We start from the raw sequence: 217,760 nt of genomic DNA, 5'->3' as shown, positions 1-217,760 counted from the left end.
CAGCACGCCGCCGTGCATCTGGGCATCGCCGCCCAGACGCCGAACGGCCTGATGGTCCCCGTCGTCCGTCACGCCGAGGCGCGCGACCCCTATGACACCGCCCTTGAGATCGCCCGCGTCTCCGGCGCCGCCAAGGACGGTTCGGCCAAGCGCGAGGAACTGTCGGGCTCGACCATCACCATCACCTCGCTGGGCACCCTGGGCGGCGTCGTCCACACCCCGATCATCAACCACCCCGAGGTCGCCATCGTCGGTCCGAACAAGATCGCCGAGCGCGTGGTGGTGCGCGACGGCCAGATGGTCGTGCGTAAGATGATGAACCTGTCCTCGTCCTTCGATCACCGCATCGTCGACGGCCACGACGCGGCGGTGTTCGTGCAGCGGATCAAGGGCCTGCTGGAGCATCCCGCGACGCTGTGGATGGGGTGAGGGCGGTGCGGGGGTTATGTACCAGCCTCGCAGCAGCCTGCGTTCTCTTGGCTACCGAAACGGCATCAGCCTGTATTGGGCCGCCTCCTGTTCCCGTGGGGTCGGAAACGATGGAACAGGCAATCATCAGGCGGGACCGGGAAGACCAACGGCAATTCTGGCAACTCGCAGAGGTCGTGTATCTCGGTCGAGTGATCGAACGCGTGGTCGAGAGTGGCGACGATCAATCGTTTGAAATAGCCCCGGTCGTCACCTTGAAAGGCAGCGGGGCTCCTCGACGTGTGTCGTTTAGCAACGGGAACTGTCCGGACCCGAGCGTGGGCGTTGGAGACGTGGTTATCGTCTATGCATTGCGTGAGCCGTTCAACAGGGACTGGAGACCGTGGCGACCTTGGTCGCTAAGGATCGTGCCGCCAAGGGAAGTTAGAGATCAAGTAGTTGCGCGAGAACTGCGCGCGGCTGCTGACCGATTGAGTCGAGAAGAGCGCCCATGACCCAGACCCTCAAGACCAAAGTCCTGATCATCGGTGCCGGTACCGGCGGCTATGTCGCGGGCATTCGCTGCGGCCAGCTGGGGCTCGACACCGTGCTGGTGGATGGCGGCGACGGTCTCGGCGGCACCTGCCTGAACGTGGGCTGCATCCCGTCCAAGGCCATCATCCATGCGGCGTCCAAGTTCGAGACCGTGGCCAAGGCGGCGGGCGGCGGGACGCTGGGCATCACGGCCAGTGCACCGGCGATCGACCTGTCGCAGACCGTGGCCTGGAAGGACGGGATCGTCCGCAAGCTGAACGCCGGGGTCGCCGCCCTGCTGAAGAAGGCCAAGATCCGGGTCATCAAGGGCTGGGCCCAGTTTTCGGATGCCAAGACCTGCCGCGTCGAGACCGAAGACGGCCCGATCACCATCACCGCCGAACACGTCATCCTGGCCACCGGCTCCGAGCCGGTCGAACTGCCCTTTCTGCCGTTCGGCGGCGACGTCATCTCCTCGACCGAAGCCCTGTCGCTGGATGCGGTGCCGGGCAAGCTGGTCGTGGTCGGCGGCGGCTATATCGGGCTGGAACTGGGCATCGCCTATCGCAAGCTGGGGGCCCAGGTCGCCATCGTCGAAATGGCCGACCGCATCCTGCCGCTCTATGACAAGGCCCTGACCGATCCGGTCGCCAAATGGCTGGAAAAGCACGGCGTCGAACTGCACCTGGGCGCGCGGGCGGGGGGCTTCGGGGACGGCAAGCTGAACGTCACGACCAAAGACGGCGAGCCGCTGCAACTGGCGGCGGACAAGGTGCTGGTCACCGTGGGCCGTCGTCCCCGCACCCAGGGCTGGGGCCTGGAAAACATGGGTGTGGCCATGGCCGGGCCCTTCGTGAAGATCGACGACCGCTGCGCCACCACGATGAAGAACGTCTGGGCCGTCGGCGACCTGACCGGCGAACCCATGCTGGCCCACAAGGGCTCGGCCCAGGGCGAGGTCGTCGCCGAGATCATCGCCGGCCATGACCGCCGGTTTGATCCCGTCACCATCGCCGCCGTCTGTTTCACCGAGCCGGAAATCGTTTCGGCGGGTCTGGGTCCCTTGGATGTCGAGGGCCGTGACGACATCATCACCTCGGTCTTTCCGCTGGCCGCCATCGGCCGCGCCCTGGCTATCGAGGCGGGCGAGGACGGCGGGTTCGTGCGAGTGCTGGCATCAAAGACGGATCACCGCATCCTGGGCGTCCAGGCGGTCGGCCAGCATGTCGCCGAACTGTCCAACAGCTTTGCCCAGATGCTGGAAATGGGCGCGGTGCTTGAGGACGTCGCCGGGGTCATCCACGTCCATCCCACCCTGGGCGAAGCCTTCCACGAGGCCTCCCTGCGCGCCCTAGGCCACGCCATACATATCTAGGAGGGCGCTACCGCTCGGCTCGCGGAGCCTCGCTGCTTGAGCGGGCATCTTTTAGGGCGCGCTACCCCTCGCCGCGCGGCGGCTCGGTACTTGAGCGCTGTCTCCTCCCTATCCGCGTAGCGGATGGGGAGGTGGCTCGGCGCGACTTCGCGCCGTGACGGAGGGGATTCTTCGCACGCAGCCCCTCCACCACTTCGTGGTCCCCCCCCCCCATCTGCAATGGGGAGGAGACGGTCAGCCCGCCGCGACCGCCTTCATGGAAACGGCCGGGTCGGTCAGGCGGTCGGGGTCGACGGACGTTCCCTTGGCGATCAGCTGGCGCCCGGCCATGAATTCCGGCCCGGCATTGACCGCCTCCACGCTGACGATGCGGTCGCCGCTCAGGTGGAAGACGGCAAAACTGCCGCTGGCCGGGTCGCCCCGCACCAGCTGACGATCGGCCTCGAACGGCAGGCCCGCGATCTGCAGTTTGATGTCGTACTGATCGGACCAGAACCACGGCACCTCGGGCGCGGGGGCGGGCCGTCCGGTGATGGCGCAGGCGGCCTGTTTGGCCTGTTCCAGGGCATTGGGCACGCTTTCCAGCCGCAGCATCCGCCCGCCATGAACCGGACTGGGTCGCCAGGCCATGTCGCCGATCGCAAAGATGTCGGGGTCCGACGTCCGGGCCGCCTCGTCCACCACCACCCCGGTTTCGCACACCAGCCCGGCGGACCGGGCCAGGGCATCGCAGGCCAGGGCCCCGACCCCGACCAGTATCGCATCGGCCGCGATGGCTTCGCCGGTCGCCAGACGCACCGCCCCCTCCTCGAACCCGGCCACCTCGGCCTCGGTCAGGATGGTGACGCCCTCGGAGCGGTGCCGGGCGGTGAAGAAAGCCGACAGGGGGGCGGAGGCGACGCGGGCCAGAACCCGGTCCATCCGCTCGATCACCACCACCTCAGCCCCCAGGGCGCGGGCGGATGCCGCGGCCTCCAGCCCCACATAGCCGCCGCCGACCACCGCCAGCCGACGACCCGGCCCCAGCGCCGCCTTCAGCCGCTCGGCATCGTGAAGAGTGCGCAGTTCGATCAGCTCCGGTCGATCCGCGCCGGGGATGTCCAGTTTGCGCGCGGTCGATCCCGTGGCCAGGATCAGCTTGTCATAGGTCTCGGCCGATCCATCGGCGAAGGCCACGGTTCGGGACGCCGCGTCGATCGCCACAGCCGTGACGCCTGTGCGCAGCGCGATGTCGTGCTCGGCATAGAAGCTGAGGGGCCGCAGCATCAGGGCGTCCAGGTCCGCCTCGCCCTTCAGCCAGGCCTTGGACAGCGGCGGCCGCTGATAAGGGGGGGCCGTCTCCTCACCCGCCAGAATGATCGGGCCTTCATGCCCATACTGGCGCAACAGGGCGGCAACGGAGCCACCGGCATGGCCGGCACCGATGATGAGGACCTTGGTCATTCAGCACTCAGAAAAAGCGACGGCTTCATTTCGTCGCCGCCGCGCCGCCATGCAAGTCCCCGTATCGGGCCGACGGCATCACGCCGCCTGGGCTTCGAACCGCTCCAGATAGGCCGACAAAGCGGGCGGCGGCACCTTCTTGCCGGGATTGTAGAAGGGCGACAGCACCATCAGCATCTTGGGGATCATCAGCCGGGCATAGGTCTTTTTGAAATGTTTCTCGCGGGCCAGGGAGGCCTCCACCTCCTCGGGCGACATGCGCGACCGGTCGACCGACATCAGATAGGCGGCCACCCGCTTCGAATAGCCGCCCAGGTGTTTGACCGCGTAATAGAAGCCATAGAGCCGATAGAAATAGCCCGCGATCGGATTCCGGCGCGCGAACAGGGTCTGATAGACGTCGAAGGCCACGCTGCGGTGCTCGAACTCTTCGGCCAGGTGCCAGCGCCAGAGTTCGGAACCCGGATTGGGTTCGGCGGCCTCGAACTCGGTCAGTTTTCCCTCGAACACGATCTGAGCCATGCCTGAACCCAGGGCCTCGAACCCCTCGGCATAGGCGCAGTTGAACTTCAGCGACCTGTTGGCCAGAAAGTCCTCATAGGTCGCTTCCAGCTCCTGCTCGAAGGCGGTCAGTCCGTCGTATCCGGCGGCATGAAGCTGGCGGTTGAAGGCGTCGTGCTGTTTGCAGTGCTGGGCCTCCTGCTTGATGAAGACGACCAGATCGCGGTCCAGCGGCGTGTCCTTCTGATCCAGAGCTTTTCGGGCCTGGATCATAACCTTCACCAGATAGGGTTCGACATAGGACGGAATGGTCGAGGCGGCGTTCCGGGCCTGCACATATTCGATATAGGGCGACCAGTGGGGCGGGGTCTGGTCATAGGACCAGGTCGGATACCGGACCTTCATCGGGTGTCTCCTGCGGCGGCGTCACCATGACGCAAAAAGAAATCGCGCACGTCGTTCGAAAAGACGACAGGCTCCTCGAAGGCGGCGAAATGTCCGCCCGAGGCCATGATCGCATGATGGGTCAGGTTCCAGTTTCGGCGGATGGCATCGACCGGGGCAGGCGGCAGGAACTCGCCCGGATACTGTGCAAAGCCGGTGGGCACGGTGACGTTCAGGCCCGACAGCTTTCCCGCCCCAACCTCGACGGCTGTGCCTGCATACATCCAGATCGACGAGGCCACGGCATCATTGACCAGATACAGCATCAGATTGGTGATCAGCTGATCCTTGGTGAAGCGGCTTTCGATGTCGCCGCCGGTGTCTGCCCAGCCGTGGAATTTCTCGATCACCCAGGCGGCGAAGGCGACGGGGCTGGCCGAGAGGGCCGCGCCGATCGTCTGGGCCTTGGTCATATGCACCATCATGTAGGCGGACTCGCGCCGCTGGACCGCCTCGAAGGCGGCGCGCCACTCCACCTCGCCCGGCACGGCCTGATCGGCCGGGACCGGCATCGGGATGGCCAGGTTCAGATGCAGGGCTGCGACATGGTCCGGATGGTCGTGCGCCAGCCAGCTGGAGACCGAACTGCCGAAATCCCCGCCCTGGGCAAAGAAGCGATCATGGCCCAGCCGATCCACCATCAGGGTCCGCCACAGGGCCGAGATCCGGCGCGGACCGATCGGCGCCGGTGGCCGTTGTGAAAAGCCGAAGCCGGGCAGGGACGGGATGACCAGATCGAAGCCGTCCTCGGCACGCCCTCCAAACCTTTCGGGAAAGGCCAGCCGATCGGCCACCTCGTCGAACTCCAGGATCGATCCGGGCCAGCCGTGGGTCAGCAGGATGGGCCCGCGCGCCCCGGTCCCCCGGATGTGCTCAAATCTGATCGCCATGCCGTCGATGACAGTGCTGAACTGCGGGTGGCGGTTCAGGTGCGCCTCGTGCACGCGCCAGTCGTAATGGTTGATCCAGTAGTCGACCAGTTCGCGCAGATAGGCCGTGTCCACGCCCCAGGCCCAGCCGCCACCCTCTGGGGCGTAGGGGATGTGCGCCGCCGTCAGGCCGTCCCGGATGTCGTCCAGCACAGACTGCGGCACGTCGATCGGATGGGGGACCACGTCGCTCATGTCCCATTGATATTCGAACTGGCGGGTGTGCCAGCGTCAGGCGGGCAGTATCGCGGGCGCGATGCCTGCGGCTGCGCTGGGTGACGCGGCGTCACCGGACCCATAGGCTGATCTGAACGAGCCGCGTCAAAAGCGGCCGCCCCAGGAAGGAAGCGTGGAATGTCACATCCCCTCGAGGCCCGGACTCTGATGCGCGACGCACAGGAGCAGTCCGGCCTGTCCGATTGGGGCGGCGACCTGTTCCGGGAGCCTCTGGAGGTTCTCAGCCGGGACCTGATCCAGACCGCAAATTTAAATGCTCTTGGCGTTCAGAGGGCGCGGCGGCGTCTTTTGGATAATCTGAAAGGCCGGCTTGCCCTGGCCGAAGACCGCAAGCGGTTTGCCGCCATCGCCGACGAGGCGATCACGCGTCCGATCTTTGTGGCCGGACTGCCGCGCGCAGGCTCGACCTTCTTTCACAACCTCTTGGCCGCCGATCCGGCCAACCGCTCGCCGCGGATGTGGGAGATCATGTTCCCATCGCCCCCGCCCCAGGAGGCGACCTATGACACCGATCCGCGCATCGCCGCCTGCCACGAGGCCCTGACGTTCGAAGGGTTCATGTCGCCAGAGATTCAGGGCATTCACCCGTTCGGGGCGGAACGGCCCGAGGAGTGCAATTTCCTGTGGGAGATGTCGCTGCTGACGGTCAACTACGCCGCCTGGTGGTCCGTCCCTAACTACGCCAAGCTCCTGTATTCCATCGACATGAAGCCGGTCTATGAAGAGCAGAAGCGGGCGCTTCAGCATCTTCAGCATCGATTCAAGCGCGATCGATGGGTGCTGAAGACCCCGGCCCACGATTGGTGGATGGCCGATCTGCTGGAGGTCTTTCCTGATGCCGGGGTGGTCCTGTGCCACCGTGATCCTGCCAAGGTTCTGGCGTCGCTGTCCAATAACCTGGCCGTCAATCACAGCCTGTTCTCGGACCATGTCCCGGCCGGTTCATTCGGCATGCTGGACCGCCAATCCCAGTCGATGGCGCGCGTGGCGGCCGTGCGGGACCAGCATCCCGAGCAGTTCTTCGATGCCCATTATCTGGAGGTCCAGGCGGACCCGCTGGCGTCGCTGAGAAAATGCTATGAGCGGTTCGGCGTCCCGTTCACGGACGACCGTGCCGCCGCCGTCTCTGCCCATATGGATGCCGACCGTGCCGCCCATGCGAAGGGGCCGCGCCACAGCTATTCGATGGAAGCCTTCGACCTGGACTACGCCGGGATTGATCGCGTCATGGGCGGCTATATCCGCGACTTCAACGTCAGCCTTGAACGCCCGGCCTGACCGCGTCCCATTCGTCGTTCCCCAAGATCTTTCCGCGAGGCCTCGATGACCACCCAGACAACCCGAGATGAGTGGCGCGCGCATTGGAAGGTGGTGTTCGGCACCTTTCTGGCGATGGGCCTGGGCTATGGCGGGTTTTCCTTCACCCAAAGCCAGTTCGTTCAGCCGTTGCAGGATGCGTTCGGATGGAGCCGGGGCCAGATCGCCTTTGCCTTCCACCTCAGCTTCTTCACCAGCTTCATTGCCCCCTTGTTCGGGCGTTTGATCGATCGGGTCGGAGTCCGACCGGTCCTGACCACCTGTCTGGCTCTGGTGGCGCTGAGCTATGTGCTGATTGCCAATACAGGCGGCAATTACACCTTGTTCCTGATTGCCTTCGTCATTCTGGTGGCCGCAGGTCTGGGGACGACGGGTATCGCCTTTACCCGTGCGGTGGCCAGCCGCTTTTCGAAATCACGTGGCACGGCCCTGGCCATATCTCGCATCGGCTATTCGCTGGCCGGGGCCTTCATGCCGATCCTGGTTTTTCGGGTCATCGCCGACCATGGCTGGCAGGCTGGGTTTTATCTGCTGGCGGCTGCGGCGGCCCTCGTGGCCCTGCCCATCAGCTGGCTGTTCGTCTCGGATGAGCGCCAGGCCGTCGAACTGAACGCCAAGGGCCAGCCGACGGCTCTGCTAGACTGGCGGCTGTGGCTGAAGCTGCTGTCGAACCCCAAGATACTGCTGGTCTGCCTGGCCGCCGCCTTCACCTATGGCCCGGTCATCGGCATCCTGTCGCAACTGCAGCCCATGCTGACCGGCAAGGGGCTGGAGCCGGGCCTGGCTGCGGAATTCGCCGCCTTGCTGGCCGTGTCGGTCGTGGCCGGCACCCTGACGACCGGCATTCTGGTGGATCGGATCTGGGCCCCGGCGGTGGGCTGTGCCTTCACCCTCCTTCCGGTGCTGGGCATCGCTCTGCTTTTGCCCAGCGAGCCGACGGTCTGGATGGCCGGGATCGGTCTGGTCCTGATCGGCCTAGCCCAGGGAGCCGAGATCGACGTGATCGCCTTCATCATCGCCCGGTATTTCGGGCTGAAGTCTTTCGCTGCCATCTATGGCTTGAGCGTGCTGTTCATCGCTGTGGCCACGTCGGTGGCGGGCATCGCCTTCGGCTTCGCCTATGACACCTTCGGTGGATACAATGAGGCGCTGATCGGCGCAGGCGTCATGTTTGCCCTGGCGTCCGGTGCCTATCTGTTGCTGGGGCGCTATCCCGAGGATCCGGGGCTGGACCGTACGGTCAAGGACTGATCAGCCCTTCGCGGACCTGGCGACGATATTCGCTCGGCGTCAGGCCCGTCGCCTTGCGGAACAGGGCCTTGAAGAAACCCGGATCTCCATAGCCGACCAGATAGCCGATTCGGTCCACACGCCGGTCCGAACGTGCCAGCATCCGTTTGGCCGCCTCGATCCGCAGCCGCTGCAGATACTCGACCGGTGTCATGCCCAGGCTGGCCACGAAACGGCGGTTCAGGGTTCGCGGGTGCACCGCCATGACGGCGGAGAGGTCCGCCATCTGAGGCTTCTGAGCGAAGCGAAGCTGCAGCCAGTGGGCGGCACGCGCCACCAGCTCGTCCGGCTTCAGCACCAGGGTGGTGAAGACATGCGCCGGATCGGGGCCATCCGGATAGGCATTCACACCACTGATCCGCTCGATCCAGGTGGCCACATCGGGGCTCATCAACTGTTCGACCATACGGATCGCCAGGGCGGGCTCCGCCACATGCCGCCCGGCCAGCAGAACGGCGTCGTGCGCCGTGATCGCCCGCTCGGGGTCCAGGGTCAGGTGCGGGAAAAGCCGCCGCATCGGCCGCTCCAACCACCAGGCCACCGGCACGGTGACGTCGTTCAGAATCCCGGCCCGCGCCAGAACGGCGACGCCCGATCCGCTGGCCGCCAGACGGGTTCCGACGCTGCCGCATTCGGTGATCCAGTCCACGACATCGGCCATGGCAGCCAGCCGCTCGCCCAGATCTTCTGGCCTGCCTACGGCAAACGGCGCGACGTGCACCATGTCGAACGCCGACCCCCGCAAGGCCTCGTCCGCAGCCAGCACACGCCCGTTCTCAGCACGCACAGGTTCGCCGCCGGCCGACGCCAGACGCACTTCCAAGGTTGGAGGCAGGTCCTCGCGCGCCGAATACTGCTGATCCGTATAGCGATTGGCCAGGCTGAGGGCGTCGGCGATCTCGAACACGCCACTCATCAGGACACCGTCCGATATCACGATGGCGATGCGCGGCATGGGGTGCAGGCTGTGTCTGTTTCACCAATGCGAATGTCTGAATCGCCTCTGCACAATCGACGCATCCAGGCTCACCGTCAAAAGAAAACGGGAGTGTCCAGGCATGTCGACAAGGTCCGAACTGGTGGATGGCGCGGTGCATGAGGACGTGTTCGATCGTCCCTGGCCCGATATCGAGGCGCGCCAGCTGGAAGCCGCCCGCGAGCTTTTCGTCGAACGTCGCGATCAGATTCCGGTCCTCAGACGCCGGGCCGACGACAGCGGTGTGACCGAGATTCGCACCCTTGATGATCTGGTTCCCCTGCTGTTCGCCCATACGGCCTACAAATCCTATCCGCCCAGCTTCGTAGCTCAGGGGCGGTGGGACCGGCTGCTGCAATGGATGCAGACCCTGTCGGTGGCCAAGGTGACGGATGTGGACGTCGAAGGGGTCACCGACGTCGACGACTGGATGGAGCGGCTTCGCGCCGCCGGTCACATGGTGCTGGCCACCAGCGGATCGGGCGGCAAGGTCAGCTTTCTGAACCACACTCGCGAAGATGCCGAGAAGAAGCGACGCCACTATCGCCGCATGAGCGGCTGGCCCTTCGTCAAGGCCGACAACAGCCGGGTTGTTTTTCTGACCAGCCCGTCGCGCGGTCCCAACAGCGCCATCGAGGCGGCCCAGAATTCGGCGGCCGTCTGGGCGCGCCCCGGCGAGGCGCATTTCCTGACCGACGAGCCGCTGCGCCTGGCCGACATCAGCGCCTCGGCGGCCCTGAACCAGCGCATGGCCGAGGGCACGGCCACCCCGGCCGAGATCGAGGCAGCCCAGGCCGAGGCCCGCGCGCGGGGCGAGCGGATGAGCGCGGCCATGGATGTCTTCGTCGACAAGATTCTGGCCCACCGGCACGAGCCGATCGTGGTCTCGGCACTGTGGGCCCAGCATATGTCGATCATCGAGCGGGCCCGTGCGCGGGGCATTCCTGACGGCGGCTTTCACCCCGACAGTCTGGTCAGCGCGGGGGGCGGGCTGAAAGGCGTCGCCCTGCCCGCAGACTATCGCGAACAAGTCGACCGCTTCTACGGCAAGGTCATTCGCAACAATGCCTATGGCATGACGGAGATGGCCCAGACCTGTCCCAAATGTCAGTGCGGGCGCTATCACCGGCCGCCCGGTCTGATTTGGCTGCTGCTGGATCGTGACGGGGAACGCCGCCTGACTGCCGACGACGGCGTGGATGGGGTGGTGGAGGGGCGGTTCGCCTTCCTCGACCTGTTGTACGAGGGCCGCTGGGGCGGGCTGATCAGTGGTGACAAGGTCACGATCGACTTCAAGGATTGTCCGTGCGGCCGACCCGGCCCGACGATCCTGGACACCATCAGCCGATATGCCCAGGCAGGCGAGAGCGACCACATCGGCTGTGCGGGCACCATCGATGCCTATATCCGCGGGGCGGTGGCGGCATGAACGCGATGACTCCGACCCTCGCGCCGGTCCAGCGCATTCGTCATGTGGTCAAGGGCGTGGTGATCGAGGGTGACGGCCCTGAATACGGCCGTGACCCCAACCGTTTCGTCACCCCGCCGCTGGATGTCGGGGCCCTGGTCTGGCCGCGCCCGGCACCGTCCCCGGCCGCCGATGTGCCGGTGGACGAAATCATAGACATTCTGGTCGAGACCGGAGAGGTGCTGAAACGCGACCGCTCGGGCCTGCTGGCCCAGGCCATGGAACGCAGCGTCGAGGCCGGCTTCTATCCCCGTGATCTGGTGGAGCGGTCGTTCGCTCATCTGGGTCATATGTTCAGCCGCCCGGCGATGGAGTTCATGATCGCCCAGGAGATCGGCGGCAAGGATCTGCTGGATGGCTGGCGCGAGGTGACGACGCCGTCGGGCCGACCGGCGCGTGTCCGCGCCTTCCCCTGCCGCTTGCTGCATGTGATCGCGGGGAACTCGCCCGGCGTAGCAGCCAATACCGTGATCCGCGGGGCGCTGACCAAGGGCGTGCACCTGCTGAAGCTGCCGTCGAACGAGCTGTTCAGCGCCCCCGCCATCCTGGCCGCCCTGGCTGAGGCGGCACCTGGCCATCCGCTGACGCGCTGCTTCTCGGCCGCCTATTGGCGCGGGGGCGACGAGGCGGTCGAAGGCCTGCTGTTCCGGCCCCAGTATTTCGACAAGATCATCGCCTGGGGCGGCGAGAGCACCATCCGGGGCGCACTGAAATACGTTGGGCCGGGGCTGGAACTGGTCGCCTTTGATCCCAAGACCTCGATCTCACTGATCGGGCGCGAAATTTTCGAGAGCGAAGCCACGCTGGAAGCGGCCGCTGTCGCGGGGGCTCATGACGCCACCATCATGAACCAGGAGGCCTGCACCGCCAGCCGCTTCCAGTTCGTGGAGGGGGCCTTGGATCAGGTCGACCGCTATTGCGAGCGGTTGCAGGCCCATCTGGGCGCGGGGGGCCGGTCCGCCTCGGCCGAGCCCCGACCAATCCCCCGCGCCCTGCGGGACGAGATCGACGGTCTGCGCGACATGGCCGACTTCTATCGCGTCTGGGGCGGCTATGAGGGTCGGGGTCTGGTTGTCCGATCGGACGAGGCTGTCGACTTCTATCCTGAGGGCAAGGTGGTCAATGTCGTCGCCGTCGATCGGTTGGCCGATGCCGCCCGGCACGTCACGGTCGCGACCCAGACGGTGGGTGTCCACCCCCCTGAACGCAAGTCAGGTTTGCGAGACATTCTGGCGTCTGCGGGTGCCCAGCGGATCGTCAGTTTGGGCAGTGCCACGCCCGAGGTCGGCCTGCCGCACGACGGCTTTTATCCGCTTCACCGGTTTGTCCGGTGGGTCAATGACGAGGGTTGAGGACACGCCATGAAGATCACCCCCCACGAGCCTTTCGGCGCAGACGTATCAGACATCGATCTGCGCGGGTTGACGCCGGACGAAGCCAAGGCCCTGGTCGACGCCCTGGCCGAACATCACGTCATCCGTATCCGGAATCAGGACCTGTCGCGCGCTGAGTACGACCGGTTCGGCCGTCACTTCGGTCAGCCGATCGACTTCTTCTTCACCAAGGACCTGGACCCCGACTTCCCGGCGCTGATCACCATCTCCAACTCACCCGACCACGACCCCGGCCGAAGGGACGGGGCCTCCTTCTGGCACACGGACGGATCCTACGAATATGTGCCGGGAGCCGCGACCATGCTCTATGCGATTGAGGCTCCCCTTACTGGCGGTGAGACGATCTTTACCGATCTGACCGCCGCCTATGAGGCGCTGCCGCAGTCGATGCGCGATCGGATCGACGGGCTGAAAGCCCGTCACATGCTGGTCGGTGGAAAGCGCGGGCCGGACGAAACGCCGATCAAGCTGGATCCCGACGCCGAGGATCGCGACGGTGGAGTGCGTGCGCGCAAGCGGGCAGCCGAACGCCCCGTCCACCCTCTGGTCATCACCCACCCTGTCAGCGGCCGACGCAGCCTGTATGCGGTGGCCGGTACGCCTTTCGCGATAGAGGGACTGGACGACGACGAAGGCCAGGCCCTGCTGGACGAACTGAAGGCGCACGCCGTCCACCCCCGCTTCAACCGCGCCATCAAGGCTGAGGCGGGCGACATCCTGATCTGGGACAATCTGGCCACCCTGCACCGCGCCACGCCGATCGAGTATTCTGCCGAGGACGGCAAGCGACGCCGGCTGCTGCGTATCTCGACCCAGGGCCTTCCACCCGCCTATGGCGACCGCCCGCCGCTGTTCGTCGCCCCCGAAGGTCATGCCTCGATCAAGCTGAGCTGAAATCGATCGCCAGGACCGCAACAGCGGCCTTGGCGGACAGGCCCGCTAGCGCCGAGACGCCAGCATGGCAGCCAGGGCAGCCTGCTCTTCATCGGTGTAGACCGATGTATCCAGGGTGATGGCGACATGGTCGATCCGCCCCTGATAGGGGAAAGCCCCTGTGTAGTTCAGGCTGACCGGGGTCGCCCCGTTCCGGCCAACCTCCAGGCCCTGATAGGGCCGCCCGAAGAACAGGCGCCGCTGGACGATCTCGCCGACCTTCGCGCCGTCGACCGACAGGGTAGCGGAGCCCAGGAACGGACGCTGGATCATCTTGCATTCGAAACGAACGATCCGTGCATCCGGGGCCAGGGGCGTCGAGGCTTCGATGACATAACGGTTGGGCCGCGCGTGGGCCTCATAGATCAACCGGCCGTCCTTCACATACAGGGCACAGCCCAGGAACATATTGCCATAGGCCACCAAGACACCGTCCGCGACGCCACCCTCGGCCAGGGCGACCTCGATCGTGTGAGAGCGACCGAAAAGCTGAGGCGCGGCGTGTACCAGTAGCCGCTCCATCGGTGGCACGATCCGCCATTGCGACTGGCCGCCGCCCTCGGTGATAGAGGCGAAATATCGCTCCGCCTGGGTCCGCAGATCCAGCGGCAAGACGTCGCCGCGACGCGCCGCCTGCCACCAGCGGGCTTCAAGATCGGCGACCTTTTCCGGATACTGTGAGGAGAGATCTGTGGTCTGGTTGTAGTCTGAACGGGCGTCGAACAACTCCCACCGGTCGGTTTCCAGGGGCTGACCATAGTTGCGGGTAGAGGCAATCTCCCAGCCATCGGCGTGATAGGCGCGCTTGCCCGTCATCTCGTAATGCTGTTCCCGGCGCACTGCCTGCGCTGACGCATCGGCAAAGCTGGACGCAAAGCTGAGACCTTCGATCGGCTTCTCGGCGGGCAGGGGGGCGACACCCGCCGCTTCGAGCACGGTGGGCAGCACATCGCACACGTGGATGTACTGACGCCGGGGCTGGTGTGTCTTGATCCCGCGCGGCCAGCGCACGATCAGCGGGTCAGACACACCCCCTCCAAATGTGTGATGCTTGTACATCCTGAACGGCGTGCACGAGGCCATGGCCCAGCCAAGGGAATAGCCCGGACAGGTATCGGCATTGCCGATCTCGTCGATCATCGCCAGCGCCTTCTCGGCCGTCACGCCGCCGGCGCTTCCCGCCAGGAGATTGGGCGTCCCGTTCGGTCCGGCATCGGGCGAGCCACCGTTGTCGGACAGGACCATCAGGATCGTGTTGTCGGCCATGCCCAGGTCGTCGAGCGCCTGCATAAGGCGGCCCATGTTCCAGTCGATACGCTGGACCACAGCGGCATAGACTTCCTGATAGCGGGCATGCAGGCGTCGATCGTCGTCTGACAGGCTGTCCCAGTCCAGTACATTGGGATCACGCGCCGGCAGCCGGGCATCTTGTGGAGCGACGCCACTGGCTTTCTGGCGTTCCAGCCGCTGCTGGCGGATCACGTCCCAGCCCTGATCGTAGCGGCCCTTCTGGCGCGCGATGTCGTCGGCCCGCGCCTGCAGAGGCGTGTGGGGCGCGGCGTGGGCCAGATACATGAACAGCGGCTTGTCCGACATCGCCTTGTGCCGCCGAAGGTCAGCGATGGCGCGGTCGGTCAGATCGTCGGTGATGTAATAGTCGTCCGACGGTTCGATCTCGATGGTCGTATTGCCTTCGCGGAACTCGGCGGGACGGAAATAGTCTGACGAATGGCCGTGAAACCAGTAGGCGCGCTCGAAGCCCCGTTGCAGCGGCCAGTTCACCGGGTCGCCCAGGTTGGTGTCGTTCTTGACCGTGTTCACGTGCCATTTGCCGACGTGATAGGTGCTCCAGCCGCGTGCCTTCAGATGTTCTGCAATCGTCGGTGCCTGGCGGGTCAGGTCGCCGCGATAACCGGGCGTCCCGGTATCGGCATCCGCCAGCCAACCCATGCCGGCAGAGTGGGGGTTCAGGCCCGTGAGCAGCGAGGCCCGGGTCGGCGAGCAGACGGCTGTGGTGTGGAAACTGGTATAAAGCGCCCCCTGGGCCACCAGCGCATCAATATTGGGCGTGCCGATCTCGCCGCCATAGCAGTCCAGGTCGACATAGCCGAGGTCGTCCAGCAGCACGATGATGACGTTGGGCGCATCGTCAGGGGCTGACGTGTCCGCCGCGCCTGCGCTCTTGGTCCCGGCCTCGGATGAGGCCCTGGCCGGTAGTGATGCCGACAGACTGCTCAGTCCGACGGCTGACATGATCGCACGCCTCGAAAGTTCGGACATTCTAGACCTCTTGCCATCTGGCGGCCGCTGCCACCGTGGGGCTTCCGGAATAAAAGAAGGGGGTGGTGGACACCCACCACCCCCAAAGGTTTCGGACTGACGCGAGATCAGAATTCGTATTTCAGACGCACGCCATAGGTCCGGGGATCGCCTGGCGTCCGGGAGTTGAAGCCAAGCGAGGTGTAGATGTTCAGCAGGCCGAAGTCGTATTCTTCGTCCAGCGCATTGTTGATGTAGAAGCCGAGCGAGGCGTCGGTGCCATAGACGTTGCGCCAATCCATGTTCAGGTTCAGCAACTCGTACTCGGGGCTGATGGCCGTCACATTGAAGGTGTCGTTGTCGACATAGCTGTCGGTGTGGAACCAGCTGGCACCGAACGAAAGCTCACTGCCCAGGTTTGCCGGAATGGTCGGCGTGTAGCGGGCCGAGAGGCTGTAGACGTTCTTGGGCGCGCGCGCGAACGGCGAGCTGCTCAGGTCGATATTGCCCGGCGCGATGAACTCGTCGAACTCGGCGTCCGTGTAGGACCAGAAGCCCGACAGCTCGAACGACTGAACCGGACGGAACAGGAACTCGAACTCGCCGCCCTTGATGGAAGCCTGCTGGGCGTTGACCGTGACGGTGGTGATCGGAATGGTGGTCGGGTCCGTCAGAAGCCGCTGGATGTCCTGATAGTCGGCGTAGAAGACCGCCAGATTGGTCCGCAGGAAGGCCCCGTTGCCAAAGCGCCAGTCCGCCTTAACGCCGACTTCGACATCGTCCACCGTCTCGGGCTGGAAGGTCCGCTGCAGGCCCGCCTCGGTGGCGGCACGCGCTCCAAATCCCCCGGTGCGGTAACCATGACGATGGGCGATGTAGGCCAGTTTCCCGTCGCCGAACTTGTAGTCCAGGCTGACGTTCCACGTCGGTTCGCTGTAGTCGGCCGACAGCGGCAGGAAACATCCGGCCAGGCCAGGGTTCGTTTCGGGCGTTGCCGGATTGTTGTCACCATCCGTGGTGAAGCGGCAGGCGGCGTTGGTCCTGTTCTGGACGACGACGCTTCTTTCGTCCCAGTTCTGACGAATACCGGCCGTCAGCGACAGACCCTCAACACCGGCGAAGGCATAGGTCCCCTGAGCGAACACGGCGTAGCTGGTGTTTTCAGCCGCCACGCGGGTGTCGGCCCACGACGGATAGGCGAAGACGCTGCTGGGCTGGATCAGGCCAGGGTCGACGGCCCCGGTAATGCTGGTTCCGGAATCCAGGCCTTCTTCGGTGAAGTAATAGGCTCCGGCGATCCAGTTCAGAGCTCCGGTCTGGCCGAAGATCTGGAACTCGTTCGACCACTGCTCCTGCTCGAACTGACGCTCGATCTCCAGCAGCGGGATCGGCAGGCCGTCGGTGTCCTCATAGTTGTGCGAACTGACGTCGCGGTAGCCGAGGATGTTCTTGATCGAGACGGAATCCGACAGCTCGAAGACGGTCGTATTGGCAATGGTCAGCGTATCGACCTTCGAGAAGGTCGGTGTGCCACTGGCCGTCCTGCGATTACCGCGGGCCTGCTGGTCGGCCAGCATGGATTCCAGCGTCGGATAGTTGCGTGATGCGCGTGCGGGGGCAGAGTTGAAGGATCCGGCCGGGTTGACGTCCCGGATATAGCCGCCCGATCCACCCTCGTCGGCGTGGAAGGCATCCACAACCAAGGTGTTCGTGATGGTGTCCGACGGCAGCCAACGCAGCGAGAAGCGCAGGCCCTGATTGTCCGTGAAGTTGACGTTCCGTCCCAGATTTACGTCATACAGATAGCCGTCGTCGGTGTTGTTGACGATCGCCAGACGCGCCCACAGGGTGTCGGTCAGCGGCAGATTCAGGGCCAGTTCGCTGTTGAGGGTCCCGAAATTGCCGACCGTTACGCCGACGGAGCCTCCAAAGGTGCCGGTGGGGGCGTTGGGGATCAGCTGAACAATGCCGCCCGTGGAGTTGCGGCCGAACAGTGTGCCCTGCGGGCCCTTGAGCACCTGAACGGAGGCGAGATCGAACAGGCCGCCGTTGGCCCCCTGGGATCGCGGGGCGACGATGTCGCCGATGTAGAGCGAGACCGACGGGTCGGCCAGGATGGTCAGTTCCTGCTGGCTCTGGCCGCGAATGGCAAAGGTCGGGGTGTTTTTGTTGGCTCCCACGCCCGGCGTGATTACCAGTGAAGGTGCCTGGGTCCGCAGGCCGGATACCGTCGTGATGTTGGCGCGTTCCAGGGACTCGGTCGAGACAGCAGTCACCGCCAGCGGCACGTCCTGAAGCCGCTCTTCACGGCGGCGCGCCGTGACGATGATGTCGTCCACGTTACTGGCTTCGGGTTCGCTTTGTGGAGCGCTCTGAGCGGTCGCTACGGCCGGCATCGCGCACAGGGCGCTGGTGACCAGGGCGAGCGTGCGCCATGTGTTGTTGAAAGCCATTCTGTAACTTCCCCTTCCTGATGTTGTCCCTGTCGGCCCGCAGTCGGACCGGCGATGAGGCGCACTCTGTCGGCACGCTTTCATTCGATTGGGAGCATATCGACGCCCCGTCCTTTGCCTATCGTCGCCGGGCCTTGATCGCCATGGCGATATGCAAGCTTTGCCTTTGCGGCACGGCTGGACCTGTCCCCCTTGGACCTCGACCCTGATCGTGAGGGGCCGCGCAGGTCCGGCAGGGAGGACGGTACGATGGCAGTATCCAGGACATGGTTCGTGACCGGCGTCTCTGGCGGCCTGGGTCGCTCGATCGCCAGGGCGGCGCTGGATGCGGGCGAGACGGTGATCGGCACCCTGCGCGATCCGGCCCAGTTTGCGGCGTTCGAGGCCCTCGCCCCCGGCCGTGCTCATGCGATGGCACTGGATGTCTGTGACGCCGCCGCCGTGCGTCCTGCGGTTGATGCAGCGGTCGCGGTCACCGGTGGGCTGGACGTGGTGGTCAACAACGCGGGCTATGGCCTGGTCGGGGCGCTGGAAGAGCTCAGCGAGGCAGAGGCCAGGGCGCAGATGGACACCAACTTCTTCGGCACGTTCCGCGTGACCCAGGCGGCGATCCCGCACCTGAAAGCACGGGGCGGCGGGGTTGTGATCAACATCGGATCGGTGGCCGGCGCGCGTGGCTTTCCCAACATGGGTCTGTACAGCGCATCCAAGTTCGCGGTGACCGGTCTCAGCCAGGCTCTGGCCAAGGAGTTGGCCCCTTTCGGCATCCGCGTGACGGTGGTGGAGCCCGGCGGCTTCCGGACCAATTTCGGCGGTTCCAGCATGCGATGGGCGGCTCGCCCTCTGGCCGATTATGCCTCAACGACCGAGCGACTGCGTCAGTCCATGGAGCGGCCTGCGGTTCCGGCTCCGAACGATCCTGATCGTGGCGGACTGGCGATCCTGGCTCTGTCGCGGATGGCCGAGCCACCGATTCACCTGGCTCTGGGTGCCGACGGCCGCAAATATGTGAAGGACGCAGTTCAGGCGCGGCTATATGACTACGATCGTCACGTCGAACTGGTGGAGTCGACCGCCTACACGGACTGAGCCTCAATCCGACACGACAGCACGGCGCGTGAGCGGCGGCGGAGCATAGGACTTGTCCAGCAGTTCCGCGTGCGGACCATACAGTCGCCCCACGACCTGGAAACGCCCTCTGGGAACCGGCAGCCAGTCGCCCAGGCGCCCTTCGGGGGGCGGCGTGTTCTGAAGCAACAGGCTGAAACCGCCGTCGGCATCGCGGTTGATGTCTCGGTCGCGGTCGCCCCGCTTGTACCGGCCGGAGGGGTGGGGGACCAGCAGCCGCGTCTGGGCATCATAGACGGTATAGGACCAGAAGCCGGTGACCGGCGGTGCCCGGTCGAACCGGATCTCATAGGCGGCGTCTGTGCCGTCCAGCGGTTCGCCTTCGGCATCGAAGTCGGCCACCATATAGACGACCTCCTCGGCCCCCGGTCCCCAGATGGCGTAGCGAGCCCCCACCGCCCGCGCGAGATAGGCCTCTGGGCTGCCCGTCAGGCGCCCACGATCGCCGCGCAGGTCCAGCGGATAGACCCAGCCGTTGGTAGGCGGGTCGAGATGGGCCAGGCGATCTTCGATCCGCGCCAGGCCTGCGTCGATACCGGCCTGTACGGCCTGCGTCTGGGCCGGCGTCAGGTCCGCAGCGTCGAAGGCGGCACCCGGAACGGCACCGATCCGCGCGAAGGTCCGGAACAGGGCCGCCTCGTTCGGATGAACGGTGGCCAGGGTCATCAGGAAGTTGAAGGTCGCGATGAAGTCCGGGGTGGGCTGTTCGAAGAAACCCCTTCCACGCAGGCCAGAGGCGGGCGGGGCCGGAAACTCGATGACGGGCGCATCGGGCGGCGCGGGTGTCCCGGCCCAGGTGCTGAGCGGCATCAGGACATACTGGTCCTGAAGGGCGTGGATAAAGGCTTCATCGCCCGGGACCTCGATCACCACGCGGGTGAACAGCTTGATGATGCGGCTTTCGGTGCGGACGATCTCGTCGATGCCCGCGGGAAGCGGCCCGTTCCAATCCGGTCCTGCGATCAAGGTGGTGCGCGCCCCGTTGCCGACATCGCGGGTGCCGCGGGTATAGAAATTCATCGTGTACCAGTCCGCCGCCTGGACGTTCTGGAACCGGTGCGCGGGAAACTCAGGCGTCGTCAGGATCACCGGCTCGGTGCCCAGGTCCAGCCAGGCTGCGGAATAGAGGGTGTCGGTGTTGATCCAGGGGATGGTGTTGTTCAGCGTCGGGCTGCTGACCGTCCGGAAATGTGTAAAGCGGCCGATCGCCTGCTTCTCCGGTGTATCCGGACCCATCGTCTGCCGATGAAAGAAGCCATAGGCGATCATCATTGGAAAGGCATAGACATAGGCCGCCTCGGCGATGGCGGTGATCTCGGCCTGGCTCAGGGCCGGGTCTATGGGGCCGGTCATGTGGCGATCCTCAGGCAAAGCGCCTGTCCGTGGGGATGCCGAAGCGGGCCTGGTAGTCCCCCAGGCGGCGGCGAAGATCGCCGGCATCCAGACCAAAGTCCTCCGCCGCATAATCATGCCCTCCGTGCTTGCCCTGGCGATTGTCGGCAATCCAGGCCGTCATGGCCGCCTCGGCCTCGGGGCTCAGGATGTCGCCCGACGCCGCATAGATTTGCCGCACGCAGCCCAGGGGATCAGCAATCAGGTCGGTGAACTGGATATCGACGAAGCGGGGGTCGTCGTCCGGCCGATCGGCCATGCCCCGGGTCAGCAGCCGCTCGACGATGGCGGCGATATCGGCACCCACGGCGTGCGGGTTGGGGTGGTCGTAATAGCGTCGGCCACCGTAGGTCGTGAGGCTGCTCAGCGAGACGATGGCGGGGACGGGATCGCGGTGGGTCTGCACCAGGGTTGCGTCGGGAAAGACGGTCAGCAGCGGGCCTAGCTGCTCCAGATGCTGGGGGGCCTTCAGCACCCAGCGATCGCCGCCCCGCAGCCAGGTCAGGGTCTGCAACACCCGCCGGAAATAGCGATAGCCCTCGGTATGATCCGCCGACCGATACCACCGGCTGAAGGCCGGAACCCGATAGCTCCATTCGAACTGCAGAGAGGCAAAACCGAAGATCAGAAGGCTGATGTCCTCGTCCGGATCCTCGGCCGTCAGCTCATGCATGGTCTTCAGTTCGGGCACCACCGTGTCCAGCATGGCCAGCGACTGCCGCATCCGCTCCAGGCGAGAGTCGGGCTGCGCCGGGGCCGCCGGATCACCGTCGGGCAGGGGCATGACCTGCTCCCAGAAGGGCGAGAACCGCTTGGCCGGGTCGCGCGCCAAGAGCCGGTGCAGGATGGTGGTCCCACTGCGCGGCAGGCCGATCACGATGATGGGCCGCTCGACCGGCAGGTCCAGAATCTCGGGATGCCGCCGCCACAGGTCCTCGAACTTCAGCCGGTGGACCAATAGGCCGACCAGCTGGTTGAACACCTGCACCCGGCCGAGGGCATGCAGTTCGATTTCCTCGTTCAGCGACGCACACAGGATCGACAGGGGCGTGTCCAGCGGCGCCTTGCCGAAGTCGGTCAGACCCCCGGTCCGACGGATCGCCTCGGCTTTCAGCGCGTCCGGCGACAGCACGATCGAACGGGCCGGTTCGGTCGCCCCGGCCAGAGCCGCTTTGCCTGCCTCGGTATGTTCGGGAAAGGCCAGGGCGCGCCCATAGGGGGTCAGTTGCCCGGCGGGCGGCAGCGGAGAAGCCTTCAACATCGGGTCAGTTCCAGGCCACATCGAGGCCCGTGTGGCCCCAGTACATCCAGGTCCGCACCCGCTCGCCCACGCCCAGCAGGCGCAAGGACGGCAGCCGTTCGATCAGCTTCTCCAGAACGATCCTGGCCTCCAGTCGCGCGACCGGCGCGCCCAGGCAGAAGTGGACGCCCGCGCCGAACGACAGATGCTGTTTCGCCTGCGGCAGGGGACGGTCGATGCGGAAGGTGTCCGGATCCGGAAAGACGCTCGGATCGCGGTTCGCCCCGCAGATGGAGAACATCAGCTTGGCTCGCTCCGGCACGTCCAGTCCATGGACCGTCGTAGGCTGCAGACCGGTGCGGAAATGAGCCAGGACCGGCGGATCGAACCGCAGGGATTCCTCGACGGCGTTGTCGATCAGGTCCGGCTCGGCCTTCAGCTTCTCCCACCTTTCTGGATCTTCCAGAAGACGACGCATCAGGTGGCCAATCAGATTGGTGGTCGTTTCCTGGCCGCCGGTCAGGAAGGCCAGGCAGATGTTCAGGATCTCCTCATGCGTCAGCCGCCGCCCCTCGACGGTCGAAATCAGGGCGCGGGACATGAAGTCGTCTGGCAGAACACTGCCCAGATGCGTCAGGTCGGGTTCCTCGATCCCCGCCTGGGCCAGCAGGGCCCGGCGCGCCTCGATCAGGGCCGTGAAATGCGGATAGATCTCCTTCAGCACCGTCTCGTAAGACCCCGGCTGGGGATCGCCGAAGGTCAGGAACTGCAGGGTGTCGCTCCAGCGCTTGTAGTTCTGATAATCCGCCTCGGGCGCGCCCAGCATCAGGCACATCATCCGCGCCGGCAGGGGCAGGGCCAGCAGTGTGTAGAAGTCGCCCCGGCCGCCGGGAATGGCCAACATGACATCGATGCATTCATCGACGATGGCCTCGATGCGGGGGCGCAGGGCCCGGACGGCCGGGGGTGTCAGGCCCCTCTGGACAACTTGCCGGAAGGCCGCGTGAAAGGCCCCGTCCGTCTTGAAGCCGATGTCGCTGATGGAATCCTTCATCGCGTTGCCGAAGCGGAAAGACCAGATCGGATTGTCGGCCAGGACCTCCGAGCGGATTTCGGCATGGTCGCTCAGGACATAAAAGTCCGGATTGGTGCCGTCCGCAGGGCGATGATGAAAGGGACAGGCGGCTCTCAGCGCGCCATAGGCCGTCCCCGGATCGGCCAGGGCCTCGGGCGAGAATGGATCGAATTCGACGGCTTGGGTCATCAAGGCCTCTGCTATTCGAAGCGCCGGGCCAGTTGCGCGGCGCGGACGGCGCGCTGACGGGCCCGTTCGGACGGCGTCGTGCGTCGCATGCCGGACGGCAGGGCGTCGTTGAGCTGCGCCCGCGACACGACACGGGCCGAGCGCACAGACCGCTCACTGTCGAAGCCACCTGCGGGCAGGCCCTGCCAGCGGTGAAGCATGGTGCCCTGCTCCAGATCGCCGGGATCCAGCCAGTTCCAGACCCCGGGATCGAACAGGGACAGGACATAGGTCAGCGTCCCGTCGTCCGAGATGTGGGCCTGATGCTGATTGAGGCTTGAAGTGTGCGCGGCATAGTCGATCGAGGCTCCCCAGGGATCGGCCAGCTGGATGCCCAGATAGGTCGCCTGAGACGGATCGACGGTCACGATCAGGGCCTCGTCCGGCGAAAGCCGGAACCGCGCCTCGCTGGTGGCCTGTTGGGTGTAGGAGAAATTCTTGGTCCGCCCCTTGCCGATCTCATTGAAGGGCGTGCCGAACCACTGCGGCATCAGGCGCAGCCAATAGTCGATCGAGATACCCACCGCCTTCACGGCCGCAGCGACCTGATTCTGTTGGGTGGGCACTACTGCGCCCGGCCCGGCGATACGTTTGATGGACAGCGACACCGGGGTCTCGGCCCCCCAGTCCTGAAGCGAGTCTCGCACGAAGATCAGGCGGGCCTGACCGGGCTGAGTCCGAATGTGGTTCGTCCGACCATCGGCGTCCTCTGGCCCCACGGTGAAGGCAAACCGGCCCTCGTCGTCCGTGTCCAGCTGGGCCAGCAGCAGCAGCCCCTGCGACTGGCTGTCGGCACCTGCGCCCGGATAGTGGTTGAACAGGGTGAAGCTGACGTCCGCCCCAGGCCGATCATGAACCTGACCTTCGACCCGGAACGTATTCACGTCGTCGACGGCCATGACCCGATAGATGTTGTCCGGATTGTCGACCCCGTGGCGGGTGCCTGGCACCGCGACATCCCCGCGACGATGCGGCAGGTTCAGCGTCCAGAACGGCAGGGTCCGGCTGACGTCCATCGCCACGACCGACACGACCGCGCTGAACGCCATCTCTTCCAGGTTCAGGTCGATCGTCGCCCGCCCGGCCGGGGTCTTGGCCAGGGGGTGGGTTTCAAAGGCGGCGCGCTTGGCCGCCATCGCCGCCTGGACGTCTGGATGGCTGAAAACCTCCACCGCAGCCCTCTCCATGGCGATCTGGTCCGGTCCGTTGAGGATGGAGGGCTTGGCCATGACAGGTCCCTCAGCTTTCGATCAGCAGGCTGACGATCGCCTCTGCGGCATCCACGGCGGTCATGGCTGTGGTGTCGATCCGCAGTTCGGGATGCTCGGGCGCCTGATAGGGACTGTCGATGCCGGTGAAGTTCTTCAGCTGACCGGCGCGGGCCTTCTGATACAGCCCCTTCACGTCCCTCTGCTCGGCCACGGACAGGGGCGTGTCCACGAAGACCTCGATGAACTCGCCGGGCTCCATCAGATCGCGTGCCATCTGGCGTTCGGCCTGGAAGGGCGAGATGAAGGCGGTCACGACGATCAGGCCGGCATCGGCCATCAGACGCGCCACCTCGGCGACCCGGCGGATGTTCTCGACGCGGTCTTCTTCGGTAAAGCCCAGGTCGCGGTTCAGGCCGTGGCGGACGTTGTCTCCATCCAGCAGATAGGAGTGACGGCCCAGGGCGTGCAGCTTCTTGTCGACCAGATTGGCGATGGTCGACTTGCCCGCCCCGGAAAGGCCCGTCAGCCAGACGACCCGGCCCTTCTGGCCCTTGATCGCGGCCCGCGCGGTCTTGTCCACGTCAACCGCCTGCCAGTGGATGTTGTCGGCGCGGCGCAGGTGGAAATGGATCAGACCCGCCGCCACCGTCCGGTTGGACAGTTTGTCGATCAGGATGAAGCTGCCCAGGTCGCGATTGTCGGCATAGGCCTCGAACGGGATGGCCCGGTCCAGCGACAGGTTGCAGACGGCGATCTCGTTCAGCTCCAGCCGCTTGGCGGCCAGCTTCTCCATCGTGTTGACGTTCACCTTGTGCTTGATCTCGGTCAGCTGCGCCGTGACGGTGCGGGCTCCGATCTTGAGCAGATAGGGCCGGCCCGGCGGCATCGGCTCGTCGTCCATCCAGACTATGGTGGTCTCGAACTGATCGGCGACCTCACAGGGGCTGTCAGCAGCCACCAGCAGGTCGCCGCGCGAGACGTCGACTTCATCGGCCAGGGTCAGGGTGACCGACTGTCCGACCACCGCCTGGTCCAGGTCTCCCGGCATCACGACGATCCGCGACACCGTGCTCTGACGGCCCGAGGGCAGGACCTTGACCCGGTCGCCGGGCTTGATGGTGCCGGCCGCGATCAGGCCGGAAAAACCGCGGAAGTCCAGGTTCGGACGATTGACCCATTGCACCGGCATACGGAACGGGGCGTCGCGGCCATCCTGGCCTACGTCCACCGCCTCCAGCCATTCCATCAGGGTCGGGCCGTCGTGCCAGGGGGTGGCCTCGCTGCGCGAAGCGATATTGTCGCCCTTCAGGCCCGAGATGGGGATGGCCGTGACCGCATTCAGCCCGACCGATGCGGCAAAAGTCCTGTATTCGGCGACGATGACGTCGAAGGCCGCCTGATCCCAGCCGATCAGGTCCATCTTGTTGACCGCCAGAACGACGTGCCGGATGCCCAGCAGTGACACCAGATAGCTGTGCCGACGCGTCTGGGTCAGCACCCCCTTGCGCGCATCGATCAGGATGACGGCGGCCTCGGCGGTGGAGGCGCCGGTCACCATGTTGCGGGTGTACTGCTCGTGTCCGGGGGTGTCGGCGACGATGAACTTCCGCGTCTCGGTCGAGAAGAACCGATAGGCCACATCAATGGTGATGCCCTGTTCCCGCTCGGCCGCCAGCCCATCGACCAGCAGGGCAAAGTCGATCTCTCCGCCCTGGGTGCCGATGCGGCGCGAGTCGGCCTCCAGCTGGGCCATCTGGTCCTCGAAGACCATCTTGGAATCGTACAGCAGTCGACCGATCAGAGTGGACTTGCCGTCGTCGACCGAGCCGCAGGTGATGAACCTTAGCAGCGACTTGGTCTGGTGCGCCTGCAGATAGGCCTCGATGTCTGCGGCGATCAGTTCGGATTGATGCGCCATCAGAAATAGCCTTCCTGCTTCTTCTTCTCCATCGAGGCGGACTGATCGTGGTCGATCATCCGGCCCTGACGCTCCGAGGTGGTGGTCAGCAGCATTTCCTGAATGATGGCAGGCAGGGTGTCGGCCGTGCTCTCGACCGCCCCGGTCAGGGGATAGCAGCCCAGGGTGCGGAACCGCACCGACCGGACCTGGGGCACCTCGCCGTCGCGCAGGGGCATGCGGTCGTCATCGACCATGATCAGCGTGCCGTCCCGCTCGACCACCGGGCGGGGTGCCGCGAAATACAGCGGCACGATCGGGATGTTCTCCAGGTGGATGTATTGCCAGATGTCCAGCTCGGTCCAGTTGGAGATGGGGAACACCCGGATGGTCTCTGACGGCGCCGTGCGGGTGTTGTAGAGGTTCCAAAGCTCGGGCCGCTGGCTCTTGGGGTCCCAGCGGTGACCGGCCGAGCGGAACGAAAAGATCCGCTCTTTGGCCCGCGACTTCTCCTCGTCACGGCGTGCCCCGCCAAAGGCCGCGGTAAAGCCGTGATGGTCCAGCGCCTGCTTCAGGCCCTCGGTCTTCCACATGTCGGTATGCACCGCCGATCCGTGATCGAACGGGTTGATGCCGCGCGCCACGGCCTCTGGATTGGTCCAGACCAGCAGCTCCATGCCCAGCTGCCGGGCCATCCGCTCGCGCAGGTCGTACATCGCCCGGAATTTCCAGGTCGTGTCCACGTGCATCAGGGGAAAGGGCGGCGGCGAAGGATAGAAGGCCTTGGCCGCCAGATGCAGCATCACCGCAGAGTCCTTGCCGATCGAATACAGCATCACCGGCCGCTCGGTCTCGGACACGACCTCGCGCATGATGTGGATGCTCTCGGCCTCCAGCTGTTGCAGATGCGTCAGGCGCTCGCGGCTGAGCGGCGGTGGCGCAGGCTGGATCAGGGAAGCGGCGGTCATGCGGTTGGCTTCTTCAGGTCGGCGGGATCGAACGCGCCGGACGCGACGAACCAGGGATTGGCGAATGCGGTGTCACCGGGCACGCGCGACAGATGATAGCTGAACGGACGCCCCTGCATGCAACGGACCATGCCACCGGCGGCGCGCAAGACGGCGTCGCCCGCCGCGATATCCCAGGCCATGGTTCGGCCCAGGCGGGGATAGAGGTCTGCCTCGCCCGCTGCGACCTTGCACAGCTTTAAAGACGATCCGGCCGACACCAGGTCCGCGACCTCGAACCCGGCCAGATAGTCGCTGGTCTCGGCCCCCATGTGACTGCGGCTGGCCACGACCTTCAGGCCCGCGGCCGGCGCAGGGCTGGCGGCCAGAGGCGTCCAGTCGCAGAACACCCCGTCGTCAGACCGGCTGATCCGCGCGCCATTCCGGTCGCCCGCATACATCAGGCCCAGCGCGGGGGCATAGACGACCCCCGCAACCGGCTGGCCATCCTCGACCAGGGCGATGTTGACGGTGAACTCGCCGTTGCGGCTGATGAACTCCTTGGTGCCATCCAGCGGATCGACCAGGAAGAAGCGATGGCCGACGTCCGGGCACTGGCCAGCAGCCACGGCCTCCTCAGCCACCACGGGGACGTCCGGAAAGTCCCGCGCCAGGGCAGCTAGGATCACAGCCTCGGCGGCGTCATCGGCCAGGGTCACGGGCGAACCGTCGCCCTTGTCCGTCGCGCCCACGTCGGCACGGCCGTAGATGTCCAGAATCACCGCCCCGGCCTCGCTCGCGATAGCCACCAATCGGTCAAGCATTGTCGCCTCGTCGTCCTGATTACTAAACCAGTGTAGTATTTTCTGGGTTCGAGGGGCGAGGGCCAATGCGGGGCTCCAGTCGGTGATCGCGGCTGCGATCGCTGCACTGCGAAGGCCTTGCTTGGCCTGCGCCGCATCGGCAAGGGAGATGTGATGAGCGCCGACCCCAGAAATTCTGAGCCTGCGCCGGATTCCAAGGCTGTAGCCCAGCAGCGGGACATTCTCCTGGCGGGCCTTCAGGTCTGGCCGCAGCTGGATCCGTTCGCCGCCACCGTGCGCTGGCAACTGCTGCAACTGGGCCGGATCGTGGAGGCTTCGGTCGACCGGGTGGCGCGTGCGAACGGCCTGACCCATGTCGAGGTCGCCGTGCTGGGCGCGCTGAAGCGGCTGGGTCCGCCATTCGAATCCTCACCCACTCAACTGCGGGACAGCCACTGGGTCAGCCTGCCGGGCCTGACAAAGCCGATCGCCCGGCTGGAAGCATTGGGTTATGTCACACGCCGGACCAATCCGAAGGATCGGCGTGCCGGCATCGTCACTCTGACGACGGCGGGCAATCACGCGATCACCGACATCATCGAGAACCAGGCTCCGCCGGAATACTGGGCGATCGCCAATCTCGACGCGGAACGCCGCGCGGCCCTGGAACAGGTCCTGCCCGACCTGCTGGCACTTCTGACCCAGGCCATCCCGGTCGATCAGGCCGAGACCGGCAGCACCACATAGTTCAGGGCCAGCCGTCCGCCGTCGGCATACAGGGTCTGGCCGGTGACATAGCTCGCGTCCGGTCCGGCCAGGAAGGCGGCCACCCCCGCGATCTCTTCGGCCTCGGCAAACCGTCCGATGGGCGTACGCGACAGCATCATGTCCACGGCGGGCTGGTCCAGGGCGGCCTGGGTCATGGGCGACCATGTGGGGCCTGGTCCGATGGCGTTCACCCGCACGCCGTGCCGGGCCATTGCCAGGGCCATCACCTTGGTCAGCATCCCCAGCCCGCCCTTCGAGGTGCAATAGGCGGGCGAGGTCTCGACCCCCAGCACCGCCCCGACCGAGGAAATGTGGATGATCGATCCCCTGGTGCCCGAGGCGATCATGGCCTGGGCCACCGCCTTGCCGACGATGAAGGCCCCGATCAGATTGACGTTCAGCACCTGGGTGAAGTCGGCCAGCGACGTCTCGTAGAAGGGCTTGCCCCCCTTGCTGATCCCGGCCGAACAGACGGCGACGGTGATGGGACCGACCTCAGCCTCCACCGTATCGACCAGGCCCTGCACGGCCGCCTCGTCCGAACTGTCACAGGCAATGAACCGGGCCCGGCCGCCCGCCTCGCGAATGGCCTTCGCCTCCCGCTCGCCAGCCTCGGCCTGAAGGTCGGTCAGGATGACCTCCATGCCGTCGCGGGCATAGCGCTGGGCGATAGCCAGGCCAATACCGCCCGCCGCACCGGTGATCAGGGCGATCTGTCCACGGCTCATGACCGGCCTCCACCCTTGGCGTCCCAGAAGGATCCGCCGTCGACGCGGATGTTCGCGCCCGTCGTATAGCTGGAGGCGTCGGACGCCAGATAAAGTGCCGTGCCGACGATCTCGTCCGGTCGACCCCAGCGGTTCAGGGCGGTCGCCCGCGCCGCCTCCTCGTCCGTGGCCCAGTCACCCGCGATGTCGGTCAGGAAACCGCCGGGCGAGATGACATTGATCCGGACCCTGGGCGCGAACTCCTGGGCCAGGGCGATCGACATGGCGTTCAGCGCCGCCTTGGCCCCGGCATAGGGCGCGATCCAGGGCGAGGGCTTCAGCGCCCCGATCGAGGACACATTGATGATGCTGCCGCCCGCTCCCTCGGCCATGCGCGATCCGATCAGGCCGGTCAGGCGGAACGGCCCCTTGAAATTGACGGCCACCACCTTGTCGAACAGGGCCTCGGTCGTCTCGACGCTGGACGGGGCGACGGGAGACATGCCGGCATTGTTCACCAGCACGTCGATCCGTCCAAAGGCGGACCATGCGGCCTCGGCCAGCTCGTCCACGGCCTCCCAGTTGCCGACGTTGCAGGGCAGGGCGGCGGCCCGGCGTCCCAGGCTGCGGATCTCCGCCGCCATCGCCTCGCACGCCTCAGCCTTGCGGCTGGAGACGATGACGTCGGCCCCGGCCCGCGCGAACCCCAGGGCCATCTCCCGCCCCAGCCCGCGCGTGCCGCCCGTGATCAGGGCGACCTTGCCCGTCAGGTCGAACCCGCTCATGCCGCCGCCTCCGTGTATCTGGCCAGCTTGGCCCGCGCCGCGATGCGCCGGGTCGGAAGATGCTCTCGCGGGAACAGACCGGGCCAGGGCTCCACGCCGCGCGACAGGGCCTTGGCCACCGAGGACAGGTGCACCTCCGTCGGCCCGTCGGCGATGCCGAACATGGCGGCCAGACCCAGCCATTTGCCGAAGGGCAGTTCGTTCGAGGTGCCCAGCGCGCCGTGCATGTGCATGGCCTTCCAGAGGATGTCCCTGGTGATGTCGGCGGTGGCGACCTTGACCATGGAGACAGCCAGCCGTCCCTCCCGCCCATGACCCAGGCCTGCATCGAACATCCAGGCGGCGTGCAGCACCTGAAGCCGGAACTGACGCAGGGCGATGGCGCTGGCGGCGATGTCGTTCTGGACGCTCTGCTTGTCGATCAGCCGCCCGCCCGCGACCTCGCGGCTGACGGCCCGTTCGGTCATCATGTCGATGGCGCGCTGGCACAGGCCGATCGCGCGCATGGCGTGGTGGATGCGCCCGCCGCCCAGCCGGGCCTGCGCCACCGCAAATCCACCGCCTCGGTCGCCCAGCCGCGCACTGTCGGGAAGGCGCAGGGCGTTGAAGCGGATATAGGGATGGCCGCCGACCCCTTCCGGCTCACCGAAGAAGCCGACCTCGCGCACGATCTCCAGTCCCGGCGCCCCCTTTGGCACGATGAACAGGGTGTTTCTCAGGTGCGGCTCGGCGTCCGGATCCGTCACGGCGGCCACGATGATGAAGTCGGCATATTGCGCATGGCTGGCGTACCATTTGTCCCCGGTGATCACCCAGTCTTCGCCGTCCCGGACGGCCTGGGTCTTCAGCCGCGTGGGATCGGCCCCGCCGGTCGGCTCGGTCATGGAAAAGCAGGAGTACATCTCGCCCGCGACCAGGGGCTTCAGCCATCGTGCCTTCTGGTCTTCGGTGCCGAAGGCGGCCAGGATTTCGGAATTGCCGCTGTCAGGTCCCTGACAGCCGAACACGACCGGGCCCCAGTCGGTGCGGCCCAGGATCTCATTGATGTGCAGCAGTTTGACCTGTCCGATCCCGGCCCCGCCGTCGTGGGCGGGCAGATGGGCGGCCCACAGACCCCGGCGCTTCACCTCGTCCTGCAACGGCTTCAGCGCGGCGCGGGCCGCCAGGTTCGAGCGGTCATAGGGCGCGCTCATATCGTCGAAGACCAGGTCCATGGCCTCGACCTCCTCGGCCACAAAGGCACGGACCCAGGCCAGCTGTTCCTCGAACTCGGGCTCGATGGCGAAATCGATCATCGTCTGTCCTTCAGCCGTGCGCGCGCGCCATCGCCCCGGCCTTGGCGGCCAGGCGCAGCACGAAGTTTTCGGAATCGGCGGCATGGGCCTGACGCCCGCTTAGGAACCGCGCGTAGTGGCGTTCCATGATCACCGCCAGCTTGTACTGCGCCAGAACCATGTAATAGGTCAGGTGCTCGACCGACCGGCCCGTCCGTTCGGCGTAGTATTCGGCCAGTTCCTCGCGATACGGAAAGTCGGTCGCGTCGAAATAGCCCGCAGGATCCGGATCGTTGCGTCCGCGAAAGCCGTAACAGACCCAGCCCAGGTCCAGCAGCGGATCGCCGACCGTGGCCAGTTCCCAGTCGATCATGGCCGCAACCCTCGCGGGCGTCGTGCGCTCGAACAGGCAGTTGGCGAAACTGTAGTCGCCGTGGATGATGCCGGCGGGCGAGGCTTTTGGCCTATTGGCCGATAGCCAGTCGGCGGCATAGGCCAGACCCGGAATGTCGCGACCCGGATAGTTTTCGGTCTCGGCATAGGATGCCAGCTGCGAGCGCCAGCGCTCGACCTGCCGCTCCAGAAAGCCTTCTGGCCGTCCAAACCCCTCAAGACCAACCGCGCGATAATCCACATTGGCCAGGCGCGCGATCCCGTCGACCAGGGCAAAGCCGATCGAGCGCCGATCCGGGCCCGGACGATCGAACGGAGCGGGCGGCGTCTCGTAGTGTCCCAGCCAGCCATCGACCAGGGCCATCAGATAGAACCGCACGCCGATCACGTCCGGATCGTCGCAATAGGCGATGAAGGCTGGATGCGGGACGTCCGTGCCGGACAGAGCGGCCAGAACGCGAGCCTCGCGTCCGATGATCTTTTCGCTGTCCGGCCGGGGCCGGGTCGGCGGCCGCCGCAGCACGACCTCGGCCCCATCGCCGCGCCGGATGGCCATCACCAGATTGCTGGCCCCGCCACTCAGGACACACGTCGCCAGTGGACCGGTGCCGAGTTGCGGCGCGTTCTCGTCCAGCCAGGCCGTCAGTCGCGAAATCTCGTCCTGCGTCATGACCATCAACCTGAGCCGACGATGCGGCATTAGCAAGACTGACAGTCCAGTTAGTATATGGTAGTCGATCGATATCGGGCCTGCGATGGCCGACTCACCCCATGACCGCCTTGACCACCGAAGGTTCGACATCTGCGCGCCGCCCTAGCCTTCGCGAGGCGCAGCGTGCCCTGACCCGCGACCGTCTGCGGTCGGGTGCGCGCGACCTGTTCGCCGAAACCTCCTACATCGAGGCGACCATCGACCAGATCGCCCTGCGGGCCGGAGTGGGGCGGGCGACCTTCTATCTGCATTACGAAAGCAAGGACGCCCTGCTGCGTGACCTGCTGATCCAGGACATGATGGCCCACCGGCGGCTGTATCACCGGCTGACGGACCTCGGAGCGCGGCCGTCACCCGAAACCATCAGTCCCTGGATTCGGCGCTATATGCAGGTCTTCAGCGAGCGGCGCGCGGCGGTGTCCCTGTTCAACGTCGCGATCGGGGCCGACCCCGGCTTCCTGGCCGAGATCACGCGCCAACGCGATGCCCTGTTCGACGATCTAGGCGGACGCCTTGAGGCGTTTCGCTTCACCAGAGATGCACCGGGGCGGTCCCGCCGGATGTCCGCCCATCTCTTGGTGTTTCAGATCGAGCAGTTCTGCACCCACGCCGCCTTTGCCGACTGGGATGCGGCGACCTGTGACGACGGTGTCAGCCAACTGGCGTCCGCCGTCGCCGCCTTTCTGGAGGGCTAACCGCCCGCAAATACGCCCTGTGCCGACAAGGTGGCGTCGGCATTCTCGCTGACGACCAGGGTGCGTGGGGTCATGCCGTGCTCGGCCTGCAACTGGGCCAGCCACCCGAACAGAGCCCCGGTGGTGGCCTGGGTGACGGTAAAGCCCAGACCGCCGTCCTCCGGTGCCAAGGCGACGTTCAGGGATGCCGCTGTCGCCGTCTGGCCCGCGACCTGCTCCATGTCGTTCACCGTCATGGTGCTGTTGGAAGAACCCTGCATGCGCGCCAGCCCGGCTTCGATGCGGGCCCGCTGGGCATTGGCCTCGGCCCGGCGCTCGGCGGCTTCGGTGCGCCAGCTCAGCGCCGGTGCGACCACGAGAAACCACAGGGCCAGGGCCGCGATCAGCGCCCCCATCACACTCAGCATCACCCGCTCGCGCGGCGACCGCCCGGTCCACCAGCCGCGGGCCTGTTCGATCATGGCCTTCATGCGCCCGCTCCGATCACTACATCGCTGACCACCCGTCCATTGTCGTCGATGGTCGAGGTATCGGTCAGCATCAGCCCTGCTGCCGCTACCGCTGTCTGCATGGCTTCCAGGTCCTGATAGGCCGGATAGCTGACGGTGGCGCGGACGCCGCCTGCGGGGTCGGCGTTCAGGCTGTCCAGCTCGGCACCCTCTACGCCTTCCAGTGCTGCGAACAACACCGCCGCCGCCACGGCGACACCGCCGGGGGGCGCGGCCGTCGCCAGCCGCCGCTCGGCCTCGGCGACCGGATCGACGCCAGGGGCCATGTCGGGAAAGGCGCGCCGCGCTGCGGCTTCGGACGCCCGCCGGTCCTCGCGCGCTGCCAGATCATCGCGAGCGGCCAGGGCCAGGGTGATGACCAGAGGCGCGATCACGACCGCTGCGGCCAAAGCCATCGCGCGTCGCCAGGGGCGAAGACCTTCGCCGGTCGCCCGACCACCCGACGACAGCAGGTCGATGGGCGGGTTCAGCGCAGCCTGGATCAGCATCCGCTCGACCTGTGCCCCGTCCTCGACCGCCACGATCGTGCGATCCCCGGCGATCAGCTCGGCCAAATCCGGCTCCACGCTGGCGGCGAACCGATGCCCGCGCAGGGCCAGGCTGGGACCAAATCCGACCGCCGCCAGCACGGCCGGGTCGACCGGTTCCGGCACGGTCAGACAGTCGGGCACCAGGGCATCGGCCCGCAGGCCCAGGCTCGTCAGATAGTCGGTCCACGCCTGGACCAGGGGGTCGGACACCACCGCCGCCAGGCGCGGCTCGCCCGCCACGGCGCGGCCCAGCGACAGCCGCACGCGTTCCGGCGTCGCCGCCAGATCATCCTTGAGCGCCCAAAGGGCCGCTGCCCTCTGCTGCGCGACATTGCCCGGCGGCAGGTCCAGCCAGCGGATCAGCACATCGGCCCCCGGCACGACGGCCACGGTCCGTAGGGCGGGACCGACGGCCGGGCTCTCCAGAGACAGCAGGCCGCGCTCCAGCACGGTGCCTGCGGCATCGACGATCAGCCAGGGCGCGGGTTCTCCGGCCAGGGCAGGCATCAGGACAAGTCGTGTTCGGCTCATTCGTCGGGTGTCCAGCGACTGATGACGGGCCTGACGGACCCGTCGGAAGTGATTTGCAAAAGGGTCGTGCGGACGGCGCGCGCACCGCCGTAGTCGACGTCGACCCTCAAGGCGAAGAACTGTGTCCTCAGGGTGATCTGGTCATAGACGTCCGATGCCGGTTCCACGCTCGACATCGCCGGCTGGTTCCAGAAGGCCCCGACGTCGGTCCAGCCGTCTGCGGGCCGCGCCGCGATCGCCGACCGCGCCGCCTGGGCACTCAGGCTGCCTTCGGCCAGCATGACCAGCAGGGGGGCTTGCTCTGGCCGCAGGGTATTGGGATTGATCGGCGACAGAACGCTGTAGGGCAGGGCGCAAAGATAGGGGCGCAAGCGGCGATAGGCGTCGGCGTCCACGCCCTTGACGGCCCTCAGCTCGCTGACCTCGGCCAAGAGGGTTCCGGCGGTGCGGTAAGGCACGGTTCGGCCCGCATAGGCCCCGTCCTCGCCCCCGCGCGGCAATGGCGACTGGTCGCTGTCGATCCAGTCGGTCAGGGCATCGGCAATGCCCCGCATTCGCCCCTCGTCTATGCCCACGGCGCGGCCCAGGGCGACCAGTTGCAGGGCACCGCGTGGCCGCGCGGTCAGGGCCTCGCCCGCGCCCTGAACCACGCTGTTCAGGTTGAAACAGGCCTGCCCGTCGGTGACCACCGCGCGCAGCTCGCCCTCTTCGATCGGAAAGGCCAGGAGGCGTCCGTTCCAGTCCGGGCTCAGGGGCGTGCGGACCGGATCAGCACGGTTCAGCCTCGCAATCTGCCTGCGCGCCAGGGCCTCTGCCCCCAGGGCATACCATTGGGCCTGGCCCAATGTGGCGGCATTGGTCGCGCGTCGAACCGAGAACCGCACATCATCCAGGACCAGCACCGCAATTGCCGCCATGACCGCGACCATCAGCAGAACGGTCAGCAGGGCCATGCCTTCGCGATCGCGGCGCGCCTGGCTCATCGGCCGCTCCCGACCAGGAACAGCTGCTCGATCTGACCATAGCCCCGCACGACCAGGCGAATGCGGATGGCGTCGGGCAGGGGTCGATTTTGCGCCGGGGTGAAGGTCGGCGTCTCCTGTCCCGCGCTGACGAAGGCGATGCTGGCGGCCTCGACCTGGCGAAACAGAACCTGTGGCGGGCCCGGTCGTGCGCCGTCCAGATGCGTGAAGACGCGGCGCTCCAGCCGATCTTCCACCAGCCGGTATTCCACCCGTTGCAGAGAGGCACGATCTCGCTCGCCGGGATTGCTCCACCCCGACCGGTTCAGCACCAGCAAAGGTTCCGCCGGGGCAGACCCGCCGCGCAAGGCCACCGGTTCGACCTGACCTGTGAGATCGCGCGAGCGCCGGGTTACCACCTGGCCGATGTCGGCCTTGAGCAGGGCCCGCGAGCGTTGCAGTTCGGCGGTCTTGTCGGTCGATTCCTTCACCGCAAACCGATTGTCGATCGAGACGGCAATCACGCCGGTCCCCGCCGCCGCGATCAAGGCAAAGATCATCAGCGCAATCAGCACCTCGACGAGGGTGAAGCCTGACTGTCTGGCGCTACCGCTCGCGCCGCGGGCGCTTGCTGCTTGAGCGTGGTTCTGGCCGGGCCCGGTCATGACGCATTGGCCCGGAACAGAGTGACATCCGCCACCTGTTCGCCGCTCTCGGTGACGGCGATCCGTATGCTGAGGATATCGGGATCGTCGGTGCCGTTCACGACCCTGGTCCAGGTCCAGGTGCGTCCGGCCATCGCCGTCTCGCCCCTCGTTTCGCCCATGGCCGGGGGATCGACGTCGATCAGGGTCTGAACGGCCAGATTCTCGGCCACGATGCCCGCGACCGTCCGTGTCTCCACCCGCGCCGCCGACCGAGTATTTTCTCCCGCCAGATTCAGCAGGGCCAGGGCCGCCAGCCCGAAGACGGCGAGCGCCACAAGCATCTCGATCAGGGTGAAGCCGGCGCGACTAGTCATCGATCCGGACCTCGCCGGCCGCGTCCACGGTCACGGCAATGCGGGCGGCGTCCCGGAACAGGGTGACGGTTGCGGGCTCGGCCACGCCGGTGGGATCGAACACGATGCGGACCCCGTCGTCTGCCAGCTCCACGCCGGTCGTCTCCTGCCATTGGCCGGGCTGGAACGGACCTTCGCTCAGGGCCGTCCACTGGCGCCCGTCGAAGGTCGAGACGCCATAGCCTTCGGCCGTCGCCTCCATGGCGACCGGTCGGTTGCTCAGCAGGGATTCCTCGCGCGCCTTGACCAGGCGTGCAGCAAAGGTGTCTGCTTCCTCGCCCAGGCTGGGCCGAGGGTCCGGAGCTGCGATCACGACCGCAGTCGCCGCCAGCCCCAGGATCGCCATCGTCATCAGCAGCTCGACCAGGGTGAAGCCGTCATGCCTTCGGGTGCCGTCGCTCACCGCGCGGCGGCGCGTGGCTTCAGCAAGGCACCGCTGGGTCGCGCTCAGACAGCGGGCGACCGCGTCGCGCGCGATAGCGGCCTCGAACGTCATTCCTGCCAGTTGCCGAGGTCGGCATCGTCGCCTTCGCCGCCTTCCTTGCCGTCCGCGCCATAGGAATAGACGTCGAACTGTTGCCCATGCGCGCTGGGGCGGCGGAACTGATAGGGGTTGCCCCAGGGATCCTCAGGCAGGCGACGGATGTATCCGCCCTGACGATAGCGCTCGGGCCGGGCCAGGTCGGCCGGCGGTGCGACCAGGGCCTGCAAGCCTTGCTGCGACGTCGGGAAAGTCAGGTTATCGAGGCGATAGGTCTCGATCGCTTGTTCCAGCACCGAGATATCCGCCCGCGCCTTGCCCACCATGGCCCGATCCTGGCTGGGCAGGACATTGATCGCCACGACCGTGGCCAGCAGGCCGATGATGACGATGACCACCATCAGTTCGACCAGGGTGAAGCCTTCCCGGTTAAGGGCGCTACCGCTTGCCGCGCGGCGGCGCGCTGCTTGAGCGCGGATGGAGCCCGTCTTCACGGAACGGGCCGCCGCGCGGAAGGTGTTGGGGAAAAACATGATACGCTCCATCAACCCATGGCCAGGGTATTGATCTGAAGAATGGGCAGCAGGATCGACAGCACGATCAGCGCCACCACGCCGCCCATGAACACGATGATCGCCGGCTCCAGCAGGCTCAGCATCACGGCGGTGAAGTTCGAGAATTCGCGCTCCAAGTAGTCGGCGGCGCGCTCCAGCATCGGTTCCAGCCGCCCGCTGCTTTCGCCGGATGCCGTCATATAGACCAGCAGGGGTGGGAAGACGTCGGCGCGGCGCATCGCCGCCGACAGGCCGCCGCCCTCGCGCACGGCCTCTGCCATGGTCTCCGTCGCCAGCCGCAGCCGGCGGTTCGACACCGTCCGGGCCGTGGTGGTCAGACCCTCCAGCACCGGCAGGCCCGAGGCGATCATGGTGGCCAGCGTCCTGGCCATCCGCGCTCCATGCAGGTCGCGGGTCAGTCGCCCAATCACCGGCAGCCGCAGCAGGCCCCCGTCGACCTTCAGCCTCAACGCCGGATTCCGAAGGGCGACGCCCAGCCCCGCCGCCGCGCATAGACCCACCAGCACCAGGATCCAGCCCCAGTTCCGCATCAGGTCCGACACCCCGATGACGATCCGCGTCAGCAGGGGCAGGGCCTGGTTCATGCTTTCGAACTGCTCGACGACCTTGGGCACGACAAAGGTCATCAGGGCGACGATTACCCCGAGCGCCACGACCGCCAGCACAGCCGGATAGACCAGGGCGGTGATCACCTTGCCCCGCACCATCTGGTCGCGCTCCAGCCCGTCGGCCAGGCGCTCCAGAATCGGCTGAAGGGCACCCGAGCTTTCGCCAGCCGCCACCATGGCGCGGTAGAGGGGAGGGAAGGCCTGCCCCTGCAATCCCATTGCCTCCGACAGGCGGCGTCCCTCCATCACTCCGGCGTGGACCCCGCTCAGGACGCGGCGAACATGCGGACGATCGGCCTGCAACATCAGGGTGCGGATGGCCTCCTCGATCGGCGCGACCGAGATCAGGGTGGCCAGTTGCCGGGTCGTCAGGGCCAGGGTCTTGGAATCCAGCTTGCCGCGCGACGGCAGGCTGCGCTCCGCCTTCTGGGTGACGCCGCGCGTCGGCACGATCTGAAGCGGAACCAGCTTGCGCCGTCCGAGAAGGGCCCGCGCCGCGCCTTCATCGGCGGCATCCAGCGCGCCCGAGACCGTGCGGCCGCCTGCGTCCACCGCGACATAGTCGAAGGCCGCCATCAGGCCGCGACCTCGCGCGCGGGCTCGTCCACCGCCACGTCCTGCCGGGTCACGCGGACGGCTTCCTCGACCGAGGTGACGCCCTCCAGGACCAGTCGCCGGGCCGCCTCGGTCAGAGTGCCGCCCTGGGCGAAGGCGGCGGCGTTGATCGCCTCCTCGCCCGCCTCGGCCGCGATCAGACGACGAATACGGTCGTCGATGCGGATGGTCTCATACAGGCCGACCCGGCCGGTGTAGCCGGTGTTGTTGCAGTGGGCGCAGCCCTGCGGCCGCCAGACGCGCTTGCCGGTCTTGACCCCCAGCAGCTTGGTCGTCGCGGGATCGGCGTCCTCCTCGCGGCGGCAATGGCCGCACAGCCGACGGACCAGACGCTGCGCCACGATCAGCCGCAGTGTGGAGGCCAGAAGGAAGGGCTCGATCCCCATGTCGCGCAGGCGCGTCACCGCTCCCGCTGCGTCGTTGGTGTGCACGGTGGACAGCACCAGATGGCCCGTCAGCGAGGCCTGGACAGCGATTCCGGCCGTCTCCACGTCGCGGATCTCGCCGACCATCACGACATCGGGGTCCTGGCGCAGGATGGCCCGCAGGCCGGCAGCGAAGGTCATGCCGACCTTGACGTTCACCTGGGTCTGGCCGACGCCGTCGATGGCATATTCGACCGGATCCTCGACCGTCAGAATGTTGCGGCTGGCATCGTTCAGCAGGGTCAGACCGGCATAGAGGCTGGTGGTCTTGCCCGACCCGGTCGGTCCGGTGACCAGGATGATGCCGTTCGGCTCGGCCAGGGCGCTCCTGAAGGCAGCCAGAGCATTCGGGCCCATGCCCAGGTCCTCCAGCTTCAGATCGGCCTGATCCTTATCCAGAATACGCAGCACAACCCGCTCGCCCGCGCGCGAGGGCAGGGTCGAAACGCGCACGTCCAGCGTCTTGCCGCCCAGGGCCAGGGGAATCCGCCCATCCTGAGGGATGCGTTTCTCGGCGATGTCCAGCCGCGCCATCACCTTGACCCGCGACACCAGCAGCGGCGTGATCCGGGGGTTCAGGCTTAGGGTTTCGCGCAGCACGCCATCGATCCGCATCCGGACGACCAGGGCGTGTTCGAACGGCTCCAGGTGGATGTCCGAGGCCCCGGCGCGCACGGCCTCGGCGATCACGCCATTGATCAGGCGGATGACGGGGGCGTCGTCGGCTGTATCCAGCAGGTCCGCCGTCGCCGGGATGTCGTCGATCAGGCTGTCCAGGCCCGACGGCATGTCCAGGTCTTCGCCGCCGTTGGTCGCGTTCAGGTGGTCCCCGGCATAGACCTGCGAGAGTTCGCGATCGAACGCCGCCTGGGTCAGGGTCTGAACGCGGATGGGGCGGCCCAGGGCCCGGCGCGTTTCGATCAGCCCTGCGGGATCGGCCCCCTCGCGCAGCCCGATCAGCGCCACGTCCCCCGCATCCAGCAGGATCACGCCGTGACGCTTGGCGAAGCCATAGGGCAGGGTCGGATTGACCAGGGTGATCATGGCGGCGCTATTCGGTCGGAGCCAGGGGCGCGCCCTGAACCGGAAAGTCCACGGCCGACGGGGCGACCGGCGGCTGGGTCCGCATATAGTCGCGCAGCAGGACGTCGATGTTCGGCTCGGCAGCGGGGTCGATGGCCAGTTCCTGGGCCCGGACATAGTCATAGCGCTGGGCGCTCAGCCGCTGCTGATCGGCGCGCGACCGCACGATCGTCGGCCGGATGAAGATCACCAGATTGGTCCGCTCCGCCTGGCGCGAGGTGGAGCGGAACAGGGCCCCGACACCCGGAATATCGCCCAGCACCGGTACCCGTGTCGCGGTCAGCCGCTCGTCCTGCGACAGCAACCCGCCGGCCACGGCGATGTCGCCGTCGTCGACCACCAGGGTCGTCTCGATCTCACGCTTGCTCAGGACCAGGTCCGTTGAGCTCAGCGACAGACGGGTGTCGATGGCCGACACCTCCTGGCGGATGTGCAGGGTGATGGAGCCACCTGCATTGATCTGGGGCCGGACTTCCAGCTTGACGCCGATGTCCTGGCGTTCGGTGGTGCGGAAGGGGTTGGAGTTGTTGTCGGCCAGAACCTCGCCGGTGGTCACCGGGATTTCCTGACCGGCCAGGAAGGTGGCGGGCTGGTTGTCCAGGGTCATGACCGAGGGCGTGGACAACAGGTTGGACCCGCTGTCGGACTTCACCGCATTGACGATGGCCCCCAGCAGCACGTCGCCGATCTGCAGCCCGCCCCCGCCGACGAAGCCGTTCAGGGTCAGCAGGCTGTTGACCGCTGCGTCGCGAATGGTGTCGCGCGCCGGATCGTCAGCGTCCAGATCGTCGCTGGCGATGGCTCCCGCGATGGGCAGCAGCGGCACGGCAGAGTCGGAGTAGTTGGTGAAGCCCAGGGGATTGCCGTCCTCGCCGGCCACCGCCCACTGCACGCCCAGCTGACGCACGGCATTGTCCGACAGCTCGACCACCACGGCCTCGATCAGCACCTGCTGGCGACGGGTGTCCAGCTGGCCGATGACGTCGGCCAGCATCCGCTGGGTCTCGGGCGGGGCCGAGATGACCAGGGCATTGGCACCGGGGAAGCGGGCGATCACCGCGCGCTGGCCCGGCACGGGCGCGGCGGCGCTGGCGGCGGGCGCTGTGGCGGTGCCCTCAGTCGTCGGAACGGCATTGGCGGTGGCCGCGGTCACCGGCTGGCCCACCATCTGCTGCAGCACAGGCAGCAGCTGTTCGGCATCGGCGTGCTGCAGGAAGACGACCTTCACATCGGCCGAGGTCTGGGCCCGCCCGTCCAGGTCGGTGACCAGATTGACCACCCGCGCCACCGCTGCCGGATCGCCGCGCAGGACCAGGGAGTTGGAGCTGAGCACCGGCGTCACCGAGACCATGCCCTGGCCGGGCTGTCCGCCGACGGGGGCCAATACCTCGTCCAGAACCGCTGCCATCTCCTGCGCCGAGGAGTTTTCCAGCGTGATCACCTCATAGGCCGCGCGGTCGACGTCGATCCGGCTGATCAGGCCGCGAATACGGACGATATTGTCGGCGAAGTCGGCGACGACCACCGTGTTGCCGGTGGGATTGGCCAGGACCTGCCCCTGGGGGCCCACCAGCGGGCGGATGGTTTCGGCGGCCGAGGCTGCGTCGATGTTCCTGAGGGTGAAGACCTCGGTGGCGAACCGTTCGGTCCCCGCGGTCGAGGGACCTTGGGCTGCGCCCTGGGCCGGAGCGATCCGGTAAGCACCGGACGACGTCGGGATCACCACCAGGCCGTTGGCCCGCAAGGTGGACAGGAAAACCTCATAGATCTCCCCGCGGGTCAGCGGCCGGTCGCTGGTCACCGTCACCGTGCCCGTCACTGCCGGATCAACGATGAAGGTGCGGCCGGTCAGGCGGGCAATGTCCTGAATGAAGGCGCGAATGTCGGCGCCCTGGACGTTCAGCGTCTGGCGTCCGCCCGCCTGGGCCATGGCCGGGGCGGCCACGAAGACAGGCAGGGACGCGGCCAGAACCGCGGCCAGCACGGCCGCCAGGCCGGAACGGTGTCGGGTCGGATGGGTCAAGAGCCGGTCCTTATGGTGGTGGTCCGGACCTGGCCGTTCCGCTCGTAGCGGATCTCGGCCGAGGTCGCCTGGGCGAGCTGGGTCCGCAGGGCATTGGCGGCCCCCAGGCTGTTCAATTCTGTGCCGTTGACGGCGAGGATGACATCGCCGGACTGCAGGCCCGCAGCCCGCAACGCCGATCCGTCACCGCCCGCGCTGACGGTGAATCCGTTGATCGACAACCCCTTCATTCGGGGGCGCAGGGAGGCCTGGGCCATCAGGCGGCGAGGGTCTACAACGGGCCCGGTGGGCGCACTGGCGGCTGGCGCTGCGGTCGGTGCGGGGGCCGGTGCAGGGGTCGGGCCAACGATCTGGGGTGTGGTCGGGGGCGGCGGAGGCGCGGCGGCACCGGTCGGGGCTTCGCTGAAGTCGATGCGGCTGATGGAGGCCCCGCGCGCCACGGTGACATAGTCGGCACCGACTTCGCTGAGGACAAGGCCGGGCTCGATCGTTTCGCCCACCCCCACCGAGACCTGGCGCCCGTCGGCCAGTCCGATAATGGCCGAACCTGCACCGGGCCCTCCGGCACGAACGCCGAACAGGCGCAGCTGCTCGGATCCTGCCGCCGTCACCTCGGCCAGGCTGCTGCGGCCACCGGTGCGGAAGAAGGCGTCGAACCGGCCCAGTACCGACAGGTCGGCGGTCGGCTCGGTCACGGGATTGAGAGCGCGCGATCCGGGCATGGCTAGGGCCCAGACCAACCAGACAGCCTGCGCGACCAGCAGCAGGGCCAGAAAGCCCTCGGTCAACCAGCGCAGGGACTCAGGCCGGCCCGACAGCGTTCCCGCTGTCTCGCGCGCCGCCCTGCTCCAGCTGCGGGCCCTGTTCCAGCCGATAGTGCCGACCACCGATACGCCCCGTTTGCCCTAGACGGGCTGCGGGGGCGTTCCTAGCCGAACGCTCCGCCCCCGGCGCACATGGCTTCGTGACGTTCCGGCGGCGATTGCGTGAAACTTGCTCCGAAGGCGGCCTAAGTGGTGCCCTCGGCCGTCCACGCCGGCACCGGCAGCCCCTTTGATTTCAGGAAGGCCGGATTGAACAGTTTGGTGGCGTAGCGAGAGCCGGGATCGCAAAGCGGCGTGACGATGGTCTTGCCCGGTCCCAGTTCGCGCGCCAGCCTGACGGCCCCGGCGATGTTGACGCCCGCCGACCCGCCGAGCGACAGCCCTTCCTCTCGCACCAGATCGAACAGCAGCGGCAGGAACTCGGCATCCTCGATGCGATAGGCATGGTCCGGCGTAAACCCTTCCAGGTTGCCGGTGATCCGCGCCACGCCGATGCCCTCGGTGATCGACGAGCCTTCGGAGGTCATCTCCCCCTTGGTGAACCAGTTGAACATGGCCGCGCCCGCGGGGTCAGCCAGGGCGATGCGGATGTTTGGATCACGCTCCTTCAGGAAGGCACCGACACCGCTGATGGTGCCGCCAGACCCGACCGCACTGACGAAAGCGTCGATCTTTCCCTCCGTCTGTTCCCAGATTTCGGGGCCGGTCCCGGCATAGTGGGCCAGGCGATTGGCGACATTGTCGAACTGATCGGCCCAGATCGCCCCGTTGGGCAGGGTCTCGTCCAGCTCCCTGGCAAGGCGACCGGAGTGGTGGACGAAGTGGTTCGGGCTGGAAAAGGGGGCGGCGTCGACCTCGATCAACCGGGCGCCGAGGGCTCGGATGGCCAGCTTTTTTTCCTCGGACTGGGTCCGGGGCATGACGATGACGACGGGATGACCCAGGGCCGCGCCGACCAGGGCCAGGCCGATTCCGGTATTGCCGGCCGTGCCTTCCACGATCGTCCCGCCGGGACGCAGGCGACCGGAAGCCTTGGCCTGCTGCACGATGGACAGGGCGGCGCGGTCCTTGATCGACTGGCCTGGGTTCATGAACTCGGCCTTGCCCAGGATTTCACAGCCGGTCTCATCCGACAGACGGTTCAGTCGGATCAGCGGCGTCCCGCCGATGAGGTCAATGACGGATCGGGTGATAGGCACAGGGCGTCTTTCAGCGAAAGAGGGAGGCGTGGATCAGGCTGCGATATCGGTGCGCCGTCGTCCCATGTGGATGCCGCATTCGGTCTTGTCGAGACCTGACCAGCGGCCGTCGCGGGCATCCTGACCCGGCTCGACCGCCTTGGTGCAGGGCCAGCAGCCGATCGACAGGAACCCCTGTTCGACCAGGGGATGGCGCGGCAGGGCGTGCGTCTCCAGCCAGGTTTCGATGCTGTCCGCCGTCCAATCGGCCAGCGGATTGATCCTCAGCACGCCGTCCAGCACCTCGAATGGCTTCAGTGTCGCCCGGCCCGAGGTCTGGAACCGCTTGCGGCCCGTGATGATGCCGGTGAACCCCGCCGAGGCACGCGCCAGCGGCCGAACCTTGCGCAGGTCGCAGCAGGCGTCGGCGTCGGTGCGCCACAGGTCGTCGCGGGGGTCCAGGGCCGCCTTTTCCTCGGGCTGCGGCGTGACCAGCCGCACGTCCGTCAGGCCCAGGTCCCGGGTCAGCTGCGCGCGATAGGACAGGGTTTGCATGAAATGCTGGCCGGTCTCCAGAAAGATCACCGGCAGATCGGACCGCTCCCGGCTGATCAGGTGCAGCAGCACGGCCGATTCCGCGCCGAAGGACGAGATGGCAGCGACGTTCAGGCCCAGGGCCGGGTCCAGCGCGGCCTTCAGAATGGCGGTCGCATCGCCGTCACCGACCTGCGCGTTCAGGCGATCGGCCTGGGCTTCAAGGTCATCCGCCGCCTCCGGTTGCGGGGGCTTGGGGACCAGGGCCAGGCGCCGCTGCCAGATCGTCGGCTCCGGATCGATCGCAGGCTGATAGGCGGCATTGAACGCCTGGTCCATCGCCCGCCAGGGCGCCTGGTCGGCGCCTTCGGTCAGCTCCACCGCATCGAAGCCGGAGCGGCGCAGATGCCGGGCCTGATCCGGCAGGACCTTGCCCGCCGCGATCAGCTGCCCCGTATAGCCACGCTCGCGCAGGATGGAGGCCAGGGAAAAGCCGCGCCCGTCGCGGAAGGCATCGAACTCCAGAACCAGGGACTCGGTATCGGCGGCGGCGGCCTCCACTTCGTCCAGCGGGGTCGAGACCTTCAGCCGGGGGCCGTTCTGAACGGTATCAAGCAACAGCATCGGCGGTCTCATAGATGGCGTCACGGAAGGGATCTGCCCCGACCCGGCGGACGGTGTCGATGAAGCGCTCGTCGCCCTGACGGATTTCCAGATAGCGATCCAGGGCGCGGGCAATGGCGGGCGCGACCTCGGCCGAGGGCAGGCTCTTGCCCACGATCTCGCCGAGGGATGCCTGTTCGTCGGGCGAGCCACCGACGGTGATCTGATAGTATTCCTCGCCCTTTCGATCGACGCCCAGAACGCCGATGTGGCCGACATGGTGGTGACCGCAGGCGTTGATGCAGCCGCTCATATTGATCCGCACCGGCCCGACCTTTTCCTGCCAGTCCAGGTCGGCCAGTTGGCGCGACAGGGCCTGGGCCACCGGAATCGACCGGGCATTGGCCAGGCTGCAGTAATCCAGGCCCGGGCAGGCGATGATGTCGGTGACCAGATCGGCATTGGCGGTGGCCAGGCCGGCGTCCAGCAGAGCGCGCCACACCGTCGGCACATCGTCGAGCCGGACGTGTGGCAGGACCAGGTTCTGCTCATAGGCGGCGCGGACCTCGTCGAACGAGAACCGCTCGGCCAGGTCGGCGACGACCTCCATCTGGGCATCGGTGATGTCACCGGGCACCCCGTCGATGGGCTTCAGCGAAATGACGACGCTGGCATAGCCCGGTGTCCGATGACGCCGCACATTGTTTCGGGCAAACCGGCCAAAGTCCGGATCGCCCAGCAGCGCCCGGTCGAAGGCGGCGGACTTGGGGTCCAGTTGGGCAAAGGGCGGCGGCGCAAAATAGGCCGTGATCCGATCGCGCTCGGCGTCTGGGATCCGCAGATCCTCGCGCCGCAGGGTGGCGAAATGGGCCTCCACCTTCTGGCGGAAAGCCTCGATCCCCAGGCTGGCGACCAGGATCTTGATCCGCGCCTTGTGGATGTTGTCGCGGCGACCCTCCAGGTTCCAGGCCCGGATGATGGCCGTCAGATAGGCCAGCAGATCGGCGGCCGGCACGGTCGCGATCTCCTGGGCGATATGGGGCAGGCGGCCCTGGCCCCCACCGACGAAGACGCGGAAGGCCGTGCCGCCGTCGTCGCCCCGCACGATCTGAAGGCCCACGTCATGGGTGCGGATGGCGGCTCGATCCGTCTCGGATGCGATCACCGCGATCTTGAACTTGCGCGGCAGGAACGAGAATTCCGGGTGGATGGTCGACCACTGGCGCAGGATTTCGCACCACGGGCGCGGGTCCTCGATCTCGTCGTCGGCGGCTCCGGCGAAGACGTCGGTTGTCACGTTGCGGATGCAGTTGCCGCTGGTCTGGATGGCGTGCATCTCGACCTCGGCCAGCTCTGTCAGAATTGCCGGCAGATCGGTCAGGGCCGGCCAGTTGTATTGGATGTTGGTCCGGGTGGTGAAATGGCCATAGCCCTTGTCGTAGGTCCGGGCGATGTGGGCCAGCCGCCGCATCTGGGCGCTGCTCATCGTGCCGTAGGGGACTGCGACCCGCAGCATATAGGCATGCAGTTGCAGATAGACGCCGTTCATCAGCCGCAGCGGCTTGAACTCGTCCTCGGTCAGGGCACCAGAGGCCCGGCGGGCGACCTGGTCGGCAAATTCGGCGACCCGCTCACGCACCAGGGCGGTATCGAACTCGTCATAGCGGTACATCAGAGGGTCTCTCGGCGCAGGCTGTTGCCGACGGTCGGACCGGCCGATCGGATGGTTTCCTTCAGTCGATCACGACCCGAGGGCCGATGCCCGTCGGTCTCGACCAGATAGGGATTGACGAAGATGCCGGGCCGGGCGGCGGCATAGGCCAGGGCGGCCTCGGCGGAACTGTCATCCAGCACGCGGGCCTCGCCGATCGCTTCGACAACCCGATCGTCCTCGCCCAGATAGATGACCCGGCCGTCGTCCAGGCGGTTGGCGGTCAGGATGCTCACGCTGCCACCTCGGCCGCAGGCTCGGCCAATGAAAACGCTGCCGTTTCGCCCACGAACAGCAGGGCAGGACCCGTCAGGTTCGCGCCGCGCACCAGGGCAGCCAATCCGTCCAGTCGCCCGTGCAGGATGCGCTCGTCCGGTCGGCTGCCGTTCTCGACCACGGCGACCGGTGTCGATCCGGTTCGTCCGGCGGCCATCAATGCAGCGGCCGTCTCGGCTGCCCGGTCCGTGCCCATATAGATGGCCAGGGTGTGATTGGGGCCCGCCAGTCGCGCCCAGTCGGCGTCGGTGCCGCCCGGCTTGGCCTGGGCTGTCACAAAGGTCACGGCCTGTGCATGGTCGCGGTGGGTCAGCGGAATGCCGGCCGAGGCCGCGCAGGCCAGAGCCGCCGTCACGCCCGGCACGACGAAGACGGGGATGCCCGCGGCTCTCACCGACGCCAGCTCTTCGCCGCCCCGGCCGAAGACGAACGGGTCGCCGCCCTTCAGTCGGACCACCCGATGACCGGCGCGGGCCTCGTCGATCATCAGCTGTTCAATCTGGTCCTGCGGTACCGAGTGATCACCGCGCGTCTTGCCGACATAGAGGCGGCGTGCATCGCGGCGGGCCCGGTCCAGGACAGCATCGGGCACCAGCCGGTCGTGGATGATGACGTCCGCGTCCTGCAAGGCGCGCAGGGCCTTGAGTGTCAGCAGTTCGGGATCGCCCGGCCCCGCGCCGACAATATGGACCATGCCCTGTTCGGGCGCGGCCTGGTTCAGCAGGCGCAGCATCTCGCGGCGTGCCTCTGCCGTCCGACCGGCGGCGGCCAGGTCGGCGGCAGGACCGCGAAACGCCCGCTCCCAGAACCTGCGTCGCGCCATGAAGTCGGGCACGCTGGACTTGACCGTGTCGCGCAGTTCGCGCGCCATTCGGGCGACATGGGCCAGTCCCTCGGGCAGGACCGCCTCGATTCGCGAGCGGATATCGCGGGCCAGGATGGGCGCCGATCCGCCCGTGGCGATGCCCACCACCACCTCGTCCCGGTCGATCAGGGCGGGGGTCTGAAAGTCGCTGAGGGCCGGTTGGTCCACCACATTGACCTGGGCACCCGCCGCGCGGGCCAGGGCGGCGATACGCCCAACTTGCTCCAGGTCGGGCAGGGCGATGAACACCAGCCGCGCCCCATCGAGGTCGGCGGCCGACGGCTCGCGCCGTTGCGGTTTCGGCGCAGTGCGGGGAATCTCCAGAGCGCTGGCGTCCAGTTCCGGCGCAAACCAGCTCAACTGTGCAGGCGAGCCCAGGAACAGCCGCAGTTTGGCCAGTGCCGGCTCGCCCCCGCCGACCACGACGACGCGGGTATCCTCCAGGGGAATGGACGCCAGAAACAGGCGCATCGGCTCGCTCCACGCCCGCTCCGGGGCCGGAATGGCCGCAGCACGGGACGACGAACGTCATCGACCCGGTCAGGCTTTCGCACAAACCAGATTGTCTTCGCCTGGCTGATAGGTTTTCTAAGGGCCATGGTCCGGCCGCTGCTTCCCCTCAATGCTCTTCGCGCCTTCGAGAGCGCGGCGCGTCATCTGAATTTCTCTCGCGCCGCTGAAGAATTGTCGGTCACGCCGGGCGCGGTCAGTCAGCAGATACGCCTGCTGGAGGACATCATCGGAAGCGCACTGTTCAAGCGCGAGCCGCGGGGACTGCAGCTGACCGATCGGGGCAGGGCTGCCGTGCCCTTGCTGACCGAGGGGATCGAGCGGCTGATGGATGCGTCATCCATGCTGCGTGAACCGGTTCGGCGCCCGCAGGTGTCGATCAGCGTCGCGCCGTCCTTTGCGTCCAAGTGGCTGATGCCGCGGATGGACGACTTTCATGCCGCACACCCGGACGTTGAAGTCTGGATATCGGCTGATATGGAGCCGGTGGCGGTGGGCGAGGGCAAGGTCGATCTCGCCCTGCGCTACGGCCCCGGGGACTATGCCGGTTTCGTGACCGAACGACTGCTGACCGAGACGGTCCTGCCGGTCTGTTCCCCGGCGCTGATGCGCGGAGATCATCCGATCCGGCGGCCCGCCGACCTGGCACATCATACCCTGCTGCACGACATGTCCAACGACGGCGACCACAGCCGTCCGGACTGGGCCATGTGGCTGAAGGCGCGGGGCGTGCGTCACCCCGATCCCCGGCGCGGTTCGCGGTTCAACCAGTCGGGCATGCTGATCGAGGCGGCGGTGGCGGGCCGGGGCGTGGCCCTGGCCAAGCGCACACTGGCGCAGGCCGATCTGGCCTCAGGTCGCCTGGTCGCGCCATTCCCGGACGGGTCCGAGGCGGTCGGTTTCGCCTATCACATCGTCTTGCCGCGCGACCGGCCGCCCTCTCCGGGTGCAGCCGCCTTCATCGCTTGGCTGAAGCGCGAGGCAGTCCACCACGACAACAACATGGATCAGTTGTGAGGCGATTGGAGCGGCCGGCGGGAATCGAACCCGCGACATTCAGCTTGGGAAGCTGACGTTCTACCTCTGAACTACGGCCGCGCCGGTCGTCGCGTGTCTGACGTCCTGCGAACGGGCGCGGACCATAGCGAGGCCTTGGCAAAAGAAAAGCCCGGCCGTGTCTCTGGGCGATCCAGGACCTGGCCGGGCTGGCAGGTGAGGCGTCAATCCGCCTTGGGCCGGCGTTTGCGGCTGAGATCAATACCCAGGTCAACGGCGGACAGGCACAGGGTGGCGATCACCGCCCAGAACAGCCCTTCGCGCCAGTCATCCCCCAAAGCGATCGACACCAGGGTGGCGATCCAGACCAGGCCGATCAGACCGATCACCCCAACCTTGACCCAGCGCGGGTTGGTCGGGGCTGCGGCCTGTGACGGCAGCCCTGTGTCCGCCGAAGGGTCGGTCACGGCTGCACGCGCTGAACGTCGACGCCGGCATCTTCCAGCATCTTCTGCACGCTTTCAGCACCCACCAGGTGGGCGGCCCCGACAGCGATGAAGATCGTTCCGGAGCCTTCCAGCATGGTTTCGATCTGGGTCGCCCAGTTGGCATTGCGTTCGGCCAGAAGGGCCAAATAGACCTCGGGGCTGGCTTCCATCATCGGAATGACACCGATCTGTTCGATCGCTGCGGTATCCCCGGTGGCCCAGGCGGCGACCAGACGGTCCAGTTCGACGGTGGCCTGCTCGAAGTCTTCCAGGGTGGAGCGCAGGAAGGCGATCTGAGTTTCCTCCGACAGACCGGCCAGGATGCCCAGCTGACCTTCCATGGTCTCCAGGCCGCGGACCGGCTTGCCGGCGGCTACGGCGCGTTCGCGCAGCACGATTTCAACGCCCGAGTTTGCGTCATATCCGGCCTTGGCCAGCGGCGCGACCGACAGGGTCAGGGCGACCAGCCAGGGGCGCATCGGGTCCAGCTGGGCCGCCGTGGCTCCAATGCTTCGGGCGGCAACGTCCAGCTTGGCCAGGTCATCGGCGGTAAGGATGCTGGACAGGGGCCGGTTCGGCGAGACGCCGTACTGCTGGATCAGCGGAAGGGCCGCAGCCTGATCGTCGGGGTTGGTGATCTCGAACCAGATTTCCGAGCTCGCATCGAAGGCGGCATCGACGGCGGGCGAACCCCAGGCGGTGTCGGGACGCAGCACATGGACCGTGCCGAACAGATAGATGGTCGAGTCGGCGTCGCGGACGACCCACAGGGCCGGGCCTTGTCCGGCAGCCGGTACGACGGCGCGCGGGGCGGCGGCGGTTGCGGGTGCAGCGGCATCCTGGGCGAAGGCGGCCGAGGGCAGGCCGCCAGCGACCGAGGCGAACAGGCCCAGGCCCAGGGCGGCACCCAGGGTGGTGCGGCCGAGGGTCGAGGCGGTGGTCTTGAGACGAGCGATCAGGGTCATGGGTTCAGTCCTTTGGATTGGGTCGAAGGGTTGGAGAGGAGTGAGAAAAATCAGGCGGCCAGGCCGCGCCGGGCCGAGGCGATGACCGAACAGGCCAGATAGATGCCCATCAGAATGCCCATCATGCCCCAGGCGGACAGGCTCTGGACCAGGCCCACGCGCTCGGCTGCGGCATAGACGAACAGGGCCAGCTGCACGGCCCAGAAGGCCAGGGCGCTGGTCTCGGCCATGACGCGGCGAAACAGCTCGTCGGCGGCCTTCCACAGCATCAGATTGGCGATGCTCTGGCCGATCAGCAGCACGATCACCGCCCCGAAGACCACGTCCGGCGAGGCATAGGCCGGGCCGAAGATCGGCAGCAACAGCATGACTCCGGCCAGAAGCAGCACGGTGATCTGCAGAACACCGCACCCCTTGGGCATCGAGGAGGGGCGGACGAACATCGCCACCACGCTGGCCAGTGCGGAGACCACCAGCAGGGCTGCCATCAGTAGGTTCAGGCTGTCGTCCCAGGGCAGGGTCTCCAGCGCTGTGACACTGGCCATGGCATAGCCGGTGGTGCCGCCCGCAGCCGCCAGGGCGGCAATGCCGAGAAGGCGAAGGGCCAGGGAGGGCTTTTGGTCAAGCGACGCACTCATGACAGGCTCCTCAGTCGTTGAAGATAGATTCGATGGGTTGTTCGAAGACCCGGGCGATCTTGAAAGCGAGCGGCAGGGACGGGTCATAGCGGCCCGTTTCCAGCGCATTGACGGTCTGACGCGAGACCCCGAGCCGGTCGGCCAGCTCGGCCTGGCTCCAGTTGCGTTCGGCGCGCAGCACCTTGAGGCGGTTGTTCATCCTGTGCTCCTCAACGCCGCCGCAGCCACCACACCGCCCAGGCGATGAAATAGCCCCCGCATTGCATCAGCAGAGCACCCATGGCCCCACCCGCCACCAGGTCTATGGCCGTCGTGTCGCGCAGCGCCTCGTTCATTTCGGCCGGGTTCATGGCCATGGTCAGGGTGATCAGAACGACACCGCCAACGGCCAGGCTGAAGGTGGAACCCCACCACCAGGCCCATTTGTGCGCCTCGCGCGCGGCCTCATCCAGGCCCTGCCACCACCAGGCGCAGGCCGCGATCGCCAAGGCCATGGTCGTGGAAAGTCCGACAACCGTCAGCGTCAGCCGCAGGGGGTTGGAGGCCCCGACGGCAGCGGCCAGGCCGCCGGCGATGAGACCGGCCACCAGCATCAGGCCAAACACGAACAGATAGCGGATCAAGGGATTCCGCAACCATCTGTGCCCTGATCTGCTCATCGTCCGACCCCTCATAGCGTTGACAAGGGTGTTTTACATCGTGGCAGGGGCATGTCAAGCGCCCTTGTCAAAATGACAATGTCGCTTGCGGATCAGTCCGCGTCGGGCATTTCCGAGATCAGGGCTGCGGGCTGTGTCGCCGGTTCGGGCAGGGCGACGTTCTCGACGTTGCGCAGGCTGTGCACCGCCGCCCTATGGCGCTTGCCGACGTCCGACACCTTGGACCGTGCCCGTTCCAGCGAGACATCCACCGCCTCCAGAGCGTCGCCGTATTTCTCGAACGCCGTCTTCACCTTGCCCAGTTCGGTCCAGACCTCGCTGGATTTCTTCTGGATCTGCAGGGACCGGAACCCGACGCGAAGGCTGTTCAGCAGGGCCGTCAGGGTGCTGGGGCCGGCCAGTTCGACCCGGTGCTTGGCCCGCAGTTCGGCGGCGAAGCCTTCGCGGCGGACAATCTCGGCAAACAGACCTTCGGTCGGCAGATACAGATAGGCGAAGTCGGTCGTGTGGGGCGGGCTGATGTATTTCTCGGCGACCGAGCGGGCCTGTGCAGCGATGGCCCGCTCCAGCGCCTTGCCCGCCGTGGCGGCCTCCACCGGATCGGCGGCCTCCTGTGCGGCGACCAGGCGGGCATAGTCCTCATGCGGAAACTTGCAGTCGATCGGCAGCCAGACCTGGCCGTTCTCGTCCTGCCCGGGCAGGCGCACCGCGAAATCCACCCGCTCATTGCTGCGCGGCCGGACCTGAACCTGTTCGGCATATTGTTCGGTCGTCAGGGTATCTTCCAGCAAGGCGCCCAGCTGGACTTCGCCCCAGGTGCCGCGTGATTTTACATTGGTCAGAACCCGCTTCAGATCGCCGACGCCCGTGGCCAGGGACTGCATCTCGCCCAGCCCCTTCTGAACCGACTCCAGCCGGTCGCTGACCTGTTTGAAGCTGGCATCCAGCCGCTGATCGAGGGTGGCCTGCAGCTTTTCGTCCACCGTCAGACGCATCTGCTCCAGCTTGGCCTCGTTCTCCTTGCGCAGGCTTTCCAGATTGCCGGACAGGGTCTGGCGGACCTTTTCCAGCTCTTCGTGCATGGCCTTGCGGCCCTCGATCTGCTGGGCAGTCAGGGTTTCGGTCAGTTTGAGCACGGCGGCATTGGTCTCGTTCAGCCGCAGCCGCTGGTTCTCGGCCAGGTTCTCGCCGGTCTTCTGCTGGACCTCGGCCAGGGCCTGCAGCCGCAGGTTCACGTCCTGGGTCAGGGCGGCGATGCGAGCATTCAGGCTGTCGGCCATGCCCTTGAGCACGCTGTTCAGCTCCAGCCGTTGGGTGGAGGCCAGCTGGTCGGTGCCCTGGCGAAACGATGCCATCTCGCCGCGCAGGATGTCCGGCAACCGGTCCATGGCCGATGCCGCCGCACCCCCGCCCTTGGTCGCCGACCAGGCCATCCAGGCAAAGACCATGGCCAGCAGAGAGAAGACAGCGGCGATGATGGGCAGGACGGTCGAAAGGGCGGTCACGACAGGGCGGCTCCGGACAAAAAGTTCACTCTCTGTTCCTAGCGATGTTGAGCGTGACACGAAAGCCCGCGCAGAGTTCGCTCCTACGTCGGTCTGCGGGCGCGAAGAGCCTGGACGATCGTGCCGTCGTCCAGCCAGTCCAGTTCGCCGCCGACCGGCACGCCCCGCGCCAGGGAGGTGATCGACACGCCCGACCCGGCCAGCCGCTCGGCGATATAGTGGGCGGTGGTCTGACCATCGACCGTCGCGGGCAGGGCCAGGATCACCTCGCTGGCCTCTCCGCCCCGTGTCCGTCCGACCAGTTCGGTGACGCGCAGGGCGTCAGGGCCCACACCGTCGAGCGCCGACAACAATCCGCCCAGCACATGATACTTGCCGCGAAACGCGCCCGACCGTTCCATGGCCCACAGGGCCCCGGCCTCCTCGACCACGCAGATCAGGCTGTTGTCCCGCGCAGGGTCCGAGCAGATGGAGCAGGGATCGCGGGTGTCGGGCGTGCCGCAGATCGAACAGGACCGCACCTTGTCCGCCGTTTCCGCCAGGGCCGCCGCCAGCGGGATCAGCAGGGCCTCGCGCCGTTTCAGCAAGGCCAGCGCCGCGCGCCGGGCCGAGCGCGGGCCCATCCCCGGCAGCTTGGCCAAGAGGGCGATCAGGCGTTCGATCTCGGGTCCGGCGAAGGCGGCCATTTCAGGGGGTGAGGATCAGAACAGCTTGGGCATGCCGGGGATGTTCATCCCGGCCATGGGCCCGGCAGCCTCGCGCATCAGGGCCCCGTTGATCTCGTCCAGGCGGCGTTTGGCATCGGCATGGGCGGCCACGATCAGATCGGCCAGAATCTCGGTTTCGCCCGGCACCATCAGACTGTCGTCGATGGTCACGGCGGTGATTTCGCCCGGTCCCTTCAGAGCCACGGTGACCAGACCGCCGCCGGAGGTGCCGGACGCCGTCGTCTCGGCCATCTTGGCCTGGGCGTCCTGCAGTTTCTGCTGCATGGCCTGGGCCTGCTGCATCAGGGCGTTGAGGTCTTTCATGGTCAGTCTTCCTCGATCGGTTCGTCCGGGATTACAGGCAGTTCCGGGGCGCGGGGCGGCAATTTGATCTCGCCGATCTTGGCTCCGGGAAAGGCAGCCAGCACGGACTGCACAAAGGGGTCGGCCTCGATGCGCGCACGCTCAGCCGCGCGGGCGGCCTTTTCCTGATCCATCAGGGTCGCCGCCCCGCCCTGACCGTTGGCGGCGATCAGCCAGGTGCGGCCGGTCCATTCGTTCAGTCGTGCGATCAGCCGCCGCGAAAGGTCGACCGGTGCCCCGGCCACCGGCTCATAGGTCAGGACGCCCGGCTTGAACGACACCGGCCGGATATAGGATTTCACATCGATCTGCAGGCCGATCTCGCGCTTTTCCCCCAGCAGGGCGACCATCTGTTCAAAGGTCTGCGGGTCTGGCCGCGCGGGGGCCGCCATGGGCCGTGCCACAGCCTGGGCCGAGGCCCCGCCGCCTCCGCCTCCGCCGCCGCCGCCCGAACCGCGCGGTCCGGCCCCGCCGCCGGGCATCTCGCCCGACTGGAGTGCCTTCAGCGCCTCCTCCGGGCCCGGCAGGTCGGCGGCATAGGCTAGGCGGACAATCGCCATTTCCACGGCATCGGCCGGATTGGGCGCGCGCCGCACCTCGTCCAGAGCCTTCAGCAGCATCTGCCAGGTGCGAGACAGGGTCCCGGCCGAGATCGCGGCCCCCAGCGCCGCCAGGGCCTGGGCCTGATCGTTCGGCAGGCGGGTCGCATTGGGCCCCAGCATCTTGGCCACCGAGGCGGCGTGGCAGTGTTCCAGGAGGTCGTTGGTCACCTGAACCGGATCGGCACCATAGCCATAAAGGGTGCGGAAGATTTCCAGCGCCTCGGGCGTGCGGCCGGCCATGATGCGTTCGAACAGGGCGATGGTCTGGCTGCGGTCGGCCAGGCCCAGCATGTCGCGGACCACAGTGGTCTGGACGGTCTGGCCCTGCTCGGCCTGCACCAGCGCCTGGTCGAGCAGCGACAGCCCGTCCCGTACCGAGCCCTCGGCTGCGCGCGCGATCAGGGCCAGGGCGTCGGCCTCCACCCGCATCCCCTCGCGATCGGCGATGCGCGACAGGTGCTCGACCAGAATCTCGGGCTCCACCCGGCGCAGGTCGAACCGCTGGCAGCGGCTGAGGATCGTCACCGGGACCTTGCGGATCTCGGTGGTGGCAAAGATGAATTTGGCGTGGGGCGGGGGTTCTTCCAGCGTCTTCAGCAGGGCGTTGAACGCCTGCGTCGAGAGCATGTGGACCTCGTCCAGCACATAGACCTTGTAGCGTGCCTCGACCGGGGCATAGCGGACGCTTTCCAGGATGTCGCGGATGTCGCCGACCCCGGTGTGGGAGGCAGCGTCCATCTCCATGACGTCCATATGCTGGCCCGCCATGATGGCCGCGTCGTGCCGTCCATCCAGCGTCAGGGCCAGGGACGGCCGGTCGATGGTGTCGGTCTCGTTGTTCAGGGCCCGGGCCAGCAGGCGCGCCGTCGTCGTCTTGCCCACCCCCCGCACGCCGGTCAGCATGAAGGCATGGGCGATCCGGCCGCTGGCAAAGGCATTGGTCAGGGTGCGAACCATCGCCTCCTGGCCGATCAGATCCTCGAAGGTCCGGGGCCGGTATTTGCGCGCCAGAACCGTATAGGCGGCCCCGTCGGTCTCGGCGGCAGGAGCAGCCTCGACCACGGCGGAAGCGGCGGCAGGCTCGGGCGCCGCCGGGGCGGGCGCGCCGAACATGTCGTCGGTGTTCTCATCCCGCTCGAAGATCTCGGCAGGTTCGTCTTCCTCCCACGGAGGGCCGTCGAGATTCGGGTCGGCGTCGCTCATGGTCCCGTCATAGCGCGAGGACGCGACCAGTGGCGACTCCCAAGGCAGGGCATGATCCACAGGTCCCGCTCAAGCAGTGAGCCGCCGCGCGGCGAGCGGTAGCGCCCCCTTTCCAATCAAGGCGTCATGTCGCGCGGCAGCTGGCCCCCGTTGTCCACGATCTTTTGCAGCACCTGCTTGTGCAGCCAGATGTTCATCGACGCCGTGTCGGAGGTGTCGCCGGGATAGTTCAGTTCCTGCGCCAGTTCCTTGCGCTCGGCCAGCGAGCTCTCCAGGCCGATCAGCTTCATCAGGTCGACGATGGAGGTGCGCCAGTTCAGCTTCTGGTCCCGCTGGTCGTTCATGAAGTCCAGGATGCCGGCAACATCGACCGGCTCGGGCTGGGGCGAGGTCGCGGCTCCGGCGGTGACGGGCGGGGCGGGCTGGGGTGCCGTTGCCGCCGTGGGGGCGGGGTCAGGCTGGGCCGCAGGGGCCTCGGGCTCGCGCTTGAAGATGCCGCCGAGAATCTTGCCGAGAATGCTCATCTGTCGCTCCTGATCGGGTGTGACGGGCACAGCGGATGCGGGCGGGCAAGGTTCCCTGCGACGTTTGCAGCGGTCGCAGGTTCCGGTCGCCCCCGGCGGCCCCTATGTGGAGGGCATGACCGACACCGCACCCCAGACCCCGACCCGCACCCTGACCATCGACTTCGTCTCAGACATCGTCTGCCCCTGGTGTGTGGTGGGGCTGGGCGGATTGCGGACGGCGCTGGAGACGCTGAAGGCCGAGGGGATCGAAGCGCAGATCACCTTTCAGCCGTTCGAGCTGAACCCTCAGATGCCGCCGGAGGGCGAAAACATCGGCGAGCACATTGCCCGCAAATACGGCTCGACCGCCGAACAGTCGGCGGCCAACCGCGCCATGATCACCGAGCGGGCGGCAGAGGCCTGGCAGGGTTTCGAGATGCGGATGGGGCCGGACAGCCGGATCTGGAATACCTTTGACGCCCACCGGCTGCTGCACTGGGCCGGCACGATCGGACGGGACGAACAGGCGGCGCTGAAGGCGGCCCTGTTCGAGGCCCATTTCACCGAGGGCCGCACCATGACCGACCCTCAGGTCCTGGCCGACGCGGCGAAGGCGGCGGGGCTGGACCGCGCCCAGGCGGCCCGTGTCCTGTCAGACGGCCTCTATGCCGCCGAGGTGCGGGCCGAGGAACAGCTGTGGCTGTCGCGCGGCATCAACAGCGTGCCCGCCGTGGTGGTCGAGGGCAAATATCTGATCAGCGGCGGCCAGCCGGCGGCGGTGTTCGAACAGGCGCTGCGGCAGATGGCGGCGTCCTGACGCCTTTGGCCGCCTGTGGCAGGCGATCGGAAAATTGAGTCCACTCAGTCCACCCGGTTGTCCGGGTCCGGGCCTTTGGACGCGACGTGGAGGTAGTGCCAGAGCCGCTCTTCCTGCTCTATCGCCTGCTCCTCCTCGACCGCCTCGGCGTCGACCATGATGCGGACGCGGCTCCAGCGCAGGGCCTCGGCGGCCTGACCCCGCAGCACGGCGCGCTGCATCCGGCGCGAGGCGACGAAGGACAGCTGGCGCAGCTCGACCTGATCCAGGTCGCCGTGGACTTCATTTTCCAGCAGCAGCCCCTCGTCATCGGGGTCCAGGGTGTTGGGCGGGGTCCAGGGCTGGTCCGTGCGCCGCCAGCCCTCGCGCGCCGCCCGGTTGCGCATGGCCGTCAGCCCCACCCCGTGCCGCCGACAGACCTCGCCCCCCGGCAGCCCCGACAGATAATCCTCCCGCACCCGCGCCCAGACCTCATCGGGCGCACTGCGCCCCTTGCCGTACAGCGTGGGTGATCCGTCTGCCATCCGTCTGCCTCCCCGTTTGCGAGTGGGGGCAGGGCTAGCATGCGGCTACGTAAGGATGGGTCGTAGGGGGGCAGTGTTGAGTACGGACCCTAGGGCCGGACCGAATAGCCGTCCGCAGGCGAGATCCAGATAAGGGACTGATCAAGCTCGGTGCGGCGCTGGCCGTCGACGGCGACCTCGGCCCGCAGCGCGTCTCCCTCGGTGACATAGGTGGTGCAGACCTCCGTGCCGAAGCCGTCGAAGGCGGCCACGACCCGCTGGCGCAGCATATTGGCGGTCGCCGCCTCGGTCGGATGGCCGTTGATCAGGAACACCGTGTCCTCGAACCCGCCGACCCGTCCGCACACAGCCCCGTCGCGGATATAAACGGGCTCGGAATCGCGCATGACGATCAGGGGCGACGGATTCACCATCACCTCCGACTGGTTCAGGATCGTTCCGTCAGAGGCAAAGGTATAGCCGGCCAGGGCCGCACAGGTCTTCCGCGCCGTGTCGGGCGAATGGCATTGTAGGCGGCCCTCTCGGGCGGGGGCGAGCGGGTCGGCGGCCTGAACCGGCGCGGCGGCGGCGAGGGCGAGGGTCAGGGCGAGGGTGAACATGCGGTGACAGTGGCGCGGGCGGGAGCCGGAGTCGAGCGCATCTCGCAACGCGATTCCCATGGCGGTGGCCTCCCTGTCATGGGAAGCTGTGCCGGGGTGGAGGATGCACGATGATCACTGTGTTGACGGCGGTGCTGGCGATCCTGTTCGGCGCGCCGCTCCAGGCCTCGGGCGATCCCTATGCAGTGGGCCAGGTCTGGGAATACCGGACCCGCCCGCAGGAGCCGCAATCGCTGCTGGTGATCCGGGAGATCGAGGACAGCGCCGCGATGGGCCGCATCTACCACGTCTCGGTCACCGGCATCCGGGCCGACGCGAAATGGGGACCGACGGATCTGGCCCACAGCCCGGTCAGTCGCCAGACCCTGGATGCGAGCGTGACCCGCCTGTCGGACAGACGCCCGGAACGAATGCCGGACCATCGCCCCGGCATCGCCGACTGGCGCGCCGCCGGGGGCGGCGTCTTCACCATCAGCATCGCCGAGATCATCGACCTGATCGACCAGCAGCTTTGAGGCTTGGCGCGCTGACGAAGGATGGGGTTGGGGGCGAGGGGGGCTCTCCCGACGACCTGCATGCCGCCGAGGTGCGGGCGGCGGATGCGCTGTGGGTCTCGCGCGGGATCAACGGCGTGCCCGCCGTGGTGGTGGAGGGGAAGTGGCTGATCTCGGGGGCAGCCGGCGGGGGTGTTTGAGGAGGCGTTGCGGGGGCTGGCGGGGGAGGGGTGAGAAGACCCCAATCACTTCCCCTAAACGAGAACCTGATTGGCACCGCCGACCCGCATCCAATTCCACTCGTTTCTATCCGGAGCAACACCGTCGAGTAGAGCTTCCACGTAAGAAGGTGTGTCGTTCCGCTCATCGATCAAAAAGATCAACGATCTGCCCTGATTGGTGAGCGGTATCACACGGTCACGCACTGCTTCTCCGACAAATACGGGATTGAGGCGCGCGTCGTGTTTTCGCAACACGCCAATCTCTCCGGAGAGATCATAATAGAGTGCTCCGCTGCTCTTAAACCAGTCCACCACTGCCCGTCGGGTTGCGCCCCCGTAGTCAAAGCGCGGGGAAACTCGCAGGTCAAAAATCGCCCCTGGACGCAAGTTAGCCACGAGACGCCGAACAAAGTCGAACGGAACGGCCTCAAAGACGACCGTGGCGATGAGGTTCTCTTCGTCCCGAGGGAAGAGCGTCATTTGGAGGGGTTGAGCGACCGGCAAACGCATCGCGCTCATTGCGCGCGGCTGCCTAGGGGCGACGGCCCTCAGAAAATTCACCTCGTTAAGTCTAGCCACCTTTATTCCCGCGATTAGCGATCTGGGCTTCCAACTCAGCATACCCAGCAGCACGAAGGTGCCAACTGGTACCCCATTCAGGGTTACCGATATCCATCTTCCCTGTCGTCTTGTCCTTTAATTCCCTCATTTTCAGGAACGCTCGGCGATACATTCGGGGTGCAACGCCTACGAACGGCCTGAACAAAACTTTGGGATGGGTATCATCGTCGCCGACCTTCGTTTTCAGGCGGACGTCAGAAGGGGATGACCATCGACTCGCCACAGTCTCGATGCTGTCTTTGTGTAACGAGAGGGCCTTGCTCTTCGGGTACGGCTCAATGAACTGCACCTCATCGACTCCCGCAGAGACAATGTGTCTCGCGCAATAATGACAGGGGAACGTCGTAACGTAGAGCCGGGTCCCAACTGTGGAAGTTCCAGCGCGAGCGGCTGAAAGCAGAGCATCCATTTCAGCGTGCACCGCGCGACTGAACTCGATCAAATCTCCGATGTCAGTATCACGCAGTTGCACCGAAATCGCCGCCTTTTCTTCCGGAGGAAGAGACTTAAGCGCCGGAATGTTGTCGACGATGCGGGTGGCGATCTCATTTTGCTGAACAGTATTACTGCAATATTTGTTCGAGAAGGCACACCTGTGGTCGCTACCTTCGTCGGCAAATAGTTCACCGTATACGCCGCCACCGGCCCGGGGCGCCTCGTTCGTTCCGGTAGCAATGACGTTCCCGGCATCGTCGATCAGAGCGGCTCCAACCTGCCGCGACAGGCAGGCGCTTCTCATCGACGCACTGTACGCATGATGCATTGCGGTTTCTGCGATCGAAGGCCGGATTACCTCACTGTGACTCACGATCTTGAGAAGGCGAGTGAGCTTCTCATTGACGTTCCAGTCCGAATTTCCCTCGCCATTCTCAAGCAGCCTGGGCTCGCTGTTGTCGACGAAGAAGTCCGACATATGGAAAGCGTCAGAAACTCGCTGCCCATTTTTTGGCCCGCGTTTGGCGTCGCACTTCATCAGCGCTTCCGCCGCTGCCCGCCCGGCATTCTCATACTTCCGAGTGATGCGCGTTATCCGAACGTCCTCGTCACAGACCACGCCGATAAGCACGAAGGCGTCTTGATAGATGTGCCTTAGAACCTCGACCTCGGCCGGATGCCTGATGGCGTCAACGACGTATGCCCGAGGTGTGCCGTCAGGGACCACGGGTTCTGAGCCTTCAATTACGACTGCCTGTTTTTCAGCCCGCAGCACCCGAATACGCGCCGCTATCGCCTCTCCGACCGAGGCAAAATCTGAAGTCTGCGCGCGCATCGCATCGCCGAGGTCCTGCAGCGCCTGAGTGGTTTCGAGACGATCCCGGTCGGCTGGCACTGGCTTACCATTGGCTCGAGCCCACTCTTCGATCTCTCGCCGAGCTTTAACGATGGTCGTCTCGAACCCGCCGATATCCTCGAGGAGGTTAGCTACCAGCTCGGCAATCTCACTCGTACCTGATCCGACATGGCCGACCACGGCTACGACAAGTTCATTGGCGGCCTGACCCACCAGAAGTTCACGCGCACCTACATTGCGCTCATCGTTGTCTGCAGGCGCGGGTCGGGCCGCTTTTGCCGGTTCTGCCATGTGTCCCCCTCAAGCAGCGAGCATACGGTACGTCCGCTGATTCGCTGAGCAGCCCATCACACCTTCACCTCCACCACCCCGCCCCCGGCGCGGAACTTGGCCGACATCTCCGCCATCCCGGCTTCCGCCTCGGCCTCGGCCAGTGAACCGCCCGCATCATTCTGGGCCGCCGCATCCCGGCGGATGTCCAGGCTGATCTTCATGGAGCAGAATTTCGGGCCGCACATGGAGCAGAAGTGGGCCGTCTTGTGCGCTTCCTTGGGCAGGGTCTGGCTTCGCCGACCTTCGGTTCGTCGTGGTATTTGCGGGCGGTTTCGGGGTCGAGGCCGAGGGAACGCGAACCGGGCATTGGCAAAGCCTAGTCTCGATCCGGCCGCTCGCGGTCGAACCACCATTGGGGACGACCGAGATCCTCGGTCAAAGGGCGGCCGTCGCGCACGGCGGCGGCCTGGGGTGCCTCTGAGTGATCGTGCACGGCGTACAGCCCCTCGAAGGCGACAGGGCGCTGGTCGGCGCGAATGTAGCAGCCGTCCAGGTAGACCACGATGTCGCCCGCATCGAAGTCGGCGAGGGTCTCGGCGAGCCATGCGGCCACCGCACGGACCTCGGTCTCGTCTACCTCGGCAAGATCCCGGTCGAGGAGATCGGTCCGGAGAAGGTCTTCATACGACTGTTCGATCTCGACCACCCGGGCGAAGGTGAAAGCCCTCTGACAGATCGCGCAGGAGATCATATAGCCGCAGCCGCACCATGGACAGTCGGCCTGGCCGGGGAGGGCGGCGAGCGGTGCAGTACACCCGCAGTGGGACAGACCCTCATCATTCGCCTTGCAAAGCCATTTGGGCACGAGGATCAGACCTTGACCTCGATGGCCCCGCCCCCGGCGCGGAACTTGGCCGACATCTCCGCCATCCCGGCCTCGGCCGTGGCGGGGGCCAGCAGCGATCCCCCCGCGTCGTTCTGCGCTGCCGCGTCGCGGCGGATGTCCTGGCTGATCTTCATGGAGCAGAATTTCGGGCCGCACATGGAGCAGAAGTGGGCCGTCTTGTGGGCTTCCTTGGGCAGGGTCTCGTCGTGGTATTTGCGGGCGGTCTCGGGGTCGAGGCCGAGGTTGAACTGGTCTTCCCAGCGGAACTCGAACCGGGCGCGTGACAGGGCGTCGTCGTGCAGGCGGGCGGCGGGGTGGCCCTTGGCCAGGTCGGCCGCGTGGGCGGCGATCTTGTAGGTGATGACGCCGTCCTTGACGTCCTGACGGTCGGGCAGGCCCAGGTGCTCCTTGGGCGTGACGTAGCAGAGCATGGCCGTGCCGAACCAGCCGATCATGGCCGCGCCGATGGCGCTGGTGATGTGGTCATAGCCGGGGGCGATGTCGGTGGTCAGCGGGCCCAAGGTATAGAAGGGCGCCTCGTGGCAGTGTTTCAGCTGCTCATCCATATTGGCCTTGATCTTGTGCATCGGCACATGGCCGGGGCCCTCGATCATGACCTGGCAGCCCTTGGCCCAGGCGATCTTGGTCAGCTCGCCCAAGGTGCGCAGCTCGGCGAACTGGGCCTCATCGTTCGCGTCGGCGATGGAGCCGGGGCGCAGACCGTCGCCCAGGGAGAAGCTGACGTCATAGGCCCGCATGATGTCGCAGATCTCTTCGAAATGCTCATACAGGAAGCTCTCGCGGTGATGGCTGAGGCACCATTTGGCCATGATGGAGCCGCCGCGTGAGACGATGCCGGTGACGCGCTTGGCCGTCATCGGGATGAAGGGCAGGCGGACGCCCGCGTGGATGGTGAAATAGTCCACGCCCTGTTCGGCCTGTTCGATCAGGGTGTCGCGGAACACCTCCCAGGACAGGTCCTCGGCGACGCCGTTCACCTTCTCCAGCGCCTGATAGATGGGCACGGTGCCGATGGGGACGGAGGAGTTGCGGATGATCCAGTCGCGGATGTTGTGGATGTTGCGGCCGGTCGACAGGTCCATGACGTTGTCGGCCCCCCAGCGGGTGGCCCAGACCAGCTTGTCCACCTCGTCGTCCACGCTGGACAGGACGGCCGAGTTGCCGATGTTGGCGTTGATCTTCACCAGGAAGTTGCGGCCGATGATCATCGGCTCGACCTCGGGGTGGTTGATGTTGTGCGGGATGATGGCGCGGCCGCGGGCGATCTCCTGACGCACGAACTCGGGCGTCACATAGTCGGGGATGGAGGCGCCGAAGTCCTCGCCGTCGCGGATGCAGGGGGCGTTCTGCTCGCGGCGCAGGTTCTCGCGGATGGCGACATATTCCATCTCGGGCGTGATGATGCCGGCCTGGGCGTATTCGTATTGCGTCACGGGGCGGCCCTCCACGCCCTTGAAGACGCGGTGGCGGCTGGTGTCGAACCGGGGGGCCAGGTGCTTGCCGCTGGCGTGGCCGTTGTCCTCGGGCTTGACCTCGCGCGGGTTGGCGACGGGGGCGATGTCGCCGCGATCCAGCTGCCAGCTGGTCTTCACGTGCGGCAGACCCTTGGTGATGTCGATGGTGACGGTCGGGTCGGTATAGGGGCCGGAACTGTCATAGATGGTCACCGGCGGCTCATTGGCCGACGGGTGGACGGCGACCTCGCGGAACGGCACGCGGATGTCGGGGTAGAGTTCGCCGGCCACATAGACCTTGCGCGATCCCGCCCGCTCGCCGGTCGGGATGGTGCCGGTCTCCTTCATCACCTGCTCACGGGCGTCTTTCAGTGACAGATCGACCGACGGCTCGGTGGTGGTGACGTGGATGTTCATGGCGGCCTCCGAATGGAGGGTCGCGCCGACGCGGGGCGAGAAGGTCCTGTCGCGTGGACCGAAGCGTACTCATCCCTTCGCCGGCATGACCCGGATCAGGTTCGACGGGTCAGGCGACTACGCCAATCTCAGCCGCTCGCATGCGACCCCCCGGAGAACGGCACGACCCTAGGCCGAGATGGCGGCCGGTTCAATCGGCCACGCAGTGATCAGGCGCTCAACCGCCGTTTCGATCCGGGTCCAGCCGCCCTCGTCCAGATCCAGCCCGGCGAAGCGGCCGCGCGCCTGGGCGGCCAGGGCCAGGTGGTGGATGGCCGCCAGCAGCACGGCGTTCAGGGCCATGACGTCGCCCTCGGGCGGCAGGCGAAGTTTCGGACGCCGGGCACGAACCCAGGCCTGCAGGACATCGGACCGCGCCGCCTCCGTCCGCCGCAGCAGGGGCGTGTCCTGGGCCATCTCCCAGGCCAGCAGGCGCAGGATCAGCGGATTGGCCCGCAGCGCCCGCAGATAGGCGGTCAGGGTCTCACGCACGAAGGCCGGATAGCCGGTGGCGGCGGACGGGCCCTGCCGGGCAAGGGTCTGACCCAGCCACAGGTCCAGGCCTTGGGCCAGGCGCGCGACCACGCCGTCGACGCCGTCGAAATAGCGATAGATCAGCTTGCGATCGACGCCCGCCTCGGCCGCCAGGGTCTGGACGTTCAGGCCAGTCCAGCCCTGGGCCAGCAACAGGCGTTCGGCCACCGCCACGATGGCGGCCTCGGTCGCGGCACGATCACGGGGGCGGGCAGGCGACTCGTTCGACATGTCCCGAGCATGGGACAGGGGCCGGAATCTCACAAGAGGCTGACAGGCGAGCGGCCCGGCCTGGTGTCGGGGGGGCGTGACCAGGCCGGGCCGTAATACCCGACGGAAGAACTCGACATCGGGACGAAGGTGAAACCGGCGGCCATGCCTTCCGGTTCCACCCGCCGGTAACACTGGCATCGAAAGATCGGGCAACTGCCCCGTTGGGCCGCAGATGCGGGGCTTGAGCGCGGAGGGGTCAGTCCGCCTTCAGGTTCTCGACCACGCCGCGCAGCTTGGGCGGCAGGGCTTTGGGGCGGCGGGTTTCGGCATCGACATAGACGTGCACGAAATGGCCGATGGCGGCCGGGACCGCCGTGCCACGGCGGAAAACGGCAAAGCCGTAGGTGACGCTGGAGTTGCCGATGCGATCGACCTTGATCCCGACCTCGATGACATCCGGAAAGGCGAGGGACGAGGTGTAGCGGCAGCCCGAATCCACCACCAGACCGATCGATTCATCCAGTGCGCCGGCGACCAGAAGGTGAGCGTTCACCGCCGAATCCACGAACTCGTAGAATTTGGCATTGTTGATGTGGCCGTACTGATCGTTGTCCGCCCAGCGGGTCGAGACCATGTGAAAGGCCTTGTAGGTCGCGCGTTCGGCCAGGGGGCCTTCGTCTCGGGCGGGCATGGAGGATCCTTCCTTCTGGGTGCTACCGCCTCCGACGCGGTCGTCGGCTACTTGAGCACGGGTTGGTCTTTGGGTGCTACCGCCGCCGACGCTGTCGTCGGCAGCCGGAGCACAGTGTCCGTGGTCGAGGCTCGGGCTTGGCTTGCGTCGCGTCAAGCGCCTAGCGTGCGGCGGATGGAGACTTCGGCATGAAAACGCACGCAGCAATCCTCAGGGCGACCGGCCTGCAAAGGCCCTATGCCGACAGTCGCCCGCTGTCGATCGAGGCCGTCGACCTGGATCCGCCGGGGCCCGGCGAGGTGCTGGTGGCGATCAAGGCAGCGGGGCTGTGCCATTCGGATCTGTCGGTCATCAATGGCGATCGGCCCCGTCCCCTGCCCATGGCCCTGGGACACGAGGCGGCCGGGGTGGTGGAGGCCCTGGGCGAGGGGGTCACGGACCTGAAGCCCGGGGACCGGGTCGTCATGGTCTTCATGCCGTCCTGCGGCCACTGCAGTCCCTGTGCCGAGGGACGCCCGGCCCTATGTGAACCGGGTGCCGCAGCCAATGGCCGGGGCGAGCTGCTGGCCGGAGGACGACGCGTCCATGCGGGGGCCGAGCCGATCCATCACCATCTGGGCTGTTCCGCCTTTGCCGAGCACGCGGTGGTGTCGCGGCGCTCGCTGGTGCGGGTGGACGATGACCTGCCGTTCGACCAGGCGGCGCTGTTCGGCTGTGCCGTCCTGACCGGTGTCGGAGCGGTCGTGAATACGGCCGGCGTGCGGGCGGGGCAGTCGGTGGTGGTGGTCGGTCTGGGCGGTGTGGGCCTGGCCAGTGTGCTGGGGGCGCTGGCCTGCGGGGCCACGCCCGTCGTGGCGGTCGATCTGGACGAAGACAAGCTGGCCCTGGCGCGCACCCTCGGACCCGTCGCCACGGTGAATGCAGGCGACGCCGATGCGGTCGAGCAGGTTCGGGCCCTGACCGGCGGCGGCGCCGATGTGGCGATTGAAATGGCCGGCTCGGTGCGCGCCCTGGACGCCGCCTGGCGCATGACGCGGCGCGGCGGCCTGACGGTGACAGCCGGTCTGCCGCCGCCCGACGCGACCCTGGCGGTCAATGTCGTGTCTCTGGTCGGTGAGGAGCGGACGCTGAAGGGCAGCTATATCGGCACCTGCGTGCCCAGCCGCGACATCCCCCGCTATATCGCCCTGTTTCGCCAGGGGCGGTTGCCGGTCGATCGTCTGATGAGCGGCTCGGTGCCCCTGGACCAGATCAACACCGCCTTCGACCGGCTGGCCGAGGGACGGGTGGTGCGCCAGATCGTCAGCTTTGAAGGCTCATAGATCGCTGCCGCGCCGACGCCTGCGCCGCAGACGACGAAGGGCGGTCCGGATCTGGGGGGCCATGAACAGGGCGATCACCCCGATGACGATGGCGATCACAAGGAAGGTCGGCAGCATGGGCGGCCTTGATGTTGGCGGGGGCGGGGAGGCAAAAGGCCCAAAGCGTGACGTTAAGGCCTGACCGCCCAGTGCCGAATGTCCGGCCATCCCGCATTTGGGATTCGTCGCGTCAGTCCAGCTTCATCATCCAGCCGTTCCAGCGGCGGCGGGCCAGTTCGATACGGCGCCCCTCGGCCCCGGCCAGGGCGGCCATGCGATAGGCCCCGGGCGAGGTGCCATAGGTGGCGCTGAAGGCCCGGCTCATATGGCTTTCGGTCGCGAACCCATGGGCGGTGGCCAGGGTGGAGAGCGGCAGGGCAACGCCGTCGTCCAGCGCGGCGCGCAGGGCATCCAGACGCACCGCCTGGATATAGCGCGACACCCCACCCTGACGTTCGAACAGCCGGTAGAGGGCCGATCGCGACAGGCCGACCGCGGCCGCAAGGCTTTCGGCCGACAGGCTGCGATCCGAAAGGTGCAGCGCCAGATAGCGGTCGACGGCGTCGCGCTGGGCCAGTTCCTGTTGCAGGGCCTGGCTGCGGGGGCTGGGCCGGGCCGAATGCCAGGCGGCACCGAGAATCTGGATGAAGGCGCGGCACAGGCCGGGTACGGCCGCAGGGTCCAGGGTCGGGGCACGATGGGCGAGCGAGGCCATGAAGTCGGCCAGGACGTCGCTGCGCGGAGACGTGACGATATGGCCATGCGCTGTGGCCAACTGGCTGCCCAGGGCGGCCTCCATCAGGTCCCGCGCCACGCTGGCGGTGACCAGGACGGCGTCGCGGATCTCGGTGTGGCTGGGCTTCTGCATGTCGGTCAGAATGACGTCCCCCGCATAGGCGACGACCGGCCCGGTATCGCCCATGTGTATGATCTGGCTGCCCGACACGACCAGGGTCACCACGAAATGGTCGAATCCGTCCGCATGGACGCGGGCCTGGCGGGCATGCACCACCCCGGACAGCTGGCGATGGAACAGGATGATCCGGTCCAGACGCGTGGCGCTGACCTGCGCCCGGAACGGACCCGTGCCGCGCGTGACGTCGGCCCCCGAGGCGTAAAGCTCGCGATAGCGGTCGAAGGCCTCCTCCTCAGGCAGGTCGTCGCTGGAAAAGCGGAACTGCTCGATCATGGGGCCGCGGCCTCTGTGCGCGTGGCCTGCGCCAGGCGCATCCATGCTGAATGCCCGGCCAGGGCAGAGGCTGTGACAACCAGACCCGCTGTCCCCATGACGGTAACCAGGGACAGGCTGAGCCCTGTCGCGTGGGGGAACAGGCGGTCGCTGACGACCCCGGTCAGCAGGGGCCCCAGCGCCGACCCCAGAACAGCGACAATCGCCAGATAGAGGCTGACCATCGAGCCCTTCAGGGCCGGCGGACTGAGCGGATGGATGGCGGCCAGGGCGACCAGAGCGGCTGCGCCTCCGCCAGCGGTGATGAGGGTCAGGCCCGCCACCGCACCGATCGGCTGCTGTGCCACGGCCAGGATGGACGCGCCGGCCACCGCCACGGCGGCGCCGGCCACCATCAGAACGCCCGGCCCCCCGCCGCGCGCCAGATGGCGATCCAGCAGCCAGCCCGCCCCCATATGGCCGATGGGGGCCGCCACCAGGACGACGGCTCCGGCCAGCAGGGCGCTGTCGGCCGGGCTGAGGCCGATGGACCGGTTGAAGATGGAGGGCACCCAGCCAGCCGCAGCCTGAACCATCAGGATGATGCCGGACGCCGCCAGGATATGCAGACCCAGGCCCAGGGGGTGCCGCGCGATGCGGGCCAGGGCCCGGCCCAGCCCGGCCTGGGGCAGAGGCGGGACATCCGTGCCCCGGATCTGGCGCAACAGCAGCGCGACCAGGATCAGGTTGGGCACGACCATCGCGACGATGGCCAGGCGCCACGGCTCATCCCCGGCGGCGGCGGGAAACTGGGTCAGAATCACCAGGATCAGACCGCCGATCAGCAGGGCCCCGCTGCGACCCGTGGCGGAACCGGCGGTAAAGACAGACGTGGCCCGGCCGAGCTGCGGAGCAGGCACGCCCTGGGTCAGCAGCCGAAGCGCGGTCGGTGCGAAGGCCGCCTGTCCAAGCCCCAGCAGCAGCCGCGAGGCCAGCAGGGCCTCATAAGAGGCTGACAGGGCGAAGGCGAGACTGGCCAGGGTCCACAGCAGAAGGCATCCGACGAGCAGCGAACGCACGCCCAGCCTGTTGTGCCGGGTCCCGGTCAGCAGGGTGGCGATCGCGAACACCGCAACGAAGGCCGGGCCCTGCAAGGCCCCGATCTGGGTGTCGCTGAGGCCAAAGGCCTGTTTCAGCGAGGGCGCGAACACGGCGGGCAGGGACCGATCGACGAAGGCGGCGAAATGGCAGGCCGCTAAGAGGATCAGGGTGCCCGGACGCAGGGAGACGAGGGGCTGGGGCGGCAATCCATGTACTCAAATGACTGAATCAGCGCGCCATTGGTCATAGGATGACGTTGGTATGCAAGCGGCGATGCAGGCCATGGCCAGCACCTCGGCCGAATCCACCAGCGGCACGGTCACGTCCTCGGCGGTCAGCAGCAGCGGCACCTCGGTGCATCCCGCGATCACGACCTGGGCCCCCTCCGACACCAGGGCGGCGGCGAGGCGGCGCATCTCGGCGCGTGGACCCGGGCCCACATCCCCCCGCTTGACCGCAAAGACGGTGTCCAGAAAGGCGCGCCGGTCGCCGCTGTCCAGCACCACGGCATCTCGCCCCTGGCGATCCAGTTCGGCGACATAGAGGTCCTGACCGCCGGGCGTGGCCAGGATGCCGACCCGCTGGGCACCGGTCTGGACCGCTGCGGTGGCCGTCCGCTCGATCATGTCGATGAAGGGGATGCCGGCCGCCCGGATGGCGGCGGCATGGGCGTGGGCGGTGTTGCAGGGCATGGCCAGCACCTGGGCTCCCATGTCTCGCAGGGAGGTCGCCATCCGGCCCAGCGCCTCGGCGGCCCCTGGCGGGTTGCGATGGCGGTTCGGGACCTGGGGGTTCATGTCCATCAGGACGCGGATGTGATCCTCGTCATGCTCGGCGGGCGTCAGGGTGACCAGACGGTCCAGAAAGGCGACCGTCGCCGCCGGTCCCATCCCGCCCAGAATGCCCAGGATCCGCGCCATGACTAAAGCGCCCCTTCGAGTTCGCCCTGATAGCCGAACAGCCCCTGGGCCCCGCCCGTGTGCAGGAAGACGACCGTTTCGCCCTGGAACCGGCCGCTCTTGGCCAGGGCGATCAGGCCCTTCATCGCCTTGCCGGTATAGACGGGGTCCAGCAGGATCGCGTCCGTCCGCGCCGCCAGTTTCAGGGCCTCGATGACCGCCTCATCCACCAGGCCATAGCCCTCGCCCACATAGTCGCAGTCGGCCACCACCATCTGCGGCGTGACCGCATCGGGCCGCCCCAGCAGGGCCGCCGTCTGGTGGGCCAGTTTCAGTACATTGGCCTCCTGCCGCGCCTTGGGGGCCCGCACGCCGATGCCCAGGACGGGAATGTCCGCCCCCATGACCGCCAGGCCCGCGACCAGACCCGCATGGGTGCCGGCGCTGCCGGTCGCCGTCACGATGTGATCGACGGGCAGGTCCAGCTCGTCCGCCTGGACCACGATCTCGCGCGCGCAGTCGACATAGCCCAGGGCTCCAATGGCGTTGGATCCGCCGCCGGGGATGACATAGGGACGCCCGCCGCGCGCGCGAACTTCCTCGGCCGTCGTCTTCAGCTCGGCCACCATGTCCGTGTCGCGGGGCACGGTCCGAAGGGTCGCGCCAAACAGCCGGTCCAGCAGGACATTGCCGTTGTTCAGGTAATCGTTCGCCGTCGATCCCGTGCGCGCCTCCAGGATGATGTCGCACTTCAGCCCATGCGCCGCAGCGGCCGCCGCCGTCTGGCGCACATGGTTGGACTGGACGGCGCCCTGGGTGACCAGGGTGTCCGCGCCCTGCTCCAGGGCGTCGCCCAGCAGGAACTCCAGCTTGCGCGTCTTGTTGCCGCCGCCCGCCAGGCCGGTGCAGTCATCCCGCTTGATCCAGAGGTCGATACCCAGGGCTTCGGACAGGCGCGGCAGAGGCTCCAGCGGCGTCGGCAGATGCGCCAGCCGGACGCGAGGGAAGCGGGCGAGATGCATGGGGTGGCTCCGGTGGTGTGACGATCGTCAGCCTTAAGCCCGATCGCACGGCCACGCGAGACACATCAGTCGTCCAGACGGCCCATCAGGGCCAGGGCCCCCACGGTCGCCAGCACGCCCAGAGCGAAGGCCGCCACGATCGACCCTGTGGCCACGGCGGTCGAGACGGTCACGGGGCGGGCCTCGTACCATTCCACGATGTCGGCTTCGTCCAGATCGTCCTCGTCATAGATCAGGTCTTCGGCGGTCATGGGGCATCTCCGTCGTGGGTTCGGCGGAATAATCCGCACAGAGGACCGGGGTTCCTGTCGGGCAGATGCCGTGACAGCTTCAACCGATTGAGCTAGACGCGCAAACCGATTCCAGACGCGCTCATGCCGCGAGGCCCGAACCCAGCAATGGGGCCAGCCGAGCGATAGCGCCCTTCAAGAGCTTCTTCATGGCCGGCCATTCCAAGTTCAAGAACATCATGCACCGCAAGGGGCGCGCCGACGCGCAGCGGTCCAAGCTGTTCTCCAAATTGTCGCGCGACATCACTGTGGCGGCCAAGTCCGGACTGCCGGACCCGGCCATGAACCCGCGCCTGCGCCTGGCCGTCAACAACGCCAAGGCCGAGAGCCTGCCCAAGGACGTGATCCAGCGCGCCATCAACAAGGCCTCGTCGGGCGACGCCGATACGATGGAAGAAATCCGCTATGAGGGCCGTGGCCCGGGCGGGGTCGGCATCATCGTCGAGGCGCTGACCGACAACCGGAATCGGGCGGGCTCCAACATCCGCGCCGCCTTCTCCAAGAATGGCGGCCAGCTGGGCGAGATCAACTCGGTCGCCTTCATGTGGGACCGGGTCGGCAAGATCGTCTATCCGGCCGAGGCCGGCACCGAGGATGCCGTGATGGAAGCCGCCATCGAGGCCGGGGCCCAGGACGTCGAGAGCGATCTGGTCAAGCCCGACATCTATGAGGATGCGCCCGGCCACACCATCTGGACCGCCTTCGAGGACCTGAACGATGTGGCCGAGGCCATGTCCAAGGTCCTGGGCGACCCGAAGTCGACGGCACTGGTGTGGAAGCCGCAGTCGGAAGTGCCGGTGACCGGCGAGACGGTCGGCACCCTGATGAAGCTGCTGGATGCCCTGGACGCCGAAGACGACGTCTCGGCCGTCTATTCCAACGAAGACATCTCGGACGAGGATCTGGCCAAGCTGGGCGGGTGATCGCGATCGCCCGGATGGCCGGATAGCCGGAACCCACCAGAGCATCGCTCCGTTGACGGACGATGACCTTTGTCGACTTTCTTGGTCTGCTGCCGCCGGTGGCGGGATCCGTCCTGGCCGGCGGCCTGATCGGGCTTGAGCGGGAGTGGCGGGGCAGGGCGGCGGGTTTTCGCACCCATATTCTGGTTTGCCTGGCCTCGACCCTGCTGATGCAGGCGGCCATGATGCAGGGCGACTGGGCCTTCGAGGCCCTGCCGGACGAGAACATCGTCACCGATCCCACGCGGATGGCCCATGGCGTGCTGACGGGGATCGGCTTTCTGTGTGCAGGCGTCATCTTTCGTACCGGCTTTTCAATCCACGGGCTGACGACGGCGGCCTCGCTGTGGATCACCTCTGCGATCGGAATCCTGTTCGGGGCCGGGCTCTATGCCCTGGCGGCATTGGGAACGGCGGTGACCGCCTTGATCCTGGTGGGGCTGCGCCTTGTCAGCGCCAGCCTGCCGACGCGCACAATCATCGACGCGGTCGTCTGCTGGCCCCGCGATGCGCCGGAAGTTGCACTGGCTGTGGAGCAGGCTCTGCGCGGGGTCGACGAGGCCGCGCGGTCCGACCGGTTCGAACTGGTCGATGAAGGGCGTCTTCTTCGCCGTTCGTGGCGGCTGAAGGTCACGGGGCAGGCGGACCTGAAGGCGTTGGCCGCGCGTCTGGAGGCCGTGCCCGGCGTCGCGGCCTATGCCCTGGACCCGCGCGACGATTGACGCACGCGGCGTCACAGGCGATGGCTGGCGGTCTCGGGTTCAGGAGTTTGAAGATGCGGCGTCTGGCATGTTTCGCGGGCATTGTGGCGGCGGCCCTGGCCGCACCGGCCCTGGCACAGGAGGCGGCGCCTTCGCCCACGCAGCGCTATTTCTCCGATATGGAGCGGTTCTGCCTGGCGACCGGGGGGGATCGGGATCTGGCCCTGTCGGCCGCGGAGGCTGCGGGCTGGACGGCTGCGCCAGAGGCCATGGTTGCGGCCATGGTCAATCCCGACGCGCCCGAGATTGCAGTACGCCTTTCGCCCACCACTGGCCCGGATCAGCCGCAGGCGCAGCTGATGCTGTCCGTCTCGCCGCCTATGCCTGAAACGGGTGTCGTCGTTCGGGTGTGCGTCGTCGTGGCTGAGCCCGACGCCGAAATCGATGCGGGTAACCTGGTCGAACTAGCCACTGCCCGGCTGGGCGTCGAGCCGGGCAATGCGCCACAACCGGTCTGGATCTATTCGGGAACCGGTCCCTATGTCAGCGAACTCGATCTGGCGATGAGCGGCAGCAACGCCATGTTCGAAACGGCTGCCGAGCGCCCCATCTATATGCTGACCTTGACGCGCGCTGCGCCGGGCCAGGCCAATCTGGCCTTGCTGCGGGCCGGCCGCTGACCGGATTCAGGTCGTCGAAGGGACATAGGCCCCGTTGACGCAGATGGCGAAGGTCAGGGCCATCAGGGGCTGGAGGTTGGTGTGGGGCTGGCCGCCGCCGACGTTCGATACCGCCGCGGGGCTCAAGGTCGTATTGGGCGAAACGGGGCCTGCGTAATAGTTCTCCGCCACATCGGTGCTGCCTGTCGTCAGTGACGTCAGAACCCGGCTGGGGCGGGTCGTTCCGCCGGGTGCCGCGACCAGATCCGTATAGGCCCCGGTCCCGACGGTCAGAGCATGGCTGTGGGTCGGCAACTGAGCGGAGTTCAGGGTCACGTCGTTCTGGCCCGAGGCCTGGCCCAGCATGCGCGGCGACAGACCCGGGCCCTGACCTTGGCCCATCACCGCCCGCCCGCGCAGATCGGGCAGCACGAACTGCCCCTCGGCCGGGGGCGGGCCGTAGGTGTTCGCGATAGCCACGAAGAGCTGCGGATAATCCGAAATAGCGACCGCCCGACCGTCGCAGGGCAGCCAGTTGGGCGGGCAGAAATCAAAGGCGAACACCCGGATTTCCGATGTGAAGGCGTCTTCTTCGGGGTCCATCGGCCCTGCTCCGCAGTCAGTTGGGGTAGCGGCCCTTGACGCAGACGATGAAGGCGATCGTCTGGGCGGGCATGAGGTTGGTGTGGGGCTGGTTGCCGCCGGCACTGGTCACGGCATGGGGCGCGCAGATCTGGCTGGTATCGCTCGGACTGGTCTTGGGCCGATAGGCGCGGCTGTCCTGCTGGACCGTGGCATGCATCAGATCGACGCCTGGGATCAGCGATGTGCCCAGACCCCCCGAATAGTTCAGGTCGTGGCTATGCTGGGGAATCTGGGCCAGGGTCAGGGTGGCATACTGCTGGCCGAACTGCTCGCCGAGGGAGCGCAGCGAAAGGTTCGCTCCCTGACCCACGCAGACCGGCAACCGCCCGCGCATGTCGGGCAGGCCGAAGGTGGTGTTGCCGTCACCGCCATAGATGGTGCCAAACAGCGAATAGAGATGCGGATAGGTGGCGATCGGCACGGCCCGTCCGTCGCAAGGCAGCCAGCCGTCGGGACAGCTGCCGCCCGCCATCATGCGGATTTCGCCGATTATCGGATTCATGGTGAATCTCCCCTTCGTCGGCGATCAGGCGCGATTGGGCACAGTGCCCTGCACACAGATGCAGAACAGCAAGGCCAGGCTGGGTTGCATATTGGTGTGGGCGTAACCCCCGCCGGATTCGCCCAGTGTGCCCGGCACGAAGGCCGCAGGTTGTGTGGGGGCCCCATACAGCAGGGCGTCATTCGCAGAGGCCGTGGCGTGACGGTTTACGGTCGACGGCATGGCATTGGTGGCATTGCCGGTGGTCCCGGTCTGGGTCGTGGCGCGGACGGAATGCAGATGGCGAGGGATCTGGTCCAGGGTCAGGCTGACCGTTTCGGTGCCCCCGGTCTGGCCCATACTCCAGACCGGGCCGGTGCTGCCCGGAACCTGGCCGATGTGGATCGGCGTGCGGCTCTGCAAATCCGGCAAGGCGAAGGTATTGACCCCGTCGCCGCCGTACCGTGCGCCTATGATACTGAATAACTGGACATTTTCTCGAACGGACAAGATGGCGCCGTCGCACATCATCCAGCCCGTGGGAATCTGGCAGGCTCCGAACAGGCGGATCTCGCCAAAATAGGCGTCGGACATGGCGGCTGCTCAGGGGGCGCTGCTTGAGAGAGTGACCCCGGCCGACAGCGTTCCCCAATGTCCGCCGACCCGTGATCGCTGAAACCTATCGCGAGTCGGGAGCGCTGCAATATCCGTGTGGAGAGACAGAACCTCTTGGAGTCCGGGACTAGGCGGGATCGGGCGGGACCAGGTGGGATGAAATCCCCGCTACGTAAGGGTCTCTCCGAAAAAATCGGCGGCGTCGGCGGTGCGTTGCACTGTCTAGAGTCGGCAGCGAAATAGACACCAGCGGGACAGGACCGGCCGGAGTCTGGCCGTTGGACGCCATGGCCGTTGAGGCGTCGCTTAGGCGCTTCTAAACGGCCTCTGAATCAGGCGTGGCGGGGATTGAGGCCACATGGGGAGATGGCGCCTCGGACGAGCATCGGGGTCCTGGCCGAGCGAAGCCGATCGCCGAAACTGGGACTCAGGGGGTCCCAGTTCGCTCGCGAGGTGAAGAACCCTTGTGGCGCGGGCGTTTGGGGCGGTTCGAGGCCGTCGAAGTGGCCGATTGTCCAGGTGCGAAACTGGGACCCCTTTCGGCGAGGCGATCGAGGGTGCGGCCGGCGGCGGCGAGGCGCTGGGCGGTCCGCTGTAGGGCGGCGATTTCGGTGGCGAAGCGATGGGCCATGGGAGCCAAACGCCCCACGGGCGGGCTTGTCCCCAGAATAGAACAAGACGTGAACATTGCGCTTGCGGCAGCGGGGGCAGATCCGTAGGAGTCCGGCCGGGTCGGCAACATTGGAGATGAAGATGGATGCGACCCAAGCCCCAGCTGCGCCTGACGACCAGCAGGTCGTGCTGCAGCTGATCGCCTTGCTGCGCGAGCCGACCGACACGGCTATGCGCGATGCCTTGATGCGGCTGGAAGCGATGCGCCCTGGGTCGATCGCCGGTATTCGGCGGGCAGTGTCACGGCTGACACTGGCAAGGTCGTTCGAGAACCGCTCTCTGAATTAGCCGCCATGTCATTGGGAGGGGGCTTCACGCTGGCCCAAGTGATCGCGCGCGGCGGCAAGGCTCGTTGGCAATGTTCCGTGTGTCAGGGGCAAGGGCCCGTCGACCTGGTCGCCGTCGCGGCCGCGCTGGGCCTGGACGCGACCCTGGGCAATCGTCGGCCGCGCTGCCGGGTGCCGGGCTGTCCCGGTCGGGTGCGGTTCCTGGATGCCAACAGTTTCTGGCCCCTGCCGCTGGATACCATCACCGAGGCCGACGAGGCCTGGTGGACGTTCAACGATCAGGAGCGGGCCCAGCTGCACGCCCTGGGCTGGCGCATGTTCATGGGGAAATGGATCGCGCCCGACGAGCCCGGGCGGAAATGAAGAGCGGCGCTTACTGCCGGGCCACCGCTCACACAGCCGGCACTGCCTCTCGACAGCGCAGCCGAGGCCTATAGGGTTCCCGATTATGTGCGGACGCTTCGACACCAGCCATCTGACCTGGGCCCAGATCCATGAGGCGCTGCTGACCTATTCGACGGTCAGGACTGCCCCACTCAATCTGGAGCCGAACGACGACGTCCGGCCGACCACGGCCCAGGTGACGGCACGGATCGAGGATGGGGCCTGGGTGCTGGAGAAGATGCGCTGGGGCCTGGTCCCGTTCTGGCGGAACGGCAAGCCACTAAAGGACACCCAAAAAGGCGCAGGCGACGGGTTCAAGCTGTCGACGTTCAATGCGCGGGTCGAGACCTGCGCGGGGACATCGACCTTCCGCGAGGCCTTCCGGCGGCGGCGGTGCATCGTGCCGGCGAGCGCCTGGTATGAATGGACGGGCACGGCTGGCGGCAAGACAAAACATACCTTCCGGCGAGCAGACGGCGGCCCGATCTGGTTCGCGGGCCTGTGGGACCGGGTGACCACGGCCGACGCGGGCGAGGTGGCCAGTTTCACCATCCTGACCGGGCCGTCGGCCGGGATGCTTGCCGACTATCACGATCGCGCCCCCGCCATCCTGGAGCCCGAGGACTGGGCGCTGTGGCTTGACCCCGGCCAGGACGCGGCGGCGCTGCTGGCGTCGGTTCGACCCGAGCGATTCGAGAAGGCGGCCTGATGTTCGTGAAGTTCACCTCGGTCGAGGGTCCGCCGATGTATGTGCGGGCGGCACGGGTGCAGGCCTTTACCGGCGGGCCGGACGGGACGACGCATCTGATGCTGTCGGCCTCGCTGAGCCTGATCGTGGCGGAGGAGCCGGAAACGGTCGCGCGCATGCTGACCCCTAGCGACGGTGATGCCTAGTTTGTCGCTCTGCTTTCGGCCAGAGCGCAGAACGGCCGGCTCTGGGTTCGTCCCCGCTCGCTGGCGCAATAGGCGAGGAGCTGTCCGGCACCGTGTCCGCCGAACCTGATGTCACTGGTCAGGTTCAGCACCCGGCCTACGCTCAGATTGTCGAGACGGGCTGCTCGAAGATCGGCCATGGGAAAGGTCAGGGTCATGACGTGGACGGTCCTGGGATTGCCCAGGCGGTCGGTCGCGGCGCTGGAGACTGACAGGTCCAGCTTGTTCGCTTGAGCGGCGTCATCTGTGGCCCCGGACTGGATCACCGCAGCAATGGATTTCACCGCGTCTCCGACGCGGAAAACATAGTCAGCATCACCTGCTGTGCCGTCCAGCTGGAGGCCCACAATCAGCGCGTCCTCGAACGGGAGGACCGAGTTGATCCCCTCGACCGAAGACGCAATCGAAGTGGGTTCGGCAGGAACCACCGACCCTGGTTCCAGGGGAGGTTCCCCCGCGCATCGCCCGATCACAGTGGCGAGAATGCCCACACCGACCAAGATCGCGAGCGTGCGATACGCGATGAGTGCGAACCGGGAGGGCTTGGTGTCGGACCGGGTCATGACAGCATCGACGATATCTGTAGCAGCAGAGCCAGGACCATGCCCATGACCATGATCGCCAGGGCGGAGAAGCTGATCAGCAGCAGCTTGGAGGGCTTTGGTTTCTCGATCATACGACCGTTCCTGTCCAAAGGACCTTGCCGATGATGGCTAGGTCGTCGGCTGCGTCACCGGTGACCAGCTCGGGCGGGTAGTTCTCGTTGTCGGAGATGATCTCGATGCCGTCGAGGCGGCGGCGCAGGCGCTTGATGCGCAGCTCGTCGCCCGTGCGGAAGGCGAAGACCCCCTCCCGCAGTCGAACATCCTTCAGATCGGTCAGGACGCGAGCCCCGTCGGCAATCTTGGGATGCATCGAATCGCCTTCGGCTATGAAGACCGCCAGCCCATCGGCGGTGGTGCGGCCAATGTCGCGCAAAAGGCCACGATCGAAAGGCATTTCCCCGATCACCTCGGCCGCATCGGCGAAGGCCGCGACGCCAGCGGCCAGGCGGACGTCATAGATGGGCACGCTCAGATAGCCGCTGGCGGCCGCATTCGGTGAGCCGCGCCCAGTCGCCAGCCAGATCAGATCGGCCCCAACTTCTCGCGCAAGCCGGATAGACGCGTCCAATCCCGGATCGGCACCTTGCAGGATCCGCGACAGCGTCGAGGTCGAGATATCGGCTCTCTTGGCCAGATGTGCCTGCTGCATTGAACCCATAGCGATTTTGAGCCGTGCGCCAAAACCGGACGTAGGCTCCCATGCCTGATGATCGTTAACCGTTGACTGTCCCATAATTGGCTATTAGCGTCCCGGAAATGGGATTCGCGTCCCAGGGGAGAATGACGTTTGACCAAGCCTGCGCACAAAGAACGGATAAAGGCGGACCTGAGGATCAAATTCGGGACGCTGCGTGCATTTGAAGAGCGCCAAGGCTTGCCCGCCGACTCGACCCGCGACGTCCTGCGTGGCCGCAAATCGCTTCGCGTCGAGACCGCCATCGCGGGTGCCTTGGGCAGGCCGATATCCAAACTGTTCCCGCATAGAAAAGCCGATCATCCGCGCGGTATCGAATCCACAAAACGGGATGATACCCCTCAAAAGCGGGACGCGCACCGTCTAACGACGCGGGGCTTTTAGACATGGCCCGCCGCGTCATCCCCGCCGTGCCGATTGCCGCCCAGCTGATCGCCGTTCGCCGTGCCGCCAGCAGCGCGGCCGTCGTCGCCCATGAGGCCAAGGCGATCAGCCGGAGCCACCGCGCCAAGGCGACGGCACACCGCGATGCCCTGGCCCAGGCCGCCGCCACCCTGATGGCCGTGCGCGATAGCGCCGAAGCCCTGTCGATGCTGCCCCAGGCCCAGAGAGACAAGCTGGCGACCGCTCTGGTGGCCGGTGGCTATCGCGCGGTGCTGATCGAACAGCCCGCCTCGATGGAGGCTGTCCATGACTGAGGTCAGCCATCCGATCGCGCGGTCGATCTATCACCTGCCGCTGGACCTGATCGACTGGGACGGTGGCCTGCGGCCGCTGGACCCGGTCTGGGTCGAGGCCCTGGCGGCCATGATGAAGCGGGACGGCCAGCGCCGCCCGATCGAGGTGCACCCGACGCGGAACGGCCGGTTCAAGGCCATGGCCGGTCGCCATCGCGGTGCGGCGGCGGCGCTGCTGGGCTGGACCACCATCGATGCCGATGTGCTGGACCTGGATGCCCTTGACCGGCGCGCGACCGAGGTCAGCGAGAACCTGCACAAGCTGGGCCTGTCGCCACTGGACCGGGCGGCATTCGTCGCCGAACAGGTGTCGATCGAGAAGGCCCGGGCCGGGGTGTCGGAGGATGTGTCGGCCCAATCCGTGGCCGCCACGGCGCGCTGGGCTGATCGGATCGGAAACGAGGCCGACGATGCGAGTCGCATCGTGAGACTCGCATTCGGTTTTGCCGATGCCACGGCTGAAAAGGTCGGCCTTTCCCGCGCATCGATCTATCGCGACCTGGAGCTGCACCGGGGCCTGATGCCTGATGTGGTCGAGGCCATCCGGGCCCTGCCGGTTGCCTCCAATGCCAGCCAGCTGCGCGCTCTGGCCCGCCTGCCGGAGCGTGAACAGCGCGAGGTCGCGGCCCTTGTGGTCGACGGGACGGCCAAGGGCGTCACCGAGGCCGTGGCCATGATGCGCCAGCGGCCCGTGAAGTCGCCCGAGCAGAAGGCCGTGTCGGCCATCCGGGGCAACTGGGCGCGGCTGTCCGAGCGGGAGCTGAAGGCCTTGATCCGCGACCTGCCGATGCCGCGCGGGGTGGTCCTGGTCATCGACGGCGAGACGATCGGGGGCGAGGCATGAGCCGCCCCCTCCTGGCCCAGGGCGTCAGTCTGGTCGTGTCCCGCCATGCCGAGGTCTATGTCGAGTTTCGCGACGCAGCGGGGAATGTGTTCGCGATCGCCGGGCTGACGCTGGGCGCGGCCGAACAGGTCCGGGACCAGATGATCGACGCCTGCCACCGGGCGGCGACGGCCTCGGCCCCAACCGGGGTGGTGCACTGATGCCCAAGCGCACGCCCGCCTTCGATCCGGCACAGATGGCCTTTGGCTTCGAGCCGCCCAAGACGCTGGCGTCCGACGGCATGCTGGAAGGGATCGAGCGCCAGATCACCAGTGCGGTCGCCCTGATCCTGAAGGACGACGACCGCGACCGGTTCGATGTGGCGGCCGCTATGAGCCGAATCGCCGGAACCGACATCACCAAGGGCATGCTGGACAAGTATTCGTCTGAGGCCAGCGAAGACCACAACATCAGCGCCGGGCGGTTCCTGGTGATGGTGGCGGCCACGGGCCGTTACGACGTGCTGGAAGCCTTCGTCCGCAAGATCGGCTGCGCCCTGGTCGTGGGCGAGGAGGTCCTGACCGTCGAGCTGGGCCATGTCGCGGCCCAGATCGAGCGCCTGCAGGAACGCCAGCGTCACCTGAAGCGCGCCGCCCCCGCCATCACGCGCAAGGGACGGACCGGATGACGGTGCTTCATACCCTTTCGATCATTTCTCCGACCACTGCCTTGCCTGCTGGAGGAAAGCAGTGGTTCACGGCGGCCGAGCTGGCCGATCTGAAGCTGCCGGGCCTTTCGTCGGCCAAGCGCAAGATCAATGAGCTGGCCCAGGCCGAACGCTGGGCCCTGCGCACCGACGCCACGGGGATGCCGCTGTGCCGCCCGCACCGCGGTCGGGGCGGCGGGGTCGAATATCACATCGCCGTCCTGCCGCCGGCAGCCTCGACGGCCCTGGTCCGCAAGGGCCTGGTGGGCGACGCGGCGCAGTCGGCGGCCCAGGGCGAGGCCGCCAATGACGCGCCGGTCAGCCAGCTGTGGTCCTGGTTCGACCAGCAGACCGAGGCCGTGAAGGCCGATGCCCGGGCCAAGCTGGCGATCATCGACCAGGTCGAGGCCCTGGAAGCGGCCGGGCTGAACCGGTCGGCCGCGATCGCCACCGTCGCCGCCCGATCGAAGGTCGGGGCGTCGACGATCTGGACCTATTTTTCGGCTATCGCCGGGGCGGAACCTCACGATCGCCTGCCGCGCCTGGCCCCCCAACGCAAAGGCGGAGGGGAGACCGCCGAGGTCGATGCCGGGGCATGGGCGGTCTTCCTGTCGGACTATCTGCGCAAGGAAGGCCCCCCGACCCTGTCGTCGGTCTACCGGCGGGTCCAGAGCGAATACTGCGCGCCGCGCGGGATCGTCCTGCCCCACATGAAGACCCTGAAGCGCAAGCTGGAGCGGGAAGTGCCGCACCCGGTGATCATCTCGTCGCGCTATGGGGCCGACGCCCTGCGCGCCGTCATCCCCGCCCAGCAACGGACCGTTGCCGATCTCTCGGCCATGGAGCTGGTAAACATCGACGGCCACAAGTGGGACGTCTTCGTGCGCTGGCCCGACGGCTCGATCGGTCGCCCCATGATGGTCGGCATCCAGGACGTCTACAGCCGCAAGATCCTGGCGTGGCGCATCGGCGAGACCGAGTCGGCCGTGCTGACCCGGTTGGCCTTCGCTGACCTGTTCCGCGACTTCGGCATCCCCAAGGCCTGCCTGATGGACAACGGCCGGGCCTTTGCGTCGAAGATGATCACCGGCGGGGCAAAGAGCCGCTTCCGGTTCAAGATCAAGCCCGAGGAGCCGACCGGGCTGCTGACCTCGCTGGGCATCGCCATCCACTGGGCGCTGCCGTTCAGGGGCTCCTCAAAGCCCATTGAGCGCGCCTGGCGGGACCTGTGCAACAGCGTCGCCAACCGGCCAGAATTCGCCGGGGCCTATACCGGCAACACGGTGCTGAACAAGCCGGAGAACTATGGCCAGAAGGCCGTGGACCTGGAGGAGTTCAAGCGGGTCGTCGCCCTGGGTATCGAAGCCCACAACGCGCAGCTGGGCCGCAACACCGAGATGGGCCGGGGCCAGCACAGCTTCGACCAGGTGTTCGAAGCCTCCTATGCCACCGCCTCCGTCGGCAAGGCCAAGCCGGAGCATCTGCGGATGGCCCTGCTGGCTTCCGATGTCGTGCGGTGCGACCGCAAGGACGGCTCCATCAAGGCCTATCAGAACATCTACTGGTCGCCCGCCATGAGCGCCCTGGCCGGCCAGCGGGTGATCGTCCGGTTCGACCCCGACGACCTGCATTCCGAAGTCCATGTCTACAGCCTGAACAACGCCTATCTGGCCTCCGCGCCGCTGCAGGAACGGACCGGTTTCCTGGATGTCGCCGCCGCCGGCCGCCGCGCCCGCCAGGAAGGCGAGCTGCGCCGCAACACCAAGCGCCAGACCGAGCTGCTGGGACTGATGCAGGGCGAGAAGCTGGCGGCCCTGCTGGCCAGCGACCCGAAGGGGCCCATGCCGGTCAGCCCCAAGGTGGTTCGTCCCGTCAGAGCACGCGGACAGATGGCCGCCGCCCTCAAACCCGTCACCCAGGAGGCGTTCACGCCCGATGCGGTGGCATCCCCCGAAACCCTGACCGCCCCGGAACGGTGGGCCGCCGCGATGGACCGGTTGAACCCGGTCGCGCCGCGTCCGCCGGCCCTTCGACTGGTCGACGAATGAGTTCGGGCGCGAGGGCTGGAACCCCTCGCGCCCGTGGTTGGGCCTGCAAGGCCCTGTAGTCAGCAAGGAACGCCTAGCATGAACGTCACACGCGGCAAAGAGACCTTCACAGAGGAGGAGATGCAGGAGCTGCGCGACCGCCTGTCCGCCTACAAGGCCGAGAAAGGCCTGACCTGGCCACAGGTCGGCGACAAGGTCGGGGTCAATCGCGTCACCATCCAGCTGTTCGCCAGCAACAAATACGGTGCGGACAACCGGGACCTGGCCTTCAAGGTCAACCGGTTCTTCCTGGCCGAGGATGCCGCCGCCCAAATGGCGCTGCAGGCGCCGCTGGTTCCGGACTTCACCTGGACACCCACCGCCAAGGCGATGACCCGCCAGCTGCAGTGGGCGCACCGGGGCAAGATCTCGGTCATCACCGGCGACCCCGGCGTCGGCAAGACCGCCACCTTCGAGCAGTACCTGCAGGACACGCCGAACGCATTTATGGTCACGGCCGACAAGTCGACGACCGGCGTGACATCCCTGCTGCTGGCGATGCTGAACGCGGCGGGCAATGTCTCGCGGCTCGGCGGTCGCGCCTACACCTTGAAGACGCTGCTTCTGGAGCGCCTGCAGGGCCTGAACCCGCTGATCATCATCGATGAGGCCCAGCATCTTGAGGATGACGCGGTCGAGATGGCGCGCGCCATCCACGACGCGCTGAAATGCGGCCTGGTTCTGGCCGGCAATACCGAGATCATGCGCCGGGTCAGTCGCGGTGCCCGCACGCCCGCCTTCGCCCAGCTGCACAGCCGGGTCAGCTGGCCTCAGCACTACAAGCGCCCGACCCAGACGGACATCGACATCATCCTGCGCGCCTGGGGCGTCACCCGCGCGGACGAGATCGCCTTCCTGCGCGAGATCGGCGCGCTGCCGGGCGGTCTGCGCTCGATCACCATGACCCTGGAGATGGCCACGCTGGGGGCCACCGCGACCGAAGAGCCGCGCGTCCTCGGTCACCTTCGCGAAACCTACGAACAGCGGGTCGCCCCGCTGCTGGCGGCAACATGAGGAGCGATCCGATGGCCGAACACACTGACGATCTGGATCGCATCGAGGCGGTCCTGGCCGACCTTGGGACCATCGTCCGGCGAGCCGGTGCCGAGACCCTGTCCGAGGAGGACTTCCGTGGCTTTGCGAGCCGGGCCCGGCGCAACCTGATCGCCCTTCGCGCCAGTCTGCGGGCCGATCGCGAGACCGACATCGAGGCTGGCGGCGGTTTCGAGCTGACGGGTCTGGGCCTGACCACCCTGGGTCAGGCGCTGAGCGACAGCGCCGATCAGCGACGCGCCTCGATCAAGGCCCTGGCCTCGCGCATCGACGGGCTGATGACCGGCGCGGATCTGGCCCGGCTGCCCCAGGGCGTCACCCGGGCCCGTGTCTGCGGGGCCCTGGTGGTCATCGACGGGGGGCGGTCATGACGCTGGGCCGCCGCTCAGGAGGCTTAGCCTCCTCGACCCGACGTCGGCCGGGCCCGCTCGCCCGGTGGCTTCGCTTCCTGGCCCTGCTCTGGGGCCCGGGGGCACCGGAGGTCCGCAGCCGCCGCACCCATCCCCGAATCCAATCTCAAACGAAGGACTGAAACCATGATCGAACAGACCACTACCACGCCGATCGAGGCGGCTCCCGTCCCGGGCGGCCGTGTCGAACTGAACGGCCAGATCTACTGGACCGATGCCAAAGGGGCCCTGATCCCCGCCGAGATCGTCAAGCCGACCGATCAACTGGTCGACGAACAGGTCCGCAAGATCATGGGCTTCGCGGTGCCGCTGAACGCCCAGGTCGCCCGGTTCAAACAGCACACCCTGAATGACGTCGCCGACCTGATGGCGGTGCTGGCCCAGGAGTATTCGACCAAGATCGGCGGCGAGAAGGGCAATGTGACCCTGACCTCGTTTGACGGCACCCTGCAGGTTAAGGTCCAGGTCCAGGAGCGGCTGACCTTCGGCCCCGAGCTGCAGGCGGCAAAGGCCCTGGTCGACGAGTATCTGACCGAACTGACCGAGGACAGCGGCCCCGAGCTGCGCGGCATCGTCCACCATGCCTTCCGCACCGACCAGTCTGGCCTGGTCAACCGGGCCGAGCTGTTCCGCCTGCTGCGCTACGAGATCCCGGACGAGCGGTGGCAGTCGGCCATGAGGGCGATCAAGGACTCGATCCGCGTCGACGGCACCAAGGAGCATGTCCGCTTCTATCGCCGCGCCGATGCCCGCGCCCGCTGGGAGGCCGTCACGATCGACGTGGCGGACGCCTGATGATGTGGCTGGACCTGATCCTGCAGGGCTTCCTGTCCGGCCTCGGCTGGTGGTTGTCGCTGGTCTTGGTGGTGGCTTTAGTCGTCGGGGTCGCCCGGTTGCTCAACCGGCGCAAGGACCGCAAGGCCCACCCGATGGATGCGGACGAAGAATATCAAGCCTGGCTGGACGGGGCCTGGTGATGGCGCTGACCTACGAACAGTCACTGGCGATCATCCGTACCGCGACCCTCCTGGGGGGCTGGGCGCATGTCCTGGCCCCCTTTGAGGCCGAGCTGGCAGGCGAGGTCGTCGCCCGATTCCGCGTGTCGCCCGAGCGGATGACCCTGACCGATAACGAATGGCGCGTGATCCAGGAGGCGGTGGCCGCGATGACCGCCGCCAGGACCGAAACCCCGGACCTGCGAGGGGCGGCCTGATGGTCGCCCCCAAGGCCCTTGCGGATGCTCCGGCACAGGCTGGGTTCGCCCAGCCCGTCCCCGATCACCCGCGAAAGGACAGCCGGATGAAGACGATGCTGACCGCCGACACCATTGCCGCCGCGATCGTGGCCTCGACCGCGACCTATGGCGACCACCCGATCAAGGCTCTTCTGGCGAAGTCAGGCAAGCCACGTCGCGGCCTGGCCCCAGCCGTCCAGGCGCTGATCTTCGCCACGGGAGCGCCATCAGAGCGGGTGTTGGCGACGATCGGCATCATGACATCCACCTATAGGGCAGCCATGCGGGGAGCGGGGTCGGACTATTTCCGCGCTTATGCGGCGGCGCTGAAGGCGCTGACGCCCGATGTGCCGCCGGTCACTGACCGCAAGATCGATCATTCCGATGCCATCCGCGAGGCGCTGAGGCGTCGGCATGCGTCCGGAGCGCCGTCCCCCTCCGCCGGCCAGATCGCCGCCCAGGCCCCCGCCCAGGTCGCCCCCTGCGTTTGGCCGATCGGGACGCCGGGCGAGGCGGGTTATCGCAACTGCGGCGAGCCGGTCGTCACCGGCCGAGGCTATTGCGCGGATCACTGCAAGGCCGCCGGCCTGAAGCCGACGCCCAAGGTCGTGCGGACCCTCGGCCGGGTGGCCCGCCCCTATGGCACCCGCGATCTGGAGTCTGACGCCGCATGACCCGCGTGATCGCCCGACGTGTGCTTGACGCCGCCGCCAGCCAGGTCGGTCTGAGCGTTGACGACCTGACCGGCCCGAGCCGCAAACTGCCGCTGGTCTGGGCCCGCGCCCGGGCCATGCTGGTCATCCGGCGCTACCGCTCCGACCTCAGCTACAAGACGATCGGTGCCCTGTTCGGCGGTCGCGATCATTCGACCGTGCGGCACGCCGTCGCCGAGGCGCAGAAGCGTCTGGCGTCCGGTACCGGCGACGCGAGCCTGACACAGGAACTGCTGGACCTGTTCGGCCGGGACGCCGCGCCGGCCCTGAGACGGGCCATCGAAACGACCGCCTTCCGCCTCGCCTGGATGCAGCAGTGCCTGGCTGTGGTCGAAAGGCCCAGGGCATGAGCCGCAAACGGTCTTCGCGGCCCAGGGCCCACTGGCTGGTCTGGTCCCCGGCCCTGGCCGACGCCTTTCGCCTGGGCGCGATCGGCGACTGGACGCCGCCTCGCCATGTCCGCGCCTCCCCGGGAGCGCAGCAGATGACCCTGTCGGCCCGGTTCACGGACGCCGATGGCCAGGTCATGATGGCCCGGCTTCGCCTGCGCCGGGACGCCCATTCTGGCGGCTGGGACAGTGTTTCCGAAGAGCTGTCGCTGCCCGTGCTGACCATCAAAGGAGGGGCGACATGATCCGCCCCGCCAAGGTCGAATTCTATCTGGGCACCGACCAGTACGCCCGCCGGACCAACCTGAAGGGCTTCCTGCAGACGAACGGCCAGTATAGCTGGGCGATCGTCAGCGAGGCCGTAAATCAGCGTGACGAAGGCGAGACCATCCGGTCGTTGACGACCGCCCAGCTGGTCGAGATCGGCCTGGTCGCCGGCCAGATCGAGTCGCTGAAATGACCCGCCGCCCCGCCGTCGTGAAGGTGCAGATTGCCCGCAAAGAGCTGGGCTTGGCCGAGGATGACTATCGCGCGATCCTGCTGCGGCTGACCGGCCAAACGTCCTCGGCCGAGTGCAATGACGCCGAGCTGGGCCGGGTGCTGGACGAGTTCAAGGCGAAGGGCTGGACGCCGAAGGTGGTGGCCGGCGGCCGGAAAGCCAGAAAGCCGCAAAGCCAGAAAGGCCGACCGATCGCCCCCGCCGACCATCCAGCGGCGAAGAAGGCGCGGGCCCTGTGGCTGTCGCTGTGGAACCTGGGCGAAATCCGCGACCCGTCCGAGACGGCGCTGGAGGCCTTTGCCCGCCGCCAGCTGAAGGTCGAGCGTCTGCAGTGGGCCGATCAGGGACAAACCTACAAGCTGATCGAGGCGCTGAAGGCCATGGCCGAGCGGGCCGGCTGGTCGCAGGACGTGACGGGCCTGTTGCCCGGGGCGGACGCGGTCCGGGTTCTCATGGTCAACCTGATCCGCGCCCAGGAGACCCGGCTCTACGGTCGGGCCGGGTTTGTCGGCCACGCCTTCCCGCATGAATACCTCGACACGCTGATCCGCCGGCAGGGCGAAGAGATCCGCTGCCTGCCCGAGAACGCTCGGTGATCCATGGCGCTGGACCTTCTCACATGGCCGGAGATCAGGGAGGCGGAAGCCGCCCTGGCGTCGGCGCATGTCGAGCAGGCCGAGGCTCAGCGCCGCTATCGCCTGTCGCCCCATGGGCAGAAATCGGCACGGCTGATCGCCCTTCAAGCGGCCGTTCAACGGTCCCTGGAGGCCGAGCTGCAGCTGGCCCGCGTCAGACGGTCGGAGGCGTGACGTGAACGCCCGGCACTTCAGCGACTGGGAAAGGGTGGTCCAGCTGGTCGGCGACGATGGAGCCGCCGCCTTGTCCGCCGCCTATGCCGGTTCGCGGATCTATGTCCCGCGCTTTCTGGGGGCCCATCACCCGATCACCCAGTGCGTCGGACCGCAGGCGGCGGCGCAGCTGGTCGCGGCGTTCGGTACCAAGACAATCGACGTTCCCATCAGCCTGGGCCGCCGCGCGATGATCGTTCAGCTGTTGTCAGCGGGCGAGTCGATACCGAACATCTGTCGCAGGGTTGGCGCCAGCCGCCGGACCGTGTTCTACGTCAAGGCGGCCGAACGCGGCGCGGACGACGATTCCGATCAGCTGGGCCTGTTTTCTACCGACTGACGACCGGGCTAAGGGTGCAAGGTTGCACCCCTCAACAGGATGATGGGTGCCCCGTAGCTTCGGCCGGTGAACGCCCAGACCCCCAGACCCGTTTCATCGCCTGCCGGCACGCCTTCGCAGCGCCTGTCGCCGCATTTCTCGCTGGCCGAGATGACGCATTCGGCGACGGCCGCGCGGCGCGGGCTGAAGAACACGCCGCCTCCGGCTGTCATCGAGGTGCTGACCCGGACGGCTGAGCGGATGGAAGAGGTCCGGAAGGCCCTGGGCGACAAGCCGATCAGCGTGCTGTCCGGCTATCGCAGCCCGGCCGTGAACAAGGCGGTCGGGGGATCGCCCACCAGCGCCCACATGACCGGCCACGCCATCGACTTTATCTGCCCGGGCTACGGCACGCCGGCACAGGTCGTCGCCCAACTGCGCGCCTCGCCCCGCATGGGCGGGTTTGACCAGATCATCGAAGAGTTCGGCGAGTGGATCCACATCGGATTCGGTCCGGGCCAGCGCGGCCAGGTCCTGTCGGCCCGCCGGTCCGGCGGCCGCACCGTCTATGTGCCGTTCGGAACGGGCCAATGAACGAAGCGACCCTGACCCAGCCGACCCCGCGCCTCGTCGAGGTGCAATGGGTCTGGCGCCGGAGCTGGTCCTTCCTGGTGACGGTGATCGCCCTGGTCATCGTCGCCGGCATCGTCTGGTGCCTGGGCCAGCCGGGCGTGGTCGACCTGCAGGCGCGGGCCCTTCAGGGCGTTGCCTATGCCCTGATCGGACTGATCGTCTTCGTCGGCCTGATCTATGTCGTCGGGGCCACGGCCTATGAGCTGGTCCAGCTGATCCAGGCCGCCAAGGTCGACCTGGCGGGACGGAGGGCCGCGTCATGATCCGTCTGGCGCTGGCCGGTGTGGCCATGTCCGCCCTGCTGGGCAGTCTGGTCGTGGTCAAGTCGATCGAGGAGCGGGGCCTGCGCAAGGTGATCGCCGCCGCCCGCGCCTGTGACCAGGCCCTGACCGAGGCGGACCGGTTCGACCAGTCGCTGACCTGCTCGCCCGCCGTCCTGACCCTGGTAGCCCAGCGCGACACCGCCCAATCCCAAATGGCAGCCCTGAACGACGAGCTGCTGAAGACCCGTGCCGACCAGGCCGACGCCCTTGCCCGCGCCGAGGCGCGCGGCCGAACCCAGACCCAAAGGACCCAGAGTGTTCAGACCCGCCTTGATGCCGCGCCGCGCACTGATTCCGGCCTTGGCCGCTGCGATGCTGACTGCCTGTCACGGCTCGGCCGCGACTGAGGCTGGACCCATCGTCGAGGTCCGCTCCGAGACGATAGTGACCTGCCCGGCCGAGCTGCTGATCCCCGTCCAGCCCCGCCCCGCCGTCCCGGCCGGGGCGGTCGTCGAATTCAATGCCGAGGGCGCGACCTGGCTGGCGTCCGAGATGGCCTGGGGCGAGGGCGGATGGGCCCGGCTGATCGACGCCCAGGGGCAATGCCCCAGGCCCGCTGCCGAGGCTGCCGACTGATGGACGACGCCGATCGCGCCCAGCACGTCAGCGACCAAATCGTGGAGCGCATCATGGCCCAGGCCCGGGCCCTGAACGCGGCCCCTCCCGTCGATCGACCGGGGCCGCGGATCTGCATCGACTGTCCCGACCACATCGAGGCGGCCCGTCTGGCCGCCAATCCCGGCGCCCTGCGCTGCACCCCTTGCCAGGCGGAGGCCGAGGCGGCCCGCCGTGGAGCCGCCGCGTGAGAGATTTGCTTCCCTATTTCAGCCTGGCGATCGCCGTGATCGCCTGCTGCATCTCTGGCTGGGTGGCCATCCGGGCCGGGCGCTGGCGCGACTCCGAGGCCGCCAAGGCGCTGGTGGACCGGATCAGCGGCGTCGAGCGGACGGCGGGCCTGCATGCCCAGCGGCTGGAGCAGATCGAGGAGGACATCGCAGGGCTTCCTACCAAGGCCGACTTCGCCCGGCTGGAGGGCGAGATCGTCTCGACATGCCGCATTGCGGACCGGACCGAGCAGGCGGTGCTGCGCCTCGAAGATTACATGATGAGGGGCGGCCGGTCGTGAGTTACGCCGAGCATCTTGCGGCCAACCGTCGCCTTTGCATCCTGCAGAACCTTATCGCCGACGAGGGCCACGGCAGCGAGACTGCGATCGAGCAGACTCTGCGCGCCCAGGGGCATCACGCCAGCATGTCCCGGGACCATGTCCGGGAGCTGCTGAAGGACCTGAAGGCGCTCGACGCAGTCACAATTGACTATTTCCGTGACACCCTGATGGTCGCCCATATCACCGAGCGCGGGGTGGCGGTCGCCGAGGGCCGCATCACCGTCGATGGCGTCGAGAAGCCCCCGATCGGGAGGCGCTGATCCATGGCCCGCCGTCCCGAACGTCCCTCCAGCATCGACCGGCTGCCTGAAGAAATCCGGGCCGAAGTCGGCCGCCTGCGCGTCCAGGGCCGGACGATCGACGAGATCCTCGATCATCTGAAGACCATGGACGTCGACGTCTCGCGCTCGGCGCTGGGCCGCCACGTCAAGCGGATGAGTACGGCGCGGGAGCGGATGAAGCATTCGCGAGAGATGTCCATTGCTCTGGTCTCGCAGTTCGGGGACCAGCCCGACAACCAGCTGGCCCGGCTGAACCTGGAGCTGATGCACGGGGTGGTCATGCAGACCATCATGGCCACGGCCGAGGACGAGGACGGGGAGGCCCAGCCGGTCACCTTCACCCCCGAGGACGCCCGCTTCCTGGCCGACGCCCTGGCCAAGCTGGCCTCGGCCGAGAAGATCAATGCCGACCGGACGCTGAAGCTGAAGGCCGAAGCGGCCAAGGAAGCGGCCACCGCTGTCGAGAAGGTCGCCAAAAGAGAGGGGCTGTCTCCCGAAACGATCGCCCTGCTGCGGTCCGAGATCCTGGGTGTGAAGACGTGACGCCTGCCGCCACACAGACGGCCGTCACCACTGAAGCGACCGGCGTCCTGGCGGTCCTGCTGCCCTACCAGCAGGAGCTGCTGGCGTGCAAAGAGCCCGTCGTCGTCTTCGAGAAGAGCCGCCGCATCGGCATCAGCTGGGCCGCCGCCTGCGAGGCCGTGCTGGTATCGTCGGCTGCTGTCGACGGCATGGACACCTTCTACATCGGCTTCGAGAAGGAGATGACGCGCGGTTTCATCGACGACTGCGCCTTTTGGGCCGGGCATTTCAAGGTCGCCGCCGCCGACGTTGACGAGTTCCTGTGGGACGACAGCGACAAGGATGGCGAGCGGTCGATCCAAGCGTTCCGAATCAAGTTCGCCTCGGGCCATACGATCGTCGCCCTGACCAGCCGACCCCGCAACCTGCGGTCCAAACAGGGCTTCGTCATCCTGGACGAGGCGGCCTTCATGGACGACCTGCCCGGCATGCTGAAGGCGGCCTTCGCCCTGCTGATCTGGGGCGGTCGGGTCTGGATCATCTCGACCCACGACGGGGTGGACAACGCCTTCAACCAGCTGGTCGAAGACTGCCGCGCGCTGAAGAAGCCGTTCCGACTGTTTCGCACCACCTTCAAGGAGGCCTTGGCCCAAGGCCTCTACAAGCGGATTTGCGAGAAGACCGGCAAGACCTGGTCGCCCGAGGCCGAGGCCGAGTGGGAAGCCGGCATTCGGAAGATCTACGCGCCCAACGATGCCGAGGAGCTGGACGTCATTCCGGCCCAGGGCTCGGGGGTCTTCATGACCCGCAACCTTATCGAGTCCTGCGCCACCGCCAAGGCTCCGGTCCTTCGCCTGAAGTGCCCGCCCGGATTCGATCTGCTGCCGAAGTCACAGCGCCGGTCCTATATCGATGCTTGGCTGGAACAGGTTGTCGCCCCCGAGGTCGGCAAGCTCAATAAGCGCCTTCGCCACGTCTACGGCCACGACTTCGCTCGCTCGGGAGACATCAGCGCCTTCGTGCCGATGGCCATCGAGGCCAATCTGGACCGCACGGTGCCCTTCGTCGTCGAAATGCGGAACGTGCCGCATGAGCAGCAGAAACAGGTCTGCATCTGGATCGTCGACCGGTTGCCCCGATTCAGCGCCGGCAAGAACGACGCCAACGGAAATGGCAACTACCTCGGCGAGGCCATGCAGCAGGAGTACGGCGAGGCGCGCATCGAGAAGGTGATGCCGACCCAAGGCTGGTACCGGGAAAACATGCCGCCGGTGAAGGCTGCGTTCGAGGACAAGACGATCGCCATCCCGGCTGACGAACCGGACCTGGTCGATGACCTGCGCCAGATCATTATGATCAAGGGGGTGCCGATGGTGCCCTCTGACGCCCACACCGAGGGCGCAGATGGCGAGCCCCGTCACGGTGACTTCGCCGTCGGCTTGTGCCTGGCCCACGCGGCCAGCCGGGCCGAGGTGCCCGAGATCGACTATCGCGCGGTGCCCCGCGCCAACGCCCTCGATAACGGTCGCTACCGGGACGATGACGACGACTTCAGCCGCCGGCATGGCGGAGCCTTCGCGCGCCGCGATGAAGGCCGCGCAGGCTTCAACAAATCCAAAGGAGCCTGGTGATGGTCGGCAAGCCGCCCCCCCTCGTCGATCGCCTGCTGCGCCCGATCGACTTCGGGCGTCTGAAGGAAGAGCATTCGGCACCGTCGGTTTCGGGCGTGCGCTCGATCGTGTCCAGCCATCCGGCCCAGGGGCTGACGCCCGATCGGCTGGCCTCGATCCTGCGCGAATCCGAAAACAGCAGCCCTCTGCGCTACCTGGAGCTGGCCGAGGAGATGGAGGAAAAGGACCTCCATTATCTGGGGGTGCTGGGCACGCGGAAGCGGGCGGTTGCCCAGCTGGAGATCACGGTCAAGGCCGGGTCGGACGATGCTGCCGACCAGAAGGCGGCGGACATGGTCCGCGAATGGCTGGAACGCGACGAGCTGGAGACCGAGCTGTTCGACATCCTGGATGCGATCGGCAAGGGGTTCAGCCGGACCGAGGTCATCTGGGACATGACGGCCACGGCCTGGACGCCGGTCCGGCTGGAGTGGCGGGACCCGCGCTGGTTTACCTTCGATCCGGTCGATGGGCGCACGCCGCTGCTGGTGGATGGCGGGGCGTCGGGCAATGCCTATGGCGAACCCCTGCCGCCGTTCAAATACATCTGCCACGACCACAAGGCCAAATCGGGCCTGCCGATCCGGGGCGGCCTGGCCCGGGCCGCCGCCTGGGGTTACCTGTTCAAGAACTACGCCCTTAAGGACTGGGTGTCCTTCGCCGAGATCTTCGGCCTGCCGCTGCGGGTCGGGAAATACGGTGCCGGCGAGACCGAGGAGAACATCCGCCGGCTGATGCAGGCAGTCACCGACATCGGTTCGGACGCGGCCGCCGTCATCCCCCAGTCGATGATGATCGAGTTCATCACCGCCGGCGGGGCCACAGGCACGGTCGACCTTTACGAGAAGATCTGCGAATACCTGGACAAGCAGGTCTCCAAGGCCACCCTTGGCCAGACCGCCACGACGGATGCCGCACCGGGCGCAGGCCTGTCCGGGTCCGGATCGCAGCACGGCGACGTCCGCGACGACATCAAGCGGTCGGACGCCAAGCAGCTGGCGGCGACGATCAACCGCGACCTGATCACACCCTATGTCCGGTTGAACCTGGGCCAGGAGGTCAGGCCGCCCAAGCTGACGATAGGCCAGGCCGAGGCCTGGGACCCCACGGTCATGATGCCGGCGGTCCAGACCTTCGTGTCCATGGGCGGCCGCGTCGGCATGTCGGCCATCCGCGACAAGCTGGGAATCGAGGACCCCGGCGAAGAAGAGGCGCTGTTGCAGGCCCCGTCATCGGCGACCCCCGAAAATCCGCCGCAGGAGCCCCTTGAGACCCCCGGGGGGCGGCCGACTATCGCGCGAACCCCACAAACGGGCTCCAGACCCCTCTTAGAGCCTCTTAAGCGGCCTTTCGGTCCCGAGGCGAGGGCGGCAGCGGCGGTTCTCGCCGCACGGGACCCGATCGACGACCTGGTCGATGACAGCCTGGGCGACTGGAGTGACCTGGCGATCGGCGTCATCGGCCCGGCCGAGGATCTGGTGGCCGGCTGCAGCAGCTTCGAGGAACTGAAGGCCAGGCTGGCGACTGCCCTGGGCAGGATGGACAGCCGCCAGGTCACCGAGCGGCTGGCCCGGGCCAGCTTCAACGCGCGCCTCGCGGGCATCGCGGGCGTCAGTCTGATCGAAGAGGAAACCCCGTGACGGCACCCCTGATCGCCGAGGGCGGCATCTATCGGCCGGACGGCAGCGCCATCTGCCGCATCGGCCAGACGGCGGTGCTGGAGCTGCAGCTGGCCGAGCCGGGCAATACCGGACCCTTCACGCCCGCCGACCTGTCGGGGCGGTTCTTCGTCCAGCGGCTGTTCGATAAGGCCGGGGCCGTCCTGGTCGAGATCGAGGCCACGCGGCCCGACGATCTGACGGTGCGGTTCGAGCTGACGATCGAGGAGGGCTATCTGCCCGGTGCGCTCGCGGCGGCCGACCTCACCCATGCCATCGTCGAGCTGCTGGACGGCGACCAGGAAGACGACGTCCTGACCCGGCCCTTCTCCATCCGCCGGCTTCGGTCCGGCCTGCCGATCGCCCGCTTCGAGATCGGAGCCCCGGACCGGCTGGTGGTCCGCTATGCCGGGTCCAAGGGCGCGTCGGCCGCCGAGGAGATGAAGGCGGCCGGCCTTATCGATCAGGCGACGCCCGACGCCCTGGCCGACTGGCTGCGCGCCCCTGCACTGGAAGCGGCAGCGGCGGCCCAGGCCAAGATCGAGGAGACGGAAGCTGCGCGGGTAGCGGCCCAGGCCGTGGTCGATGACCTGGACGAAACGATCGCCGGTGCCGGCGCGGCCCAGGTCACGGCGATCGTTGAGGCGGCCGATGAACAGATCGCCAACGTGGCCCAGGTGTTCGGAGCCCGGGATTACGCCGGCAATGCGGATGCCCTGTCGAATGGTGTGGCTTCGCTCGCCGCCGTCGTTGCTGGCACTGGCGGTACCAACGGCACCTTTGCCCTAGGCTTTTCCGGCGGCGGAGGCACCGGGGCGGCGGGCGTGTTCGTGGTCGCAGGAGGGGTGGTGGTCAGCACGATGCTGACGGCCCCCGGGCGCGGCTATACCAGTGCGCCCACGGTGTCGTTTGCCGCCTCGGCCGGGCTGACCGGGGCGTCGGCCACGGCGGTCCTGGCCCAGAACCGGCCCGCCGGAACCTTCTGGCGCATCAAGGCGGCGGGCGGGTTCGAGGTGTTCGAGAATGTGGCGGGCACCGCCACCAGTCGCGGCATCTATCCCGACAAGGCCGCCGTCGATGACGTGATCGAGAGCCTGACCGAACGGACGACGCGCGGACGGACGGTCGATCCGATCACCGGCACGAGCGCGGCGGCGGGCACCTTCGTCGATGCCGTGCCGATGACGGCGGACTATGAGGTCGAGACGATCCGGGTCTGGTGCGCCACGCCGGGGGCGACCCTGACGCCGCAGGCCTGGTCCCGGTCCGGCACGACCATGACGCTGGAAGCCTCGGGCCAGACCTTTGTGCTGTCGTCCGGGCTGAACGTCCTGACCCTGACCACGCCGCTGACGGTGCTGGCGGGCCAGTATGTCGGCTGGGACGGGTCGGCGGGGCACATGACCTATACGTCCGCCGCCGCCGATGGCGTGGGCTGGTGGGGCGGGGCGGCAGGCGCAACGAGCTTCAGCGACGCCAGCTTGGACACGGCCATCCGGTTGCAGATCGGGTTCGGCCTGAAGCGCCGGGCCGTGACGGTGGAACGGTTCGCGGCGCTTGAAACCGGGACAGCCGAGGCGCTGGCCGCCGCCGCCGATGGCGTGGCCGCCAAGGCCGCCCTGACCGCGACGTCTGTGCGCGGACGGGCCGTCGCGCCGATAACCGGATCCAATGCCGCTGCCGGCAACTATATGCTGGGCGATGCCCTGACCGAGCCGCTGGACCTGTGGCGCGTCCGTGCCCGATGCGCGGTGGCGGGCAATCTGACCATCCATCGCCGGACCCGCAGCGGCACGGCGAACAGCGACAGCCTGGGCAGCGTCGTGGTGCCGCTGGCGGTCGGTGACAACACCATCGAACTGTCCAGCGTCCTGGCCTTTGCCGAGGGCGAATATGCCAGCCTGTCGGCGGCGGCGAGCGGCGTCCTGGTCTTCACCAGCAACACGGCCGACGGGGCCGGATACTGGACCGGGGCCAGCGGATCGGCCGGGTTCACCGATGCGACGCTGGACACCAACTATCGCCTGGAGATCGGGCTGGACTTCAGGAAGACGCTGGACGTGCCCGCCGCCCTGAATGAGGTCCGCGCCGGACAGGGGGCGGTTGCCGCCTGGGCCCGTGGTTTCGGCGGGATCGACCCGCGCCGCCTGCCCGGCGTGATGACCGCGCCGCCGACCCGCACGATCGGGGCCGCCGATGCCGTCAGCGCCATCACCGGCGGGGCCAACACCGCCGTCACCCATGCCGCGACCAGTGCCAGCCTGAGCCGCATGGGCGGTGTCTGGGCGGCGCAATCGGACGCCAGCTATCAGGCCACGCAGCGAAGCGGCGGACGGGTGCGGTTCATGACCGATGCCGAGACGTTCGAACTGCGCCTGCGGTCCTCGACCGGCCGGGGCGTGTCGGTGGCGATCGACGGGGCGTTCGTGACCGATCAGCCGTGGGGGGCGGGCATGGTGCCGGGGGGCAATCACCTGGTCCGCTATGACTTCGGCACCAATGTCGAGACGCGGGCGGTCATCGGCCTGGCCAATCTGACCAATGGCGGCACGGGCCATGCCGTGGGGGATGAGATCACCCTGGGCACCGCCGGGGGCGCGGTGGCGGTGACGCCGGCCGTGCTGAGGGTCGCGGCGGTGGCGTCGGGCGTGATCACGGCGGTGACGGTCAAGACGCCCGGCGTCTATACGACCACGGCGGGCCCGGCCCAGCCGCAGGCGTCCACGACCGGCAGCGGCACCGGGGCGTCGTTCGCCCTGATCTGGCAGAAGCTGCAATCGACGCGGCGGATGCGCGCGATCGAGGTGACGCTGGACTTCGGCTGCTGGTTCGGCGGCCTCATCGTGCCCGCCAATACGACCGTGTCCCCATGGCCGGAAGCGACGAAGCCTGCGCGCCTCGTCGTGGCGGGCGACAGCCTGACGGAATATGCGTTCGACAACCATCCGGCCGGCAACTGGTCCGAGACCCTGGCGAACGCGCTGGGCCTGCATGAGCGGTTTGCCCGCTATGGCGTGTCGGGCCTGGGCTGGGCCAAGACGGGGGCGCAGTTCCAGAGCCACCGGGCCAATGTCGCGGCCCTGGGCGCGGACGTTCTGGTGATCGCGCTGGGCGTCAACGACAAGGAGACGTCGACGCTGGCCGCGACGGTGACCGCGCGGGTGACGGCGGACCTGGACTATCTGCTCGCCAGCAATCCGAACCTGTTGATCGTGGCCCTGACCGGATGGGAGGCGGATGCCACCTATCAGGCGGCAGTGCTGGACGGGGTGGCGGCGGCGTCGGATCAGTCGCGCGTGCGGGGCGTGAACCTGCAGACCCACGGCATCTATGTCGACGACGGCACGGGCGAGGGCTGGCGTTCCACGGACGACCTGCACCCCGGCCAGCAGGGCATGGACAATCTGGGCCGCGCCATCACCCCCCTGGTGGCCGAGGCCATCCAGTCGATGGTGGGCTAGTGGCCGATCCGGTCCGCCTTCAACCCCTGCCGCCCGAGGAGGCCATTCGGTTCTTTCGGTCCAAGGGCCTGGCCTCCAGCTTTGCCTGGCAGGACGTCTGGCAGGAGGAGCATGCACGCGCCTTTACCGTGGCCAAGGCCATGGAACGGGCGGTGCTGGAGGATATCCGCGCCGCCCTGGACGACGCCCTGGCCAATGGCACGACGTTCGAGACCTTCAAGGCCGAGCTGCGTCCCCAGCTGGAGGCGCGGGGTTGGTGGGGCCGCCGTGAGATGACCGATCCCCTGACCGGGGTGGCGAGCGAGGTGCAGCTGGGATCGCCGCGCCGGCTGAAGACGATCTTCGACATGAACCTGCGGACCGCCTATGCGGCCGGCCGCTGGGAACGCATTGAGGAATCCAAGGCCCTGTTGCCCTATCTGGTCTTCACCACGGTGGGCGACAGTCGGGTGCGGCTGGAACATCGTGCCTGGGACGGCGTCTGCCTCCCGGTCGACGATCCATGGTGGGCCACCCACTACCCGCCCTGCGGCTGGGGCTGCCGCTGCACCACCATCCAGGTCAGTGCCCGGACGGCGGAGCGTCGCGGGCTGAAGATCGGCGAGACTCCACCCCGGTTCCCGCCCCGTCCCTATACCAATCCGCGTACCGGCGAGGTGACTGTCATCGAGGGCGGCATCACGCCGGGCTTCAGCTACAACGTCGGCCAGGCCTATCTGAGAGGCCAGTCCCCGACCCTGATAGGTCCGGACGCGGAGGTGAGCAACGCCACGGCCGTGACGCGGTCCACCGCGATCGCCGCCTTCCTGGCCGGGTTCGGGTCCGAAGCTGGGGCCAACGACAATGCCAAGGAAAAAGACCGCGTCTGGCTGGACCGCGACGGTTATCCGCAGGTGGTCGGCCCGGGCCTGTTCGCCGGTGCCGGCGGGCGTGAGCTGCCCCTGTCCACCGATCAGCTGCTGCAGCTGGCGGCCGTCGGCCGGGTTCTGCGCGAACCGGTCTCGACCAGCTGGGTCTGGGTCCGGCGGGGCGAGGCCGCTCCAGTGCTGCTGAAGCGGTATCGCCGCGACGGCCTGGTCGTGGACATGGCCTCGGGCGGCGGGTCCCCGGCCTGGCGATTCCAGTCGGCGGCTTGAACGGATGCTGAGACGCGGCATAGGGTCCGTTTAGAGGCCGCTCAGTTCGGCCATCAGGGTGCAAGGTTGCACCAATAGATGCCCTGCGCGGGCTCCCCGATAACTGGCGGGTGAACACCGCCGCCGAAATCCTCAATCACGCGTCCGCCGCAACCCCGATCGTTCTGGGTGCCGATGGCGAGCCGCCGCGCGAGATCCAGCTCTTTCCCATGGGGACCGTCCAGGCCCGCGATGGTCGTGGGCCCTGGACGCTGGCCGACGAGGCCCATGCCCGTGAAGTGATCGCCGCCACCCAGGCCCGGCATTCCCCCACCGATATGATGGTCGATTACGACCACCAGGCCGTCTTCGCTGTCGGTGAAGGCAAGGGCGGCACGGCCGAAGCCGCCGCGTGGATCGACGTCTCCAAGCTGACGGTGAGGGCCGATGGCATCTGGGCGGCCGTCGAGTGGACCGAGGCCGCCGCCGCCAAGCTGAAAGCCAGGACCTACCGCTACCTGTCGCCCTATTTCGGCTCGGACAAGGCGTCCGGCCGCCTCACCCGTTTCTTCAACGTCGGACTGGTCAACCAGCCGGCCATTCGGGAGATCGCCGCTGCGGCGTCGGTCGACCTCCATCCAGGGACATCGCCATCCATGAAGACCATCCTCACGGCCCTCGGGCTGAAGGACGATGCGACCGAGGCCGAGGCCTGCGCCTCGATCGCGTCGCTGATTTCCGATCGCAAGGCCGCGCAGGAGGCTGTCGCGGCCACCGCGACCGCCCTGGGTCTGGGCGTCAATGCCACCGGCGAGGCCATCACCGCCGCCGCCACGGCCGCCGTGACTGGTGGAGCCCCTGATCCCCAGAAGTTCGTGCCGATCGCCGCCCTGACCGAGGTGACCGACAAGCTGAAGGTCATCAACGAGGAGCGCGCCAGCGCCGCCGTGGATGATGCGGTCGCCGCCGGCAAGCTGACGCCCGCCCTGAAGGACTGGGGCAAGGCCCTGTTTAACCAGGACGAGGCCCAGTTCACCGCCTTCGTCCAGGGCCAGCCCGCCGTCCTGTCGGGCGGTGCCGGCAAGGCCGCCGCCAAGGTCGATGCCGACAAGGCGGTCCTGACCGACGAGGACCGGCAGGTCTGCGCGGCCATGGGCATCTCCGAGGCCGACTTCCTGAAGTCCCGTGAATCGGAGGTGGCCCAATGACGGCCCTCAGCGCACCGCGCAAGATCGTCAAGCTGGCGGGTGTCCGCCGCTTCCCGGTTCCGGTCACGGCCGGCGTCACCATCCTGCAGTCGGCCCTGGTCATGCTGGACGACGGCTTCGCCCGGCCGGCCCGCGCTGGCCAAGGCGCAGACGACGCCGCCAAGGCGGCTGACGCCCTGACTCACGTCAGCGTCGGTATCGCCCTGGAGACGGTCACCGGGGGCGCGGCCAACGGCGATGTGGTTGTCGAGGTGGAGCGCGATTGCTTCGGCTTCGCCAACTCCTCTGCTGGCGACCTGATCACCCGGGCCGACATCGGCAAGTCCGCCTTCATCGTCGACGACCAGACCGTCGCCAAGACCTCGGCTAACGCCACGCGTGCCCGGGCCGGGGTGATCGAGGACGTCACCTCCGAGGCCGTCTGGGTCTCCATCGGCAAAGCCAACTTCGCTTAAGGAGCGACCCGCTTGATCATTACCCAAACCGCCCTGCAGGCGCTCCGGACCGGGTTCAACACCCAGTTCCAGAACGGCCTGGCCACGGCTGCCCCGGTGTCGGACCCCATGGTCACCACAGTCACCTCGGCCACCAAGGTCGAGACCTACGGCTTCCTGGGCGACCTGCCGGTCTTCCGCAAATGGCTCGGCGAGAAGCGTATCCGCTCGCTGGCCGAAAAGGCTTACGCCCTGACCAATGAGGATTTCGAGGCCACCCTCGGGATCCACAAGACCAAGATCGAGGACGACAACCTGGGCCTCTACGGCCCGATCGTCTCGGGCTGGGGCAAGGATGCCGGGCAGCTGAAGGACCGCCTGGCCTTCGACGCCCTGCGCGATGGCCACATCCGGCCCTGCTACGACGGCCAGAATTTCTTCGACACGGACCACCCGGTCGATTTCGCCGGTGCCCCCACGACCAATATGTCGGGGGCCGGGGCGGTGCAGCCGTGGTTCCTGGTCGACCTCAGCAAACCGCTGAAGCCGATCCTGTACCAGAACCGCAAGGCGCCGCAGTTCGAGATGGTCACCGATCCGAAGGACAGCCACGTCTTCAAGACCGGCGAGTACCTGATGGGCGGCGAGGCCCGGGGCGCGGCGGGTTACACCCTCTGGCAGCTGGCGCACCGTTCGACGGCGGCCCTGGACGCGGCCAGCTATGTTGCGGCCTACAATGCCATGGCCGGACTGGTGAACGACGAGGGCGAGCCGCTGGAGATCCGGCCGACCCACATCATCGTCGGTCACTCCAACCGCGCAGCGGCCAAAACGCTGTTCCAGGCCCAGAACAAGGCCGGGGGCGAATCCAACATCTACTTCCAGGACGTGGCGATCATCGACGCCCCGCGCCTGGCCTGATGAGCCGCGCTTCCTCGAAAACCAAAGCGGTCGAGCCGGTCAAGATCGACCCGGCCGCCCCGGCCCCGATGCCGCCCCAGGTCGGGGTCCGGGGCCGGGCCTCGCGCCCGACCTTCCGCCGGGGCGGCCTGGTCTTCAACGACCGGGACTGGACGCCCTTCGATCCGGAGATCAGCGACGAGGCCCTGATCACCCTCTTCGCCGAGCCGGTGCTGACCGTTCAGGTCATGACGTCCGAAGGCTGGCGCACCCTGACCGCAGACGAGCGCGCCGCCGCGATCGCTAAATCCCAGACATCGGCTGAGGACTGAGCCGACGTGCCGTCCCCGGCAGGCACCTGCCCGCTGGGGAATGATTTAAACCCCTGAAAGGATCGACGTGAAGCTTTCCCAACTCATTCGCCTCTGCCTGACCCTCCCGATGGCGGTCGCCGCCATCGTTTCCACCGCCGTCTTGGCCACGATCTACACGGCCAACGAGACTGTCGTTCCATCACTGACCCAAGCGGTCCTGGGCATTGCCGGCCTTTCGGCCCTGGCCTGGGTTCTCGTCAACGAACTGGTGGGTCTGGCCCGAATGGACAGCCCTGCCTCGGCGCGTCCCGAGCGATTCCTTGCGCCCCAGACCGGCACGCCGGAGGCGACCGCCTTCGGCTGATCGCCGCCCCGAATGATGCCAGACCACCCGGCGGGTAGCCCCGCCCGCCGGGTTTTTCGGAGCCTCTGGCCTTTCCATCGCGATGGAAAGCCCTGAGCCCCCGGCTCGCTTACTCAGAAGGACCGACCCGCCCGCCATGGCCTATGCCACCCTCCAGGACCTGATCACGCGGTACGGCGAACAGCGCCTGATCGAGATGACCGACCGGTTCGACCCTCCGGCCGAGGTGATCGACGAAGGCGTCGTGGCCAAGGCTCTGCAGGACGCAAGCGACCGGATCGATGGCTATGTTCGCGTAGTCTATGCCCTGCCGCTGACCGAGACGCCCGCAATGCTGCGGGGCCTGGCCGAGGATATCGCCTTCTTCCTTCTCTACGAAGAGCCGACCGACGAAGCACGCAAGCGATACACTGAGGCTGTCGCCACGCTCCGGGATATCTCTGCGGGCCGCGTCAAGCTGCCGATCGCCCAGGGTGCCGAGTCGCCGTCTCGCCCGGCCGTGGTGCATGTCACCAGCCAGCCCCGTCGCTTTTCGCGCCAATCGATGGGTGGCCTCTAATGGCCGTCTCCTCAGTGATCGAGATCCCGGCTGCTGATCTCCGCAAACTCGATCGCGCGACCGACCAGCTGATCGATACCCGACCTTTGATGGCAGCGATCGCCGCATATGTCCGCGATGCCACGCGCCAGAGGTTTCGCGACCAGCGCGGTCCTGATGGCCAGCCCTGGAAGCTTTCACGCCGCGCGCAGATGCAGGGTGGGGCGACACTGGTCGATCGGGGCCTTCTGCGCGATTCCTACACCGATCGCTCCAGCGCCGACGAGGCCGAGGTCGGCACCAACGATATTCGCGCCGCGATCCACCACTTCGGCGGGGTGATAAGGGCAAAGGCCGGCGGCGCTCTTCACTTTGGCTTGTCGGGTGGTGGGTTCGCCACCGTCAGTCAGGTCGTGATGCCCGCGCGGCCCGCACTGGGTGTGAACGACGACGACAGGATCGAAATCACCGCCCTTGTCCAGGACTTCGTCGACAGGGCCGCAGGCCGATGACCACGACCCCGGCCATCTTTATCCAGGTTGAGTTGGCGATCCAGGATCGGCTGAAGGCCGCGTCTGTCGCCAACGTTCTCGGCTATCGACTCAAGTCCGTCGAGAGCCTGCCCAGCGACGTGGACGAGCGGATCAAGGAATACGTCCGTCGCTTTCCGGCGGTCTGGACCGTCTTCAATGGCTGGACGATCGTCAGCGAACGCAGCGGTGGCGGCGCGATCGTCGATGCCCGCTACTCGGTCATCTGTGCGGCGCAAAGCCAGGCGAATGAGGGTGCGGCGCGACTGGGTGCAGGCTCCAAGCCTGGGGCGCTGCAGATCGTGGCCGACGTGATCGGCCTGGTCCTAGGCAATGGCCACGGCCTGGCTGCGGGCCCCCTGGAGCTTGGCCAATGCCAGCCCCTCTATTCCGCCTCCCTGACGCGCGAGCTGAAGGCCAGCCTTTTCGGGGTGAGCTTCACCAGCCGAATGACCATCGATGCCCTGCCGGCCGACATCATGGACAGCCAGCCGCTGGGCAACTTCGCGACGTTCGCGGTGGACTGGATCGCCCCCGGTGCCGGTGAAGCGACGCTCGCCCTCGAAAGCCTGCAGACCCTGGAGACGCCCGCGTGACCAAGACCCCGACCCTGTTCCTGAAGCCTGTCGATGGCCGACGGGTCCGCCGCGAGGATGGCCCGCTGCTGAGCGCCGAGGGGGAGACGGTTTCGGCGTCGCCCTACTGGTCGCGCAAGCTCGACGACGGGGATGTGATCGCCACGACCCCTCCCAAGACCCCCAAGCCGACCGCCGGAGCGGACTGAATCCATGACCATCACCCTGAACCAGATCCCGATCGACCTGCGCACCCCCGGCACCTATGTCGAGATCGATGCGTCGCGCGCCCGCAAGGGCCTGGCCCAGCGGACGCCCCGGGTGCTGCTGATCGGCAATCGCCAGGGCGCGGCCGCTGGCGCGGCCGGGGCCCTGCAGCGGCTGTTCTCGCCTGCCGAGATCGGACCCCGCCTGGGGGCCAGGTCGGTCCTGGCCCAGATGGCCGCCGCCTTCATGGTCGCCAACACCTCGGCCGAGGTCTGGGCCCTTCCGCTGGCCGACGATGCCGGCGGGGTGGCCGCGACCTTCACCGTCACCTTCACCGCTGCCGCCACGGCAGCCGGACGGATGGCCTTTTACATCGCGGGCCGCCGGGTGACCTTCGCGGTCGCGGCCGGGGATGCTGTGGCGACCCTGGCGTCCGGCCTGTCCGCCGCCGTCACCGCCCACCCCGACCTGCCAGTGACGGCCGCCGCCGCCCTGGGCGTCGTGACCCTGACCGCCCGCAACAAGGGCACCCAGGGCAATGCGATCGATGTCCGCGCCAACTTCAACCGCGATGATGCGACCCCGGCCGGGGTGGCCTTCACCATCGCCGCCGGTGTGGCCGGCGCGACGGACCCGTCCGTGACCGCCGCGATCGCCGCGATGGGGGACGAGCCGTTCGATGCCATCGTCGTGCCCTGGACCAGCGCCACCAACCGCGCCGCCCTTGTCGCCGAGCTGGTCAGCCGATGGGGGCCGCAGCGCGCCCTGGACGGGCTGCTGTTCCAGGCCATGGTCGGAAGCCAGGGGGCGCTGGCCTCCGCCGGAGCCGCGCTGAACAGCCAGGTCGAGACGATCTTGGGGTTCCGTGCTCCGCTGCAACCCGTCTGGGAGATCGCGGCCACCTATGCCGCCGTCGTCCTGCGCTATGGGGCCGAGGATCCCGCGCGGCCCTTCCAGACCCTGCCGCTGCCCGGCATCACGGCCCCGGCCCCCAGCGACCGATTCAGCCGGGCCGAGCGCGAGCTGCTGCTGCGCGACGGCATCTCGACCTGGACGGCGGATGCGGACGGTCAGGTGATCCTGGAGCGGCCGATCACCACCTATCAGACCGACGCCGGCGGGGCCGAGGACCCGGCCTATTACGACCTCAACACCCTGCTGACGGTCAGCTATCTGCGATGGTCGCTGCGGCACCGGTTCGCGGTCAAGTTCCCGCGCTTCAAGCTGGGCAACGACGGCACCAACTATGCGCCCGGCCAGCCGATCGTGACGCCCAAGGTGGCGCGGGCCGAGCTGATCGCCTGGGCCCTGGACCTGGAAGCGGCGGGCCTGGTCGAGAACGTGGCCCAGTTTAAGGCCGACCTGCAGGTCGAGCGCGACGCCAGCGACCAGAACCGCCTGAACGCCATCGTCCCGCCCGACCTGATCAACCAGTTCCGGGTGCTGGCCGCCCAGATCCAATTCCGCCTCTAAGGAGCCTCTGAACGATGGCTAAGAAATTCGGCCGCGCCACCATCAGGGTGAACGGCACCACCCTGGACACCGAAAAGGGATCGACGCTCGATCCGGGCGGCACCAAGCGCGAACCCCGCCCGGGCTCGAACACGACCAGCGGCTTCACCGAGGAGCTGGTGCCGGCCAAGATCGAGGCGACCATCCTGTTCGGCGAAGGCGACAGCCTCACCGACCTCAACGCCCTGATCAATGCCACGGTGCTGTTCGAGACCGACACGGGGCAGACCTACATCGTGCGCGACGCCTACTGCGCCGAGCCGGTGACCCTGACGGAGGGCGAAGGCAAGGCGAAGCTGGTCCTGATGGGCTCTGCGGCCGAGGAGATGCGCTGATGTCCGATCCGTCGATCGAAGACACCGGCGGCCCTTCCGCCGAAGGATATCCGGACGGCCCGGTGCATCATGTGCTGGTGCGCCCGGTCGTCTTCACCCTGCCCGGAACGAACGGGCCGGAATCGTTCACCGTCAACGAGGTCTGGATGCGCGAGCCGACCGGCGACGACATCCTGCTGATGGGCAAGGCCCAGACCAGCGAGGAGAAGTCGATGCGGTTGATCGCTGCCATGTGCGATCAACCCTATCTGTTCGCCCGCAAGCTGAAGGGCTGGGACTTCGTGAAACTGGGGCTGATCCTGGCCCGTTTTTTTCCGAAGGGCGCTTCACCCCTGGAGAGCTAGCCGAGGTCGCGGTGTCGTTCCCCGGCTTCACGCGGTCCGAGCTGGGCCGCATGCCCGTGAGCGAGCTGCGATTCTGGCAGGCCGAGGCGGTCCGGATCCATGGCCAATCTGAACCTTAATCTCGTCATCAAGCTGATCGACCAGGCGACGGCTCCCGTCCGCCGGGTCGGTCAGCTGGTGAGCGGCCTGCAGCGCCCTTTCAAGTCGGCCCAGATGGCAGCCGGCGACCTGTTGCGCGACCTGCGCTCCATTGCCCTGGTGGGGGCGGCCGCTGTGTCCGCGATTGGCCTTGCGCTCTTTCAGTCGGTGCGGCGCTTTGCCAACGTCGGCGACGCCGCGCTGGAGACATCCCAGAAGCTCGGGATTTCCGTGCCCAGTTTCCAGCGTCTGGGCCATGCGGCCAAACAGGGGGGCGTTGACGCAGCCGCTCTGGAAGACGCCCTGAAATTCCTGAACCTGTCGTCGTCGGCAGCGGCCGATGGCGCCAAGCAGGACGCCCAGGCCTTCGACCTGCTGGGGGTGTCGTTCAAGGACGCGGAGGGGCGTCTGCGCCCTCTGGATGCCTTGCTGCCCGAGATCGCCGACGCCTTCCAGAAAATGCCCGACGGTGCCCGCAAGAGCCAGGTCGCCGTCGCCCTGTTTGGTCGGTCCGGTCTGGCCATGATTCCGATGCTGAACGAGGGCGCGGCCGGCCTGAAGAAGTGGGCCGACGAGGCCGACCAGCTCGGCATCGTCATGAGCCAGTCGGCTGCCGAAAATGCCGATACGTTCAACGACGCCCTGAATACGCTGAACCAAAGCGTCTTCGGCCTCAGCAACGGTATTGCCGCTGGGCTGCTGCCCGAGCTGACCGGCCTGGTCGAAATGCTGACGCAGATGATCAGGGCCAACAAGCCGGAGATCCTGCGGCGGACGCAGGAGATTTTCGCGCAGATCTCGGCCGTCCTGCCCGAGGTGATCAAGGGCATCGGCGACTTCGCCAAATTCCTGGGTGACATCGCGGCCGCTGTAGGGCCTGTGGTCGATGCGCTCGGCGGCTTCAACGGCCTGCTGGACCTGATGGCAATCATCATGATCACCCGGGTGGCCATCGCCATTTGGTCGGCGGTGTCGGCGGTCTGGGCTCTGAACGGCGCGATGCTGGCCAATCCGGTCGGCTTGGTGATCGCCCTGATCGCAGTCCTGGCCATGGCCGCCTTTGCCGTCTTCCGCAACTGGAAGCCGATCGCCGCCTTCTTCACCGGACTGTGGGACGACCTCTCCTCCGCCTTCTCGTCGGGCGTGGCCTTCCTGGCGAAGCTGCTGCCCACCCTCGACCCTGTCTCCCTGATCATCCGCCACTGGGTGCCGATCGTCGGCTTCTTCACCGGAATATGGGACGGGATCAGCCGCGCCTTCGCCGCTGGCGTCGAGATGGTTTGGAACATCCTGCCGCCCTGGTTCAGACAGGTGCTGCGGGGAGCCGCCTTTGTCATTCGGACGGTCGCCAATGTGGCCGGCGGCGGTCCCGCCGCGCCCGGTGATGACAGCCCCGCCCGACCGCGTGGCCCAGCTCCGGCTGTTGGCGGTGCCTCGCGCGGCGGCGCGAGCCGGGTCACCGGGGCCATCGATGTCCGGGTCTATCAGGACGGTCGCCCACCGCAGGTCTCCGCGCGATCGGCGGACCTGGACTTCGGCGTCGCCTCGATGGGCGGCGTTCAAATGCGCGGTGGCGGCTGATGGGCTGGCGCGACCGCCTGCGCGAGGCCAGTTTCCGGGGCGTGGCCTTTCTGGTCGACAGCCACGACCACGACTTCGGTCGGCGGGTCGATGTGCACGAGTATGCGCTGAGGGCCACGCCCTGGGTCGAGGACCTGGGCCGGGCGGGGCGTCGCTATTCGCTGGATGCCTATCTGCTGGGGCCCGACTACGACCTGGCCCGCGCGCAGCTGATCGCAGCGCTGGAGACCGAGGGCCCGGCGACCCTGGTCCACCCCTGGCTGGGGTCGGTGACCGTCAGCTGCACGACCTCGTCGCTGCGCGAGACCATCCGGCGCGGCGGCGAGGCTTCCTTCCGGCTGGATTTCGTCGAGGCGGGCGAGAACGTTGCGCCCGATGCCGGCGACGACACCGCCACCCTGGCGCGCGACGCCGCGACCCAGGCCGGTGACGAGGCCGCCCGCACCCTGGCCACCGGTTTCGATGTCACGGGCCAGCCCGGATTCGTGGTGGATGCCGCCGTGGCCCGTGTCAGCCAGGCCGCCGATGCCCTGGACGCCCTGACCGCGCCCGTCCGCCGGGCGACGGCCGAGGCCGGGGCCTTCCTGCGCAGGGCCCAGCGGTTGCGGACGACGGCCCTGGCCCTGGCCCGGTCGCCGGGCGATCTGGCGGCCGAGATGCTGGGTCTGGTCCGGGAGGCGGCTCGCCTGGCCCAGACGCCCCGCGATGCCTTGGTGGCTCTGTCGCCCCTGATGCAGTTTGCCGAGACCGCCGTCGTCGTGGCCGGGCTGACGCCTGCCCGCCGGCGGCAGGCGCGCAACGATGGCCATCTGGTCCGGTTCGTCCGGCAGGCGGCGGCGGCCGAGGCCGTCCGGGCCGTGACCGAAATCGCCTTCACCGCCTATGACGAGGCCTCAAACGCCCGTGACCGGCTGTCCGATGCCATCGACGCCATCGCCATCGATGCGGCCGACGCCGGCGACGATGCGGCGTTTGCCGCGCTGGAAGATCTGCGCCGGGCCATGGTGCGCGACGTCGCGGCCAGGGGCGGCAACCTGGCCCGGCTGATCGCCTGGCCTGTGACGACGGACCGGCCCCTCCTGGTCATCGCCCACCAGCTGTATGGCGATGCCGACCGGGCCGAGGAGCTGGCCGTCCGCAACGGCATAGCCCATCCGGGCTTCCTGGCGGCCGGGACCGTGCTGCAGGCGCTGGCTTCGGACGGCAGGGGATCGACCGGTGCCTGAGTCCCCCCAGGTGATACTGAACATAGCGGGCCGCCGGTTCGACGGCTGGACCGACGTGGCCATCGAGCGCCGCCTGGACGCCCTGTGCGGCGGCTTCGATCTGGGCCTGACCGAGCGGTGGCCGGGTCAGCCGGAGAAGTGGCGGATCGAGGCGGGGGATGCCGCCCAAGTGCAGGTCGATGGCGAGACCCTGATCACCGGCTGGGTCGATCGGGCGCGGTATCAGTTGTCCCCCGAACAGCACCCTCTGCGCGTGGCCGGCCGGGACCGCACCTGTGACCTGGTCGACTGCTCGGCCGAACATCGTCCGGGATCCTGGATCAACCGGACGGTCCTGCAGATCGCGACCGACCTGACCGCGCCGTTCGGCATCACCGTGCGGCTGGAAGGGGACGGCGGGCCGCCCTTTGCGAGGTTCGCCCTGGAGCCCGGCGAGACGGTCCTGGCCGCGATCGAGCGCATGACGGTGCTGCGCGGCCTGTTGTGCACCACGGATGCGGCGGGCGAGCTGGTCCTGACCCGGCCCAGCGAACAGGCGGCGGGCTGGAGCCTGGAGGAAGGCGTCAACATCGAGGAGGTGGTGTTCGACAACGACATGGTCGACCGGTTCAGCCGGATCGTCATGCGGGGTCACGATGCCTCCGACGAGAGCGCCGGTTCGCGGGCGGCCCGCCCCTCGGCCGAGGCGACCGATGCCGGCGTCAAGCGGCACCGTCCGCTGGTCATCGTTGCCGACGAGGAGGCCACCACGGCCACCCTGAACGCCTCGGCCCGTTGGGAGGCCAGCGTGCGGGCGGCCAAGGCCCAGACGGTCACGGTCACCGCCAGTGGATGGCGCGCGCCGGACCAGGCCCTGTTCCGGCCTAATCTGATCGTGCCGGTCAAGGCCCCGGCCGTAGGCATAGAGGCCGAGCTGCTGATCGCCGGGGTCCGGTTCCGCCGCAGCGCCAGGGAAGGGTCGCGGACCGAGCTGATGCTGGTCCGCAAGGAAGCCTACAGCCTAAAGCCCGTGGAGGCCCCGGGCGGGAGACGGACGGCCGCAGCGCCGCCGGCACGTCCATGAAGGGCATGGCGACCCTGCGTGCGCGGTTCGCCCGGTCGGTGGGGCGTTTCCTGCTGACCCTGGTCGACGACAGCGGGCCGGTCCAGCGCCTTCAGGGCGAGGTCCTGGACGGCGAGGTTCTGGACCGCGTCGAGCGGGTTCAGGACTATGGCCTGTCCAGCCGACCGGCACCGGGGGCCGAAGGCATATTGATCGCCGTTGCCGGCAGCCGGGGCCAGGGCGTGGTCGTCGGCCTGGGGGATCGCCGGGTGCGTATCGCCCTGATCGAAGGCGAGGTGGCGCTGCATGACGACCTGGGCCAGGTGGTTCACCTGACCCGCGATGGCATCCGGGTCGCGTCGCCCATCCGAGTCGAGATCGAGGCTCCGGAGATCGGCCTGTCGGCTACGACCGAGATGACCCTTGCCTCGCCCAAAATCGTGCTGGCCGCCGACGAGGTCCTGCTGGGCGGCGAGGGCGGCACCAAGGCCATTGCCCGGCACGACGACGCCGTTGTGGCGGGCAAGGTGGTCGCCACCTCGGCGAAGGTGAAGGCCCAATGACCGATCTGGCGCTGATCTGGGATGCCGTGCTGGGCACGGCCGACCTGGGCATCGAGGCCGGGGCCCTGGTCACGGACGAAGGGCTGCGCACGGCGGTCATGGTGTCCCTGTTCACCGATCGCAGGGCGAGGGCGGACGACGTCCTGCCGGACCAGGACGGCGATCGGCGCGGCTGGTGGGGCGATGTTGCCGCGCCGGTGGCCAATGACCGGATCGGCTCCCGGCTGTGGCTGCTGGAACGCTCCAAGCGGCTGGACAGCGTTCTGAGCCAGGCCCGCGACTATTGCGACGAAGCCTTGGCCTGGATGATCGAGGACGGCGTGGCCCGGACGGTCACGGTCACGGTCGAGGTCGATGCCCAGGGCCAGACGCTGGCGATCGGCGTGGTCATCACCCGGCCGGACGGCAGCCAATCCCGATTCGATACCGCCTGGAGCGCGACCTGATGCCTTTCGAACGGCCCTCCCTGACCGAGCTGGCCACCCGCGCCGATGCCGATTTCGATGCTCGGCTGCCCAAGGCCGATAGCCGCCAGCGCCGCAGCGTCCTGGGCGTGCTGGGCCGGGTTCATGCCGGGGCCGTCCACGGCCTGTACGGCTTCCTGGCCGACAACGCCCTGCAGGGCCTGCCGGACACGGCAACGGGCGAGGTGCTGCTGCGATGGGCCGCGACGTTCGGCGTCGAGATCAAGGTCGCGGAACCGGCGGCGGGGCTGGTGAACCTCACCGGCAGCAATGGATCCGAGGTCGATGCCGGGGCCGTGCTGCAACGGCTGGACGGGACTGAATATGTGACGACGGCCGGGGCGGTGATCGCCGATGGCGTCGCCCAGGTTCCGGTCGAAGCCGTGGTGGCGGGTGCCGGCGGATTGGCCATCGCCGGGGTCGCCCTGACCTTCGCATCGCCCGTCGCCGGGGTCTCGGCCGCCGCCTTCGTGGCGGCGGCCGGGCTGACGGGCGGGGTCGATGCGGAGAGCCCGGAGGCCGTGCGTGGGCGGCTGCTGGACCGCCTGCGCCAACCGCCGCATGGCGGCAATGCCGCCGACTATGTGCGCTGGGCCAGGGAAGTGCCCGGGGTGACGCGGGCCTGGGTCTATCCGCTGATGAACGGGCTGGGGACGGTCGGGGTGACCTTCGTCATGGATGGCCGCGAGGATCTGATCCCCGAGGTCGGCGACGTGGCTGACGTGGCCGCCTGGATCGCCGATCGGCGGCCCGTGACGGCCGAGGTCGAGGTGTTCGCCCCCGATCCGGTGCCGCTGGACCTGACCATCGACCTGACCCCCGACACGCCCGAGGGTCGCCTGGCCGTCGAGGCCGAGCTGCGGGACCTGCTGGCCCGCGACGCGGAACCGGCCGGCACCATCTTGATCAGCCGGATCCGGGAAGCGGTTTCGATCGCGGCCGGGGAATCGGACAACGTCGTCACCAGCCCCACCGCCAATGTGACCCATGCCGCCGGCGAGCTGGCCGTGCTGGGCACCATCACCTGGAGCTGACCGGATGAGGACGGCGCAGGCCTATACCGAACAGCTGCAGCAGCTGCTGCCGCGTGGTGCCGTCTGGACCCGTGATCCGGATTCGGTCCTGACCGCCGTCCTGGCGGCGCTGGCGGTCGAGTTCGCGCGGCTGGATGCCCGGGCCGAGCAGCTGCTGGTCGAGCTGGACCCGGCCCAGACCTATGAGCTGCTGGGCGACTGGGAACGGGTCCTGGGCCTGCCGGACGGATGCACGCCGGTGACCGGCACGATCAGCGAGCGGCGGGCGGCTGTGCTGCAGAAGCTGACCAGCCTCGGCGGGCAGACGCCGGCCTTTTACATCGCCATGGCCGCGCACCTGGGCGTCGAGGTCGAGATCTTCGAGTTCGATCCGGACGTCGATGATTACGCGCCCGGGCTGGATATCAGCGACGGGCGATGGCGCTACGTCTGGCGGATGAATGTCCTGACCGAGACGGACTTCACCGTCTTTCGCGCTGGGGTCTCGGCCGCCGGAGACCGCCTGGTCGAGGGCGGGGCCCTGGACCTGGAATGCGTGATCCGCCGCGCCAAGCCCGCCCACACCCAAGTCGTCTTCAGCTATCCCGAGGCCTGACCATGTATCGCATCGACACCCCCGACGCCGTCGACGGCCGCTTCAACGACAACCCCGCCATCCAGAGCCCTACGACCCGAGTGCCGGCGGCCTGGCTCAACGACGTCCAGGAGAACCTGTGCGCCGTCATCGAGGGCGCGGGTATCGGCCTGGACAAGGGCGAGGCGGGTCAGCTGCTTGCGGCGATCGGCGTCCTGATCGACCGGGTTCAACCGATCGGGGCCATTCTGATGCTGGACGGGCCGCTGGCTAGCGCCAGCCTTTGCGAGATCAACACCGAATATCTCAGGGCCGACTATCCGCGTCTGGTTGCCTTCTACACGGCGCAGGGGCGGCTGATTGCGGGCAGCACGGCAGCACATTTCCGGACACCCAACTATGAAGGCCGGTTCCCGCGATCGATTTCGAGCGACGCCACGGTAGATCCGGATGGCCCGCGCGTGGAAGGCAGCCTGCAAGGCCAGTCCTTTGAGAGCCATACCCACATGAACAGCCCAACGCCGTCGGACAGCGAGGGTGGCCAGGGGAGACCGGTCACGGGCAATACCGGCTTCGGGGAATCGCTTACCCCTTGGGAAACGTCGGCCACTGGTGGCGACGAAACGCGGCCCAAGAATTTCGCCACGCGCCTGGTCATCCGGGGGCGCTGACGCACAAGGAATCGGATCAAGGTTCAGCCATGCGCGACCGCACCGAAGCCGTCCTGACCGCCCTGCTGATCGTCGTGACGATCGCCCTGGCGGTATTGCTCGGACTGCAGGTCGCCCAGGGCTGAACCCGATCCCAAGAGACCACTCCTCGGCATCGAGGGGGGTGACGGGGCGGCCACCCCATCACCGCAGGGCGTGAACCCTGCACCTTGGGTGCCTAGAACACCCTTAGTTCCCCCCACCGGGCGCACCGGCGGGGCTATCGGAAGCTGCTTTGACTATGGAGTCCACCACTGACCGCACCCCCGTGCGGCCAATCAAGACCGTCGCCCCCTATGTGGGCGGCAAACGCAACCTGTCGACCCGGCTGGTCGATATGATCGAGGCGACGCCTCACAGCCGCTACGCCGAGGCCTTTGTGGGCATGGGCGGCGTCTTCCTTCGGCGGCGGACCAAGCCCAAGTTCGAGGTGATCAACGACTGGTCGGCCGACGTGGCCAATCTGTTCCGCATCCTGCGGGAACACTATCCCCAGTTCATGGAGGTGCTGCGTTTCCAGATCACGACGCGGGCCGAGTTCGACCGGCTCAGCAAGGTCGATCCGGATACCCTGACCGACCTTCAGAGGGCGGCGCGGTTCCTCTATCTGCAGCGCCTGGCCTTTGGTGGGCGCGTGGGCACCCGGCATTTCGGCATGGACATGAACCGAGCGCGGTTCAATCTTTCGACCCTGGAGCCGATGCTGGAGGACCTGCACGAAAGGCTGAACGGCGTCGTCATCGAGCGGCTGCCCTTCGACCGGTTCATCGAGCGCTATGATTCGCCGGAGACGCTGTTTTTCCTGGACCCGCCTTACTGGGGGAACGAGGCCGACTATGGGAAGGATCTGTTCGGCCGCGCCGACTTCACCCTTCTCAGGGACCGCTTAGAGGCCGTTCAGGGGCGCTTTATCCTGACCATCAACGATCGGCCGGAGACCCGCGCGCTGTTCGCCGGCCAAGCCTTCCATATCGAGCCCGTCGGCGTAACCTATCGCCTCAGCGGCGCACCCACCGAGGCGCGCGAGCTGATCATCACCAGTAAGACCTGCAGCAGCCAAGGCGATTCCCGATGAGCGACTTCCTCAAACTAACCCTGCTCTCAGGGGCGAAAACAGTGCTGAACGTGACGGCGATCGAGCGCCTGAGTGCAAACCGGGTCGGGACACTGATCGTGTTGAAGGGCGGCACCTCAGCCCAGGAATCAAACCGTCTGGACGTGAAGGAGGATTTCGACGACCTCGCATCAGCGCTAGGGGCTTTGAGCATCATGGGTGACGACCCATTCTAGCGAGTGCAGTGCTCCAGAACCTCTTGTCCCAGACTCCAGCCGCTTCTGTCGCGCTTCAATCCGGCGCGGTCATTGTTCGCTAACTGTCTTTCGTCCATGCTGGAACGAATGACGAACGCAACGATTCATGGCCAGACGCGGATTCTGGGTCTGGACCCCGGTCTGAGGCGCACCGGCTGGGGCGTGGTGGTCTCTGAAGGCGCGCGACTGCGATGGGTCGCACATGGCGTGGTGACGCCGCCGGAGTCTGCGCCCCTCAGTGAACGGTTGCTGTGGCTGCTGGACAAGGTGGGCGAGGTCTGTGCGACCCATGGCTGCGACGAGGCCGCGATCGAGGAGGTTTTCGTGAACGTCAATCCGTCCTCGACCTTGAAGCTGGGCCATGCGCGGGCGGCGGTGATGCTGGCCCCGGCGCGGGCGGGGCTGTCGGTCGCGGAGTATTCGCCGAACCTGATCAAGAAGGCGGTGGTGGGGGCGGGGCACGCCGACAAGACCCAGATCGCCTTCATGGTGAAGCGGCTGCTGCCGGCAGCGGGCGACGTGACCGCCGACGCTGCCGATGCCCTGGCCGTGGCCATCACCCACGCCCAATTGCGTAAGCGAGCACTGCTGGCGCGGAGCGCTGCATGATCGGGCGGTTGCGTGGGGTTCTGGCCGAGGTCGAAGAGGCGCACTGCCTGATCGACTGCGGCGGTGTCGGCTATGTCGTGACCTGTGGTGCACGGACCCTGGGGCGGTTGCCCGCGCCGGGCGACGAGGCCGTGCTGCATATCGAGTCCAGCTGGTCGGCCGAGAATGGCCCGCGCCTGTATGGCTTCCTGAGCCGCGATGAGCGCCGCGCCTTTACCACCCTGACCGGCATCCAGGGGGTGGGGCCCAAGGCGGCCTTGTCGGTGCTGGACGTGCTGCCGCCCGGCGAACTGGCCGGAGCGGTGGCGCGCGAGGACAAGGCGGCCATCGGCCGGGCCAATGGGGTGGGGCCCAAGCTGGCGCTGCGGATCGTGACCGAGCTGAAGGGCAAGCCCCTGGGCGATCTGTCCTTCACCCCGAGCGCACCGGGCGTCCATGCGGAGATCGCGCCACCGGTGCCCAGCGTGACCGGCGAGGCGGTGTCCGCCCTGCTGGGCCTGGGCGTGGCGGAGGTGAATGCGCGCCGGGCCGTGGATCAGGCCCTGCTGCGCCTGGGCGATGCCGCAGAGCTGTCGGCCGTGATCCGCGCGGCGTTGCAGGAGCTTGGGCGGTGATGGTGGCGTGGCGCGGCGTGAACAGTGCTAATGAGCGCAAGGGTGAGCGCGACGGTGCTTCGGCCCTGGCAGCACAGCTCACCCCCTGCTCACTCGCACGCCCCACCGACACGCCATGACCGACGACCGCATCATCTCGCCCGATGCCGCCCCCGGCGAGCAGTATGACCGCGCGCTGCGGCCGGAGGCCTTGTCTGAGTTCGTCGGACAGGAGGCGGCCAAGGGCAACCTGAAGGTCTTCATCGACGCGGCCCGGGCGCGCGGGGAATCGCTGGACCATGTGCTGCTGTTCGGACCGCCGGGCCTGGGCAAGACGACCCTGGCGCAGATCGTGGCGCGGGAACTGGGCGTGGGGTTCCGCGCGACCAGCGGCCCGATCCTGGCCAAAGCCGGCGATCTGGCAGCGATCCTGACCAATCTGGAACCGCGCGACGTCCTGTTCATCGACGAGATCCACCGCCTGGCCCCGACGGTGGAGGAGATCCTGTATCCCGCCATGGAGGACCATGTGCTGGACCTGATCATCGGCGAGGGACCGTCGGCGCGGTCGGTGCGGATCGATCTGGCCCCGTTCACTCTGGTGGGTGCGACGACGCGGGCGGGGCTCTTGGCCACGCCGCTGCGGGACCGGTTCGGCATTCCGCTGAGGCTGGAGTTCTATACGCCCGACGAACTGGTGCGGGTCATCACCGGGGCGGCGCGCAAGCTGGGTGCACCGATCAATGACGAGGGCGCGCGCGAGATCGCCAGCCGGTCGCGGGGCACGCCGCGCGTGGCCGGGCGGCTGTTGCGGCGGGTGCGCGACTTTGCCCAGGCGGAAGGGGCGGGCGTCATCGACCGGATCGTCGCGGCCCGGGCGCTGAGCCGTCTGGAGATCGACGAGGCCGGGCTGGACGCCAACGACCGCCGCTTCCTGAAGGCCCTGATCGAGAACTATGGCGGGGGGCCGGTCGGCATGGACACCCTGGCCGCCGCCATCGCCGAGGCGCGCGACGCGGTCGAGGACGTGATCGAACCCTATCTGCTGCAGCAGGGCTTCATCCAGCGGACGCCGCGCGGCCGCATGGCCTGTGCCCGCGCCTATGCGCACCTGGGCCTGGCCGAACCGCCGAAGCCGAGCACAGCCGGGCAGGCGGGCCTGTTCGAATAAGGGATGGCGGCATCGCCCTCGACCTGCCTCTTCACCGCGCGGGCAAAGAGCGGCATGTTCTGCCGATGGCGCGCGGCATTTCGACAAATCGACTGATCGCCGGCTTGGGCCTGGCGGTCGTCGTCCTGGGGGCTGTGGCGGTCTGGGCGTCCAGTCAGGGCTTGCGGCCGATCTGGAGCGAGGAGACCGCGCCGGAGCGGGTGCTGCGCCAGGCCGTGGCGCGGTTAGGTCCGGACGCAGAGGTGCGGTTGATAGAGCAGGGCAGGGGCCCGGTCGTCTGCGGCTATGTGGCGTCGGGATCGGGCCAGCCCCCCGTCGCCTTTGTGTCTCGACCCCACCGCATTCTGCTGAGCGAAGACCCGCTCAACACCGAGTTTCGCGCCATGATGACGGCCGACTGTCCCGGATTTCCGGAACCGCCCACCGCCGGAGCGCCGCAATGAGCCTGTCCGACAGCCCCACCGCCGGTCGGTTCGACGGCCGGGTCCATGTCCTGCCGGTGCGGGTCTATTACGAAGACACCGACTTCACCGGCCTGGTCTATCACGCCAACTATGTCCGCTATTTCGAGCGGGGGCGGTCCGACTGTCTGCGATCGATGGGCATCGGCCATGCCGAGCTGCTGGACGGCGAACGGCCGATGGCCTTCGTGGTGTCGCAGCTGAACCTCAGCTTCCTGAAGCCCGCGCGGATCGACGATGCCCTGACGGTGCGGACCTCCTATGACAGCGTGAAGGGGCCACGGCTGCTGATCTCCCAGGCCGTGATGCGGGGCGAGGACGTGCTGTGCCGGGCGCAGGTGGAGGTGGTCTGCATCCACATGGACGGACGCCCCCGTCGCCCGACCCCGGCCCTGGTTGAAGCCGTTCGACCTTGGTTGGAGCCGCTTGCCTGACCCTGCCCCGACCGGCACAATCTGAGCGTCGGGTTGGGGGATCATGATGGATATCGAGGCAGCGGGCGGAGCGGCCACGGGCGGTCTGCTGGCCGGGGCGATCGAGCGGCCGGTTGGCCATGCCGGCGACGCCCACGGACAGTGCACCGATTGCGGCGAGCCGGTCAGCGGGAAGTTCTGCGCCAACTGCGGTCAGCCGACCCATGTCCATCGCTCGCTGCTGCATCTGGTGGAAGAGGTGCTGCACGGCGTCATGCATTTCGACGCCCGGATCTGGCGCACCCTGCCGCTGCTTCTGCTCAATCCCGGCCGACTGACGCGCGAGTGGATCGCCGGCAAGCGGACCCGATACGTCTCGCCCCTGGCGCTGTTCCTGTTCACCGTCTTTCTGATGTTCTTCCTGCTGAGCTTCGGCGGAGGCTCGGAAGGTCCGGTTCGGATCGCGACGCTTGAAGACCGCACGGCGGATGCGCGCGAGAATGTCGTGGAAACGCGCGCGGATCTGGCCGAGGCCCGCGCCAGGCTCCAGGCCGGGGAGCCGGGAGCCGCGGCGGTGGTGACGGGCCTGGAAACCCTGCTGACAGAGCTGGAGGATCAGGTTCGGTCGCTGGAGCAGGCCCGCACCGCCGGCCCTCGCCCGGACGGCCTGCAGCCCGGCAGCTGGCAGGCTGGCGTCGCCGACGCCGTCAAGGACGGCAATGTGAACATCGGGATCGGCGACAAGAAGTTTCAGGAGAAGATCCTGCACAAGCTGTCGAACCCGGACTTTGCGTTCTACAAGGTGCAGCAGACCCTCTATAAGTTCGCCTTTCTTCTGGTGCCGCTGTCGATCCCCTTCGTCTGGCTGATGTTTGCCTGGAAGCAGGGCTTCACCTGGTACGACCACGGGGTCTTCGTTCTGTATTCCCTGACCTTCATGGCCATCCTGGCCATGGGGCTGGCCTTCGTGGGCGGGCTGGCCGGCAGCGCGCCGGGCTGGATCGCGGCACCGCTTGGCCTGATATCCATCCTGATGATGCTGAGCCCGCCGGTGCACATGTTTGCCCAGCTGAAGGGCACCTATGGGTTGTCGATCTTTTCGGCCCTGTGGCGGACGCTTTTGCTGCTGTTCTTCAGCCTGTTCGCCATCACCCTGTTCATCGTTGCGGTGATCCTGCTGGGACTTGGCGCCTGATGCCTTGCAGAGGCCGCAAATCGGTGGAACGACAGACGCCATGATGAAGCTGCCCTCCTTTCTCCGCACCCGCTCCGCTGCCGTTGTCGCCATCGGCCTGACCCTGGTCGGTGGAACGGTCGTGGCCCAGACCGTGCCGCAAGAGGCGATCGTCTGGGACACGCGCGCCCTGAATCGCCTCACCGACAGTGTGCGCCGTCTGGAAAGCCGCATCGCGCGGCTGAATGGCGAACAGGTCGTCAGCCTGACCCAGCCCGATCCGGAGTTCGTCGCCCTGCAAGGCCGGGTGGCGTCGATGGATCGGCGCCTGAGCGATGTCGAGGCGACCCTGCGCCGGGTCAATGGCGACCTGGAGCGGGTGGGCTTTCAGCTGGATGAGAGCCAGCGCGACAACGCCGCCCTGCGCAACCGGCTGACCGATGCGGAAAGCCGCGTCGAAGAGCTGGAAACCGCAGCGAAGGAAGCGGCCGAGATGACCGGGCCGATCGTGGCCAACTCTCCGACCGGTTCGGCCGCAGGCGACCTGGCAGCGGCGCAGCGGATGCTGTCCAGCGACCCGGCGCGGGGCGAGCGCGCCCTGGAAACGGTCATCGTGACCTGGCCGGATGCGGCGGAGGCGCGCGTGGCCAACTATCGTCTGGGTGACATCTTCTTCGACCGCGAAGACACCGCGTCGGCCATTTCGGCCTATGCGGCGGCCCTGCGCGGCTGGCCCACGACCCCCTGGGCCGGTGAGGCGACGGTCAAGCTGGCCAATGCCCTGGCGGCGGACGCCAAGGGGGACGACGCCTGCCGGGCCTTGTATGAGTTCGACGCCCGCTATGCCGCCTCGGCCTCGCCGGCCCTGAAGACCCGCGTGACGGAGATCAAGACCCGGCTCGGGTGCCGTCGCTGACGGCCCTCGCGCCTGATCTGACCGAACGGCTCTTCGCGCGCCTGGATGCCCGGCTTTGCGCCCATATCGACTCTCCTGTCGCCCTGGCCCTTTCAGGCGGCGGGGACTCGATGGCCCTGCTGGCTCTGGCTGCCGACTGGGCCCGCTCGCGGGGGCGCCGCCTGCTGGCGCTCACCGTTGATCATGGACTGACAGCCGACAGCGCGAACTGGACCGAGCTGGCCGGACGGGCCGCACGCCGGTCCGGCGCGGCATGGCAGGGCCTGTCCTGGAACGGGGTGAAGCCTGTTTCCGGTCTGCCCGCCGCCGCGCGTGCGGCGCGGCACGCCCTGATCGCCGAGGCGGCACGCATGGCCGGGGCCGATGTGGTCCTTTTTGCGCACACCGCCGACGACGTGCGGGAAAGCCAGTGGATGCGGCAGAACGGATCGACCCTCGGCCGCCTTTCCGAGTGGTCGCCGTCACCGGCCTGGCCCGAGGGACGGGGGCTGATGCTGTTTCGTCCTCTGCTCGATGTGGCTCGCGCCGAGCTGCGCGCGCTGCTGACCGCCCGAGGATTGGATTGGATCGAGGACCCCGCCAATGCGGATCTGCGGTTCGCGCGGTCGCGGGCACGTCTGGCGTTGGGCCGCCTTTCGAGCGGCGGTTCCCAGGTGATCGGAGCGGCGCGGGGCCTCGGCCCCTGTCAGGACTGGTCGTCGGCGCATGGCGTTGTCCAAGTCGCCCGCAACGCCCCGGGCCGTGTCGTTTCGGCGGCACTGGTCTGCGCTGGCGGCGGTGACAGGCTGCCGCGAAGCGACCGCCTGCAGTCGGTGACCGATCGGCTGAGGGCCGGCCACATCTTCACGGCCACCCTGTGCGGGGCGCGGATCATGGCCGATGGCGACAAAGTGATCGTGGCCAGGGAGCCGGGCGAATTCGGCCGTCGGCCGACCTCGCCTGTGGCGCTGGGGCCGGGTCAGGCCGTCGTCTGGGACGGCCGGTTCGAGATCGAAACTGCCGAGCGAGGCTGGCGCGTCGGTCCCGCCGTGGGACGGATGGCGCAGCTGTCGCCCGCCGACAGGGCGGAGTTGGCCCCCTTGCCCCCGGCCGCGCGCGCGGCCTGGCCTGTGCTGATCCGGGATGGCGACACTGCGCCGGTTCTTGCACAGCGACAGGCCAGGGTGCGATCGCTGGTCGAAGGAAGACTGGCGCTGGCACTGGACCAAACGACGCACGAACGCGACCTCGGCCACGCCGTCCATGGCGCAAAGCCGTCGAACGCCCTATTTTCGTGTGAAGCCTTCATGACCGACGTCGCCTGAGACGTCGGTTCCACGACCGAGGACCGAATGAACCTGCGGAATTTCGCCATCTGGGGTGTGATCATCCTGGGCATACTTGCTGTCTATGGGGCCATGAGCCAGGGCGGGGGGCTGACCGGCGCAGCCGGGGCCAAGGCCGGGACCGCCGGCGGGCGCCCCGAGCCGATCTCCTATTCCCAACTGCTGAATGCGGTCGAAGCCGCTCAGATCAAGTCGGTCCAGGTGCGGGGCGAAACCCTGACGGGCGTCATGAAGGACGACAGCCGTTTCACGGTCGTCACCCCCTTGCCCAACGGTGACCTGATCCAGAGCATCGACGCCTCGGGTGCCGAGGTGGACACCGTGTCGTCGCGCCAGCCGTGGTGGATGTCGGTCCTGTTCGCCTTGCTGCCTTTCATCCTGATCATCGGTCTGTGGATGTTGGTCATGCGCCAGATGCAGGGTGGAGCCCGCGGGGCCATGGGCTTCGGCAAGTCCAAGGCCAAGCTGCTGACCGAACACAAGGGACGCAAGACGTTCGAGGACGTCGCGGGCGTGGACGAGGCCAAGGAAGAACTGCAGGAGGTCGTCGACTTCCTGAAGGACCCGGGCAAGTTCCAGCGCCTGGGCGGCAAGATCCCGAAGGGCGCTCTGCTGGTCGGCCCTCCCGGCACCGGCAAGACTCTGCTGGCCCGCGCCGTCGCGGGCGAGGCGGGCGTGCCCTTCTTCTCCATCTCGGGCTCGGACTTTGTCGAAATGTTCGTGGGCGTCGGTGCCAGCCGCGTGCGCGACATGTTCGAACAGGCCAAGAAGAACGCCCCCTGCATCATCTTCATCGACGAGATCGACGCCGTCGGTCGTCACCGTGGCGCAGGCCTGGGCGGCGGCAATGACGAGCGCGAGCAGACGCTGAACCAGCTGCTGGTCGAGATGGACGGCTTCGAGGCGTCGGAGAACATCATCCTGATCGCGGCCACCAACCGTCCCGACGTTCTGGACCCCGCCTTGCTGCGTCCGGGCCGCTTCGACCGTCAGGTGGTGGTGCCGAACCCGGACGTCTCGGGCCGCGAGCGCATCCTGCGTGTCCACATGAAGGACGTGCCCCTGGCTGCCGACGTCAACACCAAGACGATCGCGCGCGGCACGCCCGGCTTCTCGGGTGCCGACCTGGCCAATCTGGTCAACGAAGCCGCCCTGATGGCCGCGCGCAAGGATCGCCGCATGGTCACCCATCGCGATTTCGAGGACGCCAAGGACAAGGTCATGATGGGGGCCGAGCGCCGCTCCATGGCCATGAACGAGGAAGAAAAGCGCCTGACCGCCTATCACGAAGGGGGCCACGCCATCGTCGCCATGAACGTCAAGATGGCCGACCCGGTGCACAAGGCGACCATCGTTCCCCGTGGCCAGGCCCTGGGTATGGTTATGCAGTTGCCGGAGGGCGATCGCTATTCGATGAAGTATCAGCAGATGGTCGACCGGATCGCCATCATGGCTGGCGGGCGCGTGGCCGAAGAGCTGATCTTCGGCAAGGAGAACATCACCTCCGGGGCCTCGTCCGACATCCAGCAGGCGACCAAGCTGGCCCGCCGGATGGTGACGCAATGGGGCTTCTCCGACGTGCTGGGCACGGTGGCCTATGGCGAGAACGAACAGGAGGTCTTCCTGGGCCATTCGGTCGCGCGCAGCCAGAATGTCTCGGAAGAGACCGCCCGGATCATCGATGCCGAGGTCAAGAAGCTGGTCACCTCCGGCTGGGACGAGGCGCGCCAGATCCTGACCGACAAGGCCGACGATCTGGAGAAGCTGGCCCAGGCCCTGCTGGAGTTCGAGACCCTGTCCGGCCAGGAGATCAAGGACCTGCTGGAGAAGGGGCTCGCGCCGAACCGCGACGAGAACAACTTCCCCAACGCCGGACCGTCCGTCTCGGTCCCGGTGACCCCGGTGCCCGAGCCGGTGACCAGCGTTCCGACCGTTCACTGATCGACCAAGTCCCTCCCCTCAGGGGGAGGGATGCGGACCTTGCCAAACGCCGTGTTCCGGGTTCAGTCTGCGGCCCATGATCGACGCCGCCCCGACCGAACGCTTCACCTCGTTCCAGGCCTTCTATCCCTATTACATCCATGAGCACTCCAACCGGACGTGCCGGCGGATTCATGTCGTGGGGACCGGGTTGGTGATCGTCGCCTTTGTGGTCGGTGTGGCGACGCTGAATCCGTGGTGGTTCCTGGCCATGCCGCTGATCGGCTACGGCTTTGCCTGGGTCGGGCATTTCGCGTTCGAGAAGAACCGCCCCGCGACGTTCAAATACCCGCTGTGGAGCCTGATGGGCGACTTCCGCCTGTTCTACGAGACCCTGGCGGGCCGTCGTAAGTTCTGACCGCAGGGCTCAGTTCGACGCGTTTTCCCAGGCGGGCGGGCAGCCGTCGAAACGGCCGGCCTGTTCGACGGTCAGGGTGCTCATGTTCAGCGGCATGGCCGGGCGCATCGAGCCGCGGCCGTGGCCGGTGTAGAGATCGATCTTGTTGCCCCGGATCGCGCCGCCGGTGTCGGAGGCATACCAGTAGCCGTCGTGGACCGTGCCGTCCGGCAGGACCAGGCCGACCGTCTCTCGGATGAACAGGCGGGTGCGGCGGGGGACCACCCGCGGGTCGGTGGCCACGGTGCGCATCGGCACGGGGCGGCAGCCCAGAGAATCGTTGCCGGTCGCCCCGCCGCCACCGGCGTGATAGAGGCGCGCCGACAGACGCCAGTCGGGTTCACCCTGCATCAGGGCCTGCTGCTCGGGCGTGAGCGCGATGTTTGCCGTGCCGCCGACATTGGCCTCTGCGACGGCGGCCTCGGCCGCGATCACGCTGTCATAGGAGACGGGCTCTTCCACCGGGGAAAAGGCCAGGCTCAGGACGAGGGCCAGCAGGGCGGCAGCGTTCGACATCGTGCATCAATGGGGTCGCACCGGTCCCGACACGTCCGGCGTGCTCCCTGTTAGGGCGAAATGAGGCATTTTGCGGGCAGCGTCCGCTCGCGCGACCGTTTGTCCACATCACGGATAGCAACAGCGGGCGGCCTTCCAATCAGTGCTGAGCAGTATTGGCAGGTGATCGATTATTTTCTGTGACGAGATGCTTGGGCGCGATGACGATATTCGCGGCCTTAACATCTTGCGTTCAAGGTTACTGAGCGATTGATGCGCCGTCATTGTCAGTGCTCGCGGATCGTCTGTCGGAATGGATGGGGCTGGTCCCCGCCGCGCGGTGGATTTAAACGGGGCGCACATTCCCCCCGTCGACTGTCCCAAGGTGTTCCTGATGAAGCGTTTCGCCATAGCGGCCCTGGCCATGGTGTTGCTGGCCGCGCCCGCCTCTGTCTCTGCCTGGGGCGAGACGGGGCACCGGATGGTCGGGATGGCCGCGATGCGGGCCCTGCCGGACGACATGCCCGCCTTTCTGCGCACCCCTTCGGCCGTGGCCGATGTGGCCGAGCTGACGCGCGAGCCCGACCGCTGGAAGGGGGCCGGTCAGCCGCACGACCGCGAGCGCGACACCGCCCATTTCGTCGACATGATCGAAGACGGCCGGGTGATGACCGAACAGGGCATGTCCATCGACGCCCTGCCGGAGCTGAAGTCCGAATATGACGCGGCCCTGCTGGCGGCCGGGATCAAGGTCGATGACGCTGGCTACCTGCCCTATGCCATCATGGACAGCTATCAGCAGCTGGTGCGCGACTTCGCCTATTGGCGCGTGCTGAACGCGGCCGAGGCGCGCGAGACGGATCCGGCCAAACAGGCCTGGTACCGGGCCGACCGCATCCGGCGCGAAGCCCTGATCGTGCGCGACATGGGCGTGCTGGGCCACTATGTCGGGGATGCCTCGCAGCCGCTGCACACCAGCATCCACTACAATGGCTGGGACCGGAACACGCCCAATCCGGAAGGCTACACCACCGCTCGTGTGCACGGCACGTTCGAGGGTGGGTTCGTGCGCCGCAACGTCCGCTTCGATGCGGTCGAGGCGGCCATGCCGGCGGCCCAGTTGGGCTCCTATGACATGCGGGGTCGCACGGCCGTCTTCTTGAGGACGACGCTGGGGCATGTGGTGCCCTTCTATCGTCTGGAAAAGGCGGGGGCCTTTGTTGATGGCGACGCGCGGGGCATTGCTTTCACGACCGAACGACTGGCGGCGGGGGCGGGGGAACTGCGTGACCTGTTCATCCTGGCCTGGAGGGCCTCGGCCGACGTCTCGATCGGCTGGCCTGCGGTCAAGGTGGCCGAGGTCGAGGCCGGAACCGCCGATCCGTGGGTGGCCATGGTGGGGGCGGAGTGAGCCCTCACGGGGTGAACACTGCTAGTGAGCAAGAGGTGAGCAGACGATGCTACGGCGGGCGCGCTCACCGCTCGGCTCACATTTCACCTTTCGCTCAACAAAGCCTCGACCATGACTGAACCTGCTGCCCCCATCGTCATCCTGGACAAGTCCCAGATGGCCGAGAACATCGGCGCAGTGGCGCGGGTGATGGCCAATTTCGGACTGTCGGAACTGCGGCTGGTCAGCCCGCGCGACGGCTGGCCGCAGGAGCGGGCCTGGGCCACGGCCTCGGGGGCCGACTGGGTTCTGGACGGGGTGCGGGTGTTCGGCAGCGTCGCCGAGGCGGTGGCCGACCTGCAGACCGTTTTTGCCACCACCGCCCGCAGCCGCGAAACGCGCCAGCCGGTGCGGACCCCACGCGAGGCGGCGCGAATCCTGTATGACGACCGGGCTTCCGGCCTGGGGGTCGGGCTGCTGTTCGGGGGCGAGCGGGCGGGGCTGGAAACCAGCGACATCGCCCTGACCCAGGGGATCGTGACCATCCCGATCGACCCGCGTCACCAGAGCCTGAATCTGGCCCAGGCGGTGGCGATCAATGCCTATGAGTGGCGCACCCTGATCCTGGACGCGCCGCCGCCCCGGTTCCGAGAGGCCGAACCGCCCGCGCCGGGCCAGCTCTTGCTGGGCATGTACGAACATCTGGAGGCGGAACTGGACGCAGGCGGCTTCTTCCATCCGCCCGAGAAGCGGCCCTCGATGGTTCAGAATCTGCGCGTCATGCTGGGCCGGGCCGGTTTCACCGAGCAGGAGGTGGCCACCTTCCGCGGCGTGATCACCGCTCTGTCCAAGGGGCGGGGCCGGGTCCTGGCCAAGCTGGCGGCGGCGAAGCGTCAGGACTGATCACTGGCGCGGGACGCGCCCCGGGCGGATAGTCCTTCTAAGCAAGGAAAGAGCATATGCGACACCTGTTTATGGCCGGGCTGGCCACGGTCGGACTGATTGCGGTGGCGGCTCCCGCCTCGGCCCAATCGATGAATGTGCCGCAGATCGTTGACACCGTGCTGGGCCAGATCTGCGTGCCCTATGCGGACACAGGCAATATCGTCGCTGCCGTGACCACCGCGCAGGCCCTAGGATACCGACTCGACGAAGACGAAAGCGCCTTGATGCTGCACGAGTCTCCCCCCTCGGCCATGGCGCGCCTGAGCCGTCGTCACCAAGGCACGATCACGCTGGAGTTGAGCTACGGCAACGGTATGTGCAGCGTCGGCATTTTCGAGGGCGATCTCTCCAGTATGTCACCCGCCGCCGCCCCGCATGTGGCGCGGTTGGGCCTTCAGCCAGTGCTGGTTTCGCAGGAAGGGCAGACCACCACAGACATCGCTGTCTGGCGCAGCGGCACGACCCAGCTGGTGATCAGCCGCAGCCCCTATTTTTCGCCGGGCTCTGAACTGGTGCTCAGTTTTCGCCTGCCCTGAGCGACGACAGGAACCCCGGCACGACTTCGGTGGCGGGGCCATGGTGCGTCTCGTCGAAGAGGTCGGAGATCAGCGAGGACTCGAGGTTCAGTTCGACCGTCCGCGCCCCGGCCAGCCGGGCCTGCTGGACGAAGCCCGCCGCAGGATAGACCGCGCCCGAGGTGCCGATGGAGACGAACAGGTCGCAAGCCTCCAGCGCCGCCTCGATCCGCTCCATATGCAGGGGCATCTCGCCGAACCAGACGATGTGCGGCCGCATCCGTCCCGCCGGATGATGGGGCGAGGGGTGATCGGCCTCCAGGTCGCCGGGGCAGTCCTGGACCTGGCCGGTGGCGGTGCAGTGCGCTTTCAGCAGTTCGCCGTGCATATGGATCAGCTGGAAACCGGCACCGGGCGGCTGGGCGGCATGGGCCCGGTCGTGCAGGTCGTCGACATTCTGGGTCACCAGCATCAGCTCGCCGGTCCAGCGGGCGGCCAGGGCTGCGAGGGCGTGGTGGGCCGCATTGGGCTGGACGGTCGCCAGCTGCCGCCGCCGCCGGTTGTAGAAGTCCTGCACCAGGGCCGGGTCGCGGGCGAAGGCCTCTGGCGTCGCCACATCCTCTATCCGGTGCCCCATCCACAATCCGTCATCGGCGCGGAAGGTGGGGACGCCAGACTCCGCCGATATGCCTGCTCCGGTGAGGATGACCAGATTACGGTGGATCATCGGGTGGCCTGACGGCGGTTTCGCTTCTGGCGACTGCGATGGGCCATATGGCTTTCCGAAGCTGCATACTCGGGCGGCAGGTCGAACTTGCCGTGGCGGTCATAGTGACGCGCACTGCGAAGGTGTCCGGCCCGGCCCAGCCGATGCGCGCGCCATAGGATGAACAGTGTCCAGGCAGCGGCCAGGACCGTGCAGAGTATCCAGACCGGAATAAACGCTGACTGCAAAATCACCACGGGAATATAGGGAACGAACGCAATACCGATCACAAGCTGAGAGCGCCGAGGAGGCCCCGACAGCACGCCGTCGACCCATCGTCGGACATGCAGATATGTCGACCGAATGCGCTCCATACATCGACCTTAGCGGCGATCGGCGAAGGTGGCACCCGTGGATGGTTGATCATGAGCCCCAGCACCCTTTAGATCGCGCGCCAGAACAGGAGCCCTGACCCATGAAGACCCGCGCCGCCGTCGCCTTTGAGGCCAAACGTCCGCTGGAGATCGTCGAGGTCGATCTTGAGGGGCCGCGCGCCGGGGAGGTGCTGGTCGAGATCAAGGCGACGGGCATCTGCCACACCGACGCCTATACGCTGGACGGGCTGGACTCCGAGGGCATCTTCCCCAGCATCCTCGGCCATGAGGGCGCGGGCGTGGTGGTCGAGGTCGGGCCGGGCGTGACCTCGGTCGCCGTCGGCGATCACGTGATCCCGCTGTACACGCCGGAATGCCGCCAGTGTAAATCCTGCCTCAGCCGCAAGACCAATCTGTGCACCGCCATCCGCGCCACCCAGGGCAAGGGCTTGATGCCCGATGGCACCAGCCGCTTCAGCTACAAGGGTCAGGCGATCGCCCACTACATGGGCTGTTCGACCTTTTCGAACTTCACCGTCCTGCCCGAGATCGCCCTGGCCAAGATCCGCAAGGACGCGCCGTTCGAGAGCGCCTGCTATGTCGGCTGCGGCGTGACGACGGGCGTGGGCGCGGTCGTGAACACGGCCAAGGTCGAGCCGGGCGCCAACTGCGTTGTCTTCGGCCTGGGCGGCATCGGTCTGAACGTCATCCAGGGGCTGAAGATGGTCGGGGCCGACATGATCGTCGGCGTCGACATCAACGACACCAAGGAGGAATGGGGCCGCCGCTTCGGCATGACCCATTTCGTCAATCCGAAAAACGTGTCCGACGTCGTCGCCCATCTGGTCGAAATGACCGGCGGCGGGGCCGACTACACCTTCGACTGCACCGGCAATACGACCGTGATGCGCCAGGCGCTGGAAGCCTGTCACCGGGGCTGGGGCGAAAGCATCGTCATCGGCGTGGCCGAGGCGGGCAAGGAGATCGCCACGCGGCCGTTCCAGCTGGTCACCGGCCGGGTCTGGCGCGGCTCGGCCTTCGGCGGCGCACGCGGGCGGACGGACACGCCGCGCATCGTCGACTGGTACATGGACGGCAAGATCGAGATCGACCCGATGATCACCCACACCCTGCCGCTGGAGCGCATCAACGAGGCCTTCGACCTGATGCATGCGGGTGAGAGCATCCGGTCCGTGGTGGTGTTCTGACGTCCGTTGCATTAAAAAACGGACCTGGTTAAGCTGGAATCTTCAGGCAGGGGAGGTCGTCATGTTCACACACGTCACCGTCGGCGCGAACGACATCGAGGCGTCGCGGAAATTCTATGATGCGGTGTTGGGGGCGCTGGGCATTTCTGCGGGGGCTGACGACGACCGGGGCCGGGTCTGGTGGCGGACGCCGCGCGGGGCCTTTGCGATCACCAGGCCCCTCGACGGCCAGCCCGCCTGCCACGCCAACGGTGGCACGATCGGGTTCGGCGCGCGCGATGCCGACGCGGTCCGCGCCTTCCATGAGGCCGGCATTGCCGCCGGCGGGACGGCGATCGAGGATCCGCCGGGCGAGCGTAAGAGCCCGTTCGGTACGCTGAACGTCGCCTATCTGCGTGATCCGTCGGGCAACAAGATCTGCGCCGTGCACCGGGCGGGCTGAGCGGGTCAGCGTTTCACGTCGGCGTCCTCGAAATCCTTGGGGGCCCAGCCCATGTCGCGGGGGCCGTGGCCTTCGAAATCGGCCAGCTGGTCGGCGACGGCCGTCCGTAAGGTTGGAAACATAGGGTTCGGTCCGTACCTGCCGTGACGGTGATCATGACGAGCCTCCTGCCTGATGCAATCCGCAGGCCGGAGGGCTTGTTCCTGACGACGGCATCCGCCACACCGACAGTCATGACCTTGACGACGACCAAGACCCACGCCGTCCACGGCGGCACCCTGCGGTATCTGAAGCACGACAGTGCGGCGACGGGCACGCCCATGACCCTGTCTGTCTTCGTGCCGCCGGGCGAGGGTCCGTTCCCCGTTCTGATCTGGCTGTCGGGCCTGACCTGTACCGAGGACAATTTCACCACCAAGGCCGGAGCCTATGGGGCCGCCGCCGAACACGGCGTCATCATCGTCGCCCCCGATACCTCGCCCCGAGGCGAAGGGGTGGCCGACGATCCGGCCTATGACCTGGGCCAGGGGGCAGGCTTCTATGTCGATGCCACTCAGGCACCCTGGGCCCCGCATTTCCGCATGGAGACCTATGTCACCGACGAGCTGATCGGCCTGATCGATGCGGAGTTTCCGACGACGAAAGTGCGCTCGATCAGCGGCCATTCGATGGGCGGGCACGGGGCCCTGACCCTGGCGCTGCGGCATCCGCACCTGTTCCGCTCGGTCTCGGCCTTTGCCCCGATCGCCTCGCCGACGCGCTGTCCCTGGGGCGAAAAGGCGCTGGGTGCCTATCTGGGGCCGGACCGGACCGTCTGGGCCGACCATGACGCGACCCTGCTGATCGAGGGCGGCACGGGCCAGGGGTGTTTCGACGACATCCTGATCGACCAGGGCGACGCCGATCCCTTCCTGGCCGACCAGTTGAAGCCCGAACTGCTGCAGGCGGCGGCCGATGCGGTCGGACAGCGGATCACCCTCCGGATACAGCCGGGTTACGATCACAGCTACTTCTTCATGGCCAGTTTCGTCGCGGACCATGTCGGCTTTCACGCGGCGCGGCTGAAGGACTGATCTTGAATGACGAAGCAACTGGACCCCATCCGCCCCGAGCATGAGCCGATGTTCGCGGCCCTGTGCACCGAGCTGGGCTTCTGCCTGCATGACAAGGGCCAGAAGCGGGTCGTGGCGGCCCTGCCGCTGGGTCTGGATGCGGCGGTCAAGGCAGTATTCGAGGCGGGCGGCGTGGACCTGCTGAACGCGCCGGGGGATCAGCGACGGGCCGTGCGCGACTGTATCAAGGCCAATCTGCCGCCGGTCTGAGCCTCGGCTTGACGGACGGCCCTGGCGCTTGTCAGGCTGAAACCTGGGTCTGGAGGATACGCCGATGTTGAGTTGGGTTCTGGCGGCGGTGGTGGGACTTCAGGATCCCTCCGGTCCGCAGACGTTCGCCGTGCCATCGGTCGACGGCTATGTGCTGAACGGCCAGGTGGACCGGCCGGCGGGTCCGTCGCGCGGGGCGGTCATCCTGGTGGCCGGAACCGGTGCCTTCGACCGCGATGTCCGGTTCGGAACCAGCGGCACCCCTCGTGATCTGATTTTCGCCGATCTGGGCCAGCGGTTCGCGGCGCGGGGCTTGAGCGCGGTGCGCTACGACCGCCGGGGGGTCCGGCACAATGTCCCCCCCACTGAGGTCATCGACCCGGCGGCCACCACCAGCGTCACGGCCGAGAACCTCAGCCGCGACGTCGGCGCCCTTTATGACTGGACCCGGTCGCCGGAAGGGCTGGGCGCGCAGTGCGTCGTCTTCTTCGTCCATTCCGAAGGCGGGGTGCATCTGGCGGGCGTGGCACGGACGGACGCACCGCCGCCGGCCCTGATCATCGGCATGGGCGCGCCGCTGGAGAGCAAGACCGCCGCCGTGCGCTGGCAGCTGTCCGGGCGCGATGCCGAATCCCTTCGTCTGATGGATGCGGACGGCGACGGATCGGTCACCAATGCCGAGGTCGAGGCCAACTGGATGCGGACCCCCTCTGCGGTGTTCGGGACCATGGTGCCCTTCATCCAGCCCGACGGGGTCTGGACGCCGGAGGACATCGCCATGGTCGAAACGGTGCAGGCCGGCCTCTATGACCAGACAAAGGCTGCGGCCTTGGCTCCGCCGGACGAGGCCCCCTATCCCAATGCCCAGGCCCCGGCGTTCTCCCAGGGCTGGTGGAAGACCTGGTTCACCGACGATCGGCCCCTGGCCCAGGCCTATGCCGCCTGGGGCGCGCCGATGATCCTGCATTATGGAGAGATCGACTCCCAGGTGCGCGAGGCCCGGCAGAGGGCCGCAGGGGAGGGGGTGATGAACCCCGGTCAGGTCACCTTCGTCAGCCATGCCGGACGAGGCCACACCCTGGGCGAGGGCGTCATCATGGGGCCGATCGACGAGGCCATCGCCGATCGCATCGCCGACGAGGCTGCGGCGGCCTGTCCCGGCTGAATCCGGAACGAAATCGGTCGGGAACGGCTTGGGTTGGGCATCCGGATGCCTATCTGAAGGGCATCGCTAACCCTGAAAGACGAGGAGCCTCCCCATGGCTTTCACCCTGCCGCCGCTGCCCTATGCCTATGATGCGCTGGAGCCGGCGATCGACAAGGCGACGATGGAATTCCATCACGACAAGCACCACCAGGCCTATGTCGATAAGCTGAACGAGGCCGTGGCTGCCGATCCGTCCCTGGAGGGCAAGTCTCTGGAAGAGCTGTTCGCCGGGATGTCGAAACTGCCCAAGGCGGTGCGCAACAACGGCGGCGGTCACTGGAACCACAGCCTGTTCTGGGAACTGCTGGCTCCGGCCGATCAGGCGGGTGAACCGTCGGCCGAGCTTGCGGCTGCCATTGATCGCGACCTCGGCGGCCTGGACAAGTTCAAGGAAGCCTTCAATGCCGCCGGTGCCGCGCAGTTCGGCTCGGGCTGGGCCTGGCTGATCGTGCAGGACGGCAAGCTGAAAGTCACCTCGACCCCCAACCAGGACAATCCGCTGATGGACGTCGCGGACGAAAAGGGTGCCGTCGTCCTGGGTGCCGATGTGTGGGAGCACGCCTACTATCTGAAGTATCAGAATCGCCGCGCAGACTATCTGAAGGCCTTCTGGTCGGTGGTGAACTGGAACAAGGCCAACGCCCTGTTCGCCGAGGCCACCGCCTAGTTCTGACTAAGGCTCAGCGCCTCGCGCGCTGCTGATCCTCAATCGCCGTCATCCCGGGGTTCTGGCGACGCCGATCCCGGGATGACGGGCGAGACAAATGTCGATCGAACGCCCCGCCGCCGCCTCGCGTCAGGCAGGGGTTGCTACGTAGATTGGTAGCGCTAACATTCCCCTGAAGATTGACACTCGGGGAGGGTGCGATGCGCAAGGATAACAAGCGTTCGGCGGGACGAGGCCTGGCCTTGGCTCTGCTGGCCGGGTTGGTCCTGGGGACGGGGGCCTGCGCTACTCCAGTGCCGGGGGAGCAGCCGGCCGAGGGGCGCCAGATCGTCCTGGATCTGGACGGGCCGGTTACGCCCCGTATCAGGATGGCGGAATACTCCATCGGTGCCGACTATCCCGGGACCACCTCACGCGAGGACACCCTGGCGCAGTTGGCGACGGTCCAGAACGAACTGGGCTTCCGCTACATCCGCCTGCACGACATCTTCCACGACGACCTGGGCGTCTATCGCGAGGTGGACGGCCAGTCGATCTATGACTTCAGCCGCATCGATGCGATGTACGACCGGTTCCTGAGCCTAGGGATCAAGCCGTTCATCGAGCTGGGTTTCACCCCCGATGCGATGAAGACCTCGGATCAGACGATCTTCTACTGGCAGGGCAATACCTCCCATCCCCAGCCCGAGAAGTGGGACGGTCTGATTGACGCCTTTGTGCGCCACCTGATCGCCCGCTATGGCGCGCAGGAGGTGCGGACCTGGTATTTTGAGTTCTGGAACGAGCCGAACCTGGACGGCTTCTGGGAGCGCGCGGACCAGGCGGCCTATTTCGCCTACTATGCCCGCACGGCGCGGGTCATCAAGGCGATCGATCCGGCGCTTCGGGTCGGGGGACCGGCGACGGCTGGGGCAGCGTGGATCCCCGAGTTTCTCGACTATGCGCGCCGCAACGACGTGCCGGTCGACTTCATCACCACCCACACCTATGGCGTCGAGGGCGGCTTCCTGGATGAGAAGGGGGAGGGCGACAACAAGCTGTCGCCCAGCCCCGATTCCGTCGTCGGCGATGTGCGCCGTGTGCACGCGCAGGTCAGGGCATCGCACCTGCCCGGCCTGCCCATCTTCTTCACCGAATGGAGCAGCAGCTACAACCCGCGCGATCCGGTCCATGACAGTCACATCAATGCGGCCTTCGTCCTGACCAAGCTGCGTCAGAGCGAGGGCTATGTGCAGGGCATGAGCTACTGGACCTTCAGCGACCTGTTCGAAGAGCCGGGCCCGCAGACACGGCCTTTCGACGGCGGGTTCGGACTGATGACGCCGGACGGGATCCGCAAGCCGACCTGGTTTGCCTATCGCTATCTCAACGGCTTGGGAGACAATGAACTGGCGACGGGCGACGCCCAATCCATCGCCACCCTGGACGAGGGACGGCTGCGGGTCCTGGTCTGGCATTACGAGACCCCGGACCAGCCGGTCAGCAATCGGCCCTTCTTCCGGGCGGTGCAGCCGTCGCGGCCGATGGAGCCGCTGGTCCTCAGCCTGTCGGGTCTGCCGCCGGGGCGTCACGCGGTCAGTGTCCGGCGCACGGGCTTCCGTCACAACGATGCCTACACCGCCTATCTGGAGATGGGCCGTCCCGAGGACCTGACGCCCGACCAGCTGACCACGCTGCAGGGCCTGACGCGGGACGAACCGGTGATGGTCGAGGTGGTCGCGGATCGCGACGGGCGCGCCCGGCTGGTTCTGCCGATGAGCACCTATGATGTCGTGCTGATCGAAATGTCCCTGGCGGGGTCGTGAAGAATTTCGGCAGAGCGCGCCTGTCCCGCACGCGATTGACTCATCGACCTGACACCGCCATAAGCCCGGCCTTCTCGCATTCGGTTTCGACCGAAGGCGCGAAGACCATTACGGACGATGCGTGGACCGCCGTTGAGATCGTCCCTCCATTCGGGGAGGGGCCGGGCCGCATCCAGATGACGAGATACGAATGTCCAAGCGCCACAGCGCCAAATACAAGATCGACCGCGCCATGGGTGAAAACCTGTGGGGCCGTTCCAAGTCCCCGGTCAACAAGCGTCAGTACGGCCCCGGCCAGCACGGCCAGCGCCGCAAGTCCAAGGTTTCCGACTTCGGCCTGCAGCTGAAGGCCAAGCAGAAGCTGAAGGGCTACTACGGCAACATCACCGAGAAGCAATTCGCCCGCACCTATGACGAGGCCGCCCGCAAGAAGGGCAACACCGCCGAGGCCCTGATCGGTCTGCTGGAGCAGCGTCTGGACGCCGTCGTCTATCGCGGCAAGTTCGTCCCGACCGTCTGGGCCGCCCGCCAGTTCGTCAACCACGGCCATGTGACCGTCAACGGCAAGAAGGTGAACATCGCCTCCTACCGCGTGAAGGTCGGTGACGTCGTCGAGATCAAGGAAAAGAGCCGCTCGATGGCCCTGGTCCTGGAAGCCCAGCAGTCCGGCGAACGCGACGTTCCCGACTATCTGGAGCTGGGTGACCGCGGCTTCTCGGTCCGCTTCGTCCGCGTGCCGGAACTGGCCGATGTGCCGTTCCCGGTGAAGATGGAGCCGAACCTGGTCGTCGAATACTACTCGTCCTAAGTCGGACACCGCGCCTCGCGCGCACCAACAAGAAAGGCCCCGGAGCGATCCGGGGCCTTTTTCGTTTCAGACGGTCCAGCCGTCCTGTTCGCGCAGCCGGTTGTGAATGGCGGTGGCGGCCAGGGCCGCTTCGGCGGTGGCCACCGCAATCTGGTTGAGGCCCAGGACGACGTCTCCGGCAGCATAGAGGCCCGGAATCCGCGTCGCCTGATGGGCGTCGGTCTTCATCAGGTCGTCATCGGTCGTCTCGGCGCGAAGAGCCTCGGCCAATTCGGCATTGGGCGTGGTTCCGAGGGCGGAATAGATCATGTCGAAGGCATGGACCTGTCCGCCCCAGCACAGGGCGCGGACGTAGTCGTCCTGCAACTCCACATCGTCGATCGATCCCTCAACCAGGGTGACGCCCAGCCGGTCCAGCGCTGCGCGTTCGGTCAGGGCTTCGGCCGGGCCGATGTGGATCAGGGTGACCTGATCGGTATAGGTCCGCATGAAGGCGGCCTCGCGCACGCCCAGGTCGTCCTTGCCGATGATGGCCACGCGCTTGTCGATCGCCTCATAGGCGTCGCAGATCGGACAGATGCGGACGAGGGATCGCTTCACGGCATCCTGAACGCCGGGCAGGTCCGGGTGGTGATCGACCACCCCTGTGGCCAGCAGCACCGCGCGAATCCGGATGTCGCGGCCGTTCAGCCTGGCCACAAAGCCGTCGCCGTCGCGCGCCAGCGCTTCCACCCGGCCAGGCTCGATGACCGCATCATATTCCACCGCCTGATCGCGCATCCGGGCCAGGATGGCATCGCCGGTGATCCCCCTGGGAAAGCCCGGCATATTGTGGCTGACCGGAATCCAGCAGGCCCGCGGGGCGCCGCCGTCCGCCACCAGGACACGCCGCCGGAACCGCCCCAGATAGGTGGCGGCCGTCAGCCCGGCCGGACCGGCTCCGACAACCAGGACTTCGGGCTCATGGGTCATTGGCTGCGCCATGTGATGGGCCACAGGTCGGCGGGCAGACTCCAGCATTCTTCCATCCGTGTCTCGGACGTCAGGGCGAAGTCGCGGCCGGTCCAGGTCCAGGTGTTGGTGAAACCGCAGTCGCCGACGCCCCGCCCCTTGGCAAAGGCGGTCAGGATGCGGGTGGCGGGATCGTATTCGGCGTTGATGGGCGTCTCAGCCGGTTCGGCGGTGGTGGGCAGGGTGATGGCGCGGGGCGACTGCCCGCCCGGCCCGCTGATGACATAGCGATAGCCGACATTGTAGGCGCCGGAGAAACAGGGCACGCCCCACAGCTCGGTCGTGGCGTTCAGGCGCGCGGACTGGACCGCCCTCTGGAACTCGGGGCTGAAATCGGTGTCTGCGCGGCAGGTCTGGATTTCCGGCAAGGCCTCGACGGTGGCGGGCAGGACGGCATTTCCCTCGCCGTATCCCGCCTGATCGACGGCGGATGCCGCCCGGACACGGGGCAGCGGCGGCGGAGCCGGCACGCGCGATGCCGGGCCATCGCCACGCCGCAACAGGGCGGTGGTCGTATCCAGCCGTCCTTGCCGCTCGTCGATCCACAGCAGGGCGGCTGAGACGCCCGAAAGGGACAGGGTCTGGCTTTGCGAGCGGGTGGCCAGGCTGGCGCTCGTCCCGGTCGCCATGGCGGCCAGTGCGACCCGGGAATCGCGGGGCAGGGCGGCCCGCCCCGGTCCCGACAGGGCATAGCGGGTGCCGTCGACCGTCATCATCAGACCCGGTGTCGCCGTGCCCCCGTCTGACAGCAGGCCGCCGCTCAGATCGGGCCGTGCGTCCGGCCCTGCGGCCATGGCGATCCTGATCCAGCCCTCACCATTGCCCGCCGCGGACAGGGCAACGCAGTCGTTGCCATTGTCGCAGGTGACGATCCAGTCCCGGAAGCGTCGAGTCTCGGAGCGCGCCGCCGCCGGGGTCGCCGCGGGCTCGGCACCGCCGGGCTCGACGTTGGGGGTGGCGGCCGGCGCATCAGCGGGCGTTTCGCCCTGTCCAGACGGGTCGCTGCAGCCAGCTGTGAACAGGACCAGGGCCACGGTCACGGTGGAAACCCGTCGGGTAGACATCAGCCGGCCTCTCGAACCTCAGCGCTTGGTGAGGGCGGACGGCTTGTGCGCCGCCTCGGCCCCGGTCTTGCTGCTCTTGACCAGATACTCCGGGTTATCGGGCGAGGCCGCAACCTCGTGACCCTTGATATGGGTCGGCTTCGTCAGCTTGCGCACCACCTTGCCGGTGGAACGGCCCTGGCTGTGGGCCCAACTGACCGTATCGCCGGGTTTGAGGGATTTGTTCGTCATCGCGATCCTTCCTGCCTGCCTTCCCAATCAGCGAGCACGCGCCGCATCAGTTCCGGGTCGATCAGGACAGGGGCCTCGCAGAAGGTCCGGATCCAGCGATCCACCAGGTCTTTCGTTTCGTCATCCATGCAATCCCCGAATGTTGCGACCTGACCGAATGCAGGACGAAGCGGCGGGTTCAGCTTGACCGGACATGGTATTTTCGAGGCAGGGTTAATGCGCCGAAGGTCGCCCTTTGCGCCGCAAGCCTGGCCCGGCTATACCGCCGCCAACCCCATTGTCCCCCTCCCAGCACGAGAGCACTCATGGCCAAGATCAAGGTCGCCAATCCCATTGTGGACATCGACGGCGACGAAATGACCCGCATCATCTGGCAGATGATCAAGGACAAGCTGGTCTTTCCGTTCCTGGACCTTGAGCTCGACTATTACGACCTGTCGATGGAGAACCGCGACGCCACCGACGACCAGGTGACGATCGATGCGGCCCACGCCATCCAGAAGCACGGCGTCGGCGTGAAATGCGCCACCATCACGCCGGACGAGGCCCGCGTGGCCGAGTTCGGGCTGAAGAAGATGTGGAAGTCGCCGAACGGCACCATCCGCAACATCCTGGGCGGCGTGGTCTTCCGCGAGCCGATCATCTGCTCCAACGTGCCGCGCCTGGTGCCGGGCTGGACCCAGCCGATCGTGGTCGGCCGCCATGCCTTCGGCGACCAGTACAAGGCCACCGACTTCCTGATGCCGGGAGCCGGAACCCTGTCGATCAAATTCGTCGGTGAAGATGGCCAGGTGATCGAGCACGAGGTGTTCAAGTCGCCGTCGGCCGGTGTGGCCATGGGCATGTACAACCTCGACGATTCGATCACCGAGTTCGCGCGCGCCAGCTTCGCCTTCGGCCTTGGCCGTGGATTCCCGGTCTATCTGTCGACCAAGAACACCATCCTCAAAGCCTATGACGGTCGCTTCAAGGACATCTTCCAGAAGGTGTTCGACGAGGAATATGCCGACAAGTTCAAGGCGGCGGGCCTGACCTATGAGCACCGTCTGATCGACGACATGGTGGCCGCTGCCATCAAGTGGTCGGGCGGCTTCGTCTGGGCGTGCAAAAACTATGACGGCGACGTGCAGTCGGACGTGGTGGCTCAGGGCTTCGGCTCGCTGGGCCTGATGACCTCGGTTCTGATGACGCCGGACGGCAAGGTGCTGGAATCCGAGGCCGCCCACGGCACCGTGACCCGCCACTATCGCCAGCACCAGAAGGGCGAGGCGACCTCGACCAACTCGATCGCCTCGATCTATGCCTGGACGCGCGGCTTCTCGCACCGGGCCAAGCTGGACGGCAACGAGGAGCTGGCCAAGTTTGCCACCACCCTGGAAGAGGTCGTGGTCCAGACCGTCGAGGCCGGTTTCATGACCAAGGACCTGGCGCTGCTGGTCGGCGATCAGCAGGGCTGGCTGACGACCGAAGGCTTCCTGGACAAGGTCGCCGAGAACCTGACCAAGGCCATGCCGGAAATCGCCGCCTGAATCAGGCGATACCGTAGCGCCTAACAAAGCCCGCCGGATCGCCTCCGGCGGGCTTTCTCTTGAGCCGCGCGCCATGGCGTGCATTGCTGCGGCCTCTTCCGTCGCCGCCCAGAGGAACACCGTCATGAGTTCGTCCGACACCGCCGGCCAGCCCGTATGGGCCCGCAAACGCAAGGGTCAGGGCGCGGGCGGGGCGTTTGCCAATCTTCTGGGCCTGGCGGTACTGGTGGCGGTCATCGCCTTTTTCGCCGCCCCGGCCGTGGGCTTTTTCGGTATCCGCTCGGCGGCAGAGGCGAATGATGCGGCCGGGCTGTCGCGGCTGATCGACTTCAATGCCGTGCGCCAGTCGCTGCGGCCCCAGCTGAACGGTCGCCCCGAAGCCATGGCCCCGGCGCCGTCGTTCCTGGAAGATCCGATCGGCGCGGTACGGCGTCAGTTCGAACAGGCTCCGATCGGCGGACCGGACGTGGACGCCTATCTGACGCCCGCGGCCCTGGCGGCCCTGACGCGCGGGGAAGGCCGGTATGCGGCCCAGCGATCGGCGACGGCCCAGCCGGCCGAGACGGGTGGACCGATGCCCCGGCCGGTCTTCTGGGGCATCAATCGGGCCCGGATGTCGGTCAGCGACGAGGGCGGTTCGCAGACGATCTTCACCTTTGAGCGCAAGGGACCGTTCGAGTGGAAACTGGTCCATATCGGCCTGCCCGAAGGCACCGCACCGGCGCCTATGGTGGGGCAGAGCGGCCGCAAGGGCGGCTGAACCGAGACTGAGGCCGACGGATCGCGGGGCAACCGTGACCGTACCGGCGCGTTGAACGGGCTGGAGGACCCATGAACCGCAAGATACTGACCGGCATCGTCATCGCTGCCGTCGCCGCATTCGTGATCGCCTATTTCGCCTCGCCGCTGCTGGCGGTGAAGGCCCTGACCAAGGCGGCGAAGACGGGGGACGAGGCCGAGCTGACCCGGCTGGTCGATTTCCCGGCTCTGCGGGCCAGCGCCAAGGACGAACTGCGCGCCCGGATGATCGCCGAGATGCGGGTCGACGGGGCCATGGCCGATGCGGCCCTGTCCGGCCTGGGCATGGTGCTGGCCCCCGCGATCGCGTCCGGCCTGATCGATGTGCTGGTTACGCCCGAGGCCGTGGGCAGCATGGTCCGCAGTGCCCGCACGCCCAATCCCGCCGATCGCGTCCGCGAGACCGAGCCGACGGCACCGACGGCCGAGTCGGACGGCGAGGGCGATATCCGCCAGTCCTTCGCCTATCGCGACCTGAACACCTTTGCCCTGACCCTGACGGACCCGGAGCGTCCCGATCAGCCCCTGGTCCTGATCCTGGATCGTCGCGGCCTGTTCGACTGGAAGCTGTCGGGCATCGATCTGACGCCTGACAACTGACGCGGCCTATTGGGCGGCGATCCAGGCTTCCATGCGCTGGTCCAGCAGGGCCAGGGGCAGGGGGCCGTCGGTCAGAAGCGCGTCGTGGAAATCCCGCACGTTGAACCGGTCGCCCAGCGCCGCCTCGGCCCGTGTGCGGATGTCGCGCAGCCGGATCTCGCCGATCTTGTAGGCCAGGGCCTGGCCCGGCCAGCCGATGTAACGCTGCAGCTCCGTCTCGATATTGTGCGGCGACAGGGCAGAGTTCTCGGTGAAGCAGACGCGGGCCTCCTCGATGGTCCATCCCATCCAGTGCATACCGGTGTCGGCCACCAGGCGGCAGGCGCGCCACATCTCATAGGACAGCCGTCCGAACCGCTCGTAGGGCGTGCGATAAAACCCCATCTCCTCGCCCAGGAACTCGGCATACAGGCCCCAGCCCTCGGTGAAGGCGGTGACGTCCACCTGACGCCGGAAATAGGGTCCCTCGGCGGCCTCCTGTTGCAGGGCGATCTGCAGGTGGTGGCCGGGCACCGCCTCATGCAGAGTCAGGGCGGGCAGCTCGTATAGGGGCCGCTGATCCAACTGGCCGGTATTGACGATATAGCCGCCGGGCACGCCCTCACTCAGCGAGCCGCCATTGTAGCGCCCGGTGGTATAGTTGGCCTCGATCTCGAGCGGGACGGGGCGGACGTTGTAGGGCAGTCGCGGCAGGGTGCGGAACAGGGCCGGCAGGCCGCCGTCCGCGCGCTTGGCCATTTCCGAGGCCTTTTCCAGCAGGTCCTCGCGCGAGGTGGCATAGAACTGTGGATCGGTGCGCAGGAAGGCCAGGAAGCCGGCGAAATCGCCGGTCCAGCCCGAGGCCCGCATCTCGACCTCCATCCGGGCACGGATACGGGCAACCTCGTCCAGGCCGATCTGATGAATCTGGTCCGGCGTCAGATCGGTGGTCGTATAGCTGCGCGCCTGGAAGGCGTAGTATTCGCGTCCGCCGGGTCGCAGGCCGATGCCAACGCGGGCGTCCGCGGCGGGCAGGTATTCGTCCCGGACGAAGGCCAGCCAAGTCTGGCGAAGCGGCACGATCTCATCGGCGACGATACGGGCCGCCCGGGCACGCAGCTCGGCCTGTTCTGCCGCCGGAATGCTGGCTGGCAGGTTGGCGAGGGGCTTCAGCAGCGGATCGTTTTCAGGCGTGAAGGCCGCCTCATTGCCCATGATGACCAGGGCGCTTTCGACCACGGACCGGGGCTGGGTAAAGCCGGTGGCCAGCCCGCGCTGGGCATTGTCCAGACCGTCGCGATAAAGTCGGGGCAGGGCGGCCAGTCGCGCCAGCCAGGCCTCGGCATCGTCGCGGTTGCTGATGCGGGTGCTGCTGGCCAGATAGCTGGCCAACTGGCCAATGCCCCCTTCGGAATCAAAGGCCAGGCGACTGCTGTCAAAGGCGATGGCCTGAATGGAGCGCTCCAGCACCCAGATCAGAAAGTCCCGGTTCAGCCGGTCCTGGGCGGACAGGCCATCGGCCGGTATGGCGCGGGCGCGGGCCAGGAAGGCCTCCAGCGGCCCCTGGCGGGCCAACTCTGCCGCACGCGACACATCGGGCAGGCGCCGCTTTGCCTCGGCATCGCCCTCGAATCCCGCGCTGATCGGGTCGTTGGCCTTCAGGAAGGCCTCGTAATCGTTCAGCAGACTGGCCAGGGCCGGGTCAGGGGCCGGCGTCACCACCTGGGTCGCGCCCGGGACAGGCCCAGAGAAGGCCGTGGTGGCGAGCAGCAGGGCGGCAAGCCCGGCGGTGGCGATACGATTCATGAGGCGACCCCTGTGAGAGAGCCATTCGGGCGCAATCGGGGCAGGCCGTCAATGGCGGTGGGACCTAAGCAACCCCTCCACCACTTCGTGGTCCCCCTCCCCATTGAAGATGGGGAGGAGACGTGCCCATCCTGTCTCCTCCCTGTCGCGGAGCGATGGGGAGGTGGCGCGGCGCGGCTTCGCGCCGTGACGGAGGGGACTCTTGGGCCCGCCTACCCCGCCACGGCCGCGCGGATGGCGGCCAGGCCGGCTTCGGCCTGGGTGCCGTCGGGGGCACCGCCCTGGGCGAAGTCGGGTTTGCCGCCCGCCCCCTGGCCGCCCATGGCGATGACGGCGGCGCGGGCCAGTTCGGCGGCGTTGATCGAGCCGGTCAGGTCGCTGGTCACGGCCACGGTGACGGCAGCCTTGCCCTCGGTAACCCCGATCAGGGCGACGACGCCCGAGCCGAGCTGTTTGCGGAAGTCCTCGGCCACGCCGCGCAGACCCTTGCCGTCCACGCCGTCCAGGACGCGCGCCATCAGGGCGATGCCGTTGACCTGTTCCGGCGCGGCAGAGGCGGAACCGCCGCCGCCGAGGGCCAGCTGCTTCTTCAGCTCGGCGACCTGCTTCTCCAGCGTCTTGCGCTCTGCGGACAGGGCCTCGACGCGGGCGGGGACGTCCAGGGGCTGGACCTTGAAGGTCTGGGCCAGCGCCTTGGCCACCCCGGCCTGCGACAGCAGATACTGGCGGGCAGCCTCGCCGGTCAGGGCCTCGATCCGGCGAATGCCGGCGGCAACGCCCGTCTCGGACACGATCTTGAACAGGGCGATGTCGCCGGTGCGGGCGACATGGGTGCCGCCGCACAGCTCGACCGAATAGGGCTTGTCCTCGGTCAGGCTGCGACCCAGCGTCAGGACGCGAACCTCCTCGCCGTATTTCTCGCCGAACAGAGCCACGGCGCCGGCTTCGATCGCCGCCTGAGGGGCCATCAGCTTGGTCTCGGCCGGCAGGTTCTGGCGGATGACGGCGTTCACCTCATCCTCCATCCGGGCCAGTTCGTCCTCGGTGACCGGCGCATTGTGGCTGAAGTCGAAGCGCATGCGCGCGGCATCGACCATCTGACCCTTCTGCGTCACGTGCGGGCCCAGCACATTCTTCAGCGCCGCATGCAGCAGGTGGGCCGCCGAATGGTTGGCGCGGGTGGTCAGGCGGGCGTCGGCCCCGGCGCGCAACTGGGCGCGGGTGCCGATGGCCAGGGTACCGGAGGTCACCTCGATCGTATGGGCATAGAGGTCGCCCGTGGGCTTCTGCACGTCCAGCACGCGGGCCGAGCCACCCTGCCACTCGATCTCGCCGCGATCGCCAGCCTGGCCACCGCCCTCGCCATAGAAGGGGGTCTGGTCGAACAGGACCTCGGCGGTTTCGCCTGCCTGGACCGTGTCGGCGGCGGTGCCGTCCTTGAGGATGGCCAGCACCTCGCCCGAGCCGTCGACGGCGTCATAGCCGGTGAAAACGGTCGGACCCAGGCGGTCCTTCAGCGCCAGCCATTCGTTGGTCGAGGCGGCCTGGCCCGACCCCTTCCAGTTGGCCTTGCCGCGGGTCTTCTGCTCTTCCATGGCCGCGTCGAAGCCCTCGGTATCGACGGTGAAGCCACGACGGCGCGCCTCGTCCTGGGTCAGGTCCAGCGGGAAGCCATAGGTGTCATACAGGGTGAAGGCCGTGCGACCGGGGATGACGCCGCCCTCGGCCAGATCGGCCGTGGCGTCTTCCAGCAGGCCCATGCCGCGACCCAGCGTGGTGCGGAAACGGATCTCCTCCTGTTTCAGCGTGTCCTCGATGCTGGCCTGAGCGCGCTTCAGCTCCGGATAGGCCTCGCCCATCTGGTCGACCAGGGCCGGGACCAGACGGTGCATCAGGGGATCGGCGGCCCCCAGCAGGTGGGCGTGGCGCATGGCCCGGCGCATGATCCGGCGCAGCACATAGCCGCGTCCCTCGTTCGACGGCGTGACCCCGTCCGCGATCAGGAAGGACGAGGAGCGCAGGTGGTCGGCAATGACGCGGTGGCTGGGGGCCATCTCGCCGTTCGCATGGGTGGAGGTGGCCTCGGCGCTGGCCGCGATCAGGTTCTGGAACAGGTCGGTGTCGAAGACCGAATTCTTGCCCTGCAGCACCGAGGCGATGCGCTCCAGCCCCATGCCGGTGTCGACCGAGGGCTTGGGCAGGTCGCGAACGATCTGGTCGTTCTCCTTCTCGAACTGCATGAAGACGTTGTTCCAGATCTCCACATAGCGGTCGCCATCCTCGTCCGGGCTGCCGGGAGGGCCGCCGGGGACGTGGTCGCCGTAATCCCAGAAGATCTCGGTGCAGGGACCGCAGGGGCCACTGTCGCCCATGGCCCAGAAATTGTCCGAGCCGGCGATGCGGATGATCTTGTCGTCGCCGAAACCGGTGACCTTCTTCCAGATGGCGGCGGCCTCGTCGTCATCGATATAGACCGTGACCAGCAGACGTTTGGGATCCAGGCCGAAATCCTGGGTGACCAGGGTCCAGGCACGCTCGATCGCGTGGTCCTTGAAATAGTCGCCGAAGCTGAAATTGCCCAGCATTTCAAAGAAAGTCAGGTGCCGGGCCGTATAACCGACATTGTCCAGGTCATTGTGCTTGCCGCCCGCGCGGACGCATTTCTGGCTGCTGGTGGCGCGCAGGGTCGGCGGCTTGGCCGCGCCGGTGAAATAGTCCTTGAACGGCACCATGCCCGCATTGACGAACAGCAGCGTCGGATCGTTCTGCGGCACCAGGGGGGCCGAGTGGATCTTCTGGTGACCATCGGCCGCGAAGAAGTCGAGATAGGTCGAGCGGATCTGGTTCAGGCTGGACATGGCGGCTGTGGTCTTCGGCTTCGGTTCGGGCGATCGGAACAGGGAAGGGCGTCATATAGGGGTTTGCCGCCGGGCGCATCACTGCGTTGCGGTGCCGTTTCTCCTCCCTATCGCCGTTTGGCGATGGGGAGGGGGACCGCGGAGCGGTGGAGGGGATCTTGGCCGCGCACCATGCTTGGTTTTAAGAAACCCCTCCGTCACGGCGCAAGCGCCGCGCCACCTCCCCATTGCCAAGCGGCAATAGGGAGGAGACGTGTGCCATCAGTCCTCGATGGCGTCGTCGTCGTCGGAGAGGAGGGCGTCGAGGGCTTCGATGATGGCGTCGATCTGTTCGGGGCTGGCGGCCACGGTCAGGGTGCTGCCGCCGCTGCCGCCGATTTCCAGCAGATAGCCGTCGTCGGTCTCGGCCAGGTTGAACAGGGACAGGGTTTCGACGGCGTCGGTCATGGGGCTTTCCAGGGGGTGACGAACAGCCCGGCGCGGGCCTAAGGACAGGGAATGCCACAGGTCACCGTCTGGTTCGATGGGCAATGCCCGCTGTGTCGCCGCGAGATTGCGGTGATGCGGCGTCTGGACCGGCGCGGGGCGATCGCCTTTGTCGATGTGTCGGGCGTCGATGCCGCAGGCGGGGCCATATCGTGTCCGATCGACGCGGCCAGCCTGCTGGCCCGGTTCCATGCGCAGGAGGACGGGCGGATGCTGTCGGGGGCGGCGGCCTTTGCCGCCATGTGGCGGGCCATCCCCCTGCTGCGGCCGCTGGGCCTGATGGCGCGCAACCGGGTGATCCTGCGCGTTCTGGAGCGGCTGTACCTGGTCTTCCTGAAAGTGCGGCCCCGCCTGCAACGCGGGCTGACGCGGTGGGAGGCCCGGCGCCAGCGGCCATGAGAAAAGGGCCGCCCGGTTTTCACCGGACGGCCCGCTTCGTCCGGCCCGGCCCCACGGGGTCGGTGGCGGGTCGGGGACCCGGCCGGAGAAGATCTGAAATGACGACCCTTGCGGTCGGACTAGCCTTCCAGGTCCTGGCCCTCGTCGGGTTCGGGGGTGCCCAGCAGTTCCTCGGCAATCTTGTTGGTCGAGGCGCGCACGGCCTTTTCGATCGAGGCGGCGATGTCGGGATTGGTCTTCAGGAACTCGCGCACATTCTCGCGGCCCTGACCGATGCGGGTGGAGTCATAGCTGAACCAGCTGCCCGACTTCTCGATGACGCCAGCCTTGACCCCCAGGTCGATGATCTCGCCCAGTTTGGAGATGCCCTCGCCATACATGATGTCGAAGATGACCTCGCGGAACGGAGGGGCGACCTTGTTCTTGACCACCTTGACCCGGGTGGTGTTGCCCACGACCTCGTCCCGGTTCTTGATCGCGCCGGTGCGGCGGATGTCGAGACGGACCGAAGCATAGAATTTCAGTGCATTGCCGCCCGTGGTGGTCTCGGGCGATCCATACATCACGCCGATCTTGTGCCGGATCTGGTTGATGAACAGGACAATGCACTGGCTCTTGTTGATCGAGGCGGTCAGCTTGCGCAGGGCCTGGCTCATCAGACGGGCCTGAAGGCCGGGCAGGCTGTCGCCCATCTCGCCCTCGATCTCGGCGCGCGGCGTCAGGGCCGCGACGGAATCGACCACCACAATGTCCACGGCACCGGAGCGCACCAGGGTGTCGACAATCTCCAGGGCCTGTTCACCGGTGTCCGGCTGGCTGACCAGCAGGTCGTCCAGGTTGACGCCCAGCTTCTGGGCATAGGTGGGGTCCAGGGCGTGTTCGGCATCAACGAAGGCCGCGACGCCGCCCGCCTTTTGAATTTCGGCCACAGTGTGCAGGGCCAGGGTGGTCTTGCCCGAGCTTTCGGGACCGAACACCTCGATCACCCGTCCGCGAGGCAGGCCGCCGATGCCGAGCGCCATGTCCAGGCCTAGCGAGCCGGTCGAGACCGAAGGAATGGCCTCCGTCACGCCGTTCTTGCCCAGCTTCATGACCGAGCCCTTGCCGAAGGCCCGGTCGATCTGTGCGATCGCCGCCTCCAGCGCGCGCTGCTTGTCGCCGTCTTCCTTGCCGACCAATTTCAATGCCGCCTGCGATGCCACCTTGCCGCTCTCCCTTGCCATGATTCCCATCTGGTTACGGGAGAGACCCGCCATGGACCCGCTCCCTCAGTGAGACTGACTATGTGCATGGTTTGTTCTGGTTCGCAATATGTTCTCGTCTGTGAGGGGCGGTGATGACCGAGGGGTGCGTCCGTTTCTGACGTATCAGTCGGCCGGGCGCTGGAAGACGCGGACGTAGTCGACCTCCATGCGCTGGGGAAAGGCGTTGTTGTCGATGCCCTCGGCCCCGCCCCAGACGCCGCCGACCGCGATGTTCAGGATCATGTAGAAGGGGTGGTCGAAGGGCCAAGTGTCGGGATTGCCGCGCCCGTCGTTGCGGAATGAGTAGAAGCCCACGTCGTCGACGCCGAAATTGATCGCCTCGGGCGTCCACAGCACCTGATACCGGTGGAAGGCGTCGCAGGCATCGCGCACCCGCATGTCGCCGCCACGCTCGGTCCCGCGCGAGTGGTTGTAGCGGGTGGTGTGGACAGTGCCGTGGACCTGACCCGGATCGTGGCCGACGTGTTCCAGGATGTCGATCTCGCCACCCGCCGGCCAGTTGAAGTTTCCGGCCGGCAACAGCCAGGCGGCCGGCCAGGTGCCTCGCCCGCACGGCACCTTGGCCCGCACTTCGTAGAAGCCATAGGTCCATTCGCCCAGGCCCCGCGTGACCAGGCGGGCAGAGGTGTATTCCTGATTGCCCCAGTCCGGGAAGGTGGTGCGGTCCAGACGCTCTCGCCGCGCCTCGATGATCAGCACGCCGTTCTCGACGCGGGCGTTCTCGGGACGGTTGGCGGCGTAATACTGGCGCTCGTTGTTGTACCAGCCCGCCGCATTGCGGTCGGTGTCATAGGTCCATTTGGCCGGGTCGGGCAGGCCGTCGGTATTGAACTCGTCGGACCAGACCAGCCGATAACCCGACAGACCGTCGTCGACGGCCTGGGCCAGGGCAGAGGCGGGGACGGCGAGGCTGAAAGCCGACAGGGCGGCGACGGCGAGCGATCGGATCATCATGCGTGTTTCCTCTGTGCGGCGGCTGTCGTCCGATCAGACGGTGCCAGCGTCGGTCTGAAGTCGGGTCGGACGGTAAGGCAATCCCCGTTAGACAACGCTGTCAATGTCCGGGGACGGGGCGGGTCTGCGGTGAAAGGCAGCGGGCTCATGCGGCGGGCGGGGCGGTCGAACCCCGCACGATCAGGCCAAAGGGCAGGATGTGATCCTTCGCCTCGACCGGTCCGTCGCGGCTGGCGGCGATCAGCAGTTCTGCGGCGCGTGACGCCATCTCCGAGATCGGCTGGCGGATGCTGGTCAGGGCCGGGACGCTGAGCCGGATGCCGGGCGTGTCGTCGAAACTGATCACCGATAGATCGCCGGGCACCGTCTTGCCAAATCGCGGGGCGGCATGAAGGACGGCCAGGGCCATTTCGTCGTTGCTGGCCAGGATGGCGGTCGGGGGAGTGTCCCGGCTCAACAGCGTCGAGGCCGCCTCCAGCCCGCTTTCAAAGGTGAAGTCGCCGGGGGCTTCCAGACTTTCGTCGCGCGCCAGCCCGCCTTGAGCCAGGGCGTCCAGATAGCCCCGCCGCCGCGCCTCACTGGCGGCAAACCGCTCACTGCCGGCGATGAAGCCGATCCGGCGATGGCCCAGATCGATCAGGTGACAGGTTGCCTCGAAGGCCGCAGCCCGGTCGTCCATGTGAACGCCGACACCCAGGCCATGTCCGGGCACGCCCATCCGCACCACCGGCACATTTCGGCGCAGCAGCATCTGCACCAGGGCCTCGTTCTGGGAATGCGGCGGGGTCAGGATCAGCCCGTCGGGCTGCAGCGCCGACAGGATGGCGACGACGCGCCGGTCCAGATCCTGCGAGGCCGCGTCCACCAGTTCGAACAGCATGCGATAGCCGTGGCTCTCGCACATCAGCATAGCCCCGTGCAGCATCTGGTCGATCCAGTCGTTGCCGCGCCCGCTCTGCCAGTTGTTGATGGTGTTTCGCCGGTCGTTCAGGGCGACCAGCATATAGGACCGCGATCCGCCCATGCGCCGTGCCGCCATACTGGGGACATAGCCCAGCTTCTCGACAGCCCGTTCGACCCGGTCGCGCAGGTCCCGGGTGACGTTCGGTTCGCCATTGACGACGCGGGAAACCGTCTTGACCGCGACGCCTGCCTCTTCGGCGACGTGCCGGATTGTGACCTTTGTCATGCCTGCCCTTGTCGGCGATTCTCGTTGTTCGGAAAGTCAGGCGGCCATGGGGCCTGCGATCCGCTGTGATCGGGCACAGTTTCATCCGGTCTTGACAACGTTGTCAAACGGTGGCGGATGTAAGGCAAGCGGCGATCACAAGCAGCCGCATAGGGAAGGAACATCAGGATGAGAAAGCTGAGAACCGCACTGCTGTGCGGCGTCGCCATGGCGCTGGCCACGCCCGTTCTGGCCCAGAACGCCAATGCGACCAGCCAGGACCCGGCCAATGAGCCCGAGGCCACCGACGTCGATGTGGTCATCGTCACCGCCGAACGCCGCGAGCAGGATCTGCAGGATTATGCCGGCACGGCCGTGGTGCTCAGCGGACTGGATCTCAGCGCGGTAGGCGTTCAGGACCTGACCGACCTGGAAGGGCGCGTGCCTGGTCTGTCGGTCGCCAACAACGGCGGCAATATCGAGGTCTGGATCCGCGGCGTCGGCTCCTCCAACAACACCGAGCTGGGCGATCCGGCGGCGGCGACCCATTTCGACGGCGTCTATCTGCCGCGTCCGGCGGGCATCGGTTCGGCCTTCTTCGACATTCAGCGCGTCGAGGTGAACATCGGCCCGCAAGGCACACTGCGCGGCCGCAACGCCACGGCAGGCACGGTGAACATCGTCCCGTGGCGTCCGGGCCTGGGCATCGTCGACAGCTCGGTCGAGGCCGAGGTCGGCAACTATGACCAGCGGATGATCCAGGGGATGGTCAACTTCCCCATCGGCGACAAGGCCGCGATCCGCATCGCCGGCTATCACCTGGAGCACGACGCCTATTACGAGGACGTGGGTCCGGCGGGCGTCGGCGGTGCCGAAGCCGAAGACAACAATGCCGCGCGCGTGCAACTGCTGTATCAGCCGACCGAGCGGCTCAGCGTCCTGCTGGCGGCCGACTGGATCAACGAGACCGGCACCGGCTACACCGGCACCAACTATGCCAACCCGCTGGGCGAGGGCATCAATCCCGACGACATCCGAGACCCGCGCCGGGTGATCGGCCGCGCCTTTACCCCGGACCTGGACACCCGCCACTGGGGGGCCAAGGCGACGGTCAACTATGACGGCGACCTGTTCGATATCGAATACACGGCCAGCTATCGCGACCTGGTCTATAACTATCAGGCGGCGACGCCCCTTTCGCCGTTCTATGAAGGGGTGCTGGACAATCTGACCGGGCCGGGCGGTCTGAACGAGACGCTGGACAATTTCTCGCGCTTCCAGTCGATCACGGACAGCCAGTCGCGCACCCACGAACTGCGCTTCTACGACAACGAAGGGCCGCTGATCTGGAGCGCGGGGGCCTTCTATATGAAGGAAGACCAGTACTCCTTCCTGGGCTCGACCGGCGACCGCGGCCTGTTCTTCCAGGGCGTCGAGTTCAACATGCCCGACGTGGATACCGAATCCTGGGCGCTGTACGCCGACGCGACCTATGACTTCACCGACCGGTTCCGGATGACCGTCGGGGCCCGCTATACCGAGGACGAAAAGAGCCGCCGGGGCGTGGCGGCCCGCTATGGCTTCGCGATCGGCGGCGACGGCTTCGCCTGCTGCGGCGGGGTGCGCGTCGGTACCGAAGGCTTTGAGTTCGCCGGGCGCGACCGGACCATCATCAACCCCGACACCAATGGCGACGGCAGCATCAGCGAAGCCGAGATCGTCACCTTCTACTTCAACGGCGTGTCGCAGTTCGGGGCGCGCGACAACATCGACGACATCTTCGCCAACGGCCCCGTGCCGGGCGGTGCCGCCAATCCGCCGGCCTGTCTGGACACCGTCACCGGTGACTTCTGGAACTGTCCGCCGGACGGCCGCCTGACCTATGCCGTGCCGTTTACCGGCCAGATCTTCCAGCAGGTCGGCGACATGCAGGCCGACTTCGTCGACTGGCGTATCCGGGCCGAATACGACGTGACGCCCGACAACCTGGTCTATGGCCTGATCGCGACCGGCAACAAGTCGGGCGGGTTCAACGACAACATCGGCAATGCCGGCATCGCGCCGACCTATGATCCCGAGACGGTCACCCTGTACGAGGTCGGGTCCAAGAACGAGTTCTGGTGGGGCGGGGTGAAGACCCGGCTGAACGGCTCGATCTTCTATAACGACTACAAGGACCAGGTTCTGACGTCGCTGCTGTCGGTGGCCCAGATCGTGGACTTCCTGGGCGGACCCGGTTCGGTGCCGATCCCCAACGACACCTCGCTGGCCCTGGTCATCTCCTACTCCTACAACGCGGCCGACTCGCGCATCTATGGTGCGCAGCTGGATGGCGGTTTCGACCTGCCGTACAACATCGGACTGGACTTCAGCCTGCTGTATCTGAAGGCTGAGGTGATCGACGCCGAAGAGATTCAGGACTTCCGCTTCCAGGCCGACGTGGCCCCGACCGAGGCGGTGTTCCAGTCGATCGACGGCAAGACGCTGCCCCGTTCGCCCGAGTGGCAGTTCAACATGAGTTTCAGCCAGGCGGTCCCGACCGAGCGCTACGGGCTGTTCGACTACGTCATCTCGGCGGGCTACCGGTCGTCCCAGTACATGACCATCTTCAATGGCCAGGACTATCAGCAGCAGAACAACCCGCGCCTGCGGCTGGATGATGAAGTGGGGGGTTATTGGACCTTTGACGCGGGTGCCGGCTGGACCCCGCCGATCAACGACCGCCTGCGTTTCGAGGCCTATGTGAACAACGTCACCGATGAGGTGCACGAGGCCGCGATCATCATCACCCAGTTCGACAACACGCGCTTTTTCACCCGGCCCAGAACCTTTGGCGCACGCGTGCGTTACCAGTTCTGATCCTCACTTCCCTATAGACGACCCCCCCTTGCGCCGCCCCTCACCGGGGCGGCGTTTCTTTTTCTGCCGATGACAGGAGGCCGCCAAGGCGCCAGTGTCGGGTCGATGTCCAGCGCCCCCCCGACCGCCTCCGACGATCCAGTGCTGGCACGGGCCTCTGCGCCCTTTATTCTGAGTTACACCGGGGCCCAGATCGGGGCCTTTATCGCCTTCATCCCGCTGTTGACCCTGCTTCTGCCGCTGAAGGCCGAAGCGATCGATCCGGCGGGCAAGGCCGCGCTTCTGGGCCAGGTCGCTCTGTGGGGCTCGGTCGCCGCCGGCCTGTCGAATATCGCCGTGGGCGCGGCATCCGACCTGACGCGTCGCAGGATGGGAGGACGCTGGCCCTGGATCCTGGCGGGACTGGTGGCCAGCCTGGTCTGCTATGGCCTGATCTATCGTGCCGACAGCCCGACCGGACTGCTGGTGGCGGTGATCCTGCTTCAGCTCAGCCTGAACCTGATGATCAATCCGCTGATGGCCGTGCTGGCCGACCATATTCCCTCCAGCCAGAAGGGATTGGTGTCGGGGTTCACCGGCCTCGCCTATCCGCTGGCCACATTGTTCGGAGCCCTGATCCTGGGGGTCTGGCTGCAGACCGAGGAAAGCCGCCTGTGGGCCGTCGCTGCGGGCATGAGCCTGTTGATCACGCCCTTTATCGTCATGGCCGGACGCCGGCGGCGCGTCGCCGTCACCCTGCCCCCCGTCGAGCGGGTGTGGTCCATGGTGGCCTTGCGGGACCGCGACTTCCTGGTTGCCTTTCTGTCGCGGTTCTCGGTGCAGACGGCCGTGGCGATGAATGTGCTGTATCTACTGTTCTTTCTGCAGCAGGAGACCGCCATTGCCACCGTCTGGCCGGACCAGAGGCCCGAGGCGGTGCTGGGCTGGCTGATCACGGCATCGACAGGCACCTCGATCATCACGGGGCTGATCGGCGGCTATCTGTCGGACCGGCTGGCGCGGCGGCGGATCTTCGTTCTGATCGGCGGACTGACCGTCGCGGCGGGCGCTCTGACCATGGCGCTGTTTCCGACCTGGCCCGGCCCACTGGCCGGTCAGATCCTGTTCGGCATGGGAGCCGGTCTCTACGGCATCGTCGACAATGCTCTGATCGCCGAAGTCCTGCCCAGCCGAGGCAATGCCGGGCGCGATCTGGGCGTCATGAACATCGCCATCACTTCGGCCCAGGTGGTGGCGCCGTTGGTCGGGCTGGCCACCCTGGCGCTGGCGGGCGGCGACCTGCGACTGGTCTTCGGAGCGGCTGCCCTGTTCGCTGTCTATGGCGCGGTCAGCATCCGGGCCGTGCGGCGGGTGCCCTGACCCTTGGCCGCCGACAGGATCGGACCGCCGTTCGGCCCCTGGACCAGGATCGCCGTGTGCAGGCCGTCGGCACCGGGCGGCAGGCGATAGCCGACGGTCTGACCGGTCCAGGGCCCCAGCCGCACCAACTGGCGAACCACATGGGCATGGGGAAGCGTGCGACCGCCATTCTCGCCGCGTCGAACCGGCACCTCGACGGTGCGCGGATCATAACGCACCAGCCAGACGTCGGCAGGCCGCTCGGGGCTTGAGCCACCGGCCAGACCGACCGCCTGACCCCGGGCATCGAAGCGGATCACAGGGCCGGTTCCCGGCCGATGGGCCCGCAGCAGCCGTTCGATCTCGGCCATCCGCTGGCCCACGACATGGTCGCGCCCGTCGACGACGATCTGGGGCGTCCAGACATTGGCCGTGCCCAGCCCGCGCTGATAGTCGCGCTGGCGCCGGGTATAGGCCGGATCGGCAAAGGTATCGCGCCAGCCGAGCTGATCCCAGTATGTGACCCCCCAGCTGAGGGCCAGGATGTCGGCCCGGCGGGCGAGGGCGGCCAGGTTCTCATTGGCGGGCGGGCAGGCATTGCACCCCTGGCTGGTGAACAGCTCCACCACGACCAGGTCGTCGATCAGCCGCGGCACAGGACCGGGAGCCGAGGTCATGGTGCCGCGCGCGACGAAGGCGGCCACGGCCACTCCCATGCTCACGACGGCGAAAAGCAGCAGACCCAGACGAGCGACGGACATCGTGGACTTCCCCTGAAACGATCCCAGGGATGTTCGATGCCGCCGGTCGGATCGTTACGTCGTGACGACCGCCGTCGGCTCGGGCGCGCGGTAAACGGCCACCAGCGATGCGGCACAGGCCAGGATCAGCACCGCCGCCGCCATGCCCAGGGCCGCCTGACCGCCGCGCTGGCCCACACCCTGGGGCCCCATGGGTCGGGCCAGGGTCAGGATCAACAGGCCGATCAGGGCCAGGACGCCCGGCATATCCATGCCGATGCCCAGGAAAACCGGATGGGCCATGGCCATCAGCCAGCCTCCCGCGACGATCGTGACCAGGGCGGCGGGCAGGGCGATGCGGGACCGCGTCAGGCCGGGGTCGGCCAGGGCGGTGACGGCGGCGGCCGCCGCTGCCAGCAAGCCGATCCAGATGAACAGATAGGCCGCCGTCGGGGCCAGGATCTGCACCGCCGTGCCCAGAGCGCCGACCAGGGCAATCAGGCCCAGCCATCCGCCCCAGACCGTGCGGGGCGCCGTGCCCGGCAGCAGCGACAGCAGCACCGAAACCACTCCGGCCCCCAGGATCAGTGGATTGAAGCCGCCGAACACCTGCACAGCCGCCGTGGCCACCACGGCCAGCCCGGCCAGGACCCGCCGGTCCATTCGCCCTCGACCGGCAACCATCACCAGCGCCACGGCCAGCACCGTCAGGGCAGCGCCCGCCTGCATCCAGGGCAGCCGCCGAAGCAGGGTGTAATAGGTCTCGGCCGTTTCGGCTCGCGCCGCCATCGGCCCGGCCAGCAGACGCACCGCCTGGGTCAGGACCAAACCGGTGGAAACCAGCCACAGACCGTCCAGCACGCCGCGTCCCACCTCGAGCGCCGCGACGCGGGTCTTCAGCCCCGCGACGGCAAAGCCCAGCCCCGTCAGGCCCAGTAGTATCCAGCCGACGGCCACCGGATGCTGCAGGATCGCCCGGCCGAAGACATCGGCATAGGCCCGGTTGGGTCCGGGGGTGGGCAGGACACGCGCACGGACCAGGGCATCCGCCGTCTCCAGCGCCTGGGTCCCGATATGCTGGACACTGCCCTGGTCCAGGCTGGCCGGGGTGGAGGCGGGGTCGTGATACTGGTCCGCCCGACCGATGAAGGCGAAGTTCAGACCGGCGATGCCGCGATCCTTGGGGATGGTGAAGTCGGTGCCGTTCGGCATGGATTCATAGACCAGGGCCGCCAGGGAGTTGGACGTCACGCCGCCCGGCACCTGCGGCACCACTCCGGCGAACAACGCGACGATCCCGGCACTGTCGCGGCCCGTCTCGAACATCATGGCCCGGCCGCCTCCGCCGCGCGCCTCCAGATTGATCACCGCGCCGATCCGGTCACGCAGGGGATGGCCGCCAAAGAAGACGCGCGCACCGTCCAGGCCCAGTTCCTCGGCATCGGTCAGCAGGACCACCAGGGTGCGCGGGGCAGGGCCGCGCGCGCGGATGGCCCGCACCGTCTCCAAAATGGCCGCGACCCCGGTGGTGTCATCGGCGGCACCCGGCGACCCCGGCACGGTGTCGTAATGGGCCATCAGCATGACGGCGGGCAGGGACGGGTCGGTCCCGGCCAGAACGCCGACGACATTGACCGCCTGATAGTTCGCCGTGGCCGGGTCTATGTCCCAGGCTTCCAGCCGCCGGATCGATCCGGGCGACAAGGGTCCGGCCTGGGTCGTGACGGACAGGCCCAGGTCCGTGCCCAGCCGCTGGATCAGACGCGCGCGCACGCGGCCATGCTCGGCCGAGCCCAGCGGATGGGGGGCGCGGGCCAGGTCACGCACATCGGCCATGGCCCGGGCGGACGAAAAGGCCGTGGCCGGGGCATCGGCACCGACCGGCTGCGGCGACTGGCTGGACCAGACGGCCAGGCATAGCGCTAGCGCCAACGACCCGAACAACCACAGCAGCCGCATGACGATCCCCCCCGATGCCGTGAGACGATCCTAGAGCCTTCGGCGGCGGAGGGGAAACCTCCAGGCCGGTATCAGGCGGCGCGGCGGAGTGCGGCGGGGGCTTTCACATACAGTCCCTGGCGGCCGCTGACGGGACGGAAGGCCAGGGTGTCCGCCTCTGGCCGTTCGTCGGGGCCCAGGAACAGACAGCCGTCGTCGACGAGGCGTCGCTCCAGCCCATCCAGTACCGCAGCCCGGCGTGCCGGTTCCATGTCGGCGATCACATGCCGACAGAAGATGACATCGAACCGGCTTTCGTCGCTCAGGGCGGTGGGTGGTACATCCAGCAGATTGGCGCGTACGAAGCGGATCACGGCCCCCAGCTCCGGGCGTGCGACCCAGGCATCCTCGGCCTGATCGAACCACCGCAGCATGGTGTGGGCGGTCAGGCCGCGCTGGATTTCAAACCCCGAATAGGCGCCCGAGCGGGCCTTTTCCAGCGCACGCTGGTTCAGATCGGTGGCCGTGATGGCGACCGAGGCGTCCGCTTCGAGCGCCGCCATGGCCAGGCCGTAGGCTTCCTGGCCGGTCGAGCATCCGGCGGACCAGACGCGAACCCGGCCACCGGGCCGTGCGCGGGACAGGGCGGGCAGAAGCTCCTTGCCGAAGACGTCGAAGGCGGCGGCGTCACGGCGGAACCAGGTCTCGGGGTTCAGCAGGGCCTCGATCACCGACCAGCCCAAAGAGGCCACGGGTTGAGACCAAAGGGTCCTCAGAAGCTCATCGACGCTGTCGAAACCCTCGCGCCGGGCCACGGGCCCCAGGCGGTGTTCGGCCAGATGGATCCGCTCGCGCGTCAGCCGATAGCCGGCCCGGGTGGCCAGCAGCGACTGCAGACGATCGAAATCCTCGGGCGTCATGACGGTCAGACCGCTCCCACCCCGGACAGTTTGGATTGCAGGATGACACCGTCGAACGGCTTCATCACATAGTCATCGGCCCCTGCCGACAGGGCTTCGGCGATCCGCTCGGCGCGCGTCTCGATGGTGCAGAACAGGACCTTGGGCGACATGCCGCCGGGCAGGGCGCGCAGGCGGCGAAGGAAGGTCAGGCCGTCCATCACCGGCATATTCCAATCCAGCAGGATGGTCTGGGGCATCGCGCCAGTGCACAGGGCCAGGGCCTCGGCACCGTCGGCGGCCTCGTCGACCTCCATGCCGAAGGCCTCGACGATGCGCCGGGCGACCTTGCGGATGATCCGACTGTCATCGACGATCAGACAGGTACGCGTGCTCAATGGAATGTCCCGTGCCCCATCCGTGCGAAGATCGCACGTTGGCTCTGCGCCCATGATCGCCGGAAGCCGGTTAACGAGGGGTTGGGAAAGCCCGTTAAACCGTCATTTACCACGATCCTCCCGAGCAGCGCCGCGAAACGGGGAGGATAACCTCAGTGCGGCATGCGGGCGGTGAGCCGCACCTGGCCCTCGGTCGCTGTGACCTCCAGGGCTCCGCCAGCGTCGGTGACGGTCAGCCAGAGCCAGTAGGGCTGGATCCACTGGCCGGGCAGACCTTCGGCCAGGCGCTGTCCGGCCAGGCCGGTCACGGCCTCGGGCTTGAGGCGGGCGCGCGCCCCTTCGGCCAAGCCGTCCAGAACCACAAAGCCGTCTTCCTGGCGGGTCGAAATCGTGGCCGTGCCGCCCGTCGGGAGTGCCGCCATGGTCAGATAGGCCAGGTTGACCAGGGCGCGGGCCGCCGGCTTTTCGAAGACATCCGTCTGCACCTGCCAGTTCATGCTGGCCCGCCCGCCGTCAACCAGACCCGCGACAAGCCCGCGCAGCTCCTCGCCCGAGAAGCGCTCGCTGGAGGTGGCCGCACCGAAGGCCACGCGTGCGAAATGGACGATGGCGACCAGCTTCTCTGCGCTGTCGGTGATCAGGCCCATGGCGTCATCGCGCATGTCCTGGGCGCTCGGGTCCTTCAGCAGGTCCAGGCCCGACACAATCGCCCCGGCAGGGCTGATGAAATCATGGCACAGCTTGGCCGCGATATAGGTGGCCAGTTCGCCGCGATCCACGGGCAGGTCGGTCACGGCAGGGTCGGAAGTCATCGCTCGCGCACTCGGTCGGAATCGGAGATGGGCGGAAGCTGACGTGATTTGCCGGTTCGGGAAACCGCCGCGATCGTCTATGGGGCGCGTGATGACCCATTCTCTGACCGATGACCTCGCCTCCGGTGCCCTTGCCGACGTTCTGGCCGATCTGGCCGAGGATGCCGCTCGGGTCATCCTGCCCTATTGGCGGGCGGATGCGGAGGTCATCACCAAGGCGGACGACAGTCCGGTGACCCAGGCGGACCGCGCGGCCGAGGCCCTGATCCTGGCTCGGTTGCAGGCCCGCTATCCCGGCGTTCAGGCGGTGGCCGAGGAGGCGGTGGCCGAGACCGGCACGCCGGATGCGACCCAGGATCTGTTCTGGCTCATCGATCCGCTGGATGGCACGCGCGGCTTCATCCGGGGCGGCGAGGCCTATACGGTCAACATCGCCCTGGTGCAGGGCGGGCGTGTCGTGGCGGGGGTCGTGTCGGCTCCGGCGACGGCGACCACCTGGGTGTCCGGCTTGCGCGACGGATCGCCCGTGGCGCTGCGCCGCCGCTTTGGCGAGGGCTGGCAGGTCGTCCGTGTGCGCCCCCGGCCCGACGCCCCCCAGGCGGTGGTCAGCCACACCATGACCGATGAAGAGGCGACGCGGCTGGCCGCCCGCCACGGCTGCGCCCAGTGGCAGGGCACCGATTCCTCGCTGAAATTCTGCCTGATCGCAGAGGGTCGGTTCGACGCCTATCCCCGCACCGGCCCCACCCACGAATGGGACACTGCGGCCGGTCATGCGGTTCTGGAGGCCGCAGGCGGACGGGTTCTGGCCGAGGACGGCCAGCCCCTGGCCTATGGCAAGCCGGGTTTCTGGAATGGCCCGTTCGTGGCGCTGGGCGGCTAGGTCAGGCCAGGCTACGCATCAGCCATCGCGCCCGCTCTGCCAGGGCAGGGGCCCCTTCCTCGGCGGCGACGGCGGCGGCCTCGACCAGCATCATGCCGATCCCGGCGCGGGCCCCGCCCGTCAGCCGATCCTTGGCCAGGCCGACATGGGCCAGGGCGATCTGGTCAGAGGCCCAGTCCAGCGGCCGCGTCACGCCGCGCGCCAACCGGCGGCGGGGCGAAGACGCCAGAAGATCCAGAGCCGCCACGTCGCCACGTGCCTCGGCATCTCGCACCTCCTTGGCCACGCGGGCCTCGCGGGCGAGGGTGGCCAGGATGACGGCGGCGTCCCCGCACAGGCGTTCGGCCTGGATCAGCACGGCCAGAGGCGTGGTCTCGTCGGCGGCGGCAAGTTGAACCCCAACCCAGTCGAGAGGGCTGTGATCGGGGGTGAACTGGTCGGCGGCGGCGTCGAACATCTCGGCCCCCTGAGCCATGGCCGCCTCGTCGCCCGCCAGGGCCGCCAGGGCCCGCGTCCCGGCACCGCACAGCGCCAGGGCCCGCGCGCGCGTAACCGGCCGATAGTCGGGCGAGGCGGCCCGAACCAGCTGTCGCAAGTCCCGTCCGGCCTGATCCAGCAGACGGGGATCGCGCTGCGTCACACCCGCCTCCAGCGCCAAGGCCGCGCGTTCCAGCCGCAGTTCGTCGCGCAGTGATGCGGCGGTATCGCCCAGGCCGTGAAGGGCCGCGTCCAGCAGGGCGGCAGCATCCAGGAGGTCGGCGGTGGAGCCGCCCAGCCGGGCTTGCCGTGCCTTCAGCCGGGCATGGGCGGCGGCCAGGGCCTGGGCTGCCGCACCGGATCGGGACGCCGCAGCGGCGTCGGTCCCGCTCAGCAGACTTTCGGCCCGTTCTAGCGGCAGCAGGCCGCCCGCCAGATCATAGCGCAGAAGAAGAACATCGACCGCCTCGGCCACGGCGCGAGCCCGCTGTTCGGCGGTGGCGGCGCGGCGCGCGGCGTCCAGGGCGGCGGTGTCGGCCTGATCCAGACTGGCCTCGGTGCCGGTGCGCCGGGCGTGCTCGCGCCACAGGGCACAGGTCCGCAGCGCCGCCTCGAAAGGCCGGGCACAGGAAACGCGCCCGGCATCAATGGCCTGACCTCGCGCCTCGGCCCGGACCAGATCGGCCCCGATCAGTTCCAGCCAGCCCAGGTCGTCGCTTTCGCGCGCCTGGGCGAACAGTTTTCTCAGATCCTTGCCGAACTCGAACATGCGGCTGCGCTCCGGTCGTCCCGCTTCGGGACCGCCAGTGCGATCCCGAGCCTGTCAAAGCAAACGCGACGCCGCGCCGGGGGTTCGCAGGAGAGACTGCGGACTTTTGGTCACAGGCCCAAGGCTTTGACCATGGCGTCGATCAGCAGCCCGGCGCTGATTTCGAACTGGCCCAGTTCCTCGGCGATATGGTCCAAGGTGACCCCACCGTCAGTGATGACATAGCGCTCCAGCAAGACCGCCTCGTCGATCATCATCACCTTGGCGATCCGGTACTGGCTGTTGATCGTCTCGACCACCGGCACCAGCTTGGCCCGGTCGCCCGGCTCCATGCTCCAGGACGCCAGGATGCTGAGGCCCAGGCAGCCCGGGGGCTGTCCCTGGACGTCGCAGGCGGTCAGGGCGACCGAGAATTTCAGCTCGTTCTCGGTCAGTACGATGAACTCGGTCTCCGACACCTTGTCCACGGCGGCATAGCCCTGCGCCCGCAGCAGCCGTTCGACCTCACCCACATTGATCGAGCGCTGAATCGGGGCGGTGCCGGTGCGCGCCGGGATCGATCCCGTGCTCTGGGCCAGTGCCGGTCCGGCGATCACGGCCAGCATCAGGCCGGCGAAGGCAATGATCGAACAACGCATGGAATACCCCCGGGCCCCTGATCCGCAACGGTTTAGCGACCGACGCATTTCCTCGCCAGAGCCAGAGCAGAACTTGGGGGGCTAGCGAATGCGCAAGCCGTCCCCATCTGTGGCGCTCGACCCGCCACAGCGAGTGTTACATATGACCACGTCCTCCCCCCTGTTCACGCCCATCGATCTGGGTGCCCTCAAGCTCAAGAACCGGATCGTCATGGCCCCCCTGACCCGCAGCCGCGCGGTCGAGGGCGAGGTGCCGACGCCTCTGGCGATCGAATATTACAGCCAGCGCGCCTCCACCGGCCTGATCATTTCCGAAGCGACCCAGATCAGCCGCCAGGGCCAGGGCTATCCCGCTACGCCCGGCATTTTCACCGATGCCCAGGTCGAGGGCTGGAAACCGATCACCGAGGCGGTCCACGCCAAGGGCGGTCTGATGGTGGCCCAGCTGTGGCACGTCGGCCGGGTGTCGGTGTCCGCCTATCAGCCCGACGGCGGTCCGGGCGTTGCGCCGTCGGCCATCGCGGCCAAGGGCGAGGCGATGAAGCCCGACTTCAGCATGACCCCGTTCGAAACGCCTCGCGCCCTGACGGTCGATGAAATCCAGGGCGTCGTCGCCGACTATGTCCACGCCGCCGAAATGGCGAAGAAGGCCGGCTTCGACGGGGTCGAGGTCCATGCGGCCAATGGTTATCTGATCGACCAGTTCCTGAAGGACGGTGCCAACCAGCGTGACGACCAGTACGGCGGTTCGGTCGAGAACCGGGCCCGCTTCCTGCTGGAAGTGGTCGCCGCCGTCGTGGAGGTCTGGGGTGCAGGCCGGGTGGGCGTCCGCCTGTCGCCCTCGAACGGAGCCAATGACACGATGGACTCCGACCCCGCACCCATCTTCCTCCACGTGGCGGCGGCGCTGAAGCCGTTCGGCCTGGCCTATCTGCACCTGATCGAGGGCGAGCCGGGCACGCCCATGTCGATCAAGGGCGGCGCCCCGCAACTGGCCGCTCAGATGCGCGAGGCCTTCGGCGGCCCGCTGATGCTGAACGGCGGCCTGACCCGCGAGCTGGCTGAAAAGGCGATGACCGAAGGCCGCGCTGACCTGGTCAGCATCGGCGTCCCCGTCCTGGCCAACCCCGACCTGGTCGAACGCTGGCGCACCGGCGCCGAGCTGAACGCCCCGGACAAGGACACCTTCTACGGCGGCGGCGCGAAGGGCTACACGGACTATCCGACCCTGGCCGAGACCAAGGCCTGATGGATCTCAGGAGCGGGGCTCAGCCCCGCTCCTTCGTCTTCGTGAATGCCACCTTCGGGAAGCGTTCGCCGACGTAGCCGGTTTCCCAGCTGGACTTGGCCAGGAAGACGGGGTCGTCGTCGATGTCGGTTGCCATCTGGCCGCGGTATTTGGACATGAAGTCCTCGACATCCGCCTTTGTCGCGTCGGCGGTGGGGGCGATCCAGCGGGCCTCGGCGAAGGGGCTGGGCTCGAAGATCACCTCCAGGCCGTATTCCTCGCCCAGGCGGTCGGCCATGACTTCGAACTGCAGCTGACCCACGGCCCCGACGATGAAGTCGCTGCCCAGTTCGGGGCGGAACAGCTGGGTCACGCCCTCTTCGGCCAGGCCGTCCAGGGCCTTTTTCAGATGTTTGGCCTTCAGCGGATCCTTGACCCGGACACGCTGCAGAATCTCGGGCGCGAAGTTCGGCAGGCCCGCGAAGCGGATCATGCCGCTTTCGGACAGGCTGTCGCCGACCCGCAGCACGCCGTGGTTCGGAATGCCGATCACGTCGCCGGCATAGGCGTCCTCGGCCAGTTCGCGGTCGCTGGCGAAGAACATGATCGGGGCGTTCACCGAGAGCTGCTTGCCGGTGTTCTGGACCTTGAGCTTCATGCCGCGCTTGAACGACCCGCTGGCCATGCGGAACATGGCGATGCGGTCGCGGTGGTTGGGGTCCATATTGGCCTGGACCTTGAAGACGAAGCCGGTGACCTCGTCCGTGCCGGGGGCGATGGTGGTGGGCACGGGCTCGGCGGCGTTTCGGGTCCCGGCGGGGGCGGCCTTCAGCGCCTTCATGATCTTGGGCGGCGGGGCCCAGTCACCGATGGCGGCCAGCAGTTCGTCGATACCGAAATGGCGCAGGGCCGAGCCCCACAGCACCGGCGTCATATGCCCTTCCAGGAAGGCCTGGCGATCAAAGGCCGGATAGCCGCCCTCGACCAGCTCGGCCGCCTCCATCAGTTCGGCGTGTTCGCCTTCTTCGAAATAGCTCTGGGCCTCGGACAGGGGTAGGGCGTCGGGATGGGGCACATCCTCTGCCGACCCGGCGGGCTTGCGGGCATAAGGTTGGAACAGGCCGGTGCCCATCTGGACCATGCCGCGCAGGCGGTTGCCGCTCTGGGCCGGCCACCAGATCGGGGCGGGGTCCAGCTGCAGCTTGGACGCGATCTCGTCCAGCAGGGCCATCGGATCCTGGGCCTCGCGGTCCAGCTTGTTGATGAAGGTGATGATCGGAATGTCGCGCAGGCGGCAGACCTCGAACAGCTTCAGTGTCTGCGGCTCGATCCCCTTGGCGGCGTCCAGGACCATGATGGCGCAGTCGGCGGCCGTCAGGGTGCGATAGGTGTCTTCCGAGAAGTCCTCGTGCCCCGGCGTGTCCAGAAGGTTGAACATCTTTGCGACGCCGTCGGCCCCGGCGTGTTCGAACGTCATGACCGAGGCGCTGACCGAGATGCCGCGCTCCTTTTCTATCTTCATCCAGTCGGACTGGGTGCGCCGGTTCTCGCCCCGCGCACGCACGGCTCCGGCCGCGCGGATGGCACCGCCCGCCAGCAGGATATGCTCGGTCAGGGTCGTCTTGCCGGCGTCGGGGTGGGCGATGATGGCGAAGGTCCTGCGGCGCAGGGCCTCCTCGTTCAGGGTGAGCTTGGACATGGCGGCGGGAGGTAGCGCGCGGGGCGTCGAAAGTCACGGTCTCACCCTTTGGTGAATACCCCTTCACAGCACAGGGTTATGGGTACAGTCTGGTGGTGTGAGACGTCCGGACACGAGCCGGCCGCCACGAGGAAACGACAAGGAGCAAGCCCATGGCCATGCTGCATCACCTGCCCCATGCCCCCGCCCGCCGCGGCGGGAAACTGCATCCCGCCGTCTATCTGGCGGCCGGCTTCGCCTTCATCTTCGGCACCGCCTATGCCGTGCACGTCATCTTCAACGCCTTGATCTAGGGCTCTGCGGCCCGCAGTCCGTCGATCTGGTCGCGGATATGGGCGGCCTGGGCAGGCGTGTCGGCCAGGGCGATGGCCTGATCGTAGGCGGCGCGGGCGTCCCTGGCGCGGCCCAGCTGTGCCAGCAGCGTCCCCTTCAGGCCGAAGAAATAGAAATAGCCGCTGAGGCGATCGCCCAGCGGTTCGATCATGGCCAGGGCCTCCTGCGGTCCGCGCGCCTTCATCACCGCCACGGCACGGTTCAGGGTGACGACGGGCGAGGGCTGCATGATTTCCAGCGTCGCATAAAGCCGCTCGATCCCGGTCCAGTCGGTGGCCTCGGCCGAGGCCGCGCGGGCATGCAGGCCCGCGATGGCGGCCTGAACCTGATAGGGGCCGGGCCGCAGGTGACGCAGCGCCTTGTCCATCAAGGCCAGGCCCTCTGCGATGGCCGTGCGGTCCCAGCGCGACCGGTCCTGATCGTCCAGCAGGATCACGGCACCATCGTCCGCAAACCGTGCCCCAGCCCTCGCCTGCTGCAACAGCATCAGGGATGTCAGGCCCATCACCTCCGGCTCTGACGGGAACAGGCGCAGCAGCAATCGGCCCAGGCGGATGGCCTCGCCCGCCAGACCGGCCCGGTCGTCGCAGTCCGCATCGGGGCCGCCGGGGGCCGAATATCCCTCGTTGAAGACCAGATAGACCATGGCCAGGACGACCCCCAGCCGCTCGGCCCGCTCGAGGGGGCCCGGGGTATCGAACGGCAGTCCGGCGGCGGCGACGCGGGCCTTGGCGCGGGTGATCCGCTGTTCCATCGCCGCCTCTCCGACCAGAAACGCCCTGGCGATCCGCCGCACGGACAAACCCGACACGATCCTCAAGGCCAGGGCGATCTGCTGGGTCGCCGGCAGGTCGGGATGGCAGCAGACGAACATCAGCCGCAGTACGTCGTCGCGATAGTCGGCCCCGTCCAGCCGCTCGGCCAGCGGTGTCTCGACATCGTCCAGATCGGACAGGGCTGCCTCGTCCGGCAGGGCCGTCTGCCGGCCGCGCCGCCGAAGCCCGTCGACCCCGGCATTGCGGCCAACGAAGATCAGCCAGGCGGCCGGATCGCGGGGCGGACCCTTGACCGGCCAGCTCTGCAACGCCTTCAGACAGGCGTCCTGAAAGGCTTCCTCCGCCAGGTCCAGCTCGCGGAAATAGCGCAACAGGGCCCCGACCGCCCTGGGCCGTGCCGCGACCAGGGCGGCGTCGATCCAGGCCGGATCGGTCACTCCGCCGCCTTCCAGTCCCTGAAATAGCCGACGGGCCGCAGCTCATAGGCGCCGGCCGAGCCACTGGCCTGCGCCAGGTCCTTGGCCACCGCGACCGCGGCCTCCAGATCCTCGCAGTCGATGATATAGAAGCCCAGCAGCTGTTCCTTGGTCTCGGCGAACGGTCCGTCCAGGATCAGCGGCTCGGCCCCCTTTCGCACCGTCGTGGCGGCGGTGGTCGGCAACAGCCGCGCAACGGGCCCCATCCGGCCCTGGGCCGCCAGCCTTTCCTGAACCGCGCCCAGCCGAGCCATCACGGCTTCGTCCTCGGCCTTGGACCAGGCGCTGACCACGTCCTCGCGGTCGTAGCAAAGCACGGCATACTGCATTGGCATCTCTCCGGTTCATCGACACGACGCCTGATGATGGCCGGGGCAGACGGGCAGGGAAAGAAAAAGCCGGGCCTACGGGGTTGGTGTGTCAGGCGAGGCCGGCTCTTCGCTCGGACCGGGCGGTGGCATGTCCGGTTCGACGGGCGCTTCCAGCGCTTCGGGCGGGGGAGCCTCACCCCCGCTGCGGGCGGTCTCGATGAGCGCCAGGGCGATGTCGGCGGCATCCCCGCCGTGGGGCGCATTGGCCAGAGGGGTCAGAAGGGCGATGGCGGCCTCGCGCTGATCGGCCTGGATCAGGGCCGCAGCAAAGCCCAGGCGGACGGCTGGCAACTGAGGGGCCAGGGTAAAGGCCTGTATCCACGTCTCCAGATCGTTGTCGTTGGGATAGGTGGCAGCACCCTCGCGCGACTTGGCATTGTGATAGAGCGTCAGATAGTTGTCGGGATCCACGGCATAGGCCCGCGCCAGGAAACCGCGCGCCTGGTTCAACAGGACCCGGGCGTCGTCGGGCCGTTCCTCCGCCTGCATCATCCGGGCACTGGCCATGAATTGCAGCGCCTCAACATTCTGGGGCTCGATTTCCAGCAGCTGCACCAGAAGCCGCTCGCCCTCGACCGGATCACCCATGTGCAGTTCGGCGTGGCCCAGCACCAGCAGCGCGAGGGGATCGCCCGGATGACGGGCGGCGGCACGGCGTACCATGGCCAGGGTGTTGTCGATCTGATCCTCGGCCACACCGATCTTGATCCGCTGGCCCAGCAGCAGCAGGTCGTCGGCCGAACGAGGCAGGCGGGTGACCGTGATCTCGACCTGGGGGGCGATGTTGTCGATGCGCGAAAACCGGATGCCGCCCCGGGCGTAGGTCCGCAACGTCTGGGTCAGCTGGTTCAGGTTCTGTCCTGTGGCCCGCTCCATCGCCTCGGCCGGGTCGCCGCCCGACCGCACATCGGCCAGATAGACGTCCAGCCATGGACGCCGCGTCTCGTCGCTGAGGAACCAGTGGGTCAGGAGCCAGGCAACCGAATAATAGTTGGCCTGATGATCCGCTCTCCGAATCTGGCCCATGCGCTTGCTCAGCAGGTCTTCGAGGGGAGGCCATGGACCCTGGAACAGGGACGATGCGCGCCAGGGGTTGTGACTGCCCAACTGGATGCTTCCCGGTCGGATTTCGACGGTCATGTAGTATTCGGCCAGGCCCTCGCTGAGCCAGCTCGGAAAGGTTACGCCCGAGAAATTCTGCAGGAAGAAATGGTGGGCATATTCGTGAAAAACATAGTCGTCCTCCTCGCCGCGTAGCGCGACGGCGAACACGTCCTCGGTTGAGGGAACATAGACACCAGCCACCGTGTCCGAGATCGTAGGAAAGACCTGCCGCATGTCGCTTCTGCCGCTCAGCAGATAGATGGGCAGCCTGCGTGCGGCAGCTTCCTCAACCGGACGTCCGGTCCAGACGCGCAACACCCAGTCGAAGGTTTCCAGATCCTGGACGTATTCGCGCAGTGCCCGCTCGTTGCCGTCGGAATAGACGATGAAGTTGCGGCTTTCAGCCTTCAGCCATTGGGCCTGCGCTGAGGTGACACCCAGCAGCGTGCTGAATGAAATGACGGCCAGAACCGCCAGCGCCAAGCTGCGGAACCGCGATGCACGAAAACCCATGGCCGCGACCTCCCCCCAGGACAACCTGAGCTTTGATAGTCGATGCCAGTGGTTGTGGAAAGGCGACGGCCTCAGGCCGCCATGCGGTTCCAGACGGCGCGGTCGGCGGTGACGGCGTCGAGGCGGCCCTTGCTGGCCTTGGCGCTCAGCTGGCGGATCACGGCGGGGGGCAGGGCACAGAAGCGCGGCTCGACCAGCTCGGGCGCACAGCCGACGGCCGGGGCGGCGAACAGGGCGGCGTTGATGTCACCGTCCCGGTCGTGGATCAGCCAGGCCAGGCGGCGCGCACGGTCTGGGTCGGTGCGGTGCAGCAGCGGGTCCTCGGCGAACAGCTCGCAACCCAGTTCCAGGACATAGTCGAAGCCCAGCTTCTCGAACCGGCGCGCGTCGCCGGGTGTGACCGGGCAGGTCTCATCCAGGTCGAACACCACGTCGTTGAGAAGAAACAGCATCGAGACGCACTCACCAAACCCGAACGCAACCTCGTCCGTCCATGGACCGTAGCGCGGGGGGTTTTCAGTGGCGTTCACGAACGGGGTTAAGTGATGGTGACCGAGAGTATGCCGCGGCAGCGCCGGGCCAAGGGAGCTAGGGCGGTCCGCAGCGCAGCCATCAGCCCTCAATCCTTACTCGCCCGCTACCGTCTCGGTCAGGAAGTGGCGGCCCTGACGGTCTTCGATTTCGACGACCCATAGATCGGGGTCATAGCCGTGCTGACGGGCGACATAGGCGTCCAGCTCGTGTTCGGCCTCGCTCTCGACCGGCTGCATCCACAGGCGATCGCCGTCCGGGCCGGTGGCCTCGACATAGAGGCGGGCGCGGCGGCTGGAGGTGTCGAACGCCTTGACGATGACACTGCCTGCGCGGGCATCGCCCCGGCGCACGACCGTCGCATAGGCTCCCGCCAGCTCGGCACGGCGGATCAGGGCAGACACCCACAGGTCGGTCGACAGAAGCAAATGGGTAACCCTGCTCGGAAACCGGACCACAAGGCGAAGGCTCTAGGGTCGGCCTCATGAGGATAGGCCCGAACTCGAGAACCGCCAAAGCCTGCGTCGCGGCGCTGGCCCTGGCCATGACGCCGCTCAATGCCTGGGCCGATGCATCCCAGACCTTTTACGAGCGCAGCTTCGTGCTGGCGGCACATCAGAAATGCCGGCTGTTCACACCGGGCGTGGCCGCAGCCCTGACGGCGGCGACGCGGCAGGCGCGGGGCGCGGCCTTGCGGGGTGGCGGGTCCGATCGCGACCTGTCGGCGGCGGCCGCCCGTGCGCGCAGCCGGGCTGCGTCCGTGTCCTGCGCCGATCCCGATCTGGCCGTTGTGCGCGGGCGGGTAGATCACGCCTTCGCCGGGTGGTCGCGTATGCCGCGCATGACCTTTCCAGGCGCGCGCGCCGACTGGCTGGCCAGCCGATCCGTCTATGACAGCCCCACATGGGCGCTGAAGCAGGACGGCATCACCGGGGCGTCGCCCGTCACCTTCGGCTATCCCACGGGCCCGCAGGCCGGACCGAGCGTCACCGTCAGCTTCGTGGGTCGTCCGCGCCCGCGCGCCGTGCGCGTCGTGATGCGTGATCCGGCCCTGAGCCCTCGCGCCTGGGTGGGACGGGACGGTGGCCTGCCGCCTGCCGGGCTTCGCCGGGCCATCTGGTCCAGCGGACAGGCGCCGGCCGATCCGGCCCTGCTGCGTCCGGGCGCCAAGGCCGGCGAGACCTGGCGTTTTCCTGCCGCCCTGGCGCAGGCCCTGGAGCCTCTGGACCCGCGCGAGACCTTCGTCGTGGAGTTCGTGTTCCGCGACGACAGCGTGGCCCGCGCAGTGTTCGAAGTCGGTGATTTCGCCGCCGCCCGCGCCTTTCTGGCGATGGGGCCGATCTAGCGTGCAGGGTCGCGCAGGGCGATGACCTCGGCCCCGCCCTCGGGTGGGGCGGGGCGGGCCACATGGGCCACAGGCAGACGCACGGTGACGGCGGTCCCCTCGCCCAGGGTGCTGTCCAGGGACATTCGCCCGCCATGCAGTTCGGCAAGAGCCCGGACCAGCGACAGACCAAGGCCAGTGCCCATGGCGCGCTGATCGGCGCCGCCGGCCTGTTCGAACGGACGGCCCAGACGTTTCAGGTCCTCGGGCGCCACGCCGACGCCGGTGTCGGCCACGACGATCTCCAGATAGGGGCCGATGGCCTCGGCCGTGACCGTGACCGAACCGCCCGCCGGGGTGAACTTCACGGCATTGGACAACAGGTTCAGCGTGATCTGCTTCAGGGCGCGGCGGTCGGCGACGACGGGCAGGGGCTCGGCCGGCAGAACCCCGGCCAGGGCCAGGCCCTTGTCCTCGGCCGACAGGCGAACCAAGGTCACGGCCGCCGAAATGACCTCACGCGCATCAAAGGGCTCCAACGTCAGGTCGTAGCGGTCGGCCTCGATCTTGGACACGTCGAGCACGTCGTTGATCAGATCCAGCAGATGGCCGCCCGCCTCATGGATCGAGGTGGCATAGTCGCCATAGCGATCGGGCAGAGGACCAAACAGCCGCTGGCGCATGATGTCGGCAAAGCCCAGGACGGCATTCAGAGGGGTCCGCAGTTCGTGGCTCATATTGGCCATGAACCGGGTCTTGCCCGCCTCGCGCGCCACGGCATCGGCCCGGGCGGTGTCCAGCGCGACTTCGCGGGCATATTGCGCCGTGGCGTCGAAGGCCTGAACGATCAGACGCAGGCCCTGCGGCTCATCAAGGCGGCGCAGGATCAGGGTGACGCGGCGGTCGAGGGCCGTGCGAGGTGCGAAGCGGACCTGGGCATCGGTGCCCGACAGGGCCCGCTCGATCGCCGACAGGACGGCGGGGCGGTCCGGCGCATGGACAGCGGCGATCAGGCCCTGGGCGAACAGGGGATCGACCGGCAGGGCCGCGGGGGGCGTGCCATAGGCGGCCAGAGGGCGCCCCGACGGATCCATGGTCAGGGTCAGTCCCGGCTGGGACGACAGGATGGCCTCGACCCGCTGCATCGCGCCCTGCGCCTCGGACAGGGTTCTTTCACGGCCCCGCCATGACAGGCGAAGCGCGACGGCAAAGGCAGCCAGAGTCATCAGGGCGGACAGGGCCGCCAGATCGAAATGCCCCTCACTGGGCCCCGCGACCCAGACCGCGATCAGTCCGGCCAGAACGGCCAGGCCGCTCATCAGAACACCGCCCTGGATCAGTCGATGGGTGCCGAACGCCAGGCCCGCTGCCATCGGCAGGAAGGCGAACCCGGCCAGGGATCCGGTCATGCCGCCCGCCAGCATGGAGCAGACGATGGCGGCCAGTCCCCACAGGCCCAGCACCAGTGCCCGTTGCGCCACGCCATCACGCCACAGCAGGGTCAGACCGCCCAGGCCCGGCACGGCCATGGTCAGAATTCCGAAGAAGACCGGTCCGTCGACCCCCTGACCCAGCCAGCGCCCGCACAGCGCCGCCAAGGCCGCGGCCACGGCCCATCCGGCGTGCCAGGCCGCGATGCCCGGCAGATCGCGGGCCTCCGGCATGGGGTCTGGACGCACAGGCGTGGTCACGTGGCTCGAAATCCTGACAGCGCCTCTCGTAGGGGAGATTCGAGAGAAGCCTTTCAGCCTAGCGCCGCAGGGGAAAGGGGGCGAGGGCGCTCCCGCGCGAGGCGACTGTGGCAAACGACCGACTTGCTGCCTGGCGTGGCGGGGCCTATCCCCCGCTCATGACGCCGCCGCCCCTGAGCCTTGAAGATACCCTGTCGCAGCTGGAGGAGGAGTTCGACCTGCTGGGCGACTGGGAAGGGCGGATCGAATACGTCATCGATCTGGGCAAGAGCCTTTCGCCGCTGTCCGATGCGGACCGCACCGAGGCGAACAAGGTGCCCGGCTGCGCGGCCCAGGTCTGGCTGGCCGTGCACCCGTCCGGCGACCGGTTGTGGTTCGCCGCCGACAGCGACAGCGCGATTTCAAAGGGCAATGTCGCCCTGCTGCTGATGCTGTATTCGGGGCGGACGGCGGCTGAAATCCTGGCCTTTGACGCGCGCGCGGCCCTGGACCGGCTGGGCCTGCCCCAAGCCCTGACCCGCCAGAGAGCCAACGGCCTGAATGCCATGGTCGGCCGCATTCGCGACGCGGCCCTCGCGGCGGGATAGGCACCGGGCACCTTCACCCGATGCGGTAATGGTCGGCCAGGGCCTGAAGCCCTTGCTGCAGAAGGATTTTGCCCCGGCGGCGGCCCAGACCCAGTTCGCGCTCGGCCAGGCTGAGGGCCGAACCCTGGATACAGACCTGCTGGAAGATCCCGCGCAGCCGGGGGCCGCAGGCGTCCAGGGCGCGGGCGACGCGGCGGCCTGCGGACAGGGCGCGGTCGCCCGGTTCCACCCGGGCTGACGACCCGCCGCCCGCTCGGGGCAGGGCGTCCCAGCGCATGGTCAGGGACGGGCCGGACAGGGCCGCCTCGGCCTCTCGCGTCAGCCGTTCGCCCGCGGCGACCTGGGCCGGGGTGAGCCAGGGACGACCCTGGGCGTCGCGGCGGCGCGCCAGCCAGGCGATCGGCGTCTCGCCCAGATTGGCGGGGTGAAGCGCGACCCTGCCATCGGGCTGCATCAGGGGGCGGGTGCCGTCGATAACGCCGGGCCGGCCGGGCGACGGGGTGTTCGCGGACGCAGGCTCGCGGCGCAGGGTCCAGCCGCCTGCGGTCCGCGCACGCAGGCCGGGCTGTTCGATCAGGGCGCGGAACAGGGCTTCATCCAGCAGCAGATTGATCCGCGCCCGGCGTGTCGGGGCCAGCCGGATGGCATAGCCGCCGCTCGCCTCTGCCCCGATCCAGGCATCCGGCCGGGCCAACAGGGCCCGCGCCCGTTGCAGGCGGCCGGTCATGCCCGTGCTCCCATTGCCCGTGCGGGTGCCCGGTTGCCCAGCGCCTGATCAAGGTCCAGCCCGCCCGCATCGACGATAAGGCGCACACAGTCCTCCAGCCGGTCCAGCAGGGCGTCCAGCACGGGCCGGTCCCGTTCGTCCTCGATCCAGCGGCAGGCGGTGCTGGCGGTGGCCCGGTTCACCCCAAAGGCATGGGCGACCCGCTCCAGCGGCCAGCCAAAGGTAATGTGCGCCAGATACATGGCCAGCCAGCGGGCGCGACAGGCAATGGGGGGCAACCGGTCCCGCCCCGTCATCGTCTCGGCCGCAATGCCGGTCGAGGCGGCCACCAGCTGCAAGGCCAGCCCGGCCCTGATCCGGTCGGCCTCCATCACCGGCACGACATAGGCTTTAGTCATCTTCAGAACGCTCCCTCAATCGATCCAGGCCGCCATCGTGTTCGATGATGTCGGCCACGATAGGAAATATATCCTAGCAAGCGTCGGAATCGGTCGTAGGGCCCAGCGCGGCTGAACTTTTGTGGGGGATGGCTAGGATGGCTGAGGCCTTCGGCGCGCGGGTCGGCGCCGGAACATCACCGCCGGGCGAAGGTCGGCAGCATGTCGGCGGGGATGCGGTGGGGACGCATGGTCTGGGCATCGACCAGGACCCATTCCGTCACGCCCTGAGCGCACAGGCGACCTTCGCCGTCCTCGATGCGGACATAGCGGTTGAATCGCGGTCCCTGCGGATCGCCGACCCAGGTGCGGGCCACGACACCCGTTGCGTCGGGCATCAGGGGACGCAGATAGTCGATCTCGTGCCGGACGCCGACCCAGGACCATTTGGTGCGCGTGGCCTCGTCGAAGCGCGCATTCCAGTGGGCCGTGCCAGCATCCTGCAGCCAGCCGACATAGACGACATTGTTGACGTGGCCGTTCGCGTCGATGTGCTCGGGCCGGATGTCCAGCGGCAGGACGAAGATCTCGCGATCCTCGCGCGGCTGAAGCTGGGCCCGGGCCATCAGGCGTCGACTTGGCCCAGGGCGACGCCCTTTTCGGCCATCAGAGCCTGCAGCTCTCCGGCGTTGAACATCTCGCGCACGATGTCGGAGCCGCCGACGAACTCACCCTTCACATAAAGCTGGGGGATGGTCGGCCAGTCGGTGAACTGCTTGACGCCTTCGCGCAGAGCCTCGTCCTGCAGCACGTCCACGCCGACGAAGGACGCGCCGACATGGTCCAGGATCTGGACTGCCAGGGAGGAGAAACCGCAGCGCGGCGCATCGGGCGTGCCCTTCATGAACAGCACGACGTCATGCTGGGACACGGTGTCGGCGATGAATGCCTGGACGGGATCGGCGGCGGTGTCGGTCATGGGGAGGCCTTTCGTTCAGGCCGTCAGCTAGGGACGGGGAGGGCCCCGGTCAAGGGTGGTGGACGGTGACGGCTTTCGGAGCGATCGCCATTTCAGGTTCCGTTGCGTTATCTCGGAATGACGGCGGCGAGTTATTCGAACCAGTCAGCGGCAAGATCAAGCCATTGAGGGTTCTCTGCTTCGATCAAGGCCAACTTCCAGCCGCGACGCCACTTCTTGATGCTCTTTTCCCGAATGATGGCAGACAGCATCGTGTCGTGCTGTTCGAACCAGACCAGGGTCTTGCAGCCATACTCCGTCGTGAAGCCCTTCAGGCTGCCGGTCCTGTGTTGTCAAACGCGAGCCGGCAAGGCGCTGGTCACCCCGGTGTAGATCGTGCCGTTTCGTCGACTGGCCATCATGTAGACAGCGATGAACGAGTCTTTCCCGACCATCACATTCCCTCCGTCATTCCGGGGCTTGGCGTAGCCAAGAACCCGGAACCCAGGGGTCTTTCACGGGCCCATGACGGATTTGCCGTTTGACGTGCACTCCTGGGTTCCGGGTTCGCTCTGCGAGCGCCCTGGAATGACGGTGATATACGACTAAGGCGCGAAATGATGACTGTGGCTGAGACCTAGGCCGCAGCGGTGGCGACGCGGGCCATTTCCAGCTGGGCGGAGACGCCGGGGGGCATGTCGCGCTCGGGCACCATCGCCAGCAGGTTCAGCCGTTCGGGGTCATTGGCCTTGATCAGCACGCTGGACACCGACGGGTCGGTCAGGGCGTAGGCGAGGCAGATCTGCTCGGCCGTCCAGTTGGCCGTGCGGTGCAGGAAGGCGAAGGTGCCCGCGCCGCTGAGCGGATCGGATGCGGGACGGGCCTTCGGGTCGCGGACGAAGCCGAACAGCCCCTTCTTCTTCGGCTCAACGTGGGCGACGGCGGCCTTTCGTTCGGAGTCCAGCGAGTCCGGGAAATAGCCGCCCGCGAAGATGGCCATGTCCTGTTCGCGCGCCGTGCGGATTCTCGAACGGACCTGCCAGGGCGAGTTGACGTGAAAACTGGTGGCCAGGACATCGAAGGCGCCGGTCGAGACATAGGCGTCCATGACTTCGCTGTCGCCCTGGATGCCCAGCAGGCGGACACGCTCGGTCGCGCGCAGGGCCTTCAAGGCGGTCAGCGAGGATTGCGGCAATTCGTGCTCGCCCGGCTCGTCCAGCAGGGCCACGTCGATCCAGCGCAGGCCCGACACATGCAGTGCCCGGTCGATCGCCCCGGTCATGCCCTCAGCCGAGAAATCGCGCTGCGATCCCCGGCGGCCGTCACCGGCCCCCAGGGCCAGGGTGACATAGACCAGCTTGCGGTCGATATGGCTGAGCGCACCACCGACGATTTCGGCCAGAACCGGATCGGCGGTCTCCAGGTGATAGCTGTTGATGCCCGCTTCCAGGGCCGAATAGATCAGCTCGCGTGCGAAATCGGGGCCCCGCGCAAGGGCTTGCAGATTGAGGCTGAGCGTGACCGCCGAGACGGCCGCACCGCTGCGTCCAAAGGGGCGATAACGCATGGGATCAGCCTCCCGAAGCAGGAACGGAGGTCTCAAGGGCCAGGGCGTGCAGCTCGCCGCCCATCCGCCCCTTGAGCGCGGCATAGACCAGTTGGTGCTGTTTCACGCGGTTCAGGCCGATGAAGGCGGTCGAGACGATGCGCGCGCGATAGTGGTCTCCGTCGCCGGCCAGATCGTCGATCACGATCTCGGCGTCAGGAAAGGCCTCGGCCAGGCAGGCATGCAGGGCATCGGCGGGCATCGGCATGGCGGCGTCGGGTCTCCGGCTTCTTCACCGGACAGTGTGGCGCGTAAACCTTAATGGCTGGCTACGGCCCGGGCGGGGCTCGCCGGGGCCGCTCCATCAGGACGACCGGGCGAGCGGCATAGTCGGTGTGGGCAAAGGGTCGATAGCCGGCACGCTCGGCCAGAGCCTTTGAGCGCACATTGTCCGGGGCGATCATGCAGACGGTGCGGGGCGCGGTCAGGCGGGCATCGGTCCAGGCCAGCACTGCCGACACGGCCTCAAGCCCATAGCCGTGTCCTTGATGGGCAGTGGCCAGCCCCCAACCCAGTTCGGGCGAATCCAGCGGCGGGTCGATATGGCGGCGATAGTCCAGCACCCCGACCTGGCCGACATAGGTGCCGTCGCTCCGCGAACGGATCGACCAGTTGCCAAAGTTCAGCACCTGCCAGTGGCCCAGGTCGCGCAGCAGGCGGGACCAGACCTCCTCGCCATTCAGCGCCCGGCCCATGATGTGGCGGGTGAATGCCGGGTCGCCGAACAGGCCGCACAGGTCGTCATAATCGGCCGGAGCGACAGGCGACAGGCTCAGCCGGTCGGTGGTCAGCAGGGTCACATCAGGCCCAGTTGCTTAAAGCTGGCCACGCCCTCGCGCCCCACGATCAGATGGTCGTGAACCTCCAGGCTCAGCGACCGGGCAGCCTGGACGACCTGTTTCGTCATCTCGATGTCAGCGCGCGAGGGCGTCGGATCGCCGGACGGATGGTTGTGCACGATGATCATGGCGCTGGCCGACAGTTCCAGCGCCCGGCGCACGACCTCGCGCGGATAGACCGGGGCGTGGTCGACCGTGCCCCGGTTCTGAACCTCGTCCAGGATCAGCTGGTTCTTCTTGTCCAGATACAGCACGCGGAACTGCTCGCGTGGCTCGTGCTGCAGCGACAGCCGGACATAGGCCAGCAGGGCCGTCCAGGACGAGATGACGGTGCGCTTATTGGCCTCTTCCTTGGCCACGCGGCGAGCGACCTCGTGCAGGGCGGCGATGTCCAGGGCGGTCTCGGCCCCGATGCCCTTGGCCCGGCCCCGGCTGTCCTCGGCCTTGACCGTCATCAGATCCTCGACCGAGGCGGCCAGGACGGCGGCCAGCGAGCCGAACCGCTGCAAGAGGGCCTTGGCGATCGGCTTGACGTCGCCCTGCGGCTGGCTGCGGAACAGGAACAGCTCCAGCAGTTCATAATCCGGCAGGTGATGGATCCCCGCCCCTCGCGCCCGCTCGCGCAGGCGTTCGCGATGACCGGCGTGGTGGGGCGTCCTGGCTTTGGTCTCTGGCTGATCCAGCGCTCGTCTCCCCCCTGAACAGGGCGACGTTAAACTAGAATTTCGGCCTGAACAGACCCGCCGGGCTGGCGGAGAACAGTTCGACGCCGTCCTCGGTGACGCCGACCGAGTGCTCGCACTGGGCGGACAGGGACTTGTCGCGGGTCACGGCGGTCCAGCCGTCGGACAGGACCTTCACATGCGGCTTGCCCAGGTTCACCATCGGCTCGACGGTGAAGAACATGCCCGGTTTCAGCACCGCGCCCTCGCCCCGGCGGCCATAGTGCAGAACGTTGGGGCTGTCGTGGAAGATGCGGCCGATGCCGTGACCGCAGAAGTCGCGCACCACGCTCATCCGCGCCTCTTCGACCACGCGCTGGATGGCATAGCCGATGTCGCCAAAGGTATTGCCGGGCTTGATCTGCGCCAGGCCCGCCTCCAGCCCGTCATAGGTGACCTCGATCAGCTTGCGGGCGCGGGCATTGATGTTGCCGACCGCATACATGCGGCTGGAGTCGCCATGCCAGCCGTCGACGATGACGGTGTGGTCGATGTTGACGATGTCGCCGTCCTTCAACACCCGGTCGCCGGGAATGCCGTGGCAGACGACATGGTTGATCGAGGTGCAGATGGTCTTTGAATAGCCCTTGTACCCCAGGCAGGCCGGCAGGGCCCCGCGGTCCAGGGTGAACTGGCGGATGCGGTCGTCCAGCTCGCCGGTCGTGACGCCCGGCACGACGAACTCGCCGATCATGTCCAGCGCCTCGGCCACCAGGCGACCGGCGGCGCGCATGCCGTCGAAATCCTCGGGCGCATGCACGCGGATTTCGCTGGTGCGAACCAAGGTATCGGTCTGAAGGTCGGGCGTTTCGTACATCACAGGCTCAAGGTGCAGGCGGATCGCCCTTCGGCATCAGATGGCGAGCCTAGCATGAAACCTCAAGATGGCGCGACGGGGGCCGTGGCGAGAACCGGTGGGCCGATGTAGGAGCGGATCATGACCCAGACCTCTCCGACCGCCGCCGTCCTGATCATCGGGGATGAAATCCTGTCAGGGCGCACGCAGGACACCAATCTGAACACCATCGCCCGGTTTCTGGGCGCGCTGGGGATCGTCCTGGAGGAGGCCCGGACGGTGGGCGATCGTCCCGAACAGATCACCCAGGCGTTGAATGCCCTGCGGTCGTCCCACGACTATGTCTTCACCACCGGCGGCATCGGCCCGACGCATGACGATATCACCGCCGACTGCGTGGCTGAGGCCATGGGGGTGCCTTTGCGGGAACATCCGCAGGCCCTGGCCATACTCGAGCGGCGCTATGGCGACGAGTTCAACGCGGCGCGGCGGCGCATGGCGCGCATACCCGAGGGCGGCATACTGATCGCCAACCCGGTGACCGATGCGCCGGGCTTCCAGATCGGCAATGTCTTTGTCATGGCCGGCGTGCCCAAGATCATGACCGCCATGCTGGAGGACGTGGCTCCGCGCCTGCGCACCGGGGCGGTGGTCCATGCCCGCACGATCCGGGTGACCGGGGTGGGCGAGGGGACGGTGGCCGACATCCTGCGGGCTGCAGCCGACGCGAACCGGGCTCTGAGTTTCGGCAGCTATCCGTTCGGCGCAGGCACCAGCGGAGAGATCGGCACGAACCTGGTGGTGCGCGGCCAGGACTTGGCGCTTCTGAACGGCGCGGTGGCCGACCTGATGCTGGCCCTGGAGGCGGCGGGAATCGCGGCGGCCTTGATCGACTGACCGCAAAAAAGGCGGGCCCGGTGGAGCCCGCCTTCATCGTCTTCGGCAATCGCTGACCTCAGGCCTTGGCGGCGAAGCCCTTGCCGCCGTTCGAGGGACGGCGGCGGCGGCGGGCGATCTGGCCCTCGGGCTTGGCGGCCTCGACCTTGCGCGGGTCGTTGTTGGTCACGCGAGGACGTTCGCCGGCCATGGGGTCATAGGTCCGCTCCGGTGCCGGACGCGCCTCACGGCCCGGTGCCGACTTGCGCTGCCGATGCGGCTGGCCGCCGCCCTCGGGACGGATGCCGTCGCGATGCGGATTCCGGCGTCCGCCGCGTCCGCCCTCTTTTCCAGACCGGCCCTCACGCTCGGGCAGGGTGGCCTTGGACGCGACGCCAGAGGCCATGATCGACTGATCCAGCAGACCAAGGGCCTTGTCGTTGCGGCGGTCGATCGCCGGGATCTTCTGACGGGTGACCTTTTCGATGTCGCGCAGCAGCTTCATCTCGTCGCCGGCGACAAAGCTGATGGCCGAGCCGTCAGCCCCCGCGCGCGCCGTGCGGCCGATGCGGTGGACATAGGCCTCGGGCACGAAGGGCAGTTCGAAGTTGACGACGTGCGAGACGCCGTCCACGTCGATGCCGCGCGCCGCGATATCGGTGGCGACCAGAACGCGCAGCTTGCCCTTCTTGAAGGCTTCCAGGGCGCGCTCGCGCTGGGACTGGCTCTTGTTGCCGTGAATGGCCCCGGCCTCGACGCCGCCAGCCTCCAGATAGGCCGCGACCTTGTCGGCGCCGTGCTTGGTCTTGGTGAACACCAGGCAGCGGGTGAAGGTGGGGTCGCTGAAGAGTTCGGTCAGCAGGGCGCGCTTGCGGCCCTGTTCGACCCAGATCACCGACTGTTTGATGCGTTCGACCGTGGTCGACTGCGGCGTGACCTGGACCTTGACCGGCTCCTTCAGCAGTTCGCCCGCCAGCTTGCCGATCTCGGTCGGCATGGTGGCCGAGAAGAACAGGTTCTGGCGCTTGGCCGGGATGCGGCTGACGATCTGGCGGATCGGCTTGACGAAGCCCAGGTCCAGCATCTGGTCCGCCTCATCGAGCACGAATATCTCGGTCGAGGACAGGTCCAGCGTCTTCTGCTGCAGATGGTCCAGCAGGCGGCCGGGGGTGGCGACCAGCACATCCAGTCCGTTTTGCAGGGCGCGTTCCTGGGGGCCGTATTTCACGCCGCCGAACACCACCGCGACCTTGAAGCCCAGGTGGCGGCCATAGGCCTTGAAGCTGTCGGCGATCTGGCTGGCCAGTTCGCGCGTCGGCGACAGGATCAGGCAGCGGGTGGTGCGCGGGGCCGGAACCGTGCGGTTCTCGGCCAGGCGGTGCAGGATCGGCAGGGCGAAGGCCGCCGTCTTGCCGGTGCCGGTCTGGGCGATGCCCAGAAGGTCCTTGCCGGTCATGACCGAGGGGATGGCCTGAGCCTGGATCGGGGTGGGGGTCGTATAGCCCTCGGTGGCGAGGGCCTGCAGCAGGGCCTTGTTCAGGCCCATGGATTCGAATGTCTTGTTGCTCACTCGGAGTGTTCTTTCGCGTGCGGCGACACGCATCAGCCGTGGCTCATCGCCAGAAGGGCCGCGCGCCGCCAATCCCGACGGATCGCCAGAGTGGCGGTCGCGGGCTTGATCGGGCGCCACCCCGCGTGTCCGGGCAGCGTAATGATTTTGAGGGCCGGCCGCTGCTACAGTCAGGTCTTCGTCCTGGGGAGGGGAAGACCCACACGCGCTGGAGCGCACCGGGGATCGCAATTGTGCGACGCAGCGCAAATGGGCGTCGAATGCGGTAAAGTCAAGGCGGACGGGCACGACGGCAGGCGCTCGCCCGCCGCCGTGTGGATTCCGCCGCTCGTCCAGCCTCAATCGACATGCAGCGCCTTGGGCGTTCCCTCTTCTCAAATCCCGTCATTCAGGGGCGCTCGTAGAGCGAACCCGGAACCCAGGAGGACATAGCGAACGTCACGTGCATCTTCGGGGCCTGTGACCGACCCCTGGGTTTCGGGTTCTTGGCTACGCCAAGCCCCGGAATGACGGATGGAATGTCGATTGAACCTAGTGCGTGCCGTTCAGGCGTTCGAACATCGCCGGATAGCCCTGGACCTCGGCAAAGCGCAGCGGCTTGACCCGCTCGACCAGGATCTCGCCGCGCGGGGTATCGCCCCGCTCGATCAGGCCGATGACCTCCTGGGTATAGTCGGCCAGGGGCATGGAGTTGGGGTTCTGCGCGTGACCCGGCATCAGGTCGGTGGCCACCGCCGGCGGGGCCAGTTCCAGCACCTCGACCGAGGTGCCCTGCATCTGGTGACGCAGCGACTCGGTCCAGGAATGGATCGCCGCCTTGGTCGCATTATAGGTCGGCGTGATCGTCAGCGGGATGAAGGCCAGGCCCGAGGTCACGGTCATGACCGTCGAACTGGGCTGGGCACGCAGATGGGGCAGCAGGGCCGCTGTCAGCCGGATGGGACCAAAGAGATTGGTGGTGATCGTCGCATCGACCACATCCATGTCGAAGGGTTCGGCCTTCAGGTCTTCAACCAGCATGATGCCGGCATTGTTGATGACGACGTTCAGGCCGGGATGGTCGCGAACGACCTGGGCGGCGAAATCCTTGATGGCCTGCGGGTCTGCCACATCCAGGGTGGCCCAGGCCATGCCGGGGCGGGCGGCCGCGACCTCGCGCAGAGGGCCTTCGCGGCGGCCGGTGATGATGACCTGATTGCCGCGATCATGCAGGGCCTCGGCCAGGGCCCGGCCGATGCCGGTCCCGCCGCCGGTGATCAATACGGTGTTGCCGGTGATGTTCATGAGGCTCTCCTTGTTTCGCGGCGCGTGCATCGGCGCCGAGAGCCAAGTATGAGAACCACTCTCTTATGGAAAGTAGGCGCCGAAAACTGCCATACTTACCGCTTGGTGAGATATTGATATGACGGCTGTTTCGCCCGCACGAATTGCGCATCCCGACACCGGCCTGCCAGCCGATCCGCGCGTGGAGGCCTTGGTCAATCAGGTCATCGGCCGGGTGGCCGACAAATGGACCATGCTGATCCTGGAGGCTCTGACCGAGCATGGCCCGCTGAGGTTTTCCCGCCTGGGCAAGGAAGTCGGCGGGATCAGTCAGAAGATGCTGACCCAGACCCTGCGTCAGATGGAGCGCGATGGACTGGTGATCCGGACCGTGCACCCGGTGATCCCGCCCCGGGTCGACTATCAGCTGACGGATATGGGCCTGACGCTGGCCGAAGCCTTCTGCGGCGTCTGGACCTGGGCCGAAACCCATCTGGAACGGATCGAGGCCGCGCGGCTGGCCTTCGACCAAAGACAGCAGACATAGGCGCAATCCCTCTCGACTTCCCTCGGGTCATCACGGAATGTTACAGCGTCGGCCTGGGGTCGGCTTCTGGGCTGGCTTGGGGAGAGATGAGCCATGATGACGACGCGGGCCGGGTTGCAGGTCGAACAGGAACTGGCCGCCTTCATCGAGGATGAGGCCCTGCCGGGACTGGGCATCGAGACGGCGGCCTTCTGGGATGGGTTCGCCGCGATCCTGGACCGGTTCGTGCCAGAGAATCGCCGGCTTCTGGCGGTGCGTGACGATCTTCAGGGCCGGATCGACGCCTGGTACCGCGCGCGCCGAGGCCAGCCGCATGACCCGGCGGCGACCGAGGCCTTTCTGACGGAGATCGGCTATCTGGTGCCCGAGCCGTCGCCCTTCTCGGTCGGCACAGACGGCGTTGATGACGAGATCGCCCGCCTGGCCGGACCGCAGCTGGTCGTGCCGGTTCTGAATGCCCGGTTCGTGCTGAATGCCGCCAATGCGCGCTGGGGCAGTCTTTATGACGCCCTGTATGGCACCGACGCCCTGGGCGATCTGCCGCCGGCCGGACCCTATGACGCGGCGCGGGGCCAGCGCGTGGTGGCGCGAGCCAAGGCCTTCCTGGATCAGGCGGTGCCGCTGGCGGCCGGGTCCTGGGCGGATCTGTCGGACGTCAGCCAGGGCATCGCCCTGCGGCACCCGGAACAATATGTCGGCCAGGGTGAGCGCTCGCGCCTGTTCCGTCACAACGGCCTGCATATCGAGGTCGTGTTCGACACCGGCCACCCGATCGGAGCGACCGATCCGGCAGGGATCGCCGATGTCGTGCTGGAAGCGGCCCTGACGACCATCGTCGATCTGGAAGACTCGGTCGCGGCGGTGGATGCCCAGGACAAGGTGGCGGCCTATCGCAACTGGCTGGGCCTGATGAAGGGCGACCTGTCGGCAGCCTTTGCCAAGGGCGGCAAGACCCAGACCCGCACGCTGGAAGAGGATCGCGTCTTCACCACGCCGGAGGGATCGACCGTGACCCTGCCGGGGCGGTCGCTGCTGTTCGTGCGCAACGTCGGCCATCTGATGACCAATCCGGCCATCCGGCTAGCTGACGGCAGCGAAGCGCCCGAGGGAATCCTGGATGCCGTCGTCACCAGCCTGATCGGCCTGCACGACCTCAAGGGTCTCGGCCGGTTCCGGAACAGCCGGGCAGGCTCGATCTATATCGTCAAACCCAAGATGCACGGGCCGGACGAGGCGGCCCTGACCAATGCCCTGTTCGATGCGGTCGAGGACCTGCTGGGACTGGCCCGTCACACGATCAAGGTCGGGGTGATGGACGAGGAGCGCCGGACCAGCGCCAATCTGGCCGCCTGTATCCATGCGGTGCGCGACCGGATCGTCTTCATCAACACCGGCTTCCTGGACCGGACGGGCGACGAGATTCACACGGCCATGCAGGCCGGTCCGATGATCCGAAAGGCCGAGGTCAAGGGCAGCGCCTGGATCGCCGCCTATGAGGCGCGGAACGTCGCCATCGGCTTGGCCTGCGGCCTGTCCGGCAAGGCGCAGATCGGCAAGGGGATGTGGGCGGCCCCGGACCGCATGGCCGATATGCTGGAGCAGAAGCTGGCCCATCCGAAGACAGGGGCCAACACCGCCTGGACCCCGTCGCCGACGGCGGCGACCCTGCATGCCCTGCACTATCACGCCGTCGATGTCTTCGCCGTGCGCGAGACGGTGGCGAAACAGCCCGTGCCCGGTCTGACCGATCTGCTGACCCCGCCGCTGGCAACCGGTGCCAACTGGTCCGAACAGGATGTGGCCGATGAGCTGGACAACAATGCCCAGGGCATCCTCGGCTATGTCGTGCGCTGGATCGATCAGGGCGTCGGCTGTTCCAAGGTGCCGGACATCCATGACGTCGGCCTGATGGAGGACCGGGCCACGTTGCGGATTTCGTCGCAGCACATGGCCAACTGGCTACTGCACGGGGTCTGCACCCCCGAACAGGTCGACGCGGCCCTGCTGAGGATGGCGGCCAAGGTGGACGGCCAGAACGCGGGTGACCCCCTCTATCGGCCCATGGCCCCCAACCCCGAGGCCAGCCTGGCCTTCCAGGCCGCGCGCGCCCTGGTGTTCCAGGGGGTGGAGCAACCGAACGGCTATACCGAACCGCTGCTGCATGCCTTCCGCCAGAAGGTTAAGGGCTGACCGTTCCGCAGCCCGCGTCGCCCCCTCCGTCACGGCGGCCGAGCGGCCGCCGCGCCACCTCCCCACAGTGTGGGGAGGAGAGGTGAGCCTGATTTCTCCTCCCCATGACTTGGCATGGGGAGGTGGCGCGGCGCATCTTCGCGCCGTGACGGAGGGGGTGACCCGGTGCCGGATGGCAAGAGCTACGAACGCGCAAAGACCTTCCGTAAGGCCCTGACCCCACCCGAGGCCCGTCTGTGGGTGGCGCTGAGGGGGCGCGGGCTCGAAGGCCTTCGCTTTCGGCGACAGCACCCGATCGGCCCCTTCATTCTGGACTTCTTCTGCGCCGAGGCGATGCTCGCGGTCGAGGTGGACGGGGCCAGCCATCAAGACCCGGAGCGGGCCGAACTGGACCGGCGGCGATCGGTCTGGTTGGCCACACGTAACATCCGCGTGGTGCGCATCGCGGCGCGAGACGTCCGGGACGAACTTCCCCATGTCCTCGACTTCATCGGCAGGACGGCGCTGGAGCGTCTTCGCCAGGATCGCCCCCTCCGTCACGGCGGCCGAGCGGCCGCCGTGCCAGCTCCCCACGGTGTGGGGAGGGGAATTGAAAAAGGGCGGGAACCGCGTCGCGATTCCCGCCCCTCTTTCGATCATTCGCGATCCAGTGGACCGGCGAGGGATCCTTAGCCGTTCACGGCGTCCTTCAGGGGCTTGGACACCCGGAAGCGGACAGCCTTGGAGGCGGCGATCTTGATGGTCTCGCCGGTGGCCGGGTTGCGGCCTTCACGAGCGGCGCGGTCAGCCGTGTCGAACACGCCCAGGTTCGAGATACGCACGTCGCCGCCCGACTTCAGGCTGGCGTGGATGTTTTCGACGATCGCGGTCAGCACCTTGCCGGCGTCGGCCTGCGAAACACCGGCGTCCTTGGCGACAGCGGCGATGAGTTCAGCTTGAGTGGTCATTATGGGTCGTTTCCCGATGGTAACTCGCCCGATTCAGGGCGAAGACCGGGGGATCAACACGCTTTTCGGGGGGCTTGGCAAGCGTCACCCATGCTGAATCGCAGTGAGGGCGGGGATTTATCCCCCGCCGGATGCCCTCTGAAAGCTTTCGACAAGGCTGCCAGCCACCAGTCTCCACCCGTCGACCAGCACGAAGAAGATCAGCTTGAACGGCAGGGAAATGACCACCGGCGGCAGCATCATCATGCCCATGGACATCAGCACGCTGGCGACCACCAGATCGATCACAAGGAACGGAACAAAAAGAAGAAATCCGATCTCAAAAGCGGTCTTCAGCTCGCTGATCATGAAGGCCGGGGTGATGACCCGCAGGGGCAGGTCGGCCGCCGCCGTCGGGGCCTCGATCTCGGACAGTCGGGTGAACAGGGCCAGGTCGCCGGGGTCCACCTGGGCCAGCATGAAGGTTTTCACCGGATCGGCCGCGGCATCGAACGCCTGGGGCAGTTCCATCTGCTGATCCATCAGCGGCCGGATGCCCGAATCATAGGCGTCCTGCCAGGTCGGAGCCATGACGATGGCCGACAGGAACAGGGCCAGGGACACCAGAACCGCATTCGGCGGCGACTGCTGCATGCCCAGGGCCGTCCGCAGCAGGCTGAGCACCACCACGATCCGCACGAAACTTGTGGTCATGATGACGATGGACGGGGCCAGGGACAGCACGGTCATCAGCCCGACCAGCTGCACCACCCGCTGGGTCAGGCCCGCCCCGTCGCCCAGATCGACATTGATGGCGGCGCCCTGCTGGGCGGCCTGGGCGGCATCCTGGGCGAGGGCCGCCACCGGCCAGATCAGGCAAAGCAGGGTGGTCAGGGCCGAGAGCTTGAGCGCGCGGATCAGTTCCGCGCGGCTGGGCAGGGCGAAGATCGTCATGACTTGGCGGGCCCGCGCGGTTCAATCAGCTCGCGGCCTTCGCCCAGCAGGATCAGCCGCTCCTCATCGTCGACACGCACCAGGACCAGGCGGCGCGCCGGATCCAGGACCAGGGTCTCGACCACGGTCAGGCGACGTTCGCCGCGCTCGGCGCTGAGCTTGGCCAGCAGCTGGGGCGCATAGCGGCGCGCGGCCCAGGCGGCCAGGCCGATGATGCCCAGCGTAAAGGCCAGGGCGAAGATCGCGCGGGCGAGATCGAGCAGATTCATGGGGGCATTCCGGAGGCTTCGAGCGCGGAGCCTTAACCATCGTGGTTAACGGGTCGTTGAAATAACCGGCTGTTAACCATGCAGGCGGCAAATTCAGCCTACCGCCATCCTAGGGAAGGACCCCGACATGGGCGTCGCCGACCTGCCTCTGCTGAAATCCATCACCGGCCGCCTGACCTGGCTGGACGAGCGCCAGCGGGTGATCGCCCAGAACGTGGCCAATGCGGACACACCCGGCTATGTCGCCCGCGACCTGAAAGCCCCCGGCGATTTCGCCTCGACGCTGAACGCCGGCGGGCTGACCATGGCGCGGACTTCTGCCCGCCACCTGTCGTCGGCGGGCCCGGCGGCGACCCGCTATACGTCCGAAGCCTCGCCCGATTCCGAGACGACCCTGGATGGCAATGCCGTGGTGGTCGAGGAACAGATGCTGAAGATGGCCGAGAGCCGCATGGCCTATGACGCCGCGATCGGCCTGTATCAGAAGTCGCTGGCCATGCTGCGGATGGCCGCCAAGCCCCCCGGCCGATGATCGATAGAAGGCTGACCCGATGAGCGATCCCGTCACCCCCCGAAACAGCGCCATGGCCGTCGCGGCCTCGGGCCTGAAGGCGCAGCAGTCGCGCATGCGCGTGATCGCCGAGAACATCGCCAATGCCGAATCCACCGCCCAGACGGCGGGCGGTACCCCCTATCGTCGGCAGGTGCCGGTGTTCCAGTCGGCCAATGTCGACGGCGCGACCGGGGTGGTGCTGGCCGAGGTCCGCCCGGACCAGAAGGATTTCCGCATGGAGTACGACCCTTCGCATCCGGCGGCCAATGCCGAGGGCTATGTGATGCGGCCCAATGTCGACACCCTGATCGAGGCCATGGACATGCGCGAGGCGCAGCGGGCCTATGAGGCGAACCTGAACGTGATCGAGACGGCGCGCGCGATGGAGCAGCGCACCCTCGACATCCTGAAACGCTGAGGGTCTGAACCATGAATCCGATGGCGGCGGTCAAGGCCTATCAGGCGATACAGGGTGCAGGCGCGGCCGGGCCGACCGGCGGCGTGGGCGGCGCTCAGGGGCCGGGCTTCGGCGAGCTGCTGCAGTCGGTCATGAACGACACGACCCAGCAGACCCGCGCGGCTGAAACCCAGATGAACATGGCCGTCCAGGGCCAGGGCAGCCTGATCGACGTGGTCACCGCCGTCAGCTCCGCCGAGGCCTCGCTGGAAACCGTGATCGCCGTGCGCGACCAGGTGATCCAGGCCTATCAGGAGATCATGCGGATGCCGATCTAAGGCCTCGCATGGACAGAATTTAACGACCCGGGACGCATCTATCGGTCTAATCCGCATCCTCTTGACTGCGCGGCATCGGGCCGCGGACGTTCGGGAGTCCCTCATGAAATCCGCAGTTGTCTGCGCCGCCGCCCTTCTGGCCGTGGGTGTGCCTGTTGCCGCTCAGGCTCAAGACAGATCTCCGCAATCCGTCGTCCTGGTGCGGGCTGGCAATCTGTTCGACTCGCAGACAGGCCGAATGGTGGGGCCGCGCGACATTCTGATCCGAGGTGGAAGGATCGCCGAAGTGGGCCAGGGCCTGAGTGTGCCGGACGGGGCGGAAATCCTGAATTTGTCGCGCTGCTCGGTTCTGCCGGGGCTTATCGACGGGCATACGCATGTTCTGGTCGAGCAGGCCCAGGGCGAGGGGCTGTCGGACGTGGCGGCACGTGACCATGGCGTAGTGGGCGACGTGCGCCGCGCCCTTTCGGCGTCGAGCCGAGCGGTGGACTATCTGGAAGCCGGTTTCACCACCGTGCGCGACCTCGGCAACTCGGGGCGCTTTCTGGACCTGCAGCTGGCCGCTGCCATTGGCGAGGGCGTCATTCGTGGACCGCGTGTCTATGGCTCGGGCCCAGGCTTGGCCCCCCAAGGCGGACAGCTAGAGCCCCTTCCCGCCGATCCCCATCATCTGGTCGCCGGTGAATACCGGATCATCAGCGGCGTGGATGATGCGCGGGTGGCCGTGCGTGAAGCCGTCGCGGCGGGGGCGAGAGTCATCAAGGTCTATCCCGAAGCCACCCCGCAACGTACTCGGCTGTCGGTGGCAGAGTTGGAGGCGATCGTGTCGGAGGCAAGGCGTCATGGCATTCCCGTCGCCGCCCATGCGACCTCGGACGCCGCCATTCGCGAGGCGGTCGAGGCGGGCGTGACTTCGATCGAGCACGCCTATGATATCTCGGACGACACTTTGCAGTTGATGGCCGAAAAGGGCGTCTGGCTGGTGCCGACCGACCCTTCCCTGGACATGGCGATCGAGTTCACCAGCACATGGCCACAACGTCCGCCACCGGAAGAGATCGAGCGCCATCTTCAGGTCGGTCGTGACCGGCTGATGCGCGCGCATCGGGCGGGGGTGCCCATCGCTTTGGGCTCCGACCTCTACATGCCCTATGGACCCGGTCGGGGGGCAGGCTCGCGAGCTACGCTGGACGGCTATGTCGAGGCGGGGCTCACCCCGGCGCAAGCGCTGCAGACCGCCACCTGGGAAGCCGGTAGAATGCTGGGCGATGATGGCCTGGGCGTGGTGCGCTCGCGGGCCTGGGCTGACCTGATAGCCGTCGAAGGTGATCCAACCCTGAGCCTGGCCCCTTTGAGGGACGCCCACTTCGTTATGAAGGGCGGCCGGGTCGAGGTGTCCGATGAAGGTCGCTGTAGCGGTTGATTTCTTGGCTTAGGGACATTCCGATCGCCGAGCGCGACCAGGTGATCCTATCAGGAGGTCATTGGGATGCCGATCTGATCCGCCATGTCGGAACGGATCGTCGTCTTTCGTCCTTTGGCCTGAAAGCCGGAGGACCACATGCTGAGAGATCGCAACTCATCCGCCATCGTCGCCGTCACCGATATCGAACGCGCGCGTCGCTTCTACGGCGACATGCTGGGACTGGAAATGGCCGACGGCGGCAGCGCGGGCATGGAAGGTGTTCTGGTCTTTCGCACCGGAGCGACGATCCTGACCGTCTATCGGTCGGAATTCGCAGGCACCAACCAGGCCAATGCCGTGACCTTCGCCATGGACGGCGACTTGCGCGCTGTGGTCGATGAACTGACCGCTAAAGGGGTCGTGTTCGAGCGTTACGACCTTCCCGACATGGAATGGAAAGACGGCGTGCATGAGGCGGGTGAAGTGAAACTGGCCTGGTTCAAGGATCCGGACGGGAATCTCCTTCACCTGATCGAAGGCCTGTAGCGCTTCACCCCTCCAGCGACACCACCGGTCCGATGGCCGGGGCCGGGCGGCCTTTGCGGCGGGACTTCATCCAGGCCTTGATGCGGTTCTGGATCGGGTTGTCGATCAGGAAGTGGAAGGCAAAGGCGAAGACGAAGGCCGCCGCGACGCCCGCGCCCCACAGGGCCCATTGCACCGGCTCGCTCAGATTCAGCCGGGCAATGGCGACGTTGGCCACGCCGAACCAGGCGATGCGGACCACCTCATTGGTGATGAACATCGAAAAGGACACCAGGGCGATCTTCTCGACCAGCTTGGACGGGCGCAGCACCGGAATGGCCCCCGCCGCCAGGATGATGACCGAGATACAGGCCAGCGAGATCAGCGCATTCTTGTCGAACCACTGGGCGACGCCCAGGCCGATCGTGGCGGCGACGAAGGCCCAGCCGGCCAGCTTCGGATTGATCCAGACTTTCTGGGCGAACCCGGCCAGGGCCATGCCCAGGAAGAACAGCGGCAGGGCGCGGATGAAGCCGTATTTCATCGGCATCTGATAGACGGGCAGGTCCAGCAGGGCCCAGGTCAGCTCATTGGCGACCAGATAGAGGCCGACCCCCAGGGCCAGCACGGTCCAGGGCCCGACCCGGACCAGGCCGCGCAGGATCCACGGAAAGGCCAGATAGCAGCCGATCAGGGCCGAGATCGACCAGGCGGGGGCATTCCAGCCCAGTCCGCCATAGATGCCGAACGACTGCACCAGCGCCAGCTGCGCGGGCAGCTGATCCCAGGCGAACCATTCCGGATTGCGCGGCGCAACCCCCAGGGCCGAGCTGACCAGAACCAGGGCCACCAGCGAAAGACCCATGATCAGATGGGCCGGATAGACCCGCAGTACGCGCTTCAGCACGAAGTCGCCCGGCGACATCGTCCCCCTCTGCAAGGAGGCCGCATAGACCCGCATCAGCACATAGCCGCTGTCGATGATGAAGAAGTTGGTCAGCAGGAAGCCGCCCCGCTCGAACACCGGATGCCACGCCTCGGCCAGGGGCACGGGGCCCGCCGCCTGGAAGTGGTGCAGGATGATCATCGCGGCCACAATGAAACGCAGGGCGTCCAGCCAACCGCCACGGGCGATGGGGGATGTCTCGTTTCGGGTCGAAATCGCGCTCCAGACCATGGCTTTGGCCTCCTTTGCGCCTGTTCCTGCAAGTCAGGGGCCGGTGTGGGCGCTTTTCTCCTCCCCATCGCAGATGGGGAAGTGGCGCGGCGGCCCCAGGCCGCCGTGACGGAGGGGGCGACACGGGCGGAAAAAAATCGAAGTCAGAGTTCTTGCCTCAGCCACCGTCTCTCCCCCTCCGTCACGGCGCGAAGCTGCACCGTGCCACCTCCCCATGCCTCGGCATGGGGAGGAGACGCTGAATCCTGGCGTCCTAACGCCTCGTTAACCACGCTCCCGGCATTTTCTGCCCAGTTTCGGCGTTCCGGTCCGGCCTCAAGCAGGCCCTCGACCCCGATCGGGGGCCGGCAGGCCCAAAGGAGTGTTCATGAACGGCGCGGAAGTTCTGGATGTGGGGCGCGACGCCGTCTGGCTGACGATCCAGCTGTGCCTGCCCGTGCTGGTGGTCGGGCTGGTGGTCGGTGTCGGCATCGGCCTGTTCCAGGCCCTGACCCAGATTCAGGAACAGACCCTGGTCTATGCGCCCAAGATCATCGCCATCTTCGTGTCCCTGCTGCTGTTCCTGCCGCTGATGGGGGCCTTGCTGGGCGGTTTCATGCGCGAGATCGCGGCCCGAATAGCGGGCATGTAGGTGGACGGCTACGCCACCGCCGAACAGGTCTGGGCGGGGGGACTGATCTTCGCCCGGATCGGGGCCATCCTGATGCTGATCCCCGGCGTCGGCGAAAGCTATGTGCCGCCGCGCATCCGCCTCTCGCTGGCACTGGTGGTGTCCCTGGCCCTGTGGCCGGTCGTTCAGGGCGCGCTGCCGGCCTTGCCCGCCACGGTCGGCGGCATGGTCGGATGGGTGCTGCGCGAGGTGATCGTGGGCCTGGCCATCGGGGCGGTGCTTCGCGCCTTCACCACGGCCCTGGCCACGGCCGGTGAGATCGTCTCGTTGCAGACCACGCTGAGCTTCGCCCAGACGGCCAATCCGCTTCAGGCCCAGCCCGGCACGACCATCGCGGCCTTTCTGATGCTTCTGGGCACGACGCTGATCTTTGCCACCGACACCCATCACCTGTTCATCGCCGGCCTGGTGGGGTCCTATGACCTGATCGCCCCGGCCCGGCCGCTGGTGACCGCGGACTTCGCCAGCCTGGCCATCCGCACCCTGGGCGACAGCTTTATGCTGGGGGTTCAGCTGTCGGCGCCGGTCATCGTGTTCGCCATCATCTTCAACCTGGCGTCCGGACTGGTCGGGCGGGTCATGCCGTCGTTCCAGGTCTTCTTCGCCGCCGCCCCGCTCAGCGTTATCCTGGGCCTGTCGGTTTTTGCTCTGTCGCTGGGGGTTCTGGGCACGGTCTTCATCGACCGCTATCGCGCCCTGGCCCGGATCTTCGTGGGAGGCGCGGGTGGCTGACAAGCCCGATCCCGACTCCAAGACAGAAGAGGCGACCCCGCGAAAACTCGAGGAGGCGCGAAAGAAAGGCGACGTCGCCAAGTCGGCAGACGTCGGCTCTGCCCTGTCGCTGATGGGGGCTGCGGCGGTGCTCCTGATGATGGGCGGCTGGTTCGCCGGGTCGATGGCCGAGGCCCTTCTGCCCTTCATCGCCTCGCCCCACGCCATGCTGGGCGGACTGGATGCGGGGGCGGGGGTCGAGATCGGGGCCCAGGCCCTGTGGGCCGTCGCCCCCTTCATGGCCGCCCTGATGGCGGCGGTGATCGTCGGCGGGGCGGGCGGACATCTGGCGCAGTCGGGCCTGATCTTCTCGGGCGAGAAGATGAAGCCGAGCTGGGAAAAGATCAGCCCTGCCGCCGGGTTCAAGCGCATCTTCGGACCCGACGGCCTGTTCCAGTTCCTGAAGACTCTGCTGAAGCTGATCGCTGTCTGCGCCATCTGCTGGGGCGTGCTCAGCCCCCATGCGCGCGAGCTGGAGAACCTGGCGGCCATGAGCCCGGCGTCCATTCTGCCGTTCGCGCGGGATCTGGTCGTGGCCCTGATGGCCTCTGCCCTGGTGTTCCTGGGGCTGACGGCGGCGGGCGATTTCCTCTGGCAGAAATACCGCTTCAACGAGCGGATGAAGATGACCAAGGAAGAGGTCAAGGAAGACTACAAACAGTCCGAGGGCGACCCGCACATCAAGGCCAAGCTGAAGCAGATCCGCATGCAGCGCAGCCGCCAGCGGATGATGCAGAACGTGCCCACGGCCACGGTGATCGTGACCAACCCGACCCACTATTCGGTGGCCCTGCGCTATGAGCCGGACCAGGGCGACGCCGCCCCCGTCTGCGTGGCCAAGGGGGTGGACGCCCTGGCCCTGCGCATCCGCGAGGTCGCGCGCGAGCACGACGTGCCGGTGGTCGAGAACGTGCCCCTGGCCCGCGCCCTCTATGCCGCCGTCGACATCGACGAGACCATCCCGCGCGAACATTTCGACGCCGCCGCCAAGGTGATCGGCTTCGTCATGCAGAAGCGGAAACGGCGCTAGCCGGTCTCTCCGGAGCGCTGCATGACGCCGGAGAAGGTCAGGATCGACAGCGACAGGATCAGCCACCCGGCCAGGGCATAGAAGGCCTTGGCAAAGCGATAGACCTCGATCTCGCCGAACAGGGTGCGAGCGGCCTCGCCCGACCCGATCGTGATCCCCTGGAACAGCGGCATGGCCCGCGCCGTCCCCTCGGCCTCGCCGATCTCGCACTCGGTCTCCTGCAACAGGTCGACCAGGGGAATGAAGACGTCCAGCGCATAGAGTGAGGGCCTGACGGCATCGCCACAGGGGATGTTCTGGACCATTTCGTCGTCGGTAGGCGCCGGGGCACCGACGCGCCCGGCCTGGGCGATGGAGGCGACGGCCTGCTGGTCGATCACCATGGCCCCGCGCCAGTTCGCCCAGCCGAAGAAGGCCCAGCCCGCCACGAGGGCCACGGCCAGGGTCGTCACCGCGCGGGTCGGCTTCAGCCCGTATCCGAACAGCTTGCCGAACAGGCCCGTCGATAGATGCAGGGTCCAGCGGCCAAGGCCGGTCAGCCAGCCTTCGGACCAAATCAGGGGCTTGCCGGCCGCGCGGCGGCGATCGGCCAGCAGCACCTGGATATCGCGCGCATCATCGACTTGGCCCTGTCCCGCAAGCACGCGTGCCAGGTGATGGTAGGGCTGCGGACTGATCGCCGTTTCGCGGTCCGTTTCGGGCCTGAAGCCGCTCAGCCAGGCCGCGCGGTCATCGACGCAGCGACCGGTGAAACTGGCCCGTGCCAGACGCTGATAGGTCAGCCCGTTGAGACCGAGCCGTCCGCTGCCATAGGCGGAAGGGTCGTCGTCCAGGATGGCGCATGACGCATCCGACAGGTCCAAGGCGGTCGCCCCGTGCAGCTTGCGAAGGCGCAGGCTGGAGCCGACCTTCACGCCATTGGCTGCGATCACGCCACCGCCGATGAGGGTCACGTCCTGAAGCAGCATCTGGTCGCCCGTGGCGACGCTTTTCAGGTTCAGCGCACGGTTCAGCACGACCTGATCGTGGAGGCCCAGATTGGCGCCGATGCGGACCCCTTCCAGATCGAGCGCGGCCTGGCCCCGGTTCCCCAGAACGATGGCATGGGTGACGATGATGTCCGAGCGCACCTCGGCATTGACGAAGCTGGCCCCGCCGATCAGCACGCAATCGCCCAGCAGTTCGATCTGGTCGAACCGCGCGTGTCGCGCCACCAGGGTCGTGTCCCCGGCCAGGCGCGCCCTGGACAGGTGCAGGAAGTTCGCGCTGGCCCCGTGCAAACTGATTGAGCCCAGGATGCAGGCACCGTCGGTCAGGACGATGTCGCCCTCTATCCGGGTGTTCCGGGCCGTGACCGCGATCTTGCCCCGGCCGTTCAGCCCTGTGCCGCGCAGGTCAAGGTTGGCCCCCAGGCGGGCATCGTTCAGGTCGGTCGACCCCGTCAGAAGCGCCCGGTCCAGGATGATTCCGCCGACGATCGAGGCATTGCGTGCCGACAGGGCCGGGCCTTCGCCCTCGCTCACCCGACTGCCGCGCAGGTTCAGCTCTCCCTGGATGCGGGCCGAGACCAGATCGATCCCGCCCGCGATCGAGCAGGGTCCGAGGGCGACGCATCCCCCACCGACCTCGGCCTCCATCAGGCCCAGGGCAAACCGGGGGCCGACCCTGGCCACCATCGCTGGATCGCGCGGGGCCGGAGCCCTCAACCTGGCGTCATCCAGCGTAATCCGGCCGGCAATGCGCGCCCCGGTCAGCTCCAGCCAACAGTGATCGCCCGACGCCGAAGGCCAGGCGGCGAGGCTGATCAGGCCGGGCAGGGGTTCGGTGTCGTGGAAGAGCGCGCCCTTGCCTTCGCGCACGGAAGCGGGCTCGGCTCTGGCGGCCTCTGCCACCCGATCGAACCATGCCCGGACAGTCGACAGATCATCATCGGTGGGTGATGTCGGAGCCGCTTCGTTCAGGGGAGCAAGTCCGCCCAGGTCCAGGGGGCCGTCGATCGAGACTTCGCGGCCACGGATGTATCCGGCCTGGGAGCCACGCAGCGACAATCGCGCCAGCCGGGCGTGGGACACATCCAGGCTTAATCGCACATCGACAGCATCCGGATCGACGCCGCCGTCGCCTTCCAGCCGGCAATGCTCCAGCGCCAGGGCCGGCAGGCCCTGACCGCCGTGTCCGATGCAGTCCGACAGGTCCAGGACGCCGCGAATGATGGCACCGGATATCCGCAGGCCGGGCGCGGCGATCGGAACGGGTGCCTCTCCGGCGGGGATCGGATAGCCAGGATGCTGGTCGGCGACCGCCTCATGGTCGGCGGCCGGGAAGGGAAGGCCCAGCAGCAGTCGGCGCAGAAAACCGGCATCGACGGTCGGGCCGGCGTCCCCGCCACCCAGCGCCGCGACTTCGCCCAGGGCGATGCGGGCGGCAATCAAGGCTTCGGTCTTGCTGATGGTCATCGAACATCCCCGGCTTGCACGGGGCAGAGCCTGCCGTCAGCCGCTTGGCCTGTCGAGGTTCGTCGTGCCGGGCACCTGTGCCAAATGTGGCGTATCATCCGAACTCTGATTCGCGCGTGAGGTCCCATGGCCCTGGCCCAAACGACAGCCGAGGCGGCGGTCTCGCAGACATCGCATCCCTCGCCGACGACCCGGCCGTTCATCGATCCGTTGCTGGTCGCCATGGTGTGCGGCATGGTGGTGGTCGTGGCGGCCATGGCCTATCCGGCGTTTCGGGCCGAGCCGTTCAGCGCGCCGGGCTTCATCCTGATCTTCGCCGCCGGGGCCGTGGCCCTGATCGGCCTGTTCGCCTTCAACCGGAATGAGACGGCCCGTGCGCCCAGCGGCGATACAGCGGTCGAGATGCTGGACGCCCTGTCCGAACCGGCGGCCCTGGTCTGGGCCTCGGGTCAGGTGCTGGCCTTCAATGCGGCCTGGGCCGAGCAGAACGGCGCGACCGTGGCCCTGCCCAAATCCGCCTCGGCCGGACGGTCGGGCCAGGCGCTCTACATGGCCTTTGCCCAGGCGCGGCAGGGTCAGCAGGGGCGCGCCATCGTCACCGTGGGCGAGCGCGAGATCGAGGTCCTGATCGGACAGGCGGGCGAGGGCCGGTTTCTGGTCCGCGCCGCGCCCGAGGTCGAGGTGGCCGTGGTGCCGTCCGCCCCGGTGGTAAGCCCGTCGTCCGGCGCTGATGGCCGGGCCATGGCGGCGGGGGCGCCGTTCGGGTCCTGCGTCATCGCCCATGCCGACCTGTTCGCCGGGCGGGTGGAAGCGCCCAATGCGGCCCTGGGGGCCCTGACCGGCCCGGCCCATTCTCGCGACGCGGCCTTTGGCCATCTGTTCGAGCCGGGCGGCGTCACCGAGGCGCGAACCAAGCTGGCGGCCGGGTCGTCCGGCCCGATTGAACTGGTGGCCCGCGCCCATCCCGACCGGATGCTGCACCTGTATGTCGCGCCCGAGGGCGAGGCCCGGCGGATATGGCTGTTCGACGTGTCCTCGCAGAAGTCGATGGAGGTGCAGCTGTTCCAGGCCCAGAAGATGCAGGCCGTGGGCCAGCTGGCGGGCGGGGTGGCGCACGACTTCAACAACCTTCTGACCACCATCCAGCTGCAGCTGTCGGACCTTCTGGAACGGCATCCGGTGGGCGACCCCTCCTATGACGGGCTGAACGAGATCCGCCAGACGGCGATCCGCGCCGCCGACCTTGTCCGCAAGCTGCTGGCCTTTTCGCGCAAGTCGACCGTGCGGCGCGAACGGCTGGACCTGGGCGAACTGGTGGGCGAGTTCGCCGTGCTGCTGCGTCGCCTGCTGCGCGAGGACGTGCGGCTGGAAACCGACTATGGCCGCGATCTGCCGGTCGTGCTGGCGGACAAGAGCCAGCTGGAAACGGCGGTGATGAATCTGGCCGTCAATGCCCGCGACGCGATGCGCGGCGTGGTCGAGCCGGGGGCGGGCGTCGTCACCATCCGCACGCGCCGCCTGTCGCCCGACGAGGCCCGCAGCCAGGGCTGGATGGACGCCCCGGTCGATATCGAAGTGGCCTTGATCGAGGTCGCCGACACCGGGCCGGGCGTGCCGCCCGAGCTGCTGGACAAGATCTTCGAGCCCTTCTTCACGACCAAGGCGGTGAACGAGGGCACCGGCATGGGCTTGGCCACCGTCTATGGCATCGTGCAGCAGGCCGGCGGTCATATCGGGGTGACCAATGCCGAAACGGGCGGGGCGGTGTTCCGCATCTTCCTGCCGGCAGCCGCAGAGGCCGAGCTGGCCGAGGTCGCCCCGGTCGAGGTCAAGATCAAGGCCCCGCGCGACCTGTCCGGGGCCGGGCGCATCCTGTTCGTCGAGGATGAACCGGCGGTTCGCAAGATCGCAGCCCGCCTGCTGCGTCAGCGCGGCTATGAGGTGATTGAAGCCGGTGACGGCGAGGAGGCCCTGGTCCTGGCCGAAGAATGGGCGGGCCGGATCGATATGCTGATCTCTGACGTGATCATGCCTGGGCTGGACGGTCCCTCTCTGCTGAAGAAGGCGCGGCCCTTCCTGGGGGATGCCCCGGTGATGTTCATCTCCGGATATGCCGAAAGCGACTTCTCGGATCTGTTGCAGGACGAGGCGGGCGTGTCCTTCCTGCCCAAGCCGCTGGACATCAAGACCCTGGCCGAGCGGGTCAAGCAGCAGCTGCGCACGGCCTGAGCCTGATTTCTCCTCCCCATGACTTGGCATGGGGAGGTGGCACGGCGCATCCACGGGCCGAACTGGACCGGCGGCGATCGGCGGGGCTGGCGACGCGCAACATCCGCGTGATCCGCATCACCGCGCGAGACGTCAGGGACGAACTTCCCCATGTCCTCGACTTCATCGGCAGGACGGCGCTGGAGCGTCTTCCGCCAGGGTCGCCCCCTCCGTCACGGCGGCCCAGTGGCCGCCGCGCCACCTCCCCATCGCCGGGCGATGGAGAGGAGAGTTGAGTTTCCTCCCATGCTGCGGAGGGGAGCGGACATTGGCCTCTGACGGATCGGTAACTTGCCAATCAACGACGGCCGCGCTTCGATGACGGCTGATCAGGAGTTCTCATTTCATGTTCGACCGCCGCCGTTTCCTCGCCGTTTCCATCGCCGCCTCCAGCTTTGCCGCCTCGGGTCAGGCCCTGGCCCAGACGGCGCCGGCCGCCACCGCATCGTCCGGTGATGCGGCTCTGACGGCGGTGATGGACAAGATCGTCCGCCAGATGCTGATGACCTCGCCTGAAACCCTGACCAGCCTGGGTCTCGACAAGGGCCCGGCAGCGGTGATGAAGTCGCGTCTGGACGATCGGTCGCTGGCCAAGATCGAGGCGGACAAGATCGAGTTCAACGGCCTGATGGCCGAGCTGAACGCCATCGACCGCTCCACCCTCTCCAGCGCGTCGAAGATCCACTACGACTCGGTCAAATTCTTCGGTGACACCGCCCAGGAAGGGCAGGCCTTTCCCTATGGCGGCGGTCTGTTCCCCTCGCCCTATACGGTCAGCCAGCTGAGCGGGGCCTATCGCTCCCTGCCCGATTTCCTGGACAGCCAGCACACGATCGAGACCGCCGAGGATGCTGAGGCCTATCTGTCGCGTCTGTCGGCCATGGGCACGGCGTTCGACCAGGAGACCGAGCGGATGCTGGCCGATTTCGCGGCCGGGGCCGTGCCGCCGGACTTCGTCATCGACAAGACGACGGTCCAGATGGACGCCATGCTGAACGCCGATCCCGCCGGAATGACCCTGGTGACCTCGGTTGCGCGCCGGGCGGCGGACAAGGGGCTGGAGGGCGACTGGGCCGGACGCGCGCTCGCCATCGTCAATGAAACGGTCCTGCCGGCCCTGAAGCGTCAGCGCGACACCCTGGCGGCCCAGCGTCCCAATGCCACCCACGATGCCGGGGTGTGGCGTCTGGAGGGCGGAGACCGCTATTATGGCTATGGGCTGAAATTCTTCACCACCACCGACATGACCGGCGAAGAGGTCCACCAGATGGGCCTGGAACAGGTGGCCGAACTGTCGGCGCGCGCCGATGTCCTGCTGCGGGCCCAGGGCCTGACCGAGGGCACGGTGGGCCAGCGCATCGCCTCGATCGCGAACCTGCCGGGTCAGGTCTATTCCAATACGGACGAGGCCAAGGAACAGCTGATCGCCGACCTGAACGTGCAGATGGATGCCTGCATGGCCCGGATGCCGGAATATTTCGGCCGCCTGCCGAAATCGGCCTGCGACATCCGGCGGGTGCCCAAGGACATCGAGGCCGGCGCGCCCGGCGGCTACTATCAGGGCCCGGCGCTGGATGGCTCGCGGCCCGGCGCCTATTACATCAACCTGCGCGACACGGCCGAATGGCCGAAATTCACCCTGCCGACCCTGACCTATCACGAGGCGGTGCCGGGCCATCACTTCCAGATCGCCCTGCAGCAGGAAAATCCCGACGCGCCGATCCTGATGAAGGTGCTGGGCTTCTCGGCCTATACCGAGGGCTGGGGCCTGTATTCCGAGCAGCTGGCCGACGAGATCGGCATGTATGCCAACGACCCCTGGGGCCAGATCGGGGCCATTCAGTCCCTGATGTTCCGCGCCGCGCGCCTGGTCGTGGATTCCGGCCTGCACTACAAGCGCTGGAGCCGCGAACAGGGCATCCGCTATATGGTCGAGACCCTGGGCGACCAGGAAAGCGCCGTCACGACCGAGGTCGAGCGCTATGCCGTCTGGCCGGGCCAGGCCTCCAGCTACAAGGTCGGCCATTCGGAATGGGTGCGTCTGCGCGAACAGGCCAAAGCGACCCTGGGCGACCGGTTCGACATCAAGGGCTTCCATGACGTCGGCCTGGCGGCCGGCGGGGTGCCGCTGAAGGTGCTGGAAGGCGTCATCAACGACTGGGTTGCGGCGCAAGCCTGATCGGATCGGTTCTTTCCCTAAAGGAAACAGGTGCGGTTTTCGGCGAATTGGGGGACACTGCGCACGGGTCATCTGGAGGGACGCCCGTGCGCACCACTCGTCGCGCCTTGATCATCGTTGTCGCTGCGGCCAGCGCTGCGCTGGCGGGGTGCGGGCTGCTGCCTGATCGTCTGATGGGCCGTTCGATGTCGGTCGCGCCTGCACCCGGTCAGGTCGAGCCCCTGCATGCGGCCGCCGTCGCCAACGATCAGGCGGTGTTCTGGGTCAGCTCCAACGGCTGTACGGTGAAGGATGACCTGATCCCGGTGGTCCAGCAGCGCGTGGGCCGGGCGATCATCACCCTGCGCCGGGTCAAGCCCGACGACTGCACCTCGCCCCAGGTCGGGGGCGTCGAACTGGTCTGGACCTTCGACGAACTGGGCCTGAAACCGGGGCAGGCGGTGTCGGTCGAAAACCCCTATCAGCTGCCGCCCAGCTGACAGCCTAGGACCCAGCGGTTGGTCGCCGACAGCCGGTAGTGTCTCAGTTTAAAAACTGCGTGTTGGACTCATGCTGCTACTCAAGTTGCAGACCGCAGTGGCCGGGTTCTTTATCGCCCTCGCTCAAATGCCCTCTTTGGTCGCGATCATTGCGGCTGTGACAATCGCGGCTCTGATAGCTGCCCTTCAACTGTGGCAGGCCCGACGCGCCATTCCGCAGGGTTCGTGGTTTGGAATAGTGCCGATCTATATCGCTCACGTTCTGATCGCTCTTGCGCTCGAAGCAGCAGGTTACCTGCTCGGACTGGGGCTCATGATTTCAAACTGAGACACTGCGAAAAAACCGCCTCGCTTGACTCGTGGACTCTCGACGGCGATTCGCAAATCAGCCTACGATTCGCATCGGGGTCGGCGTTAACCGTTCTTAAGGTTTTGCGCGGTTAACGTCCGAACAAGGTTACCCGCAGCCTATGTGGGGCCATCAGATTTAAGCTTTGCCTTGGAGGGGCGTTGATGCGCGTTCTGTTGATTGAAGACGATCACGCGACCGCCCAGAGCATTGAGCTGATGCTCAAGTCCGAGGGCTTCAACGTCTATACGACGGACCTGGGCGAAGAAGGCATCGATCTGGGCAAGATCTATGACTACGACCTTATCCTGCTCGACCTGAACCTGCCCGACATGAACGGCCTGGAAGTCTTGCGCCAGCTGCGCGTCGGCAAGGTCAATACGCCGGTCATGATCCTGTCGGGATCCAGCGAGATCGAGACCAAGGTCAAGACCTTCGGCGGCGGTGCCGACGACTATATGACCAAGCCCTTCCACAAGGACGAGCTGATCGCGCGCACCCACGCCGTGGTCCGTCGCTCCAAGGGTCACGCCCAGGCCATCATCACCACCGGCGAGATCTCGGTGAACCTGGACGGCAAGACGGTCGAGGTGAACGGTCACCGTGTCCACCTGACCGGCAAGGAATATCAGATGCTGGAGCTGCTCTCGCTCCGCAAGGGCACGACCCTGACCAAGGAAATGTTCCTGAACCACCTGTACGGCGGCATGGACGAGCCCGAGCTGAAGATCATCGACGTCTTCATCTGCAAGCTGCGCAAGAAGCTGGCCACGGCCGCCGGCGGCAAACACTACATCGAGACCGTCTGGGGACGCGGCTATGTCCTGCGCGACCCGTCGGAAGGTGCCGCTCAGAGCGCCGCCGCCTAAGACACGACTTCAGGGAAGAAGCGACCCAACGCCCGCCGGGAAACCGGCGGGCGTTTTGCATGGGGCATGGACGGCCCGGTGGCGGCTACGTCGGCAGCGATCTGCTCGCGCTCAGTCTCAGCTCAACAAGGCGCCTGCCGCCCCGGCCAGGGCCATCGATCCGGTGAAGGCCACGATCGTCAGGGCGAATGCAGGCAGGGGCCTCAGGGTCGCTTCACGGCGCAACCAGGCCCACTGAACCCCCAGATACCAGACCGTGGTGCCCAGGATCACGGCGGTGCCCGCCAAGGTCGCCGCCTCACTGGGGTGGCGGATGCCCAGAAAGCCCAGGCTGACCAGAATGGCCGTCGCGCCCGACAGATAGCATTGAGCAAAGAAGGGCGTACGCAGGCCTTCGCGATCAATCCGCTTGCCCGTCAGCCGCAGGACCAGCCAGGCAAAGACCAGTCCAGGCAGGCCGAAAATCAGCGCCCGAAGCGCAAGTAATGCCTGCTCGTTATGGACGACGTATTGCGCGATCTCCGATCTGGCGCTCGACACCTCCAGTCCGAACGCAAAGGCAGCGCCATGGGCCAGCAGAATGCTGAGCACCAGAAACAGCGGCGGGCTCAGCGTTTCCAGATACTGCTTGTCCGGTTTGTCCTTCTGCTCGCGGTCCGAATAGGCCATCGTCTGAAGCGGGCGCCGCAGCGTCTTCCACAGGGTCAGCGGATAGCACAGCAGCTAGGCCATGACCTCATACAGAAGTTCCTCGACCGAACGCAGGATGGTCAGGACATTCATGGGTCACCCTGCCTAGGTTGCCGCCCTGAACGCTCGTGACAGGACCACCGCCATCGGGTTGGCATTTCCGGCGCCGTCGAAGGGCAGGGGGCGGTCCTTGCCGTCGTCCTTTTCGCCCTGGCGATACCAGCTGTCGGTGTCGCGCAGGCCCCAGACGGTGAAGGCGAACCGCTGGGCGGCCGGCAGGGCGACGAAGGCTTCGGCCAGTTCGGTGACGCGATCGACCTGGCGCGCCATCCGCTCGGCGATCGAGCGCAGATCCAGCGGATTGTCGGTGCGCAGGGTGACGTCCAGTTCCGACACATGGATGGGCAGGCCGAACTGGGCCAGTTCACGGATGAAGGCCGCGATCACGCCGTCGGGCATGTCGATCCACAGATGCGACTGGGTGCCCAGGCCCTGCAGCGGGCATCCCGCCTTCAGCAGCCGCTCGACCAGCTTCAGATACTGCGTTCCCTTGGCCGGTATGCCTTCCAGATTGTAGTCGTTCAGGAACAGGATCGCATCGGGATCGGCGGCCTGGGCCTTTTCAAAGGCCCGCAGGATATAGCCGTCCTGGCCATAGCGCCGCGACCAGTGACAGTCGCGCAGGCCCGAGCCGTCGTCCAGGATCGGCTCATTGACCACGTCCCAGCTGCGCGCGATCCCGCGATAGCGGCCGGCCACCGTGGCGATATAGCCGTCGAAGGCCCGGTCGAAGGCGGCGTTGTCCAGGCCGGTGAAGGCTTCCTCACCCTGGGCATACCAGATCAGGGTGTGGCCATGCATGGGCAGGCCCTCCGCCTTGGCCCAGGCGGCCAGGCGGTCGGGACCATCGAACCGGGGACGGGCCAGTCCATCGGCCAGGATGTATTCCATCTTCATCTCCCATTCCGGCGTCAGCTGGGAGATGTGGGTCCGGGCCAGGGCGACCCAGGCCGGATCGGCGATGTGATCGGTCTTGAACGCCGTCCCAACCGGGAAGGGGGCCGCCTTCAACGGAGGAATGGCGGCCGGAACAGGGGCCGCTGTGGCGAAACGCTCGCAGGCTGCCAATGCAAGAGGGGCGGTCAGCAGGGCGCGGCGCGTGGTCATCGACTTCAGCCCGCGCGGCGCCGCAGTCCCAGTTCGTCAAAGGCGGCGGTCTCGCGCTTGCCGGCAGCAATGACGGCGTTCAACCGGGTCAGTTCGGCGACATGCTCGAACTTCTTCAGCTCTTCGAACGCGCTGGTCAGGGCGTCGCGCGCCCCTTCCTCTTCGTGGTCCAGAACCGTCAGATCGGCCTCGGCCGCGCCTTTGCGCAGCTTCCAGCCGTGCAGATAGCTTTGCAGCAGCATGGCCGCGTCGGCATCGGCGCGGGCGCGTTCGCGCTCGATCTCGACCTCGGCGTCCAGCACCGCCAGCCGCATCTCGGTGCTGGCCCGGCGTGCCGTGATCTCGGCCAGACGCTTCTGCAGCGTTTCGACCTCATAGTTGGAGATGCGGATCAGCGATTGTGCCCAGGCGGTCATAGTCAGGAAACTCCGGTCACTGGATCATGCCCTGGTTCAGGATTGCTTCCAGGCGGGTAAAGGAATCGGAAAGAGACGTGTGATCGTCCTTGTCCTGGCCCAGGAAATCTTCGAGGGCGGGGTTCAGGGCGATGGCGCGGTCCACGATCGGGTCGGCGCCGGTCCGGTAAGCGCCGATGCGGATCAGCTCTTCCATATTGGCATAGGCGCTGAGGCACTGGCGCGCGCGGCGGTTCAGTTCACGCTCGGGCGGGGTCTGACAGCCGGGCAGGGTACGGCTGACGGACTTCAGCACGTCGATGGCGGGAAAGCGTCCCCGTTCGGCGATCTTGCGGTCCATGACGATGTGGCCATCCAGGATACCGCGCACGGCATCGGCGATGGGCTCGTCATGGTCGCCGCCGTCGACCAGGACGGTGAACAGGGCGGTGATCGGTGCGGCCGTGGTGCCGTCGGGGCGCACCGGCCCCGGCCCGGCCCGTTCCAGCAGCTTGGGCAGTTCGGTGAAGACGGTGGGGGTATATCCCTTGGTGGTCGGGGGCTCGCCTGCGGCCAGCCCGATCTCGCGCTGGGCCATGGCAAAGCGGGTGACCGAGTCCATCAGGCACAGGACTTCCAGATCCTGGTCCCGCATATATTCGGCGACCGCCATGGTCATATAGGCGGCCTGGCGACGCTTCAGGGCCGGTTCGTCGCTGGTGGCCACGATGACGACGGCGCGGCGCAGACCTTCTTCGCCCAGGGTCTCCTCGACGAATTCGCGCACCTCCCGGCCCCGTTCGCCGATCAGGCCGACCACGACGACGTCGCACGTCGCCTGACGCGCCAGCATGGACAGCAGCACCGATTTTCCGACGCCCGATCCGGCGAAGATGCCCAGGCGCTGGCCCCGGCAGGTGGTGGTGAAGACGTCCATGGACCGGACGCCCAGATCGAGCCTTTCACCCACCCGGCCGCGCGAATGGGCCGGGGGCGGCGGGGCGCGCAGGGGATAGGCGGCCGGGCCGGTCGGCAGGGGGCCCTTGCCGTCGATGGGGGTGCCAAAGGCGTCGATGATCCGGCCCATCCAGGCCGTGGTGGGCCGCACGGCGGCGGCCTGGTCGATAATGCGGATATCGGTACCGGGGGCCACGCCCTCGACCGGGCCGAAGGGCATCAAGAGGGCCTTGGCATCGCGAAAGCCTACGACCTCGGCGGGCAGGGGGGCCATGCCGCGCCGCCCGATCTCGGCGCGGGCACCCACGGCCAAGCGAGACAGGCCGCCACGGGATTCGATCAACAGACCGCTGACCCCCGCGACCTTGCCGGTCACCACCAGGGGGTCGATCGCCTCGATAGCCTTGACCAGACTGTGCACGCCACATCCCCGAAACCTGGGATCAGGGATGGGCGATCGTGGTTAACGCGCCGTAAAGGCTCATCGACAGGCTGCCTGGGTCAGGAGCCTCCAGTGGAGTCCCCACCGGCAGCGGTCATAACTTCCGCTTCGCCTGTCGCGCAGACGTCCAGCGTGGGGGCGACCCAGGCCAGTTTGGCCTCTTCGGTGACCGGTGCAGTATTTGTTGGCGTATTCATGGTCGCTTTCCCGTCACTGGGCCTGTCGTTGAGGGACCAATGATAGCTCAACAGGCGGGCGGTGACCATCGGCGACAGACAGAAAGCGGTGGCCAGGACTAACGACCCGTAAAAATCCATGGCCCGCATGATGCAGCCGGATCGTATGCGGCCTCGGCCGAGCCCGGATCGGCACGGATCAGTCGTGCGCCGGGTCATTTCGGGACGGTGACGATGGGTGCCGACGGCCAGCCGCGACCTTGCCGGTCACCACCAGGGGGGCGATCGCCTCAATGGCCTTGACCAGACGGTGCACTCCACATCCCCGAAACCTGAGGATCAGGGATGGGCGATCGTGGTTAACGCGCCGTGAACGCCTGTTCGCAAAGGGCCTGCCTCAGGAGCTTTGATAGCTATCCCCACCCATGCCGGTTTGGACTTCTGCCTGGTCCATCGCACAGACCTCCAGCGAGGGGGCAATCCAAGCAAGTTTGGTCTCGGGGATCGGTGAGGGTTGCACTGTCGGAATCATGGCCGGTTCCATCCGCGGCGGTATAACTAACGAAAGGATGTACCCCCAAGGGAGTGACGGCCGAGACAAATGAGCGAACGGGAGCATCATGGCCGATGCTCCCGCGTGACCTTGGCCGTCACCGCCAGGGGTCAGTCGTCTCGGTGGCTTTGGGGATACGAGCGCCGCATCCCCAAAGCTTGGGATCAGGAGAAGATGCTGGCATCCCCGGTGCCGGACGAGCCCGCTTCGGCATTCTCTGCGGGTTGGAACTCGAGTTTCGGCGCGGTCCAAGGCAGGCGGTTTTCGGTTTCAGCGACCCGGTCAGCCGTCTGGATTTCGACTTCGGTTTTCATTTCGATCCCCTCGGGCATGGGTTGCCAGAGACCTGCGACCGAGGTCGGCCGACAGGACACGATAGCCAGCTAAGCTTTCACACAGAAGCGTCGCTTAATGCAGATCGCCGAAGTTGGCTAGACGGTTTGCTTGTTGACGCCAGGGCCCAATCCGCGGTCGGGGGGGCAGACGCCCGCTGGATGCGACCCAATCGGAAGGGCCCGCGTGGGCGCTTCAAGAGAATGCCAGGCCGTCCGAAGCGCCACCAGCATTAAACTCCGCTTCGCTTGCCGTGCAGACGTCCAGCGTGGGGGCGACCCAGGCCAGTTTGGTGTCTTCGGTGATCGGCTCAGCCTGGCCTGCAGCAGTCATAATCGCGTCCCGTATCTGGTGGGGTCTGTGGTAGATCAACGATAGCCCGAGAAGGTTGGGGTGGCTATGGGGGACAGGGGCAGTCCGGCTCCGCCTGACGACCCGTCAAAATCCATGGCCCGCATGATGCAGTCGGACCTGGTGCGGCCTTGGTCGCGCCCGGAATGGCACGGATCCGTCGTGCGCCGGGTCATTGCGGGACGGTGACGATGGGTGCCGACGGCCAGGTGGGTCAGTTTGCGACGACAAGGGCCAGGGAACGGTTGCCCGTTCCGCCGGTCCTGATCGACGCGGTTGCGCGTCCGGACGTTCAGGATGCGGTGTTTGCCTATTTGCGGATCACCGATCCCCGGCTTCAGGGCGCGGCACTGACCATGCTGCGGTCTCTGGCCGGAGTCTGACCTAGGCGGCGGCTCAGGACGCGAACAGCGGATCCGATGGATCGAAGGCCTGGCCTCAGCCTCGGTCGCCAGCATGACATCCAGCACGGGGGCGATCCAGGTCGCCCTGTCGGCGGTGGGGGCAGTGTCGGTCTGGGGCAGAACAGTCATGGCTCGAATCACCGGCGGTCATGGGAATGGCCACGCTTAGACCACGGCGATGTTCGGATGTCAGTGGCGGCGACAGCTGTGCTGTCGCCGCGCAAAGACTGGAGGCCTGGCCTCCGAGTCGAACGGAGGGTTTGCGGGTTTGCACACCCGTCGCGTAGCCACTCCGCCACCAGGCCGTGTCGAGAAGCGATCCCGGTATCGGCCTTGGCCTGTCACCTTGCAAACGCTTGCGCCAAGATGGCGAGTTTTAGCTGTATTTTGGTTCGATTTCGCCTGGTGCGGACGATATCGTGGTTAATCCATGCGGAAATCAGAAGTCCATCCGCACAGAGACCCACAGACGGCGCGGCTCCTGATTGTTGGTGTATTCCGGCGCATAGAGGACCGGGGTGCCATAGGGCAGCAGGCTGACGAAATCCTTGTCGAAGACATTGTAGACGACGGCGTTCAGCGTGACCCGGTCCGTCAGGTCATAGGCCCCACCCAGGTGGAAGACCTCATAGGCCTTGTAGTCGCCCAGGGCGTCGCGAGCGGCGCCTGCGCCGCGATAGCGTTCTGACCGGTATTCGCCCCGCACCCAGGCCGACAGCCGATCGGTCGCCTGCCAGTTCAGGGCCGCATTGACCATGTGCTCCGGCGTGTCCGTCAGAGGCAGGCCGGCAGAGGCCCCCGACTTCTGCTCGCTGTCGGTGTAGGTGTAATTGCCGCTGACGGACCAGGCGTCGGCAAAGGCCCAGCGGGCGTTGACCTCGACCCCGCGCGTGACCGCCTCGTCGATGTTGACGCTCTGTCCGAAGGTGGCGGCATTGGGGAAGAAGCCGACGTCGGTGCATCCGGTCTGGTTGTAGTTGCCCGCCGCATAGTCGGCCGCCGACACCCCGAAGGCACAGTTCACCAGCGGAGGACCGGCGGCGATCTTGTCCTCGAACTGATTGTCGAACAGGGTCAGGCTGGCACGGAAGTCATCGCGATTGTCATAGAAGAAGGCGACCTCGGTCGCGGTGCTGGTCTCGGGCTGCAGGCCGGGCGAACCCAGCAGCGGCAGCCGCCCCTGCTGACCGAAGCCGTTGATGCCGGGGGCCAGCTGTTCCAGACGCGGGGTCTTGAACCCCTGGCTGACGCCGCCCTTGATGGTCCAGTTGGGGGTGGCGTTCCACACCAGATAGGCGCGCGGACTGAAGTGATCGCCAAAGGTGGAATGGTCGTCGTATCGCCCGCCCAGCGTCAGGGCCAGGGTGTCGGACAGGCGCCACTCGTCCTCGGCAAACAGGGCCCACTGGGTGAACTCGAACGGGGCCGGGGCCACGCCGTCGGTCATGGTGGCGTCCCAGTACTGGCCGCCCAGGGTATAGGTGTGGTTGCCGAACTGCGACGAGAATTTGGTGTCCAGGATGAGACTCTCGGTCTCCAGATCGCGCGGACCGCCGGCGCCTGGAACACCATTGGGAATGATCCGGCCGATCGTCTCGGTGCGGCCCCAGGACAGGGTGTTCTGAAGCTCGCCGAAGCCCAGACGCCAATCGTGCGCCAGGACCGCCTGGTCGCGGTTGAACTCCAGCGCATCGCCGTATCCACCGGCCGTGGTCGAGGTGCCCAGCTGGCTGTTGGCGTTGTCGTACCACTGGCGCGCCACATCGAGGTCCAGCCACAGGTCGTGGTCGGCGTGGGGCGTGAAGCTGAGGCGCGCGCCGAGGGTCCAGATCTCGCTCTCGGTCGCGCTGCGGCCAAAGCCGGTGACCGGGGCGGGGGTGCCCGCGACGGTGTCAAACGTCAAAGAGGACTGTTCGCGGGTCAGATAGCTGCCCCTGACCGCCAGACCCAGCAGGCCCGAGACCAGCGGCCCATTGGCATAGACATCGCCGCCGTACAGATTCCCGAACTCGTCGTCCGACTGCAGGGTGGCATTGGCTGCGACCGTGCCCTGCCAGGTTTCGCCGACCTTCTTGGTGATGATGTTCACCACGCCGCCGATGGCGTCGGACCCATATAGGGTCGAGACCGGCCCGCGCACCACCTCGATCCGCTCGATCGCCGAGACGGGCGGCAGGAAGCTGGTGGAGGTCTCGCCAAAGCCGTTCGGGGTGACGCTGCCGGCCGTATTCTGGCGGCGGCCGTCGATCAGGATCAGCGTGTAGTCCGACCCCAGGCCCCGGATGTTGATGTTCAGGCCGCCGGTCTTGCCGACCGCGCCACCGATGTCGACGCCCGGGATATCGGCCAGGATTTCGGCGATCGATCCGGCGCGCTGGCTGCGGATCTCCTGTCCCGAGATCAGGGTGATCGAGGCCGGGGCCTGTTCAATCCGCTGTTCGAAACCGGAGGCGGTGACCACCAGATCGTCGACGCGGGTCGCCTCCTGGGCCTTGGCCGACAGGGCCAGAGCAGACGCGCCGAGCATCAGGACGGCGGCGAGGGAGGTGGAGCGGAACGACATGGGAGGGCCTCATCAACTTGCGAGCGCCTCTCATTTGCTAATTGAGAACGAATTGCAAGTGCAAATGTGGCGTGAAGGCGACGAAGCGTCACCGTGATGCGGCTGTGCCGCGATCGGGTGGTTTTCCGCCGTTATCCCAGGCGAGCCTTCCCCCTGCTGTGGGGGCAAGGCGGACAGGTAGGCTGCGACCTGCGCTGGCAGGCGCTGACAGGAGAAATGGCTGCCGCGCCCCTTGCATCGGTGGCGGAGGGCTTATCTTGTGGACCACCCCAGATTTCGTGGAGCTCCCCCATGTCCATTGCCGCCTATGATCCCTCGCGCCATGCCAAGGCGGGGCGGGGCAAGGTCTATGACTCCATCGTGGATACGATCGGGGACACGCCGCTGGTGCGCCTGCCGCGCCTGTCGGCCGAGCTGGAGCCGAAGGCGACGGTGCTGGCCAAGCTGGAGTTCTTCAACCCCATCGCCTCGGTCAAGGACCGGATCGGTGTGGCCATGGTCGAGGCGCTGGAACAGGCCGGTCACATCGGACCGGACACGGTGCTGATCGAGCCCACCAGCGGCAACACCGGCATTGCCCTGGCCTTTGTGGCGGCGGCCAAGGGGTATCGGCTCATTCTGGTCATGCCGGAATCCATGTCGATCGAGCGGCGCAAGATGCTGGCCCTGCTGGGGGCGGAACTGGTGCTGACGCCGGCCGAAAAGGGCATGAAGGGCGCTATCGCCATGGCCCAGGAACTGAAGGAGCGCACGCCGGGAGCGGTCAGTCCCTCGCAGTTCGACAACCTGGCCAATCCGGCCATTCACCGGGTGACCACGGCCGAGGAAATCTGGGCCGACACGGCCGGGGCCGTGGACATCGTCGTGGCCGGCGTCGGCACCGGCGGCACCATCACGGGCGTGGGTCAGGCGCTGAAGGCCCGCAAACCGTCCATCCGGATGATCGCCGTGGAACCGACGGACAGCCCGGTCCTGTCGGGCGGAGAGCCCGGGCCGCACAAGATCCAGGGGATCGGCGCGGGCTTTGTGCCTTCCATCGTGGACCGCTCGGTGATCGATGGCGTGGAGCGGGTCTCGAACGACGACAGCTTCGCCATGGCGCGGCGCGCGGCACGGGTGGAAGGCATCCCGGTGGGCATCAGTTCAGGGGCCGCCCTGACCGCCGCCTTCCGCCTGGCCGCCCTGGACGAGAATGCGGGAAAGACCATCGTGGCCATCATCCCGAGTTTCGCCGAACGCTATCTGTCGACGGCACTGTTCGAGGGACTGTGACGGGGCGTCAGGCCCCGTAGGTGCCGCCCAGGAAGCCGATGACCAGCAAGGGAACCGACGTGACGAACTGGGCGATGACAATAACCAGGCCAAGGACCATCGCCTTGATGATGCCCATCGCCCAGTTCGAGAACCACCGCCCGCGCCCGGCCCGCAGGAAGCCATAGATCGTCAGGGCGACGAATATGGGCATCGACCAGGCGATGAGGCGCGGATCGAACATCAGCAGGGTCAGGGGCAGGAAGGGGACCGTCAGGACATTCAGGAAGACGAAGGTGGCCCGGAAACCTTTGCGCCAGCCCAGGTCGTCCGGGTCCCACCAGCGCAGAAAGGGTGTCAGCACCAAGGCATAGATGGCCGACCCAATCGGAACGATCGCCAGGCTCATCCAGCCATCGGCATCAGCCAGGAATTCTTCAAGCGTCTTGCCGGCGTTGTCGGCCAAGGCCTCCATCGCCCCCGGCGGCACCCCCTCAAACATGCCCTCCATGCCGCCGAACAGGAACATCATCAGCATCATGATGGCGTTGAGCGCCAGATACAGCCGCAGTGGCCGCGCCAGCGTCCCGTCGGCCGTCGGACCCAGGGTCATATAGAGTTCGAGGCTGCGGCGGGGGCGAACCAGCATGGCCCAGGCCGTTCGGACCTCCAGCAGGCCGAAGCCCATGGTGTCCTCGGCCAGGTCATGAAGGCCACCGTCCCTGGCCGACCGACGAGGCGGAGGGGCGTCCTTGGCATCGGTCATCAGGGCATTTTCCGGGGATATTCAGAGTCAAACCAGATAGCCGACAAACGGGGCGGACGGTCAAGGTCGTTCGGGACGACGGGGCCCTCACGCCCGGTTAACCGGCGCGGGCCTATGCTGGCAGCGACATGTCAGAGCCAGCGGCCATTTCCGCCTCGCCTGAGCCCCAGCCGGGGCTGAGGGCGCGCCATGCGCTGTTGAAGCGCCTGGCCGATGTCGTCTCCCTGCCTGCCAGCCGGATCAACGCCTTTGAACGGGCGGTCACCGGCGACCTGCTGGTCGAAATGCTGCGCCTGGCCGAGCCGCGCGAGCGCAAGCGGGTGGCGATGCGGATCGCCCCTCTTGCCGAACTGCCCAACAGCCTGGCGCGGATGCTGCTGAGGGATGATCCCGAGATCGCAGGCCTGTTGCTGGATCAGTGTGCGTCGCTGAGCGATGCCGACCTTGTGGCCTGCGCGCGTGACACGACGACCCAGCACCGGTTTCTGATGGCCAGTCGCCGCGGCCTGTCCGAGGTGGTGACCGAGACGCTGATCGGGTTCAACGAGCCGGAGGTGATCGAGGCGGTGCTGCGCAACGGCTCGGCCCGCCTGTCGCAGGTCGGGATCGAGTCGGTGGTCAGCCTGAGCCGAAAGTCGACCCACCTGTGCCTGTGGCTGTTGCGACGCCCGGAACTGCGCCCGTCCGGGGCCTATGTGATGTTCTGGTGGTGCGGGGCCGAAGACCGCCGCACGATCCTGCAGCGCTTTGCCGTATCGCGCGAGGCGATGCAGGAGGTGTCCGAAGACGTCTTTCCAATGATGGCGGCCGAGAACTGGGCCGATCCGGTGGCCCGAAAGGCCCTGCAGTTCATCGAGCGACGCCAGAGAAACCGCGCCGCCATCACCAAGAGTCCGTTCGACAGTCTGGAACAGGCGGTCGCGACCGCCGCCCGTGACGGCCTGAACCGCGAGGTGGCGTCCGAGATCGCCTTTCTGGCCGGTGTGAAGCCGCTGACGGGGGCCAAGATCATGGGCGATGTCGGCGGCGAACCTCTCGCCATCCTGTGCAAGGCCACGGGCATGGGACGCGGCGATCTGCTGGCCCTGTGGCGGTCGATGCGGCGGCCGGAGACGGCTGCAGACGGTTCGCCCCACCCGGACTGGGAGCGGGTCCAGATCACCTATGAAATGCTGGCGGTGGACCGGGCTCAGACGGTGCTGCGTTACTGGAACTGGTCCCTGTCATCGGCCCTCACACCGGCCCTGATGAAGGCCATCCGCGACGGCGAGGACGAAACCGCCGACGATTATTCGGCTCCGGAGCGCGCGGCCATGATGGCCTTGGCCCAAGACTTCGGTCGTTGATCACGGACAGCCAAGCTGTCGTCACCTATTCTGAATAGGCTGCAACTGTATTTGTACGGGGGCTGTGCATTGCTTTTAGCGGGGATCGCTTCTATGGAGCGGGCACGATGATCGTGATTCTCGATCAATAAAAACGCTCTGATGAAGCAAAGGTCCGCCATGGAAGACAAGTCCGAACTGCTGGAAATGACCGCAGACATCGTTTCTGCCTATGTCGGCAACAACAGTGTCTCGGCCGATGCCCTGCCTGGGCTGATCGCCAATATTCACGCTGCCCTTTCGCAGGTTTCGACCGGCGCCCCCGAGCCGGAGCCCGAGGTCAAGGAACCTGCCGTGCCGATCCGCAAGTCGATTGCGGCTGACTATCTGATCTGTCTGGAAGACGGTCGCAAATTCAAGTCGCTGAAGCGGCATCTGCGTACCAAGTACAACATGAGCCCCGAGGACTATCGGGCCAAGTGGGGCCTGGCCAAGGACTATCCGATGGTCGCCCCCAACTATGCCAAGGCCCGGTCGGACCTGGCCAAGCAGATGGGTCTGGGTCAGGGCGGCCGCAAACCCGCCGCCACGGGCCGCGCCAAGAAGTAACTCGGTCCTAGGGATCGACAGAGACGCCCGCTCCTGGTGACAGGGGCGGGCGTTTTTCGTTCAGGCCGCCGCCGCGCCGCGTCGCATCCGCCAGAAGCGCAGGGTGCGCAGGGCCGCCTCGCGGGTCAGTTCGGCATACATGCGGGCATAGGCGTGCGCCTTGCCCATGGCATCGCCGTCGTCGTTGAGCAGCACGACCGCATAGGTCAGGAACAGCGCCCGATCCAGGTCGGCGGCGCGGCAGACCACGGCCAGGGCGTCCAGCTCGCGGCGCTCCACGATCCGGCTGGCGGTGTGGAAATCGATGTCCGACAACTGGGCCAGGGCGATCAGGAAGGAGGTCTTGCCACCCGAGCGCAGGAAGCGGGCCAGCATCTGGGGCGTCAGCTGACCTGCGGCCTTCAGCTCTTCGACATAGGCCAGGCAGTCGGCATAGTCGGCGGGCAGGGCTCCGTCCTGGGTCGCGACCTTGGCGCGGCCGGCCGCCAGGGCGCTTTCCAGCAAGGCGGGATCGAGGCGGGCGTTCTGTTCGAGGATCTGCTGGCGCAGCCGCGCCTCGACCACGAAATACATGTCGTTGAGCAGATCGGGCGGCAGGCTGGCGCGCTCGACCGTGGCGGCGTGCAGGTTCGGGCTGGCCTTGGCGCGTTCCACCACCGCCTCGGAGGCTGCGCGCGACAGGCGGGCCCCATCGTTGCGAAGCAGGGTGTTCAGGGTCTGGTCGTCGCCCCGTTCGACGATGGCTTCGGACACTGCCTCGGACACCGAGGCACGGGCCGAGACGGCGCGCATGTGATCCTGGCCGCGGGTGCGGACCACGCCCAGCAGATCGTCATCGGTCAGAACCGGGGACTGGCGCAGCACCGGCTCGGCGACCTCGGCGGTGTCCAGGGCCAGGCGGCGGATGAGGACGGCGGGGGCATCGGCGATAGGGGCAAAGCGGGCGGCCATTTCTCGGCGGACCGCGACCTCCATGTCCGCCGACAGTTCGGCCAGGACGACGCCGTACAGACCCTGTTCGGCCGGGGTCTGGGTGGTGTGGCCGAAGAAGTGATCGGTCAGTTCGCGCAGCAGGGCCCGCCGGTTCTCGCTGGACGGGTTTTTGGCCAGGGCGATCAGGTCGGGCAGACGCGAGCCCGGCGCGGCGTTCGGCTGACTCATGGCAGGTCGGAGTCCGTGGCAGCGGGGACGGGCACCAGCCGGCCCTGGGCGTTGCGCGCCATCTGCGGCGCTGCGGGCGGCTCTGCCAGGTCCTCGGTGGCAGGGGCATCGCCCAGCTCTATAGGCACGGCATCGAGATAGATCTGTTCCGGCATGGCGATCTGGTCGGGCTGGCGACCGGCTTGACGGTGGACGGAA

The 217,760-nt window shown here is 67.2% G+C and carries 243 protein-coding genes, 1 tRNA gene, 1 pseudogene and 1 riboswitch (2 of these 246 only partly in view); of the genes and pseudogenes, 128 read left to right on the top strand and 117 right to left on the bottom strand.

All coding sequences use genetic code 11. From position 1 onward, the window contains the following. Together JIP62_RS06800 and lpdA are read left to right on the top strand one after the other, a co-directional pair. On the top strand, positions 1–429 hold the end of the coding sequence (locus JIP62_RS06800) for a 2-oxo acid dehydrogenase subunit E2 (protein WP_201104199.1). The gene continues 1,311 nt to the left of window position 1, outside the view; the window shows 429 of its 1,740 coding nt (coding positions 1,312–1,740); its start codon lies off the left edge, out of view; its stop codon occupies positions 427–429. Between the two features lie 490 nt (positions 430–919). Continuing rightward, a complete protein-coding gene (gene lpdA, locus JIP62_RS06795; RefSeq protein WP_201104198.1) occupies positions 920–2,317 on the top strand; it encodes a dihydrolipoyl dehydrogenase in 1,398 nt (465 codons plus the stop codon). Between the two features lie 234 nt (positions 2,318–2,551). On the opposite strand, the gene JIP62_RS06790 is transcribed toward lpdA, so the two are convergent. From JIP62_RS06790 to JIP62_RS06780, 3 genes are all read right to left on the bottom strand, one after another. Next, entirely contained in the window at positions 2,552–3,760 is a 1,209-nt protein-coding gene (locus JIP62_RS06790) for an NAD(P)/FAD-dependent oxidoreductase (protein ID WP_201104197.1), read from the bottom strand. Positions 3,761–3,838: 78 nt separating this feature from the next. Beyond that, positions 3,839–4,666, bottom strand: coding sequence for a metal-dependent hydrolase (locus JIP62_RS06785; RefSeq protein WP_201104195.1), 828 nt, complete (start codon positions 4,664–4,666; stop codon positions 3,839–3,841). After that, positions 4,663–5,829, bottom strand: coding sequence for an epoxide hydrolase family protein (locus JIP62_RS06780; protein ID WP_201104194.1), 1,167 nt, complete (start codon positions 5,827–5,829; stop codon positions 4,663–4,665). The genes JIP62_RS06785 and JIP62_RS06780 overlap by 4 nt, the downstream gene beginning before the upstream one ends. 159 nt (positions 5,830–5,988) lie before the next feature. Between JIP62_RS06780 and JIP62_RS06775 the strand changes: the two genes are divergently transcribed. Continuing rightward, positions 5,989–7,149 carry a sulfotransferase family protein gene (locus JIP62_RS06775; protein WP_201104192.1) on the top strand — a complete coding sequence of 387 codons (1,161 nt, stop codon included), beginning with the start codon at positions 5,989–5,991 and terminating at the stop codon, positions 7,147–7,149. Positions 7,150–7,194: 45 nt separating this feature from the next. Continuing rightward, positions 7,195–8,439 carry an MFS transporter gene (locus JIP62_RS06770; RefSeq protein WP_201104190.1) on the top strand — a complete coding sequence of 415 codons (1,245 nt, stop codon included), beginning with the start codon at positions 7,195–7,197 and terminating at the stop codon, positions 8,437–8,439. On the opposite strand, the gene JIP62_RS06765 is transcribed toward JIP62_RS06770, so the two are convergent. Next, positions 8,429–9,433, bottom strand: a complete 1,005-nt coding sequence (locus tag JIP62_RS06765) for a GlxA family transcriptional regulator (RefSeq protein ID WP_201104188.1) — start codon at positions 9,431–9,433, stop codon at positions 8,429–8,431. The genes JIP62_RS06770 and JIP62_RS06765 overlap by 11 nt on opposite strands. Positions 9,434–9,536: 103 nt before the next feature. Here JIP62_RS06765 and JIP62_RS06760 point away from each other — a divergent pair, with 103 nt between their 5' ends. Genes JIP62_RS06760 through JIP62_RS06750 form a run of 3 tightly spaced genes read left to right on the top strand, consistent with a single transcriptional unit; the run spans position 9,537 to position 13,210 of the window. Further along, on the top strand, positions 9,537–10,883 hold the full coding sequence (locus JIP62_RS06760) for a hypothetical protein (protein WP_201104187.1): 1,347 nt from the start codon (positions 9,537–9,539) through the stop codon (positions 10,881–10,883). Then, the gene (locus JIP62_RS06755; protein ID WP_201104185.1) at positions 10,880–12,274 is read left to right on the top strand and encodes an acyl-CoA reductase; all 1,395 of its coding nucleotides are present in this window, start codon (positions 10,880–10,882) and stop codon (positions 12,272–12,274) included. Before JIP62_RS06760 ends, JIP62_RS06755 begins: the two co-directional genes overlap by 4 nt. A 9-nt stretch (positions 12,275–12,283) precedes the next feature. Further along, complete coding sequence (locus JIP62_RS06750) at positions 12,284–13,210, top strand: TauD/TfdA dioxygenase family protein (RefSeq protein WP_201104183.1); 927 nt, start codon at positions 12,284–12,286, stop codon at positions 13,208–13,210. Positions 13,211–13,255: 45 nt separating this feature from the next. On the opposite strand, the gene JIP62_RS06745 is transcribed toward JIP62_RS06750, so the two are convergent. Together JIP62_RS06745 and JIP62_RS06740 are read right to left on the bottom strand one after the other, a co-directional pair. Continuing rightward, positions 13,256–15,502, bottom strand: coding sequence for an arylsulfatase (locus JIP62_RS06745; protein ID WP_201104181.1), 2,247 nt, complete (start codon positions 15,500–15,502; stop codon positions 13,256–13,258). Positions 15,503–15,636: 134 nt separating this feature from the next. Further along, positions 15,637–17,961, bottom strand: coding sequence for a TonB-dependent receptor (locus JIP62_RS06740; protein WP_201104180.1), 2,325 nt, complete (start codon positions 17,959–17,961; stop codon positions 15,637–15,639). A gap of 273 nt (positions 17,962–18,234) precedes the next feature. Between JIP62_RS06740 and JIP62_RS06735 the strand changes: the two genes are divergently transcribed. Then, positions 18,235–19,050, top strand: a complete 816-nt coding sequence (locus JIP62_RS06735; protein WP_201104178.1) for an SDR family NAD(P)-dependent oxidoreductase — start codon at positions 18,235–18,237, stop codon at positions 19,048–19,050. A gap of 3 nt (positions 19,051–19,053) precedes the next feature. On the opposite strand, the gene JIP62_RS06730 is transcribed toward JIP62_RS06735, so the two are convergent. Genes JIP62_RS06730 through cysQ (JIP62_RS06700) form a run of 7 tightly spaced genes read right to left on the bottom strand, consistent with a single transcriptional unit; the run spans position 19,054 to position 27,903 of the window. After that, positions 19,054–20,442 carry a DUF1254 domain-containing protein gene (locus JIP62_RS06730; RefSeq protein ID WP_201104176.1) on the bottom strand — a complete coding sequence of 463 codons (1,389 nt, stop codon included), beginning with the start codon at positions 20,440–20,442 and terminating at the stop codon, positions 19,054–19,056. A 10-nt stretch (positions 20,443–20,452) separates the two neighbouring features. After that, the gene (locus JIP62_RS06725; RefSeq protein ID WP_201104174.1) at positions 20,453–21,742 is read right to left on the bottom strand and encodes a sulfotransferase family protein; all 1,290 of its coding nucleotides are present in this window, start codon (positions 21,740–21,742) and stop codon (positions 20,453–20,455) included. Positions 21,743–21,746: 4 nt separating this feature from the next. Continuing rightward, positions 21,747–22,985, bottom strand: a complete 1,239-nt coding sequence (locus JIP62_RS06720) for a cytochrome P450 (RefSeq protein ID WP_201104172.1) — start codon at positions 22,983–22,985, stop codon at positions 21,747–21,749. A gap of 11 nt (positions 22,986–22,996) precedes the next feature. Then, positions 22,997–24,253, bottom strand: a complete 1,257-nt coding sequence (locus tag JIP62_RS06715; RefSeq protein WP_201104171.1) for a hypothetical protein — start codon at positions 24,251–24,253, stop codon at positions 22,997–22,999. 10 nt (positions 24,254–24,263) lie between these two features. Then, complete coding sequence (gene cysN / locus JIP62_RS06710) at positions 24,264–26,153, bottom strand: sulfate adenylyltransferase subunit CysN (RefSeq protein WP_201104169.1); 1,890 nt, start codon at positions 26,151–26,153, stop codon at positions 24,264–24,266. Then, on the bottom strand, positions 26,153–27,100 hold the full coding sequence (gene cysD / locus JIP62_RS06705) for a sulfate adenylyltransferase subunit CysD (RefSeq protein ID WP_201104167.1): 948 nt from the start codon (positions 27,098–27,100) through the stop codon (positions 26,153–26,155). Before cysD ends, cysN begins: the two co-directional genes overlap by 1 nt. Next, on the bottom strand, positions 27,097–27,903 hold the full coding sequence (cysQ, locus tag JIP62_RS06700; protein WP_201104165.1) for a 3'(2'),5'-bisphosphate nucleotidase CysQ: 807 nt from the start codon (positions 27,901–27,903) through the stop codon (positions 27,097–27,099). Before cysQ (JIP62_RS06700) ends, cysD begins: the two co-directional genes overlap by 4 nt. 153 nt (positions 27,904–28,056) lie before the next feature. On the opposite strand from cysQ (JIP62_RS06700), the gene JIP62_RS06695 reads away from it, so the two are divergent. Further along, positions 28,057–28,629 (top strand): MarR family winged helix-turn-helix transcriptional regulator, encoded by a 573-nt coding sequence (locus tag JIP62_RS06695; RefSeq protein ID WP_201104163.1) that lies wholly within the window; start codon positions 28,057–28,059, stop codon positions 28,627–28,629. Here the strand turns inward: JIP62_RS06695 and JIP62_RS06690 are convergent. The 4 genes from JIP62_RS06690 to JIP62_RS06675 are packed head-to-tail and all read right to left on the bottom strand — an operon-like array spanning position 28,602 to position 32,479. Further along, positions 28,602–29,378 (bottom strand): SDR family NAD(P)-dependent oxidoreductase, encoded by a 777-nt coding sequence (locus JIP62_RS06690; protein WP_201104161.1) that lies wholly within the window; start codon positions 29,376–29,378, stop codon positions 28,602–28,604. The two genes, JIP62_RS06695 and JIP62_RS06690, sit on opposite strands and share 28 nt — an antisense overlap. After that, the gene (locus JIP62_RS06685) at positions 29,375–30,142 is read right to left on the bottom strand and encodes an SDR family NAD(P)-dependent oxidoreductase (RefSeq protein WP_201104159.1); all 768 of its coding nucleotides are present in this window, start codon (positions 30,140–30,142) and stop codon (positions 29,375–29,377) included. Before JIP62_RS06685 ends, JIP62_RS06690 begins: the two co-directional genes overlap by 4 nt. Next, on the bottom strand, positions 30,139–31,437 hold the full coding sequence (locus tag JIP62_RS06680) for an acyl-CoA dehydrogenase family protein (RefSeq protein WP_201104156.1): 1,299 nt from the start codon (positions 31,435–31,437) through the stop codon (positions 30,139–30,141). The genes JIP62_RS06685 and JIP62_RS06680 overlap by 4 nt, the downstream gene beginning before the upstream one ends. A gap of 10 nt (positions 31,438–31,447) precedes the next feature. Next, positions 31,448–32,479 (bottom strand): phosphotransferase family protein, encoded by a 1,032-nt coding sequence (locus JIP62_RS06675; RefSeq protein ID WP_201104154.1) that lies wholly within the window; start codon positions 32,477–32,479, stop codon positions 31,448–31,450. 101 nt (positions 32,480–32,580) lie between these two features. Between JIP62_RS06675 and JIP62_RS06670 the strand changes: the two genes are divergently transcribed. Next, positions 32,581–33,216, top strand: coding sequence for a TetR/AcrR family transcriptional regulator (locus tag JIP62_RS06670; RefSeq protein WP_201104153.1), 636 nt, complete (start codon positions 32,581–32,583; stop codon positions 33,214–33,216). On the opposite strand, the gene gspM is transcribed toward JIP62_RS06670, so the two are convergent. The 16 genes from gspM to cysG all read right to left on the bottom strand — a co-directional run bounded on the left by gspM (position 33,213) and on the right by cysG (position 49,080). Further along, on the bottom strand, positions 33,213–33,686 hold the full coding sequence (gene gspM, locus JIP62_RS06665) for a type II secretion system protein GspM (protein ID WP_201104151.1): 474 nt from the start codon (positions 33,684–33,686) through the stop codon (positions 33,213–33,215). The genes JIP62_RS06670 and gspM overlap by 4 nt on opposite strands. Further along, positions 33,683–34,786 carry a type II secretion system protein GspL gene (gene gspL / locus JIP62_RS06660; RefSeq protein WP_201104149.1) on the bottom strand — a complete coding sequence of 368 codons (1,104 nt, stop codon included), beginning with the start codon at positions 34,784–34,786 and terminating at the stop codon, positions 33,683–33,685. Before gspL ends, gspM begins: the two co-directional genes overlap by 4 nt. Then, complete coding sequence (gene gspK, locus JIP62_RS06655) at positions 34,783–35,769, bottom strand: type II secretion system minor pseudopilin GspK (protein WP_230974888.1); 987 nt, start codon at positions 35,767–35,769, stop codon at positions 34,783–34,785. Before gspK ends, gspL begins: the two co-directional genes overlap by 4 nt. Further along, positions 35,766–36,413, bottom strand: coding sequence for a type II secretion system minor pseudopilin GspJ (gene gspJ / locus JIP62_RS06650; RefSeq protein WP_201104147.1), 648 nt, complete (start codon positions 36,411–36,413; stop codon positions 35,766–35,768). Before gspJ ends, gspK begins: the two co-directional genes overlap by 4 nt. Continuing rightward, entirely contained in the window at positions 36,410–36,769 is a 360-nt protein-coding gene (gene gspI / locus JIP62_RS06645) for a type II secretion system minor pseudopilin GspI (RefSeq protein WP_201104145.1), read from the bottom strand. Before gspI ends, gspJ begins: the two co-directional genes overlap by 4 nt. Further along, a complete protein-coding gene (locus tag JIP62_RS06640) occupies positions 36,762–37,304 on the bottom strand; it encodes a GspH/FimT family pseudopilin (RefSeq protein WP_201104144.1) in 543 nt (180 codons plus the stop codon). The genes gspI and JIP62_RS06640 overlap by 8 nt, the downstream gene beginning before the upstream one ends. Next, the gene (gene gspG / locus JIP62_RS06635; RefSeq protein WP_201104142.1) at positions 37,301–37,822 is read right to left on the bottom strand and encodes a type II secretion system major pseudopilin GspG; all 522 of its coding nucleotides are present in this window, start codon (positions 37,820–37,822) and stop codon (positions 37,301–37,303) included. The genes JIP62_RS06640 and gspG overlap by 4 nt, the downstream gene beginning before the upstream one ends. Positions 37,823–37,833: 11 nt before the next feature. Then, positions 37,834–39,048 carry a type II secretion system inner membrane protein GspF gene (gene gspF / locus JIP62_RS06630; protein WP_201104140.1) on the bottom strand — a complete coding sequence of 405 codons (1,215 nt, stop codon included), beginning with the start codon at positions 39,046–39,048 and terminating at the stop codon, positions 37,834–37,836. Next, positions 39,048–40,556, bottom strand: coding sequence for a type II secretion system ATPase GspE (gene gspE, locus JIP62_RS06625; protein WP_201104138.1), 1,509 nt, complete (start codon positions 40,554–40,556; stop codon positions 39,048–39,050). Before gspE ends, gspF begins: the two co-directional genes overlap by 1 nt. Before the next feature lie 7 nt (positions 40,557–40,563). Continuing rightward, on the bottom strand, positions 40,564–42,618 hold the full coding sequence (gene gspD, locus JIP62_RS06620; protein WP_230974887.1) for a type II secretion system secretin GspD: 2,055 nt from the start codon (positions 42,616–42,618) through the stop codon (positions 40,564–40,566). Further along, the gene (locus JIP62_RS06615; RefSeq protein WP_230974886.1) at positions 42,615–43,505 is read right to left on the bottom strand and encodes a type II secretion system protein N; all 891 of its coding nucleotides are present in this window, start codon (positions 43,503–43,505) and stop codon (positions 42,615–42,617) included. The genes gspD and JIP62_RS06615 overlap by 4 nt, the downstream gene beginning before the upstream one ends. Before the next feature lie 122 nt (positions 43,506–43,627). Then, positions 43,628–44,641 carry a cysteine synthase A gene (locus JIP62_RS06610; protein WP_201104136.1) on the bottom strand — a complete coding sequence of 338 codons (1,014 nt, stop codon included), beginning with the start codon at positions 44,639–44,641 and terminating at the stop codon, positions 43,628–43,630. A 33-nt stretch (positions 44,642–44,674) separates the two neighbouring features. Next, positions 44,675–45,778 (bottom strand): phosphoadenylyl-sulfate reductase, encoded by a 1,104-nt coding sequence (locus tag JIP62_RS06605; RefSeq protein ID WP_201104134.1) that lies wholly within the window; start codon positions 45,776–45,778, stop codon positions 44,675–44,677. Next, positions 45,765–47,429, bottom strand: a complete 1,665-nt coding sequence (locus tag JIP62_RS06600; RefSeq protein ID WP_201104132.1) for a nitrite/sulfite reductase — start codon at positions 47,427–47,429, stop codon at positions 45,765–45,767. The genes JIP62_RS06605 and JIP62_RS06600 overlap by 14 nt, the downstream gene beginning before the upstream one ends. After that, complete coding sequence (locus JIP62_RS06595; RefSeq protein WP_201104130.1) at positions 47,429–47,704, bottom strand: DUF2849 domain-containing protein; 276 nt, start codon at positions 47,702–47,704, stop codon at positions 47,429–47,431. The genes JIP62_RS06600 and JIP62_RS06595 overlap by 1 nt, the downstream gene beginning before the upstream one ends. Next, positions 47,701–49,080 (bottom strand): siroheme synthase CysG, encoded by a 1,380-nt coding sequence (gene cysG, locus JIP62_RS06590; protein WP_201104129.1) that lies wholly within the window; start codon positions 49,078–49,080, stop codon positions 47,701–47,703. The genes JIP62_RS06595 and cysG overlap by 4 nt, the downstream gene beginning before the upstream one ends. Before the next feature lie 126 nt (positions 49,081–49,206). On the opposite strand from cysG, the gene gcvA reads away from it, so the two are divergent. Then, the gene (gene gcvA / locus JIP62_RS06585) at positions 49,207–50,136 is read left to right on the top strand and encodes a transcriptional regulator GcvA (RefSeq protein WP_201104127.1); all 930 of its coding nucleotides are present in this window, start codon (positions 49,207–49,209) and stop codon (positions 50,134–50,136) included. A 6-nt stretch (positions 50,137–50,142) separates the two neighbouring features. On the opposite strand, the gene JIP62_RS06580 is transcribed toward gcvA, so the two are convergent. From JIP62_RS06580 to JIP62_RS06530, 11 genes are all read right to left on the bottom strand, one after another. Further along, positions 50,143–50,217 (bottom strand) — tRNA-Gly (locus JIP62_RS06580). Positions 50,218–50,339: 122 nt separating this feature from the next. Beyond that, positions 50,340–50,582, bottom strand: a complete 243-nt coding sequence (locus JIP62_RS06575; RefSeq protein WP_201104125.1) for a hypothetical protein — start codon at positions 50,580–50,582, stop codon at positions 50,340–50,342. Beyond that, on the bottom strand, positions 50,579–51,568 hold the full coding sequence (locus tag JIP62_RS06570; protein ID WP_201104124.1) for a TraB/GumN family protein: 990 nt from the start codon (positions 51,566–51,568) through the stop codon (positions 50,579–50,581). Before JIP62_RS06570 ends, JIP62_RS06575 begins: the two co-directional genes overlap by 4 nt. 50 nt (positions 51,569–51,618) lie before the next feature. Further along, a complete protein-coding gene (locus JIP62_RS06565) occupies positions 51,619–52,206 on the bottom strand; it encodes a hypothetical protein (RefSeq protein WP_201104122.1) in 588 nt (195 codons plus the stop codon). 10 nt (positions 52,207–52,216) lie between these two features. After that, positions 52,217–52,405, bottom strand: a complete 189-nt coding sequence (locus JIP62_RS06560) for a helix-turn-helix transcriptional regulator (protein WP_201104120.1) — start codon at positions 52,403–52,405, stop codon at positions 52,217–52,219. 10 nt (positions 52,406–52,415) lie between these two features. Then, a complete protein-coding gene (locus tag JIP62_RS06555) occupies positions 52,416–52,829 on the bottom strand; it encodes a hypothetical protein (protein WP_201104118.1) in 414 nt (137 codons plus the stop codon). A 128-nt stretch (positions 52,830–52,957) separates the two neighbouring features. Further along, positions 52,958–54,370, bottom strand: coding sequence for a DNA recombination protein RmuC (gene rmuC / locus JIP62_RS06550; RefSeq protein ID WP_201104117.1), 1,413 nt, complete (start codon positions 54,368–54,370; stop codon positions 52,958–52,960). An 83-nt stretch (positions 54,371–54,453) separates the two neighbouring features. Beyond that, positions 54,454–55,056 (bottom strand): recombination mediator RecR, encoded by a 603-nt coding sequence (gene recR / locus JIP62_RS06545; RefSeq protein ID WP_201104115.1) that lies wholly within the window; start codon positions 55,054–55,056, stop codon positions 54,454–54,456. 15 nt (positions 55,057–55,071) lie between these two features. Continuing rightward, positions 55,072–55,401, bottom strand: coding sequence for a YbaB/EbfC family nucleoid-associated protein (locus JIP62_RS06540; RefSeq protein ID WP_201104113.1), 330 nt, complete (start codon positions 55,399–55,401; stop codon positions 55,072–55,074). A gap of 2 nt (positions 55,402–55,403) precedes the next feature. After that, positions 55,404–57,245, bottom strand: a complete 1,842-nt coding sequence (locus tag JIP62_RS06535; protein ID WP_201104111.1) for a DNA polymerase III subunit gamma/tau — start codon at positions 57,243–57,245, stop codon at positions 55,404–55,406. 116 nt (positions 57,246–57,361) lie between these two features. After that, positions 57,362–57,769: a DUF3597 domain-containing protein gene (locus tag JIP62_RS06530; RefSeq protein ID WP_201104109.1), complete on the bottom strand. Its 408-nt coding sequence runs from the start codon at positions 57,767–57,769 to the stop codon at positions 57,362–57,364. A 115-nt stretch (positions 57,770–57,884) separates the two neighbouring features. On the opposite strand from JIP62_RS06530, the gene JIP62_RS06525 reads away from it, so the two are divergent. After that, positions 57,885–58,568: a DsbA family oxidoreductase gene (locus JIP62_RS06525; RefSeq protein WP_201104108.1), complete on the top strand. Its 684-nt coding sequence runs from the start codon at positions 57,885–57,887 to the stop codon at positions 58,566–58,568. A gap of 44 nt (positions 58,569–58,612) precedes the next feature. Here the strand turns inward: JIP62_RS06525 and JIP62_RS06520 are convergent, their stop codons facing one another. Then, positions 58,613–59,092 carry a hypothetical protein gene (locus tag JIP62_RS06520; protein WP_201104107.1) on the bottom strand — a complete coding sequence of 160 codons (480 nt, stop codon included), beginning with the start codon at positions 59,090–59,092 and terminating at the stop codon, positions 58,613–58,615. 89 nt (positions 59,093–59,181) lie between these two features. Then, on the bottom strand, positions 59,182–59,691 hold the full coding sequence (locus JIP62_RS06515) for a hypothetical protein (RefSeq protein ID WP_201104106.1): 510 nt from the start codon (positions 59,689–59,691) through the stop codon (positions 59,182–59,184). Positions 59,692–59,801: 110 nt separating this feature from the next. Between JIP62_RS06515 and JIP62_RS06510 the strand changes: the two genes are divergently transcribed. Together JIP62_RS06510 and JIP62_RS06505 are read left to right on the top strand one after the other, a co-directional pair. After that, entirely contained in the window at positions 59,802–60,206 is a 405-nt protein-coding gene (locus tag JIP62_RS06510) for a hypothetical protein (protein WP_201104105.1), read from the top strand. Continuing rightward, a complete protein-coding gene (locus tag JIP62_RS06505) occupies positions 60,203–60,385 on the top strand; it encodes a hypothetical protein (protein WP_230974885.1) in 183 nt (60 codons plus the stop codon). The genes JIP62_RS06510 and JIP62_RS06505 overlap by 4 nt, the downstream gene beginning before the upstream one ends. A 54-nt stretch (positions 60,386–60,439) precedes the next feature. Here JIP62_RS06505 and JIP62_RS06500 read toward each other — a convergent pair whose 3' ends face one another. The 7 genes and pseudogenes from JIP62_RS06500 to JIP62_RS06470 all read right to left on the bottom strand — a co-directional run bounded on the left by JIP62_RS06500 (position 60,440) and on the right by JIP62_RS06470 (position 66,846). Beyond that, positions 60,440–60,916, bottom strand: coding sequence for a hypothetical protein (locus JIP62_RS06500; protein WP_201104104.1), 477 nt, complete (start codon positions 60,914–60,916; stop codon positions 60,440–60,442). A 61-nt stretch (positions 60,917–60,977) separates the two neighbouring features. Continuing rightward, positions 60,978–62,609: an anti-phage dCTP deaminase gene (locus tag JIP62_RS06495; RefSeq protein WP_201104103.1), complete on the bottom strand. Its 1,632-nt coding sequence runs from the start codon at positions 62,607–62,609 to the stop codon at positions 60,978–60,980. A 56-nt stretch (positions 62,610–62,665) separates the two neighbouring features. Next, positions 62,666–62,943: pseudogene (locus JIP62_RS06490) on the bottom strand (phosphomethylpyrimidine synthase ThiC); the annotation flags it as partial. A gap of 24 nt (positions 62,944–62,967) precedes the next feature. Next, positions 62,968–63,342 carry a hypothetical protein gene (locus JIP62_RS06485; RefSeq protein WP_201104102.1) on the bottom strand — a complete coding sequence of 125 codons (375 nt, stop codon included), beginning with the start codon at positions 63,340–63,342 and terminating at the stop codon, positions 62,968–62,970. A 119-nt stretch (positions 63,343–63,461) separates the two neighbouring features. After that, positions 63,462–65,300 carry a phosphomethylpyrimidine synthase ThiC gene (gene thiC / locus JIP62_RS06480; protein WP_201104612.1) on the bottom strand — a complete coding sequence of 613 codons (1,839 nt, stop codon included), beginning with the start codon at positions 65,298–65,300 and terminating at the stop codon, positions 63,462–63,464. 123 nt (positions 65,301–65,423) lie between these two features. Then, positions 65,424–65,532: riboswitch (TPP riboswitch) on the bottom strand. Positions 65,533–65,537: 5 nt separating this feature from the next. Continuing rightward, positions 65,538–66,173 carry a TetR/AcrR family transcriptional regulator gene (locus JIP62_RS06475; RefSeq protein WP_201104101.1) on the bottom strand — a complete coding sequence of 212 codons (636 nt, stop codon included), beginning with the start codon at positions 66,171–66,173 and terminating at the stop codon, positions 65,538–65,540. Between the two features lie 238 nt (positions 66,174–66,411). Further along, positions 66,412–66,846, bottom strand: coding sequence for an acyl-CoA thioesterase (locus JIP62_RS06470; RefSeq protein WP_201104099.1), 435 nt, complete (start codon positions 66,844–66,846; stop codon positions 66,412–66,414). Between the two features lie 188 nt (positions 66,847–67,034). Between JIP62_RS06470 and JIP62_RS06465 the strand changes: the two genes are divergently transcribed. Then, complete coding sequence (locus JIP62_RS06465; RefSeq protein WP_201104097.1) at positions 67,035–68,168, top strand: zinc-dependent alcohol dehydrogenase family protein; 1,134 nt, start codon at positions 67,035–67,037, stop codon at positions 68,166–68,168. On the opposite strand, the gene JIP62_RS15240 is transcribed toward JIP62_RS06465, so the two are convergent. The 6 genes from JIP62_RS15240 to JIP62_RS06440 form a co-directional block, all read right to left on the bottom strand. Next, positions 68,163–68,285: a hypothetical protein gene (locus JIP62_RS15240; protein WP_269145472.1), complete on the bottom strand. Its 123-nt coding sequence runs from the start codon at positions 68,283–68,285 to the stop codon at positions 68,163–68,165. The genes JIP62_RS06465 and JIP62_RS15240 overlap by 6 nt on opposite strands. 112 nt (positions 68,286–68,397) lie before the next feature. Continuing rightward, complete coding sequence (locus JIP62_RS06460; protein WP_201104096.1) at positions 68,398–69,396, bottom strand: helix-turn-helix domain-containing protein; 999 nt, start codon at positions 69,394–69,396, stop codon at positions 68,398–68,400. Further along, positions 69,393–70,682 (bottom strand): MFS transporter, encoded by a 1,290-nt coding sequence (locus tag JIP62_RS06455; RefSeq protein ID WP_201104094.1) that lies wholly within the window; start codon positions 70,680–70,682, stop codon positions 69,393–69,395. Before JIP62_RS06455 ends, JIP62_RS06460 begins: the two co-directional genes overlap by 4 nt. A 9-nt stretch (positions 70,683–70,691) precedes the next feature. Then, positions 70,692–71,396 (bottom strand): cysteate racemase, encoded by a 705-nt coding sequence (gene cuyB, locus JIP62_RS06450; RefSeq protein WP_201104092.1) that lies wholly within the window; start codon positions 71,394–71,396, stop codon positions 70,692–70,694. A gap of 2 nt (positions 71,397–71,398) precedes the next feature. Beyond that, positions 71,399–72,397, bottom strand: coding sequence for a D-cysteate sulfo-lyase (cuyA, locus tag JIP62_RS06445; RefSeq protein ID WP_201104090.1), 999 nt, complete (start codon positions 72,395–72,397; stop codon positions 71,399–71,401). Positions 72,398–72,462: 65 nt separating this feature from the next. Further along, positions 72,463–72,648, bottom strand: a complete 186-nt coding sequence (locus tag JIP62_RS06440; RefSeq protein ID WP_201104088.1) for a hypothetical protein — start codon at positions 72,646–72,648, stop codon at positions 72,463–72,465. 188 nt (positions 72,649–72,836) lie between these two features. Between JIP62_RS06440 and JIP62_RS06435 the strand changes: the two genes are divergently transcribed. From JIP62_RS06435 to JIP62_RS06425, 3 genes are all read left to right on the top strand, one after another. Next, positions 72,837–73,610, top strand: coding sequence for a YebC/PmpR family DNA-binding transcriptional regulator (locus JIP62_RS06435; RefSeq protein WP_201104086.1), 774 nt, complete (start codon positions 72,837–72,839; stop codon positions 73,608–73,610). A gap of 62 nt (positions 73,611–73,672) precedes the next feature. Further along, on the top strand, positions 73,673–74,371 hold the full coding sequence (locus JIP62_RS06430; protein WP_201104084.1) for an MgtC/SapB family protein: 699 nt from the start codon (positions 73,673–73,675) through the stop codon (positions 74,369–74,371). A 53-nt stretch (positions 74,372–74,424) separates the two neighbouring features. Continuing rightward, positions 74,425–75,030: a hypothetical protein gene (locus JIP62_RS06425; protein ID WP_201104083.1), complete on the top strand. Its 606-nt coding sequence runs from the start codon at positions 74,425–74,427 to the stop codon at positions 75,028–75,030. A gap of 6 nt (positions 75,031–75,036) precedes the next feature. On the opposite strand, the gene JIP62_RS06420 is transcribed toward JIP62_RS06425, so the two are convergent. Genes JIP62_RS06420 through JIP62_RS06410 form a run of 3 tightly spaced genes read right to left on the bottom strand, consistent with a single transcriptional unit; the run spans position 75,037 to position 76,729 of the window. Continuing rightward, a complete protein-coding gene (locus tag JIP62_RS06420; protein WP_201104082.1) occupies positions 75,037–75,612 on the bottom strand; it encodes a phage tail protein in 576 nt (191 codons plus the stop codon). A gap of 16 nt (positions 75,613–75,628) precedes the next feature. Further along, positions 75,629–76,156, bottom strand: a complete 528-nt coding sequence (locus JIP62_RS06415) for a phage tail protein (RefSeq protein WP_201104081.1) — start codon at positions 76,154–76,156, stop codon at positions 75,629–75,631. A 24-nt stretch (positions 76,157–76,180) separates the two neighbouring features. Beyond that, positions 76,181–76,729 carry a phage tail protein gene (locus JIP62_RS06410; RefSeq protein WP_201104080.1) on the bottom strand — a complete coding sequence of 183 codons (549 nt, stop codon included), beginning with the start codon at positions 76,727–76,729 and terminating at the stop codon, positions 76,181–76,183. 774 nt (positions 76,730–77,503) lie between these two features. Here JIP62_RS06410 and JIP62_RS06405 point away from each other — a divergent pair. The 4 genes from JIP62_RS06405 (at position 77,504) to JIP62_RS06390 (ending at position 78,987) form a co-directional block, all read left to right on the top strand. Further along, positions 77,504–77,710, top strand: a complete 207-nt coding sequence (locus tag JIP62_RS06405; RefSeq protein WP_201104079.1) for a hypothetical protein — start codon at positions 77,504–77,506, stop codon at positions 77,708–77,710. Between the two features lie 5 nt (positions 77,711–77,715). Beyond that, positions 77,716–78,072, top strand: a complete 357-nt coding sequence (locus JIP62_RS06400; RefSeq protein ID WP_201104078.1) for a hypothetical protein — start codon at positions 77,716–77,718, stop codon at positions 78,070–78,072. An 85-nt stretch (positions 78,073–78,157) separates the two neighbouring features. Continuing rightward, a complete protein-coding gene (locus JIP62_RS06395; RefSeq protein ID WP_201104077.1) occupies positions 78,158–78,802 on the top strand; it encodes an SOS response-associated peptidase in 645 nt (214 codons plus the stop codon). Next, positions 78,802–78,987, top strand: a complete 186-nt coding sequence (locus tag JIP62_RS06390; protein ID WP_201104076.1) for a hypothetical protein — start codon at positions 78,802–78,804, stop codon at positions 78,985–78,987. Before JIP62_RS06395 ends, JIP62_RS06390 begins: the two co-directional genes overlap by 1 nt. On the opposite strand, the gene JIP62_RS06385 is transcribed toward JIP62_RS06390, so the two are convergent. Both JIP62_RS06385 and JIP62_RS06380 read right to left on the bottom strand, forming a co-directional pair. Beyond that, positions 78,984–79,454 (bottom strand): hypothetical protein, encoded by a 471-nt coding sequence (locus JIP62_RS06385; RefSeq protein WP_201104074.1) that lies wholly within the window; start codon positions 79,452–79,454, stop codon positions 78,984–78,986. The genes JIP62_RS06390 and JIP62_RS06385 overlap by 4 nt on opposite strands. Positions 79,455–79,698: 244 nt before the next feature. Then, the gene (locus JIP62_RS06380; RefSeq protein ID WP_201104072.1) at positions 79,699–80,280 is read right to left on the bottom strand and encodes a LexA family transcriptional regulator; all 582 of its coding nucleotides are present in this window, start codon (positions 80,278–80,280) and stop codon (positions 79,699–79,701) included. A 138-nt stretch (positions 80,281–80,418) separates the two neighbouring features. On the opposite strand from JIP62_RS06380, the gene JIP62_RS06375 reads away from it, so the two are divergent. The 62 genes from JIP62_RS06375 to JIP62_RS06070 all read left to right on the top strand — a co-directional run bounded on the left by JIP62_RS06375 (position 80,419) and on the right by JIP62_RS06070 (position 125,878). Further along, a complete protein-coding gene (locus JIP62_RS06375; protein ID WP_201104070.1) occupies positions 80,419–80,709 on the top strand; it encodes a helix-turn-helix domain-containing protein in 291 nt (96 codons plus the stop codon). A 2-nt stretch (positions 80,710–80,711) separates the two neighbouring features. Further along, entirely contained in the window at positions 80,712–81,023 is a 312-nt protein-coding gene (locus JIP62_RS06370) for a hypothetical protein (RefSeq protein WP_201104068.1), read from the top strand. Continuing rightward, on the top strand, positions 81,016–81,906 hold the full coding sequence (locus tag JIP62_RS06365) for a ParB/RepB/Spo0J family partition protein (protein WP_201104067.1): 891 nt from the start codon (positions 81,016–81,018) through the stop codon (positions 81,904–81,906). The genes JIP62_RS06370 and JIP62_RS06365 overlap by 8 nt, the downstream gene beginning before the upstream one ends. After that, the gene (locus JIP62_RS06360) at positions 81,903–82,106 is read left to right on the top strand and encodes a hypothetical protein (protein WP_201104065.1); all 204 of its coding nucleotides are present in this window, start codon (positions 81,903–81,905) and stop codon (positions 82,104–82,106) included. The genes JIP62_RS06365 and JIP62_RS06360 overlap by 4 nt, the downstream gene beginning before the upstream one ends. Beyond that, positions 82,106–82,573, top strand: coding sequence for a hypothetical protein (locus JIP62_RS06355; protein ID WP_201104063.1), 468 nt, complete (start codon positions 82,106–82,108; stop codon positions 82,571–82,573). The genes JIP62_RS06360 and JIP62_RS06355 overlap by 1 nt, the downstream gene beginning before the upstream one ends. Further along, positions 82,570–84,639 (top strand): transposase domain-containing protein, encoded by a 2,070-nt coding sequence (locus JIP62_RS06350; RefSeq protein WP_201104061.1) that lies wholly within the window; start codon positions 82,570–82,572, stop codon positions 84,637–84,639. Before JIP62_RS06355 ends, JIP62_RS06350 begins: the two co-directional genes overlap by 4 nt. 78 nt (positions 84,640–84,717) lie before the next feature. Then, positions 84,718–85,692, top strand: a complete 975-nt coding sequence (locus JIP62_RS06345; RefSeq protein ID WP_201104059.1) for an AAA family ATPase — start codon at positions 84,718–84,720, stop codon at positions 85,690–85,692. Positions 85,693–85,703: 11 nt separating this feature from the next. Further along, positions 85,704–86,102 (top strand): hypothetical protein, encoded by a 399-nt coding sequence (locus JIP62_RS06340; RefSeq protein ID WP_201104057.1) that lies wholly within the window; start codon positions 85,704–85,706, stop codon positions 86,100–86,102. Between the two features lie 165 nt (positions 86,103–86,267). After that, positions 86,268–86,936: a DUF3164 family protein gene (locus JIP62_RS06335; protein WP_201104056.1), complete on the top strand. Its 669-nt coding sequence runs from the start codon at positions 86,268–86,270 to the stop codon at positions 86,934–86,936. Further along, entirely contained in the window at positions 86,936–87,118 is a 183-nt protein-coding gene (locus JIP62_RS06330) for a hypothetical protein (protein WP_201104054.1), read from the top strand. The genes JIP62_RS06335 and JIP62_RS06330 overlap by 1 nt, the downstream gene beginning before the upstream one ends. After that, positions 87,118–87,354: a hypothetical protein gene (locus JIP62_RS06325; RefSeq protein ID WP_201104052.1), complete on the top strand. Its 237-nt coding sequence runs from the start codon at positions 87,118–87,120 to the stop codon at positions 87,352–87,354. The genes JIP62_RS06330 and JIP62_RS06325 overlap by 1 nt, the downstream gene beginning before the upstream one ends. After that, positions 87,354–88,049: a hypothetical protein gene (locus JIP62_RS06320; protein WP_201104050.1), complete on the top strand. Its 696-nt coding sequence runs from the start codon at positions 87,354–87,356 to the stop codon at positions 88,047–88,049. The genes JIP62_RS06325 and JIP62_RS06320 overlap by 1 nt, the downstream gene beginning before the upstream one ends. Next, the gene (locus JIP62_RS06315; RefSeq protein WP_201104049.1) at positions 88,046–88,438 is read left to right on the top strand and encodes a helix-turn-helix domain-containing protein; all 393 of its coding nucleotides are present in this window, start codon (positions 88,046–88,048) and stop codon (positions 88,436–88,438) included. Before JIP62_RS06320 ends, JIP62_RS06315 begins: the two co-directional genes overlap by 4 nt. After that, positions 88,435–88,722 (top strand): hypothetical protein, encoded by a 288-nt coding sequence (locus tag JIP62_RS06310; protein WP_201104048.1) that lies wholly within the window; start codon positions 88,435–88,437, stop codon positions 88,720–88,722. Before JIP62_RS06315 ends, JIP62_RS06310 begins: the two co-directional genes overlap by 4 nt. Then, the gene (locus tag JIP62_RS06305) at positions 88,719–88,937 is read left to right on the top strand and encodes a hypothetical protein (RefSeq protein WP_201104047.1); all 219 of its coding nucleotides are present in this window, start codon (positions 88,719–88,721) and stop codon (positions 88,935–88,937) included. Before JIP62_RS06310 ends, JIP62_RS06305 begins: the two co-directional genes overlap by 4 nt. Further along, complete coding sequence (locus JIP62_RS06300) at positions 88,934–89,572, top strand: regulatory protein GemA (protein ID WP_201104046.1); 639 nt, start codon at positions 88,934–88,936, stop codon at positions 89,570–89,572. Before JIP62_RS06305 ends, JIP62_RS06300 begins: the two co-directional genes overlap by 4 nt. 3 nt (positions 89,573–89,575) lie before the next feature. Next, positions 89,576–89,785, top strand: a complete 210-nt coding sequence (locus tag JIP62_RS06295; protein WP_201104045.1) for a hypothetical protein — start codon at positions 89,576–89,578, stop codon at positions 89,783–89,785. A 1-nt stretch (position 89,786) separates the two neighbouring features. After that, positions 89,787–90,164, top strand: a complete 378-nt coding sequence (locus tag JIP62_RS06290) for a helix-turn-helix domain-containing protein (protein WP_201104044.1) — start codon at positions 89,787–89,789, stop codon at positions 90,162–90,164. A 66-nt stretch (positions 90,165–90,230) separates the two neighbouring features. Beyond that, on the top strand, positions 90,231–90,737 hold the full coding sequence (locus tag JIP62_RS06285) for a D-Ala-D-Ala carboxypeptidase family metallohydrolase (protein WP_201104043.1): 507 nt from the start codon (positions 90,231–90,233) through the stop codon (positions 90,735–90,737). Then, positions 90,734–91,039 carry a hypothetical protein gene (locus JIP62_RS06280; protein ID WP_201104042.1) on the top strand — a complete coding sequence of 102 codons (306 nt, stop codon included), beginning with the start codon at positions 90,734–90,736 and terminating at the stop codon, positions 91,037–91,039. The genes JIP62_RS06285 and JIP62_RS06280 overlap by 4 nt, the downstream gene beginning before the upstream one ends. Continuing rightward, entirely contained in the window at positions 91,036–91,446 is a 411-nt protein-coding gene (locus JIP62_RS06275) for a hypothetical protein (RefSeq protein WP_201104041.1), read from the top strand. Before JIP62_RS06280 ends, JIP62_RS06275 begins: the two co-directional genes overlap by 4 nt. Beyond that, positions 91,412–91,675, top strand: a complete 264-nt coding sequence (locus JIP62_RS06270) for a hypothetical protein (RefSeq protein WP_201104040.1) — start codon at positions 91,412–91,414, stop codon at positions 91,673–91,675. The genes JIP62_RS06275 and JIP62_RS06270 overlap by 35 nt, the downstream gene beginning before the upstream one ends. Next, the gene (locus tag JIP62_RS06265; RefSeq protein WP_201104039.1) at positions 91,675–91,905 is read left to right on the top strand and encodes a TraR/DksA C4-type zinc finger protein; all 231 of its coding nucleotides are present in this window, start codon (positions 91,675–91,677) and stop codon (positions 91,903–91,905) included. The genes JIP62_RS06270 and JIP62_RS06265 overlap by 1 nt, the downstream gene beginning before the upstream one ends. Next, positions 91,902–92,225, top strand: coding sequence for a hypothetical protein (locus JIP62_RS06260; protein WP_201104038.1), 324 nt, complete (start codon positions 91,902–91,904; stop codon positions 92,223–92,225). Before JIP62_RS06265 ends, JIP62_RS06260 begins: the two co-directional genes overlap by 4 nt. Next, complete coding sequence (locus JIP62_RS06255; RefSeq protein ID WP_201104037.1) at positions 92,222–92,527, top strand: VpaChn25_0724 family phage protein; 306 nt, start codon at positions 92,222–92,224, stop codon at positions 92,525–92,527. Before JIP62_RS06260 ends, JIP62_RS06255 begins: the two co-directional genes overlap by 4 nt. 3 nt (positions 92,528–92,530) lie before the next feature. Next, the gene (locus tag JIP62_RS06250) at positions 92,531–93,091 is read left to right on the top strand and encodes a DUF3486 family protein (RefSeq protein ID WP_201104036.1); all 561 of its coding nucleotides are present in this window, start codon (positions 92,531–92,533) and stop codon (positions 93,089–93,091) included. Continuing rightward, a complete protein-coding gene (locus tag JIP62_RS06245) occupies positions 93,088–94,701 on the top strand; it encodes a hypothetical protein (RefSeq protein WP_201104035.1) in 1,614 nt (537 codons plus the stop codon). Before JIP62_RS06250 ends, JIP62_RS06245 begins: the two co-directional genes overlap by 4 nt. Further along, positions 94,701–96,380 carry a DUF935 domain-containing protein gene (locus JIP62_RS06240; protein WP_201104034.1) on the top strand — a complete coding sequence of 560 codons (1,680 nt, stop codon included), beginning with the start codon at positions 94,701–94,703 and terminating at the stop codon, positions 96,378–96,380. The genes JIP62_RS06245 and JIP62_RS06240 overlap by 1 nt, the downstream gene beginning before the upstream one ends. Continuing rightward, a complete protein-coding gene (locus tag JIP62_RS06235) occupies positions 96,377–99,859 on the top strand; it encodes an SGNH/GDSL hydrolase family protein (RefSeq protein ID WP_201104033.1) in 3,483 nt (1,160 codons plus the stop codon). The genes JIP62_RS06240 and JIP62_RS06235 overlap by 4 nt, the downstream gene beginning before the upstream one ends. Next, a complete protein-coding gene (locus JIP62_RS06230) occupies positions 99,859–100,995 on the top strand; it encodes a phage head morphogenesis protein (protein WP_201104032.1) in 1,137 nt (378 codons plus the stop codon). The genes JIP62_RS06235 and JIP62_RS06230 overlap by 1 nt, the downstream gene beginning before the upstream one ends. A gap of 110 nt (positions 100,996–101,105) precedes the next feature. Beyond that, on the top strand, positions 101,106–102,182 hold the full coding sequence (locus tag JIP62_RS06225) for a phage protease (protein ID WP_201104031.1): 1,077 nt from the start codon (positions 101,106–101,108) through the stop codon (positions 102,180–102,182). Then, entirely contained in the window at positions 102,179–102,637 is a 459-nt protein-coding gene (locus JIP62_RS06220) for a hypothetical protein (RefSeq protein WP_201104030.1), read from the top strand. Before JIP62_RS06225 ends, JIP62_RS06220 begins: the two co-directional genes overlap by 4 nt. A gap of 12 nt (positions 102,638–102,649) precedes the next feature. After that, a complete protein-coding gene (locus JIP62_RS06215) occupies positions 102,650–103,537 on the top strand; it encodes a Mu-like prophage major head subunit gpT family protein (protein ID WP_201104029.1) in 888 nt (295 codons plus the stop codon). After that, positions 103,537–103,848: a hypothetical protein gene (locus JIP62_RS06210; protein WP_201104028.1), complete on the top strand. Its 312-nt coding sequence runs from the start codon at positions 103,537–103,539 to the stop codon at positions 103,846–103,848. The genes JIP62_RS06215 and JIP62_RS06210 overlap by 1 nt, the downstream gene beginning before the upstream one ends. A 109-nt stretch (positions 103,849–103,957) precedes the next feature. Further along, entirely contained in the window at positions 103,958–104,194 is a 237-nt protein-coding gene (locus JIP62_RS06205) for a hypothetical protein (RefSeq protein WP_201104027.1), read from the top strand. Positions 104,195–104,330: 136 nt separating this feature from the next. Then, positions 104,331–104,753 (top strand): gp436 family protein, encoded by a 423-nt coding sequence (locus JIP62_RS06200; RefSeq protein WP_201104026.1) that lies wholly within the window; start codon positions 104,331–104,333, stop codon positions 104,751–104,753. A 14-nt stretch (positions 104,754–104,767) separates the two neighbouring features. Further along, a complete protein-coding gene (locus JIP62_RS06195) occupies positions 104,768–105,244 on the top strand; it encodes a phage virion morphogenesis protein (RefSeq protein WP_201104025.1) in 477 nt (158 codons plus the stop codon). Beyond that, the gene (locus JIP62_RS06190) at positions 105,241–105,858 is read left to right on the top strand and encodes a phage protein Gp37 (RefSeq protein ID WP_201104024.1); all 618 of its coding nucleotides are present in this window, start codon (positions 105,241–105,243) and stop codon (positions 105,856–105,858) included. The genes JIP62_RS06195 and JIP62_RS06190 overlap by 4 nt, the downstream gene beginning before the upstream one ends. Further along, entirely contained in the window at positions 105,855–106,046 is a 192-nt protein-coding gene (locus JIP62_RS06185) for a DUF2635 domain-containing protein (RefSeq protein WP_201104023.1), read from the top strand. Before JIP62_RS06190 ends, JIP62_RS06185 begins: the two co-directional genes overlap by 4 nt. A 4-nt stretch (positions 106,047–106,050) precedes the next feature. Further along, a complete protein-coding gene (locus JIP62_RS06180) occupies positions 106,051–107,517 on the top strand; it encodes a phage tail sheath subtilisin-like domain-containing protein (RefSeq protein WP_201104022.1) in 1,467 nt (488 codons plus the stop codon). Between the two features lie 14 nt (positions 107,518–107,531). Further along, positions 107,532–107,891, top strand: a complete 360-nt coding sequence (locus tag JIP62_RS06175; protein WP_201104021.1) for a phage tail tube protein — start codon at positions 107,532–107,534, stop codon at positions 107,889–107,891. Continuing rightward, the gene (locus JIP62_RS06170; protein WP_201104020.1) at positions 107,891–108,235 is read left to right on the top strand and encodes a phage tail assembly protein; all 345 of its coding nucleotides are present in this window, start codon (positions 107,891–107,893) and stop codon (positions 108,233–108,235) included. Before JIP62_RS06175 ends, JIP62_RS06170 begins: the two co-directional genes overlap by 1 nt. 99 nt (positions 108,236–108,334) lie before the next feature. Further along, positions 108,335–109,954: a phage tail tape measure protein gene (locus JIP62_RS06165; RefSeq protein ID WP_201104019.1), complete on the top strand. Its 1,620-nt coding sequence runs from the start codon at positions 108,335–108,337 to the stop codon at positions 109,952–109,954. Then, on the top strand, positions 109,954–111,180 hold the full coding sequence (locus tag JIP62_RS06160) for a DNA circularization protein (RefSeq protein ID WP_201104018.1): 1,227 nt from the start codon (positions 109,954–109,956) through the stop codon (positions 111,178–111,180). Before JIP62_RS06165 ends, JIP62_RS06160 begins: the two co-directional genes overlap by 1 nt. 10 nt (positions 111,181–111,190) lie before the next feature. Further along, positions 111,191–112,243: a phage baseplate assembly protein gene (locus JIP62_RS06155; protein WP_201104017.1), complete on the top strand. Its 1,053-nt coding sequence runs from the start codon at positions 111,191–111,193 to the stop codon at positions 112,241–112,243. Then, positions 112,240–112,785 (top strand): phage baseplate assembly protein, encoded by a 546-nt coding sequence (locus tag JIP62_RS06150; protein WP_201104016.1) that lies wholly within the window; start codon positions 112,240–112,242, stop codon positions 112,783–112,785. Before JIP62_RS06155 ends, JIP62_RS06150 begins: the two co-directional genes overlap by 4 nt. Continuing rightward, on the top strand, positions 112,782–113,231 hold the full coding sequence (locus JIP62_RS06145) for a phage GP46 family protein (RefSeq protein ID WP_201104015.1): 450 nt from the start codon (positions 112,782–112,784) through the stop codon (positions 113,229–113,231). The genes JIP62_RS06150 and JIP62_RS06145 overlap by 4 nt, the downstream gene beginning before the upstream one ends. Next, the gene (locus tag JIP62_RS06140) at positions 113,231–114,283 is read left to right on the top strand and encodes a baseplate J/gp47 family protein (protein WP_201104014.1); all 1,053 of its coding nucleotides are present in this window, start codon (positions 113,231–113,233) and stop codon (positions 114,281–114,283) included. The genes JIP62_RS06145 and JIP62_RS06140 overlap by 1 nt, the downstream gene beginning before the upstream one ends. A 4-nt stretch (positions 114,284–114,287) precedes the next feature. Next, positions 114,288–114,878: a YmfQ family protein gene (locus JIP62_RS06135; RefSeq protein WP_201104013.1), complete on the top strand. Its 591-nt coding sequence runs from the start codon at positions 114,288–114,290 to the stop codon at positions 114,876–114,878. Positions 114,879–114,880: 2 nt separating this feature from the next. Further along, complete coding sequence (locus JIP62_RS06130; RefSeq protein WP_201104012.1) at positions 114,881–115,528, top strand: hypothetical protein; 648 nt, start codon at positions 114,881–114,883, stop codon at positions 115,526–115,528. Between the two features lie 280 nt (positions 115,529–115,808). After that, a complete protein-coding gene (locus JIP62_RS06125) occupies positions 115,809–116,642 on the top strand; it encodes a DNA adenine methylase (protein ID WP_201104011.1) in 834 nt (277 codons plus the stop codon). Beyond that, entirely contained in the window at positions 116,639–116,857 is a 219-nt protein-coding gene (locus JIP62_RS06120; RefSeq protein WP_201104010.1) for a hypothetical protein, read from the top strand. Before JIP62_RS06125 ends, JIP62_RS06120 begins: the two co-directional genes overlap by 4 nt. A 108-nt stretch (positions 116,858–116,965) precedes the next feature. Then, entirely contained in the window at positions 116,966–117,487 is a 522-nt protein-coding gene (gene ruvC / locus JIP62_RS06115; RefSeq protein ID WP_201104009.1) for a crossover junction endodeoxyribonuclease RuvC, read from the top strand. Further along, a complete protein-coding gene (gene ruvA / locus JIP62_RS06110) occupies positions 117,484–118,101 on the top strand; it encodes a Holliday junction branch migration protein RuvA (RefSeq protein WP_201104008.1) in 618 nt (205 codons plus the stop codon). The genes ruvC and ruvA overlap by 4 nt, the downstream gene beginning before the upstream one ends. A gap of 115 nt (positions 118,102–118,216) precedes the next feature. Next, positions 118,217–119,251: a Holliday junction branch migration DNA helicase RuvB gene (ruvB, locus tag JIP62_RS06105; protein ID WP_201104007.1), complete on the top strand. Its 1,035-nt coding sequence runs from the start codon at positions 118,217–118,219 to the stop codon at positions 119,249–119,251. Positions 119,252–119,316: 65 nt separating this feature from the next. Next, positions 119,317–119,694 carry a hypothetical protein gene (locus JIP62_RS06100; RefSeq protein ID WP_201104006.1) on the top strand — a complete coding sequence of 126 codons (378 nt, stop codon included), beginning with the start codon at positions 119,317–119,319 and terminating at the stop codon, positions 119,692–119,694. Then, positions 119,691–120,146 carry a tol-pal system-associated acyl-CoA thioesterase gene (ybgC, locus tag JIP62_RS06095; protein WP_407932730.1) on the top strand — a complete coding sequence of 152 codons (456 nt, stop codon included), beginning with the start codon at positions 119,691–119,693 and terminating at the stop codon, positions 120,144–120,146. The genes JIP62_RS06100 and ybgC overlap by 4 nt, the downstream gene beginning before the upstream one ends. 43 nt (positions 120,147–120,189) lie before the next feature. Further along, a complete protein-coding gene (locus JIP62_RS06090) occupies positions 120,190–121,320 on the top strand; it encodes a DUF3667 domain-containing protein (RefSeq protein ID WP_201104005.1) in 1,131 nt (376 codons plus the stop codon). A gap of 40 nt (positions 121,321–121,360) precedes the next feature. Beyond that, positions 121,361–122,215 (top strand): tol-pal system YbgF family protein, encoded by an 855-nt coding sequence (locus JIP62_RS06085; protein WP_201104004.1) that lies wholly within the window; start codon positions 121,361–121,363, stop codon positions 122,213–122,215. Then, positions 122,203–123,519, top strand: coding sequence for a tRNA lysidine(34) synthetase TilS (gene tilS, locus JIP62_RS06080; protein WP_230974884.1), 1,317 nt, complete (start codon positions 122,203–122,205; stop codon positions 123,517–123,519). The genes JIP62_RS06085 and tilS overlap by 13 nt, the downstream gene beginning before the upstream one ends. A 27-nt stretch (positions 123,520–123,546) precedes the next feature. Then, on the top strand, positions 123,547–125,481 hold the full coding sequence (ftsH, locus tag JIP62_RS06075) for an ATP-dependent zinc metalloprotease FtsH (protein WP_201104003.1): 1,935 nt from the start codon (positions 123,547–123,549) through the stop codon (positions 125,479–125,481). 76 nt (positions 125,482–125,557) lie between these two features. Then, entirely contained in the window at positions 125,558–125,878 is a 321-nt protein-coding gene (locus tag JIP62_RS06070) for an Mpo1-like protein (RefSeq protein WP_201104002.1), read from the top strand. 9 nt (positions 125,879–125,887) lie between these two features. Here JIP62_RS06070 and JIP62_RS06065 read toward each other — a convergent pair whose 3' ends face one another. Next, entirely contained in the window at positions 125,888–126,433 is a 546-nt protein-coding gene (locus JIP62_RS06065) for a 3D domain-containing protein (protein WP_201104001.1), read from the bottom strand. Between the two features lie 373 nt (positions 126,434–126,806). Between JIP62_RS06065 and JIP62_RS06060 the strand changes: the two genes are divergently transcribed. From JIP62_RS06060 to JIP62_RS06050, 3 genes are all read left to right on the top strand, one after another. Beyond that, a complete protein-coding gene (locus JIP62_RS06060) occupies positions 126,807–127,823 on the top strand; it encodes a phospholipase C/P1 nuclease family protein (RefSeq protein WP_201104000.1) in 1,017 nt (338 codons plus the stop codon). A 111-nt stretch (positions 127,824–127,934) separates the two neighbouring features. After that, positions 127,935–128,705: an RNA methyltransferase gene (locus JIP62_RS06055; RefSeq protein WP_201103999.1), complete on the top strand. Its 771-nt coding sequence runs from the start codon at positions 127,935–127,937 to the stop codon at positions 128,703–128,705. 56 nt (positions 128,706–128,761) lie between these two features. Next, the gene (locus tag JIP62_RS06050) at positions 128,762–129,283 is read left to right on the top strand and encodes a hypothetical protein (protein ID WP_201103998.1); all 522 of its coding nucleotides are present in this window, start codon (positions 128,762–128,764) and stop codon (positions 129,281–129,283) included. Here JIP62_RS06050 and JIP62_RS06045 read toward each other — a convergent pair. Both JIP62_RS06045 and JIP62_RS06040 read right to left on the bottom strand, forming a co-directional pair. Continuing rightward, positions 129,264–129,989 (bottom strand): NAD-dependent deacylase, encoded by a 726-nt coding sequence (locus JIP62_RS06045; protein WP_201103997.1) that lies wholly within the window; start codon positions 129,987–129,989, stop codon positions 129,264–129,266. The genes JIP62_RS06050 and JIP62_RS06045 overlap by 20 nt on opposite strands. Next, positions 129,986–130,222, bottom strand: coding sequence for a hypothetical protein (locus tag JIP62_RS06040; RefSeq protein ID WP_201103996.1), 237 nt, complete (start codon positions 130,220–130,222; stop codon positions 129,986–129,988). The genes JIP62_RS06045 and JIP62_RS06040 overlap by 4 nt, the downstream gene beginning before the upstream one ends. A gap of 221 nt (positions 130,223–130,443) precedes the next feature. Here JIP62_RS06040 and JIP62_RS06035 point away from each other — a divergent pair, with 221 nt between their 5' ends. The 8 genes from JIP62_RS06035 (at position 130,444) to rpsD (ending at position 137,801) form a co-directional block, all read left to right on the top strand. Continuing rightward, positions 130,444–131,550, top strand: coding sequence for an S-(hydroxymethyl)glutathione dehydrogenase/class III alcohol dehydrogenase (locus JIP62_RS06035; RefSeq protein WP_201103995.1), 1,107 nt, complete (start codon positions 130,444–130,446; stop codon positions 131,548–131,550). Positions 131,551–131,611: 61 nt separating this feature from the next. Further along, positions 131,612–131,992, top strand: coding sequence for a VOC family protein (locus JIP62_RS06030; RefSeq protein WP_201103994.1), 381 nt, complete (start codon positions 131,612–131,614; stop codon positions 131,990–131,992). Between the two features lie 233 nt (positions 131,993–132,225). Continuing rightward, positions 132,226–133,065 carry an S-formylglutathione hydrolase gene (gene fghA / locus JIP62_RS06025; RefSeq protein WP_201103993.1) on the top strand — a complete coding sequence of 280 codons (840 nt, stop codon included), beginning with the start codon at positions 132,226–132,228 and terminating at the stop codon, positions 133,063–133,065. 6 nt (positions 133,066–133,071) lie between these two features. Next, the gene (locus tag JIP62_RS06020; protein WP_201103992.1) at positions 133,072–133,314 is read left to right on the top strand and encodes a hypothetical protein; all 243 of its coding nucleotides are present in this window, start codon (positions 133,072–133,074) and stop codon (positions 133,312–133,314) included. 64 nt (positions 133,315–133,378) lie between these two features. Then, a complete protein-coding gene (locus JIP62_RS06015) occupies positions 133,379–134,479 on the top strand; it encodes an alpha/beta hydrolase (RefSeq protein WP_201103991.1) in 1,101 nt (366 codons plus the stop codon). A 94-nt stretch (positions 134,480–134,573) separates the two neighbouring features. Continuing rightward, positions 134,574–135,188 (top strand): superoxide dismutase, encoded by a 615-nt coding sequence (locus JIP62_RS06010; RefSeq protein ID WP_201103990.1) that lies wholly within the window; start codon positions 134,574–134,576, stop codon positions 135,186–135,188. Between the two features lie 200 nt (positions 135,189–135,388). After that, positions 135,389–136,993, top strand: a complete 1,605-nt coding sequence (locus JIP62_RS06005; RefSeq protein ID WP_201103989.1) for a GH39 family glycosyl hydrolase — start codon at positions 135,389–135,391, stop codon at positions 136,991–136,993. 190 nt (positions 136,994–137,183) lie between these two features. Beyond that, the gene (rpsD, locus tag JIP62_RS06000; protein WP_201103988.1) at positions 137,184–137,801 is read left to right on the top strand and encodes a 30S ribosomal protein S4; all 618 of its coding nucleotides are present in this window, start codon (positions 137,184–137,186) and stop codon (positions 137,799–137,801) included. Positions 137,802–137,867: 66 nt separating this feature from the next. Here rpsD and JIP62_RS05995 read toward each other — a convergent pair whose 3' ends face one another. The 4 genes from JIP62_RS05995 to JIP62_RS15235 are packed head-to-tail and all read right to left on the bottom strand — an operon-like array spanning position 137,868 to position 140,235. After that, positions 137,868–138,773, bottom strand: coding sequence for an NAD(P)/FAD-dependent oxidoreductase (locus JIP62_RS05995; RefSeq protein WP_230974883.1), 906 nt, complete (start codon positions 138,771–138,773; stop codon positions 137,868–137,870). Further along, positions 138,770–139,876, bottom strand: a complete 1,107-nt coding sequence (locus JIP62_RS05990; RefSeq protein WP_201103987.1) for a DUF1176 domain-containing protein — start codon at positions 139,874–139,876, stop codon at positions 138,770–138,772. The genes JIP62_RS05995 and JIP62_RS05990 overlap by 4 nt, the downstream gene beginning before the upstream one ends. An 18-nt stretch (positions 139,877–139,894) precedes the next feature. After that, positions 139,895–140,107, bottom strand: a complete 213-nt coding sequence (locus JIP62_RS05985; RefSeq protein WP_201103986.1) for a hypervirulence associated TUDOR domain-containing protein — start codon at positions 140,105–140,107, stop codon at positions 139,895–139,897. Beyond that, positions 140,104–140,235: a hypothetical protein gene (locus JIP62_RS15235; RefSeq protein WP_269145471.1), complete on the bottom strand. Its 132-nt coding sequence runs from the start codon at positions 140,233–140,235 to the stop codon at positions 140,104–140,106. Before JIP62_RS15235 ends, JIP62_RS05985 begins: the two co-directional genes overlap by 4 nt. Positions 140,236–140,412: 177 nt before the next feature. On the opposite strand from JIP62_RS15235, the gene JIP62_RS05980 reads away from it, so the two are divergent. From JIP62_RS05980 to JIP62_RS05970, 3 genes are all read left to right on the top strand, one after another. Next, positions 140,413–141,636, top strand: coding sequence for an NADP-dependent isocitrate dehydrogenase (locus tag JIP62_RS05980; protein ID WP_201103985.1), 1,224 nt, complete (start codon positions 140,413–140,415; stop codon positions 141,634–141,636). Positions 141,637–141,760: 124 nt separating this feature from the next. Beyond that, on the top strand, positions 141,761–142,396 hold the full coding sequence (locus tag JIP62_RS05975; protein ID WP_201103984.1) for a DUF2939 domain-containing protein: 636 nt from the start codon (positions 141,761–141,763) through the stop codon (positions 142,394–142,396). A gap of 71 nt (positions 142,397–142,467) precedes the next feature. After that, positions 142,468–143,034: a DUF2939 domain-containing protein gene (locus JIP62_RS05970; RefSeq protein ID WP_201103983.1), complete on the top strand. Its 567-nt coding sequence runs from the start codon at positions 142,468–142,470 to the stop codon at positions 143,032–143,034. Positions 143,035–143,040: 6 nt separating this feature from the next. Here JIP62_RS05970 and JIP62_RS05965 read toward each other — a convergent pair whose 3' ends face one another. From JIP62_RS05965 to JIP62_RS05955, 3 genes are all read right to left on the bottom strand, one after another. Continuing rightward, positions 143,041–144,819 (bottom strand): DUF885 domain-containing protein, encoded by a 1,779-nt coding sequence (locus JIP62_RS05965; protein ID WP_201103982.1) that lies wholly within the window; start codon positions 144,817–144,819, stop codon positions 143,041–143,043. Between the two features lie 212 nt (positions 144,820–145,031). Next, positions 145,032–147,677: an alanine--tRNA ligase gene (gene alaS / locus JIP62_RS05960; protein ID WP_201103981.1), complete on the bottom strand. Its 2,646-nt coding sequence runs from the start codon at positions 147,675–147,677 to the stop codon at positions 145,032–145,034. 261 nt (positions 147,678–147,938) lie between these two features. Further along, positions 147,939–148,124, bottom strand: coding sequence for a hypothetical protein (locus JIP62_RS05955; RefSeq protein WP_201103980.1), 186 nt, complete (start codon positions 148,122–148,124; stop codon positions 147,939–147,941). Between the two features lie 51 nt (positions 148,125–148,175). On the opposite strand from JIP62_RS05955, the gene JIP62_RS05950 reads away from it, so the two are divergent. After that, positions 148,176–148,562, top strand: coding sequence for a thiol-disulfide oxidoreductase DCC family protein (locus JIP62_RS05950; RefSeq protein ID WP_201103979.1), 387 nt, complete (start codon positions 148,176–148,178; stop codon positions 148,560–148,562). Positions 148,563–148,681: 119 nt separating this feature from the next. On the opposite strand, the gene recA is transcribed toward JIP62_RS05950, so the two are convergent. The 3 genes from recA to JIP62_RS05935 form a co-directional block, all read right to left on the bottom strand. Further along, the gene (recA, locus tag JIP62_RS05945; RefSeq protein WP_201104604.1) at positions 148,682–149,764 is read right to left on the bottom strand and encodes a recombinase RecA; all 1,083 of its coding nucleotides are present in this window, start codon (positions 149,762–149,764) and stop codon (positions 148,682–148,684) included. Positions 149,765–149,929: 165 nt separating this feature from the next. Continuing rightward, complete coding sequence (locus tag JIP62_RS05940; protein WP_230974882.1) at positions 149,930–150,781, bottom strand: glycoside hydrolase family 16 protein; 852 nt, start codon at positions 150,779–150,781, stop codon at positions 149,930–149,932. A gap of 145 nt (positions 150,782–150,926) precedes the next feature. Next, on the bottom strand, positions 150,927–151,970 hold the full coding sequence (locus JIP62_RS05935) for a LacI family DNA-binding transcriptional regulator (RefSeq protein ID WP_201103978.1): 1,044 nt from the start codon (positions 151,968–151,970) through the stop codon (positions 150,927–150,929). A gap of 168 nt (positions 151,971–152,138) precedes the next feature. Here JIP62_RS05935 and JIP62_RS05930 point away from each other — a divergent pair, with 168 nt between their 5' ends. Together JIP62_RS05930 and JIP62_RS05925 are read left to right on the top strand one after the other, a co-directional pair. Then, positions 152,139–154,808, top strand: coding sequence for a TonB-dependent receptor (locus JIP62_RS05930; RefSeq protein ID WP_201103977.1), 2,670 nt, complete (start codon positions 152,139–152,141; stop codon positions 154,806–154,808). A 105-nt stretch (positions 154,809–154,913) separates the two neighbouring features. After that, positions 154,914–156,167, top strand: a complete 1,254-nt coding sequence (locus tag JIP62_RS05925; RefSeq protein WP_201103976.1) for an MFS transporter — start codon at positions 154,914–154,916, stop codon at positions 156,165–156,167. Here the strand turns inward: JIP62_RS05925 and JIP62_RS05920 are convergent. From JIP62_RS05920 to chpT, 5 genes are all read right to left on the bottom strand, one after another. Further along, on the bottom strand, positions 156,125–156,907 hold the full coding sequence (locus JIP62_RS05920) for a DUF1223 domain-containing protein (RefSeq protein WP_201103975.1): 783 nt from the start codon (positions 156,905–156,907) through the stop codon (positions 156,125–156,127). The two genes, JIP62_RS05925 and JIP62_RS05920, sit on opposite strands and share 43 nt — an antisense overlap. A 54-nt stretch (positions 156,908–156,961) precedes the next feature. After that, complete coding sequence (locus JIP62_RS05915; RefSeq protein WP_201103974.1) at positions 156,962–158,845, bottom strand: M20/M25/M40 family metallo-hydrolase; 1,884 nt, start codon at positions 158,843–158,845, stop codon at positions 156,962–156,964. Positions 158,846–158,916: 71 nt separating this feature from the next. Next, entirely contained in the window at positions 158,917–159,744 is an 828-nt protein-coding gene (locus JIP62_RS05910; protein ID WP_201103973.1) for a CheR family methyltransferase, read from the bottom strand. A gap of 5 nt (positions 159,745–159,749) precedes the next feature. Continuing rightward, positions 159,750–160,121 (bottom strand): response regulator, encoded by a 372-nt coding sequence (locus tag JIP62_RS05905; RefSeq protein ID WP_201103972.1) that lies wholly within the window; start codon positions 160,119–160,121, stop codon positions 159,750–159,752. 152 nt (positions 160,122–160,273) lie between these two features. Then, positions 160,274–160,933, bottom strand: coding sequence for a histidine phosphotransferase ChpT (chpT, locus tag JIP62_RS05900; RefSeq protein ID WP_201103971.1), 660 nt, complete (start codon positions 160,931–160,933; stop codon positions 160,274–160,276). 91 nt (positions 160,934–161,024) lie between these two features. Here chpT and cysQ (JIP62_RS05895) point away from each other — a divergent pair, with 91 nt between their 5' ends. Then, positions 161,025–161,816, top strand: coding sequence for a 3'(2'),5'-bisphosphate nucleotidase CysQ (gene cysQ / locus JIP62_RS05895; protein WP_201103970.1), 792 nt, complete (start codon positions 161,025–161,027; stop codon positions 161,814–161,816). 1 nt (position 161,817) lies between these two features. Here the strand turns inward: cysQ (JIP62_RS05895) and JIP62_RS05890 are convergent, their stop codons facing one another. Beyond that, positions 161,818–163,062: a hypothetical protein gene (locus tag JIP62_RS05890; protein ID WP_201103969.1), complete on the bottom strand. Its 1,245-nt coding sequence runs from the start codon at positions 163,060–163,062 to the stop codon at positions 161,818–161,820. A gap of 110 nt (positions 163,063–163,172) precedes the next feature. Continuing rightward, a complete protein-coding gene (locus tag JIP62_RS05885) occupies positions 163,173–163,700 on the bottom strand; it encodes a YbjN domain-containing protein (protein ID WP_201103968.1) in 528 nt (175 codons plus the stop codon). Positions 163,701–163,842: 142 nt separating this feature from the next. Here JIP62_RS05885 and JIP62_RS05880 point away from each other — a divergent pair, with 142 nt between their 5' ends. Next, complete coding sequence (locus JIP62_RS05880) at positions 163,843–164,949, top strand: alkene reductase (RefSeq protein WP_201103967.1); 1,107 nt, start codon at positions 163,843–163,845, stop codon at positions 164,947–164,949. A 19-nt stretch (positions 164,950–164,968) separates the two neighbouring features. Here the strand turns inward: JIP62_RS05880 and JIP62_RS05875 are convergent, their stop codons facing one another. Then, the gene (locus tag JIP62_RS05875; RefSeq protein WP_201103966.1) at positions 164,969–166,627 is read right to left on the bottom strand and encodes a peptide chain release factor 3; all 1,659 of its coding nucleotides are present in this window, start codon (positions 166,625–166,627) and stop codon (positions 164,969–164,971) included. A gap of 152 nt (positions 166,628–166,779) precedes the next feature. Between JIP62_RS05875 and JIP62_RS05870 the strand changes: the two genes are divergently transcribed. Continuing rightward, positions 166,780–166,920, top strand: coding sequence for a hypothetical protein (locus tag JIP62_RS05870; RefSeq protein WP_201103965.1), 141 nt, complete (start codon positions 166,780–166,782; stop codon positions 166,918–166,920). Here the strand turns inward: JIP62_RS05870 and JIP62_RS05865 are convergent. The 5 genes from JIP62_RS05865 to JIP62_RS05845 form a co-directional block, all read right to left on the bottom strand. After that, a complete protein-coding gene (locus JIP62_RS05865) occupies positions 166,917–168,173 on the bottom strand; it encodes an RNA polymerase sigma factor (RefSeq protein WP_201103964.1) in 1,257 nt (418 codons plus the stop codon). The two genes, JIP62_RS05870 and JIP62_RS05865, sit on opposite strands and share 4 nt — an antisense overlap. Then, on the bottom strand, positions 168,170–168,541 hold the full coding sequence (locus tag JIP62_RS05860; RefSeq protein ID WP_201103963.1) for a YciI family protein: 372 nt from the start codon (positions 168,539–168,541) through the stop codon (positions 168,170–168,172). Before JIP62_RS05860 ends, JIP62_RS05865 begins: the two co-directional genes overlap by 4 nt. 75 nt (positions 168,542–168,616) lie before the next feature. Beyond that, the gene (locus tag JIP62_RS05855) at positions 168,617–170,200 is read right to left on the bottom strand and encodes a tetratricopeptide repeat protein (protein ID WP_201103962.1); all 1,584 of its coding nucleotides are present in this window, start codon (positions 170,198–170,200) and stop codon (positions 168,617–168,619) included. 71 nt (positions 170,201–170,271) lie between these two features. Continuing rightward, positions 170,272–170,652 carry a hypothetical protein gene (locus tag JIP62_RS05850; protein ID WP_201103961.1) on the bottom strand — a complete coding sequence of 127 codons (381 nt, stop codon included), beginning with the start codon at positions 170,650–170,652 and terminating at the stop codon, positions 170,272–170,274. A 174-nt stretch (positions 170,653–170,826) separates the two neighbouring features. Continuing rightward, positions 170,827–171,159: a DUF1491 family protein gene (locus JIP62_RS05845; protein ID WP_201103960.1), complete on the bottom strand. Its 333-nt coding sequence runs from the start codon at positions 171,157–171,159 to the stop codon at positions 170,827–170,829. Positions 171,160–171,215: 56 nt separating this feature from the next. On the opposite strand from JIP62_RS05845, the gene JIP62_RS05840 reads away from it, so the two are divergent. Continuing rightward, positions 171,216–172,076 carry a hypothetical protein gene (locus JIP62_RS05840; protein ID WP_201103959.1) on the top strand — a complete coding sequence of 287 codons (861 nt, stop codon included), beginning with the start codon at positions 171,216–171,218 and terminating at the stop codon, positions 172,074–172,076. Here JIP62_RS05840 and JIP62_RS05835 read toward each other — a convergent pair. Beyond that, the gene (locus JIP62_RS05835; protein ID WP_201104601.1) at positions 172,073–173,719 is read right to left on the bottom strand and encodes a sensor histidine kinase; all 1,647 of its coding nucleotides are present in this window, start codon (positions 173,717–173,719) and stop codon (positions 172,073–172,075) included. The genes JIP62_RS05840 and JIP62_RS05835 overlap by 4 nt on opposite strands. Before the next feature lie 185 nt (positions 173,720–173,904). On the opposite strand from JIP62_RS05835, the gene JIP62_RS05830 reads away from it, so the two are divergent. Then, a complete protein-coding gene (locus JIP62_RS05830; protein ID WP_201103958.1) occupies positions 173,905–174,333 on the top strand; it encodes a SufE family protein in 429 nt (142 codons plus the stop codon). A 13-nt stretch (positions 174,334–174,346) separates the two neighbouring features. On the opposite strand, the gene JIP62_RS05825 is transcribed toward JIP62_RS05830, so the two are convergent. From JIP62_RS05825 to grxD, 4 genes are all read right to left on the bottom strand, one after another. Beyond that, entirely contained in the window at positions 174,347–175,060 is a 714-nt protein-coding gene (locus tag JIP62_RS05825) for a DUF6456 domain-containing protein (RefSeq protein WP_201103957.1), read from the bottom strand. Continuing rightward, the gene (locus JIP62_RS05820) at positions 175,057–175,458 is read right to left on the bottom strand and encodes a chromosomal replication initiator DnaA (protein ID WP_201103956.1); all 402 of its coding nucleotides are present in this window, start codon (positions 175,456–175,458) and stop codon (positions 175,057–175,059) included. Before JIP62_RS05820 ends, JIP62_RS05825 begins: the two co-directional genes overlap by 4 nt. A 176-nt stretch (positions 175,459–175,634) precedes the next feature. Next, positions 175,635–176,063: an acyl-CoA thioesterase gene (locus tag JIP62_RS05815; protein WP_201103955.1), complete on the bottom strand. Its 429-nt coding sequence runs from the start codon at positions 176,061–176,063 to the stop codon at positions 175,635–175,637. Further along, positions 176,063–176,416, bottom strand: a complete 354-nt coding sequence (grxD, locus tag JIP62_RS05810) for a Grx4 family monothiol glutaredoxin (RefSeq protein ID WP_201103954.1) — start codon at positions 176,414–176,416, stop codon at positions 176,063–176,065. The genes JIP62_RS05815 and grxD overlap by 1 nt, the downstream gene beginning before the upstream one ends. A 65-nt stretch (positions 176,417–176,481) precedes the next feature. On the opposite strand from grxD, the gene JIP62_RS15300 reads away from it, so the two are divergent. Further along, entirely contained in the window at positions 176,482–176,940 is a 459-nt protein-coding gene (locus JIP62_RS15300; RefSeq protein ID WP_201103953.1) for a hypothetical protein, read from the top strand. A gap of 92 nt (positions 176,941–177,032) precedes the next feature. Here JIP62_RS15300 and JIP62_RS05800 read toward each other — a convergent pair whose 3' ends face one another. The 5 genes from JIP62_RS05800 to map all read right to left on the bottom strand — a co-directional run bounded on the left by JIP62_RS05800 (position 177,033) and on the right by map (position 180,379). Then, positions 177,033–177,962, bottom strand: a complete 930-nt coding sequence (locus JIP62_RS05800; protein ID WP_201103952.1) for an aldo-keto reductase family protein — start codon at positions 177,960–177,962, stop codon at positions 177,033–177,035. 4 nt (positions 177,963–177,966) lie between these two features. Continuing rightward, positions 177,967–178,209: a BolA family protein gene (locus JIP62_RS05795; RefSeq protein ID WP_201103951.1), complete on the bottom strand. Its 243-nt coding sequence runs from the start codon at positions 178,207–178,209 to the stop codon at positions 177,967–177,969. Positions 178,210–178,270: 61 nt separating this feature from the next. Then, on the bottom strand, positions 178,271–178,801 hold the full coding sequence (locus JIP62_RS05790) for a GNAT family N-acetyltransferase (protein ID WP_201103950.1): 531 nt from the start codon (positions 178,799–178,801) through the stop codon (positions 178,271–178,273). After that, positions 178,798–179,523, bottom strand: coding sequence for a RadC family protein (gene radC / locus JIP62_RS05785; protein WP_201104599.1), 726 nt, complete (start codon positions 179,521–179,523; stop codon positions 178,798–178,800). The genes JIP62_RS05790 and radC overlap by 4 nt, the downstream gene beginning before the upstream one ends. Positions 179,524–179,557: 34 nt before the next feature. Continuing rightward, the gene (gene map / locus JIP62_RS05780; protein WP_201103949.1) at positions 179,558–180,379 is read right to left on the bottom strand and encodes a type I methionyl aminopeptidase; all 822 of its coding nucleotides are present in this window, start codon (positions 180,377–180,379) and stop codon (positions 179,558–179,560) included. 120 nt (positions 180,380–180,499) lie between these two features. On the opposite strand from map, the gene JIP62_RS05775 reads away from it, so the two are divergent. Further along, positions 180,500–181,255 carry a competence/damage-inducible protein A gene (locus tag JIP62_RS05775; RefSeq protein WP_201103948.1) on the top strand — a complete coding sequence of 252 codons (756 nt, stop codon included), beginning with the start codon at positions 180,500–180,502 and terminating at the stop codon, positions 181,253–181,255. A 58-nt stretch (positions 181,256–181,313) separates the two neighbouring features. Here JIP62_RS05775 and JIP62_RS05770 read toward each other — a convergent pair whose 3' ends face one another. Further along, positions 181,314–182,780: a DEAD/DEAH box helicase gene (locus JIP62_RS05770; protein ID WP_230974905.1), complete on the bottom strand. Its 1,467-nt coding sequence runs from the start codon at positions 182,778–182,780 to the stop codon at positions 181,314–181,316. Positions 182,781–183,335: 555 nt separating this feature from the next. After that, entirely contained in the window at positions 183,336–184,088 is a 753-nt protein-coding gene (locus JIP62_RS05765; protein WP_201103946.1) for an SDR family oxidoreductase, read from the bottom strand. A gap of 118 nt (positions 184,089–184,206) precedes the next feature. On the opposite strand from JIP62_RS05765, the gene JIP62_RS05760 reads away from it, so the two are divergent. The 3 genes from JIP62_RS05760 to JIP62_RS05750 all read left to right on the top strand — a co-directional run bounded on the left by JIP62_RS05760 (position 184,207) and on the right by JIP62_RS05750 (position 187,476). Further along, a complete protein-coding gene (locus JIP62_RS05760) occupies positions 184,207–184,614 on the top strand; it encodes a winged helix-turn-helix transcriptional regulator (RefSeq protein WP_201103945.1) in 408 nt (135 codons plus the stop codon). A 96-nt stretch (positions 184,615–184,710) separates the two neighbouring features. Then, entirely contained in the window at positions 184,711–186,804 is a 2,094-nt protein-coding gene (locus JIP62_RS05755) for a malate synthase G (protein ID WP_201104597.1), read from the top strand. 165 nt (positions 186,805–186,969) lie between these two features. Beyond that, positions 186,970–187,476 carry an endonuclease domain-containing protein gene (locus JIP62_RS05750; RefSeq protein WP_201103944.1) on the top strand — a complete coding sequence of 169 codons (507 nt, stop codon included), beginning with the start codon at positions 186,970–186,972 and terminating at the stop codon, positions 187,474–187,476. On the opposite strand, the gene JIP62_RS05745 is transcribed toward JIP62_RS05750, so the two are convergent. The 3 genes from JIP62_RS05745 to JIP62_RS05735 all read right to left on the bottom strand — a co-directional run bounded on the left by JIP62_RS05745 (position 187,473) and on the right by JIP62_RS05735 (position 188,953). Then, positions 187,473–187,751 carry an HU family DNA-binding protein gene (locus JIP62_RS05745; RefSeq protein ID WP_201103943.1) on the bottom strand — a complete coding sequence of 93 codons (279 nt, stop codon included), beginning with the start codon at positions 187,749–187,751 and terminating at the stop codon, positions 187,473–187,475. The two genes, JIP62_RS05750 and JIP62_RS05745, sit on opposite strands and share 4 nt — an antisense overlap. A 117-nt stretch (positions 187,752–187,868) precedes the next feature. Further along, positions 187,869–188,684, bottom strand: coding sequence for a flagellar type III secretion system pore protein FliP (fliP, locus tag JIP62_RS05740; protein ID WP_201103942.1), 816 nt, complete (start codon positions 188,682–188,684; stop codon positions 187,869–187,871). Continuing rightward, positions 188,681–188,953 carry a FliO/MopB family protein gene (locus JIP62_RS05735; RefSeq protein ID WP_201103941.1) on the bottom strand — a complete coding sequence of 91 codons (273 nt, stop codon included), beginning with the start codon at positions 188,951–188,953 and terminating at the stop codon, positions 188,681–188,683. Before JIP62_RS05735 ends, fliP begins: the two co-directional genes overlap by 4 nt. 127 nt (positions 188,954–189,080) lie before the next feature. Here JIP62_RS05735 and flgB point away from each other — a divergent pair, with 127 nt between their 5' ends. The 5 genes from flgB (at position 189,081) to JIP62_RS05710 (ending at position 192,192) form a co-directional block, all read left to right on the top strand. Beyond that, complete coding sequence (gene flgB / locus JIP62_RS05730) at positions 189,081–189,485, top strand: flagellar basal body rod protein FlgB (protein WP_201103940.1); 405 nt, start codon at positions 189,081–189,083, stop codon at positions 189,483–189,485. Between the two features lie 52 nt (positions 189,486–189,537). Continuing rightward, a complete protein-coding gene (flgC, locus tag JIP62_RS05725; protein WP_201104596.1) occupies positions 189,538–189,924 on the top strand; it encodes a flagellar basal body rod protein FlgC in 387 nt (128 codons plus the stop codon). Positions 189,925–189,935: 11 nt separating this feature from the next. After that, positions 189,936–190,241: a flagellar hook-basal body complex protein FliE gene (locus JIP62_RS05720; RefSeq protein WP_201103939.1), complete on the top strand. Its 306-nt coding sequence runs from the start codon at positions 189,936–189,938 to the stop codon at positions 190,239–190,241. Positions 190,242–190,344: 103 nt separating this feature from the next. Further along, positions 190,345–191,664, top strand: coding sequence for an amidohydrolase family protein (locus tag JIP62_RS05715; protein ID WP_201103938.1), 1,320 nt, complete (start codon positions 190,345–190,347; stop codon positions 191,662–191,664). A gap of 138 nt (positions 191,665–191,802) precedes the next feature. Next, the gene (locus JIP62_RS05710; protein ID WP_201103937.1) at positions 191,803–192,192 is read left to right on the top strand and encodes a VOC family protein; all 390 of its coding nucleotides are present in this window, start codon (positions 191,803–191,805) and stop codon (positions 192,190–192,192) included. A 4-nt stretch (positions 192,193–192,196) separates the two neighbouring features. Here the strand turns inward: JIP62_RS05710 and JIP62_RS05705 are convergent, their stop codons facing one another. Then, complete coding sequence (locus JIP62_RS05705; protein WP_201103936.1) at positions 192,197–193,348, bottom strand: acyltransferase family protein; 1,152 nt, start codon at positions 193,346–193,348, stop codon at positions 192,197–192,199. A gap of 367 nt (positions 193,349–193,715) precedes the next feature. Between JIP62_RS05705 and fliQ the strand changes: the two genes are divergently transcribed. From fliQ to flhB, 3 genes are read left to right on the top strand one after another with little or no spacing between them, the layout of a single operon-like run. After that, on the top strand, positions 193,716–193,979 hold the full coding sequence (gene fliQ / locus JIP62_RS05700) for a flagellar biosynthesis protein FliQ (protein WP_201103935.1): 264 nt from the start codon (positions 193,716–193,718) through the stop codon (positions 193,977–193,979). Beyond that, a complete protein-coding gene (fliR, locus tag JIP62_RS05695; protein ID WP_201103934.1) occupies positions 193,980–194,750 on the top strand; it encodes a flagellar biosynthetic protein FliR in 771 nt (256 codons plus the stop codon). Next, the gene (gene flhB / locus JIP62_RS05690) at positions 194,743–195,819 is read left to right on the top strand and encodes a flagellar biosynthesis protein FlhB (RefSeq protein WP_201103933.1); all 1,077 of its coding nucleotides are present in this window, start codon (positions 194,743–194,745) and stop codon (positions 195,817–195,819) included. Before fliR ends, flhB begins: the two co-directional genes overlap by 8 nt. Here the strand turns inward: flhB and JIP62_RS05685 are convergent. Further along, positions 195,816–198,275 carry a hypothetical protein gene (locus JIP62_RS05685; protein ID WP_201103932.1) on the bottom strand — a complete coding sequence of 820 codons (2,460 nt, stop codon included), beginning with the start codon at positions 198,273–198,275 and terminating at the stop codon, positions 195,816–195,818. The two genes, flhB and JIP62_RS05685, sit on opposite strands and share 4 nt — an antisense overlap. Positions 198,276–198,497: 222 nt before the next feature. On the opposite strand from JIP62_RS05685, the gene cckA reads away from it, so the two are divergent. The 5 genes from cckA to ctrA all read left to right on the top strand — a co-directional run bounded on the left by cckA (position 198,498) and on the right by ctrA (position 204,419). Then, a complete protein-coding gene (gene cckA, locus JIP62_RS05680) occupies positions 198,498–200,504 on the top strand; it encodes a cell cycle histidine kinase CckA (RefSeq protein ID WP_201104594.1) in 2,007 nt (668 codons plus the stop codon). 385 nt (positions 200,505–200,889) lie between these two features. Next, positions 200,890–202,722, top strand: coding sequence for a DUF885 domain-containing protein (locus JIP62_RS05675; RefSeq protein ID WP_201103931.1), 1,833 nt, complete (start codon positions 200,890–200,892; stop codon positions 202,720–202,722). A gap of 86 nt (positions 202,723–202,808) precedes the next feature. Beyond that, the gene (locus JIP62_RS05670) at positions 202,809–203,201 is read left to right on the top strand and encodes a hypothetical protein (RefSeq protein WP_201103930.1); all 393 of its coding nucleotides are present in this window, start codon (positions 202,809–202,811) and stop codon (positions 203,199–203,201) included. 70 nt (positions 203,202–203,271) lie between these two features. Further along, positions 203,272–203,529 carry a hypothetical protein gene (locus JIP62_RS05665; RefSeq protein WP_201103929.1) on the top strand — a complete coding sequence of 86 codons (258 nt, stop codon included), beginning with the start codon at positions 203,272–203,274 and terminating at the stop codon, positions 203,527–203,529. Positions 203,530–203,714: 185 nt separating this feature from the next. Continuing rightward, the gene (gene ctrA / locus JIP62_RS05660; protein ID WP_201103928.1) at positions 203,715–204,419 is read left to right on the top strand and encodes a response regulator transcription factor CtrA; all 705 of its coding nucleotides are present in this window, start codon (positions 203,715–203,717) and stop codon (positions 204,417–204,419) included. A 117-nt stretch (positions 204,420–204,536) separates the two neighbouring features. Here ctrA and JIP62_RS05655 read toward each other — a convergent pair whose 3' ends face one another. The 6 genes from JIP62_RS05655 to JIP62_RS05630 form a co-directional block, all read right to left on the bottom strand. Beyond that, positions 204,537–205,088, bottom strand: coding sequence for a hypothetical protein (locus tag JIP62_RS05655; protein WP_201103927.1), 552 nt, complete (start codon positions 205,086–205,088; stop codon positions 204,537–204,539). Between the two features lie 126 nt (positions 205,089–205,214). Next, complete coding sequence (locus JIP62_RS05650) at positions 205,215–206,276, bottom strand: endo-1,4-beta-xylanase (RefSeq protein ID WP_201103926.1); 1,062 nt, start codon at positions 206,274–206,276, stop codon at positions 205,215–205,217. A gap of 5 nt (positions 206,277–206,281) precedes the next feature. Continuing rightward, entirely contained in the window at positions 206,282–206,692 is a 411-nt protein-coding gene (locus JIP62_RS05645) for a flagellar export protein FliJ (RefSeq protein ID WP_201103925.1), read from the bottom strand. A 16-nt stretch (positions 206,693–206,708) separates the two neighbouring features. Beyond that, on the bottom strand, positions 206,709–208,049 hold the full coding sequence (gene fliI / locus JIP62_RS05640; protein WP_201103924.1) for a flagellar protein export ATPase FliI: 1,341 nt from the start codon (positions 208,047–208,049) through the stop codon (positions 206,709–206,711). Positions 208,050–208,963: 914 nt separating this feature from the next. After that, positions 208,964–209,131, bottom strand: a complete 168-nt coding sequence (locus JIP62_RS05635) for a hypothetical protein (RefSeq protein WP_201103923.1) — start codon at positions 209,129–209,131, stop codon at positions 208,964–208,966. Between the two features lie 196 nt (positions 209,132–209,327). Further along, positions 209,328–209,465, bottom strand: a complete 138-nt coding sequence (locus tag JIP62_RS05630) for a hypothetical protein (protein WP_201103922.1) — start codon at positions 209,463–209,465, stop codon at positions 209,328–209,330. A 209-nt stretch (positions 209,466–209,674) separates the two neighbouring features. Here JIP62_RS05630 and JIP62_RS05625 point away from each other — a divergent pair, with 209 nt between their 5' ends. Then, positions 209,675–209,866, top strand: coding sequence for a hypothetical protein (locus JIP62_RS05625; protein ID WP_201103921.1), 192 nt, complete (start codon positions 209,675–209,677; stop codon positions 209,864–209,866). 460 nt (positions 209,867–210,326) lie between these two features. Here the strand turns inward: JIP62_RS05625 and JIP62_RS05620 are convergent, their stop codons facing one another. Beyond that, the gene (locus tag JIP62_RS05620) at positions 210,327–212,450 is read right to left on the bottom strand and encodes a TonB-dependent receptor domain-containing protein (RefSeq protein ID WP_201103920.1); all 2,124 of its coding nucleotides are present in this window, start codon (positions 212,448–212,450) and stop codon (positions 210,327–210,329) included. Between the two features lie 291 nt (positions 212,451–212,741). Between JIP62_RS05620 and cysK the strand changes: the two genes are divergently transcribed. Beyond that, positions 212,742–213,722 (top strand): cysteine synthase A, encoded by a 981-nt coding sequence (cysK, locus tag JIP62_RS05615; RefSeq protein WP_201103919.1) that lies wholly within the window; start codon positions 212,742–212,744, stop codon positions 213,720–213,722. Positions 213,723–213,729: 7 nt separating this feature from the next. Here cysK and JIP62_RS05610 read toward each other — a convergent pair whose 3' ends face one another. Next, positions 213,730–214,467: a hypothetical protein gene (locus tag JIP62_RS05610; protein WP_201103918.1), complete on the bottom strand. Its 738-nt coding sequence runs from the start codon at positions 214,465–214,467 to the stop codon at positions 213,730–213,732. Positions 214,468–214,595: 128 nt separating this feature from the next. Between JIP62_RS05610 and JIP62_RS05605 the strand changes: the two genes are divergently transcribed. Both JIP62_RS05605 and JIP62_RS05600 read left to right on the top strand, forming a co-directional pair. Further along, a complete protein-coding gene (locus JIP62_RS05605; RefSeq protein WP_201103917.1) occupies positions 214,596–215,813 on the top strand; it encodes a DUF2336 domain-containing protein in 1,218 nt (405 codons plus the stop codon). 159 nt (positions 215,814–215,972) lie between these two features. Beyond that, positions 215,973–216,401 carry a MucR family transcriptional regulator gene (locus JIP62_RS05600; protein ID WP_201104592.1) on the top strand — a complete coding sequence of 143 codons (429 nt, stop codon included), beginning with the start codon at positions 215,973–215,975 and terminating at the stop codon, positions 216,399–216,401. Positions 216,402–216,461: 60 nt separating this feature from the next. Here JIP62_RS05600 and JIP62_RS05595 read toward each other — a convergent pair whose 3' ends face one another. Further along, positions 216,462–217,562 carry a DUF2336 domain-containing protein gene (locus JIP62_RS05595; protein ID WP_201103916.1) on the bottom strand — a complete coding sequence of 367 codons (1,101 nt, stop codon included), beginning with the start codon at positions 217,560–217,562 and terminating at the stop codon, positions 216,462–216,464. Further along, positions 217,559–217,760 carry the end of a hypothetical protein gene (locus JIP62_RS05590; protein WP_201103915.1) on the bottom strand. Its footprint extends 776 nt past the window's final position, so 202 of the gene's 978 nt are visible here — the last part of the coding sequence; its start codon lies beyond the right edge, outside the window — the gene reads right to left on this strand; its stop codon occupies positions 217,559–217,561. The genes JIP62_RS05595 and JIP62_RS05590 overlap by 4 nt, the downstream gene beginning before the upstream one ends.

Origin of the sequence: Brevundimonas vitisensis, from assembly GCF_016656965.1 — a bacterium.
In the GTDB taxonomy this organism is placed as follows: domain Bacteria; phylum Pseudomonadota; class Alphaproteobacteria; order Caulobacterales; family Caulobacteraceae; genus Brevundimonas; species Brevundimonas vitisensis.
Note: the sequence above shows the minus strand (reverse complement) of the source record. Positions and strands in the feature narration are given on the sequence as shown.

What these genes read in the sequence shown, in the direction of transcription:
- lpdA (WP_201104198.1), top strand. Translation starts at nt 920, where the DNA reads ATGACCCAGACCCTCAAGACCAAAGTCCTGATCATCGGTGCCGGTACC.
- JIP62_RS06790 (WP_201104197.1), bottom strand. Translation starts at nt 3,760, where the DNA reads ATGACCAAGGTCCTCATCATCGGTGCCGGCCATGCCGGTGGCTCCGTT.
- JIP62_RS06785 (WP_201104195.1), bottom strand. Translation starts at nt 4,666, where the DNA reads ATGAAGGTCCGGTATCCGACCTGGTCCTATGACCAGACCCCGCCCCAC.
- JIP62_RS06780 (WP_201104194.1), bottom strand. Translation starts at nt 5,829, where the DNA reads ATGAGCGACGTGGTCCCCCATCCGATCGACGTGCCGCAGTCTGTGCTG.
- JIP62_RS06775 (WP_201104192.1), top strand. Translation starts at nt 5,989, where the DNA reads ATGTCACATCCCCTCGAGGCCCGGACTCTGATGCGCGACGCACAGGAG.
- JIP62_RS06770 (WP_201104190.1), top strand. Translation starts at nt 7,195, where the DNA reads ATGACCACCCAGACAACCCGAGATGAGTGGCGCGCGCATTGGAAGGTG.
- JIP62_RS06765 (WP_201104188.1), bottom strand. Translation starts at nt 9,433, where the DNA reads ATGCCGCGCATCGCCATCGTGATATCGGACGGTGTCCTGATGAGTGGC.
- JIP62_RS06760 (WP_201104187.1), top strand. Translation starts at nt 9,537, where the DNA reads ATGTCGACAAGGTCCGAACTGGTGGATGGCGCGGTGCATGAGGACGTG.
- JIP62_RS06755 (WP_201104185.1), top strand. Translation starts at nt 10,880, where the DNA reads ATGAACGCGATGACTCCGACCCTCGCGCCGGTCCAGCGCATTCGTCAT.
- JIP62_RS06750 (WP_201104183.1), top strand. Translation starts at nt 12,284, where the DNA reads ATGAAGATCACCCCCCACGAGCCTTTCGGCGCAGACGTATCAGACATC.
- JIP62_RS06745 (WP_201104181.1), bottom strand. Translation starts at nt 15,502, where the DNA reads ATGTCAGCCGTCGGACTGAGCAGTCTGTCGGCATCACTACCGGCCAGG.
- JIP62_RS06740 (WP_201104180.1), bottom strand. Translation starts at nt 17,961, where the DNA reads ATGGCTTTCAACAACACATGGCGCACGCTCGCCCTGGTCACCAGCGCC.
- JIP62_RS06730 (WP_201104176.1), bottom strand. Translation starts at nt 20,442, where the DNA reads ATGACCGGCCCCATAGACCCGGCCCTGAGCCAGGCCGAGATCACCGCC.
- JIP62_RS06725 (WP_201104174.1), bottom strand. Translation starts at nt 21,742, where the DNA reads ATGTTGAAGGCTTCTCCGCTGCCGCCCGCCGGGCAACTGACCCCCTAT.
- JIP62_RS06720 (WP_201104172.1), bottom strand. Translation starts at nt 22,985, where the DNA reads ATGACCCAAGCCGTCGAATTCGATCCATTCTCGCCCGAGGCCCTGGCC.
- JIP62_RS06715 (WP_201104171.1), bottom strand. Translation starts at nt 24,253, where the DNA reads ATGGCCAAGCCCTCCATCCTCAACGGACCGGACCAGATCGCCATGGAG.
- cysN (WP_201104169.1), bottom strand. Translation starts at nt 26,153, where the DNA reads ATGGCGCATCAATCCGAACTGATCGCCGCAGACATCGAGGCCTATCTG.
- cysD (WP_201104167.1), bottom strand. Translation starts at nt 27,100, where the DNA reads ATGACCGCCGCTTCCCTGATCCAGCCTGCGCCACCGCCGCTCAGCCGC.
- cysQ (WP_201104165.1), bottom strand. Translation starts at nt 27,903, where the DNA reads ATGCTTGACCGATTGGTGGCTATCGCGAGCGAGGCCGGGGCGGTGATT.
- JIP62_RS06695 (WP_201104163.1), top strand. Translation starts at nt 28,057, where the DNA reads ATGAGCGCCGACCCCAGAAATTCTGAGCCTGCGCCGGATTCCAAGGCT.
- JIP62_RS06690 (WP_201104161.1), bottom strand. Translation starts at nt 29,378, where the DNA reads ATGAGCCGTGGACAGATCGCCCTGATCACCGGTGCGGCGGGCGGTATT.
- JIP62_RS06685 (WP_201104159.1), bottom strand. Translation starts at nt 30,142, where the DNA reads ATGAGCGGGTTCGACCTGACGGGCAAGGTCGCCCTGATCACGGGCGGC.
- JIP62_RS06680 (WP_201104156.1), bottom strand. Translation starts at nt 31,437, where the DNA reads ATGATCGATTTCGCCATCGAGCCCGAGTTCGAGGAACAGCTGGCCTGG.
- JIP62_RS06675 (WP_201104154.1), bottom strand. Translation starts at nt 32,479, where the DNA reads ATGACGCAGGACGAGATTTCGCGACTGACGGCCTGGCTGGACGAGAAC.
- JIP62_RS06670 (WP_201104153.1), top strand. Translation starts at nt 32,581, where the DNA reads ATGACCGCCTTGACCACCGAAGGTTCGACATCTGCGCGCCGCCCTAGC.
- gspM (WP_201104151.1), bottom strand. Translation starts at nt 33,686, where the DNA reads ATGAAGGCCATGATCGAACAGGCCCGCGGCTGGTGGACCGGGCGGTCG.
- gspL (WP_201104149.1), bottom strand. Translation starts at nt 34,786, where the DNA reads ATGAGCCGAACACGACTTGTCCTGATGCCTGCCCTGGCCGGAGAACCC.
- gspK (WP_230974888.1), bottom strand. Translation starts at nt 35,769, where the DNA reads ATGAGCCAGGCGCGCCGCGATCGCGAAGGCATGGCCCTGCTGACCGTT.
- gspJ (WP_201104147.1), bottom strand. Translation starts at nt 36,413, where the DNA reads ATGACCGGGCCCGGCCAGAACCACGCTCAAGCAGCAAGCGCCCGCGGC.
- gspI (WP_201104145.1), bottom strand. Translation starts at nt 36,769, where the DNA reads ATGACTAGTCGCGCCGGCTTCACCCTGATCGAGATGCTTGTGGCGCTC.
- JIP62_RS06640 (WP_201104144.1), bottom strand. Translation starts at nt 37,304, where the DNA reads ATGACGTTCGAGGCCGCTATCGCGCGCGACGCGGTCGCCCGCTGTCTG.
- gspG (WP_201104142.1), bottom strand. Translation starts at nt 37,822, where the DNA reads ATGTTTTTCCCCAACACCTTCCGCGCGGCGGCCCGTTCCGTGAAGACG.
- gspF (WP_201104140.1), bottom strand. Translation starts at nt 39,048, where the DNA reads ATGGCGGCCTTCGACTATGTCGCGGTGGACGCAGGCGGCCGCACGGTC.
- gspE (WP_201104138.1), bottom strand. Translation starts at nt 40,556, where the DNA reads ATGATCACCCTGGTCAATCCGACCCTGCCCTATGGCTTCGCCAAGCGT.
- JIP62_RS06605 (WP_201104134.1), bottom strand. Translation starts at nt 45,778, where the DNA reads ATGCTGTTGCTTGATACCGTTCAGAACGGCCCCCGGCTGAAGGTCTCG.
- JIP62_RS06600 (WP_201104132.1), bottom strand. Translation starts at nt 47,429, where the DNA reads ATGTACCGCTATGACGAGTTCGATACCGCCCTGGTGCGTGAGCGGGTC.
- cysG (WP_201104129.1), bottom strand. Translation starts at nt 49,080, where the DNA reads ATGCGCCTGTTTCTGGCGTCCATTCCCCTGGAGGATACCCGCGTCGTC.
- gcvA (WP_201104127.1), top strand. Translation starts at nt 49,207, where the DNA reads ATGGTCCGGCCGCTGCTTCCCCTCAATGCTCTTCGCGCCTTCGAGAGC.
- JIP62_RS06570 (WP_201104124.1), bottom strand. Translation starts at nt 51,568, where the DNA reads ATGACCCTGATCGCTCGTCTCAAGACCACCGCCTCGACCCTCGGCCGC.
- JIP62_RS06565 (WP_201104122.1), bottom strand. Translation starts at nt 52,206, where the DNA reads ATGAGTGCGTCGCTTGACCAAAAGCCCTCCCTGGCCCTTCGCCTTCTC.
- JIP62_RS06560 (WP_201104120.1), bottom strand. Translation starts at nt 52,405, where the DNA reads ATGAACAACCGCCTCAAGGTGCTGCGCGCCGAACGCAACTGGAGCCAG.
- recR (WP_201104115.1), bottom strand. Translation starts at nt 55,056, where the DNA reads ATGGCCGCCTTCGCCGGACCCGAGATCGAACGCCTGATCGCCCTCTTG.
- JIP62_RS06540 (WP_201104113.1), bottom strand. Translation starts at nt 55,401, where the DNA reads ATGAAAGACCTCAACGCCCTGATGCAGCAGGCCCAGGCCATGCAGCAG.
- JIP62_RS06535 (WP_201104111.1), bottom strand. Translation starts at nt 57,245, where the DNA reads ATGAGCGACGCCGACCCGAATCTCGACGGCCCTCCGTGGGAGGAAGAC.
- JIP62_RS06530 (WP_201104109.1), bottom strand. Translation starts at nt 57,769, where the DNA reads ATGAGCATTCTCGGCAAGATTCTCGGCGGCATCTTCAAGCGCGAGCCC.
- JIP62_RS06525 (WP_201104108.1), top strand. Translation starts at nt 57,885, where the DNA reads ATGACCGACACCGCACCCCAGACCCCGACCCGCACCCTGACCATCGAC.
- JIP62_RS06520 (WP_201104107.1), bottom strand. Translation starts at nt 59,092, where the DNA reads ATGGCAGACGGATCACCCACGCTGTACGGCAAGGGGCGCAGTGCGCCC.
- JIP62_RS06515 (WP_201104106.1), bottom strand. Translation starts at nt 59,691, where the DNA reads ATGTTCACCCTCGCCCTGACCCTCGCCCTCGCCGCCGCCGCGCCGGTT.
- JIP62_RS06510 (WP_201104105.1), top strand. Translation starts at nt 59,802, where the DNA reads ATGATCACTGTGTTGACGGCGGTGCTGGCGATCCTGTTCGGCGCGCCG.
- JIP62_RS06500 (WP_201104104.1), bottom strand. Translation starts at nt 60,916, where the DNA reads ATGCGTTTGCCGGTCGCTCAACCCCTCCAAATGACGCTCTTCCCTCGG.
- JIP62_RS06495 (WP_201104103.1), bottom strand. Translation starts at nt 62,609, where the DNA reads ATGGCAGAACCGGCAAAAGCGGCCCGACCCGCGCCTGCAGACAACGAT.
- JIP62_RS06485 (WP_201104102.1), bottom strand. Translation starts at nt 63,342, where the DNA reads ATGATCTCCTGCGCGATCTGTCAGAGGGCTTTCACCTTCGCCCGGGTG.
- thiC (WP_201104612.1), bottom strand. Translation starts at nt 65,300, where the DNA reads ATGAAGGAGACCGGCACCATCCCGACCGGCGAGCGGGCGGGATCGCGC.
- JIP62_RS06475 (WP_201104101.1), bottom strand. Translation starts at nt 66,173, where the DNA reads ATGTCGAACGAGTCGCCTGCCCGCCCCCGTGATCGTGCCGCGACCGAG.
- JIP62_RS06470 (WP_201104099.1), bottom strand. Translation starts at nt 66,846, where the DNA reads ATGCCCGCCCGAGACGAAGGCCCCCTGGCCGAACGCGCGACCTACAAG.
- JIP62_RS06465 (WP_201104097.1), top strand. Translation starts at nt 67,035, where the DNA reads ATGAAAACGCACGCAGCAATCCTCAGGGCGACCGGCCTGCAAAGGCCC.
- JIP62_RS15240 (WP_269145472.1), bottom strand. Translation starts at nt 68,285, where the DNA reads ATGCTGCCGACCTTCCTTGTGATCGCCATCGTCATCGGGGTGATCGCC.
- JIP62_RS06460 (WP_201104096.1), bottom strand. Translation starts at nt 69,396, where the DNA reads ATGATCGAGCAGTTCCGCTTTTCCAGCGACGACCTGCCTGAGGAGGAG.
- cuyB (WP_201104092.1), bottom strand. Translation starts at nt 71,396, where the DNA reads ATGGCGCGGATCCTGGGCATTCTGGGCGGGATGGGACCGGCGGCGACG.
- cuyA (WP_201104090.1), bottom strand. Translation starts at nt 72,397, where the DNA reads ATGCATCTCGCCCGCTTCCCTCGCGTCCGGCTGGCGCATCTGCCGACG.
- JIP62_RS06440 (WP_201104088.1), bottom strand. Translation starts at nt 72,648, where the DNA reads ATGACCGCCGAAGACCTGATCTATGACGAGGACGATCTGGACGAAGCC.
- JIP62_RS06435 (WP_201104086.1), top strand. Translation starts at nt 72,837, where the DNA reads ATGGCCGGCCATTCCAAGTTCAAGAACATCATGCACCGCAAGGGGCGC.
- JIP62_RS06430 (WP_201104084.1), top strand. Translation starts at nt 73,673, where the DNA reads ATGACCTTTGTCGACTTTCTTGGTCTGCTGCCGCCGGTGGCGGGATCC.
- JIP62_RS06425 (WP_201104083.1), top strand. Translation starts at nt 74,425, where the DNA reads ATGCGGCGTCTGGCATGTTTCGCGGGCATTGTGGCGGCGGCCCTGGCC.
- JIP62_RS06420 (WP_201104082.1), bottom strand. Translation starts at nt 75,612, where the DNA reads ATGGACCCCGAAGAAGACGCCTTCACATCGGAAATCCGGGTGTTCGCC.
- JIP62_RS06415 (WP_201104081.1), bottom strand. Translation starts at nt 76,156, where the DNA reads ATGAATCCGATAATCGGCGAAATCCGCATGATGGCGGGCGGCAGCTGT.
- JIP62_RS06410 (WP_201104080.1), bottom strand. Translation starts at nt 76,729, where the DNA reads ATGTCCGACGCCTATTTTGGCGAGATCCGCCTGTTCGGAGCCTGCCAG.
- JIP62_RS06405 (WP_201104079.1), top strand. Translation starts at nt 77,504, where the DNA reads ATGGATGCGACCCAAGCCCCAGCTGCGCCTGACGACCAGCAGGTCGTG.
- JIP62_RS06400 (WP_201104078.1), top strand. Translation starts at nt 77,716, where the DNA reads ATGTCATTGGGAGGGGGCTTCACGCTGGCCCAAGTGATCGCGCGCGGC.
- JIP62_RS06395 (WP_201104077.1), top strand. Translation starts at nt 78,158, where the DNA reads ATGTGCGGACGCTTCGACACCAGCCATCTGACCTGGGCCCAGATCCAT.
- JIP62_RS06390 (WP_201104076.1), top strand. Translation starts at nt 78,802, where the DNA reads ATGTTCGTGAAGTTCACCTCGGTCGAGGGTCCGCCGATGTATGTGCGG.
- JIP62_RS06380 (WP_201104072.1), bottom strand. Translation starts at nt 80,280, where the DNA reads ATGCAGCAGGCACATCTGGCCAAGAGAGCCGATATCTCGACCTCGACG.
- JIP62_RS06370 (WP_201104068.1), top strand. Translation starts at nt 80,712, where the DNA reads ATGGCCCGCCGCGTCATCCCCGCCGTGCCGATTGCCGCCCAGCTGATC.
- JIP62_RS06365 (WP_201104067.1), top strand. Translation starts at nt 81,016, where the DNA reads ATGACTGAGGTCAGCCATCCGATCGCGCGGTCGATCTATCACCTGCCG.
- JIP62_RS06360 (WP_201104065.1), top strand. Translation starts at nt 81,903, where the DNA reads ATGAGCCGCCCCCTCCTGGCCCAGGGCGTCAGTCTGGTCGTGTCCCGC.
- JIP62_RS06355 (WP_201104063.1), top strand. Translation starts at nt 82,106, where the DNA reads ATGCCCAAGCGCACGCCCGCCTTCGATCCGGCACAGATGGCCTTTGGC.
- JIP62_RS06350 (WP_201104061.1), top strand. Translation starts at nt 82,570, where the DNA reads ATGACGGTGCTTCATACCCTTTCGATCATTTCTCCGACCACTGCCTTG.
- JIP62_RS06345 (WP_201104059.1), top strand. Translation starts at nt 84,718, where the DNA reads ATGAACGTCACACGCGGCAAAGAGACCTTCACAGAGGAGGAGATGCAG.
- JIP62_RS06340 (WP_201104057.1), top strand. Translation starts at nt 85,704, where the DNA reads ATGGCCGAACACACTGACGATCTGGATCGCATCGAGGCGGTCCTGGCC.
- JIP62_RS06335 (WP_201104056.1), top strand. Translation starts at nt 86,268, where the DNA reads ATGATCGAACAGACCACTACCACGCCGATCGAGGCGGCTCCCGTCCCG.
- JIP62_RS06330 (WP_201104054.1), top strand. Translation starts at nt 86,936, where the DNA reads ATGATGTGGCTGGACCTGATCCTGCAGGGCTTCCTGTCCGGCCTCGGC.
- JIP62_RS06325 (WP_201104052.1), top strand. Translation starts at nt 87,118, where the DNA reads ATGGCGCTGACCTACGAACAGTCACTGGCGATCATCCGTACCGCGACC.
- JIP62_RS06320 (WP_201104050.1), top strand. Translation starts at nt 87,354, where the DNA reads ATGGTCGCCCCCAAGGCCCTTGCGGATGCTCCGGCACAGGCTGGGTTC.
- JIP62_RS06315 (WP_201104049.1), top strand. Translation starts at nt 88,046, where the DNA reads ATGACCCGCGTGATCGCCCGACGTGTGCTTGACGCCGCCGCCAGCCAG.
- JIP62_RS06310 (WP_201104048.1), top strand. Translation starts at nt 88,435, where the DNA reads ATGAGCCGCAAACGGTCTTCGCGGCCCAGGGCCCACTGGCTGGTCTGG.
- JIP62_RS06305 (WP_201104047.1), top strand. Translation starts at nt 88,719, where the DNA reads ATGATCCGCCCCGCCAAGGTCGAATTCTATCTGGGCACCGACCAGTAC.
- JIP62_RS06300 (WP_201104046.1), top strand. Translation starts at nt 88,934, where the DNA reads ATGACCCGCCGCCCCGCCGTCGTGAAGGTGCAGATTGCCCGCAAAGAG.
- JIP62_RS06295 (WP_201104045.1), top strand. Translation starts at nt 89,576, where the DNA reads ATGGCGCTGGACCTTCTCACATGGCCGGAGATCAGGGAGGCGGAAGCC.
- JIP62_RS06280 (WP_201104042.1), top strand. Translation starts at nt 90,734, where the DNA reads ATGAACGAAGCGACCCTGACCCAGCCGACCCCGCGCCTCGTCGAGGTG.
- JIP62_RS06275 (WP_201104041.1), top strand. Translation starts at nt 91,036, where the DNA reads ATGATCCGTCTGGCGCTGGCCGGTGTGGCCATGTCCGCCCTGCTGGGC.
- JIP62_RS06270 (WP_201104040.1), top strand. Translation starts at nt 91,412, where the DNA reads ATGCTGACTGCCTGTCACGGCTCGGCCGCGACTGAGGCTGGACCCATC.
- JIP62_RS06265 (WP_201104039.1), top strand. Translation starts at nt 91,675, where the DNA reads ATGGACGACGCCGATCGCGCCCAGCACGTCAGCGACCAAATCGTGGAG.
- JIP62_RS06250 (WP_201104036.1), top strand. Translation starts at nt 92,531, where the DNA reads ATGGCCCGCCGTCCCGAACGTCCCTCCAGCATCGACCGGCTGCCTGAA.
- JIP62_RS06240 (WP_201104034.1), top strand. Translation starts at nt 94,701, where the DNA reads ATGGTCGGCAAGCCGCCCCCCCTCGTCGATCGCCTGCTGCGCCCGATC.
- JIP62_RS06220 (WP_201104030.1), top strand. Translation starts at nt 102,179, where the DNA reads ATGACGGCCCTCAGCGCACCGCGCAAGATCGTCAAGCTGGCGGGTGTC.
- JIP62_RS06210 (WP_201104028.1), top strand. Translation starts at nt 103,537, where the DNA reads ATGAGCCGCGCTTCCTCGAAAACCAAAGCGGTCGAGCCGGTCAAGATC.
- JIP62_RS06205 (WP_201104027.1), top strand. Translation starts at nt 103,958, where the DNA reads ATGGCGGTCGCCGCCATCGTTTCCACCGCCGTCTTGGCCACGATCTAC.
- JIP62_RS06200 (WP_201104026.1), top strand. Translation starts at nt 104,331, where the DNA reads ATGGCCTATGCCACCCTCCAGGACCTGATCACGCGGTACGGCGAACAG.
- JIP62_RS06190 (WP_201104024.1), top strand. Translation starts at nt 105,241, where the DNA reads ATGACCACGACCCCGGCCATCTTTATCCAGGTTGAGTTGGCGATCCAG.
- JIP62_RS06180 (WP_201104022.1), top strand. Translation starts at nt 106,051, where the DNA reads ATGACCATCACCCTGAACCAGATCCCGATCGACCTGCGCACCCCCGGC.
- JIP62_RS06175 (WP_201104021.1), top strand. Translation starts at nt 107,532, where the DNA reads ATGGCTAAGAAATTCGGCCGCGCCACCATCAGGGTGAACGGCACCACC.
- JIP62_RS06170 (WP_201104020.1), top strand. Translation starts at nt 107,891, where the DNA reads ATGTCCGATCCGTCGATCGAAGACACCGGCGGCCCTTCCGCCGAAGGA.
- JIP62_RS06165 (WP_201104019.1), top strand. Translation starts at nt 108,335, where the DNA reads ATGGCCAATCTGAACCTTAATCTCGTCATCAAGCTGATCGACCAGGCG.
- JIP62_RS06160 (WP_201104018.1), top strand. Translation starts at nt 109,954, where the DNA reads ATGGGCTGGCGCGACCGCCTGCGCGAGGCCAGTTTCCGGGGCGTGGCC.
- JIP62_RS06150 (WP_201104016.1), top strand. Translation starts at nt 112,240, where the DNA reads ATGAAGGGCATGGCGACCCTGCGTGCGCGGTTCGCCCGGTCGGTGGGG.
- JIP62_RS06145 (WP_201104015.1), top strand. Translation starts at nt 112,782, where the DNA reads ATGACCGATCTGGCGCTGATCTGGGATGCCGTGCTGGGCACGGCCGAC.
- JIP62_RS06140 (WP_201104014.1), top strand. Translation starts at nt 113,231, where the DNA reads ATGCCTTTCGAACGGCCCTCCCTGACCGAGCTGGCCACCCGCGCCGAT.
- JIP62_RS06135 (WP_201104013.1), top strand. Translation starts at nt 114,288, where the DNA reads ATGAGGACGGCGCAGGCCTATACCGAACAGCTGCAGCAGCTGCTGCCG.
- JIP62_RS06130 (WP_201104012.1), top strand. Translation starts at nt 114,881, where the DNA reads ATGTATCGCATCGACACCCCCGACGCCGTCGACGGCCGCTTCAACGAC.
- JIP62_RS06125 (WP_201104011.1), top strand. Translation starts at nt 115,809, where the DNA reads ATGGAGTCCACCACTGACCGCACCCCCGTGCGGCCAATCAAGACCGTC.
- JIP62_RS06120 (WP_201104010.1), top strand. Translation starts at nt 116,639, where the DNA reads ATGAGCGACTTCCTCAAACTAACCCTGCTCTCAGGGGCGAAAACAGTG.
- ruvC (WP_201104009.1), top strand. Translation starts at nt 116,966, where the DNA reads ATGACGAACGCAACGATTCATGGCCAGACGCGGATTCTGGGTCTGGAC.
- ruvA (WP_201104008.1), top strand. Translation starts at nt 117,484, where the DNA reads ATGATCGGGCGGTTGCGTGGGGTTCTGGCCGAGGTCGAAGAGGCGCAC.
- ruvB (WP_201104007.1), top strand. Translation starts at nt 118,217, where the DNA reads ATGACCGACGACCGCATCATCTCGCCCGATGCCGCCCCCGGCGAGCAG.
- JIP62_RS06100 (WP_201104006.1), top strand. Translation starts at nt 119,317, where the DNA reads ATGGCGCGCGGCATTTCGACAAATCGACTGATCGCCGGCTTGGGCCTG.
- ybgC (WP_407932730.1), top strand. Translation starts at nt 119,691, where the DNA reads ATGAGCCTGTCCGACAGCCCCACCGCCGGTCGGTTCGACGGCCGGGTC.
- JIP62_RS06090 (WP_201104005.1), top strand. Translation starts at nt 120,190, where the DNA reads ATGATGGATATCGAGGCAGCGGGCGGAGCGGCCACGGGCGGTCTGCTG.
- JIP62_RS06085 (WP_201104004.1), top strand. Translation starts at nt 121,361, where the DNA reads ATGATGAAGCTGCCCTCCTTTCTCCGCACCCGCTCCGCTGCCGTTGTC.
- ftsH (WP_201104003.1), top strand. Translation starts at nt 123,547, where the DNA reads ATGAACCTGCGGAATTTCGCCATCTGGGGTGTGATCATCCTGGGCATA.
- JIP62_RS06070 (WP_201104002.1), top strand. Translation starts at nt 125,558, where the DNA reads ATGATCGACGCCGCCCCGACCGAACGCTTCACCTCGTTCCAGGCCTTC.
- JIP62_RS06065 (WP_201104001.1), bottom strand. Translation starts at nt 126,433, where the DNA reads ATGTCGAACGCTGCCGCCCTGCTGGCCCTCGTCCTGAGCCTGGCCTTT.
- JIP62_RS06060 (WP_201104000.1), top strand. Translation starts at nt 126,807, where the DNA reads ATGAAGCGTTTCGCCATAGCGGCCCTGGCCATGGTGTTGCTGGCCGCG.
- JIP62_RS06055 (WP_201103999.1), top strand. Translation starts at nt 127,935, where the DNA reads ATGACTGAACCTGCTGCCCCCATCGTCATCCTGGACAAGTCCCAGATG.
- JIP62_RS06050 (WP_201103998.1), top strand. Translation starts at nt 128,762, where the DNA reads ATGCGACACCTGTTTATGGCCGGGCTGGCCACGGTCGGACTGATTGCG.
- JIP62_RS06045 (WP_201103997.1), bottom strand. Translation starts at nt 129,989, where the DNA reads ATGATCCACCGTAATCTGGTCATCCTCACCGGAGCAGGCATATCGGCG.
- JIP62_RS06035 (WP_201103995.1), top strand. Translation starts at nt 130,444, where the DNA reads ATGAAGACCCGCGCCGCCGTCGCCTTTGAGGCCAAACGTCCGCTGGAG.
- JIP62_RS06030 (WP_201103994.1), top strand. Translation starts at nt 131,612, where the DNA reads ATGTTCACACACGTCACCGTCGGCGCGAACGACATCGAGGCGTCGCGG.
- fghA (WP_201103993.1), top strand. Translation starts at nt 132,226, where the DNA reads ATGACCTTGACGACGACCAAGACCCACGCCGTCCACGGCGGCACCCTG.
- JIP62_RS06020 (WP_201103992.1), top strand. Translation starts at nt 133,072, where the DNA reads ATGACGAAGCAACTGGACCCCATCCGCCCCGAGCATGAGCCGATGTTC.
- JIP62_RS06015 (WP_201103991.1), top strand. Translation starts at nt 133,379, where the DNA reads ATGTTGAGTTGGGTTCTGGCGGCGGTGGTGGGACTTCAGGATCCCTCC.
- JIP62_RS06010 (WP_201103990.1), top strand. Translation starts at nt 134,574, where the DNA reads ATGGCTTTCACCCTGCCGCCGCTGCCCTATGCCTATGATGCGCTGGAG.
- JIP62_RS06005 (WP_201103989.1), top strand. Translation starts at nt 135,389, where the DNA reads ATGCGCAAGGATAACAAGCGTTCGGCGGGACGAGGCCTGGCCTTGGCT.
- rpsD (WP_201103988.1), top strand. Translation starts at nt 137,184, where the DNA reads ATGTCCAAGCGCCACAGCGCCAAATACAAGATCGACCGCGCCATGGGT.
- JIP62_RS05995 (WP_230974883.1), bottom strand. Translation starts at nt 138,773, where the DNA reads ATGACCCATGAGCCCGAAGTCCTGGTTGTCGGAGCCGGTCCGGCCGGG.
- JIP62_RS05990 (WP_201103987.1), bottom strand. Translation starts at nt 139,876, where the DNA reads ATGTCTACCCGACGGGTTTCCACCGTGACCGTGGCCCTGGTCCTGTTC.
- JIP62_RS05985 (WP_201103986.1), bottom strand. Translation starts at nt 140,107, where the DNA reads ATGACGAACAAATCCCTCAAACCCGGCGATACGGTCAGTTGGGCCCAC.
- JIP62_RS15235 (WP_269145471.1), bottom strand. Translation starts at nt 140,235, where the DNA reads ATGGATGACGAAACGAAAGACCTGGTGGATCGCTGGATCCGGACCTTC.
- JIP62_RS05980 (WP_201103985.1), top strand. Translation starts at nt 140,413, where the DNA reads ATGGCCAAGATCAAGGTCGCCAATCCCATTGTGGACATCGACGGCGAC.
- JIP62_RS05975 (WP_201103984.1), top strand. Translation starts at nt 141,761, where the DNA reads ATGAGTTCGTCCGACACCGCCGGCCAGCCCGTATGGGCCCGCAAACGC.
- JIP62_RS05970 (WP_201103983.1), top strand. Translation starts at nt 142,468, where the DNA reads ATGAACCGCAAGATACTGACCGGCATCGTCATCGCTGCCGTCGCCGCA.
- JIP62_RS05965 (WP_201103982.1), bottom strand. Translation starts at nt 144,819, where the DNA reads ATGAATCGTATCGCCACCGCCGGGCTTGCCGCCCTGCTGCTCGCCACC.
- alaS (WP_201103981.1), bottom strand. Translation starts at nt 147,677, where the DNA reads ATGTCCAGCCTGAACCAGATCCGCTCGACCTATCTCGACTTCTTCGCG.
- JIP62_RS05955 (WP_201103980.1), bottom strand. Translation starts at nt 148,124, where the DNA reads ATGACCGACGCCGTCGAAACCCTGTCCCTGTTCAACCTGGCCGAGACC.
- JIP62_RS05950 (WP_201103979.1), top strand. Translation starts at nt 148,176, where the DNA reads ATGCCACAGGTCACCGTCTGGTTCGATGGGCAATGCCCGCTGTGTCGC.
- JIP62_RS05940 (WP_230974882.1), bottom strand. Translation starts at nt 150,781, where the DNA reads ATGATGATCCGATCGCTCGCCGTCGCCGCCCTGTCGGCTTTCAGCCTC.
- JIP62_RS05935 (WP_201103978.1), bottom strand. Translation starts at nt 151,970, where the DNA reads ATGACAAAGGTCACAATCCGGCACGTCGCCGAAGAGGCAGGCGTCGCG.
- JIP62_RS05930 (WP_201103977.1), top strand. Translation starts at nt 152,139, where the DNA reads ATGAGAAAGCTGAGAACCGCACTGCTGTGCGGCGTCGCCATGGCGCTG.
- JIP62_RS05925 (WP_201103976.1), top strand. Translation starts at nt 154,914, where the DNA reads ATGTCCAGCGCCCCCCCGACCGCCTCCGACGATCCAGTGCTGGCACGG.
- JIP62_RS05920 (WP_201103975.1), bottom strand. Translation starts at nt 156,907, where the DNA reads ATGTCCGTCGCTCGTCTGGGTCTGCTGCTTTTCGCCGTCGTGAGCATG.
- JIP62_RS05915 (WP_201103974.1), bottom strand. Translation starts at nt 158,845, where the DNA reads ATGCGGCTGCTGTGGTTGTTCGGGTCGTTGGCGCTAGCGCTATGCCTG.
- JIP62_RS05910 (WP_201103973.1), bottom strand. Translation starts at nt 159,744, where the DNA reads ATGACGCCCGAGGATTTCGATCGTCTGCAGTCGCTGCTGGCCACCCGG.
- chpT (WP_201103971.1), bottom strand. Translation starts at nt 160,933, where the DNA reads ATGACTTCCGACCCTGCCGTGACCGACCTGCCCGTGGATCGCGGCGAA.
- cysQ (WP_201103970.1), top strand. Translation starts at nt 161,025, where the DNA reads ATGACCCATTCTCTGACCGATGACCTCGCCTCCGGTGCCCTTGCCGAC.
- JIP62_RS05890 (WP_201103969.1), bottom strand. Translation starts at nt 163,062, where the DNA reads ATGTTCGAGTTCGGCAAGGATCTGAGAAAACTGTTCGCCCAGGCGCGC.
- JIP62_RS05885 (WP_201103968.1), bottom strand. Translation starts at nt 163,700, where the DNA reads ATGCGTTGTTCGATCATTGCCTTCGCCGGCCTGATGCTGGCCGTGATC.
- JIP62_RS05880 (WP_201103967.1), top strand. Translation starts at nt 163,843, where the DNA reads ATGACCACGTCCTCCCCCCTGTTCACGCCCATCGATCTGGGTGCCCTC.
- JIP62_RS05875 (WP_201103966.1), bottom strand. Translation starts at nt 166,627, where the DNA reads ATGTCCAAGCTCACCCTGAACGAGGAGGCCCTGCGCCGCAGGACCTTC.
- JIP62_RS05870 (WP_201103965.1), top strand. Translation starts at nt 166,780, where the DNA reads ATGGCCATGCTGCATCACCTGCCCCATGCCCCCGCCCGCCGCGGCGGG.
- JIP62_RS05860 (WP_201103963.1), bottom strand. Translation starts at nt 168,541, where the DNA reads ATGCAGTATGCCGTGCTTTGCTACGACCGCGAGGACGTGGTCAGCGCC.
- JIP62_RS05855 (WP_201103962.1), bottom strand. Translation starts at nt 170,200, where the DNA reads ATGGGTTTTCGTGCATCGCGGTTCCGCAGCTTGGCGCTGGCGGTTCTG.
- JIP62_RS05850 (WP_201103961.1), bottom strand. Translation starts at nt 170,652, where the DNA reads ATGCTGTTTCTTCTCAACGACGTGGTGTTCGACCTGGATGAGACCTGC.
- JIP62_RS05840 (WP_201103959.1), top strand. Translation starts at nt 171,216, where the DNA reads ATGAGGATAGGCCCGAACTCGAGAACCGCCAAAGCCTGCGTCGCGGCG.
- JIP62_RS05835 (WP_201104601.1), bottom strand. Translation starts at nt 173,719, where the DNA reads ATGCCGGAGGCCCGCGATCTGCCGGGCATCGCGGCCTGGCACGCCGGA.
- JIP62_RS05830 (WP_201103958.1), top strand. Translation starts at nt 173,905, where the DNA reads ATGACGCCGCCGCCCCTGAGCCTTGAAGATACCCTGTCGCAGCTGGAG.
- JIP62_RS05825 (WP_201103957.1), bottom strand. Translation starts at nt 175,060, where the DNA reads ATGACCGGCCGCCTGCAACGGGCGCGGGCCCTGTTGGCCCGGCCGGAT.
- JIP62_RS05820 (WP_201103956.1), bottom strand. Translation starts at nt 175,458, where the DNA reads ATGACTAAAGCCTATGTCGTGCCGGTGATGGAGGCCGACCGGATCAGG.
- JIP62_RS05815 (WP_201103955.1), bottom strand. Translation starts at nt 176,063, where the DNA reads ATGGCCCGGGCCCAGCTTCAGCCGCGCGAGGATCGCGAGATCTTCGTC.
- grxD (WP_201103954.1), bottom strand. Translation starts at nt 176,416, where the DNA reads ATGACCGACACCGCCGCCGATCCCGTCCAGGCATTCATCGCCGACACC.
- JIP62_RS05800 (WP_201103952.1), bottom strand. Translation starts at nt 177,962, where the DNA reads ATGCGTTATCGCCCCTTTGGACGCAGCGGTGCGGCCGTCTCGGCGGTC.
- JIP62_RS05795 (WP_201103951.1), bottom strand. Translation starts at nt 178,209, where the DNA reads ATGCCGATGCCCGCCGATGCCCTGCATGCCTGCCTGGCCGAGGCCTTT.
- map (WP_201103949.1), bottom strand. Translation starts at nt 180,379, where the DNA reads ATGTACGAAACGCCCGACCTTCAGACCGATACCTTGGTTCGCACCAGC.
- JIP62_RS05775 (WP_201103948.1), top strand. Translation starts at nt 180,500, where the DNA reads ATGACCCAGACCTCTCCGACCGCCGCCGTCCTGATCATCGGGGATGAA.
- JIP62_RS05770 (WP_230974905.1), bottom strand. Translation starts at nt 182,780, where the DNA reads ATGGGCCTGAACAAGGCCCTGCTGCAGGCCCTCGCCACCGAGGGCTAT.
- JIP62_RS05765 (WP_201103946.1), bottom strand. Translation starts at nt 184,088, where the DNA reads ATGAACATCACCGGCAACACCGTATTGATCACCGGCGGCGGGACCGGC.
- JIP62_RS05760 (WP_201103945.1), top strand. Translation starts at nt 184,207, where the DNA reads ATGACGGCTGTTTCGCCCGCACGAATTGCGCATCCCGACACCGGCCTG.
- JIP62_RS05755 (WP_201104597.1), top strand. Translation starts at nt 184,711, where the DNA reads ATGACGACGCGGGCCGGGTTGCAGGTCGAACAGGAACTGGCCGCCTTC.
- JIP62_RS05745 (WP_201103943.1), bottom strand. Translation starts at nt 187,751, where the DNA reads ATGACCACTCAAGCTGAACTCATCGCCGCTGTCGCCAAGGACGCCGGT.
- fliP (WP_201103942.1), bottom strand. Translation starts at nt 188,684, where the DNA reads ATGACGATCTTCGCCCTGCCCAGCCGCGCGGAACTGATCCGCGCGCTC.
- JIP62_RS05735 (WP_201103941.1), bottom strand. Translation starts at nt 188,953, where the DNA reads ATGAATCTGCTCGATCTCGCCCGCGCGATCTTCGCCCTGGCCTTTACG.
- flgB (WP_201103940.1), top strand. Translation starts at nt 189,081, where the DNA reads ATGGGCGTCGCCGACCTGCCTCTGCTGAAATCCATCACCGGCCGCCTG.
- flgC (WP_201104596.1), top strand. Translation starts at nt 189,538, where the DNA reads ATGGCCGTCGCGGCCTCGGGCCTGAAGGCGCAGCAGTCGCGCATGCGC.
- JIP62_RS05720 (WP_201103939.1), top strand. Translation starts at nt 189,936, where the DNA reads ATGAATCCGATGGCGGCGGTCAAGGCCTATCAGGCGATACAGGGTGCA.
- JIP62_RS05715 (WP_201103938.1), top strand. Translation starts at nt 190,345, where the DNA reads ATGAAATCCGCAGTTGTCTGCGCCGCCGCCCTTCTGGCCGTGGGTGTG.
- JIP62_RS05710 (WP_201103937.1), top strand. Translation starts at nt 191,803, where the DNA reads ATGCTGAGAGATCGCAACTCATCCGCCATCGTCGCCGTCACCGATATC.
- JIP62_RS05705 (WP_201103936.1), bottom strand. Translation starts at nt 193,348, where the DNA reads ATGGTCTGGAGCGCGATTTCGACCCGAAACGAGACATCCCCCATCGCC.
- fliQ (WP_201103935.1), top strand. Translation starts at nt 193,716, where the DNA reads ATGAACGGCGCGGAAGTTCTGGATGTGGGGCGCGACGCCGTCTGGCTG.
- JIP62_RS05685 (WP_201103932.1), bottom strand. Translation starts at nt 198,275, where the DNA reads ATGACCATCAGCAAGACCGAAGCCTTGATTGCCGCCCGCATCGCCCTG.
- cckA (WP_201104594.1), top strand. Translation starts at nt 198,498, where the DNA reads ATGGTGTGCGGCATGGTGGTGGTCGTGGCGGCCATGGCCTATCCGGCG.
- JIP62_RS05675 (WP_201103931.1), top strand. Translation starts at nt 200,890, where the DNA reads ATGTTCGACCGCCGCCGTTTCCTCGCCGTTTCCATCGCCGCCTCCAGC.
- JIP62_RS05665 (WP_201103929.1), top strand. Translation starts at nt 203,272, where the DNA reads ATGCTGCTACTCAAGTTGCAGACCGCAGTGGCCGGGTTCTTTATCGCC.
- ctrA (WP_201103928.1), top strand. Translation starts at nt 203,715, where the DNA reads ATGCGCGTTCTGTTGATTGAAGACGATCACGCGACCGCCCAGAGCATT.
- JIP62_RS05655 (WP_201103927.1), bottom strand. Translation starts at nt 205,088, where the DNA reads ATGGCCTATTCGGACCGCGAGCAGAAGGACAAACCGGACAAGCAGTAT.
- JIP62_RS05650 (WP_201103926.1), bottom strand. Translation starts at nt 206,276, where the DNA reads ATGACCACGCGCCGCGCCCTGCTGACCGCCCCTCTTGCATTGGCAGCC.
- JIP62_RS05645 (WP_201103925.1), bottom strand. Translation starts at nt 206,692, where the DNA reads ATGACCGCCTGGGCACAATCGCTGATCCGCATCTCCAACTATGAGGTC.
- JIP62_RS05635 (WP_201103923.1), bottom strand. Translation starts at nt 209,131, where the DNA reads ATGCCCGAGGGGATCGAAATGAAAACCGAAGTCGAAATCCAGACGGCT.
- JIP62_RS05630 (WP_201103922.1), bottom strand. Translation starts at nt 209,465, where the DNA reads ATGACTGCTGCAGGCCAGGCTGAGCCGATCACCGAAGACACCAAACTG.
- JIP62_RS05625 (WP_201103921.1), top strand. Translation starts at nt 209,675, where the DNA reads ATGGGTGCCGACGGCCAGGTGGGTCAGTTTGCGACGACAAGGGCCAGG.
- JIP62_RS05620 (WP_201103920.1), bottom strand. Translation starts at nt 212,450, where the DNA reads ATGTCGTTCCGCTCCACCTCCCTCGCCGCCGTCCTGATGCTCGGCGCG.
- cysK (WP_201103919.1), top strand. Translation starts at nt 212,742, where the DNA reads ATGTCCATTGCCGCCTATGATCCCTCGCGCCATGCCAAGGCGGGGCGG.
- JIP62_RS05610 (WP_201103918.1), bottom strand. Translation starts at nt 214,467, where the DNA reads ATGACCGATGCCAAGGACGCCCCTCCGCCTCGTCGGTCGGCCAGGGAC.
- JIP62_RS05605 (WP_201103917.1), top strand. Translation starts at nt 214,596, where the DNA reads ATGTCAGAGCCAGCGGCCATTTCCGCCTCGCCTGAGCCCCAGCCGGGG.
- JIP62_RS05600 (WP_201104592.1), top strand. Translation starts at nt 215,973, where the DNA reads ATGGAAGACAAGTCCGAACTGCTGGAAATGACCGCAGACATCGTTTCT.
- JIP62_RS05595 (WP_201103916.1), bottom strand. Translation starts at nt 217,562, where the DNA reads ATGAGTCAGCCGAACGCCGCGCCGGGCTCGCGTCTGCCCGACCTGATC.